210 protein-coding genes, 2 tRNA genes, 1 other RNA gene, 4 pseudogenes and 1 other annotated feature (1 of these 218 running past the window's edge) are annotated in these 228,322 nt (G+C 56.3%); of the genes and pseudogenes, 101 read left to right on the forward strand and 116 right to left on the reverse strand.

Annotated elements, in window-relative coordinates; all coding sequences use genetic code 11:
- From bcsA to dppA, 8 genes are all read right to left on the reverse strand, one after another.
- A protein-coding gene (gene bcsA, locus NR795_RS16345) for a UDP-forming cellulose synthase catalytic subunit (RefSeq protein ID WP_257758762.1) crosses the window boundary here: on the reverse strand, window positions 1–2,034 show its 5' portion. 75 nt of this gene lie to the left of the window's left edge; the window shows 2,034 of its 2,109 coding nt (coding positions 1–2,034); its start codon is at window positions 2,032–2,034; its stop codon lies beyond the left edge, outside the window.
- Window positions 2,035–2,052: 18 nt separating this feature from the next.
- Window positions 2,053–2,856 carry a cellulose biosynthesis protein BcsQ gene (bcsQ, locus tag NR795_RS16350; protein WP_144817934.1) on the reverse strand — a complete coding sequence of 268 codons (804 nt, stop codon included), beginning with the start codon at window positions 2,854–2,856 and terminating at the stop codon, window positions 2,053–2,055.
- Complete coding sequence (locus NR795_RS16355; protein WP_257758763.1) at window positions 2,847–3,383, reverse strand: cellulose biosynthesis protein BcsO; 537 nt, start codon at window positions 3,381–3,383, stop codon at window positions 2,847–2,849. The genes bcsQ and NR795_RS16355 overlap by 10 nt, the downstream gene beginning before the upstream one ends.
- Before the next feature lie 506 nt (window positions 3,384–3,889).
- Window positions 3,890–4,906 (reverse strand): dipeptide ABC transporter ATP-binding subunit DppF, encoded by a 1,017-nt coding sequence (dppF, locus tag NR795_RS16360; RefSeq protein WP_144817932.1) that lies wholly within the window; start codon window positions 4,904–4,906, stop codon window positions 3,890–3,892.
- On the reverse strand, window positions 4,893–5,885 hold the full coding sequence (gene dppD / locus NR795_RS16365) for a dipeptide ABC transporter ATP-binding protein (RefSeq protein ID WP_257758764.1): 993 nt from the start codon (window positions 5,883–5,885) through the stop codon (window positions 4,893–4,895). The genes dppF and dppD overlap by 14 nt, the downstream gene beginning before the upstream one ends.
- Before the next feature lie 11 nt (window positions 5,886–5,896).
- A complete protein-coding gene (gene dppC / locus NR795_RS16370) occupies window positions 5,897–6,799 on the reverse strand; it encodes a dipeptide ABC transporter permease DppC (protein WP_257758765.1) in 903 nt (300 codons plus the stop codon).
- A gap of 9 nt (window positions 6,800–6,808) precedes the next feature.
- Complete coding sequence (gene dppB / locus NR795_RS16375; protein WP_103820436.1) at window positions 6,809–7,828, reverse strand: dipeptide ABC transporter permease DppB; 1,020 nt, start codon at window positions 7,826–7,828, stop codon at window positions 6,809–6,811.
- Between the two features lie 162 nt (window positions 7,829–7,990).
- Complete coding sequence (dppA, locus tag NR795_RS16380; protein WP_238082475.1) at window positions 7,991–9,598, reverse strand: dipeptide ABC transporter periplasmic-binding protein DppA; 1,608 nt, start codon at window positions 9,596–9,598, stop codon at window positions 7,991–7,993.
- A 710-nt stretch (window positions 9,599–10,308) separates the two neighbouring features.
- Here dppA and NR795_RS16385 point away from each other — a divergent pair.
- Complete coding sequence (locus NR795_RS16385) at window positions 10,309–11,475, forward strand: anaerobic sulfatase maturase (protein ID WP_238082473.1); 1,167 nt, start codon at window positions 10,309–10,311, stop codon at window positions 11,473–11,475.
- Window positions 11,472–13,340 carry a sulfatase-like hydrolase/transferase gene (locus NR795_RS16390; RefSeq protein WP_257758766.1) on the forward strand — a complete coding sequence of 623 codons (1,869 nt, stop codon included), beginning with the start codon at window positions 11,472–11,474 and terminating at the stop codon, window positions 13,338–13,340. Before NR795_RS16385 ends, NR795_RS16390 begins: the two co-directional genes overlap by 4 nt.
- Window positions 13,341–13,515: 175 nt before the next feature.
- Here the strand turns inward: NR795_RS16390 and NR795_RS16395 are convergent.
- The 5 genes from NR795_RS16395 to NR795_RS16415 form a co-directional block, all read right to left on the reverse strand.
- A non-coding RNA gene (locus NR795_RS16395) (RtT sRNA) lies at window positions 13,516–13,650 on the reverse strand.
- 32 nt (window positions 13,651–13,682) lie between these two features.
- Window positions 13,683–13,759, reverse strand: a tRNA-Pro gene (locus NR795_RS16400).
- Window positions 13,760–13,850: 91 nt separating this feature from the next.
- Window positions 13,851–15,539 (reverse strand): kdo(2)-lipid A phosphoethanolamine 7''-transferase, encoded by a 1,689-nt coding sequence (eptB, locus tag NR795_RS16405; RefSeq protein WP_257758767.1) that lies wholly within the window; start codon window positions 15,537–15,539, stop codon window positions 13,851–13,853.
- 214 nt (window positions 15,540–15,753) lie between these two features.
- Window positions 15,754–16,185, reverse strand: coding sequence for an organic hydroperoxide resistance protein (locus tag NR795_RS16410; RefSeq protein WP_042394035.1), 432 nt, complete (start codon window positions 16,183–16,185; stop codon window positions 15,754–15,756).
- An 85-nt stretch (window positions 16,186–16,270) separates the two neighbouring features.
- Window positions 16,271–17,473 carry an MFS transporter gene (locus NR795_RS16415; protein WP_257758768.1) on the reverse strand — a complete coding sequence of 401 codons (1,203 nt, stop codon included), beginning with the start codon at window positions 17,471–17,473 and terminating at the stop codon, window positions 16,271–16,273.
- Between NR795_RS16415 and NR795_RS16420 the strand changes: the two genes are divergently transcribed.
- Entirely contained in the window at window positions 17,472–17,690 is a 219-nt protein-coding gene (locus tag NR795_RS16420) for a hypothetical protein (RefSeq protein ID WP_144817925.1), read from the forward strand. The two genes, NR795_RS16415 and NR795_RS16420, sit on opposite strands and share 2 nt — an antisense overlap.
- A gap of 27 nt (window positions 17,691–17,717) precedes the next feature.
- Here the strand turns inward: NR795_RS16420 and NR795_RS16425 are convergent, their stop codons facing one another.
- Entirely contained in the window at window positions 17,718–18,410 is a 693-nt protein-coding gene (locus NR795_RS16425) for an autotransporter domain-containing protein (protein WP_144817924.1), read from the reverse strand.
- Between the two features lie 152 nt (window positions 18,411–18,562).
- Here NR795_RS16425 and tag point away from each other — a divergent pair, with 152 nt between their 5' ends.
- Together tag and NR795_RS16435 are read left to right on the forward strand one after the other, a co-directional pair.
- Window positions 18,563–19,144, forward strand: coding sequence for a DNA-3-methyladenine glycosylase I (tag, locus tag NR795_RS16430; protein WP_257758770.1), 582 nt, complete (start codon window positions 18,563–18,565; stop codon window positions 19,142–19,144).
- Window positions 19,122–19,562 (forward strand): N-acetyltransferase, encoded by a 441-nt coding sequence (locus NR795_RS16435; protein ID WP_257758771.1) that lies wholly within the window; start codon window positions 19,122–19,124, stop codon window positions 19,560–19,562. Before tag ends, NR795_RS16435 begins: the two co-directional genes overlap by 23 nt.
- Here the strand turns inward: NR795_RS16435 and NR795_RS16440 are convergent.
- Complete coding sequence (locus tag NR795_RS16440; protein ID WP_257758772.1) at window positions 19,531–21,915, reverse strand: molybdopterin guanine dinucleotide-containing S/N-oxide reductase; 2,385 nt, start codon at window positions 21,913–21,915, stop codon at window positions 19,531–19,533. The genes NR795_RS16435 and NR795_RS16440 overlap by 32 nt on opposite strands.
- A 114-nt stretch (window positions 21,916–22,029) precedes the next feature.
- Here NR795_RS16440 and NR795_RS16445 point away from each other — a divergent pair, with 114 nt between their 5' ends.
- The 14 genes and pseudogenes from NR795_RS16445 (at window position 22,030) to NR795_RS16505 (ending at window position 36,047) form a co-directional block, all read left to right on the forward strand.
- Window positions 22,030–22,692 carry an OmpA family lipoprotein gene (locus NR795_RS16445; RefSeq protein ID WP_144817920.1) on the forward strand — a complete coding sequence of 221 codons (663 nt, stop codon included), beginning with the start codon at window positions 22,030–22,032 and terminating at the stop codon, window positions 22,690–22,692.
- A 112-nt stretch (window positions 22,693–22,804) separates the two neighbouring features.
- Window positions 22,805–23,821 carry a LacI family DNA-binding transcriptional regulator gene (locus NR795_RS16450; protein ID WP_144817919.1) on the forward strand — a complete coding sequence of 339 codons (1,017 nt, stop codon included), beginning with the start codon at window positions 22,805–22,807 and terminating at the stop codon, window positions 23,819–23,821.
- Between the two features lie 99 nt (window positions 23,822–23,920).
- Window positions 23,921–24,682 carry a sugar phosphate isomerase/epimerase gene (locus NR795_RS16455; protein WP_144817918.1) on the forward strand — a complete coding sequence of 254 codons (762 nt, stop codon included), beginning with the start codon at window positions 23,921–23,923 and terminating at the stop codon, window positions 24,680–24,682.
- The gene (locus NR795_RS16460; protein ID WP_257758773.1) at window positions 24,675–25,619 is read left to right on the forward strand and encodes a sugar kinase; all 945 of its coding nucleotides are present in this window, start codon (window positions 24,675–24,677) and stop codon (window positions 25,617–25,619) included. The genes NR795_RS16455 and NR795_RS16460 overlap by 8 nt, the downstream gene beginning before the upstream one ends.
- Window positions 25,620–25,682: 63 nt before the next feature.
- On the forward strand, window positions 25,683–26,981 hold the full coding sequence (locus NR795_RS16465) for an MFS transporter (protein WP_257758774.1): 1,299 nt from the start codon (window positions 25,683–25,685) through the stop codon (window positions 26,979–26,981).
- 14 nt (window positions 26,982–26,995) lie between these two features.
- On the forward strand, window positions 26,996–27,970 hold the full coding sequence (gene ghrB / locus NR795_RS16470; protein WP_144817916.1) for a glyoxylate/hydroxypyruvate reductase GhrB: 975 nt from the start codon (window positions 26,996–26,998) through the stop codon (window positions 27,968–27,970).
- Window positions 27,971–28,324: 354 nt separating this feature from the next.
- Window positions 28,325–32,148: pseudogene (locus NR795_RS16475) on the forward strand (RHS repeat-associated core domain-containing protein); the annotation flags it as partial.
- 24 nt (window positions 32,149–32,172) lie between these two features.
- A pseudogene (locus NR795_RS20740) lies at window positions 32,173–32,454 on the forward strand (HYD1 signature containing ADP-ribosyltransferase family protein); the annotation flags it as partial.
- Window positions 32,455–32,458: 4 nt separating this feature from the next.
- A complete protein-coding gene (locus NR795_RS16480; RefSeq protein WP_144818516.1) occupies window positions 32,459–32,782 on the forward strand; it encodes a hypothetical protein in 324 nt (107 codons plus the stop codon).
- A gap of 9 nt (window positions 32,783–32,791) precedes the next feature.
- Window positions 32,792–33,622 (forward strand): annotated as a pseudogene (locus tag NR795_RS16485) (RHS repeat-associated core domain-containing protein); the annotation flags it as partial.
- Window positions 33,623–33,626: 4 nt separating this feature from the next.
- A complete protein-coding gene (locus NR795_RS16490; protein ID WP_257758775.1) occupies window positions 33,627–34,064 on the forward strand; it encodes a hypothetical protein in 438 nt (145 codons plus the stop codon).
- A gap of 49 nt (window positions 34,065–34,113) precedes the next feature.
- Window positions 34,114–35,298, forward strand: a complete 1,185-nt coding sequence (locus tag NR795_RS16495) for an RHS repeat-associated core domain-containing protein (RefSeq protein WP_308219187.1) — start codon at window positions 34,114–34,116, stop codon at window positions 35,296–35,298.
- Window positions 35,299–35,323: 25 nt separating this feature from the next.
- Entirely contained in the window at window positions 35,324–35,662 is a 339-nt protein-coding gene (locus NR795_RS16500; protein WP_144818514.1) for a hypothetical protein, read from the forward strand.
- A gap of 52 nt (window positions 35,663–35,714) precedes the next feature.
- Window positions 35,715–36,047 carry a hypothetical protein gene (locus tag NR795_RS16505; RefSeq protein ID WP_222889269.1) on the forward strand — a complete coding sequence of 111 codons (333 nt, stop codon included), beginning with the start codon at window positions 35,715–35,717 and terminating at the stop codon, window positions 36,045–36,047.
- A gap of 73 nt (window positions 36,048–36,120) precedes the next feature.
- Here NR795_RS16505 and cspA read toward each other — a convergent pair whose 3' ends face one another.
- On the reverse strand, window positions 36,121–36,333 hold the full coding sequence (gene cspA, locus NR795_RS16510) for an RNA chaperone/antiterminator CspA (RefSeq protein ID WP_042393997.1): 213 nt from the start codon (window positions 36,331–36,333) through the stop codon (window positions 36,121–36,123).
- Between the two features lie 265 nt (window positions 36,334–36,598).
- Window positions 36,599–37,309: a DUF3053 domain-containing protein gene (locus NR795_RS16515; protein ID WP_103820452.1), complete on the reverse strand. Its 711-nt coding sequence runs from the start codon at window positions 37,307–37,309 to the stop codon at window positions 36,599–36,601.
- Between the two features lie 381 nt (window positions 37,310–37,690).
- On the opposite strand from NR795_RS16515, the gene NR795_RS16520 reads away from it, so the two are divergent.
- Entirely contained in the window at window positions 37,691–37,981 is a 291-nt protein-coding gene (locus tag NR795_RS16520; RefSeq protein WP_042393993.1) for an HTH-type transcriptional regulator, read from the forward strand.
- Window positions 37,982–38,060: 79 nt separating this feature from the next.
- Here the strand turns inward: NR795_RS16520 and glyS are convergent, their stop codons facing one another.
- The 3 genes from glyS to NR795_RS16535 all read right to left on the reverse strand — a co-directional run bounded on the left by glyS (window position 38,061) and on the right by NR795_RS16535 (window position 41,458).
- The gene (glyS, locus tag NR795_RS16525; RefSeq protein ID WP_257758776.1) at window positions 38,061–40,130 is read right to left on the reverse strand and encodes a glycine--tRNA ligase subunit beta; all 2,070 of its coding nucleotides are present in this window, start codon (window positions 40,128–40,130) and stop codon (window positions 38,061–38,063) included.
- Between the two features lie 9 nt (window positions 40,131–40,139).
- A complete protein-coding gene (gene glyQ, locus NR795_RS16530; RefSeq protein ID WP_042393986.1) occupies window positions 40,140–41,051 on the reverse strand; it encodes a glycine--tRNA ligase subunit alpha in 912 nt (303 codons plus the stop codon).
- 104 nt (window positions 41,052–41,155) lie between these two features.
- Complete coding sequence (locus NR795_RS16535; RefSeq protein WP_144818507.1) at window positions 41,156–41,458, reverse strand: YsaB family lipoprotein; 303 nt, start codon at window positions 41,456–41,458, stop codon at window positions 41,156–41,158.
- A gap of 93 nt (window positions 41,459–41,551) precedes the next feature.
- Between NR795_RS16535 and NR795_RS16540 the strand changes: the two genes are divergently transcribed.
- On the forward strand, window positions 41,552–42,544 hold the full coding sequence (locus NR795_RS16540; protein ID WP_257758777.1) for an acyltransferase: 993 nt from the start codon (window positions 41,552–41,554) through the stop codon (window positions 42,542–42,544).
- Window positions 42,545–42,582: 38 nt separating this feature from the next.
- Here the strand turns inward: NR795_RS16540 and xylB are convergent, their stop codons facing one another.
- Both xylB and xylA read right to left on the reverse strand, forming a co-directional pair.
- Window positions 42,583–44,037 carry a xylulokinase gene (xylB, locus tag NR795_RS16545; protein WP_257758778.1) on the reverse strand — a complete coding sequence of 485 codons (1,455 nt, stop codon included), beginning with the start codon at window positions 44,035–44,037 and terminating at the stop codon, window positions 42,583–42,585.
- 96 nt (window positions 44,038–44,133) lie between these two features.
- The gene (xylA, locus tag NR795_RS16550; RefSeq protein WP_222889265.1) at window positions 44,134–45,456 is read right to left on the reverse strand and encodes a xylose isomerase; all 1,323 of its coding nucleotides are present in this window, start codon (window positions 45,454–45,456) and stop codon (window positions 44,134–44,136) included.
- Between the two features lie 317 nt (window positions 45,457–45,773).
- On the opposite strand from xylA, the gene xylF reads away from it, so the two are divergent.
- The 4 genes from xylF (at window position 45,774) to xylR (ending at window position 50,821) form a co-directional block, all read left to right on the forward strand.
- Window positions 45,774–46,766 (forward strand): D-xylose ABC transporter substrate-binding protein, encoded by a 993-nt coding sequence (gene xylF, locus NR795_RS16555; RefSeq protein ID WP_144818499.1) that lies wholly within the window; start codon window positions 45,774–45,776, stop codon window positions 46,764–46,766.
- 75 nt (window positions 46,767–46,841) lie between these two features.
- Entirely contained in the window at window positions 46,842–48,383 is a 1,542-nt protein-coding gene (locus NR795_RS16560) for a xylose ABC transporter ATP-binding protein (RefSeq protein WP_144818497.1), read from the forward strand.
- Window positions 48,361–49,542 (forward strand): xylose ABC transporter permease XylH, encoded by a 1,182-nt coding sequence (xylH, locus tag NR795_RS16565; RefSeq protein ID WP_144818496.1) that lies wholly within the window; start codon window positions 48,361–48,363, stop codon window positions 49,540–49,542. Before NR795_RS16560 ends, xylH begins: the two co-directional genes overlap by 23 nt.
- Window positions 49,543–49,642: 100 nt before the next feature.
- Window positions 49,643–50,821 (forward strand): D-xylose utilization transcriptional activator XylR, encoded by a 1,179-nt coding sequence (gene xylR, locus NR795_RS16570; RefSeq protein WP_257758779.1) that lies wholly within the window; start codon window positions 49,643–49,645, stop codon window positions 50,819–50,821.
- Between the two features lie 40 nt (window positions 50,822–50,861).
- Here the strand turns inward: xylR and NR795_RS16575 are convergent, their stop codons facing one another.
- Window positions 50,862–51,767 carry a protein bax gene (locus NR795_RS16575; RefSeq protein WP_144818492.1) on the reverse strand — a complete coding sequence of 302 codons (906 nt, stop codon included), beginning with the start codon at window positions 51,765–51,767 and terminating at the stop codon, window positions 50,862–50,864.
- A gap of 314 nt (window positions 51,768–52,081) precedes the next feature.
- On the opposite strand from NR795_RS16575, the gene NR795_RS16580 reads away from it, so the two are divergent.
- Both NR795_RS16580 and avtA read left to right on the forward strand, forming a co-directional pair.
- Window positions 52,082–54,118 carry an alpha-amylase gene (locus tag NR795_RS16580; protein WP_257758780.1) on the forward strand — a complete coding sequence of 679 codons (2,037 nt, stop codon included), beginning with the start codon at window positions 52,082–52,084 and terminating at the stop codon, window positions 54,116–54,118.
- A 124-nt stretch (window positions 54,119–54,242) separates the two neighbouring features.
- Complete coding sequence (gene avtA, locus NR795_RS16585) at window positions 54,243–55,499, forward strand: valine--pyruvate transaminase (protein ID WP_144818488.1); 1,257 nt, start codon at window positions 54,243–54,245, stop codon at window positions 55,497–55,499.
- Window positions 55,500–55,538: 39 nt separating this feature from the next.
- On the opposite strand, the gene NR795_RS16590 is transcribed toward avtA, so the two are convergent.
- From NR795_RS16590 to NR795_RS16600, 3 genes are all read right to left on the reverse strand, one after another.
- Entirely contained in the window at window positions 55,539–55,949 is a 411-nt protein-coding gene (locus tag NR795_RS16590) for a type II toxin-antitoxin system HicB family antitoxin (protein WP_257758781.1), read from the reverse strand.
- Between the two features lie 15 nt (window positions 55,950–55,964).
- Window positions 55,965–56,150, reverse strand: a complete 186-nt coding sequence (locus tag NR795_RS16595; protein WP_257758782.1) for a type II toxin-antitoxin system HicA family toxin — start codon at window positions 56,148–56,150, stop codon at window positions 55,965–55,967.
- 225 nt (window positions 56,151–56,375) lie between these two features.
- A complete protein-coding gene (locus NR795_RS16600; RefSeq protein WP_257758783.1) occupies window positions 56,376–57,191 on the reverse strand; it encodes an AraC family transcriptional regulator in 816 nt (271 codons plus the stop codon).
- 252 nt (window positions 57,192–57,443) lie between these two features.
- Here NR795_RS16600 and NR795_RS16605 point away from each other — a divergent pair, with 252 nt between their 5' ends.
- Both NR795_RS16605 and NR795_RS16610 read left to right on the forward strand, forming a co-directional pair.
- Complete coding sequence (locus NR795_RS16605; RefSeq protein ID WP_257758784.1) at window positions 57,444–58,844, forward strand: MFS transporter; 1,401 nt, start codon at window positions 57,444–57,446, stop codon at window positions 58,842–58,844.
- A 10-nt stretch (window positions 58,845–58,854) separates the two neighbouring features.
- Window positions 58,855–60,810 carry a glycoside hydrolase family 127 protein gene (locus NR795_RS16610; RefSeq protein ID WP_257758785.1) on the forward strand — a complete coding sequence of 652 codons (1,956 nt, stop codon included), beginning with the start codon at window positions 58,855–58,857 and terminating at the stop codon, window positions 60,808–60,810.
- A 59-nt stretch (window positions 60,811–60,869) separates the two neighbouring features.
- Here the strand turns inward: NR795_RS16610 and aldB are convergent, their stop codons facing one another.
- Window positions 60,870–62,408, reverse strand: coding sequence for an aldehyde dehydrogenase AldB (gene aldB / locus NR795_RS16615; RefSeq protein ID WP_222889260.1), 1,539 nt, complete (start codon window positions 62,406–62,408; stop codon window positions 60,870–60,872).
- Window positions 62,409–62,572: 164 nt separating this feature from the next.
- Here aldB and NR795_RS16620 point away from each other — a divergent pair, with 164 nt between their 5' ends.
- Complete coding sequence (locus NR795_RS16620; RefSeq protein ID WP_144818482.1) at window positions 62,573–63,460, forward strand: ROK family protein; 888 nt, start codon at window positions 62,573–62,575, stop codon at window positions 63,458–63,460.
- A gap of 12 nt (window positions 63,461–63,472) precedes the next feature.
- On the opposite strand, the gene selB is transcribed toward NR795_RS16620, so the two are convergent.
- The 5 genes from selB to NR795_RS16645 form a co-directional block, all read right to left on the reverse strand.
- The gene (gene selB, locus NR795_RS16625; RefSeq protein ID WP_257758786.1) at window positions 63,473–65,326 is read right to left on the reverse strand and encodes a selenocysteine-specific translation elongation factor; all 1,854 of its coding nucleotides are present in this window, start codon (window positions 65,324–65,326) and stop codon (window positions 63,473–63,475) included.
- On the reverse strand, window positions 65,323–66,711 hold the full coding sequence (gene selA / locus NR795_RS16630; RefSeq protein WP_257758787.1) for an L-seryl-tRNA(Sec) selenium transferase: 1,389 nt from the start codon (window positions 66,709–66,711) through the stop codon (window positions 65,323–65,325). The genes selB and selA overlap by 4 nt, the downstream gene beginning before the upstream one ends.
- Before the next feature lie 95 nt (window positions 66,712–66,806).
- A complete protein-coding gene (locus NR795_RS16635; protein WP_144818476.1) occupies window positions 66,807–67,415 on the reverse strand; it encodes a glutathione S-transferase in 609 nt (202 codons plus the stop codon).
- A 90-nt stretch (window positions 67,416–67,505) separates the two neighbouring features.
- Window positions 67,506–68,642, reverse strand: coding sequence for an HlyD family secretion protein (locus tag NR795_RS16640; RefSeq protein WP_257758788.1), 1,137 nt, complete (start codon window positions 68,640–68,642; stop codon window positions 67,506–67,508).
- A gap of 3 nt (window positions 68,643–68,645) precedes the next feature.
- Entirely contained in the window at window positions 68,646–68,975 is a 330-nt protein-coding gene (locus NR795_RS16645; RefSeq protein WP_144818465.1) for a DUF3302 domain-containing protein, read from the reverse strand.
- Between the two features lie 433 nt (window positions 68,976–69,408).
- Here NR795_RS16645 and NR795_RS16650 point away from each other — a divergent pair, with 433 nt between their 5' ends.
- The 8 genes from NR795_RS16650 to trmL all read left to right on the forward strand — a co-directional run bounded on the left by NR795_RS16650 (window position 69,409) and on the right by trmL (window position 77,984).
- Window positions 69,409–71,334, forward strand: coding sequence for a PTS mannitol transporter subunit IICBA (locus NR795_RS16650; protein ID WP_257758789.1), 1,926 nt, complete (start codon window positions 69,409–69,411; stop codon window positions 71,332–71,334).
- Window positions 71,335–71,429: 95 nt separating this feature from the next.
- Complete coding sequence (gene mtlD / locus NR795_RS16655) at window positions 71,430–72,578, forward strand: mannitol-1-phosphate 5-dehydrogenase (protein WP_257758790.1); 1,149 nt, start codon at window positions 71,430–71,432, stop codon at window positions 72,576–72,578.
- Window positions 72,578–73,168 carry a mannitol operon repressor MtlR gene (gene mtlR / locus NR795_RS16660; RefSeq protein WP_144818533.1) on the forward strand — a complete coding sequence of 197 codons (591 nt, stop codon included), beginning with the start codon at window positions 72,578–72,580 and terminating at the stop codon, window positions 73,166–73,168. Before mtlD ends, mtlR begins: the two co-directional genes overlap by 1 nt.
- A gap of 58 nt (window positions 73,169–73,226) precedes the next feature.
- Window positions 73,227–73,589, forward strand: a complete 363-nt coding sequence (locus NR795_RS16665) for a YibL family ribosome-associated protein (RefSeq protein WP_144818459.1) — start codon at window positions 73,227–73,229, stop codon at window positions 73,587–73,589.
- Window positions 73,590–73,856: 267 nt separating this feature from the next.
- The gene (gene lldP / locus NR795_RS16670) at window positions 73,857–75,512 is read left to right on the forward strand and encodes an L-lactate permease (RefSeq protein WP_144818457.1); all 1,656 of its coding nucleotides are present in this window, start codon (window positions 73,857–73,859) and stop codon (window positions 75,510–75,512) included.
- Entirely contained in the window at window positions 75,509–76,282 is a 774-nt protein-coding gene (lldR, locus tag NR795_RS16675) for a transcriptional regulator LldR (protein WP_257758792.1), read from the forward strand. Before lldP ends, lldR begins: the two co-directional genes overlap by 4 nt.
- Window positions 76,279–77,463 (forward strand): FMN-dependent L-lactate dehydrogenase LldD, encoded by a 1,185-nt coding sequence (gene lldD / locus NR795_RS16680; protein ID WP_257758793.1) that lies wholly within the window; start codon window positions 76,279–76,281, stop codon window positions 77,461–77,463. Before lldR ends, lldD begins: the two co-directional genes overlap by 4 nt.
- A 47-nt stretch (window positions 77,464–77,510) precedes the next feature.
- Window positions 77,511–77,984, forward strand: a complete 474-nt coding sequence (gene trmL / locus NR795_RS16685; RefSeq protein WP_103820485.1) for a tRNA (uridine(34)/cytosine(34)/5-carboxymethylaminomethyluridine(34)-2'-O)-methyltransferase TrmL — start codon at window positions 77,511–77,513, stop codon at window positions 77,982–77,984.
- Window positions 77,985–78,034: 50 nt separating this feature from the next.
- Here trmL and cysE read toward each other — a convergent pair whose 3' ends face one another.
- The 5 genes from cysE to NR795_RS16710 all read right to left on the reverse strand — a co-directional run bounded on the left by cysE (window position 78,035) and on the right by NR795_RS16710 (window position 81,140).
- Complete coding sequence (cysE, locus tag NR795_RS16690) at window positions 78,035–78,853, reverse strand: serine O-acetyltransferase (RefSeq protein WP_042393296.1); 819 nt, start codon at window positions 78,851–78,853, stop codon at window positions 78,035–78,037.
- Window positions 78,854–78,923: 70 nt separating this feature from the next.
- Window positions 78,924–79,943, reverse strand: coding sequence for an NAD(P)H-dependent glycerol-3-phosphate dehydrogenase (gene gpsA / locus NR795_RS16695; protein ID WP_144818453.1), 1,020 nt, complete (start codon window positions 79,941–79,943; stop codon window positions 78,924–78,926).
- A complete protein-coding gene (gene secB / locus NR795_RS16700; RefSeq protein ID WP_042393300.1) occupies window positions 79,943–80,410 on the reverse strand; it encodes a protein-export chaperone SecB in 468 nt (155 codons plus the stop codon). The genes gpsA and secB overlap by 1 nt, the downstream gene beginning before the upstream one ends.
- 32 nt (window positions 80,411–80,442) lie before the next feature.
- Window positions 80,443–80,694 (reverse strand): glutaredoxin 3, encoded by a 252-nt coding sequence (gene grxC / locus NR795_RS16705; protein ID WP_144818451.1) that lies wholly within the window; start codon window positions 80,692–80,694, stop codon window positions 80,443–80,445.
- A 14-nt stretch (window positions 80,695–80,708) separates the two neighbouring features.
- Complete coding sequence (locus NR795_RS16710) at window positions 80,709–81,140, reverse strand: rhodanese-like domain-containing protein (protein WP_042393305.1); 432 nt, start codon at window positions 81,138–81,140, stop codon at window positions 80,709–80,711.
- 249 nt (window positions 81,141–81,389) lie between these two features.
- On the opposite strand from NR795_RS16710, the gene gpmM reads away from it, so the two are divergent.
- The 3 genes from gpmM to NR795_RS16725 are packed head-to-tail and all read left to right on the forward strand — an operon-like array spanning window position 81,390 to window position 85,160.
- Window positions 81,390–82,937, forward strand: coding sequence for a 2,3-bisphosphoglycerate-independent phosphoglycerate mutase (gpmM, locus tag NR795_RS16715; protein WP_257758794.1), 1,548 nt, complete (start codon window positions 81,390–81,392; stop codon window positions 82,935–82,937).
- A gap of 9 nt (window positions 82,938–82,946) precedes the next feature.
- On the forward strand, window positions 82,947–84,215 hold the full coding sequence (gene envC / locus NR795_RS16720; protein WP_222889250.1) for a murein hydrolase activator EnvC: 1,269 nt from the start codon (window positions 82,947–82,949) through the stop codon (window positions 84,213–84,215).
- 36 nt (window positions 84,216–84,251) lie between these two features.
- Window positions 84,252–85,160 (forward strand): divergent polysaccharide deacetylase family protein, encoded by a 909-nt coding sequence (locus tag NR795_RS16725; RefSeq protein ID WP_144818531.1) that lies wholly within the window; start codon window positions 84,252–84,254, stop codon window positions 85,158–85,160.
- Here the strand turns inward: NR795_RS16725 and NR795_RS16730 are convergent.
- From NR795_RS16730 to kbl, 3 genes are all read right to left on the reverse strand, one after another.
- Window positions 85,157–86,191, reverse strand: coding sequence for a glycosyltransferase (locus NR795_RS16730; RefSeq protein ID WP_144818445.1), 1,035 nt, complete (start codon window positions 86,189–86,191; stop codon window positions 85,157–85,159). The two genes, NR795_RS16725 and NR795_RS16730, sit on opposite strands and share 4 nt — an antisense overlap.
- A gap of 127 nt (window positions 86,192–86,318) precedes the next feature.
- Complete coding sequence (tdh, locus tag NR795_RS16735) at window positions 86,319–87,344, reverse strand: L-threonine 3-dehydrogenase (RefSeq protein WP_257758795.1); 1,026 nt, start codon at window positions 87,342–87,344, stop codon at window positions 86,319–86,321.
- Window positions 87,345–87,353: 9 nt separating this feature from the next.
- A complete protein-coding gene (gene kbl / locus NR795_RS16740; RefSeq protein ID WP_144818441.1) occupies window positions 87,354–88,550 on the reverse strand; it encodes a glycine C-acetyltransferase in 1,197 nt (398 codons plus the stop codon).
- Between the two features lie 215 nt (window positions 88,551–88,765).
- On the opposite strand from kbl, the gene rfaD reads away from it, so the two are divergent.
- The 3 genes from rfaD to rfaC are packed head-to-tail and all read left to right on the forward strand — an operon-like array spanning window position 88,766 to window position 91,704.
- Complete coding sequence (gene rfaD / locus NR795_RS16745; RefSeq protein ID WP_042393318.1) at window positions 88,766–89,698, forward strand: ADP-glyceromanno-heptose 6-epimerase; 933 nt, start codon at window positions 88,766–88,768, stop codon at window positions 89,696–89,698.
- A gap of 2 nt (window positions 89,699–89,700) precedes the next feature.
- A complete protein-coding gene (gene rfaF, locus NR795_RS16750; protein ID WP_257758796.1) occupies window positions 89,701–90,747 on the forward strand; it encodes an ADP-heptose--LPS heptosyltransferase RfaF in 1,047 nt (348 codons plus the stop codon).
- Window positions 90,748–90,750: 3 nt separating this feature from the next.
- On the forward strand, window positions 90,751–91,704 hold the full coding sequence (rfaC, locus tag NR795_RS16755) for a lipopolysaccharide heptosyltransferase RfaC (RefSeq protein WP_257758797.1): 954 nt from the start codon (window positions 90,751–90,753) through the stop codon (window positions 91,702–91,704).
- 7 nt (window positions 91,705–91,711) lie between these two features.
- Here the strand turns inward: rfaC and NR795_RS16760 are convergent, their stop codons facing one another.
- From NR795_RS16760 to rfaQ, 7 genes are read right to left on the reverse strand one after another with little or no spacing between them, the layout of a single operon-like run.
- Window positions 91,712–92,407 (reverse strand): lipopolysaccharide core heptose(II) kinase RfaY, encoded by a 696-nt coding sequence (locus tag NR795_RS16760; RefSeq protein WP_257758798.1) that lies wholly within the window; start codon window positions 92,405–92,407, stop codon window positions 91,712–91,714.
- A gap of 30 nt (window positions 92,408–92,437) precedes the next feature.
- Window positions 92,438–93,544, reverse strand: coding sequence for a glycosyltransferase family 9 protein (locus NR795_RS16765; protein WP_144818430.1), 1,107 nt, complete (start codon window positions 93,542–93,544; stop codon window positions 92,438–92,440).
- 18 nt (window positions 93,545–93,562) lie between these two features.
- Window positions 93,563–94,573 carry a glycosyltransferase family 9 protein gene (locus NR795_RS16770; RefSeq protein ID WP_144818428.1) on the reverse strand — a complete coding sequence of 337 codons (1,011 nt, stop codon included), beginning with the start codon at window positions 94,571–94,573 and terminating at the stop codon, window positions 93,563–93,565.
- Complete coding sequence (locus NR795_RS16775; protein WP_257758800.1) at window positions 94,570–95,964, reverse strand: O-antigen ligase family protein; 1,395 nt, start codon at window positions 95,962–95,964, stop codon at window positions 94,570–94,572. Before NR795_RS16775 ends, NR795_RS16770 begins: the two co-directional genes overlap by 4 nt.
- 41 nt (window positions 95,965–96,005) lie before the next feature.
- Window positions 96,006–96,803, reverse strand: coding sequence for a lipopolysaccharide core heptose(I) kinase RfaP (gene rfaP / locus NR795_RS16780; RefSeq protein WP_222889241.1), 798 nt, complete (start codon window positions 96,801–96,803; stop codon window positions 96,006–96,008).
- Window positions 96,796–97,920 (reverse strand): glycosyltransferase family 4 protein, encoded by a 1,125-nt coding sequence (locus NR795_RS16785; RefSeq protein ID WP_257758801.1) that lies wholly within the window; start codon window positions 97,918–97,920, stop codon window positions 96,796–96,798. The genes rfaP and NR795_RS16785 overlap by 8 nt, the downstream gene beginning before the upstream one ends.
- Entirely contained in the window at window positions 97,917–98,987 is a 1,071-nt protein-coding gene (gene rfaQ, locus NR795_RS16790) for a lipopolysaccharide core heptosyltransferase RfaQ (RefSeq protein WP_257758802.1), read from the reverse strand. Before rfaQ ends, NR795_RS16785 begins: the two co-directional genes overlap by 4 nt.
- A gap of 319 nt (window positions 98,988–99,306) precedes the next feature.
- Here rfaQ and waaA point away from each other — a divergent pair, with 319 nt between their 5' ends.
- Both waaA and coaD read left to right on the forward strand, forming a co-directional pair.
- On the forward strand, window positions 99,307–100,584 hold the full coding sequence (gene waaA / locus NR795_RS16795; protein ID WP_144818418.1) for a lipid IV(A) 3-deoxy-D-manno-octulosonic acid transferase: 1,278 nt from the start codon (window positions 99,307–99,309) through the stop codon (window positions 100,582–100,584).
- Between the two features lie 9 nt (window positions 100,585–100,593).
- The gene (coaD, locus tag NR795_RS16800) at window positions 100,594–101,073 is read left to right on the forward strand and encodes a pantetheine-phosphate adenylyltransferase (RefSeq protein WP_144818416.1); all 480 of its coding nucleotides are present in this window, start codon (window positions 100,594–100,596) and stop codon (window positions 101,071–101,073) included.
- A gap of 42 nt (window positions 101,074–101,115) precedes the next feature.
- Here the strand turns inward: coaD and mutM are convergent, their stop codons facing one another.
- The 4 genes from mutM to radC form a co-directional block, all read right to left on the reverse strand.
- Window positions 101,116–101,925, reverse strand: a complete 810-nt coding sequence (gene mutM, locus NR795_RS16805; RefSeq protein ID WP_042393337.1) for a bifunctional DNA-formamidopyrimidine glycosylase/DNA-(apurinic or apyrimidinic site) lyase — start codon at window positions 101,923–101,925, stop codon at window positions 101,116–101,118.
- 71 nt (window positions 101,926–101,996) lie between these two features.
- Window positions 101,997–102,164, reverse strand: a complete 168-nt coding sequence (gene rpmG / locus NR795_RS16810) for a 50S ribosomal protein L33 (protein WP_003024094.1) — start codon at window positions 102,162–102,164, stop codon at window positions 101,997–101,999.
- Window positions 102,165–102,186: 22 nt separating this feature from the next.
- Window positions 102,187–102,423, reverse strand: a complete 237-nt coding sequence (gene rpmB / locus NR795_RS16815; protein ID WP_002436699.1) for a 50S ribosomal protein L28 — start codon at window positions 102,421–102,423, stop codon at window positions 102,187–102,189.
- 216 nt (window positions 102,424–102,639) lie between these two features.
- Window positions 102,640–103,299, reverse strand: a complete 660-nt coding sequence (gene radC / locus NR795_RS16820; protein WP_222890542.1) for a DNA repair protein RadC — start codon at window positions 103,297–103,299, stop codon at window positions 102,640–102,642.
- A gap of 209 nt (window positions 103,300–103,508) precedes the next feature.
- Between radC and coaBC the strand changes: the two genes are divergently transcribed.
- Genes coaBC through slmA form a run of 3 tightly spaced genes read left to right on the forward strand, consistent with a single transcriptional unit; the run spans window position 103,509 to window position 105,792 of the window.
- Window positions 103,509–104,720, forward strand: a complete 1,212-nt coding sequence (coaBC, locus tag NR795_RS16825; protein WP_257758870.1) for a bifunctional phosphopantothenoylcysteine decarboxylase/phosphopantothenate--cysteine ligase CoaBC — start codon at window positions 103,509–103,511, stop codon at window positions 104,718–104,720.
- A complete protein-coding gene (gene dut, locus NR795_RS16830; protein ID WP_042393343.1) occupies window positions 104,698–105,156 on the forward strand; it encodes a dUTP diphosphatase in 459 nt (152 codons plus the stop codon). The genes coaBC and dut overlap by 23 nt, the downstream gene beginning before the upstream one ends.
- A gap of 39 nt (window positions 105,157–105,195) precedes the next feature.
- On the forward strand, window positions 105,196–105,792 hold the full coding sequence (gene slmA, locus NR795_RS16835) for a nucleoid occlusion factor SlmA (protein ID WP_144818414.1): 597 nt from the start codon (window positions 105,196–105,198) through the stop codon (window positions 105,790–105,792).
- 60 nt (window positions 105,793–105,852) lie between these two features.
- On the opposite strand, the gene pyrE is transcribed toward slmA, so the two are convergent.
- Window positions 105,853–106,494 (reverse strand): orotate phosphoribosyltransferase, encoded by a 642-nt coding sequence (pyrE, locus tag NR795_RS16840; RefSeq protein WP_222889236.1) that lies wholly within the window; start codon window positions 106,492–106,494, stop codon window positions 105,853–105,855.
- A gap of 68 nt (window positions 106,495–106,562) precedes the next feature.
- Window positions 106,563–107,279, reverse strand: coding sequence for a ribonuclease PH (gene rph, locus NR795_RS16845; RefSeq protein WP_144818410.1), 717 nt, complete (start codon window positions 107,277–107,279; stop codon window positions 106,563–106,565).
- A 124-nt stretch (window positions 107,280–107,403) separates the two neighbouring features.
- On the opposite strand from rph, the gene NR795_RS16850 reads away from it, so the two are divergent.
- The 8 genes from NR795_RS16850 (at window position 107,404) to NR795_RS16885 (ending at window position 113,677) form a co-directional block, all read left to right on the forward strand.
- Window positions 107,404–108,267: a YicC/YloC family endoribonuclease gene (locus NR795_RS16850; RefSeq protein WP_144818408.1), complete on the forward strand. Its 864-nt coding sequence runs from the start codon at window positions 107,404–107,406 to the stop codon at window positions 108,265–108,267.
- 166 nt (window positions 108,268–108,433) lie between these two features.
- Window positions 108,434–108,913, forward strand: coding sequence for a DUF943 family protein (locus NR795_RS16855; RefSeq protein ID WP_257758803.1), 480 nt, complete (start codon window positions 108,434–108,436; stop codon window positions 108,911–108,913).
- A 334-nt stretch (window positions 108,914–109,247) separates the two neighbouring features.
- The gene (locus NR795_RS16860; RefSeq protein ID WP_257758804.1) at window positions 109,248–110,093 is read left to right on the forward strand and encodes a DUF3289 family protein; all 846 of its coding nucleotides are present in this window, start codon (window positions 109,248–109,250) and stop codon (window positions 110,091–110,093) included.
- Window positions 110,083–110,556 carry a DUF943 family protein gene (locus NR795_RS16865; protein WP_257758805.1) on the forward strand — a complete coding sequence of 158 codons (474 nt, stop codon included), beginning with the start codon at window positions 110,083–110,085 and terminating at the stop codon, window positions 110,554–110,556. The genes NR795_RS16860 and NR795_RS16865 overlap by 11 nt, the downstream gene beginning before the upstream one ends.
- 44 nt (window positions 110,557–110,600) lie before the next feature.
- A complete protein-coding gene (locus NR795_RS16870; protein ID WP_257758806.1) occupies window positions 110,601–111,062 on the forward strand; it encodes a DUF943 family protein in 462 nt (153 codons plus the stop codon).
- A 126-nt stretch (window positions 111,063–111,188) separates the two neighbouring features.
- Window positions 111,189–111,677, forward strand: a complete 489-nt coding sequence (locus tag NR795_RS16875; RefSeq protein WP_257758807.1) for a DUF943 family protein — start codon at window positions 111,189–111,191, stop codon at window positions 111,675–111,677.
- Window positions 111,678–111,852: 175 nt separating this feature from the next.
- Window positions 111,853–112,617, forward strand: a complete 765-nt coding sequence (locus NR795_RS16880) for an isocitrate lyase/phosphoenolpyruvate mutase family protein (protein ID WP_257758808.1) — start codon at window positions 111,853–111,855, stop codon at window positions 112,615–112,617.
- The gene (locus tag NR795_RS16885) at window positions 112,601–113,677 is read left to right on the forward strand and encodes a bifunctional transcriptional activator/DNA repair enzyme AdaA (protein WP_257758809.1); all 1,077 of its coding nucleotides are present in this window, start codon (window positions 112,601–112,603) and stop codon (window positions 113,675–113,677) included. The genes NR795_RS16880 and NR795_RS16885 overlap by 17 nt, the downstream gene beginning before the upstream one ends.
- Before the next feature lie 284 nt (window positions 113,678–113,961).
- On the opposite strand, the gene NR795_RS16890 is transcribed toward NR795_RS16885, so the two are convergent.
- Window positions 113,962–114,876, reverse strand: coding sequence for a WYL domain-containing protein (locus NR795_RS16890; protein ID WP_257758810.1), 915 nt, complete (start codon window positions 114,874–114,876; stop codon window positions 113,962–113,964).
- A 175-nt stretch (window positions 114,877–115,051) separates the two neighbouring features.
- Between NR795_RS16890 and NR795_RS16895 the strand changes: the two genes are divergently transcribed.
- From NR795_RS16895 to NR795_RS16915, 5 genes are read left to right on the forward strand one after another with little or no spacing between them, the layout of a single operon-like run.
- Window positions 115,052–116,623, forward strand: a complete 1,572-nt coding sequence (locus tag NR795_RS16895; RefSeq protein WP_257758812.1) for a hypothetical protein — start codon at window positions 115,052–115,054, stop codon at window positions 116,621–116,623.
- Between the two features lie 16 nt (window positions 116,624–116,639).
- On the forward strand, window positions 116,640–117,218 hold the full coding sequence (locus tag NR795_RS16900) for a hypothetical protein (protein ID WP_257758813.1): 579 nt from the start codon (window positions 116,640–116,642) through the stop codon (window positions 117,216–117,218).
- 12 nt (window positions 117,219–117,230) lie between these two features.
- Window positions 117,231–118,259 carry a hypothetical protein gene (locus NR795_RS16905; protein WP_257758814.1) on the forward strand — a complete coding sequence of 343 codons (1,029 nt, stop codon included), beginning with the start codon at window positions 117,231–117,233 and terminating at the stop codon, window positions 118,257–118,259.
- Window positions 118,260–118,310: 51 nt separating this feature from the next.
- Window positions 118,311–118,595 (forward strand): YkgJ family cysteine cluster protein, encoded by a 285-nt coding sequence (locus tag NR795_RS16910; protein ID WP_257758815.1) that lies wholly within the window; start codon window positions 118,311–118,313, stop codon window positions 118,593–118,595.
- A gap of 13 nt (window positions 118,596–118,608) precedes the next feature.
- Window positions 118,609–119,334 (forward strand): 4'-phosphopantetheinyl transferase, encoded by a 726-nt coding sequence (locus NR795_RS16915; protein WP_257758816.1) that lies wholly within the window; start codon window positions 118,609–118,611, stop codon window positions 119,332–119,334.
- Between the two features lie 7 nt (window positions 119,335–119,341).
- On the opposite strand, the gene ligB is transcribed toward NR795_RS16915, so the two are convergent.
- Complete coding sequence (ligB, locus tag NR795_RS16920) at window positions 119,342–121,021, reverse strand: NAD-dependent DNA ligase LigB (RefSeq protein WP_257758817.1); 1,680 nt, start codon at window positions 121,019–121,021, stop codon at window positions 119,342–119,344.
- 256 nt (window positions 121,022–121,277) lie between these two features.
- Here ligB and gmk point away from each other — a divergent pair, with 256 nt between their 5' ends.
- From gmk to NR795_RS16955, 7 genes are all read left to right on the forward strand, one after another.
- The gene (gmk, locus tag NR795_RS16925) at window positions 121,278–121,901 is read left to right on the forward strand and encodes a guanylate kinase (protein WP_257758819.1); all 624 of its coding nucleotides are present in this window, start codon (window positions 121,278–121,280) and stop codon (window positions 121,899–121,901) included.
- Between the two features lie 54 nt (window positions 121,902–121,955).
- Window positions 121,956–122,231 carry a DNA-directed RNA polymerase subunit omega gene (gene rpoZ, locus NR795_RS16930; protein WP_144818380.1) on the forward strand — a complete coding sequence of 92 codons (276 nt, stop codon included), beginning with the start codon at window positions 121,956–121,958 and terminating at the stop codon, window positions 122,229–122,231.
- Window positions 122,232–122,249: 18 nt separating this feature from the next.
- A complete protein-coding gene (spoT, locus tag NR795_RS16935; protein ID WP_042393373.1) occupies window positions 122,250–124,358 on the forward strand; it encodes a bifunctional GTP diphosphokinase/guanosine-3',5'-bis pyrophosphate 3'-pyrophosphohydrolase in 2,109 nt (702 codons plus the stop codon).
- A gap of 4 nt (window positions 124,359–124,362) precedes the next feature.
- The gene (gene trmH, locus NR795_RS16940) at window positions 124,363–125,052 is read left to right on the forward strand and encodes a tRNA (guanosine(18)-2'-O)-methyltransferase TrmH (protein WP_144818379.1); all 690 of its coding nucleotides are present in this window, start codon (window positions 124,363–124,365) and stop codon (window positions 125,050–125,052) included.
- Between the two features lie 4 nt (window positions 125,053–125,056).
- The gene (gene recG, locus NR795_RS16945) at window positions 125,057–127,138 is read left to right on the forward strand and encodes an ATP-dependent DNA helicase RecG (protein WP_144818377.1); all 2,082 of its coding nucleotides are present in this window, start codon (window positions 125,057–125,059) and stop codon (window positions 127,136–127,138) included.
- A 103-nt stretch (window positions 127,139–127,241) separates the two neighbouring features.
- Entirely contained in the window at window positions 127,242–128,633 is a 1,392-nt protein-coding gene (gene xanP, locus NR795_RS16950; protein ID WP_144818374.1) for a xanthine/proton symporter XanP, read from the forward strand.
- A gap of 120 nt (window positions 128,634–128,753) precedes the next feature.
- Window positions 128,754–130,433 (forward strand): AsmA family protein, encoded by a 1,680-nt coding sequence (locus NR795_RS16955; RefSeq protein ID WP_257758820.1) that lies wholly within the window; start codon window positions 128,754–128,756, stop codon window positions 130,431–130,433.
- 11 nt (window positions 130,434–130,444) lie between these two features.
- On the opposite strand, the gene yicI is transcribed toward NR795_RS16955, so the two are convergent.
- Together yicI and NR795_RS16965 are read right to left on the reverse strand one after the other, a co-directional pair.
- Window positions 130,445–132,763: an alpha-xylosidase gene (gene yicI / locus NR795_RS16960; RefSeq protein WP_257758821.1), complete on the reverse strand. Its 2,319-nt coding sequence runs from the start codon at window positions 132,761–132,763 to the stop codon at window positions 130,445–130,447.
- A gap of 12 nt (window positions 132,764–132,775) precedes the next feature.
- The gene (locus NR795_RS16965) at window positions 132,776–134,170 is read right to left on the reverse strand and encodes a glycoside-pentoside-hexuronide family transporter (RefSeq protein WP_257758822.1); all 1,395 of its coding nucleotides are present in this window, start codon (window positions 134,168–134,170) and stop codon (window positions 132,776–132,778) included.
- A gap of 287 nt (window positions 134,171–134,457) precedes the next feature.
- Here NR795_RS16965 and NR795_RS16970 point away from each other — a divergent pair.
- A tRNA-Sec gene (locus tag NR795_RS16970) sits at window positions 134,458–134,552 on the forward strand.
- A gap of 147 nt (window positions 134,553–134,699) precedes the next feature.
- Window positions 134,700–135,905: a tyrosine-type recombinase/integrase gene (locus NR795_RS16975; RefSeq protein WP_257758823.1), complete on the forward strand. Its 1,206-nt coding sequence runs from the start codon at window positions 134,700–134,702 to the stop codon at window positions 135,903–135,905.
- Window positions 135,906–135,942: 37 nt separating this feature from the next.
- Here NR795_RS16975 and NR795_RS16980 read toward each other — a convergent pair whose 3' ends face one another.
- Entirely contained in the window at window positions 135,943–137,031 is a 1,089-nt protein-coding gene (locus NR795_RS16980; protein WP_023181609.1) for an ImmA/IrrE family metallo-endopeptidase, read from the reverse strand.
- A complete protein-coding gene (locus NR795_RS16985; protein ID WP_257758824.1) occupies window positions 137,015–137,644 on the reverse strand; it encodes a hypothetical protein in 630 nt (209 codons plus the stop codon). Before NR795_RS16985 ends, NR795_RS16980 begins: the two co-directional genes overlap by 17 nt.
- A gap of 139 nt (window positions 137,645–137,783) precedes the next feature.
- Here NR795_RS16985 and NR795_RS16990 point away from each other — a divergent pair.
- Window positions 137,784–137,879, forward strand: a pseudogene (locus NR795_RS16990) (transcriptional regulator); the annotation flags it as partial.
- A 390-nt stretch (window positions 137,880–138,269) separates the two neighbouring features.
- Here NR795_RS16990 and NR795_RS16995 read toward each other — a convergent pair.
- Window positions 138,270–139,679 (reverse strand): FRG domain-containing protein, encoded by a 1,410-nt coding sequence (locus NR795_RS16995; RefSeq protein ID WP_257758825.1) that lies wholly within the window; start codon window positions 139,677–139,679, stop codon window positions 138,270–138,272.
- A 215-nt stretch (window positions 139,680–139,894) separates the two neighbouring features.
- On the reverse strand, window positions 139,895–140,749 hold the full coding sequence (gene bla / locus NR795_RS17000; RefSeq protein ID WP_374544364.1) for a class A beta-lactamase: 855 nt from the start codon (window positions 140,747–140,749) through the stop codon (window positions 139,895–139,897).
- Window positions 140,750–140,924: 175 nt separating this feature from the next.
- Between bla and NR795_RS17005 the strand changes: the two genes are divergently transcribed.
- From NR795_RS17005 to NR795_RS17035, 7 genes are all read left to right on the forward strand, one after another.
- A complete protein-coding gene (locus NR795_RS17005; RefSeq protein WP_144818352.1) occupies window positions 140,925–141,278 on the forward strand; it encodes a hypothetical protein in 354 nt (117 codons plus the stop codon).
- An 11-nt stretch (window positions 141,279–141,289) separates the two neighbouring features.
- On the forward strand, window positions 141,290–141,691 hold the full coding sequence (locus tag NR795_RS17010; protein ID WP_144818350.1) for a hypothetical protein: 402 nt from the start codon (window positions 141,290–141,292) through the stop codon (window positions 141,689–141,691).
- Window positions 141,692–142,054: 363 nt separating this feature from the next.
- Window positions 142,055–143,323, forward strand: a complete 1,269-nt coding sequence (locus NR795_RS17015) for an MFS transporter (protein WP_144818348.1) — start codon at window positions 142,055–142,057, stop codon at window positions 143,321–143,323.
- A 183-nt stretch (window positions 143,324–143,506) separates the two neighbouring features.
- Window positions 143,507–146,479: a formate dehydrogenase subunit alpha gene (gene fdhF, locus NR795_RS17020; RefSeq protein ID WP_257758826.1), complete on the forward strand. Its 2,973-nt coding sequence runs from the start codon at window positions 143,507–143,509 to the stop codon at window positions 146,477–146,479.
- Entirely contained in the window at window positions 146,479–146,976 is a 498-nt protein-coding gene (locus NR795_RS17025) for a DUF1641 domain-containing protein (protein ID WP_257758827.1), read from the forward strand. Before fdhF ends, NR795_RS17025 begins: the two co-directional genes overlap by 1 nt.
- Window positions 146,977–146,993: 17 nt before the next feature.
- Complete coding sequence (locus tag NR795_RS17030; protein WP_257758828.1) at window positions 146,994–148,406, forward strand: cytochrome ubiquinol oxidase subunit I; 1,413 nt, start codon at window positions 146,994–146,996, stop codon at window positions 148,404–148,406.
- Window positions 148,399–149,406, forward strand: coding sequence for a cytochrome d ubiquinol oxidase subunit II (locus NR795_RS17035; protein ID WP_257758829.1), 1,008 nt, complete (start codon window positions 148,399–148,401; stop codon window positions 149,404–149,406). Before NR795_RS17030 ends, NR795_RS17035 begins: the two co-directional genes overlap by 8 nt.
- Here NR795_RS17035 and NR795_RS17040 read toward each other — a convergent pair.
- From NR795_RS17040 to NR795_RS17060, 5 genes are all read right to left on the reverse strand, one after another.
- Complete coding sequence (locus NR795_RS17040) at window positions 149,376–150,329, reverse strand: GlxA family transcriptional regulator (RefSeq protein WP_144818338.1); 954 nt, start codon at window positions 150,327–150,329, stop codon at window positions 149,376–149,378. The two genes, NR795_RS17035 and NR795_RS17040, sit on opposite strands and share 31 nt — an antisense overlap.
- Window positions 150,330–150,355: 26 nt before the next feature.
- Window positions 150,356–151,546: an MFS transporter gene (locus NR795_RS17045; RefSeq protein WP_257758830.1), complete on the reverse strand. Its 1,191-nt coding sequence runs from the start codon at window positions 151,544–151,546 to the stop codon at window positions 150,356–150,358.
- Between the two features lie 35 nt (window positions 151,547–151,581).
- The gene (locus tag NR795_RS17050; RefSeq protein WP_144818334.1) at window positions 151,582–152,343 is read right to left on the reverse strand and encodes an SDR family oxidoreductase; all 762 of its coding nucleotides are present in this window, start codon (window positions 152,341–152,343) and stop codon (window positions 151,582–151,584) included.
- A gap of 102 nt (window positions 152,344–152,445) precedes the next feature.
- The gene (locus tag NR795_RS17055; RefSeq protein ID WP_144818333.1) at window positions 152,446–153,354 is read right to left on the reverse strand and encodes a LysR family transcriptional regulator; all 909 of its coding nucleotides are present in this window, start codon (window positions 153,352–153,354) and stop codon (window positions 152,446–152,448) included.
- Window positions 153,351–154,265, reverse strand: coding sequence for an AraC family transcriptional regulator (locus NR795_RS17060; RefSeq protein WP_257758831.1), 915 nt, complete (start codon window positions 154,263–154,265; stop codon window positions 153,351–153,353). The genes NR795_RS17055 and NR795_RS17060 overlap by 4 nt, the downstream gene beginning before the upstream one ends.
- Before the next feature lie 122 nt (window positions 154,266–154,387).
- Between NR795_RS17060 and NR795_RS17065 the strand changes: the two genes are divergently transcribed.
- Complete coding sequence (locus tag NR795_RS17065; protein ID WP_144818329.1) at window positions 154,388–154,921, forward strand: carboxymuconolactone decarboxylase family protein; 534 nt, start codon at window positions 154,388–154,390, stop codon at window positions 154,919–154,921.
- 53 nt (window positions 154,922–154,974) lie between these two features.
- On the opposite strand, the gene NR795_RS17070 is transcribed toward NR795_RS17065, so the two are convergent.
- Window positions 154,975–155,931 (reverse strand): LacI family DNA-binding transcriptional regulator, encoded by a 957-nt coding sequence (locus NR795_RS17070; protein WP_257758832.1) that lies wholly within the window; start codon window positions 155,929–155,931, stop codon window positions 154,975–154,977.
- 291 nt (window positions 155,932–156,222) lie between these two features.
- Here NR795_RS17070 and NR795_RS17075 point away from each other — a divergent pair, with 291 nt between their 5' ends.
- From NR795_RS17075 to NR795_RS17095, 5 genes are all read left to right on the forward strand, one after another.
- Window positions 156,223–156,537: a PTS sugar transporter subunit IIB gene (locus NR795_RS17075; RefSeq protein WP_144818524.1), complete on the forward strand. Its 315-nt coding sequence runs from the start codon at window positions 156,223–156,225 to the stop codon at window positions 156,535–156,537.
- Between the two features lie 12 nt (window positions 156,538–156,549).
- Entirely contained in the window at window positions 156,550–157,875 is a 1,326-nt protein-coding gene (locus tag NR795_RS17080) for a PTS sugar transporter subunit IIC (protein WP_257758834.1), read from the forward strand.
- A 19-nt stretch (window positions 157,876–157,894) separates the two neighbouring features.
- Window positions 157,895–159,286: a glycoside hydrolase family 1 protein gene (locus NR795_RS17085; RefSeq protein WP_144818325.1), complete on the forward strand. Its 1,392-nt coding sequence runs from the start codon at window positions 157,895–157,897 to the stop codon at window positions 159,284–159,286.
- A 1-nt stretch (window position 159,287) separates the two neighbouring features.
- Window positions 159,288–159,590, forward strand: coding sequence for a PTS lactose/cellobiose transporter subunit IIA (locus tag NR795_RS17090; RefSeq protein ID WP_042393431.1), 303 nt, complete (start codon window positions 159,288–159,290; stop codon window positions 159,588–159,590).
- A gap of 144 nt (window positions 159,591–159,734) precedes the next feature.
- The gene (locus NR795_RS17095) at window positions 159,735–161,114 is read left to right on the forward strand and encodes a carbohydrate porin (protein WP_144818323.1); all 1,380 of its coding nucleotides are present in this window, start codon (window positions 159,735–159,737) and stop codon (window positions 161,112–161,114) included.
- A gap of 52 nt (window positions 161,115–161,166) precedes the next feature.
- Here NR795_RS17095 and nepI read toward each other — a convergent pair whose 3' ends face one another.
- The 5 genes from nepI to rbsK all read right to left on the reverse strand — a co-directional run bounded on the left by nepI (window position 161,167) and on the right by rbsK (window position 166,315).
- Window positions 161,167–162,351: a purine ribonucleoside efflux pump NepI gene (gene nepI, locus NR795_RS17100; protein ID WP_144818321.1), complete on the reverse strand. Its 1,185-nt coding sequence runs from the start codon at window positions 162,349–162,351 to the stop codon at window positions 161,167–161,169.
- Between the two features lie 149 nt (window positions 162,352–162,500).
- Complete coding sequence (locus NR795_RS17105) at window positions 162,501–162,953, reverse strand: DUF1198 domain-containing protein (RefSeq protein ID WP_257758836.1); 453 nt, start codon at window positions 162,951–162,953, stop codon at window positions 162,501–162,503.
- Between the two features lie 65 nt (window positions 162,954–163,018).
- Window positions 163,019–164,035, reverse strand: a complete 1,017-nt coding sequence (locus NR795_RS17110) for an aldose 1-epimerase family protein (protein ID WP_257758837.1) — start codon at window positions 164,033–164,035, stop codon at window positions 163,019–163,021.
- An 11-nt stretch (window positions 164,036–164,046) separates the two neighbouring features.
- Window positions 164,047–165,363, reverse strand: coding sequence for an L-fucose:H+ symporter permease (gene fucP, locus NR795_RS17115; RefSeq protein ID WP_144818315.1), 1,317 nt, complete (start codon window positions 165,361–165,363; stop codon window positions 164,047–164,049).
- A 31-nt stretch (window positions 165,364–165,394) separates the two neighbouring features.
- Window positions 165,395–166,315, reverse strand: coding sequence for a ribokinase (rbsK, locus tag NR795_RS17120; RefSeq protein WP_144818313.1), 921 nt, complete (start codon window positions 166,313–166,315; stop codon window positions 165,395–165,397).
- Window positions 166,316–166,503: 188 nt separating this feature from the next.
- Between rbsK and NR795_RS17125 the strand changes: the two genes are divergently transcribed.
- The gene (locus NR795_RS17125; protein WP_144818311.1) at window positions 166,504–167,292 is read left to right on the forward strand and encodes a DeoR family transcriptional regulator; all 789 of its coding nucleotides are present in this window, start codon (window positions 166,504–166,506) and stop codon (window positions 167,290–167,292) included.
- 1 nt (window position 167,293) lies between these two features.
- Here NR795_RS17125 and ilvN read toward each other — a convergent pair whose 3' ends face one another.
- From ilvN to ivbL, 3 genes are all read right to left on the reverse strand, one after another.
- Window positions 167,294–167,584 carry an acetolactate synthase small subunit gene (ilvN, locus tag NR795_RS17130; protein WP_144818309.1) on the reverse strand — a complete coding sequence of 97 codons (291 nt, stop codon included), beginning with the start codon at window positions 167,582–167,584 and terminating at the stop codon, window positions 167,294–167,296.
- A gap of 3 nt (window positions 167,585–167,587) precedes the next feature.
- Window positions 167,588–169,267, reverse strand: coding sequence for an acetolactate synthase large subunit (gene ilvB, locus NR795_RS17135; protein ID WP_144818307.1), 1,680 nt, complete (start codon window positions 169,265–169,267; stop codon window positions 167,588–167,590).
- Between the two features lie 100 nt (window positions 169,268–169,367).
- Window positions 169,368–169,466, reverse strand: coding sequence for an ilvB operon leader peptide IvbL (gene ivbL / locus NR795_RS17140; protein WP_144818304.1), 99 nt, complete (start codon window positions 169,464–169,466; stop codon window positions 169,368–169,370).
- 194 nt (window positions 169,467–169,660) lie between these two features.
- Between ivbL and NR795_RS17145 the strand changes: the two genes are divergently transcribed.
- Window positions 169,661–170,494: a DMT family transporter gene (locus NR795_RS17145; protein ID WP_257758838.1), complete on the forward strand. Its 834-nt coding sequence runs from the start codon at window positions 169,661–169,663 to the stop codon at window positions 170,492–170,494.
- A gap of 174 nt (window positions 170,495–170,668) precedes the next feature.
- On the forward strand, window positions 170,669–171,853 hold the full coding sequence (emrD, locus tag NR795_RS17150; RefSeq protein WP_144818300.1) for a multidrug efflux MFS transporter EmrD: 1,185 nt from the start codon (window positions 170,669–170,671) through the stop codon (window positions 171,851–171,853).
- On the opposite strand, the gene NR795_RS17155 is transcribed toward emrD, so the two are convergent.
- The 5 genes from NR795_RS17155 to ibpA form a co-directional block, all read right to left on the reverse strand.
- Window positions 171,756–172,841, reverse strand: a complete 1,086-nt coding sequence (locus NR795_RS17155) for a glycoside hydrolase family 5 protein (RefSeq protein WP_257758839.1) — start codon at window positions 172,839–172,841, stop codon at window positions 171,756–171,758. The genes emrD and NR795_RS17155 overlap by 98 nt on opposite strands.
- A 51-nt stretch (window positions 172,842–172,892) precedes the next feature.
- Window positions 172,893–173,264, reverse strand: a complete 372-nt coding sequence (locus NR795_RS17160) for a DUF202 domain-containing protein (RefSeq protein WP_257758840.1) — start codon at window positions 173,262–173,264, stop codon at window positions 172,893–172,895.
- Window positions 173,254–173,601 carry a YidH family protein gene (locus NR795_RS17165; protein WP_144818294.1) on the reverse strand — a complete coding sequence of 116 codons (348 nt, stop codon included), beginning with the start codon at window positions 173,599–173,601 and terminating at the stop codon, window positions 173,254–173,256. The genes NR795_RS17160 and NR795_RS17165 overlap by 11 nt, the downstream gene beginning before the upstream one ends.
- A 170-nt stretch (window positions 173,602–173,771) precedes the next feature.
- Window positions 173,772–174,200, reverse strand: coding sequence for a small heat shock chaperone IbpB (gene ibpB, locus NR795_RS17170; RefSeq protein ID WP_042393451.1), 429 nt, complete (start codon window positions 174,198–174,200; stop codon window positions 173,772–173,774).
- 110 nt (window positions 174,201–174,310) lie between these two features.
- Entirely contained in the window at window positions 174,311–174,724 is a 414-nt protein-coding gene (gene ibpA, locus NR795_RS17175) for a small heat shock chaperone IbpA (protein WP_042393452.1), read from the reverse strand.
- Window positions 174,718–174,792, reverse strand: a sequence feature (ROSE (Repression Of Heat Shock gene Expression) occurs in the 5'-region of heat shock genes and acts as an RNA thermometer to modulate expression.). It overlaps the preceding gene by 7 nt.
- 228 nt (window positions 174,793–175,020) lie before the next feature.
- On the opposite strand from ibpA, the gene NR795_RS17180 reads away from it, so the two are divergent.
- A complete protein-coding gene (locus NR795_RS17180; RefSeq protein WP_144818522.1) occupies window positions 175,021–175,353 on the forward strand; it encodes a YceK/YidQ family lipoprotein in 333 nt (110 codons plus the stop codon).
- 15 nt (window positions 175,354–175,368) lie between these two features.
- Here NR795_RS17180 and NR795_RS17185 read toward each other — a convergent pair whose 3' ends face one another.
- From NR795_RS17185 to dnaA, 12 genes are all read right to left on the reverse strand, one after another.
- The gene (locus NR795_RS17185) at window positions 175,369–176,598 is read right to left on the reverse strand and encodes a DUF3748 domain-containing protein (RefSeq protein ID WP_257758842.1); all 1,230 of its coding nucleotides are present in this window, start codon (window positions 176,596–176,598) and stop codon (window positions 175,369–175,371) included.
- A gap of 59 nt (window positions 176,599–176,657) precedes the next feature.
- Window positions 176,658–177,590 (reverse strand): 2-hydroxyacid dehydrogenase, encoded by a 933-nt coding sequence (locus tag NR795_RS17190; RefSeq protein WP_144818287.1) that lies wholly within the window; start codon window positions 177,588–177,590, stop codon window positions 176,658–176,660.
- A 12-nt stretch (window positions 177,591–177,602) separates the two neighbouring features.
- Window positions 177,603–178,913 (reverse strand): MFS transporter, encoded by a 1,311-nt coding sequence (locus NR795_RS17195; RefSeq protein WP_257758843.1) that lies wholly within the window; start codon window positions 178,911–178,913, stop codon window positions 177,603–177,605.
- A 91-nt stretch (window positions 178,914–179,004) separates the two neighbouring features.
- Window positions 179,005–180,153, reverse strand: coding sequence for a galactonate dehydratase (gene dgoD, locus NR795_RS17200; protein WP_257758844.1), 1,149 nt, complete (start codon window positions 180,151–180,153; stop codon window positions 179,005–179,007).
- Window positions 180,150–180,767: a 2-dehydro-3-deoxy-6-phosphogalactonate aldolase gene (locus tag NR795_RS17205; RefSeq protein WP_257758845.1), complete on the reverse strand. Its 618-nt coding sequence runs from the start codon at window positions 180,765–180,767 to the stop codon at window positions 180,150–180,152. The genes dgoD and NR795_RS17205 overlap by 4 nt, the downstream gene beginning before the upstream one ends.
- On the reverse strand, window positions 180,751–181,629 hold the full coding sequence (locus tag NR795_RS17210) for a 2-dehydro-3-deoxygalactonokinase (protein ID WP_257758846.1): 879 nt from the start codon (window positions 181,627–181,629) through the stop codon (window positions 180,751–180,753). The genes NR795_RS17205 and NR795_RS17210 overlap by 17 nt, the downstream gene beginning before the upstream one ends.
- The gene (gene dgoR / locus NR795_RS17215) at window positions 181,626–182,315 is read right to left on the reverse strand and encodes a D-galactonate utilization transcriptional regulator DgoR (RefSeq protein ID WP_103820568.1); all 690 of its coding nucleotides are present in this window, start codon (window positions 182,313–182,315) and stop codon (window positions 181,626–181,628) included. The genes NR795_RS17210 and dgoR overlap by 4 nt, the downstream gene beginning before the upstream one ends.
- A 1,038-nt stretch (window positions 182,316–183,353) precedes the next feature.
- The gene (gene yidA / locus NR795_RS17220) at window positions 183,354–184,166 is read right to left on the reverse strand and encodes a sugar-phosphatase (protein WP_257758847.1); all 813 of its coding nucleotides are present in this window, start codon (window positions 184,164–184,166) and stop codon (window positions 183,354–183,356) included.
- A 161-nt stretch (window positions 184,167–184,327) separates the two neighbouring features.
- Window positions 184,328–186,742 (reverse strand): DNA topoisomerase (ATP-hydrolyzing) subunit B, encoded by a 2,415-nt coding sequence (gyrB, locus tag NR795_RS17225; RefSeq protein WP_144818275.1) that lies wholly within the window; start codon window positions 186,740–186,742, stop codon window positions 184,328–184,330.
- Between the two features lie 28 nt (window positions 186,743–186,770).
- Window positions 186,771–187,844, reverse strand: a complete 1,074-nt coding sequence (gene recF, locus NR795_RS17230; protein WP_257758848.1) for a DNA replication/repair protein RecF — start codon at window positions 187,842–187,844, stop codon at window positions 186,771–186,773.
- Entirely contained in the window at window positions 187,844–188,944 is a 1,101-nt protein-coding gene (gene dnaN, locus NR795_RS17235) for a DNA polymerase III subunit beta (RefSeq protein WP_042393465.1), read from the reverse strand. Before dnaN ends, recF begins: the two co-directional genes overlap by 1 nt.
- A gap of 4 nt (window positions 188,945–188,948) precedes the next feature.
- Window positions 188,949–190,346, reverse strand: a complete 1,398-nt coding sequence (gene dnaA / locus NR795_RS17240; RefSeq protein ID WP_042393469.1) for a chromosomal replication initiator protein DnaA — start codon at window positions 190,344–190,346, stop codon at window positions 188,949–188,951.
- Window positions 190,347–190,954: 608 nt separating this feature from the next.
- Here dnaA and rpmH point away from each other — a divergent pair.
- The 5 genes from rpmH to mnmE all read left to right on the forward strand — a co-directional run bounded on the left by rpmH (window position 190,955) and on the right by mnmE (window position 194,809).
- The gene (rpmH, locus tag NR795_RS17245; RefSeq protein WP_003849659.1) at window positions 190,955–191,095 is read left to right on the forward strand and encodes a 50S ribosomal protein L34; all 141 of its coding nucleotides are present in this window, start codon (window positions 190,955–190,957) and stop codon (window positions 191,093–191,095) included.
- A gap of 15 nt (window positions 191,096–191,110) precedes the next feature.
- On the forward strand, window positions 191,111–191,470 hold the full coding sequence (gene rnpA / locus NR795_RS17250) for a ribonuclease P protein component (protein WP_042393473.1): 360 nt from the start codon (window positions 191,111–191,113) through the stop codon (window positions 191,468–191,470).
- Entirely contained in the window at window positions 191,434–191,691 is a 258-nt protein-coding gene (gene yidD / locus NR795_RS17255) for a membrane protein insertion efficiency factor YidD (RefSeq protein WP_144818273.1), read from the forward strand. The genes rnpA and yidD overlap by 37 nt, the downstream gene beginning before the upstream one ends.
- A gap of 2 nt (window positions 191,692–191,693) precedes the next feature.
- Window positions 191,694–193,340, forward strand: coding sequence for a membrane protein insertase YidC (yidC, locus tag NR795_RS17260; protein WP_144818272.1), 1,647 nt, complete (start codon window positions 191,694–191,696; stop codon window positions 193,338–193,340).
- A 104-nt stretch (window positions 193,341–193,444) separates the two neighbouring features.
- Entirely contained in the window at window positions 193,445–194,809 is a 1,365-nt protein-coding gene (mnmE, locus tag NR795_RS17265; RefSeq protein ID WP_257758850.1) for a tRNA uridine-5-carboxymethylaminomethyl(34) synthesis GTPase MnmE, read from the forward strand.
- Between the two features lie 420 nt (window positions 194,810–195,229).
- On the opposite strand, the gene NR795_RS17270 is transcribed toward mnmE, so the two are convergent.
- Window positions 195,230–195,640 (reverse strand): hypothetical protein, encoded by a 411-nt coding sequence (locus NR795_RS17270; protein WP_257758851.1) that lies wholly within the window; start codon window positions 195,638–195,640, stop codon window positions 195,230–195,232.
- 548 nt (window positions 195,641–196,188) lie between these two features.
- Here NR795_RS17270 and NR795_RS17275 point away from each other — a divergent pair.
- Complete coding sequence (locus tag NR795_RS17275) at window positions 196,189–196,914, forward strand: 4'-phosphopantetheinyl transferase superfamily protein (protein ID WP_257758852.1); 726 nt, start codon at window positions 196,189–196,191, stop codon at window positions 196,912–196,914.
- Window positions 196,915–196,948: 34 nt separating this feature from the next.
- Entirely contained in the window at window positions 196,949–197,515 is a 567-nt protein-coding gene (locus tag NR795_RS17280; RefSeq protein ID WP_042393482.1) for an NADPH-dependent FMN reductase, read from the forward strand.
- Between the two features lie 44 nt (window positions 197,516–197,559).
- Here the strand turns inward: NR795_RS17280 and NR795_RS17285 are convergent, their stop codons facing one another.
- On the reverse strand, window positions 197,560–198,897 hold the full coding sequence (locus NR795_RS17285; protein WP_257758853.1) for an NCS2 family permease: 1,338 nt from the start codon (window positions 198,895–198,897) through the stop codon (window positions 197,560–197,562).
- Window positions 198,898–199,066: 169 nt separating this feature from the next.
- Here NR795_RS17285 and yieH point away from each other — a divergent pair, with 169 nt between their 5' ends.
- On the forward strand, window positions 199,067–199,732 hold the full coding sequence (gene yieH, locus NR795_RS17290; protein WP_144818267.1) for a 6-phosphogluconate phosphatase: 666 nt from the start codon (window positions 199,067–199,069) through the stop codon (window positions 199,730–199,732).
- A gap of 47 nt (window positions 199,733–199,779) precedes the next feature.
- On the opposite strand, the gene phoU is transcribed toward yieH, so the two are convergent.
- The 22 genes from phoU to ravA form a co-directional block, all read right to left on the reverse strand.
- Window positions 199,780–200,505 carry a phosphate signaling complex protein PhoU gene (gene phoU / locus NR795_RS17295; protein WP_042393573.1) on the reverse strand — a complete coding sequence of 242 codons (726 nt, stop codon included), beginning with the start codon at window positions 200,503–200,505 and terminating at the stop codon, window positions 199,780–199,782.
- A 13-nt stretch (window positions 200,506–200,518) separates the two neighbouring features.
- Window positions 200,519–201,292 carry a phosphate ABC transporter ATP-binding protein PstB gene (gene pstB, locus NR795_RS17300; protein ID WP_144818266.1) on the reverse strand — a complete coding sequence of 258 codons (774 nt, stop codon included), beginning with the start codon at window positions 201,290–201,292 and terminating at the stop codon, window positions 200,519–200,521.
- A 46-nt stretch (window positions 201,293–201,338) separates the two neighbouring features.
- The gene (gene pstA, locus NR795_RS17305; protein WP_144818265.1) at window positions 201,339–202,226 is read right to left on the reverse strand and encodes a phosphate ABC transporter permease PstA; all 888 of its coding nucleotides are present in this window, start codon (window positions 202,224–202,226) and stop codon (window positions 201,339–201,341) included.
- Entirely contained in the window at window positions 202,226–203,185 is a 960-nt protein-coding gene (gene pstC, locus NR795_RS17310) for a phosphate ABC transporter permease PstC (RefSeq protein ID WP_144818264.1), read from the reverse strand. The genes pstA and pstC overlap by 1 nt, the downstream gene beginning before the upstream one ends.
- A gap of 126 nt (window positions 203,186–203,311) precedes the next feature.
- On the reverse strand, window positions 203,312–204,352 hold the full coding sequence (pstS, locus tag NR795_RS17315) for a phosphate ABC transporter substrate-binding protein PstS (protein WP_257758854.1): 1,041 nt from the start codon (window positions 204,350–204,352) through the stop codon (window positions 203,312–203,314).
- Window positions 204,353–204,550: 198 nt separating this feature from the next.
- A complete protein-coding gene (glmS, locus tag NR795_RS17320) occupies window positions 204,551–206,380 on the reverse strand; it encodes a glutamine--fructose-6-phosphate transaminase (isomerizing) (protein ID WP_144818262.1) in 1,830 nt (609 codons plus the stop codon).
- Between the two features lie 191 nt (window positions 206,381–206,571).
- A complete protein-coding gene (glmU, locus tag NR795_RS17325; protein WP_144818261.1) occupies window positions 206,572–207,942 on the reverse strand; it encodes a bifunctional UDP-N-acetylglucosamine diphosphorylase/glucosamine-1-phosphate N-acetyltransferase GlmU in 1,371 nt (456 codons plus the stop codon).
- Between the two features lie 717 nt (window positions 207,943–208,659).
- Window positions 208,660–209,079, reverse strand: coding sequence for a F0F1 ATP synthase subunit epsilon (locus NR795_RS17330; protein ID WP_042393503.1), 420 nt, complete (start codon window positions 209,077–209,079; stop codon window positions 208,660–208,662).
- A 20-nt stretch (window positions 209,080–209,099) separates the two neighbouring features.
- A complete protein-coding gene (gene atpD, locus NR795_RS17335) occupies window positions 209,100–210,482 on the reverse strand; it encodes a F0F1 ATP synthase subunit beta (RefSeq protein WP_042393505.1) in 1,383 nt (460 codons plus the stop codon).
- 31 nt (window positions 210,483–210,513) lie between these two features.
- Window positions 210,514–211,377: a F0F1 ATP synthase subunit gamma gene (atpG, locus tag NR795_RS17340; RefSeq protein WP_042393507.1), complete on the reverse strand. Its 864-nt coding sequence runs from the start codon at window positions 211,375–211,377 to the stop codon at window positions 210,514–210,516.
- 50 nt (window positions 211,378–211,427) lie between these two features.
- Window positions 211,428–212,969, reverse strand: a complete 1,542-nt coding sequence (gene atpA / locus NR795_RS17345; RefSeq protein ID WP_042393509.1) for a F0F1 ATP synthase subunit alpha — start codon at window positions 212,967–212,969, stop codon at window positions 211,428–211,430.
- A gap of 12 nt (window positions 212,970–212,981) precedes the next feature.
- Window positions 212,982–213,515 (reverse strand): F0F1 ATP synthase subunit delta, encoded by a 534-nt coding sequence (gene atpH / locus NR795_RS17350; protein WP_257758855.1) that lies wholly within the window; start codon window positions 213,513–213,515, stop codon window positions 212,982–212,984.
- A 14-nt stretch (window positions 213,516–213,529) separates the two neighbouring features.
- Complete coding sequence (gene atpF / locus NR795_RS17355; protein WP_042393514.1) at window positions 213,530–214,000, reverse strand: F0F1 ATP synthase subunit B; 471 nt, start codon at window positions 213,998–214,000, stop codon at window positions 213,530–213,532.
- 62 nt (window positions 214,001–214,062) lie between these two features.
- On the reverse strand, window positions 214,063–214,302 hold the full coding sequence (gene atpE, locus NR795_RS17360; protein WP_000429386.1) for a F0F1 ATP synthase subunit C: 240 nt from the start codon (window positions 214,300–214,302) through the stop codon (window positions 214,063–214,065).
- A gap of 50 nt (window positions 214,303–214,352) precedes the next feature.
- On the reverse strand, window positions 214,353–215,171 hold the full coding sequence (gene atpB / locus NR795_RS17365) for a F0F1 ATP synthase subunit A (RefSeq protein WP_257758858.1): 819 nt from the start codon (window positions 215,169–215,171) through the stop codon (window positions 214,353–214,355).
- A gap of 8 nt (window positions 215,172–215,179) precedes the next feature.
- Window positions 215,180–215,560: a F0F1 ATP synthase subunit I gene (gene atpI, locus NR795_RS17370; RefSeq protein ID WP_042393520.1), complete on the reverse strand. Its 381-nt coding sequence runs from the start codon at window positions 215,558–215,560 to the stop codon at window positions 215,180–215,182.
- Between the two features lie 614 nt (window positions 215,561–216,174).
- The gene (gene rsmG, locus NR795_RS17375; protein WP_257758859.1) at window positions 216,175–216,798 is read right to left on the reverse strand and encodes a 16S rRNA (guanine(527)-N(7))-methyltransferase RsmG; all 624 of its coding nucleotides are present in this window, start codon (window positions 216,796–216,798) and stop codon (window positions 216,175–216,177) included.
- Between the two features lie 105 nt (window positions 216,799–216,903).
- On the reverse strand, window positions 216,904–218,793 hold the full coding sequence (gene mnmG / locus NR795_RS17380) for a tRNA uridine-5-carboxymethylaminomethyl(34) synthesis enzyme MnmG (protein WP_144818257.1): 1,890 nt from the start codon (window positions 218,791–218,793) through the stop codon (window positions 216,904–216,906).
- A gap of 373 nt (window positions 218,794–219,166) precedes the next feature.
- Window positions 219,167–219,616, reverse strand: a complete 450-nt coding sequence (gene mioC, locus NR795_RS17385; RefSeq protein ID WP_144818256.1) for an FMN-binding protein MioC — start codon at window positions 219,614–219,616, stop codon at window positions 219,167–219,169.
- Between the two features lie 90 nt (window positions 219,617–219,706).
- Window positions 219,707–220,165 carry a transcriptional regulator AsnC gene (gene asnC, locus NR795_RS17390; RefSeq protein WP_257758860.1) on the reverse strand — a complete coding sequence of 153 codons (459 nt, stop codon included), beginning with the start codon at window positions 220,163–220,165 and terminating at the stop codon, window positions 219,707–219,709.
- Between the two features lie 36 nt (window positions 220,166–220,201).
- Window positions 220,202–221,653, reverse strand: a complete 1,452-nt coding sequence (gene viaA / locus NR795_RS17395) for an ATPase RavA stimulator ViaA (protein ID WP_257758861.1) — start codon at window positions 221,651–221,653, stop codon at window positions 220,202–220,204.
- Complete coding sequence (gene ravA / locus NR795_RS17400) at window positions 221,650–223,143, reverse strand: ATPase RavA (RefSeq protein WP_144818254.1); 1,494 nt, start codon at window positions 223,141–223,143, stop codon at window positions 221,650–221,652. Before ravA ends, viaA begins: the two co-directional genes overlap by 4 nt.
- A gap of 216 nt (window positions 223,144–223,359) precedes the next feature.
- On the opposite strand from ravA, the gene kup reads away from it, so the two are divergent.
- The 4 genes from kup (at window position 223,360) to rbsC (ending at window position 228,307) form a co-directional block, all read left to right on the forward strand.
- Window positions 223,360–225,228 carry a low affinity potassium transporter Kup gene (gene kup / locus NR795_RS17405; protein WP_257758862.1) on the forward strand — a complete coding sequence of 623 codons (1,869 nt, stop codon included), beginning with the start codon at window positions 223,360–223,362 and terminating at the stop codon, window positions 225,226–225,228.
- A 175-nt stretch (window positions 225,229–225,403) separates the two neighbouring features.
- The gene (gene rbsD, locus NR795_RS17410) at window positions 225,404–225,823 is read left to right on the forward strand and encodes a D-ribose pyranase (RefSeq protein WP_144819420.1); all 420 of its coding nucleotides are present in this window, start codon (window positions 225,404–225,406) and stop codon (window positions 225,821–225,823) included.
- 7 nt (window positions 225,824–225,830) lie between these two features.
- A complete protein-coding gene (gene rbsA, locus NR795_RS17415) occupies window positions 225,831–227,345 on the forward strand; it encodes a ribose ABC transporter ATP-binding protein RbsA (protein WP_257758863.1) in 1,515 nt (504 codons plus the stop codon).
- The gene (gene rbsC, locus NR795_RS17420) at window positions 227,342–228,307 is read left to right on the forward strand and encodes a ribose ABC transporter permease (RefSeq protein ID WP_144819422.1); all 966 of its coding nucleotides are present in this window, start codon (window positions 227,342–227,344) and stop codon (window positions 228,305–228,307) included. Before rbsA ends, rbsC begins: the two co-directional genes overlap by 4 nt.
- Window positions 228,308–228,322: the final 15 nt, after the last annotated feature.

A 228,322-nucleotide genomic window follows, 5' to 3' on the forward strand; every position in this document is an offset into this window, starting at 1 on the left:
CAGCCAGAAGAGGTCAAACACGCAGCGCATAATGGTCAGCATTGAGCGGAACGGATTGTCCTGCGGACGCGGCGGCTGGATCCACGCATCGGCGCGGGAGAGCACCACCCGCACCAGCTCGCGGCGGCGGGAGAGCGGAATATCTTCAAACATCAGGCGCACGTAGGCATCGTCGGCGGCGATGGTTTTCACCGGAATGCTGATCGCCCCCGACTGCAGCAGCAGCTCAATCTCCTCGATCTCATCGGTCAGATGACGGTCATCCGGCACCGCGACGCGGCAGCCGCCCATAGAGAGGTCAGCGGTCTCGCTGCGGGAAGAGATACCGCTGGCGTAGTGGATCAGCGCCGGGATTTTGACGTCGATACGGATTGTTTTCCGCGTCTGGCGCGTTTCCCTGGCAACGGCGATCGCCGCCAGCAGGAAGATCAGGCTATAGAGACCCCAGCCAACGTTAAGGGCGATAACCTTCGGATCGACGGCAAAGTGGTCCCAGGCGAAGGCGCGCACGATGCCCCAGACCACGGCGATCAGCAGCAGGAAGGCGATCACCAGGTGCGGGCGCACGACGCTGAAGTCAAAGTAGCCGACGTTGAGCAAGCCGCCCTTATCGGTCACGTTAAACTTGCCGCGCTTCGGGAAGAGCATAGTGACCACGGTGGGCAGCACGATATGGAACGCCAGCACCAGGTCATAGATCTCGCCCCAGAAGCTGTAGCGGTAGCGTCCGTTCAGCCGCGAGTTAAGGTAGATCGACAGGAACAGGTGCGGCAGCGCGTAGGCAAAGACCAGGCTCGCCGAGGAGTAGATGATGTTGAGGTTAAACAGCAGGTAGGCCAGCGGCGCAGTCAAAAAAATGATACGCGGGATGGCAAACTGATAGTAGAGCATTGCGCTGAGGTAGCACAGGCGCTGCTGGAACGTCAGGCCGCGACCAAACAGCGGGTTGTCGAGGCGGAAGATCTGCGTCATGCCACGCGCCCAGCGGGTACGCTGGATGATGTGCAGCACCAGACGCTCGGTAGCAAGCCCGGCGGCCAGCGGAATATCAATAAACGCCGAGCCCCAGCCCAGGCGCTGCATTTTCAGCGCGGTATGGGCATCTTCGGTCACCGTCTCTACTGCAAAGCCGCCAATCGCCTCCAGCGCGCTGCGGCGGATCACCGCACAGGAGCCGCAGAAGAAGGTGGCGTTCCAGTTATCGTTACCCCGCTGGATCGGGCCGTAGAACAGCATCCCTTCGTTAGGGATATTGCGGCCCACGGAGAGGTTACGCTCAAAGGGATCCGGCGAGTAGAAGAAGTGCGGCGTTTGCACCAGAGCCAGCCTGGGATCCTTCAGGAAGCCGCCGACGGTGGCCTGCAGGAAGATACGGGTTGCGACGTGGTCGCAGTCGAAGACGCAGATCAGCTCGCCGTTGGTAAGCTTCATGGCGTGGTTAAGGTTGCCCGCTTTGGCGTGTGAGTTGTCGTTACGGGTGATGTACCCCACCCCAACGTCGGCGGCAAACATGGCAAACTCGCTGCGCTTGCCGTCGTCGAGGATATAAATTTTCATTTTATCCTTGGGGTAATCGATGCACTGCGCCGCCAACACGGTGTCGCGCACCACGTCCAGCGATTCGTTATAGGTGGGCACGTAGACGTCAACGGTCGGCCAGAGGTTCATATCCTCCGGCAGCGGCACGATCTCGCGCTTTAGCGGCCAGATGGTTTGCAGGTAGTTCAGCAGCAGCATGACCCAGACGTAGAGATCGGCGAGGAACAGGCCGATGCCTAAAATGGTCTCTATCTCGGAGTTAAAATGCAGGGTCTGGGTCGCGCGAAAGTAGATATAACGCGTCGACATCAGGAACGACATCACCACCATGATCACGGAGATGCTGCGCTTTTTGCTGTAGCCCATTAAAAACAGAATGCCGATGCTGATCAGGCCAAAGAGATACTGCTTCTGGCTATCCATTGGCGTGATGACCACCAGCACGGCGGCAGGCGCCAGCGCCAGGATCAAGAGATAAAACAGGAACTTTTTCATTGTTCGCCCTGGCGAAAATTAGAATCCAGACATCTTTGGCTGGCTGTGAACAGTGCCGTCGCCGACCCTCACGCCCAGAATATTGGTCACCTTTCTGGCAATCAGCTCGATATCAAATGCCGCCGCCGAGGCCGGGCTAAAATCGAAAATTGACTGCTGAGAGGCGTTGGCTTCGATCACGCTCTCATCACGATGAACCACGCCAATCAAACGCTCGCCCAGCCGCTGCTCCATAAAGGCGGTCACGTCGCGGCTGATCTGGCGACGGTTATCGCTCTGGTTCAGCACCACGTAGTACCCCGCCTTGCGGTTAAGCACGTCGCCGGTCAAACGGTTGTTTTCCACCTGCGGCAGCAGGGAGAGGGAGGCGGTATCGGCCAACAGCGAGACCAGGTGCAGATCGGCCAGCCGTGACAGCGCTTTTAGCGCAGGCGAGGGGCCGGGCGGGAAATCGGCAATGATAATCAGCCCAGGGTAGTTAAGCAGGGTGCTCAGACCGCGCAGCAGGAAGTGCTCATCCTGTACCAGACGCGCTTCAAAGGCCTCGCGCTGTGGCTCGGTCGCATCGCCGTAGGGCAGAACAAAGATGTTGCCGCCCGCCGAGAGCACAAACTGGCTCCAGTCGGGGGATTCAGCCGCTTTCGCGACGAAGCCGCGGCCGTCAGAGAGCGGGACACCGAAGTGCAGGCGCAGCGCATTCTGCACGTCAAAATCAATCGCCAGCACTTTATTGCCCGCGCGCGACAGCGCATAGGCCAGATTCGCCGTCATGGTTGTTTTTCCCACCCCACCCTTCGGGGAACAGACACAGATCAACGGCATGAAGCGATCCTTTCTAACAGCGATTTCAACGGCTGGTTTTTTTCAACGGCGGGCTTTGTCTCTGCGGCTTTGGGCGCAAAAAGCTGCGAGAAATTTACGGGCGCGGCGACGGCGGGCGCAGCGGGTGCGGGAGCCGGCGTCGACGCTGGCATCGGCACAGGTTCGGCTGCCGGGATCGGTGCCGCAGGGGCAAATGCCGGGGCAGCGGGCGGCGTAGCCAGCTGGGCCGCAACGCTCTGAAAAATCGCTGGCGCAGCGTCAGGTAGCTGAGCCGGGGCGAGCGCCGCTGGCGCAGCAAACGGCTGCTCTTTCAGGGCAAAGGTATCCGCATCAACGGACTGCGGAACGGGCAGCGAGACATGGCCGCCCATCGCCAGCGCGGATGCTTCGGTCGCGGGAGAGAGCTGGTTGATAATGGCCCAGTTGCCGTAGTCATGCGCGAGGTTTTGCGACGAGAAATCTTTAAAATCGTGTTGCTGTGTGTGAGTCTTGTCTTTAAACCTCTGCAAATCATCATAATTATTCATATCTATACTCATGATTTACAAACAAAAAAGCCCCACCACCATATTGACCAACGTGGCTATTCATCTGTAAGGGTCTCGAATTTTATTATGTGTTGATACAGGAGCCGCTAGCCGTCTTCCGTATGTTTAATTATTACGTCTTTATATGACTGCTCTACGACTTTCGGCCTATTTACAGCAGTAATATAAAGATTTGCGGGACACATGCTATCTGTTTTTGCCGCAAAAAACAGCAAAGCTTTAAATAGCGAATAAACAGCAATCAGTTGGAATATAATGCTAATTAAAAACAAATTAGACTTTTAACAGGGGTTATTTAGCGCTTAATTTCAGCGTAACAGGTTGAATAAGATAGTTCTTAATTTAATAAAAAGTTACCGTATGAAATATTTAGAAATACTTTAACGCAGGGCGCTACGCTTATCAGGGCTACGTCGCTTCGGTTTTTAAGGAATAAAAAACCGGAGGCCAGGCTCCGGTTTTTAGGATGGGTAAAGCAGAGGGTCTCAGAGAGGATTAACCGGCTTCTCGCCGTTCTCATCCTGATCCACCGCGAAGCAGGCCACCAGCTGGCCGCCGTACGATTTCAACTGCGGCTGAAGCTGGGTGCAGGGACCAAAGCGACGGCGGCAGCGGGCGCTGAAGGCACAGCCCGGCGGCGGATTCAGCGGGCTAGGCAGCTCACCGGTCAGCTTGATACGCTCCCGACGATCGTCCGGGTTCAGACGCGGCGTCGCAGAGAGCAGCGCCTGGGTATAGGGATGACGCGGATTGCTGAAAATCTGCTCCTTGGTGCCCTTCTCTACGCAGCGGCCGAGGTACATCACCATCACTTCATCGGCAATGTGCTCTACCACTGACAGATCGTGGGAGATAAAGACGTAGGAGAGCCCCAGGTCCTGCTGCAGATCCATCATCAGGTTCAGCACCTGCGCACGCACGGAGACGTCGAGCGCCGATACCGGCTCATCGGCAATTACTACGTCCGGATCGAGCATCAGGCCGCGGGCAATCGCAATACGCTGACGCTGGCCGCCGGAGAACATGTGCGGGTAGCGATCGTAATGCTCGGTCTTCAGCCCCACCTTCGCCATCATCGACAGCGCTTTTTCACGCAGCTCTGCTTTGCTGAGGTTGCTGTTAATCTGCAGCGGCTCTTCCAGGATCTGGCCCACTTTTTTACGCGGGTTCAGCGAACCGTAGGGGTTCTGGAAGACAATCTGAATCTTCTGCCGGCGCAGCTTCTGCGCCTGCGGATCGTGCTTAAGCAGATCCTGCCCCTGATAGTAGAGCTCACCGCCGGTGGGCGTCTCAATCATGGTCAGCAGACGGCCGAGCGTGGATTTACCACAGCCGGATTCGCCCACCACCGCGAGGGTTTTCCCGCGTTCGAGAGAGAACGATACGCCGTCCAGGGCTTTTACCAGGCGCTCGGGGGCAAACAGCCCTTTCTTTACCGGGTAGTGTTTTTTCAGGTCAATAGCCTGTAACAGCACAGGGGTTGTGGCCTCATGCGTACTCATAGTTAGGCCTCCCGGCATCATCGAGTGGATAGTGACATTTTGAGCGACGTCCGTTGTCCACCGGGTTCAAGCCTGGCTCTTCGACGCGGCATTTATCCGTAGCATACGGGCAGCGCGGATTGAGCAGGCAGCCGGTCGGGCGATCGTATTTACCCGGCACCACGCCCGGCAGCGAGGCCAGACGGGCTTTGTCCTGAGCAAACTCAGGCAGCGCACGCAGCAGCGCCTGAGTGTAGGGGTGACGCGGCGCACGGAAGATCTCGTGCGAACTGCCAGACTCGACGACCTGCCCCGCATACATCACGATGATTTTGTGTGCGGCTTCGGCCACCAGCGCCAGATCGTGAGTGATCAGGATCAGCGCCATGTTCTCTTTCTGCTGCAGCTCCAGCAGCAGCTCGATGATCTGCGCCTGGATAGTCACGTCCAGCGCGGTGGTCGGTTCATCGGCAATCAGCAGCTTCGGCTGGCAAGCGATAGCCATCGCAATCATCACGCGCTGGCTCATCCCGCCGGAGAGCTGGTGCGGATAGACGTCAAGACGCGACGCCGGGTCCGGGATGCCCACCTGGTTCAGCAGGTCGATTGCCCGCTGGCGACGGGTGCGCTTGCTGCCGCCCTGATGCACCTTAATGGCTTCCATAATCTGAAAGCCAACCGTGTAGCACGGGTTAAGGCTGGTCATCGGGTCCTGGAAGATCATTGCGACGTCGGCACCCACCAGGTTACGACGCTCTTTTTCCGAGATGCGCTTCAGGTCCTGACCGTTAAACTCCAGCTTCTCTGCCATCACCCGGCCTGGGTAGTCAATCAGGCCCATAATCGCCAGCGAGCTGACGGATTTACCAGAGCCAGACTCCCCGACAATGCCCACCACTTCGCCCTGCTCAACGCTGTAGCTTATGCGGTCTACGGCACGGAACGGTGTCCCTTCGTCGCCGAAGTGCACCGACAGTTGATCAATATTCAATAACGCCATTCTCGTGCCTCTTACTGCTTCAGTTTGGGATCGAGCGCATCACGCAGACCGTCACCCATCAGGTTAAATGCCAGCACCGTCAGCAGGATCGCCAGACCTGGGAAGGTCACGACCCACCAGGCACTCTGTGCGAACTGCAATACGTCGGAGAGCATGGTGCCCCACTCCGGCGTTGGCGGCTGCGCGCCCATGCCAAGGAAGCCAAGGGCGGCCATATCGAGAATGGCGTTAGAGAAGCCGAGCGACGCCTGAACGATCAGCGGTGCAAGGCAGTTGGGTAAAATATTGATGAACATCTGACGCATCGCCCCCGCCCCCGCCACGCGCGAGGCGGTAACGTAGTCGCGGTTGACCTCGACCAGCACGGCGGCACGCGTTAAGCGCACGTAGTGCGGTAGCGCCACGAAGGTCAGCGCCAGCGAGGCGTTGACTATCGACGGGCCAAAGATAGCCACCAGCACCAGCGCCAGCAGCAGGCTCGGCAGCGCCAGCATGATATCGACGATGCGCATGATGATGTTATCAACGAGGCCGCCAAAGTAGCCTGCCACCAGCCCGAGCACGACGCCCATGATCAGCGACAGGACCACCACCAGACAGCCCACCAGCAGCGACAGGCGGGCGCCATACATCAGGCGCGACATCACATCGCGGCCAACGTCGTCGGTGCCGAGAATATGCGTCAGACTGCCCCCGTCCTGCCATGCAGGCGGTGCCAGCAGCGCATCACGGAACTGATCCGCCGGGTTGTAAGGCGCAATCCAGTTGGCAAAAACGGCAATAATCAGCACCACCACCACGTACACCAGGCCCACGACCGCGCCTTTGTTGCGTTTGAAGTAGTGCCAGAACTCCTGCAGCGGCGTCATTGGCACCGGTGCGGAGACAACTTTATCTTGAGTAACTTGTGACATGATGGCCCCTTACTTCTTATGCCGAATACGCGGGTTCACCACGCCATAGAGCAGATCGACCAGCAGGTTGACGAGGATGATCATCGTCGCTACCAGCAGTACCCCACCCTGCACCACCGGATAGTCGCGGCGTTGCAGCGCGTCAATTAGCCAGCGGCCCAGCCCCGGCCAGGAGAAGATGGTTTCGGTCAGGATCGCCCCGGCCAGCATCGTTCCCACCTGCAGGCCGATAACGGTCACCACCGGCAGCATAGCGTTACGCAGGGCGTGAACAATAATCACGCGCATGCGGGTCAGGCCCTTGGCGCGGGCGGTACGGATATAATCTTCACCCAGCACCTCCAGCATCGCTGAACGGGTCATACGGACAATCACCGCCAGCGGGATAGTGCCGAGCACCACCGCAGGCAGGATCATATGCGCCAGCGCATCGATAAAGTTGCCCTCTTCACCCCAGATGGCGGTGTCGATCAGCATAAAGCCGGTGAGCGGATTGCTGTCGTCGAGGAACACCATATCGCTGACGCGCCCCGAGACGGGGGTCAGGTTGAGCTGCACCGAGACCAGCATGATCAGCATCATGCCCCACCAGAAGATCGGCATGGAGTAGCCGGTCAGGGCCAGACCCACTGCGGTGTGGTCAAAAATGGAACCGCGCTTCACGGCGGCGAGAACGCCCACCGGGATACCGACGGCCACGGCAAAAATCATGGCGCAGACACCGAGCTCCAGCGTCGCTTGAAAACGCGGCACGAACTCTTCCCACACCGGAAGACGGCTTTTCAATGAAATCCCTAAGTCGCCGTGCAGAACGCCCCAAACGTAGTTGACGTACTGCTGCCACAGCGGCTTGTTGAGGCCCAGCTCAGCCAACAGCTGCGCATGGCGCTCGGGGGAGATACCACGCTCACCCGCCATGATCATCACCGGGTCACCGGGGATCATATGGACAAAGGCAAAGGTGAGAAGGGTGATACCGATAAACGTCGGAATAACTAATCCCAGACGTCGGAGGATGAACTGCAACATAACCCGGATTCTCTCTGATGACGCACGCCCAGTGACGTGACGTCTGTATTGCTCACAAATCTAACGCCGGGTGGCGCTACGCTTACCCGGCCTACACTCGTAGGCCCGCGCAAGCGTAGCGCCGCCGGGCATGGGGTGCAGTCGCACCCCTTACGCTTTTTATTATTCGACAGACACGTTTTCGAAGTGGTGTTTGCCTAATGGATCAACAACATAGCCTTTCACCTCTTTACGCACTGGCTCGTACACGGTGGAGTGAGCAATGATCAGCGCCGGAGCCTGATCGTGCATCACCACCTGAGCCTGTTTGTAGAGCTCGATACGCTTGTTGTGATCGTCCGCAGCGCGTGCCGGCTGGATCAGATCTTCAAACGGCTTGTAGCACCAGCGAGAGTAGTTAGAACCCTGTTTTGCTGCATCGCAGCTGAACAGGGTGGCGAAGAAGTTGTCCGGATCCCCATTGTCCCCGGTCCATCCCATCATCACGGCCTGGTGCTCACCTGCTTTAGCACGCTTCAGGTACTCGCCCCACTCGTAGGTAACAATTTTGGCCTGCACGCCGATCTTCGCCCAGTCAGCCTGAATCATCTCAGCCATACGGCGAGCGTTCGGGTTGTACGGACGCTGTACCGGCATCGCCCACAGCTCAACGGTGAAGCCTTTATCCTGACCGGCTTCTTTCAGCAGCTGCTTCGCCTTCTCAACGTCGTAAGTATAATCCTTAACGTCGTCGTTATAGCCCCACATGGTCGGCGGGATCAGGTTTTTCGCTGCGGTGCCCGCGCCCTGGTAAACGGCCTTGATGATCGCCTCTTTGTTGACCGCATAGGTCAGCGCCTGGCGTACTTTCACGTCATCAAACGGTTTTTTCTCGGTGTTGAAAGAGAGGTAGCCCACGTTCAGGCCCGCCTGCTCCATCAGGTTCAGGTTTTTATCCTGCTTCATACGCGCGATGTCAGCCGGGTTCGGATACGGCATGACCTGGCACTCGTTTTTCTGCAGTTTTGCATAGCGTACAGAGGCGTCAGGCGTGATGGAGAAGACCAGACGGTCGATCTGCGGCTTGGTGCCCCAGAAGCCTTCAAACGCTTTGTACAGGATGCGGGAGTCTTTCTGGTATTGCAGCAGCTGGAACGGACCGGTACCGATTGGGTTGAGGTCCACTTTCTCCGGCGTGCCGGCTTTCAGCATGTTATCTGCATACTCTTTGGACATGATAGAGGCGAAGTCCATCGCCAGGTCAGCCAGGAACGGCGCTTCCGGACGCGAGAGAATAAACTGAACGGTATGATCGTCCACTTTTTTCACTTCGCTAATCAGGTCCGGCAGGCCCATGCCTTCGAAGTATTCGTAGCTGCCGCCAGAGACTTTATGGTACGGGTTGTTCGCGTTTTTCTGACGGTCGAAGGAGAACACGACGTCGTCGGCGTTAAGCTCACGCGTCGGTTTAAACTCTTTGTTGTCCTGCCATTTTACGCCCTGACGCAGATGGAAGGTGTAGGTCTTCCCGTCTTCGCTGACGTCCCACTTCTCAGCGAGGCCCGGGATAACTTCGGTGGTACCGATTTTGAACTCAACCAGACGGTTATAGATAGGTACTGAGCTGGCATCGTAGGTTGTACCAGACGTAAAGAGCTGCGGGTTAAACCCCTCCGGCGAGCCTTCAGAACAGTAAACCAGGGTTTTTGCCTGCACACTTGCTGCGACAGTCAGAGCCACCAGGCTGAGACCAAGCTTCAGCATCCCTGACTTCTTCAAGGAAATACTCATTATTCTGCTCCAATGTGATATGTGTTGTTTACCCGTTGCAGCGGGTATAACCGACAAACCTTTATTTATTTTTTACCGGTCTGGTCGGCGGTGCCCAAAGGCAGCTTAAGGGGAGGTGATTCCTTTCAAAAGGTTGACTGAGTTGCAGTGCAGATTCTCCGTGAAATGCCCCTCATGCCCTACAATCTGTCAACAGAATGTCAAAACGTCAATACAGGTAACCGGGTTTTACATCGAAGGTGAGAATTAACAAACAAAGCGTAAAAAAAGCGCAATCCGCTATTTCCAGCAGAGAAATTTGTGCTATGGCCTGGATGGCAGGACGATCAACTCCTCAGACCATTTGAACCAGCGTTTTACATTAGTGAATATTGTGAAAAAATTCTGACAGGATGATGAATATGTGAGCGATTAATACCGCGAACGTTAAAACGCACAGCGGAAAATGCTGAGTTAGCCATAAGCAACGCGAAAAAAGATTCATCTATGTATAAATAAATACAATGGAATATGTCACAAAACGGTGACGTCTCGGTACAAAAAATGGCAGCCTGGCCCCGCCTGGTACGCTCTCTTTTTCCCCGCCCTGCCCCAAAAGCAGACTGAACAGCGCCCATTTGATTAGCGTGCTATTAGTTACATTTTAAATTACTTTGTCAGAAGAGATGAATTTATCATCCGCACATCTGTTTCTGGGAGAGCAAATGGCGATGATAAATAACTTTAATACGGTAGCAAAACCGGGCGGTAACCTCTGCAATCTGGCGTGTGACTACTGCTTCTATCTTGAAAACAGCGTGCCGCGTAGCGCCTGCGCCATAATGGATGATGCTACGCTGGAAGCCTATATCCATAACACTATTGCCTCGACGCCGTCGCAGGAGGTGGCGTTTTGCTGGCAGGGCGGTGAGCCAACGTTATGCGGGATCGGCTTCTTTGAAAAGGTCATTGCATTTCAACAACGCCACGCTAGTAACAAAACTATTCATAATAGTCTGCAAACCAATGGCGTATTGCTTAATGACGCGTGGGCGCTATTTCTCAAAGAGCATAGGTTTCTGGTGGGTCTCTCTGTCGATGGTCCCCCTTCTATCCACAATACCTGGCGTAAAACAGGCTCAGGAAAACCCACCTACTCAAAGGTCGTTCGCGCCATTCGCTGCCTGCAAAAACATGACGTGCCAATCAATGCCATGGTGGTGGTCAGCCAACGCGCTGAAGCGCAGGGTAAATCGGTCTACCGCTGGCTAACCCAGGAGCTTAACCTCCGTCATATTCAATTTATTCCGCTCGTTGAACCTCATACCGCCTGGGCAGTAAGTCCTGCAGGCTGGGGGCTGTTTCTGCGCGACGCCTTTGATGAGTGGCTAAAAAAAGACGTTGGCGAGGTGTTTGTCCAGTTTTTCGATAACCTTCTTGGCGTCTGGATCGGAGAGCCTGCCACGCTCTGCACTATGCAACCTACCTGCGGACAAAGTTTATTAGTCGAGAAAAATGGCGATGTGTATAGCTGCGATCACTATGTCTCCCCGAAATATAAGCTCGGCAATTTAACCCAGGACTCCATGTTGGCATTAGCCAACTCGCCTTTTCAGCAGCGTTTCGGACAGGAAAAAGCCCGCCTCTCTGCACGCTGTATAGCCTGCCAGTGGCGTTTTGCCTGCTATGGCGGCTGCCCTAAGCATCGGGTTATTTCGCACGATAACGAAGCGCAAAACTACCTGTGCGCCGGCTATTTAGCCTTTTTTCGCCATATTACCCCCTATATGAACGTAATGAGAAAGCTTCTGCTTAATCATCAACCTCCTGCGTGGGTGATGGATAACGTCCCGGAGATCCGGGAACAGGTCAAAAAATTAATGGAGCTTGAGAAGTGAAACCTAAAAATGAAATTAATGAGAATCGTCGCGATCTATTAAAAGGGCTAGGCATTGCCGCTGTTGCCAGCCTGCTACCGGAAACAGGGCGTGCTGCCCAGACCTGTACCGCCCCAAAGGCCGCCTGGGATGTGCCTTTTACAGGAAAAATTCCCGACGCCGTTCCGCAGGGCTATAACATATTATTGATCACCTGCGATCAGGAGCGTTTTTTTGATCGCTACCCTTTCCCGGTACCCGGACGCGAAAGGCTGATGAAAACCGGGGTGGTTTTCACCAATCATCAGAATAGCGCTAACGTCTGCACCCCATCACGCTCCGTAATGTACACGGGCCTGCATATGCCGCAGACCCGCATGTTTGATAATCTTGGCTTCCCGTGGATGAATTACGATCTTGACCCTAAACTGCGCACGGTAGGGCATATGATGCGGGAGCTGGGTTATTACTCGGCTTATAAAGGCAAGTGGCACCTCACCCAGGAAATTGACCACCCTGTGGCAGGCAAACCGGAAGAGGAGGTGAATATAGGTGATATCCCGACGCCTCGCTTGCACCAAATTATGGATGGGTACGGATTTTCTGACTATCACGGGATAGGCGATCTTATTGGTAAAAGTAAAGGCGGGTATTTCTTTGATTCGGTGACAACCGGGCAGTCTATAAGCTGGTTACGCAATACCGGCAGGCCGCTTAACGACCAGCAAAAACCCTGGTTTGCGGCCATAAACCTGGTTAACCCGCACGACGTTATGTTTATTGATACCGACGAACCCGGAGATAACGTGCAGTGGAAAGGCCCCCTGGATAACGAAGACCATAGCCTGCATCCAACCCAGCCGCCGCATAACCAAATCTATCAGCAGAGCTGGGGAAACTATCCGCTGCCTGCAAACCGCCATCAGGCGCTGGATGAGCCAGGAAGACCCTCGGCGCATAAAGAGTACCAGCAGGCGAGAGCGGCAATGGAAGGGCAATTTCCTGACGAAGATCGCCGCTGGCGTAAATTGCTGGATTACTATTTCAACTGTATTCGTGACAATGACCAACATCTTGAGGCCATTCTCAACGAGCTGGATAATCTCGCCTTAACGAATAAAACCATTATTGTGTTTACCGCCGATCATGGGGAGCTGGGCGGTGCACACCAGATGCACGGTAAAGGCTCTTCGGTCTATAAAGAGCAGGTGCATGTGCCCATGATAATCCGCCATCCTGCTTATCCTGGAAATGTGCGTTGCAACAGCTTAACAAGTCATCTGGATCTAGTGCCGACGCTGGTGGGTCTGACCGGGTGTGATATATCACTGCGCGATAAAGTGCTGGCTGGCAGAAAGGGGCACGACATGAGCGCGCTTTTGTCACAACCAACACAAGCGAGCCTGCATGCGCTTCGCTCTGGCGCGCTCTATTGCTATGGAATGATCCTGTATATGGATGCCAAATATACCGCGACGTTCCGGGCGCTAAAAGCTAAGAACCTCCCCCATGACCAATTTAAAAAAGAGATGGCTAACGTTCATCCCGACTTTGAACATCGCTCCGGTATAAGAATGATTAACGACGGGCACTATAAATTTGCCCGCTATTTTTCGCTCAAGCAGCATAACTCACCGAAAACAGTGCATGAGCTACTGGCCAATAATGACGTTGAGTTATTCGATACGGTTAACGATCCTGATGAAAATAATAATCTGGCAAAAGACCCAGAAAAATATCAGGCGCTGATCATGGCAATGAATGAGAAGCTGAACCGGTTAATTGCCGATGAGATAGGCAATGATAATGGAAGCTATATACCGCCCTTTGACGGTAATCGCTGGGATCTGACGGCCTCCGAGATGCACCAGTATATGCGCGATTAACGCTACGCCTGCCGGGCCAACAAAACGTGCATAATGCAGACCAGAGCTATGGGATACACAAAATCATTCGCGCTGTATCGCGGCGGCAAGGGAACGAATCCCGATGAGCTTACTGTAGTAAGTGATTCGGGTGAGTGAGCGCAGCCAACAAAGAGACAGCGTGAAGGATGAAGTGTATCCGGTGATAGAGGATGACTCGTCACTGTGTGACTCGCCCTGCGGGTCGTTGCTAAAGCAACGCTCTCTCGCTGCGCTCGAGTCGAACCTCCTTGCCCCCGGAGGTTCTCATCCTCTCAGGCACAGATGCAAAAAAGCCTGCTTTAAAAGCAGGCTTTTCAAATTTGGTCGGTGATAGAGGATTCGAACCTCCGACCCCTTCGTCCCGAACGAAGTGCGCTACCAGGCTGCGCCAATCACCGAATGCGGGGCGCATCTTACTGCTGGCAACCCCAAGCGTCAATCCCTTATTGTAAAAAAGCCATTCGATCGGTGAGAAACTCACCATGCGGCTTAATTCGCTTTCGCAGCCTTGTCCGGCACACGACACCAGTTGTTGTTCTGGTTGATCCCGCCGTCCGGCGAGGTGTAACCCAGACAGCCCATAATAGTGTCATACAGCTCAACGTGGCGGCGCGGCACCTTCATCGCCGCCTGCTGCTTGAGCTGGGCAAACATCTTCGCTTTCTCCGGGTTCTCCAGATACTTGTCAGACATCCACACCATCATCGGCACGCGGAACTGCTCCGGCGGCGCCATGTTACGCGGCGTACCGTGCAGGTGCTCATGCTCGTTAATCGACTCACCGTGGTCGGCAGCGTAGAAGACGATCGCCTTCTTATCCCGCACCTGATCGATCACCTTGCTAATAAAGCTGTCGACGTAGGTGACCGAGTTGTCATAGGCGTTGATCAGCTCCTGCTTGCTGCACTCCTTATCAATGCCTACGCACTCTGGGGTCCACTGCGCATAGCTGCGCGGATAGCGCTGCACGTAGTTGTAGTGTGACCCTTTGGTATGCAGCACAATCAGGTGCTTACCGGTTGGGTTGTTCTGCAACGCAATGCTAGTCTCATCCAGCAGCAGCATGTCGTCCACGTGCTTGCCCCGGTTGCGCGGCTCAGCGCCAATCTGCTCGCGGTAGCTGATGTTGTCCGCCATGGTGTTGCTGTAGAACCACATCTCGCTCTGCATCGCATAGAGATCCGAGGCAAAACCGAGCTGCTTAAGTACCGCAAAGATATTCTGCTCCTTCAGGGTACGCTGCGGATTTTCATCTGCCCCGCCCTGCCGGACAAACATACAGCGCAGCGAGAGCTTGGTGGCCGTATCGCAGGAGTAGCCGCGGAACGCCGCCAGGTTCTTCTCCTGAGCAAGCTTAGGCGTGGTATTACGCGCGTAGCCAAAGATGCCCATATGATCCCAGCGGGTCGTCTCACCGATGATAAAGATCACGGTGGTATCCTCCAGGTCTTTAGGCGGTACGTAGGTGAACTTTGTTGCCGGGTTCATTAGCGATTTGTTGTCCGAAGACTCATCCACCTGCGCCCAGGCGTACAGCCCCAGCGCCGACAGCCAGTTGGACGGCAGATAGGAGTTCGCCACCACGCCGCCGTAGCTCGGCATATCCACGCCGGTGCTGCGCTCGACCTTCTTCTGCTGCATGTCCATCAGGCGGATCGGCCCCCAGACCATCAGCCCGGCCAGCACCACCAGCGTCACGCTGCGCAAGCGCTGTCCCGGCGTGCGCAACTGGCGCAGCAGGGTGTAGCGGCAGCGGTTGCTCCAGATAAACAGCAGCGGCAGCGCGCTGACCGCCACTAGCCAAATCACAAAGTGCAGGCCCACCACCTCTTTCGAGAGGTCGATATCCGTGGTCATTACCGAGGCAATAATGCCGTAGCCAATCACCACGTTCAGGAAGGTCATATAGTAGCTGGCCCCGGCGGAGAACATCACCAGCAGGGTGGCCAGCACGCGCCAGGCGCGGCGGCCCAGCAGCGAAAGCACACGCAGTAAAAAGAAGGTGATCAGTACCGTGCCGAAGAGCTCAATCGCCACGGCACAGGCTTTGGAAAAGGTAAAATCTTGCGCATAACTGTCAAAACGGCGGAAGAAGACGGCGCAGTTCATAAACAGGCCGATGTATAACGCCAGCAAGAAGCTAAGCCTCTGCTGCGTCATGATTTTGATATATCTCATGCAAGCTGCCCTGTAAAAAGGGAATCAATAAAAGCACCTACATACTGTGTCTTTCACCAGCAGGCAGGTTAATAGAGTGCGATGGAAGTCAAACCAGGTAACTTCTTAAAGCGCGGCATAGTAGACCACAAGGCTTCAAAAAAGTGTCATGAGGAATGTGATCCGGTCAGATATTTACAAAAATATGACCGGATCGAGAGAGGCAGAAAAAAGATTAAGAGGTGATGACGTTCAAGGTAACGTCGATGTTATCGCGGGTGGCATTAGAGTACGGGCAAACCACATGCGCCTTCTGTACCAGCTCTTCCGCTTCCTGACGATCCATGCCCGGCAGGTGAATATCCAGTTGGGCCTCAATGCCAAAACCGGTCGGGATCGGCCCGATACCTACCTGCCCTTCTATATAGGCATCCTGCGGAATTTTCTTCTGCTCTTGCGAGGCGACGTGCTTCAGTGCGCCAAGGAAGCAGGCCGAGTAGCCTGCGGCAAACAGCTGCTCCGGGTTGGTCGCTTCGCCACCTGCCCCGCCCATCTCTTTGGGTACGCCGAGTTTAATATCCAGCACGCCATCAGACGAGACAGCGCGGCCATCACGGCCGCCGGTTGCTTTTGCTTTCGCGCGGTAAACCACTTTTTCTAAAGACATCGGGTGACTCCTTTTTGTTGGAAGCGCTAATCACTAAAGATAGTCGCTGTCACCCGTCCCGGGAGGATTACCGCACGAAAAGCCGTCAGGCATGCACCTGTTTATACACTTTGCTCTGCGGCTGGCGAATGGTGGTGGAGAGTGCCAGAGAGAGGATCAGCAGGGCAAAAATGACGCAGAAGGTAATGAAGAAGCCGCCGAACAGCGAGGCGATAATCGAACCGCAGATGCTGCCGATACCGAAGCCTAAGTAGATCACGCCGTAGTTTTTCGCCAGGTTGTTCAGCCCGAAGAATTCGCTCACCAGCGACGGGAATACGGTAATGGTGCCGCCGAAGTTAAAGGCGACGCAGGCAATGGCGGCGAAGAAGGTCATCGCATTGAGCGGAGCAAACAGCAGCGCGGCCATGCCCACCAGCGAAACCACCTGACCGAGGGTAATCACCCGGATACGGGCAATCTTGTCAGAGAGGATACCCAGCACCAGGCGGCCTGTCAGGTTAGCAATAGCAATCACCGTTACCGCGTTGGCTGCGGTAGCCATATCCAGATGCACCATGCCCTGAGCGATATCTTTCGCTACGCCAATTACGTACAGGCCGCTCATGCAGGCGGTCAGGAACATCACCGCCAGCATCCAGTACTGCGGTTTACGCATGGACTGCGCCAGGGTGAAGTCGTTTTCGACCACGCCGTTAGTCATGGTGACTTTCTGCTGCGGGGCGTCTTTCATCAACATCGCGCCAAACAGGATCATACCCATCACAATCGCACCCCAAATCATAAAGGTGCTCTCCAGGCCCACGGTCGCCAGCAGCTGGCTGTCGATGAACTTGAAGCCGAGGCTGCCAAGACCGTAGGAGCCAATGGCGAACGCCGAGATCAGCCCTTTACGCTCCGGGAAGTATTTAACGCAGTTGGAGAGGGTCAGCAGGTAGCCTGCGCCATCGGCCAGGCCCACCAGCACGCCAGCGCTCAGCCAGAGCATCATCAGGTTGTTGGCATGCGCGGTGAGCATCAAGCCAATGCCAAGCAGGATGCCGGAGGCCATTGTGACGCGCTTAACGCCAAAACGCTCCTGCAGCTTCCCGGCCACCGACGAGGAGATCGCCAGGCCCAGGCTGAGCAGGCCAAAGGAGAAGGCGACCTGGCTTACCGGCTCATCGAGCTTTTCTGCCAGCGCGCTGTTGAACAGGCTCCATGTGTAGACCGATCCTAAGGCAAACTGAGTGATGATGGTGCCGACAAGGGTTAGCCAGCGAGTGCGATTTGCGGTTGATGTGTTCATGGCAGTCTTCCTGCATAAGGAAATTAAGAAATTCTCTGCCGTCAACGATAGCGAAGCGCATTTCATGCCGGGTGAAAAAAGGCATGAAATGCAGCGAGGAGGGAATGAAATGCCCTGGAGAGGGAATGAATGGCAGCGCCCATGTCGGCCGCTGCGTTTTTTAGCGTATAAGTTAGTGGGTACTATCAACGCCAGGCGCGCCAGCCGTGTAGTTTAAATGTTAATCACTTGTTTAAAACAGGTACTAAAACCGCGCGCTCACGCCCATGCTGTAGAGATAGTTCTGCCCGGTGACGTCGTTCTCTGACTGCGACATAGCGGCGTAGGCTGCAAGATGCGGATTGAGCAGCATATCCGCGCCAAAGGTGACGTCCATCCAGTTGCCATACTGGCTGGACGCAGAGAGGCGATTGAGGCCCGACTGGCTCTTCCACTGATTTTCGCCAAACTGCTGGTTGTAGCTAACCTGCGCCCACGAGCGAAGATCGCCAAAGTGGCTGTCTACCCGCCAGCCTACGGAGCTGACGCTGGCATGCCATAGCGGATCGCTAAATTGCAGGTTGGCTGGACTGTCGCCAAACTCATTAAACATCGTTGAGGTTGAGCTGTCGTAATGCCAGACGGCCACCGGCCCGGTGGTGACGCTGTAAGCCAGTGGAAAATTCCACCCCATGCTCATCGTACTGGTGGCGTCGAGTGGGTTATCATCGGGCAGGTTAAAGGTGGCACCAGGCAGGTTCTGTCCTGACCGGATACGCTCCTCCAGAATATCGTCATAGCGTGGTTGGTGATCGCTATCCCATGTATAGCGATCTGTCATATTACTTTGCGGGTCTATCACGATATATTCCTGCTGCCAGGCATTCGCCGTGTGGCAGAAAAACACGCAAACAGACGCTATCGCCAGGCGGCGGCCACTGAATTTTTTAGTGTTCATCAATGCGACTCCAGAAGAGAGCCGAATTCGGCATTATTGTTATCGTTCTTGGTGGGCTTAAAACCCTGTATTAAATATTGTCTCTTTACCAGGGACGTCAAGCCAGCGGCAGTGATTTCTTTTGTGATTCACAGCAACAAAGGGAGCGGAATATGCAACGTTGTGGCTGGGTCAGTCAGGACCCGTTGTACATCGACTATCACGACAGGGAGTGGGGCGTTGCGCAAACCGACGGCCAAAAGCTGTTTGAGATGATCTGCCTCGAAGGCCAGCAGGCCGGACTGTCATGGATCACGGTGCTGAAGAAGCGGGAAAACTACCGCCGCTGTTTCCATCAGTTCGATCCGCAGCGCGTGGCGGCGATGCAGGAGGAGGAGGTCGAGCGCCTGATGCAGGACGCGGGCATTATTCGCCATCGGGGGAAAATTCAGGCCATTATCGGCAACGCCCGCGCTTATCTGGCGATGGCGGAGAGCGGCGAGTCCTTCAGCGAGTTTGTCTGGTCATTTGCCGGGCATCCACCCCGCGTGACCCAGGCGGCCACCCTGAGCGAAATCCCCACCTCTACCCCGGAGTCAGATGCTCTGTCAAAGGCGCTGAAAAAACGTGGCTTTAAGTTTGTCGGCACCACCATCTGCTATTCGTTTATGCAGGCCTGCGGCCTGGTCAACGATCATATTACCGGCTGTTTCTGCCATCCAGGAGGCGACGATGATCCACGAATGGCATCGTAAAGATAGCGCTCCGCTGCTGCAGCTGTGGCTGGAGAGCACCGCCTTTGCCCACCCCTTTATCCGGGAGAGTTACTGGCAAGAGAGCATCCCCATGGTGCGGGATATCTATCTTGCCAACGCTACCACCTGGGTGTGGGAGGACAACGCAGGGCTACAGGGGTTTGTCAGCGTGATGGATGCGCGCTTTGTCGGCGCGCTCTTTGTACGCCCTGCCGCCATCGGCAGGGGCATTGGTCGGGGGCTGCTGGAACATGTCATGCAGCGCCACCCCCAGCTCAGTCTGGAGGTGTACCAGAAGAACACCCGGGCGGTGCACTTCTACCATGCCTGCGGGTTCCGAATTGAGGATTGCGCATGGCAGGATGAAACGCAGCACCCGACGTGGATCATGAGCTGGCAGGCGGATCAAACGCCGTAAGCGTCAGTGCCGGACCGGTATACTTCTCTACCCATGCCAGGGCGGTATTGCCCGCGCAGCCGTTGCCCAGCCGCGAGGTGGGAAGATCCCGCGTCAGCACGTTGACCGCGCCATTTTTACAGATGCCGCCCGCCGCCGGGTCGAGATCCGGCCAGCCGCCCTCATGAATGCAGATCACCCCGGGGCGGATGCCCTCGGTCACGACCGCACCCGCCAGCACCTGCCCGCGTCCGTTCCATACGCGCACCACGTCGCCGGCAACAATCCCGCGCGCCTGCGCATCCTGCGGGTGCAGGGTAATGGGTTCACGCCCGGCCACCGCGTACCGCTCGCGCAGTTCGCTGTAGCTCAGCTGACTATGCAAACGGTGCGCCGGATGCGCCGACAGCACCTGCAACTGTCCGGACTCGGCGTTGCCGTGCCACTCCACTGGTGCAAGCCACATCGGGTGCGGCGGACAATCCGCGTAGCCGTAGCCGGCAATGCGTTTTGAGTAGATCTCGATCTTACCACTGTCGGTTTTCAGCGGATTCGCCTGCGGATCGCGGCGGAAGTCGGCAAAACGGATGAAACGCGCACTCTGCTCGCTCTCCGGCATCTCAATCAGCTGATTGGCTTCCCAGAACTCTGCAAACGGCGGCAGGGACACGCCCTGGCTCGCGCCGCGTTGACCAGCGATCTCATAGAAGGTTTCCAGCCACTGCAGATCGGTTTTGCCCTCGGTAAAGCGCTCCCGGCCCCCCTCTTCCCAGCGCTCGCTCAGATCAGCGAAGATCGCCAGATCGTCCCGGGCTTCGTCCTGCGGGGCCACGACCTGCTTCATCGGCACCAGATGCTGGTTGCTGTAGTCGCCAGTCATGGTGAGATCGTTGCGCTCAAAGGAGGTGGTAGCCGGCAGAACGATATCCGCGTGTTTCGCGGCGGCGGTCCAGTAGCACTCGGAGATCACCACCAGCTCCGGCTTCTGCCAGGCGCGGATCAGCCGGTTAGTATCCTGATGATGGGTAAAGTTCGCGCCACCGGCCCACCAGATGAAGCGAATATCCGGGAAGTGCCTGTCCATGCCGTTGTGCTGGTACGCGCCGCCAGGGTTTTCCAGCGCCTCAACGATGCGCGCCACCGGGATCTTATCGACCGCATCCACGCCGCCCTGCACGCTGCCCTGCATCGAGGCCAGCACCGCCGCCCGCCGCGTCGGGTTGCCGCCGTTAGCAAAGTGGTAAGAGAGACCAAAGCCGCCGCCCGGCGTACCGATCTGCCCCAGCATCGCTGCCAGAGTCACCAGCATCCAGTGCTTCTGCTCGCCATACTGCTGACGCTGCATCCCCCAGCCCGACATCAGCATGGTGGTATTTTCATGGAACAGCCTGGCCAGCTCGCGAATTTTCTCCGCCTCAATGCCGCAAATCGCTGCTGCCCACTCGGCGCTTTTCGCTACGCCGTCGCTCTCGCCGCTCAGGTAGGCAGCAAAGAGTTCATAGCCCTCGGTGCAGCGCGCCAGGAAGTCGCTGTCCTGCCAGCCGTTCTCCAGCAGGGTATGAGCGATGCCGAGCATCAGCGCCACGTCAGTCCCCATATGCGGGGCGATCCACTCCATGCTGTCACCGAAGAAGTCGACCGTTTCCGATCGCATAGGATCGATGCAGATCAGCCGCTTGCCGCTGCGTCGCAGCCGATCAAAAAAGGCGATGCCCTGCTCATCCGAGGCGTTCCAGGCAATTTTCAGGGTGTTAAGCGGGTTAGCGCTCCAGAGCACCACCACTTCGCTGTGCTCCAGCACCAGCGGCCAGCTGGTCTGCTGCTGATAGACCTCGTTGCCCCCGACGACATAGGGCATGATCGCCTGCGCCGCGCCGGTGGAGTAATCCCCCAGGTGACCGGTATAGCCGCCGGCAAGGCTCATATAACGCTGTAACAGCGTCGCCGCCTTATGCAGCACGCCGTTGGAGCGCCAGCCGTAGGAGCCAGCAAAGATTGATGACGGACCGTAGCTATCGCGAATGCGCTTATGCTGGGCGTGGATCAGATCCAGCGCCTCGTCCCAGCTGACACGCACAAACTCATCCTGGCCACGAACGCCCTGCGGGCTCTCCGGCGAGGCGAGAAAGCCTTTGCGCACCATAGGAAAACGCACTCGGGTCTTGCTGTGAACCTGGTCGCGCACCGCCGTCTGGAGCGAGTTCGGATGGGCGGTCGGCAGCGCGCCGCGTGAGTTCAGAACCTGTACGCCATCGGTTTCAACCAGCATAGGCCCCCAGTGGGCCGCGGTCAGAACCGTTTTAATTGTTGTGTTTGCCAAAGCGCGTGCTCTCCGGTCGTAGATGCAGGTGTGATGACCCTTTATACAGGCCATTCAATGTTATTTACAAAATTCAGATTCTTTCCGGAAATTTTCACCCTATTCAGGCGTCATAATCAACCACCACCTTGCAGTGGCTTAGAACGAAAACGTATTTAAGGATAAACAATGAAAAAACGCGTCATTATGATTGCCGCCGCAGTATGCGGTGCCATGGCAATTTCTGGCTGTACGACTAACCCCTACACCGGCGAACGTGAAGCAGGTAAATCTGGCATCGGCGCGGGCATTGGCTCGCTGGTCGGCGCAGGCGTAGGCGTCCTCTCCTCCTCGAAGAAAGATCGCGGTAAAGGTGCGCTGATTGGCGCAGCGGCAGGCGCGGCGCTTGGCGGCGGTGCGGGCTACTATATGGACGTGCAGGAAGCTAAACTGCGCGAGAAAATGCAGGGAACCGGCGTGAGCGTGACGCGAAACGGCGACAACATCGTGCTTAACATGCCGAACAACGTCACCTTCGACAGCAGCAGCGCGACCCTGAAACCGGCGGGTGCTAACACCCTGACCGGCGTGGCGATGGTGCTGAAAGAGTATCCGAAAACGGCGGTGAACGTGGTGGGCTACACCGACAGCACCGGCGGCAAGGATCTCAATATGCGTCTGTCACAGCAGCGCGCCGACTCGGTTGCCAGCTCGCTGATTACCCAGGGCGTAGACGCTACTCGCCTGCGCACCAGCGGCATGGGCCCGGCGAACCCGATCGCCAGCAACAGCACCGAAGAGGGCAAGGCGCAGAACCGCCGCGTCGAGATCACGCTTAGCCCAACGCAGTAAACAGGGACGCTCGCTCCTGTAAGCCCGGTAAGCGCTAGCGCCACCGGGCAAATAACTTGCTTAGGCCGATTTTCTCGCTAAGGTATTCTCACTAAAGCCAGGGAAATCAGCGATGAGCAAATCACCACGCCCCACCATCAGCGATGTCGCAAAAGCGGCGAAAACCGGTAAAACCAGCGTGTCGCGCTACCTCAACGGTGAGCAGAATCTGCTCTCTGAGGATCTGCGCCTGCGCATAGAGCACGCCATTGCCACCCTCGACTACCGTCCCAGCCTGATGGCGCAGGGTCTCAAGCGCGGCCGCACTCGTCTGATTGGCCTGATCATCGCTGATATCACTAACCCCTACTCCGTCAACGTGCTCAGCGGCATCGAGGCCGCCTGCCGGGAGAAGGGTTTTACGCCGTTGGTCTGTAATACCAATAACGAGCTGGACCGGGAGCAGCACTACCTGGATCTGCTCCGCAGCTATCAGGTAGAAGGGATCGTGGTCAACGCCGTGGGGATGCGAGAGGAAGCGCTGAACCGCCTGCAGCAGTCGGCGCTGCCGATGGTGCTTATCGATCGCAAGATCCCTGATTTCGCCTGCGACGTGGTGGGGCTGGATAATACCCAGGCCGCTACGACCGCCACCGAGCACCTGATCCAGCAGGGCTTTGAGGCGCTGCTGTTTCTCAGCGAGCCGCTCGGCACGGTCAATACCCGCCGCGAGCGCCTGAGCGCCTTTCGCGCTACGCTGGCCCGCTACCCCGGCGTGGTGGCGGAAAACGCCGAGGCGGTGCTGCACGAGGCCGCGCAGATCGATAACACCCTGCGGCAGTTCCACGCCCGCCATCGCGGGATGCGTAAAGCGGTGATCTCTGCCAACGGCGCGTTAACCCTTCAGGTGGCCCGCTCGCTCAAACGCATCGGCCTGCACTGGGGCAGCGACATTGGCCTGCTCGGCTTTGACGAACTGGAGTGGGCCGAGCTGGCAGGCGTCGGCATTACCACCCTCAAGCAGCCCACCTGGCAGATTGGCTACGCCGCCGTTGAGCAGGTGGTACGCCGCATCGACGGGAGTGACAATACTGTTCGCGAGCAGCTCTTCTCCGGCGAACTGATTGTGCGTGGCTCAACGTCTCTCTGATAACCTTCGTGACGACGATCATGCTTTAGAGATAGCGAACTTTTCTTTGGAACCGGTTCCATCTAGCGTTAAGGCAAGAGTTAACGCTGGAGTGACCAGATGGAAAGAAAAATTATTGTTGTCACCGCCGCCTACGGCCATGACCGCCTGACCCAGTTGGGCGGGCAGGCGGCGGTGCTCCCCTTTATCGCTAACGGCGGTGCGGATGGCGTCGAAATCCGCCGGGAGCTGTTTAGCCCGCAGGAGCTGAAGAGCCTGCCCGCGCTGGCCGCCGCCATTGCGAAACACGGTCTGCTGGCCTGCTACTCCGCGCCAGAGCCGCTCTGCCTGCCCGACGGCACGCTGAACCCGCTGCTGCCGGCGCTGTTGCAGGAGGCCCATGCCCTTAACGCCCTGTGGCTGAAAGTCTCCCTCGGCCATTTCCAGCACAAATCGACCCTTGAACCGCTGCGCGCCCTGCTGGCCGAAAGCGGCATGGCGCTGGTGGTCGAAAACGATCAGACCGAGTGCGGCAAAATTGCGCCAATGCAGCGCTTCAGCGCCGCCTGCAAGGTACTGGATCTTCCCGTGACGCTGACCTTTGATATGGGCAACTGGCTGTGGGTGGACGAGTCCCCAGAAGAGGCCGCGCGCCTGCTGGCCCCTGCCGTGAGCTATGTCCACGTGAAGGCTGCCCAGGCTCATCATTTCCATTGGCGTGCCGTGCCGCCAGACCATGACGATCCGCGCTGGCAGGCGCTGCTTGACGCCCTGCCCGCTGACGCACCGCGCGGTATCGAATTCCCTCTTGAAGGGCGCGATCTGACCGCCGTCACGCGCCGCTACGTCACCTGGTTACGCGAGGAGTTTCATCATGCATAACGCCCTGGATGTCATCACCATTGGCGAAGCGATGGCGATGTTTGTCGCCACCGAGCCGGGCGAACTGGCCGAGGCCGAGGCCTTTATCAAGCGCGTCGCAGGCGCGGAGCTTAACGTGGCCACCGGCCTCGCCCGCCTTGGGCTTAACGTCAGCTGGGTCAGCCGCGTCGGGTCCGACAGCTTTGGCCGCTTCGTGCTCAGCTCGCTGAAAAAAGAGAGTATCAACAGCGAGAGCGTCACCATTGATGAACGCTATCCCACTGGTTTTCAGCTGAAATCGCGGGCGGAAAATGGAACCGATCCCATTGTGGAGTACTTCCGCAAAGGCTCTGCCGCCAGTCACCTCTCTTGCGATGACTTTGATACAGCAACGTTTAGCCGAGCACGGCACCTGCACCTAAGCGGCGTAGCGGCGGCGCTGTCAGCCAGCGCTTACGATCTCCTGGATCATGCAGCAAGCACCATGAAGGCGCAGGGAAAAACGATCTCTTTCGATCCTAATCTGCGTCCGGTGCTGTGGAAAAGCGAAGCGGAGATGGTTGAGAAGCTGAACCGTCTCGCCTTCCAGGCCGACTGGGTGCTGCCAGGCTTGAAAGAGGCCGCCATCCTGACGGGCAAAAGCACGCCGGAGGCCATGGCGGACTTTTATCTGGATCGGGGCGTTAAAGCGGTGGTGATTAAAACCGGTGCCGACGGAGCATGGTTCAAAACCGCCGCTGGTGAGCAGGGCGCGGTTGCCGCCGTCAGGGTAGATAACGTCGTCGATACCGTTGGCGCAGGAGATGGCTTCGCCGTTGGGGTGATCAGCGCCCTGCTGGAGGGAAAAACCTTCCCGCAGGCGGTGGCACGCGGGAATAAGATTGGCTCGCTGGCGATCCAGGCTCCTGGCGACAGCGAAGGCTTACCGACGCGGGCGCAGCTCGCAGAAACGTTCTAATTACAGATCCTCTGTACCCTACACAACAGAGGCAGCATAAACCTCAACATTCGAGGCAAGCCTATGAAAAGTTCGACCAATGCAGCTAAACGCTGGCTGTACATTATGCCGATTATATTTATCACCTACAGCCTGGCCTACCTTGACCGGGCCAACTTCAGCTTCGCGTCCGCTGCCGGTATTAACGAGGATCTGGGCATTACCAAAGGCATCTCATCGCTGCTGGGCGCGCTCTTCTTCCTCGGTTACTTCTTCTTCCAGATCCCCGGCGCACTCTATGCCGAGCGTCGCAGCGTTCGCAAGCTGATCTTTATCTGCCTGATCCTGTGGGGAGCGTGCGCCTCGCTGACCGGCGTGGTCAATAATATCCCGATGCTGGCTGCCATTCGCTTTATTCTGGGCGTAGTGGAGGCGGCGGTCATGCCGGCCATGCTGATCTACATCAGCAACTGGTTTACCAAATCCGAACGTTCCCGGGCCAATACTTTCCTGATCCTCGGTAACCCGGTCACGGTGCTGTGGATGTCGGTGGTTTCCGGCTATCTGATCCAGTCCTTCGGCTGGCGTGAAATGTTCATTATTGAAGGCGTTCCGGCCATCATCTGGGCATTCTGCTGGTGGGTACTGGTAAAAGATAAGCCCGAGCAGGTGAAGTGGCTGGCAGACGATGAAAAGGCCGCGCTGCAGGCTCAGCTGGAGAAAGAGCAGGAGGGTATCAAAGCGGTACGTAATTACGGTGAAGCTTTCCGCTCGCGCAACGTTATCTTGCTCTGCATGCAGTACTTCGCCTGGAGCATCGGCGTGTACGGCTTCGTGCTGTGGCTGCCGTCGATTATCCGCAGCGGCGGCGCAAACTTAGGCATGGTAGAAGTGGGCTGGCTCTCCTCTGTCCCCTACCTGGCCGCGACCATTGCGATGATCCTCGCCTCCTGGGCCTCTGATAAGCTGCAAAACCGCAAGCTGTTCGTCTGGCCGCTGCTGCTGATCGCTGCCTTCGCCTTTATTGGCTCCTGGGCGGTGGGTGCAAACCACTTCTGGATCTCCTATACCCTGCTGGTGATCGCCGGTGCGGCGATGTACGCCCCTTACGGCCCCTTCTTTGCCATCATCCCAGAGATGCTGCCGCGTAACGTGGCGGGCGGCGCTATGGCATTAATCAACAGCATGGGCGCACTCGGCTCCTTCTTTGGCTCGTGGTTTGTGGGCTATCTCAACGGTTCCACCGGCAGCCCGTCCGCATCGTACATTTTTATGGGGGTGGCACTTTTTGTTTCGGTATGGCTTACTTTGATTGTTAAGCCTGCCAATAATCAACAGGCTCCAGCCCGCATGATGCGCGCCGGACGCCCCTCAACCCATTGATTACGGAGATACGCATGAAGCCGTCCATCATCCTGTACAAAGCACTGCCTGACGATCTGCATCAGCGTCTGGAAGACCACTTTACCGTCACCCAGGTCGACAATCTCGACCCGGAGACGGTACAAAAAAACGCGGAGGCGTTTGCAGATGCAGAGGGCTTGCTGGGTTCGAGTGAGAAAGTGGACGCGGCGCTGCTGGAAAAGATGCCGAAGCTGCGTGCCGCCTCCACCGTGTCGGTTGGCTACGATCAGTTCGACGTTGATGCCCTGAACGCGCGGGGCATTTTCCTGATGCACACCCCTACCGTGCTGACGGAGACGGTTGCCGATACCATGATGGCGCTGGTTCTCAGCACCGCCCGCCGCGTGGTGGAGGTGGCGGAGCGAGTGAAAGCAGGCGAATGGAAACAGGGTATTGGCCCGGACTGGTTCGGTATCGACGTGCATCACAAAACGCTGGGCATCATCGGCATGGGCCGCATCGGGCTGGCGCTGGCGCAGCGGGCACACTTTGGTTTCGGCATGCCGATCCTCTATAACGCCCGCCGTCATCACAGCGAGGCGGAAGAGCGTTTCCAGGCCCGCTACTGCGATATCGACACGTTGCTGCAGGAGTCAGACTACGTTTGCGTGGTGCTGCCGCTGACCGACGAGACGCACCATATGATTGGCGCAGAGCAGTTCAAGAAGATGAAGTCGTCCGCCATCTTTATTAACGCGGGCCGTGGTCCGGTGGTAGATGAGCAGGCGCTGATTGCGGCGCTGAAAAGCGGTGAGATCCACGCCGCCGGGCTGGACGTCTTTGAGCAGGAGCCGCTGCCGGTGGATTCGCCGCTGCTGAGCCTGCCGAACGTCGTTGCCCTGCCCCATATCGGCTCGGCAACGCACGAGACGCGCTACAACATGGCCGCCTGCGCCGTCGACAACCTGATCGACGCCCTCAACGGCAAGGTAGAGAAAAACTGCGTGAATCCACAGATAGCGAAGTAAATCGCAGACAACAAAAATCCATGCTTCGGCGTGGATTTTTTTCGCCTTTATTAACGATTCCTCTAAAAATCAGTCATATACCTTCACCCTGTTTTTAAATGACCCATAGCTGTCTGAATTTTTAAATTTCAACAGCAACCCTGCCCTAAATCAAATTAATAGCGCGTTATCCCGCCTCGTCAATTGACATGTTCTGCCTGAAGTATTTAATGCCTGAGCATTAGAGAACCCTATTTATCTGGAACATACGTTAGGACGCGCGACAGATAGCCTTGATGCAAACGAAGCCCTGGCTGCTTACATCCACCTGCTCAAAAGCTTTCGTCTTCACGCCTGACAACAGGGAGAGTTGTTATGTTTGCAGCCGCACGCGTTGGGGATGACATCGGTCACTCCGCCGCCCTGGCCGGATGATGGCCGGTACCGTTGTGAGTGGATTTATTGCCGCAGCGGGAGGCCTTGCCGCAGGGGCGCTGTTTATTGCCGGAATGGGCGCGTCCTGCCTGGGCGTGGGCGTGCTGCTTGTCGGGGTCAGCGTTGCTGTGGGCTGGCTTACCGGTGAGCTGGCAACGGCGGCAAGGGACTCGCTGGCAGAGGGCGGAGCCGGGAGCATGACGCAGCAGGGCGTCATCACTACCGGCTCACCCAATGTCTTCATCAACGGCAGGCCTGCCGCAGTGGCCACCGCCAGTCTGGTCTCCTGTCAGGAGGATGGCGCTCAGCACCTGGCCGAAGGATCGTCACGGGTCTACATCAACGGCCTGCCTGCTGCACGCCTGGGGGACCGGACTACCTGCGGGGCGACCATCATCTCCGGCTCGCCCAGTGTGCTGATTGGCGGTGCCTCAGAGCAGACCCTGCCCGTGCAGGCTGAGGTCCCGGACGGATTATACAAAGCCTCGGATCTGACGCTGCTGTTCGCCGGACTGCTCGGGGGAGCCGGTGGCGCTGGCGGGGAAGCCGGTGCGCTGGGCAGCCTGCTGAGTAAACTGCCGGGTATTAACAAACTGGCGCGCATCGCCTGTCGTGCCGGACAGCTGATGGCCGGTGTCGCCGCGGTGGGCATTATCGCCCGCCCGGTGGATATCGTCAGCGGACAAAAATTTCTCTGTGGTGATGACGAGCTGGATTTTACCCTCCCTTCCCGCCTGCCGGTACGCTGGCAGCGCTGCTGGCGCAGCGGTAACCCTGGCGACAGCGTGCTGGGTCGTGGCTGGAGCCTGTTCTGGGAAACCTCCCTTGAACGCTACGGTGACGGGCTGGTGTGGCGCGCGCCGTCGGGGGACTGTATCTCCTTCCCGGGGGTGCCGGAGGGCCAGCGCGTCTACTGTCAAGCCGAAAAGCGCTGGCTGGAACATCATCAGGACGATACCTGGTCGGTGTATGATACCAGCGGCGAGCGCTGGCACTATGCCCCCTTCAAACCGGATGAACGTGCTCTGCTCCGGCGCATTTCAGCGCCCTGCGGCAACGATATTCTGTTCGGGTGGAACGCCGATCGGACGTTATATGCCCTGACCGACAGCGCCGGTCAGCGCGTGGTGTGCCGTTATCAGGGCGGGCGTCTTGACAGCGCCTGGCTGGATGATGAGATCTGCCTGGTCAGTTATGCTTATGACGCTGAGGGCCAGCTCGTCACCGTGACGGGCCGGGGCGGTAGCGTGCGCAGACGGTTTTGCTGGCAGGATGGCCTGATGACTGCCCATGAGGATGCAAACGGCCTGCTGAGCGAGTACCGCTGGCAGACTCTTGCAGGCCTGCCCCGCGTGGTGACCTTCCGGCACAGCGGCGGCGAACAGCTGACGCTGGATTATGACGTTGAGAGCGGCAGACGCCGGGTCATCCGGGACGATGGTGCACAGGCGCACTGGCTGGTTGATGACGATGACAACGTCGCCAGCTATACGGATTTTGAAGGACGCCGGACCGCCTTTGTCTACCGCGACGGGGAGCTCACAGACGTCATTCTTCCCGGCGGAGCCATTCGCCGCAGCGTATGGGACAGGTACGGACGCCTGACGCAGGAGACCGACCCGGAAGGACGGACCACAGCGTACCACTGGTACCGCCAGACCGGCTGCCTGACCCGCATCGTTTATCCTGACCAGACCGCCTCGCAGGCGGCATATGATCTGCGGGGGCGGCTGGAGTGCGAAACCGATCCCGGTGGACACCGCACCACATACCACTACCCGGACGATAACGATCCTCTGGCGGACAGCATCACCGATGCCTCCGGCGGCGTGGTTCAGCTGCAGTGGAACCATCAGGGGCTGCTGACAGGCCGCACCGACTGCGCCGGCAGCGTCACGCAATTTGAGTACGATCGTTTCGGGCAGCTTGTCCGCAGCGAGGATGCCGAAGGTCACATCACCCGCCGGGAATGGAACGCGGCCGGGCAGCTCAGCGGCGTTATTCACCCCGACGGCAGCCGCGAATCGCTGATATGGAACAGACGCGGACAGCTCACGGGCTGGCGCGATCCGCTGGAGAGCGAGGTGCGCCAGGCGTATAACGTCCTGGGCCTGCCCGTCAGCTTCACCGACCGTACCGGGCATACCCGCCGCTGGCACTACGATCCGCGTGGCAATCTGTTACGGCTGGAGAACGGCAACGGCGCTGAATACCGCTTTACTTATGACGCCACGGGCCACCCGCTGAGCGAGATCCGGCCGGATGAGACATCACGGCTGATGCAGTGGGACGAGCGGGGTTTTCTCACTGCGCTTGAAGAGCGCGGCAGCCCTGCCGCCGACGGCGGGGCTGGTCGTCGGTGGCAGCAGTTCGGCTATGACAGCAGCGGCCTGCTTACTGCACGGACCACCCGTGATGCCGGATACCGCTACCGGCGTAACCAGAACGGGCAGCTTACCGGCCTGCTGCGCACGCCAACAGCCGACGGCATGGCACGGGGTGTCAGTGAGGATGAGATTCAGTTTACCTATGACGCTGCGGGAAACCTGCTCGGTGAACACGGCGTGAACGGTGAGCTGCACTATGTCTGTGACGCGCTGGGTAACCTGACCGCCCTTACCCTTCCCGGCGGGCAGCGGCTGTCATGGCTGCATTACGGCTCCGGCCACGTCAGCGCCGTCCGCTTTAACCAGCAGACCATCAGCGACTTCACCCGTGACCGCCTGCACCGGGAAACCGAACGCAGCCAGGGTGTACGCACCCAGCAGCGGGAGTATGACAGACTCGGCAGACGCAGCCTGCAACGCAGCGCACGGCTTCCCGACGTCACGCTGCCGGAACAGGCGATGCTGGAGCGTCTTTATCGCTATACCGGACGCGGCGAGCTGGCAGGCGTCAGCGACACCCTGCGGGGTGAAATACAGTACGGTTACGACGCCGAAGGCCGCCTGCTGAAACACTATGAAGCCCGTCAGGGGCACAGCACCTTACATTTTCGCTATGACGCCGCCGGTAACCTGCTGCCGGATGATGACCTGCCTGCACTGCCGGTCACCGGTAACCGCCTGCTGCACTGGCAGCACCGGGTAATGAAATATGATACCTGGGGTAATCTTGTCAGCCGCCGCAGCGCCACGGGCGATCAGCATTATGTCTATGATGCGGAAAACCGGCTGATAAAGGCAGAAGGCACCGGCCCGGAAGGCAGGTTTACGGCACAGTATCACTATGATGCGCTGGGCCGTCGGACCCGAAAAACCGTCACCACGCAGCGCGGTACGTCAGAAACCCGCTTCCTGTGGCAGGGCTACCGCCTGCTGCAGGAGCAGCAGAAAGATCGCTGCCGGACCTATGTTTATGATCCGAACGAAGCCTACAGCCCGCTGGCGCGTATCGACCATCTCAGGAATGACAGCCAGGGCGACATCTGCTGGTTCAGCACCGACCTGAACGGTGCCCCGCTGGACGTCACGGATGAACAGGGCAGCATCTGCTGGAGCGGCCAGTACGGCAGCTTCGGCGAGGTGCGGTATCAGAGCGACGGCTTCTCACGGCTGTTGCAGAACGGAATCCTGTATCATCAGCCGCTGCGCTACGCCGGACAGTACGCCGACAGCGAGACGGGGCTGCACTATAATCTGTTCAGGTATTACGACCCGCAGGTGGGACGCTTCACGGTGCAGGACCCGATTGGGTTAAAAGGCGGATTAAACTTCTATACGTATGCGCCGAATCCACTATCCTGGATCGACCCTTGTGGCCTTGATATTATTCGTTTGAGACATTATACAAGTAACCTAGGATTTTCTGGTATAAAACAAACGATGATTATTAAGGCAGGAGATCAAAATGCTGTATTTGCAACTAAAGCCAAAGGCAAACCATTGAGTATGGCTGATGCCGCGGATAAGTTTAAAATTAAGCAAAGCCATGCCAGAAATTACATTGAATTTAATATTGATGATAACCTTGTCGAATTCAGGAAGAATAACTTAGGCGTAGAGGAATACAAGATAAAAGGCAGCGTCAAGCTAGACAAAAAAACAACCACATTCAAAAAGAGATGCTAAGAATATGAAAAAAGAATTACAACATACAGAGGAACTAAAAGAAATAGTGAGATTCATGGAGGAGATTGTTGTAGTAATAGACAAAATTGGCTCCAGCTTTGATATGAATAAAAAAGAAGAAGCCTCAGCGCTATTGCTTTTTTTTAATGAAAGAAATGTTTTAGATAAACTATCTAAAGTAAGAAAGTATCTTTATCAAGATTTAGAAAATAAATTACCTCCTGATGAGTACGATACTTTTATAGAAAACGACATTACTTTATGGCTTCCCCCATATGGGAAAACACAAGATGAGATACTTGAAAGAGTGAATTCTTCAGATGAATAATTAAAGCCCTTCCTGTGGCAGGGCTGTCGCCTGTTGCAGGAGCAGGAAAAAGATCGCTGCCGGACCTATGTTTATGATCCGAACGAAGCCTACAGCTCGCTGGCGCGTATCGACCATCTCAGGAATGACAGCCAGGGCGACATCTGCTGGTTCAGCACCGACCTGAACGGTGCCCCGCTGGACGTCACGGATGAACAGGGCAGCATCTGCTGGAGCGGCCAGTACGGCAGCTTCGGCGAGGTGCGGTATCAGAGCGACGGCTTCTCACGGCTGTTGCAGGCTACCACCCCGGACCATCAGCCGCTGCGCTACGCCGGACAGTACGCCGACAGCGAGACGGGACTGCACTATAATCTGTTCAGGTATTACGACCCGCAGGTGGGACGTTTCACGGTGCAGGACCCGATTGGGCTTGCGGGTGGGCTGAATCTTTATCAGTATGCGCCGAATCCGCTGGGGTGGATTGATCCGTGGGGATTGACAGGTGAGTGGGTCAACCCAAATTATATCAATTTTTCACAGAGGACCATTTCAGCTAACGATTATGCTGAAATGATGAGAAATGGTCAGTGGGACTGGAATAGATCGCCGTTAAATGTTGTTGATGTTAACGGTCAACTAGTTACTTACGACAACAGGCGATTAGATGCAGCCTTAGAAGCAGATTTAGATAAGGTCAAAGTTACTATAGTTGATCCCTACTCACCTCATCCAAATTCTTCTACAGGAAAAACATGGTGGGAAAAATTCCAGCAAAGATTTAGCGATCGCCGAAACATCAAAGCTGGTGGAGTTGTCCCAGATGAAGGTTTAAGTACGCGCCCAACAACATGTGGATAAATAAATGAAAAATATTATATCGGAATTATGGGGTCGGGAGATCCTTCCAATAAAGGATGCCATTTATTTTTGTGATGGAAGTGCTATCTCTTATAAGATTACATCTTACCCCGCTCCAAATGTAGAAAAAGGAAATGTCTTTGATTTTACTGATTATTATAAAAATAATAAAGAGGAAGTTACATCCATTGATATAATAATGAGCATCAAATTATCCAATGGCTGTTATTGTTGTGTTGGCGAGGGTAGTTATGGTTCAGAAGGATTTATCGCATATCTTGATGAGAGCAAAGAGTTAATTTGGGTCATTTACTCAGAAACATCAAATCCATTTTTTAATATTATCGAGTGTGACCGGAATACTGTTCTTGTAGAGTCAACTACTAACATAAAAATAAAATTTAATACTTGTGACCCGGCAAGTTTAGAACTGATACCATAAGTTATATGGTCAATAGAGATGGTCGACTCTGCACCTTGAGTGGGATGAGTTGGGCGAGCTGGCAGGCGTCAGCGACACCCTGCGGGGTGAAATACAGTACGGCTACGACGCCGAAGGCCGCCTGCTGAAACATTATGAAGCCCGTCGGGGGCACAGCACCTTACATTTTCGCTATGACGCCGCCGGTAACCTGCTGCCGGATGATAACCTGCCTGCCCTGCCGATCACCGATAACCGCCTGCTGCACTGGCAGCACCGGGTAATGAAATATGATACCTGGGGTAATCTTGTCAGCCGCCGCAGCGCCACGGGCGATCAGCATTATGTCTATGATGCGGAAAACCGGCTGATAAAGGCAGAAGGCACAGGACCGGAAGGCAGGTTTACAGCGCAGTATCACTATGACGCCCTGGGCCGTCGGACCCGAAAAACCGTCACCACGCAGCGCGGTACGTCAGAGACCCGCTTCCTGTGGCAGGGCTACCGCCTGTTGCAGGAGCAGCAGAAAGATCGCTGCCGGACCTATGTTTATGACCCGAATGAAGCCTACAGCCCGCTGGCGCGTATCGACCATCTCAGGAATGACAGCCAGGGCGACATCTGCTGGTTCAGCACCGACCTGAACGGTGCCCCGCTGGACGTCACGGATGAACAGGGCAACCTCTGCTGGAGCGGCCAGTACGCCGACAGCGAAACGGGACTGCACTGTAATCTGTTCAGGTATTACGACCCGCAGGTGGGACGGTTCACCGTGCAGGACCCGACTGGGCTGGCGGGTGGGCTGAATCTTTATCAGTATGCGCCGAACCCACTATCCTGGATCTATCCGCTGGGGTTAGCAAATAGACCCAACAATGGTAAATATAATATATTTTTTGATCATAATATTAATCCGTCAAATACATACTCAAGTGATTCGGTTGAATTTAAAAGAGCCAATGATGCCTTAATTGAAAGTATGAATAATGATCCAGCATTTAGACGTAATATATCAGGTCGGCATCCTGAATTAGGCGATTGGCAGAAAAATGTCAGTAGAAGCGGCAGTCCATCAGGGTTTACATGTCACCATCATGAGGATGCAAATAGGCTTGTTTTGGTTGATAGATTAGATCATAAATCTAATCATGCATTGTACCATCCCACAGGAAAAGGCGGTCGAGACATGTGGGGAGGCGGTGAACCGGGACGTCAAGGGAAGCTTGACGGATCTACAGGAAAAGCTTGTAAATAATGAAAATACTTTGAGGTAATAAAATATGTTAAATAAAGATAATCAATATAGCTTGTCAGATATTGTATCCTACATGAAAGTAATTGATTTACGTAATGATAATTTTTGCTTGTATGGTGAAGCGGATGAAGGTTTAAAAGCTAATGGATATTACTACATTGCTGATTACCCTGATGTCGATGATAATGACAAGGAAGTATATCCTCAAATAGTGAAAAACAAAAAATTACATTATTTATATTCAGGTGAGCAGTTTGCAGACGTTATTGATTCAGTTGTCGAGCAAAAACCTTCAGCTTCACTTGATGAATTTGTCAAAGCATTAAATTTTTACTCTAAAAACGATAACTTCCTTGATTTTTAGTTTTAAATAAAAGCCGGTAAAGAAATTAACCCTGGCTTTAGGGGTGCGCTAAATGCGCTACATACAACTCTTATCACTTATCTCCCTTTTAGCCACAAGCAGTACCTACGCCGCCATGGAAAGCTCATCGCTGACCTGTAAAACCGAGGCTGTAGAGGAGGCTCACAAACTTCTCGCTTTCTATCGCGACAATGACGATCGTATCGTCATTGATGACAAGGTTACGCCGCTAGCGAAGATAAAAAATCCTGCTAACGAAAAGCAGCTTCTTAATGTGCTGGAAACGTGGGGATACATCTATAAGGGGCGATACAGAATGCGGCTGATCTTCTCTTCCGACTGCATCCTGATGGGAGAGGAAATTTTAGAGTACGCCAACCTGTGAAAACCAGAACAGAGCAGACAACAAAAAACCCGCCGAGGCGGGTTTTTTTAACATCGTGCTTTAAACGTTAAGCTTACAGGCTTACAACGTTACCAGCAGACGGGCCTTTAGCGCCGCTTTCGATGGTGAAGGATACTTTCTGGCCTTCATCAAGAGATTTGTAGCCATCGTTCTGGATAGCAGAGAAGTGTACGAACACGTCTTTAGAGCCATCGTCAGGAGTGATGAAGCCGAAACCTTTGTCAGCGTTAAACCATTTTACTAAACCAGTCATTTTGTTAGACATAGATATTACCTTTTTAATTAAGTGTGCCTTCCGGCGCTATGGCGTGCTTTACAGATTTTTTAAGCGATAAAGGAGAGCTCACTACGAGGAGTATCTATGATAACTCTTGAAGGGGACTGCTTTACTAAACTGCTTTAAGGTCTGTATATCAAACCGATGACGCATTAACTCATTTTACAGACGTCATGGCAAGCACTAATTGTTTTACTTACGATTCATTACAATGCCCCCGCCCGCAGACGGGGGCATCAAAAACGTACGCGTGTTACTGCGTCGCGTTCACTGCCGCGCTCCAGGCCTGCGTAAACGCCTGATGCTGGGAAGCCAGCGGCCCAATCAGCGAATTATACTGGCTGGCCTGCTGAGAGGTCGGGAACTGAATACCGTTGGCAACAAAGCTCACCTGCGCCTCCTGCTGGGCGATGAAATCACCCACCTGTACCAGCTGCTGGGTAAAGACCTGCGCCGCCGGGATCAGCGGCTGTAACGCGTTAGCCGGCTGGGTCACGACTTTCTCATACACCTGATCATAGACCGGTTTCAGGTCATCGTTCAGTTTTAATGCAGAGCGAGAGGCATCGGCCTGCACTTTGGCATTCTGTAGCTGCTGGCTCAACACGCCCAGGGAGCCGTTAGCCTGACGCAGCGGCTCGCGCTGGGTCATATAATCCTGTGGGACGCGGATGGCGTTCACGCTATCTACTACGGGACGCAGACCGGCATCCATCGCCTGGTTCACCTGCTGGGAGTAGCCATACAGAATGGCATAGTCCGACACGAAGGGGCCGAACTGCTTTTTCTGATCGGCAGTCAGCGTCGGGAGTCGCTCACCGCTACGCATCGCTGTATTTTGCAGAAAATCGATAAACGCCTTGCGCTGATCGCCCTCTTTATCAAAACACCCACTCAGGCTAACTACCATTAATAACGCCGCAAGAGGCGCGAACCAGCGAGAGCAGGACTTTCCTGTCGCCATTTTATTACTCCTTTCACCCAAAAAAAGCGCACACCGGCACACGTGTGCCTGACGCTGACAAGGATAGTCCAGGTGGGCCGCGCAAGATACCCCTTTCGTTGCAATCTTGTGGGGAAAATCAGCGTCGGGAGAAAAGACGCGGCGGGGGTAGTTAGCGATTTTTTTGCAAAGCATTGACAAAAATTTTCGTCTGCAGAGGCAGGCAGAGAAATCAATCTGTTAGGTCGTAAAAAGTCACATAACTATGCAGGCAAGGTGCGTAAAATTGATTTGTATGGCAAATAATTCTCTCATCCAACCACCGGGTTATTTTTTAGCGGCTATTCTTAAATCTCTCTGTGCTGTTCACGGCCTCGATGTGTGTTTTATGAGGAGTATTCGATGGAATACAAAGATCCAATGATTGAGCTGCTTAGCAGCCTGGAACAAATTGTTTTTAAAGATGAATCTCGAAAAGTAAGTCAGATCCAAAAACCGAATCCGTTTAGCGAATTTGAGAAATTGCGTAAGGGCACCGGCCTGAAGATTGATGATTTTGCCCGAGTGATGGGCGTTAGCGTAGCGATGGTGCATGAGTGGGAATCTAAACGAGTAAAACCTTCCTCCACCGAATTAAAACTGATGCGATTGATTCAGGCAAACCCACGTCTCAGCCGTCAGCTGATGGAGTGATTTTTGCCCGCTGTACCCGTTTGATAAAAAAAATAAACCCGCCAGAGGCGGGTTTTTGGTTTCTGCGAACCGGGAACGATTACTGCAGCAGCGAGATATCCGCCACGCGCAGGAACAGCTCGCGCAGTTTCTCCAGCATCGTCAGGCGATTGACACGCAGCTCTTTATCCTCAACGTTCACCATCACCTTCTCAAAGAAGGCGTCGACCGGCTCGCGCAGCGCTGCCAGCTCAACCAGCGCTTCCTGATAGCGGCCTTCTGCAAAGTATGGCTCCAGCTTGTCACGCAGTACCACGACCTGCATCGCCAGGGCGATCTCTTCCGCCTCTTTCAGCGTGGCCGCATTGACGCGCTCGTTCAGGGTTTCATCTGACTTCGCCAGGATATTGGAGACACGCTTGTTCGCCGCTGCCAGCGCCGAAGCAGCGTCCAGCGTACGGAAGTGCGAGACCGCCTTCATACGGGCGTCAAAGTCTGCCGGACGGGTCGGACGGCGCGCCAGCACCGCCTGGATGGTATCCACGGTGTAGCCTTCGTCCTGATACCAGGCGCGGAAGCGGCCCAGCATAAAGTCGATGACGTCATCCACGACCTTCGCGTTGGTCAGCTTGTCGCCATACAGGCGCACCGCTTCCTCGGTGAGGGTTTGCAGATCGAGGTTGAGGTTCTTCTCAACGATGATTCGCAGCACGCCCAGCGCGGCACGACGCAGCGCAAACGGATCTTTGTCGCCTTTCGGATGCTGGCCGATGCCAAAGATGCCCGCCAGGGTATCCATCTTATCGGCAATGGCGACCGCACAGGCCACCAGGTTAGACGGCAGGTCGTCGCCAGCAAAGCGCGGCTGGTACTGCTCGTTCAGGGCAACGGCCACCTCTTCGGCTTCGCCGTCGTGACGCGCGTAGTGCATCCCCATTACGCCCTGGGTGTCGGTAAACTCAAACACCATGTTGGTCATCAGGTCGCACTTAGAGAGCAGGCCCGCACGCTCGGCGTTAGCCACATCAGCACCAATCTGGGCGGCAATCCAGCCGGAGAGCGCCATGATGCGATCGGTCTTGTCGCGCAGGGTACCCAGCTGCTGCTGGAACAGCACGGTTTGCAGGCGCGGCAGATGGTCTTCAAGACGTTTCTTGCGGTCGGTATTGAAGAAGAACTCGGCGTCGGCCAGACGCGGGCGCACCACCTTCTCGTTACCGGAGATGATCTGCTGCGGATCTTTCGACTCAATGTTGGAGACGAAGATAAAGTTCGGCAGCAGCTTGCCGTCGTTGGCGTAGACCGGGAAGTACTTCTGGTCGCCCTTCATGGTGTAGACCAGCGCCTCAGCCGGCACGGCGAGGAACTTCTCTTCGAAGGTCGCGGTCAGCACCACCGGCCACTCTACCAGCGAGGCAACCTCTTCCAGCAGGCTTTCGCTCAGGTCAGCGTTGCCGCCAATCTGGCGCGCCGCCGCTTCGGCGTCCGCTTTGATTTTGGCTTTGCGCTGTTCGTAGTCGGCCATCACCTTGCCGCGCTCCAGCAGGATCTGCGGATACTGGTCGGCATTGTCGATGGTGAACTCTGGCTCGCCCATAAAGCGATGGCCGCGGATCACGCGATCGGAGTCGATGCCCAGGATGGTTGCCGGAATGACGTCGCTGCCCAGCAGCAGGGTCACGGTGTGCACCGGACGGACAAACTGCACGTCGCTTGCACCCCAGCGCATCAGTTTTGGGATCGGCAGCTTGGTCAGCGCGGTGGCGATCATGTTGGGCAGCAGCGCCTGCGCGCTCTCGCCTTTCACATGGGCGCGATAGAGCAGCCACTCGCCTTTATCCGTGGTCAGACGCTCGGCCTGATCTACGGTGATACCGCAGCCACGCGCCCAGCCCTCTGCCGCTTTGCTCGGTTTACCCTCGGCGTCAAACGCCTGGGAGATCGCCGGGCCGCGTTTTTCAACTTCGCGATCCGGCTGAGCCGCAGCAAGGTTAGCCACTTTCAGCGCCAGACGACGCGGAGCGGCAAACCACTCTACGCTGCCGTGGGTGAGGCCGGCTGCATCCAGCTCGGCAGTAACGTTTGCAGCAAAAGACTCTGCCAGGCTGCGCAGGGCTTTTGGTGGCAGCTCTTCAGTGCCAATCTCCACCAGAAAAGTTTTCTCAGACATGGCCGCCTCTTATTTGTTTCGGTTGCACATCGGGAAGCCAAGGGCTTCACGGGACGCATAGTAAGCCTCGGCAACGGCCTTGGTCAGCGTGCGAATGCGCAGAATGTAGCGCTGACGCTCCGTCACGGAGATGGCCTTACGCGCGTCCAGCAGGTTGAAGCTGTGGGCGGCCTTCAGAATACGTTCGTAAGCAGGCAGCGGGAGCGGGTTTTCCAGCGCCAGCAGCTGCTGAGCCTCTTTCTCATACTGCTCGAAGCAGGTGAAGAGGAAGTCGACGTCGGCGTGTTCGAAGTTATAGGTGGACTGCTCCACTTCGTTCTGGTGGAACACGTCGCCGTAGGTGGTTTTCCCCAGCGGGCCGTCGCTCCACACCAGGTCGTAAACGCTGTCCACGCCCTGAATGTACATTGCCAGGCGCTCAAGGCCGTAGGTGATCTCACCGGTTACCGGCTTACACTCCAGGCCGCCAACCTGCTGGAAGTAGGTGAACTGCGTCACTTCCATGCCGTTCAGCCACACTTCCCAGCCGAGACCCCAGGCACCCAGCGTCGGGTTTTCCCAGTTATCTTCGACGAAGCGAATGTCATGAATGGTCGGATCCATACCCAGCTCTTTCAGCGATCCGAGGTACAGCTCCTGAATGTTGTCCGGCGACGGCTTGATAACCACCTGGAACTGATAGTAGTGCTGTAAGCGGTTCGGGTTTTCACCATAGCGGCCATCGGTCGGACGGCGTGACGGCTGCACGTAGGCAGCGGCCATCGGCTCCGGGCCGAGCGCACGCAGGCAGGTCATAGGATGGGAGGTGCCTGCGCCAACTTCCATGTCCAACGGTTGAACAATGGTGCAGCCCTGGCGAGCCCAGTAATCCTGTAAGGTCAGGATCAGGCCCTGGAAGGTCCGGGTATCAAACTTTTGCATAGTATTTCGTGCTGGATACGTGTGGATTTAAAGGAAGCAGCCAGTATACCCATTGACCGCAAGATATACAGTACGAAACGGGGTTGTTTGGGAAAATTGGCCTGCTAACGCATGGAAAGGTGTAAAAATTGTCCATCAGGATCGAATGCGCAGACGAAACGCTCTTCTCGCGGCGTCAGGCCGCGCATTTCGTAGCTGGCCTGAAACTGCACCATTCCGGTGACCGCAATGCTCTGCTCGCGGGTATTGTAACGCTGCGCCGCGGTCTCCCGGCAAAGCTGCTCCATGCTCAGGGTGGTGGCCGGGCTCACCTTCGGCTGAGGAACGGGTTGCACGGCGGCCTGCTGCGTTGAACCGCAGCCAACAAGCAGAAAAATCAGCGCCGTTATGCAACACTTTGTCATCATTTTAATCCCCGCAGGATGAGCTGGCTGTTATGTTATCTATTAGATAACACATGGTTATCGCTCTGTCATTGTCAGCAGGAGAAAGAGAGTCGGATGGCGTCAAAAATCAGCTGGATTGATAACCTACGCGGGATCGCCTGCTTAATGGTGGTGATGATCCACACCACCAGCGGATACATTACCGATGCGCAGAGCATCAGCCTGCTCAACTGGGATATCGCCAACGTGCTCAACTCGGCCTCGCGGGTCAGCGTCCCGCTCTTCTTTATGATCTCCGGCTACCTCTTCTTTGGCGAACGCAGCGCCCAGCCGCGCCACTTTTTGCGTATCGCGCTCTGCCTGCTCTTCTACAGCGCCGTCGCCCTGCTCTACATCACGCTGTTTACCTCAATAAACAGCGAACTGAGTCTGCGCAACCTGCTGCAAAAGCCGGTGTTCTACCACCTGTGGTTTTTCTTCGCCATCGTGGTGATCTACCTGGTTTCGCCGCTGATTCAGGTGAAAAGCGTCAGCGGCAAGATGCTGCTGGCGCTGATGGTGGTGCTGGGGATTGTGGCGAACCCCAATACCGTGCCGCTGAAAGCGGGCGGCGTGGAGTGGCTGCCGGTTAATCTCTATATCGCCGGGGATACTTTTTACTACGTGCTCTACGGCCTGCTCGGCCGCGCTATCGGCATGATGGACACCGATAAAAAGTACCTCAGCTGGATCTGTGCGGCGCTGTTTGTCGTGGCGGTGGCGATCATCGCGCGCGGCACCCTCTATGAGCTACAGTGGCGCGGCGACTTCGCCGATACCTGGTATGTCTACTGCGGCCCGATGGTGTTTATCTGCGCGGTCTCGCTGCTGACGCTGGTGAAAAACAGGCTTAACACGCGCCCGCTGCCGGGGCTGGGGCTGATTTCCCGGCATTCGCTGGGGATCTACGGCTTTCACGCACTGGTGATCCACGCCCTGCGCACCCGCGGCGTCGAGCTGCCCTGGCCAGTAGCGGATATCGTGTGGATTTTCAGCGTGACGGTGGTCATTAGCCTGCTGCTGTCGATGCTGTTACAGCGAATAGATACGCGCAGGTTTGTGAGTTGATAACGCCCGGCGGCGCTAACGCTTGCCGGGCCTGGGGATCAGGACATTAACGGTAGTAACTGCTGATAAATTTTGCGGAAGGTCTCGCGCCGGGGGGCATAGGCCCGATGGCGGTCTGCATCCGGGCGGTGGGCCTGCTCCAGCGGTAGCTGCGGGAGGAGATCCGCCAGCGGCGTTTCGGGGTTAACGGCAATCTGCGCCAGCCGCGCCGCGCCTAGCGCCGGGCCGACGTCGCCGCCGGTGCGGTAGTCAAGCTGCTGACCGCTGATATCCGCCAGCATCTGCCGCCAGTAAGCGCTGCGCGCCCCGCCGCCGATCAGGGTGATGCTCTTCGGCGTTACGCCGCAGGCATGTACCGCATCCATCCCGTCAGCCAGCGCATAGCCAACCCCCTCCAGCACCGCCCGGGCCAGCTCGCGCTGTCCGTGCTGATGCGTCAGGCCAAAGAACACGCCCTTCGCCTGCGGGTTGTTGTGCGGAGTTCGCTCCCCGGAAAGATAGGGTAAAAACCAGAGATCGCCCGCCTGCTCGTCCGCCTGCTCCGCCGCCGCAATCAGCGCAGAGACCGAACCCAGCCCGGTGAGCGCCGCCGCCCAGTCGAGACAGGACGCTGCGCTGAGCATTACCGACATCAGATGCCAGCGATTGGGCAGCGCATGGCAGAAGCTATGTACGGCGCTTTCGGGCCGGCTAAGAAAGCCGTTGCTGACCGCGAAGTAGACGCCAGAGGTGCCCAGAGAGAGCATCGCCTGCCCCGCGTCCGCCATACCGACGCCTACCGCGCCCGCAGCGTTATCTCCACCCCCGGCCACAACCGGCACGGCAGGCATTCCCCATCCGGCAGCAACTTCCGGCAGCAGGGCGCCGGCGATCTCACTACCCTCAAACAGGGCGGGCATGTTATCCCGAGAGAGACCGCAGGCGGCCAGCATCTCATCGCTCCAGTCGCGTTGGGCAACGTCCAGCCACATCGTTCCCGCCGCGTCGGACATATCGCTGGCGTACTCCCTGGTCATGCGCAGACGTAAATAATCTTTCGGCAGCAGCACCTTCGCCACCTGGGCAAACACCTCTGGCTCGTGGCGTTTAACCCACAGCAGCTTGGGTGCGGTAAAGCCGGGCATCATCAGGTTGCCGGTGAGCTGCCGCGAGTCAGGTACCGCCGCTTCCAGCAGAGCGCACTCCTCTGCACAGCGACCGTCGTTCCATAGAATGGCCGGACGCAAAATACGGTCGTCGCGGTCCAGCAGCGTTGCGCCGTGCATCTGCCCGGCAATGCCGATGGCCTTAACGCCAGAAAGCGACTGCTGCTGTCCCAGCGCTTTCAATGCACTATTTGTTGCCAGCCACCACTGCTCGGGATCCTGTTCTGACCAGAGCGGATGCGGGCGTGAGACGGAAAGCTTCTCGGTGTGCGAAGCCAGCATCTCGCCCTGCTCGTTCAGCAGAATGGCTTTTACACCCGACGTGCCCAGATCGATGCCGATATACATAGCGGGATTCCTTAATGAACACGCCCGGTGGCGCTATGCTTACCGGGCCTACGGATCTGTAGGCCGGGCCAGCGCAGCGCCGCCCGGCGATACTGACTACTTATCAAAAATATAGTGGTTGACCAGGTTCTCCAGCAGCTCCTGATGACCGCTCTGGTGCTGCGGGGCCAGGTTCTGCTGCTCAGCGTACTTCGCCAGCTCGGTCAGCGTAAGCTGCCCTTTCAGGATCTGCTGGCCCAGCTCACCATTCCAGCCCGCGTAGCGCTTCGCCACGCGCTTATCCAGCTCGCCGTCTTCGATCATGCGCGCCGCCACCTTCAGCGCCAGCGCCATGGTGTCCATCGCGCCAATATGACCATAGAACAGATCGTATTTGTCGGTGCTCTGGCGGCGCACTTTGGCATCAAAGTTGAGGCCACCGGTGGTAAAGCCCCCTGCCTTCACAATCTCATACATCACCAGGGCGTTCTCTTCGACGCTGTTCGGGAACTGGTCCGTATCCCAGCCCAGCTGCATGTCGCCGCGGTTAGCATCCACGGAGCCGAAAATGCCCAGCGCAATGGCGGAGGCGATTTCGTGGTGGAAGGAGTGCCCGGCCAGCGTGGCGTGGTTGGCCTCGATATTGACCTTAATCTCTTTCTCAAGACCGAACTGCTTGAGGAAGCCGTAGACCGTGGCCACGTCATAGTCGTACTGATGCTTGGTGGGCTCCTGCGGCTTCGGCTCGATCAGCAGCGTGCCCTGGAAACCGATTTTGTGTTTGTGTTCTACCACCATCTGCATAAAGCGGCCGATCTGTTCCCGCTCCTGGCGCAGGTCGGTATTGAGCAGCGTTTCGTACCCTTCCCGGCCGCCCCACAGCACGTAGTTTTCGCCACCCAGCTTATGGGTCGCGTTCATGGCGGTAACCACCTGGGTTGCCGCCCAGCTAAAGACCTCTGGGTCCGGGTTGGTCGCCGCGCCCGCGCCGTAGCGTGGGTGGGTGAAGCAGTTCGCCGTGCCCCACAGCAGCTTAACGCCGCTCTGCTGCTGCTTCTCGGCCAGAATGTCGGTCATGGTGGCAAAGTTATTGAGATACTCCTTCAGCGATGCGCCTTCCGGGGAGACATCCACATCATGGAAGCAGTAGTAGGGAACGTTGAGCTTGTGGAAAAATTCAAAGGCCACGTCGGCTTTGCGTTTTGCCAACGCCAGCGCATCGCCAGCCTGCTGCCACGGGCGCTCGAACGCGCCGACGCCAAACATATCCGCCCCGGTCCAGCAGAAGGTGTGCCAGTAGCAGGCGGCAAAACGCAGATGGTCTTCCATGCGCTTGCCCAGCACGAGTTCGTCCGGATTGTAGTGGCGAAAGGCCAACGGGTTGGCAGTTTTCGGGCCTTCATAGCGAACGCGGTCAAGTTGGTCGAAATAGGCTTGCATATTCAGCTCCATAATCAATGTCTGCGGCAGAGGGTATCAGTGGCATTAATAGTGGATATTCAACGGGCGTTGCTCAATTACGTTATTTCACACTGCCATTGAGAGAATGCACAAACGTGCGCTAGCTCTCAAATATTCATTTAGCGGCTTAAAATAAGATCGCGGTCATAAATTAGAAAATAAACCAAAAAACGTAATCAGAAGATAAAAATCAGTAATTGCCAGCCCGCAATAAGATGTTAAAAACTTGCTACGTCTGTCGCTGTGCATGTTTCTTTTATCTCAAGCCCGATAACCCTACAAAAGGTATTAATATTATGAAGATAAAGAACCTTTGCCTTACGCTTTGCGCCTCGCTGCTGCTCGCTAGCGCCGCGAGCCATGCTAAAGAGGTCAAGATTGGGATGGCCATTGACGATCTGCGCCTCGAACGCTGGCAAAAAGATCGCGATATCTTTGTTAAAAAAGCCGAATCGCTGGGGGCAGAAGTGTTTGTCCAGTCGGCCAACGGTAACGAAGAGACACAGATGTCGCAAATTGAAAATATGATCAACCGTGGCGTTGACGTACTGGTGATTATTCCCTACAACGGCCAGGTTTTAAGTAATGTGGTAAAAGAGGCTAAGCAGGAGGGTATTAAAGTATTAGCCTACGACCGCATGATTAATAATGCTGATATCGATTTTTATATCTCCTTTGATAATGAAAAAGTAGGAGAGATGCAGGCGCAGAGCCTGGTCAAAAAGGTGCCTGAAGGCAACTACTTCCTGATGGGCGGCTCGCCGGTAGATAATAACGCCAAGCTGTTCCGGGCGGGCCAAATGAAAGTATTAAAACCCTATATCGATAGCGGCAAAATTAAAGTCGTAGGCGATCAGTGGGCCGACGGCTGGCTGCCGGAAAACGCGTTGAAAATTATGGAAAACGCCCTGACCGCCAACAATAACAAAATTGATGCGGTAGTCGCCTCGAACGACGCCACCGCAGGCGGTGCAATCCAGGCCCTTAGCGCCCAGGGGCTGGCGGGCAAAGTCGCTATCTCCGGTCAGGATGCCGACCTTGCCGGGATTAAACGTATTATGAACGGCAGCCAGACCATGACCGTCTATAAGCCCATCACCGAGCTGGCGAATACCGCCGCTGAAATCGCCGTCGAGCTGGGAAATGGCCAGCAGCCGAAAGCGGATACCTCGTTAAATAACGGCCTGAAAGATGTTCCTGCCCGCCTGTTAACGCCTATCGAAGTGAATAAAGACAATATCGACGCCACCGTGGTGAAAGACGGATTCCACAAGAAAAGCGAGCTGTAAGCATCACATCCTCCCCCGGCACAACGGGGGAGCGCCCTCAGGCACTGTTATTCCAACGATTCACGCGGAGCAGGTATGCCTTATTTACTGGAAATGAAAAACATCACCAAAGCGTTCGGCGCGGTAAAAGCCGTCGATAACGTAAGCCTGGCGCTCAACGCCGGCGAGGTGCTGGCCCTGTGCGGTGAAAACGGCTCGGGCAAATCTACCTTAATGAAGGTGCTGTGCGGCATCTACCCACACGGCAGCTACGATGGCGAGATCCTCTTTGCCGGTGAGCCGCTCATCGCCAGCCATATCCGCGATACCGAACGCCGGGGTATTGCCATCATTCACCAGGAGCTGGCGCTGGTTAAACACCTGACGGTGCTGGAGAACATCTTTCTTGGCGCGGAGCTGACCCACCACGGGGTGATGGACTATGACGCCATGACGCTACGCTGCGACAAGCTGCTCAAGCAGGTCAGCCTCGCCATCTCGCCGGATACCCGGGTAGGCGATCTGGGCTTAGGCCAGCAGCAGCTGGTTGAGATTGCTAAGGCGCTCAACAAGCAGGTGCGGCTGCTGATCCTCGACGAGCCTACCGCCTCCCTGACCGAGCAGGAGACGGCGGTGCTGCTGGATATCATCCGCGACCTGCAAAATCACGATATCGCCTGCATCTACATTTCACACAAGCTGAACGAGGTAAAGGAGATTGCCGACGTTATCTGCGTGATCCGCGACGGCAAGCCGGTGGGAATGCGCGACGCGGCGGGCATGAGCGAAGACGCTATTATCACCATGATGGTGGGCCGCGAACTGACCGCGCTCTACCCGAGCGAGCCGCATACGGCGGGGGATGAGATCCTGCGCGTGGAGCACCTCACCGCCTGGCATCCGGTTAACCGGCACATCAAGCGGGTCAACGACGTCTCCTTCTCCCTGCGACGCGGGGAGATCTTAGGCATTGCCGGGTTGGTGGGGGCCGGGCGCACCGAGGCCGTACAGTGTCTGTTTGGCGTCTGGCCAGGCCGCTACGAAGGCAGCGTGTTTATCGACGGGCAGCCGGTGAAGATAAGCAACTGCCAGCAGGCCATTGCCCACGGGATCGCCATGGTGCCAGAGGATCGGAAAAGAGATGGCATTGTGCCGGTGATGGCCGTTGGCAAGAATATTACCCTGGCGGCGCTGGATCAGTTTTCCGGCACGCTCAGCACCCTTGACGATGCGGCAGAGCAGCAATGTATTTTGCAGTCACTTCAACGGTTGAAAGTTAAAACCTCTTCGCCGGAGCTGGCGATTGGCCGCCTCAGCGGCGGCAACCAGCAGAAGGCGATTCTGGCCCGCTGCCTGCTGCTCAATCCGCGCATTCTGATCCTTGACGAACCCACACGCGGGATCGATATCGGCGCAAAGTATGAAATCTATAAGCTGATTAACCAGCTGGTACAGCAGGGCATTGCCGTCATCGTGATCTCATCCGAGCTACCGGAGGTGCTGGGGCTGAGCGATCGGGTGCTGGTGATGCATGAAGGCCAGCTCAAGGCCAATCTCATAAATCACCATCTGACCCAGGAACAGGTTATGGAAGCGGCGCTGAGGAGCGAACATCATGTCGAAAAGCAATCCGTCTGAACTTAAGCTCGCCTCCCCGGCTCCCGGGGCCTTTAGCGGGCTAAAATCTCTCAATCTCCAGGTCTTTGTCATGATTGCCGCCATCGTAGCAATCATGCTCTTCTTTACCTGGATGACCGACGGCTCGTATCTGAGCGCGCGCAACATCTCTAACCTGCTGCGCCAGACCGCCATCACCGGCATCCTCGCCGTGGGGATGGTGTTTGTGATTATCTCTGCCGAGATCGACCTCTCCGTGGGTTCAATGATGGGCCTGCTGGGCGGCGCGGCGGCGATTTTTGACGTCTGGCTGGGCTGGCCGCTGCCGCTTACCGTCGCGGTGACGCTGGTCCTGGGGCTGCTGCTGGGCACCTGGAACGGCTGGTGGGTGGCGTACCGCAAGGTGCCGTCGTTTATTGTCACTCTGGCGGGGATGCTGGCGTTTCGCGGCGTGCTGATTGGCATCACCAACGGCACCACCGTCTCGCCCACCAGCGCGGCGATGTCGCAGATTGGCCAGAGCTACCTGCCGGACGGGTTTGGCTTTGGCGTCGGTGCCCTGGGACTAGTACTGTTTGTGCTCTGGCAGTGGCGCGGGCGGTTACGCCGTCAGTCGCTGGGACTGGCAACGTCGGCCTCCACGATGGTGGTCGGCAGGCAGGCGCTGATAGCGGTGGTGGTGCTGGGGGCAATCTGGCTGCTCAACGACTACCGTGGCGTGCCAACGCCGGTGCTGCTGCTGGTGTTCCTGCTGCTGGCGGGGATGTTTATGGCCACCCGCACCGCCTTCGGGCGGCGGATCTACGCCATCGGCGGTAACATTGAGGCGGCGCGCCTGTCGGGGATCAACGTCGAGCGCACCAAGCTGGCGGTGTTTGCTATCAACGGGCTGATGGTGGCCATCGCCGGGCTGATCCTCAGTTCGCGCCTCGGCGCAGGCTCCCCGTCGGCGGGGAATATTGCCGAGCTGGACGCTATCGCCGCCTGTGTTATCGGCGGTACCAGCCTCGCGGGCGGGGTCGGTAGCGTGGCGGGCGCGGTGATGGGGGCCTTTATTATGGCCTCGCTGGATAACGGCATGAGCATGATGGACGTCCCGACCTTCTGGCAGTACATCGTCAAGGGCGCTATTTTGCTGCTGGCGGTGTGGATGGACTCTGCCACAAAACGCCGCACATAGCGGAGAAATTACAGGGATGATCACACTGCCGGGGAAAATCTCTCCGGCTTTGTGCTGAATGTGATAATCAAAAACGCTGATTTATCAGGAAGAGATCAACATGTTTGCCAAGCGCCATCGCATCACGCTGCTGTTTAACGCCAATAAAGCCTACGATCGCCAGGTTGTTGAAGGCGTAGGAGAATATCTCCAGGCTTCCCAATCAGAGTGGGATATCTTCATTGAGGAGGATTTCCGCATCCGCCTCGACAATATCAAAGAGTGGCTAGGGGATGGGGTCATCGCCGACTTCGACGACGGCGAGATCGAACGCGTGCTGGCCGACGTGGATGTTCCCATCGTCGGCATAGGCGGCTCCTACCATCGCCCAGAGGACTATCCGGCGGTGCACTATATCGCCACGGATAACTACGCCCTGGTCGAGAGCGCCTTTCTGCATCTGAAAGAGAAAGGGGTGCACCGCTTCGCCTTCTATGGCCTGCCCACCTCCAGCGGCAAAGGCTGGGCGGCGGAGCGGGAGTACGCCTTTTGCCAGCTGGTCGCGCAGGAGAAGTATCGCGGCGTGGTCTACCAGGGGCTGGAGACGGCCCCGGAGAACTGGCAGCACGCCCAGAACCGTCTCGCCGACTGGCTGCAAACCCTGCCGCCGCAGACCGGTATTATCGCCGTGACCGACGCCCGTGCCCGCCACGTGCTGCAGGTGTGCGAGCATCTGCATATCCCGGTCCCGGAGAAGCTGTGCGTCATTGGCATCGATAACGAGGAGCTGACCCGCTATCTGTCGCGGGTAGCGCTCTCGTCGGTGGCGCAGGGCACGCGGCAGATGGGCTACCAGGCGGCAAAGCTGCTGCATCGCCTGCTGGATAACGAAGCGATGCCCCTCCAGCGGCTGCTGGTGCCGCCGGTGCGGGTGGTGGCCCGGCGTTCAACGGACTATCGGTCGCTCAACGACCCGGCGGTGATCCAGGCCATGCACTACATTCGTAATCACGCCTGCAAAGGCATTAAGGTCGATCAGGTGCTGGATGCGGTAGGGATCTCGCGCTCGAACCTGGAGAAGCGTTTTAAGGAGGAGGTAGGTGAGACCATTCACGCGATGATCCACGCAGAGAAGCTGGAGAAGGCGCGCAGCCTGCTGATCTCAACCTCGCTGTCGATTAACGAGATTTCGCAGATGTGCGGCTACCCGTCGCTGCAATACTTCTATTCGGTGTTTAAGAAGGAGTACGGCAGCACGCCGAAGGATTACCGGGATCGCTATAGCGAGATCGTGATATAGAAATGTAGGCCGGGTAAGCGACGCGCCACCCGGCATTAAGTTACATATGCGCTGCGATCAACCGCTGATTGTCCTGATACATGGCAAACAGGTAGTTGTTATAGCGCTGGCCCTGCGTCGAATAGCCGCTGAGCTTGTGGATCATGGTGCTGGCCGTCACTTCCTGATCCGCTTTGCGCAGCTGCGCACGGGATTTACGGAACGATGCGTACGCCGGGTGGGTGTTGAGGTTTGCCGCGTAGGCGCTCACTGACTCTTTCACAGAGTCAAACTGAGAGTACCCTTTCACCGTGCCGGGGCCATTGTTACAGCGGCCTTTCGCACACTTCATGCCGAACAGGTTGTTGTTGCTGCGCGCGAGCTTCGACGTTCCCCAGCCGCTTTCGGCCGCCGCCATAGTGGCAACCATGCTGTCAGGGATAATGTCGACGCGATCCAGCAGCGTATTCCACGGGATGCGGCGGGTGTTACCCGACCAGCTCACCTTGTAACGCTTAGCAATGTCTTTCAGACGCGCACGCTCGGTCGGCGACCAGCGATTGTCGTACTGTTTAGAGACCAGCCAGTTGCGCTCAGCGGTAATGGCAGCATTTTGGCTAGTGATGTAGGGCATAACCGTCCGGAGAAACGCCTTTTTCCTTGGTGTTCCGGAAGGGTATTTTCGCAAATCAGGAAGTGAACTGCTCTTTGCACTATTGCGAGAATACTCTTGTTTACTGCTTGCCAGCGTACTACTAACTTTTTTACTGCTAACTTTTTTACTGCTAATCGTTTTACTGCTAACCTTTTTACTACTGCTTAACGTTTTACTGTGCTTATGGCTGCTTGTGTGGGCTTTGTAACTCGTTGTCTGTGCGTGCGTTTTCGCAATCACCTCACCTGAAAATGCCGCGGTGAGTAACATGAGTATCGCAGCCCCATATCGTCGAATGGGAGTCGATATCATTAGGTCTCCTGGTCGGATTGATGCATTCCAACACCTTATTTTTACAAGATTTTGAGAGCGGAATCTCAAATTGTATCAAAAATACCCCTTGCGAGCACTCTAAGAAATAGTCCATTTCCTAATTGGTGTCATCAGTCGAATGGATCTACAGCATACAAAATAGTCAAAAATTGTGTGGCTTATCACAAACTTCCCCCTAAATGTGGCGCAGATCGCTCAGCCTTTGACCTCCACCCTCGCAAACGCCCGTCAGGGATGAGTTTGCCCGGCACAACGGGTGGCACACTGAGGGAAACCCTGAAGAGGATGCCACTATGCAACGCTGTGCCCTTGCGCTTTTACTGCTGCCCATCACCGCCTGGTCCGAATGGACCGCGCCCGGCTTTCCCGCGTTCAGCGCTACCGGCAGTGGGGTTTATCACAGTGAGGCCACGTTCAAAAAGGGTACCACTCCGCTCACCTTAAAAAGTGACAATGCGTGCTGGCAGCCTGCCACTGCCCCTAAGCTCAACCAGATGCTATCGCTTCAGCCCTGCACCGGTGATGCGCCGCAGTGGCGCATCTTTCGCGACGGCGACTACGCGCTACAGATAGATACCCGCTCGGGTACGCCAACGCTGATGCTGACGGTAGCCGCCCCGCCCGAGGCGGAGGCCAGCGCCGCTACCGTGCGCCAGTGCCCGGTGTGGAACGGCACGCCGTTGACGGTGGACGTCAGCAAAACCTTTGCCGAAGGCAGCCAGGTGCGTGACTTCTATAGCCAGCAGGTGGCCACGGTGAGCGAAGGGAAAATCACGCTCCAACCCGATGCTAACAGCGGTGGTCTGCTGCTGCTTGAGCAGGCCGATGCGCCTGCGGATGCGCCGTTTAACTGGCACAACGCCACCGTCTACTTCGTTCTTACCGACCGTTTCGTCAACGGCGATCCGGCCAACGACAACAGCTATGGCCGCCATAAGGACGGTATGCAGGAGATCGCTACTTTTCACGGCGGCGATCTGAAGGGGCTAGCCAGCAAGCTGGACTACCTCGCCGGGCTGGGGGTTAACGCGCTGTGGGTCAGCGCACCCTTTGAGCAGATCCACGGCTGGGTAGGCGGCGGAACCAAAGGCGACTTCCCGCACTATGCCTACCATGGCTACTACACCCTGGACTGGACGACGTTGGATGCCAACATGGGCAGTGAGGCAGATCTGCGCGCGCTGGTCGACGGCGCGCACCAGCGCGGCATTCGTGTGCTGCTGGACGTGGTAATGAACCATACCGGCTATGCCACGCTGGCGGATATGCAGACCTACCAGTTCGGCGCGCTCTATTTGCAGGGCGAGGAGCGACAGAAGCTCCTTGGTGAAAGGTGGACGGACTGGAAACCCGCCGCCGGACAAAACTGGCACAGCTTTAATGACTACATTAACTTTAGCGATAAAGCGGCGTGGGAGAGGTGGTGGGGCAAGAACTGGATCCGTACCGACATCGGCGACTACGACAGCCCTGGCTTTGACGATCTCACCATGTCTCTCGCATTCTTACCGGATATCAAAACTGAATCTACTACCCCGTCTGGCCTGCCGATTTTCTATCAACATAAGCCCGACACGCGGGCCAAAGAGATCCCCGGCTTTACGCCGCGCGACTACCTGACCCACTGGCTAAGCCAGTGGGTAGGCGAGTATGGCATCGACGGTTTCCGGGTAGATACCGCTAAGCATGTTGAGATGGCCGCGTGGCAGCAGCTTAAGTCCGAGGCAACGGCGGCCCTGGCAGAGTGGAAGCAGGCGAACCCGGATAAAAAACGCGACGACGCGCCGTTCTGGATGACCGGCGAGGCCTGGGGCCACGGCGTGATGCAGAGCGAATACTATCGCCATGGCTTCGATGCGATGATCAACTTTGATTATCAGGAGCAGGCGGCCAAAGCCAGCGACTGCCTGGCGAATATAGTGCCGATTTGGCAGCAGATGGCCGACAAACTGCAGGATTTTAACGTGCTGAGCTACCTCTCCTCTCACGATACCCGCCTGTTCCGCGAAGGTGGGCAGCGGGCCGCCGAGCTGCTGCTGCTGGCCCCTGGTGCGGTACAGATCTTCTATGGCGATGAGTCGGCAAGACCTTTCGGCCCCACCGGCTCCGATCCGCTGCAGGGCACCCGCTCGGATATGAACTGGCAGGATGTAAGCGGTCAGTCAGCGGCAACCGTTGCGCACTGGCAGAAGCTCGGGCAGTTCCGCGCGCGTCACCCTGCCGTGGGGGCAGGTAAACAGTTGTCGCTGGAGCTGGCCCAGGGCAGCGGATTTATGCGTGAAAACGGCACAGATAAAATTATGGTGGTGTGGGCAGGGAAACAGAATTAACGTCTGGCGGTGAGACTGTCTTTAGCATAAAAACACAAAGCGCGGCCAGGCCAGCGATTTGCACCGCGCCTGCGCTAGCGTTAAGGTGTGCCAATTTTAAAATCAGACCGACAGAACACCTGCTATGACATTTTCACTTTTCGGCGACAAATTTACCCGCCACTCAGGCATTACGCGCCTGATGGAGGATCTCAACGACGGCCTACGCACGCCTGGCGCGATTATGTTAGGCGGCGGTAACCCGGCGCAGATCCCGGCGATGACCGACTACTTCCAGAAGCTGCTGGCGGAGATGCTTGCCTCGGGCAAAGCCACTGATGCGCTGTGCAATTATGACGGTCCGCAGGGGAAGTCCGAGCTGCTGGTCGCGCTGGCGGACATGCTGCGCACTACGCTAGGTTGGGATATTGCACCACAGAATATTGCACTGACTAACGGCAGCCAGAGCGCGTTTTTCTACTTGTTCAATCTGTTTGCTGGCCGTCGCGCCGATGGAACCACCAGGAAGGTGCTGTTCCCGCTGGCCCCGGAGTATATCGGCTATGCGGATTCCGGGCTGGAGGAGGATCTTTTTGTCTCTGCTCGCCCAAATATTGAGCTGCTACCGGGCGGTCAGTTTAAGTATCACGTCGACTTTGAGCATCTGCACATTGGCGAAGAGACCGGCATGATCTGCGTCTCCCGGCCGACCAACCCAACCGGCAACGTTATTACTGACGAGGAGCTGATCAAGCTGGATGCCCTCGCCAACCAGCACGGCATCCCGCTGGTGATCGATAATGCCTACGGCGTGCCCTTCCCGGGGATTATCTTCAGCGAGGCGCGCCCGCTGTGGAACCCGAACACCATTCTCTGCATGAGCCTCTCCAAGCTGGGCCTGCCCGGCAGCCGCTGCGGCATTATTATTGCCAATGAGCAGACCATCTCGGCGATCCGCAACATGAACGGCATCATCAGCCTGGCCCCCGGCGGGATTGGCCCGGCAATGATGTGCGAGATGATCAAACGCAACGACCTGCTGCGCCTGTCGGAGACGGTAATCAAGCCGTTCTACTACCAGCGGGTGCAGGAGACGATGGCCACGCTGCGTCGCTATCTGCCGGAAGAGCGCTGTCTTATTCACAAGCCCGAGGGGGCTATCTTCCTCTGGCTGTGGTTTAAAGACCTGCCGATCACTACCGAACTGCTCTATCAGCGTCTGAAGAAACGCGGCGTGCTGATGGTGCCCGGCGACTACTTCTTCCCAGGTCTCGACAAGCCCTGGCCGCACACCCACCAGTGCATGCGCATGAACTACGTGCCGGACCCGGAAAAAATCGAAGCCGGGGTGAAAATTCTCGCCGAAGAAGTAGAGATTGCCTGGCAGGAGCGAGCTAATTAACACCGTTGTAAGCCGGGCAAGCGTGCGCTGCCCGGCGATTCAGCGGCCTGGCAGCACGCGTCTGGCAGCCTCAGCCAGAAAGGCGCTTCGGTTGCTGTAGTCGGGATGCTCACGAACAAAATGGTCAATTTTCGTTAGCAATCGCTTTGGCAACGTAATATTGATTCGTTCTGCACGGCCATCAAACTGGTTGATATTAATATCAACCAGTAACCATTGCCCGTCTGTAAAATCAGCAGGATTATTTTTCAGATGTGCTTCTATCGATCCGGGCCCTGGGATCGTCTTCCCGATTTCATAAATTAACTCAAAATGTGCCGTTAAGGCCGCTTTCGCATCCTGAAAGGCATCATCTAACGTATCGCCAGCAAAGAAACAGCCCGGCACATCCGGAAAGAAACCACTGGCGCTGCCGTCAGCATCGGCATGAATATAAGCCGGATAAAACATAGAGACTCCTGCATATTAAAGTTTTAAACCAGCCTGACGCCAAATCTGTGCCAGCGTACCCGGCTTAATGTCTTTTCGCGGATGCGGAACCGTCACAAGTCCGGTACGCATTGGATGACAAAACTGATGATGGCTCCCTCTGACTCTAACCAGCATCCAGCCATGTCTTTTCAAAATTGTAATGACATCCTGGCTCTTCACATCCCTATCCTTCACCGGATTATACACATCATACACACAGTTACTGGCTACAGGATCACAATAGCGCATGACAAAAATGGAAGCTGCCAGAGGATTTCCAGATTGGAATGCGGTACGAAAAGAGATTTATTTAGTGGGCAAAACGTTGCATTTTATTGCGAGCTTCCAGGCAAAGGCCATGAGCCGTAGGCCGGGTAAGCGCAGCGCCACCCGGCATCTTAGCGTTCAGGAATTAATATGCTCCTTACAGTATCGCCGCTTCCAAACGGCGGGTGTCAGGCCAGTATGCTTGCGAAAGATCTGCCGGAAATACCCTACATCGCTGAAGCCACACAGATCCGCTACCTCTTTAAGCGAGCGGGCATCGCTGATTAAGAGCTTTTCCGCTGCCCGCACGCGCTGGCGGTGAATAGCTTCAGTGAGCGTTAGGCGAAAAACGCGACGATAGACGCGGCCTAAATAGTCTGCGTTGCAGTGTAGTTCCCTGGCGAGGGCGCTAGTGGAGAGGGGGAGATGAAAACGGGTGCGGATAAGCTGCTGTGCTCGCCAGGCGAGGGCAACGCCGCTGTCGTTACTCTCCTCCTTAAGCTGTTCCCCAGGGGTCATCTGCTGCAGAATCATCAGCAGGATAAATTCAAGCGCTGCCGTTCGCGCCATTTTCTCCTGCTCGCTTAAAAATTGTCGGAAGAGGGAGATCATATACTGCGGCTCGCGGATCTTCGTATGCTGAGGAATGGATAGCGTTGTTATCCACGATGAGTTGCCCGCCTCAGCTTTTACTTCAAAATGGAGCCAGTAGAATTTCAGATCCGGCGGAAAATCCTCAACGCCAACGTGCCTGCGCTGCGGCCAAAGCAGCAGGCTCTCTCCGGCGTTAATCTGAAACAGCCTCCCCTCTTCCCGGATCGTCAGCGTCCCCTTTTCGACAAAAATGATCTCCCAGGAGTCGAGCCTGCGGGAAGGGTGTCGGCCAACGCCGCGGGAGATAAACAGCCCCCCATTTTGCACTTTAACCGGAAGCATTATGGATAATTCAAGCATAGATATGGTAATTCCCGCTTTTTAGGTCGCCGTAAAACTCTTTTCTTGTTGATTATTAATAGATTACTGTCGTTTTTCCCGATCGGCTTCACACTTTCTACACCAGGTCGGAATCGTTATCTTTTTATACTTCTTCGTTGCCTTGTTGCCCGCTGTTTAACAGGCAGAATTAATCAGGTCATTTCCAATAACAGGCCTGCCCTGCGGGGCGGATAGCTAAGAAAGAGATCTCCACCCTACGAGGAGTTATCTATGACCTCTACACCGATTACCCATACAGACATAGCTCAGGGTGCGGTTGACGATAAACTGTCGATTCGCGAAAAAGTGGGCTACGGCCTGGGCGACGCAGGCGGCACGGTGCTCACCTGCCTGATCATGAATTTTCTCACCTTTTTCTATACCGACGTTTTTGGTCTAACCCCGGCGCTGGTCGGCACGCTGTTTATCGCCCTGCGCGTTTTTGACGCCATTTCCGATCCGATCATGGGCGTAATCGCTGACCGCACGCAAAGTCGCTGGGGACGCTTTCGCCCCTGGCAGCTATGGGTAGCGCTCCCCATTGGCATCATTGGCATACTGACCTTTACCGTGCCGGATGCCAGCATGGGAGTAAAAATCGCCTGGGCATTTGGCACCTATCTGCTGCTCTCCGTCGGCTACACCGCAATTAACGTCCCCTACTGCGCACTGATTAATACCATGACCACGCGTCATAGCGAGGTCATCTCCTGCCAGTCATGGCGCTTCGTGCTGTGTGGCGTCGCGGGTTTTCTGGTCTCGGTAGGCCTGCCGTGGATGGTCGATCTCTTCGGCCAGGGCAGCGCCGCCAGAGGTTACCAGATGGGCGTTGGCGTGCTGTGCGCTGTTGCTGTTGTGATGTTCCTGTGCTGTTTCTTCTGGGTACGCGAGCGTGTACCGCTGGCGCTGATGGGCAAATTTACGCTGCGTGAGCATCTGGCTGGGCTGCGTAAAAACGACCAGCTGTTATTGATGCTGGTGATGTCCTTCCTGCTGATCAATGTCTTCAATCTGCGGGGCGGAGGCTACATGTACTTCATCACCTATGTGCTGGAGGGGAGTACGGCCTATACCTCGCTGTTCTTTACGATGGTGACCTTTGCCTCGATCCTCGGCTCGGTTATCGTCAACCCGCTTACCCGTCGTATTGATGCCGTTAAGCTCTACTACTACACCAATCTGGTGCTGGCCGTGCTGGCCGTCGGCATGTGGTTTTTGCCGGGCGGACCGCAGCATCAGACGCTGTGGCTGACGGTTATTCTTGGTAACGGCATTATCCTTGGTTTTACGCTACCGCTGCACTTCTCCCTGATGGCGTTCTCCGATGACTACGGCGAATGGAAAACCGGCGTGCGTTCGTCGGGCATGAACTTCGCGTTCAACCTGTTCTTTATCAAGCTCGCCTGGGCCTCGAGCGCAGGAATTATCAGCCTGGTATTTATTGTTGTGGCCTACCAGCCCGGCACCGGCAATCAGACCCCCGCCTCGTTACAGGGGATCACCGCGATGGAAACCTTGCTGCCTGCCCTGTTCCACCTGCTGCTGGCGCTGGCGGTTCGCGTCTGCAAGCTGAGTAACCCAATGATGGCGCGTATTTCAACTGACCTGCGCCAGCGTCATGTCCAGTCCTGAGGAGAATATGATGACTATTATGGAAACCGACCTGCATAAGCTTAACGTTACCGATCCGTTTTTAGGCCAGTACCAGCGACTGGTGCGCGACGTGGTGATCCCCTACCAGTGGGAGGCACTGAACGACCGTATTTCCGAAGCCGATCCTAGCCATGCGATTGAAAATTTTCGCATTGCCGCTGGCCTCGCCGAGGGTGAGTTCTATGGCATGGTTTTTCAGGACAGCGACGTGGCGAAGTGGCTGGAAGCCGTGGCCTGGTCGCTGTGCCAGAAACCCGATGCCGAGCTTGAGAAAACGGCTGACGAGGTGATTGCCCTGGTTGCGGCAGCGCAGTGTGATGACGGCTACCTGAACACCTATTTTACGGTAAAAGCGCCTGCCGAGCGCTGGACCAACCTTGCCGAATGTCATGAGCTATACAGCGCTGGACATATGATCGAAGCAGCGGTGGCCTATTTTCAGGCTACCGGCAAGCGCAGCCTGCTGGAGGTCGCCTGCCGCCTGGCGGATCATATTGACAGCGTATTTGGTCCCGGCGTTAACCAGCTGCAGGGCTACGATGGCCATCCCGAAATTGAGCTGGCCCTGATGCGCCTGTTTGAGGTGACCCAGGAGACACGCTATCGCGATCTGGTAAATTTCTTCGTTGAGCAGCGCGGCACGCAGCCGCACTTTTACGATAAGGAGTTTGCTCAACGCGGCGGCACCTGGTTCTGGCCTAACCACGGCACGGCGTGGATGGTGAACGATAAAGCTTACAGCCAGGCGCACCTGCCGCTGTCAGAGCAGCAGAGTGCTATCGGTCATGCGGTGCGTTTTGTCTATCTGATGACCGGCGTGGCACACCTGGCGCGGCTCTCGGGCAATGAGCGTCTTCGCCAGGACTGTCTGCGGCTGTGGCAAAATATGGCCCAGCGCCAGCTCTATATTACCGGTGGTATAGGCTCACAGAGCCGGGGAGAGGCCTTCAGCAGCGATTACGATCTGCCAAACGATACCGTCTACGCCGAGAGCTGTGCCTCCATCGGGCTGATGATGTTTGCCCGTCGAATGCTGGAGATGGAGGGCGACGGCCAGTATGCCGACGTGATGGAGCGTGCGCTTTACAATACCGTGCTGGGTGGAATGGCGCTCGACGGTAAACACTTCTTCTACGTTAACCCGCTGGAGGTGCAGCCCAAGTCGCTGAAGTTCAACCATATCTATGATCATATCCAGCCGGTTCGCCAGCGCTGGTTTGGCTGTGCCTGCTGCCCGCCAAACATTGCCCGCGTGCTCGCCTCTATCGGTCACTATATCTATACCCCCCGCTCTGATGCGCTATTTATCAATCTCTATATCGGCAATAGCGCAGAGATCCCCGTGGGTGATGAGACGCTTCGGGTGCGGATCAGCGGCAACTATCCGTGGCAGGAGAACGTTGAGATTCGCATTGATTCACCTCTGCCAGTGCAGCATACGCTGGCCCTGCGCCTGCCGGCGTGGTGCAGCGATCCGCAAATTTTGCTCAACGGCGAAGCGGTACAGGGCGAGTTGCATAAAGGCTACCTGCATCTTAATCGACTCTGGCGTGAAGGTGACACCTTGTCGCTTACGCTGCCGATGCCGGTTCGTCGCGTATACGGCAATCCGCTGGTGCGCAGCGTTGCGGGTAAGGTGGCGATTCAGCGCGGTCCGCTGGTCTACTGTCTTGAAGAAGCCGATAACGGCGAGGGGCTGCATAACGTCTGGCTACCTAAGGAGAGCGAATTCAAACTTGTTGAGGGTAAAGGGGTATTTGCCCATAAGGTGCTTATCCAGGTAGAAGGCGCGAAGCAGATAGCCGCCCAGGCGGAGCAGCAACCGCTGTGGTATTTCGACACGCCACCTGCTAAGCGCGAGCCACAGACCCTGACGTTTATTCCATGGTTTAGCTGGGCCAATCGCGGCGAAGGTGAAATGCGTATTTGGGTGAATGAAGGTTAATAGAAGGTTAATATAAGCCACCGTAGGCCGGGCAAGCGTGCGCTGCCCGGCGACAGGACTCAGAACAGCCCGAGCGGTTTATCGGAGTAGCTCACCAGCAGGCACTTGGTCTGCTGGTAGTGATCCAGCATCATCTTGTGGGTTTCGCGCCCGATGCCGGACTGCTTGTAGCCGCCGAACGCCGCATGGGCGGGATAGGCGTGGTAGCAGTTGGTCCAGACGCGCCCGGCCTGGATACCGCGCCCCATCTTATAGGCCAGAGTGCCGTTGCGGCTCCAGACGCCCGCCCCTAGCCCGTACTGGGTATCGTTGGCCAGCTCCAGCGCCTCTTCCACGGTTTTAAAGGTGGTCACGGCGAGCACCGGGCCAAAGATCTCCTCCTGAAAGACGCGCATGTTGTTCTGCCCGAAGAGAATGGTCGGCTCAAGGTAGTAGCCCTCTTTCAGCTCGCCCTCCAGCAGCTTGCGTCGCCCGCCGGTGAGCACGTCCGCTCCCTCGTTTTTACCAATGTCGATATAGTTCAGGATGGTCTCCATCTGCCCCTGGGAGACCTGCGCGCCCATCTGGGTGACGGTATCCAGTGGGTTACCGCTGCGAATGCTCTCTACCCGGCGGATGGCGCGCTCCATAAAGCGCTCGTAGATCGACTCCTGCACCAGCGCCCGGCTCGGACAGGTACAGACTTCGCCCTGGTTAAAGGCAAACAGGGCAAAGCCCTCCAGCGCCTTGTCAAAGAAGGCATCCTCTTCATCCATCACGTCGGCAAAGAAGATGTTCGGTGACTTGCCGCCCAGCTCAAGGGTGACCGGAATAATGTTCTGGGTCGCGTACTGCATGATCTGCTGGCCCACTTCGGTAGAGCCGGTAAAGGCCACCTTGGCGATGCGCTTCGAGGTGGCAAGGTACTCACCAATCTCACCCCCCGCGCCGTTGACCACGTTTATCACCCCCGGCGGCAGCAGATCGCCGATAATCTCCATCAGCAGCAGCACAGAGAGCGGCGTCAGGCGCGCGGGTTTTAAAACGATGCAGTTCCCGGCGGCGAGCGCAGGTGCCATCTTCCAGCTCGCCATTAGCAGCGGGAAGTTCCATGGGATAATCTGCCCGACCACGCCCAGCGGCTCGCGGAAGTGGTAGGCCACCGTCTCGCTGTCTACCTCGCTGATGCCACCCTCCTGAGCACGAATACAGGAGGCGAAATAGCGGAAATGGTCAATCGCCAGCGGCACATCGGCCCCGCTGGTTTCACGGATCGGCTTGCCGTTATCCCAGGTTTCGGCGGTCGCCAGCAGCTCCAGGTTCTGCTCCATGCGATCGGCTATCTTCAGTAAAATGGCTGCCCGATCCTGCACGGAGGTATGCGCCCACTTATCTTTTGCCTTGTGGGCCGCGTCCAGCGCCAGATCGATATCACGCTTGCTTGAGCTGGCGATTTCACACAGCGGCTGCCCGGTGACCGGGGTCAGGTTCTGGTAATACTCGCCCTCAGCGGGTGGAACCCAGTCGCCGCCGATAAAGTTTTCATAACGCGCTTTTAAGGTAAGAGGATAACCGTATTCGCCAGGCTGGATGCGGTTGCCGGGGGGATTGTTTGTCATGGCCGTCTCCTTGCAGGGGTGTCCTTCAAGGGTAGACGCGGCGGTTAAAAAAGCAGCGGAAAGATCGCCGCTTTTCGACGCCGTTCACGTATTACCTTACTTTACATTTTCCCGTCTGGCCTGAGCCATAATTAAACCTAAGGAACCGGAAAAGGGAAATACCTATGCACTACTTTATTGGTTTTGATGTTGGGGGAACTCACATCAAGCATGGCCTGATCGACGAGCATGGCGAAGAGCTCTCTTCGGATGAGTTTGATACACCCGAAGATGAAGCGTCGTTTAAAAAAGCGTGGAAAGAAGTCGTTGAAACATACCAAAAAGATCGTGAGATCGCTGGCATCGGCGTCAGCTTCCCTGGCCATATCAACGTGCATACCGGCAAAGCGGCAAAAGCAGGCGCGCTGGACTTTATGGATGGCGCAAACCTGCACGATCTCTTCTCGACCCTTACCGATCTGCCCGTAGTGGTGGAAAACGATGCCAACTGTGCGGCGCTCGGCGAGCGCTGGCGCGGGGCCGGACAGGCATTCGAAAACTTCGTCTGCATCACCGTCGGCACCGGCATTGGCGGTGGGATCATCGTCAACGGTGAACTGTTCCGGGGGGTGCACTTCCACGCCGGCGAGTTTGGCGTGATCCCGGTCGGCAACAACGGCGAGTGCATGCACGAGGTCGCCTCCGGCAGCGGCCTGATGAAAGCCTGTCGCCAGGCGCTGGCGGTCTCTGCCGACGAGCTGCCGCACGGTAAAGAGCTGTTCGAGCGTATGGACAGCGACGTCCACCTGCGCGAGGCCATTAACGAGTGGGCGCTGTTCCTGGCACGCGGAGTCTATAGCGTGATCTCCATGTTCGACCCCGAAGCGGTGCTGATTGGCGGCGGGATAAGCGAACAGGAGAAAGTTTACCAGCTGCTCGATCGTCACCTGGAGACCTTTGAGATGTGGGAGGCGCTGCGCGTGCCGATCCACCCCTGCAAGCTGGGTAACCAGGCGGGCAGACTGGGGGCGGTGTGGCTGGCGATGCAGAAATTCGCGCCCGGTGGTGAATAGGGCGCGACAGGGTTACGCCTGCGGTTCCGCCGGGAACAGCAGCGCGTCGCGCAGCAGGTGATCGTTGCCGCGTCGGCGGGTAAAGCCGATGCGGTCGAAATATTCGAGGATCTGAATCGCCAGCTTGCGTCCGACGTTGAGCCGATCGCGGAAATCGGCGGCACAGGTTGATCCACGTTCGCCGTCCAGGGTACGGATCAGGTTCGCAAAGGCCACAATGCGATCGTTGCGGTAGTAGCGATCCTTTACGATCGCCGTGATCAGCCCCTGCTGCGCCGCCTGGTGCAGGACGCTGCGCATGATCTGCTCATCTGCGCCTACTTCTCGCGCAAGGTCGCGCACCCACCAGGGCTCATCCGCAAACAGCGTGGCGACTTTCTGCCAGATCGCCTCCTGCTCGGCGGTGAAGCCCGCTTTATGATCCGGCAGGTGCAGCCAGCCGTGGTGGCTGTGGATCTCTCCGCTCTCCCGCATCCGCTCGATCAGCGTCAGCACCAGCGCCTCGTTCTCCATCGGCAAGGCCATGCGGCGCAGACGCTCGCGCCCTGGCCCCGGCTCGTCCCGATGCTGGGCATGGTAGGTGGCCAGAGTATCAAGGATCTTGCGCTGCCAGCGGGCGGCTACCGCGGCGCTAATCAGGTTGTCTCCCGCCTGAATCATGTGTGGAGTCTCGGTCAACGCCGCCAGCCCCTGAACGTTAAGCTGTCTCTCCCACGCGAATGACGGCAGATCTACCGCGCCGCGTGTCAGGTGCACCGCCAGCGCACCGGCATCGTCACCCGCTTCCGCCAGCGCAGCGATCCACGCCAGGTACTCCGCCTTGCGTTTGCCCCGGCGCGGCGGATTGAGCGTGACCACCCTCGCCCCGGCCAGCGTAGCGCGAGCAGCGATATCGCGCAGCACCAGCCGATCGTTATCCGCCAGCCACAGCGGCGTATCCAACACCAGCTCGGCAAGATTATCGTCGAGCAGCGAGACGCGGCCTGTGACGTGGCTGGCGGCATGGTGAATGTGCAGCGGCTGCCATTGGCCCAGCGGCGCGTGGGTGTGCAGCGCCACGATCAGTCGTGTCGCAGGCTCAGGCGGAGCCTCGGTCAGCAGCCAATCGCCGCGGCTGATAGCCTCTTTCTCCGCATCGCCCGCGATGTTCAGGGCGATGCGCTGCCCGGCGTGGGCCTGCTCAACCGGCTGGTTTTGCGCATGGAGACCGCGCACGCGCATTGGCTTGTTCACCCCGGTGAGCCACAGGGTATCGCCCACTTTTACGCTACCGGAGAGTGCTGTGCCGGTCACTACCAGCCCCGCGCCCTTGACGCTAAAGGCGCGATCGATGGCAAGGCGGAAGCGGCGCTCGTCGGTCTGCTCGCGCTCGGGCAGCGCCAGCAAGTGCGCGCGCAGGGCCTCAATGCCCACTCCCTGCGTCGCGGCGGTAGTAAACAGCGTTGCCTGCGGATAGCCGTACTCTGCCAGCACGCTATGCACCTCGGCCTCAACCTCGGCTATCCGCGCCTCGTCCACGCGATCGGCCTTGGTCAGCGCCACGGTCAGCGCCGGGTTGCCGGTGAGCTGTAAAATCGCCAGGTGCTCCCGGGTTTGAGCCATCACACCGTCGTCGCAGGCAACCACCAGCAGCGCGCCGTCGATACCGCCGACGCCCGCCAGCATATTGGCGAGAAACTTCTCGTGGCCCGGCACATCGATAAAGCCCGGCACGCGCCCGTCCGGCTGGGGCCAGTAGGCGTAGCCGAGATCGATAGTCATGCCACGCTTCTTCTCTTCCGGCAGCCGGTCGGCGTTGATACCGGTGAGCGCCTCCAGCAGCGTGGTTTTGCCGTGGTCGACGTGCCCGGCGGTTGCAATAATCATTTCAGTAACCTGTTCAAAAAGCGGGATTCATCGTTAAGGCAGCGTAGATCGAGCCACAGACGACCGTCGGAGATGCGGCCAATCACCGGCTGCGACAGGGCACGCCACTGTGCCGCCAGTGCTTCAAGGCGGCTGCCGCGTCCGTCGCGGGGAGTAAAGGTCAGCGCTGCGCTGGGCAACCTATCTACCGGCAGCGATCCGCTACCGATTTGCGACTGGCAGGCTTCAACCTGAACTAAAAACTCAGCGTAGTGGTTCTCCAGGGCGGGCTGCAGCCGCTCGGCCTGCTGGCGGATCTCGTCCGCGCTGCGGGTCAGCAGGCGCAGCGTTGGCAGCCGTTCGGCCAGCTTCTCCGGATGCAGATAGAGCCTGAGCGTTGCCTCCAGCGCGGCGAGGGTCATCTTATCCACTCGCAGAGCGCGCTTCAGCGGGTGCTGCTGGAGCTTCGCAATCAGCTCACGCTTGCCGATGATGATCCCCGCCTGCGGGCCGCCGGGTAGCTTATCGCCGGAGAAGCTCACCAGACTGACGCCTGCGGCAATCATCTCCTGCGGCATCGGCTCTTTCGGCAGGCCGTACTGGCTGAGATCGATCAGCGAGCCGCTGCCTAAGTCGGCCACCACCGGCACGTTCAGCGGCAGGCCGATCTGCACCAGCTCCGCCTCCTCCACCGCTTTAGTGAAGCCAGTGACGGCATAGTTGCTAGTATGCACCTTCATCAGCAGCGCCGTATTCTCGTTCACCGCCTCACGGTAGTCTTTGGCATGGGTGCGGTTGGTCGTCCCTACCTCGTGCAGCACGCAGCCCGCCTGGCGCATCACGTCCGGAATGCGGAACGCGCCGCCAATCTCTACCAGCTCGCCGCGCGACACCACCACCTCTTTGCCGTTCGCCAGCGCGGCCAGCATCAGCAGCACCGCCGCCGCGTTGTTATTCACAATGCAGGCATCCTCTGCGCCGGTGAGGCGGCAGAGCAGATCCGCGACGCCGCGATCGCGATGACCGCGCCCGGCTTCATCAAGAGCATACTCCAGCGTCACCGGAGTGCGCATCGCTTCGGCAACCGCGTCGATGGCGGTTTCCGCCTGTAGCGCGCGTCCGAGATTGGTATGCAGCACCGTGCCGGTGAGGTTAAATACCGGCCGCAGGGCGCGGGTTTCATGCTGCGTCAAACGGCTCTCCGTTGCCGCAGCCCAGTCCGCGCACCAGGCAGGCAGGGCCTGGGTTTCGCGCACCGCAAGGCGGGCCTCGTCCTGAAGCTGGCGCAGGGTATCCACGACGCGGCGATGACCGAAGGTGTCGACTAAGAGAGCAAACGCGTCGGCGTGCAGCAGACGATCGGTTGCCGGGATCTGGCTGAAAAGTGAGCGTTGTTCAAGGGTCATGACAGAGCCTGCGGTAGATTACCCCTCCCGCCGGAGAGGATTCGACGTGAAGGGGGATTGTACAGCGTACCGGCGCAGGCTGTCAGTATGATGGGCTAAGACTTTGGCGGTTCGGTGCGGGCAAAGCTTTCCCGCTGGAACAGATTCTCTACCAGCTTCACCAGCTGCGGCCTGTCCACGCACCAGCCGGGCGAGATGCGGCGGAAGTTGATATAGCCGATGGCGCAGGCCACGGCGATGGTAGCAACGTTAAGATCGTCCGGCTGAATATCGCCCTCGCTGACGTGCTTTTCCAGCATGTCCAGCGCCCGGCTAATTTTCTCCCGCTGGCGCAGCAGCTCGGTTTCTGACTGCTGGGCTGCCGGTCGGGCCTGCTCGCGCACCGAGACCAGCCCGGCGTCCATCACCCCATCGGCCAGGGCTTCTATCTGGCGCAGCTTCAACGCCGCCTTTGGATCCGGCGGCAGCATCGCGGGCGCGACGTCCAGCAGCTCCAGCCAGGCAGCTATGATAGGCGAGTCGTACCAGATATCGCCCTCGTCGGTGACCAGCGCCGGGACTTTACCCAGCGGATTGTAGTGCGCAACGCCGTTTTCGCCGTTGTAGGGGAACTCATTCACAAATTCAAATGTGATCCCCTTCTCCAGCAGGATAACGGAGATTTTACGTACAAACGGACTGGTATAGCTGCCGATAAGTTTCATTGACTGATCCTGTCTACCCAGAAAAAAGTAATTATGGATCAGCGCTGAAAAAAAGGCAGGTGATGCCTGGCACATTCCTGCCTTTTGAGATTAATGGTCAAGGTAGAGATAGTGCATCCAGCTGGTCATCCGCAGCAGCACCTTGCGCATCACCGAGACGTGGTGGAAATGATCGGAGTAGACCGCGACCTGGGCATAGATGCCGTCCGGCAGGGCATCTACTTCGGCATTCGGCTCCAGCTCAATAGTGCCCAGCACGCCGTCGGTGCCGGGTACTACCGTCAGCGATTGCAGCACGCCCTGCGCCTGGTAGGAGCCGCCCGGCACTACCGGCAGAATAGAGGTCAGCTTGCCCTTAAACACCTGTCCCGGCAAGGCATTGAACACCACCTCTGCTTCGTCGCCAGGCTCAAGGCGCAGCAGAGAGTTCTGGCGGAACTGGGCCACAATCTGCCGCTTCTGCTGGGGGATAAAGACCATTACCGGACGCAGAGGCAGCGCGGCGGCGTAGGTTCCCGGCCGGATCAGCACCTGAGTCACGTAGCCGTCGCTGGGGGCGCGGATCACCGTCTGTTCAAGGTTATATTTCGCTTCCGTCAGCTGCGCCCGCAGGCTAACGATCTGTGACTGCTCGCCGTTGACCATGCTGTCCAGCTGACTCTGGATCTGCACCTGATCGGCCACGGAGGTTTTTACCATCGCATCCTGAGCGAGATAGTTCTGTCGGGCGTTGTCGATATCGCTTTCAGAAAACGGATTCACCCTTGCCCGGCTGCCGCGCATGTAGCGCTGATAATCTTTGTAGAGGCGGTCACGTTCGGCCGAGACGCGCAGGGTATTGGCCTGGGCACCCACCAGCTGCGCTTTGAGCACGTGGATATTGTGGGTGGCCGTCACCAGGTCGGCATTAAGCCTGTCGACCCGGGCCTGATAGCGCACTGGATCGAGCTTAAAAAGCACTTCGCCCTTTTTAATCAGCTGGTTTGATTTATCGGTTACCTCACTGACGAGGCCGGTGACCTGCGGCGTAATCGGAATTGAGATCACCGCTTTCTGCGCCGTGAAGGTATAGGGGTGGTTGTAGTTCATGAGCAGGATCAGGGCGCTGACAAGGAATATGCCTCCCAGCGCCGCTGTGGAGAGCGTCCACTGGTTAACCGGAATGCGGAATATTTTAAAGATGGCCCAGGCCAGGGCGACGTAGGTTAGGACGATCAGCAGATCCATACGCTACTCTCCCGCTCGGGTTTGCATTCGCTTCAGCTCTCTTTCAAGGGCCTCCACGCGCTGCTGCAGCGGTAGCTCGCTGCCGCCGTTAAGGTGAGACTGCATCCCCCACCCGCGTTCCGGGCGGTAGAGCGTGGCCCAGATCCAAAGAAACGGCCACAGCACGTGCAGGGTAAAAAGGCTCACCCAGCCTGCAATATGAATCGCATCGGCGTGGGGATGATTACGGGCTTTGGCAATTCGATAAGGAATGTCATGAATAATAATGATGCCGTAAAAGAGCACCAGGAAGACAAAGATGAGGATGCCGAGCGCAAAGTAATTCAGGAACATAATGTTGACCTCGAATCTACGCTGAGAAGATGTTGCTGACTTACAGTATTGCCGAGTCTGGCAATAAGAAGTTGCTGCCGCTCACGTTAAGAAAAGTCCAGGTGAAAATTTCTTGTGATCTAAATCACAAACAACAAACAAAGTAACGACATACAAATGTGATTAACATCACATTAACAGCCCTGTACCGTCTTTTTTTTACCCACCGTTCTTTTTTTACACCTACGATTTGTGATCGAAGTCACACATAAACAGGGCGTTATCCCTGTATTAGTGTGATCTGAATCACACTAAATCGCGCTATCTGGACAGTTTCTCGATTCGGTGCCAGATTCGCCACACAGAACATGGGTTCGGCTACCTCTGCCGCCTCGTTAACAAAAAAAGTTGGGCCTCCGCCCTGCGCGACAGCAAACATTAGAAGGGGTGTTTTATGTCATCCGATATCAAGATCAAGGTGCAAAGCTTTGGTCGTTTTCTCAGCAACATGGTAATGCCCAACATTGGCGCATTTATCGCCTGGGGTATTATCACCGCGTTGTTTATTCCAACAGGGTGGTTGCCTAACGAAACGCTGGCAAAACTTGTCGGCCCAATGATTACCTATTTGCTGCCGCTGCTGATCGGTTATACCGGTGGTCGCCTGGTAGGCGGCGATCGCGGCGGCGTGGTCGGTGCTATCACCACCATGGGCGTGATCGTCGGTGCCGATATGCCGATGTTCCTTGGCGCAATGATTGCCGGTCCGCTGGGTGGCTGGGCGATCAAACGCTTTGACGTCTGGGTTGATGGCAAGATCAAATCCGGCTTTGAAATGCTGGTGAACAACTTCTCTGCGGGCATCATCGGTATGATCCTCGCGATTCTGGCGTTCCTCGGCATTGGCCCGGCGGTAGAGGTGCTCTCTAAAGCCCTGGCCGCTGGCGTTAACTTCATGGTTGTCCATGACATGCTGCCGCTGGCCTCTGTGTTTGTTGAACCGGCGAAAATCTTGTTCCTCAATAACGCCATCAACCACGGTATCTTCTCACCGCTGGGTATTCAGCAGTCTCATGATATCGGCAAGTCCATCTTCTTCCTGATTGAAGCAAACCCGGGTCCGGGCATGGGCGTCCTGCTGGCATACATGTTCTTCGGTCGCGGCAGCGCGAAACAGTCTGCAGGCGGTGCGGCTATCATCCACTTCCTGGGCGGTATCCACGAAATTTACTTCCCGTATGTGCTGATGAACCCGCGCCTGCTGATCGCCGTTATCCTCGGCGGTATGACCGGCGTGTTTACCCTGAGCGTGCTGAACGGCGGCCTGGTCTCTCCGGCTTCTCCTGGCTCTATCCTGGCTGTACTGGCGATGACGCCGAAAGGTGCTTATTTCGCTAACATCGCCGCTATCGTCGCTGCGATGGCTGTTTCTTTCGTTATCTCCGCCATCCTGCTGAAAACCAGCAAGGTGAAAGAAGAGGACGATATCGAAGCGGCAACCCGCCGTATGCACGACATGAAAGCAGAATCCAAAGGCGCAACCGCTGCCGCTGCTGGAACGCCGCTGGCGGCGGGCGCGGTCTCTAACGACCTCAGCCACGTACGTAAAATCATCGTAGCCTGCGACGCCGGGATGGGTTCAAGCGCCATGGGTGCAGGCGTACTGCGTAAGAAAGTGCAGGATGCTGGCCTGACCAACATCTCCGTGACCAACAGCGCGATCAACAGCCTGCCGGCAGACGTGGACGTGGTTATTACCCACCGCGACCTGACCGAGCGTGCGATGCGCCAGGTTCCGCAGGCGCAGCACATTTCGCTGACTAACTTCCTCGACAGCGGCCTCTATAGCAACCTGACCGAGCGTCTGGTGGCGGCCCAGCGTCATACGGACAACGAGACGAAAGTGCGCACCAGCCTGCAGGACAGCATTGACGAGAGCAACAGCCACCTGTTCAAGCTGGGCGCGGAGAACATCTTCCTTGGCCGCACCGCGAGCCATAAAGAAGAGGCGATTCGCTTTGCCGGTGAGCAGCTGGTGAAAGGCGGCTATGTGCAGCCGGAGTATGTCGACGCCATGCTGGAGCGCGAAAAGCTGACCCCGACCTACCTGGGTGAGTCCATCGCGGTTCCGCACGGTACGGTTGAAGCGAAAGATCGCGTGCTGAAAACCGGCGTCGTGTTCTGCCAGTATCCGCAGGGCGTGCGCTTCGGCGAAGAAGAAGAGGACATTGCCCGTCTGGTCATCGGCATCGCCGCACGTAATAATGAGCACATTCAGGTGATTACCAGCCTGACCAACGCCCTGGACGATGAGTCTATTATCGAGCGCCTGGCGCATACCGATAGCGTTGAAGAAGTGCTGGCGCTGCTGAACAAGTAAGCCCTCCTCCCCTCTCCCTTTGCGGAGAGGGTTTGGGTGAGGTCAGAGCCTCACCCCAGCCCTCTCGGGTAAAAACATTAATGAAGGTTAATACTATGAAAGCATTACATTTTGGCGCAGGTAATATCGGACGTGGCTTCATCGGCAAACTGCTGGCGGACGCTGGAATTACGCTGACGTTCGCCGATGTGAATCAGACGGTGCTCGACGCCCTGAATGCCCGTCATAGCTATCAGGTTCATGTGGTGGGTGAAAACGAGCAGGTTGATACCGTCTCCGGCGTCAACGCGGTGAGCAGCATTGGCGATGAGGTGATCGATCTGATTGCCGAAGTGGACCTGGTGACCACGGCGGTTGGCCCGGTTGTGCTGGAGCGCATTGCACCCGCGATTGCCAAAGGGCTGACGAAGCGTAAAGCACAGGGCGTAGAGACCCCGCTGAACATTATCGCCTGTGAGAACATGGTGCGCGGTACGACCCAGTTGAAAGGTCACGTTCTCAATGCGCTGGCAGATGAGGACAAAGCCTGGGCTGAAGCGCACGTTGGCTTCGTCGACTCGGCCGTAGACCGCATTGTTCCGCCGTCGGCCTCTGCTACCCACGATCCGCTGGAGGTGACCGTGGAGACCTTTAGCGAGTGGATCGTTGACAAGACCCAGTTCAAAGGCGCGCTGCCGAACATTCCGGGCATGGAACCGACAGATAATTTAATGGCGTTTGTCGAGCGTAAGCTCTTCACCCTGAACACCGGCCATGCTATAACCGCGTACCTTGGCCGCCAGGCGGGCCATCAGACCATTCGCGACGCCATTCTTGATGAGACGATCCGCGCGGTGGTGAAAGGGGCGATGGAGGAGAGCGGTGCAGTGCTGATCAAGCGTTACGGCTTTGATGAAGCGAAGCACGCTGCCTATATCGAGAAGATCCTCGGCCGCTTTGAGAACCCGTACCTGAAGGATGACGTTGAGCGCGTAGGCCGTCAGCCGCTGCGTAAGCTGAGCATTGGCGACCGTCTGATTAAGCCGCTGCTCGGCACCCTTGAGTATCGTCTGCCGCACGAGAACCTGGTCAAAGGGATCGCCGCTGCCATGCACTACCGCAGCGAGCAGGATCCGCAGGCCCTTGAGCTGGCGGCGCTGATTGACGAGAAAGGCCCGCAGGCTGCGCTGGCGCAGATCTCCGGTCTGGAGAGCGCAAGCGACGTTGTCGCCGAAGCGGTTAACGTTTATAACGCTCAGGCATGATGCCCTACCCGGCGCGGAGTGAGACTCCGCGCCCGAATATAAGATTGTCGGATATGCAGGCAATAATGGAAGAAACCCAGGCCTTTGAAAACCGTGTGCTTGAGCGTCTGAATGCTGGCAAAACCGTCCGAAGTTTCCTCATCGCCGCCGTTGAGCTACTCACGGAAGCGGTGAATATTCTGGTACTTCAGGTGTTCCGCAAAGACGACTATGCGGTGAAATACGCCGTGGAGCCGCTGCTGGAGGGCGATGGCCCGCTGGGCGATCTCTCCGTGCGCTTAAAGCTGATCTACGGCCTCGGCGTGATTAGTCGTCACGAATATGAGGACGCAGAGCTGCTGATGGCCCTGCGTGAAGAGCTGAACCACGACGGCAACGAGTACGGGTTTACCGATGACGAGATCCTCGGCCCCTTTGGCGAGCTGCACTGCGTCTCTGCCCTGCCCCCCGTGCCCCAGTTTGATACCAGCGATGCCGATCTCTACGCGATGCAGAGACAGCGTTACCAGCAGGTGGTGCGCTCAACCATGGTGCTCTCTCTGACCGGGCTGATCTCACGCATCAGCCTGAAAAAAGCCTTTCAGAAGTAACGTTGCGCACATTAGTGTATCCTTTGCAGTAATTCCCCTGTTTTTAGAGTCATCCGTTATGAAAGAAATCGAAAAGAACGAAATTAAACGCCTGAGCGATCGCCTTGATGCTATCCGCCACCAGCAGGCTGCCCTGTCGCTGGTTGAATCTGCCGAGAAGTACGCCGAGCTGGAAAAAGAGAAAGAGACGCTGGAAGCGGAGATTACTCGCCTGCGCGAAGTACACGGCCAGAAGCTGAGTAAAGAGGCGCAGAAGCTAATGGATCTGCCTTTCCGCCGGGCGATTACCAAAAAAGAGCAGGCCGATATGGGCAAGCTGAAGAAAAGCACGCGCGGGCTGGTAGTCGTGCACCCGATGACCGCCCTGGGCCGCGAGATGGGTCTGAAAGAGATGACCGGCTTCGCGAAGACCGCATTCTGATTTTTTGCCGGGCGGCGCTATGCTTGCTCGGCTTCATTCCCTCCTCCCTAAATTGGCCCTACCAATCCTTTGACCAACCGCCCTGCGCTTCACACTTCCACGATTTGCACTTACAAACTCATTGCCGAAACATAACATCTGGTTAACCATTTGTTGTCATAAACCCTACACAACCCAATTGGCTGGACCACTTTTACACTGACTGTGACGCAGAGATGAGCGCAGACTCACCGCCGATCGGCCAGCAAGGTCCCCAGGAGACCTGCAATGAGCCTGTGGCAACAAAACTACGATCCGGCTGGCAATATCTGGCTGTCGAGCCTAATCGCCTCCCTGCCGATCCTGTTCTTCTTCTTCGCGCTGATTAAGCTCAAGCTGAAGGGCTACCTTGCCGCGACATACACCGTCGCCATCGCCCTGCTGGTAGCGCTCTTTTTCTACAAGATGCCGGTGGATCGCGCCATGGCGTCGGTGGTGTACGGCTTCTTCTACGGCCTGTGGCCAATTGCGTGGATCATTATTGCCGCGGTGTTTGTCTACAAAATCTCGGTCAAGACCGGGCAGTTCGATATTATTCGCTCATCCATTCTCTCTATTACCCCAGACCAGCGCCTGCAGATGCTGATCGTTGGCTTCTCCTTCGGCGCGTTTCTTGAAGGGGCGGCAGGGTTTGGCGCGCCGGTGGCAATCACCGCCGCGCTGCTGGTGGGGCTGGGTTTTAATCCGCTGTATGCCGCCGGGCTGTGCCTGATCGTCAATACCGCGCCGGTAGCCTTCGGCGCGATGGGCATTCCCATTCTGGTGGCCGGGCAGGTAACCGGCCTGGATAGCTTCGAGATCGGCCAGATGGTGGGGCGTCAGCTGCCGTTTTTAACCATTATCGTGCTGTTCTGGATCATGGCGATTATGGACGGCTGGCGCGGCATTAAAGAGACCTGGCCGGCAGTAATGGTGGCGGGCGGCTCATTCGCCATCGCCCAATATCTGAGCTCTAACTTTATTGGTCCCGAGCTGCCGGACATCATCTCCTCGCTGGTGTCGCTGGTCTGTCTGACGCTGTTCCTGAAACGCTGGCAGCCCGTGCGCATCTTCCGCTTCGGCGATATGGGTGCCTCTCAGGTTGATGAGACCCTGGCCCGCACCCGCTACAGCGCAGGCCAGATTATCAAGGCGTGGTCGCCGTTCCTGTTCCTTACCGCCACGGTAACGCTGTGGAGCGTGCCGCCGTTCAAAGCACTGTTTGCACCGGGCGGGGCGCTGTACGACATGGTGATCAACATTTCGGTCCCGTACCTGGATAAGCTGGTCGCCCGCATGCCGCCGGTGGTTAACGCGGCAACGCCCTATGCGGCGGTCTATAAGTTTGACTGGTTCTCGGCCACCGGTACGGCGATCCTGTTTGCCGCCCTGCTCTCGATTGTCTGGCTGCGGATGAAGCCAGCAGCGGCGGTGCAGACCTTCGCCCTCACGCTGAAGGAGCTGGCCCTGCCTATCTACTCTATCGGCATGGTGCTGGCATTCGCCTTTATCTCTAACTACTCCGGTCTCTCCTCGACGCTGGCGCTGGCGCTGGCCCATACCGGACACGCCTTTACCTTCTTCTCGCCGTTCCTTGGCTGGCTGGGGGTATTTCTTACCGGCTCCGATACCTCGTCAAACGCCCTGTTCGCCGCCCTGCAGGCAACGGCCGCGCAGCAGATTGGCGTCTCGGACGTGCTGCTGGTTGCGGCCAACACCACCGGCGGCGTGACCGGGAAAATGATCTCCCCGCAGTCCATTGCCATTGCCTGTGCGGCGGTGGGGCTGGTGGGTAAAGAGTCGGATCTGTTCCGCTTTACCGTGAAACACAGCCTGATTTTCACCTGCATGGTGGGGATTATTACCACCCTTCAGGCCTACGTCTTAACCTGGATGATCCCGTGATCGTAATGCCTAAACGCCTCTCCGCTGAGATCGCCTCTCGCGTGCGGGCGCTGATAAAAGACCAGCAGCTGGAGGCGGGCATGAAGCTGCCCGCCGAGCGTCAGCTAGCTGCGCAGCTCGGCGTGTCACGCAACTCGCTGCGCGAAGCGCTGGCTACGCTGGTCAACGAAGGGGTGCTGCTCAGCCGTCGCGGTGGCGGCACCTTTGTTCGCTGGCAGCATGACGACTGGTCTGAGCAAAATATTGTCCAGCCGCTGAAAACCCTGCTGGAGCACGACCCCGACTACAGCTTCGATATCCTTGAGGCCCGCCACGCCATTGAGGCCAGCACTGCCTGGCACGCGGCGATGCGCGCCACCGATACCGATAAAGAGAAACTCCGTGTTTGCTACGAAGCGACCCAGAGCAAAGATCCGGACATCGCCTCGCAGGCCGACGTGCGTTTTCATCTGGCCATCGCCGAAGCCTCACATAACGTGGTGCTGCTACAGACTATGCGCGGCTTCTTCGATCTGCTGCAGTCGTCGGTTAAGCAGAGCCGCCAGCGCATGTATCAGGTTCCGCCGGTGTTCGCCCGGCTTACTGAACAGCACCAGGCGGTGCTCGACGCTATCCTGGCCGGCGACGCCGAAGCCGCACGCAAAGCGATGATGGCGCATCTGGGCTTTGTCCACACCACCATTAAACAATTCGATGAAGATCAGGCTCGTCAGGCACGCATCACCCGCCTGCCGGGCGATCCCGACCCTACCAGGGAGAACACCGCATGATTATTTCTGCAGCCAGTGATTACCGCGCAGCGGCTCAGCGCATCCTGCCCCCTTTCCTGTTCCACTACATCGACGGCGGCGCGTACGCAGAATATACCCTGCGCCGCAACGTTGAGGATCTTGCCCAGGTTGCCCTGCGCCAGCGCGTATTGAAGAACATGGCCGATCTGAGCCTGGAGACCACGCTGTTTAATGAAAAGCTCTCTATGCCGGTGGCGCTCGCGCCGGTAGGACTGTGCGGCATGTATGCCCGCCGGGGTGAGGTGCAGGCCGCCGCCGCTGCCGATGCGAAGGGTATTCCATTTACCCTCTCCACCGTCTCGGTCTGCCCGATCGAAGAGGTAGCCCCTACCCTGAAGCGCCCGATGTGGTTCCAGCTTTACGTTCTGCGCGATCGCGGCTTTATGCGCAATGCACTGGAGCGTGCAAAAGCGGCGGGCTGCTCGACGCTGGTGTTTACCGTAGATATGCCGACGCCAGGCGCACGCTACCGGGATGCGCACTCCGGCATGAGCGGGGCTAACGCCGCCATGCGCCGCTACTGGCAGTCGGTGACCCATCCCCGCTGGGCCTGGGATGTGGGCCTGCAAGGTCGTCCGCACGATCTCGGCAACATCTCTACCTATCTTGGCAAGCCGACCGGGCTTGAAGATTACATTGGCTGGCTGGCAAACAACTTCGATCCCTCTATCTCGTGGAAGGACCTGGAGTGGATCCGCGAATTCTGGGACGGCCCGATGGTGATCAAGGGGATCCTTGATGCCGAAGATGCCCGCGACGCGGTGCGCTTTGGTGCGGACGGCATTGTGGTGTCGAACCACGGCGGCCGCCAGCTGGATGGGGTGCTCTCCTCCGCCCGGGCGCTGCCGGCGATTGCCGATGCGGTGAAGGGCGACATCACGATTCTGGCCGACAGCGGGATCCGTAACGGCCTCGACGTGGTGCGGATGATTGCCCTCGGGGCAGACAGCGTGCTGCTGGGCCGGGCCTACCTCTATGCGCTGGCAACCCACGGCCAGGCGGGCGTCGCCAACCTGCTGAACCTGATCGAGAAAGAGATGCGCGTGGCGATGACCCTAACCGGGGCGAAATCCATTAAGGAGATCACCCGCGACCTGCTGGTGCAGAACGTTGAGCACGAGTCGGTATTTGAACCGGTGAAGACCGGCGACGCGGCGTAATTTGCGCGTAAGTCTGCTATGCTGCCCCGCGTTATTGAGGGGGCACCATGCTGAACATCGTCTTATTTGAACCGGAAATCCCGCCGAATACCGGGAATATCATTCGTCTTTGCGCCAATACCGGCTTCCGCCTGCATATTATCGAGCCGATGGGCTTTACCTGGGACGATAAGCGCCTGCGCCGGGCGGGGCTGGATTACCATGAGTTCACCGCCGTGCAGCGTCACGCTGACTACGCGGCGTTTATGGCAGCGGAAAATCCGCAGCGTCTGTTTGCGCTCACCACCAAGGGCACGCCTGCGCACAGCGCGGTGAGCTATCAGGAGGGCGACTATCTGATGTTTGGTCCCGAGACGCGCGGCCTGCCCGCGACGATCCTCGATGCGCTGCCGCCAGAGCAGAAGATCCGCATCCCGATGATGCCGGACAGCCGCAGCATGAACCTGTCTAACGCAGTGTCGGTGGTGGTGTATGAGGCGTGGCGTCAGCTGGGATACGCAGGAGCGGTGCTACGGAGTTGAGGTTTCGCCGGGTGGCGCTACGCTTACCCGGCCTACATCATGCGTGCGGATTATATTCCGTCGCCGTACTCGAACCCATGATGGGCAGCGAAGTGCTGGTCCATATCCATTGCGGGCTTGTCCGACTCAGGCTTACCGACAATGCGTGCCGGAACCCCTGCGGCAGTGGTATGAGGCGGTACAGGCTGCAACACCACTGAACCTGCGCCAATCTTCGCGCCGCGTCCGACTTCGATATTGCCGAGGATTTTTGCCCCTGCGCCAATCATCACCCCTTCACGGATTTTCGGATGGCGATCGCCGCTGGTTTTGCCAGTCCCGCCGAGGGTGACGGATTGCAGAATCGAGACGTCGTTTTCAATCACCGCCGTTTCACCCACCACAATGCCGGTGGCATGGTCGAGCATGATGCCGCGGCCAATCCGCGCCGCCGGGTGAATATCGACCTGGAACGACACTGAGACCTGGTTTTGCAGGAAGATAGCCAGCGCGCGGCGGCCCTCTGCCCATAGCCAGTGCCCGATGCGGTAGGCCTGCAACGCATGGAAACCTTTCAGGTAGAGCAGCGGCGTAGAATATTTATCTACCGCCGGGTCACGGGTGCGCACCGCCTGAATATCGCAGGCGGCAGAGGCGATCATTTCGGGATCGGCGGCATAGGCCTCTTCGACCACTTCGCGGATAGCGATGGCGGGCATGATGGGCGATGCCAGCTTGTTGGCCAGCATATAGCTCAGCGCGCTGCCGAGATTTTCATGCTTGAGTAACGTCGCGTGATAGAAACTGGCCAGCATGGGCTCACAGTCCGCCAGCGCCCGGGCTTCGGCTTTAATATTATTCCAGACCAGATCCAGCTCTTCACACGGCATTGCATACTCCAGACGTAATAAAAGAGACCGGCCAATCTACGTTGGCCGTGTCCATTTAGATGATTTGACTTTACTGACTGCTACGCTCGTCCTTGCGCGTGCGCCCTAACAGGGTCAATGCTGCCTCGCGCGCATTTTTACCGCAATACAATACTTGAAATATCTCCTCGGTAATCGGCATTTCGACACCAAAGCGGTGTGCCAACTCGCGGACCTCTTTCGTATTGCGGTAGCCTTCTACCACCTGACCGATCTGCGTCTGGGCCTGCTGCACGTCCATACCCTGGCCGAGCATCATGCCGAAACGACGGTTGCGGGATTGGTTATCGGTACAGGTCAGCACCAGATCGCCTAACCCTGCCATCCCCATAAAGGTTTCGGGAGAAGCACCCAGCGCAGCGCCGAGGCGTGACATCTCTGCCAGCCCACGGGTAATGAGCGCGGTACGGGCGTTGGCCCCAAAGCCGATGCCGTCCGACATCCCTGCCCCAATGGCGATGACGTTTTTCACCGCCCCGCCCAGCTGGACGCCGATAAAGTCCGGGTTGCTGTAGACGCGGAAGCTTTTGCCGCAGTGCAGCAACTGCTGGAGATCTTCAGCAAAGGCGCTATCCGTCGAGGCCAGCGCAATGGCCGTCGGCAGACCCGCTGCCAGCTCTTTGGCGAAGGTTGGCCCGGAGATCACCGCCAGCGGAATGGTGTCGCCCAGCGCCTCACGCGCCACGTCCTGTAGCAGGCGACCCGTCTCGGCTTCCAGACCTTTGGTCGCCCAGACGATACGCGCATCGTCACGCATCAGCGGCTTGATCTGCCGCAGCACGTCGCCAAACACGTGGCTTGGTACTACCACCAGAATATTGCGGCTGGCCTGTACTGCGGTCGCTAGATCGCTCTCAAGGTGCAGCGTGTCGGGAAAAGGCACATCGGGAAGGAATGCGGCATTGCAGCGATCGTGCTGCAGGGTCGCGATATGTTTTGGATCGTGCCCCCAGAGAATAACCTGGTGGCCATTTCTTGCCAGCGTAATGGCAAGAGCGGTGCCGTAAGAGCCGGCACCGATCACAGTCATATGAGCATTAGGTGTACTCATCAGGCATCCTGATGTTCTTCAGTACCTTCACCAGCCTGCTGCTGCAAATAGTTCATGAACAGCGCATCAAAGTTGACCGGCGCAAGGTTCAGCTGCGGGAAGGTACCGCGAGAAACCAGGCTAGTGATGCATTCGCGGGCGTACGGGAACAGAATGTTCGGGCAGTACGCGCCCAGGCAGTGCGCCATCTGGTTGCCTTCGATACCACCAACGGAGAAGATACCGGCCTGCTGCACTTCGCACAGGAACGCGGTCTCTTCGCCCAGGCTTGCGGTAACGGTCACACGCAAGACCACTTCGTATACGTCATCAGCCAGCTGGCTGGATGCGGTATCCAGATCCAGTTTAACTTCTGGCTGCCAGTCTTTCTGGAATACATGAGGCGCATTCGGCGCTTCAAAAGAGACATCCTTGGTGTAGATACGCTGGATCTGGAAAGACATTTCGGTGTTATTTTGTTCTGACATGAGAAAAACCCTTAGTAATATACTCAAACGCCTTAGCGCAACAGGGGATCGAGTCCACCACGCGCATCCAGCGCATACAAGTCGTCACAGCCGCCAATGTGCTGTGCATCAATAAAAATCTGCGGCACGGTCGTACGGCCACTACGTTGAATCATCTCTTCGCGCTTCACGGCATTGCCGTCAATCGGCAGCTCCGCGTAGGTCACGCCTTTGCTGTCCAGCAACGCCTTTGCACGGTGGCAGAACGGGCAGGTTGCTTTGGTATAGATTTCAATGTTGGCCATAACGCTTCTCCAGATTATTTACCGCGAACCAGCGGTAGGTTTTCGCCGCTCCAGCCTGCCACGCCATCCTTCAGCACATAGACCTGTGTGAAGCCCGCGTTGACCAGCGCGCTGGCAGGCTCCTGCGCCTGCATGCCAGAACCATCTACAACAATAATGGGTTTGCTTTTGTGTTTATCAAGCTCACCTACATTATTGGCTTTAATTTCGGCTGGCAGCAAATTCACCGCGCCGGCGATATGCCCTTTGCGGAAATCATCACGCTGACGCAGATCGACAACCACGGCCTCTTCTTTGTTAATCAGACGCGTCGCTTCACCACGGGTGATCACTTTTACTTTGGAGGTAAGGCCCTTGAAGGTGGTGAACAGCACCGCCCCCAGTAATACAACCCACGCGATACAGAGGATGGGGTGACGGCTAACAAATTGCATAATTTCTTGCATGGGGGGTAACAGCTCCCGACTCAGTGAATAAAAAAACCAGGAAAGGAGTATACCTGTGCAGTGTGGCAAATACAGCCAGCGAGCAATAAGGAATGCATTTTCTGCGTACCGTCACGGAAAAAAGCGCGAAAAGCGGCCCAAACCACGCCTTTCACCACCCTTTTCTTTGATCTTCTGCGGCTATTTAATCGATTCAGTCGTAGTAAAATCAGGCAAATTTTTTGTCTTATGAGCTTGAGGGTTGTCGCAATGTCGGTTACTAAAAAACCTATGGTACTGGTGATTCTGGATGGCTACGGCTACCGCGAAGATCAGCAGGATAACGCTATTTTTAATGCCAAAACGCCGGTCATGGATGCACTGTGGGCGAAACGTCCGCACACGCTGGTTGACGCTTCCGGCCTCGAAGTGGGCCTGCCGGACCGCCAGATGGGTAACTCCGAAGTGGGTCACGTCAACCTGGGCGCGGGCCGCATTGTTTATCAGGATCTCACCCGTCTGGACGTAGAGATCAAAGAGCGTACCTTCTTCAGCAACCCGGTGCTGGCGGGCGCGGTAGATAACGCCGTCGCACAAGGTAAAGCCGTGCACATTATGGGCCTGCTCTCGGCAGGTGGCGTGCACAGTCATGAAGATCACATTCTGGCGATGGTAGAGCTGGCTGCGGCACGCGGTGCGGAGAAGATCTACCTGCATGCGTTTCTCGACGGACGCGATACCCCGCCGCGTAGCGCAGAATCCTCGCTGAAACGTTTTGAAGAGAAGTTTGCCGAGCTGGGCAAAGGCCGCGTCGCGACGATTATTGGCCGCTACTATGCCATGGACCGCGACAACCGCTGGGATCGCGTTGAGCAGGCCTATGACCTGATGACCCAGGCGAAGGGTGAATACCAGGCCGACACCGCCGTGGCGGGTCTTCAGGCCGCCTACGCGCGCGACGAGAACGACGAATTCGTAAAGGCGACGGTGATCCGTGCAGCAGGCCAGGCCGACTCGGCCATGCAGGATGGCGACGCGCTGATTTTCATGAACTTCCGTGCCGACCGCGCCCGTGAGATCACCCGTGCCTTCGTCAGCGCCGATTTTGACGGCTTCGCGCGGAAAAAAACCATCAAGCTGGGCGAGTTCGTGATGCTGACGCAATACGCTGCTGACATCACCGCATCCTGTGCCTACCCGCCCGCCTCGCTGGCCAATACCTTTGGCGAATGGATGGCGAAGAACGACAAAACTCAGCTGCGCATTTCCGAAACGGAAAAGTACGCGCACGTTACCTTCTTCTTCAACGGCGGCGTGGAAGAGCCGTTCAGCGGTGAAGATCGCATCCTGATCAACTCTCCGAAAGTGGCGACCTACGATCTGCAGCCAGAGATGAGCTCTGCAGAATTAACTGAAAAATTGGTCGCTGCTATCAAGAGCGGCAAGTACGACACCATCATCTGCAACTATCCGAACGGCGATATGGTCGGCCATACCGGCGTGTTTGAGGCTGCCGTTGCCGCCGTCGAAACGCTGGATAAATGCATCGCCGAGGTCGCCGACGCGGTAGAGTCCGCCGGCGGCCAGCTGTTGATTACCGCGGATCACGGCAATGCCGAGCAGATGCGCGACCCGGCCACCGGTCAGGCCCATACCGCCCACACTAACCTGCCGGTTCCGCTGATCTACGTCGGGGGTAAATCGGTTAAAGCAGTCAGCGGCGGTAAACTTTCCGACATCGCGCCGACCATGCTGAGCCTGATGGGCATGGAAATCCCGCAAGAGATGACTGGCAGGCCGCTGTTTATCGTGGAATAATCGCTCCCCATGAGGGGAAAGGCGATTTTTTCAATTACATGGGCCGGCACTGTCCGGCCATTGTTCTGTGCCAGCGCGCTCAGCGCTGGCGTTTTGCTGTGCGTTTTTCCTGCCCACGCGGACGATCGCGACCAGCTAAAATCGATTCAGGCCGATATCGCCAGCAAAGAGCGAGCGGTACGGCAGCAGCAGCAGCAGCGCGCTACGCTTCTGGCGCAGCTTAAAGTCCAGGAAGAGGCGATCTCCGCCGCCGCCCGCAAGCTGCGTGAAACCCAAAGCACCCTCAACGAACTCAACAAGCAGATCGACGCCATGAATGCGTCAATTGCAAAGCTTGAGCAGCAGAAAGCCAGCCAGGAGCGTAACCTGGCGGCCCAGCTCGACGCCGCCTTTCGCCAGGGCGAGCACTCCGGCGTGCAGTATATCTTTAACAGCGAAGAGACCGCCCGCGGCGAGCGCATGCAGGCCTACTATGGCTACCTGAACCAGGCTCGCCAGGAGACTATCGCCCAGCTCAAGCAGACCCGCGAAGAGGTGGCTGCCCAGCGTGCCGAGCTGGAAGAGAAGCAGAGCCAGCAGCAGACGCTGCTCTATGAACAGCAGGCCCAGCAGGCGAAGCTGGAGCAGGCGCGCAACGAGCGTAAAAAGACCCTTACCAGTCTGGAAAGCTCCATTCAGGCGGGCCAGCAGCAGCTGAGCGAGCTGCGAGCTAACGAATCCCGTCTGCGTAACAGCCTTGCCCGGGCCGAAGCCGCAGCAAAAGCGCGGGCAGAGCGCGAGGCGCGCGAGGCCGACGCAGTACGCGATCGCCAGCAGGAAGCGTCACGCAAAGGCACCACCTATAAACCCACCGAGAGCGAACGCTCACTAATGTCGCGTACCGGCGGCTTAGGCTCGCCGCGCGGTCAGGCCTACTGGCCGGTTCGCGGCTCGCTGCTCCATCGCTATGGCGAACAGCTGCAGGGTGAGCTACGGTGGAAAGGGATTGTGATCGGTGCGTCCGAAGGGAGCGAAGTGAAAGCTATCGCCGACGGACGGGTGATCCTCGCCGACTGGCTACAGGGCTACGGCCTGGTGGTGGTGGTTGAGCACGGGAAAGGCGATATGAGCCTTTACGGCTATAATCAGAGCGCGCTGGTCAGCGTTGGAACCCAGGTTCGCGCCGGCCAACCCATTGCCCTCGTGGGCAGCAGTGGCGGTCAGGGCCGTCCGTCACTCTATTTTGAAATTCGTCGTCAGGGTCAGGCGGTTAATCCACAACCGTGGTTGGGAAGATAAGTTTTGCTTCAGCTTCGTCGTCTGTTTTTCTCGATTATGACGCTTCTGCCGTTCATTGTTCCGGCGCACGCCGGCAAGCTCTCCATTGTTATTGATGATTTCGGCTATCGCCCGCATACGGAAAACCAGGTGCTGGCGATGCCCGCTGAAGTTTCCGTGGCCGTGCTGCCCAACGCGCCTCATGCCCATGAGATGGCCACTAAAGCGCACAATAGCGGCCATGAGGTGCTGATCCACCTGCCGATGGCCCCGCTGAGCAAGCAGCCGCTGGAAAAAGATACCCTGCGCCCGGAGATGAGCAGCGACGAGATCGAGCGCATCATTCGCGACGCCTATGGCAAAGTGCCCTACGCCGTCGGCCTGAATAACCATATGGGCAGCGCCATGACCTCAAGCCTGTTTGGCATGCAGAAGGTGATGCAGGCCCTGGAGCGCTATAACCTCTACTTCCTCGACAGCATGACCATCGGCAACAGCCAGGCGATGCGCGCCGCCGCCGGGACGGGCGTAAAGGTAATCAAGCGTCGGGTATTTCTTGATGATACGCAGAATGAAGGCGATATCCGCCGCCAGTTTAACCGGGCGGTAGACCTGGCCCGCCGCAACGGCTCGGCGATCGCCATTGGCCACCCTCACCCTTCGACCGTGCGTGTGTTGCAGCAGATGATCTACAGCCTGCCGGGGGATATCACCCTGGTGCGTCCGAGCAGCCTGCTTAACGAACCGCAGACGGATACCTCAAGACCGAACCTGACGCCGCCTGCTGGCAGCACTCAACCCAATGCGCCGCGCAATCCGTTCCACGGCGTGAAGCTGTGTAAACCGAAGCAGCCTCTGCAGCCGGTTCACGCCAGCCGCTTCTTTACCGTGCTGGGCGAAAGCATTAGCCAGAGTTCGGTCACGGCATGGTTCCAGCAGCAGTGGCAGGGCTGGGGAAAAAGCTAACCCAGGTTCAGCACCCTGCGGGCAATACGGTGGTGCGACAGCGATTTATCGCGCCACCTGTAGAGCCGCAGCGACCAGAGCAGCGCCTGGTAGGCCATCTTGACGCTGCGCACGTTGGTCAGCATTCGGCGGTACATCCCTGACGTGAATACCTCGGCAATCATGCGTTGCTGGGTCAGGGTATCTGGCTCTTTACGCAGGGCGTGAAACACGCGCAGCGCCTCATAGGTAATCTGCTGGCGGAACTCCGGATAGATAGGAATACGTCCCGCATAGTCGCTGTTGAGTTTCTCCAGCAGGCGCGTGATCTTGATGTAGTGCCGCTGATAGGCGAGGTTTTTATCCCCCTGCCGCTTCATATGGCTAACGGAGTTATCGTGCTGATAATACCTGTACAGCGACTCTTCGGTGTACCTGACGCGCCGGGTATTAAACATAAACTCGGTGCTCCAGATAATATCCTGATGATGCAGGCCCGGTACAAAGCGGATCCGGTGCTGTTTGATCAGGTCATGGCGATAGACCCCCATCCACAGCACGTGCGTCCAGCGGCGTGACCTCAGCCCCATCCGCAGCCAGTCCGGCCCGGTGAGTACGCCCGTGGAACGCAGGCGGCTGGTGGGAATGGATTGCCATACCTTGCCGGTAGCCCGCGAGCTCCAGTCGGCGTTGCACTGGGCGACATCCAGGTCGTCCGCCATCGCCATTGCCATCAGCTTTTCATACATGGTGGGATAGACTTCGTCATCGGCGTCGACAAAGGCAATATAATCCCCGGTTGCCACGTCCAGCGCGCGGTTGCGGGCGACGGAGACGCCGGAATTTGCCTGATGCAGCAGGCGAATGTGAGGGTACGCTTCGGCGTAAAACTTAGCGATCTCCACGGAGTTATCCGTCGAGCCATCGTTAACAATGATGATCTCCAGATCGGTCCATGTCTGGGCGATCAGCGACTCCATGCAGGCTTTAAAATCGTTCCCGGCATTGTACAGCGGGATAATGACGCTCAGCTTTTTTGTAGGGGTTGTCATGGGATAATCATTCCATCTTTAGAATATCCCTCCCTTTTACCAGCCGAATATTAAGATAAGGTTAAAAGCTGTACAAATAAAAAGACCAGGCTTTTGGGGCCTGGTCTGAGTTAACGCTGGCGGAAGATTAATTCCAGCTCAGGATCACCTTTCCGGACTGGCCGGAGCGCATGGCGTCAAAGCCCTGCTGGAACTCATTGATGCCGAAACGGTGGGTAATGATCGGCGTGAGGTCCAGGCCAGACTGGATCAGCGCTGCCATCTTGTACCAGGTTTCAAACATCTCGCGGCCATAGATACCCTTGATAAACAGGCCCTTGAAGATAACCTTGTTCCAGTCGATAGACATCTCTGACGGCGGAATGCCCAGCAGCGCAATGCGGCCGCCGTGGTTCATGGTATCGAGCATGGTGCGGAATGCCGGGGGTGCGCCGGACATCTCAAGCCCTACGTCAAACCCTTCGGTCATGCCCAGCTCGGCCATGACATCATCCAGGCTCTCGGTTGCCACGTTAACCGCTCGGGTAACGCCCATTTTGCGCGCCAGATCCAAACGGTACTCGTTGACATCGGTGATCACCACGTGGCGTGCACCAACGTGCTTCGCCACCGCTGCCGCCATGATACCGATAGGACCCGCACCGGAGACCAGCACGTCTTCACCCACCAGATCGAAGGAGAGTGCGGTATGCACGGCGTTGCCGAACGGGTCGAAAATCGCTGCCAGCTCATCAGAGATGTTGTCTGGAATTTTAAAGGCGTTGAAGGCCGGAATAACCAGATACTCGGCAAAAGAGCCGGGGCGGTTCACGCCGACGCCAACGGTGTTACGGCAGAGATGGGTCCGGCCGCCGCGGCAGTTACGGCAGTGCCCGCAGGTAATGTGGCCTTCGCCGGAAACGCGGTCGCCGATCTTAAAGCCTTTGACCTCCTGGCCAATCCCGACCACTTCCCCAACGTACTCATGGCCGACGACCATCGGTACCGGAATGGTTTTTTGTGACCACTCGTCCCAGTTATAGATGTGCACGTCCGTGCCGCAGATCGCGCTTTTGCGGATCTTGATCAGCAGATCGTTATGGCCCACCTCTGGCTCTGGCACGTCGGTCATCCAGATCCCTTCCTGCGGTTTCAGCTTGGATAACGCTTTCATCTTTCGTCCTCAGGCAATCACGCCAAGTTGTTTACCAATGCGGGTGAAGGCCTCCACCGCACGTTCAATCTGTTCAGGGGAGTGGGCCGCCGACATCTGGGTGCGAATGCGCGCCTGGCCTTTCGGCACCACCGGGAAGAAGAAGCCGGTCACGTAGATCCCCTCTTTCTGCAGCTCGCGGGCAAAGTTCTGCGCCACGACCGCATCGCCCAGCATCACTGGAATAATGGCGTGATCAGCCCCGGCCAGGGTAAAGCCCGCCGCGGTCATCTTCTCGCGGAACAGGCTGGCATTTGACCACAGGCGGTCACGCAGCGCCGCGCCGGACTCCACCATCTCCAGGACTTTGATGGAGGCGGCAACAATCGCCGGTGCCAGCGAGTTAGAGAACAGGTACGGACGCGAGCGCTGACGCAGCCACTCCACCACCTCTTTACGGGCTGCGGTATAGCCGCCGGATGCACCGCCAAGCGCCTTGCCCAGCGTGCCGGTGATAATGTCCACCCGGCCCATTACGTCACAATACTCGTGTGAACCCCGGCCGTTTTCGCCAACAAACCCCACCGCGTGAGAGTCGTCGACCATCACCAGCGCCTCATATTTGTCTGCCAGGTCGCAGACGCCCTTCAGGTTGGCAATCACGCCGTCCATAGAGAAGACGCCGTCGGTGGCAATCAGTACCTGACGCGCGCCCGCGTCACGCGCCTCCTGCAGACGCGCCTCCAGCTCCTGCATATCGTTATTGGCGTAGCGATAGCGTTTGGCTTTGCAGAGGCGTACCCCGTCGATGATAGACGCGTGGTTCAGGGCATCAGAGATAATCGCGTCTTCCGCCCCCAGCAGCGTTTCAAACAGGCCACCGTTGGCGTCGAAGCAGGAGGAGTAAAGAATGGCGTCTTCCATGCCGAGGAAGCCGGCCAGCTTCTGCTCAAGGACTTTATGGCTGTCCTGGGTACCGCAGATGAAACGCACGGAGGCCATGCCGAAGCCGTGGCTGTCCATTCCGGCCTTCGCCGCGCTGATGAGATCCGGATGGTTCGCCAGACCGAGGTAGTTGTTGGCGCAGAAGTTGATCACCTGGCTGCCGTCGGCAACGGTGATATCGGCCTGCTGGGCCGAGGTGATAATGCGTTCTTCTTTAAACAACCCTTCCGCTCGGGCGGTTTCAAGGTCGCTGTTCAACCGTTGGTAAAAATCCCCACGCATTGCAATTCTCCAGACTGGGCAAATTTCAGCACATCTTACCGAAAGCATTACGCTGATACGAGATGATGCCGCACCGGTTATCGTTTTTGCAGCACAAATCACGTACGGCCCGCTGGGATCGCGGCGAAGGGCTGAAGGGTCGGCAATGTGATGGTATGATAAAGGTATTCATGCCTGAGATTGTCTCAGTGCATCCACATTTAAAGGTTACAGTTATGATTATCGTTACCGGCGGCGCAGGCTTTATCGGCAGCAACATTGTCAAAGCGCTCAATGACAAAGGCATCACTGACATTCTGGTGGTCGATAACCTGAAAGACGGCACCAAGTTCGTTAACCTGGCCGATCTGAACATCGCTGACTATATGGATAAAGAGGATTTCCTCATCCAGATTATGGCGGGCGAAGAGTTCGGCGATATCGAAGCCATCTTCCACGAAGGCGCATGCTCCTCCACCACCGAGTGGGACGGCAAGTACATGATGGATAACAACTATCAGTACTCCAAAGAGCTGCTGCACTACTGCCTGGAGCGCGATATTCCGTTCCTGTACGCCTCCTCTGCAGCCACCTACGGCGGACGCACCAGCGACTTTATTGAATCCCGCGAGTATGAGCAGCCGCTGAACGTCTATGGCTACTCCAAGTTCCTGTTTGATGAGTACGTGCGCCAGATCCTGCCAGAAGCAAACTCGCCGATCGTCGGCTTCCGCTACTTCAACGTTTACGGTCCGCGTGAAGGCCATAAAGGCAGCATGGCCAGCGTCGCTTTCCACCTCAACACCCAGTTGAACAACGGCGAAACGCCGAAGCTGTTTGAAGGCAGCGACGGCTTCAAGCGCGACTTCGTCTACGTGGGCGACGTGGCGGCGGTAAACCTCTGGTTCTGGGAAAACCGCGTCTCTGGTATCTATAACCTCGGCACCGGCCGCGCAGAGTCCTTCCAGGCCGTGGCCGACGCCGCGCTGGCATTCCATAAGAAGGGCGAGATCGAATACATCCCGTTCCCGGAGAAGCTGAAAGGCCGCTACCAGGCGTTTACCCAGGCGGACCTGACCAATCTGCGTGCAGCAGGTTACGACAAGCCATTTAAAACCGTTGCCGAAGGCGTAGCGGAGTATATGGCCTGGCTGAACCGCGACGCGTAATCATGAAGATACTTGTAGTGGGTCCATCCTGGGTGGGCGACATGATGATGTCGCAAAGTCTCTATCGCACGCTCAAGGCGCGTTATCCCCAGGCGACAATCGACGTGATGGCCCCTGCATGGTGTCGTCCGCTGCTGTCGCGGATGCCGGAAGTGAATGAAGCGATCCCTATGCCACTTGGGCATGGGGCGCTGGAGCTTGGCGCACGTCGCCGTCTTGGCGTGAGCCTGCGCGAGCGCCGCTACGATCGCGCTTACGTGCTGCCTAACTCTTATAAATCTGCCTTAGTGCCTTTCTTTGCCAACATCCCCGTGCGCACCGGCTGGCGCGGCGAGATGCGCTACGGCGTGCTTAACGATGCCCGCGTACTGGATAAGCAGGACTGGCCGCTGATGGTCGAGCGCTACGTGGCGCTGGCCTACGATAAAGGCGTGATGGAGTCAGCAAAAGATCTGCCTCAGCCGCTGCTCTGGCCGCAGCTGCAGGTGGACGAGAGTGAGCAGCGCCGCACCTGTAACACCTTCGGCATCTTGAGCGATCGCCCCCTCATAGGCTTCTGCCCCGGCGCGGAGTTTGGCCCGGCGAAGCGCTGGCCGCACTACCACTACGCCGAGCTGGCGAAGCAGCTGATCGACGAAGGCTACCAGGTGGTGCTGTTTGGCTCCGCGAAAGATCACGAAGCCGGGAACGAGATCCTGACCATGCTGAGCCTTGAGCAGCAGGCGTGGTGCCGTAACCTGGCCGGTGAGACCCAGCTTGAGCAGGCGGTGATTTTACTGGCGGCCTGCCGGGCCGTAGTCACCAACGACTCCGGCCTGATGCACGTTGCCGCCGCGCTTAACCGCCCGCTGGTGGCGCTGTACGGTCCCAGCAGCCCGGACTTTACCCCGCCGCTGTCGCATAAGGCGCGGGTGATCCGTCTTATCACCGGCTACCACAAGGTACGTAAAGGCGATGCCGCAGAGGGCTACCATCAGAGCCTGATCGATATTCAGCCTGAGCAGGTGCTGGAGACGCTCAACGGCCTCCTGCTGGATGAAGAAGGCTAACGGATGCGGGTACTGATCGTTAAAACCTCGTCGATGGGTGACGTCTTGCATACCCTGCCCGCCCTGACGGACGCCATGCAGGCGATTGCCGGGATCCGCTTTGACTGGGTCGTGGAGGAGGGGTTTGCTCAGATCCCCTCCTGGCATGAGGCGGTGGATCGCGTCATCCCGGTGGCCCTGCGCCGCTGGCGTAAAGCCTGGTTCTCCGATCCGGTGAAAGCAGAGCGCCAGGCGTTTCGTGAAACCCTGCGGGCAGTGCGCTATGACGCAGTGATCGATGCCCAGGGGCTGGTGAAAAGTGCGGCTTTGGTCACCCGGCTGGCGCATGGCCTGAAGCACGGCATGGACTGGCAAAGCGCTCGCGAGCCGCTGGCCAGTCTGTTCTACAGTCGTCGCCACCATATTGCCCGGCAGCAGCACGCCGTGGAGCGCACCCGGGAGCTGTTTGCGAAAAGCCTGGGCTACAGCAAGCCGCAGACCCAGGGCGACTACGCCATCGCCCGGCATTTTGTCGAAGATAGCGCTGCGGGTGAGCCTTACGCCGTGTTTCTGCACGCTACCACGCGGGATGATAAGCACTGGCCGGAAGCCCGCTGGCGGGATCTGCTGGCGCTGATGGCGGCGTCGGGGTTAAAGATTAAGCTTCCGTGGGGGGCACCGCATGAAGAGGCGCGTGCCAGACGGCTGGCGGAGGGGTTTGATTACGTAGAAGTCCTGCCGCGCCTGAGCCTGGAGAAGGTGGCTCGCGAACTGGCGGGTGCCCGGATGGTGGTGTCGGTGGATACCGGACTGAGCCATATGGCCGCCGCTCTCGACCGACCCAACTTTACGCTCTACGGCCCGACCGATCCGGGGCTGATTGGCGGCTACGGCAAAAATCAGCTGGCGGTGCGATCGCCCCATGGCGATCTGCAGCAGCTGACGGCGGAAACGGTGTTTAAAACTATAACGCCCTGACAGGGCGTTATTTTTTATGCTTGAGCGTGCGGATTTTCCGCCGCAGGGCCTCTTTAGCACGGATGATTTTATACACCCCGCTGCTGCTTTCAATCTCCACGCCGAATTTCCTGCGCAGCGTCAGCAGATCGTTTGCCTGGCACACCTTCACGCTTGCCTTACAGGAGATATCGATAATACGCAGAGTGCCGTCAGGCGTCAGGATAAAATTGCCGAAGTGGATATCGTTTGAGGCCAGCCCGTGACGGTGCAGCTCGAGAATGCACTCAATGATTTGCGGAATGAACTGCTCGGGGTTATCTACCTCGGTGAGGGGTGTGCCTTCAATATACTCATAGAAGGCGTACACATCCTGCGTGGTACGAAAACGGTTCTTTTCGGCAACGAAGTAAAGCTCCTGGAAAACGTGGCAGCCTTCGTTAACGGCGCGATCCATCAGTTTAATAAGGCGTGACTGGAACGGGCCAAATATAAAGTTGGCGATCTTCTTCTCAAGCCGCTTATCCCGCTCGCGATCCTCTTTCAGAATGTATTTACGCTTCTCAGAGGCGATAATCGCCACTGACCTGGCGGCACTGCCGCTGGCCAGTTTGTGTACCGGAATTTGGTTATTTTTATACTGCGTAAGCAGGGCGGTGAAATCATCATCGTTGATACGCTGATAGATCTCAAAACCCTGTTTACGGCTAAACGCCACGCTCATTATTGTTTTCCTTATACCGGCGGGCAGAAGCTAGAGAAACGTTTTCACCCGCGCATACACTTCGTTAAGGCTGATTTTATCCAATGCGGAGGCGTAATGTTGTTCATCAAATGTGGTAAAGGCTTTATAGATAACCGAATGTAGCTCTGGATCCTGGTAGGGGCCATAGAGCATAGGCGAGGTCACCACGAACATGCTGACGGTCGGGACCTGCATCGCTACGGCCAAGTGCAGAGGACCGGTATCGGACGTCACCAGCAGGCTCATCTTCTTGATCTCCTGCAGCAGGCCGGGAATAGTGGTTTTGCCAATCAGCGGCAGAACGCGATCGTGATAGCGGGCATCGAGCTGCTGCAGGAACTTATCCTGCAGCGCGACTTCGTTTGGTGCGCCAATCAGCACGATCTTTACCGCGTCGTTGTCGTTAATCATCTGGGTCGCGAGGCGGGCAAAATTCTCTGTCGACCAGCATTTACGCAGGCTCGACGCCCCCATCTGGAAGCCAACGTACTTCACCGCCGGATCGCGGGTCGCTTCATCTACCACCACCTCTGCGGGCAGGCGCATGGCCCGGGAAGGCTCATGGCTAAGGAAGGGAGCAATCAGCTCCAGCTTGCGCTGAATAGTATGACCGACAAAATTCTTCAGGCGGCTGGTGGCCCATTTGCTGACCAGGGGAATAGCCTGCTTATCGTTATCGATAAAGACATATTTTGCCCCGGCGCGGAGGGCGCTGAGAAAATCATACGGCGTATGGGAGTGCAGAATAATTGCCGCATCCGGGCGGCCCTGCTGTTTGATGTTGTCTACCAGCGCGGAGACCGTGGTCAGCTTGTTATCCCAGGCAATGAGGCTATCCCAATCTTTACCCGCCGAAAGAAACTGCACCATTTTTTTATGGCAGATAAGGGTAATATGCGCGTCAGGGTACTCCCGGCGAATGGCGTGGATCGCCGGGGAGTTCATCATGAAATCACCCAGCGCCGTCGAGGAGTAGATAACAATATTTTTGATATTGCGCTTATCTTCCTGGGCGAATTCCGCCTGGGTAGAGGCCAGGCCGTTCTTACCCGTATACAGCCGCAAAAACAGGTTAACCAGAATTAGCTGTATCTTCTTTCTCAGTGCTCGAATCATTCAGTGAAACCTGTCTTATTAACGCTGTTCCTGCAGACGAATGAAGGCATTATACACCTCATCAACCGGGATGTTGCGGACATCATAGCCCTCACCCTGTAGCAGTTCATGCGGTACAGCCCACGGCGTCCAGAGCCAGGCCGCTTTATTACCAAACAGGGCAACAATCGGTTTATGTACCCCTGCGGCAATATGCAGCGCGCCGCCGTCGCTGGTAACAATCTGATTGCACAGCGACATACCCGCCATTAGCTCACGGATGTTTTCCGTAACCACGGGAATTAACGAGACGTTCTGGCAGTTATCGATGATATAGCGTGCCTTCTCATCATCGCCCGGATGCAGTTTGTTATCTGCGCTGCCCGGCGACCAGAAAAGCAGGATATGACACGGCCGTTGCGCGGCAAGCCGCTGCGCCAGGGCGACAAAGTGCTCTACCGGCCAGCGCTGCTCGGGCCGACGGGAGCTGATCTGTAATCCGTAGATCGGCAGGCCGTCATCGGGAAGCCGAATTTTCTGCTTGATGGCCGCCGTCTCTTCAGGCCGCACGTACAGCTCCAGCGGGCCCGGCTCGGCGGTGATGCCCAGCGGCTCGGCCAGCCGCGCCAGCAGCTTCACCAGGTGCTCGTTCTGGGTTGATTCCGGCAGCGCATCGGTCACTTCAGGCGGGCAGTCATTACCGATAGCGATGATTTTTTTCGCTCCCGCCAGCTTTGCCCACTGCAGCGGACGCTTGTCCCAGCGCTCTTTGGCAACAATCGCCACGTCATAGCGCGCGCGGCGCAGATCGATAATGGTTTTTAACCGCTGCCACAGAACACTTAACGCCGACGTCCCTTTGCTACGATGGTGCAGCTTGCTGTAGAGAAACACCTTGCCGACGTGCGGGTTATTATCCAGCACCGGCTTATTGTAGGTGTTGACCAGCAGATCGACCTGGGTTCCCGTTTCGCGGGCAATGGTTGCAATCAGCGGCGTAGTCAGAATCAGGTCGCCAATATTATCGCGACGAATAATCAAAACCTTCATGACGCACTCCCCGGCACGCTATTTTTATCTTTGGTCACAATCAGCCCAATCATCAGGCCGGTAAAGGCCATAAACTGCTCTAAGAAGTGATCGCGTAGCATGTTATCTACGCTGGAGCGGAAGAGGAAGCTCACCGCCATTAATGATAAGAAGAGACCCGGCATAACGAGCTTTTTAGAAAACGCGTCCCAGCCAGCCACAATTAACGAGATCACAAAGCATAACCAGCCGGCCAGACCCAGAAAGCCGTTTTGTAGCGCAAAATCGATCACGCCGTAGTGGCTATTAGACTGCTTAATAGAAGGGTCATGATAGGCCTTCTGTAACAGGACTAAAAAGGCGTCTTTACGCGGCCCGGTACCAAAGGGATTTTCAAACACCAGCTTCCAGCCCTGATGGAAGAAGGTTGAGCGGCAGGCATTAGACTCATCCAAAACCCTACCGGTGCTGTCCTGCAGGGTCGGTCCTGTAAACCCATCGTAGCAGCGATTATCCACCGACAGATTCCACCCGGATACGGCGTCCTGGCTCAGGCTCTGCCAGCGCGGATCCTGGGTCCAGGAGGCATAGCCTACGGCGACGACCATTAGCACGACTGCCGCACCGGTCAGCAGCATCTTACTGCGATTGCTGCGGTTGAGCATTTTGGCGGCGATAAAGACGCAAATAGAGATAGTACTGCCGATTAAACCAATCGTGCCCCAGCGGGTATTCACTAACGCGGTGGCGACAAAGCAGACGGCAATGAAAAAGAGCAGCAGGCTGGTTTTAAAGATTAAAAACTTGCGGTGCAGGAACAGACGAGAAAGCAGCTCGGCAAAGAGAATCCCGCAGATAAAGTTAATCTGGAAGCTCATCTCGGTGCGGGTGCGCACAATCCAGGTGATGCCCCAGTCAATATAGCCGTTACGCAGGTACATAAAGGCAGTCTGGATAACATGAATAAATATCACGCCCAGCGAGCAAAGCACCACGAGAGAGAGAAAGCGGGGTTTACTTAAGCCTCGGAAACAGCTGGCGGTAAAAGAGTAGATGAGCAAGCCAATGAAAAACATCAGCGCGGCGCGCAGGTACTGGCCCTGCCAGCTGCGAAACATCTGCTTAAGGTCCGGCGCCACCAGCAACCCGTTCAATAAGGTAAAGATCAGCAGGCCAGCAAGCAGGTAAATCGGCATACGTGTTTTAACGTTATGCGCCAGCGGCATGCCCTGCTTTTTAAAATAGAGGAACAGGGTCATCGCCAGGCCGACGTAGATAAACAGGTTGCGGTTGGCAGGCAGATTTGAGTTCTCAATCGGCCAGACAAAACACAGAACGCAGAAACAGAAAAGCAGAAGCGAGGTGGTGACTTTTTTAGCGGAAAGGTTCGCTAAAGACTGAACGGCTATCATATTAAAACCTATCATAAAACTGGCTATCAACAGTAAAAGCGCTACAGATTATTGCGCTGCGAATGCGTTACGATCTTATGAGTCTTACGCTCATATGACGATAGTAACTGCCCTTCACTCTTAAATATCGCCTTCAGATCCGTGGCGAAATAGATCTTCATAAAACGTAGAATATCCCGCTGCGTCAGACCGATATTGACCGAAGAGAAGTAGAGGCCAATAAGGTCTTTGTCACGCCAGCGCTGTGGAACCTGGCGGCGGATTTGCGCCCGATGCAGGTCGATTATCGACAGTTTTAAATCCTGCTCTTCTCCGGAAAAAGGCAGATGCAGCAGAAAGTGGCACAGGTAGCAGTCGCGGTGGTTGACGCCAGCCTGATGCATCTTGCGCACCATAGTGGCGACGCGGCGGATCAGCATCCGCTTCACGTGCAGATCGGGCGGATTCTCGCGCCAGTCAGCACAGTAGTCCTCAAGGCTGATCGTTGGGGTCAGATCTTCAGTAATAATGAACGAAGTTCTGGTGAGCGGATTGGCCCCTTTCTCACCAAAGCCAACCCCGTGCATGGTGTCGACGCCGCACTCGTGCAGGCGATGGATCGCGTTCCACTCCCGGTCAGCACCCAGCACCGGCAGGCGCAGAGAGAACAGGTTTTTCACCACCTCTTTGACCGAGGTGCCCTGGTGCCACTTCAGGAAGTAGCTCTTGCCAGCCAGCTCAAAGCGGATCGTTCTGCGCGTTTCCAGCTCGCGAAACACATCGCCCTGCAGCTTCTTCACTTCGGCAAAGGCATCTTTACCGCGCCATAAGGTCGCCAGCGGCTCTTTCAGTTCAACCATTAACTTTACCCGTTATCATATCAGCTACCTTTTCCGGCAGGCTGTAGAGATCCTGCGTATCCGCATAGTGACGGGCGTTGGCCGCCCATTCGCGCAAGCGCGACGGCGTGCCCAGCGCATCGGCCAGCGTCTTATTCAGCGCTGCCTGCGAAAACGGCTCGTTAATCACCACGCCGCAGCGGGCATCCGTTATATAAGGCGCGTAGCCACAGACCTCGGTGACAATCACCGGTAGCCCTGCCGCCACCGCCTCCAGCAGTACAATGCCCGCCGCCTCCTGTTTCGCAGGATGCACAAGCAGGTCCGCTGCGGCCATCAGCTCCGCCACGTCGCTGCGTCCGGCAAAGAAGTGCACATTCTCTTTGATGCCCAGCTTTGCGGCAAGGGCAGCGAAGTGTCCAGGTTTATCCTGGCCGACAATAAACAGCAGCGTATTTTGCCGCAGCGCGTCAGGCAGCGCGGCGATAGCCTCGATAGTGCGCGCCACGCCCTTGCGGTTAAAATCTGACCCCACCTGCAGAACAAAGTTCTGATCCTCACCGATACGGTTTTTTTCGCGGTAGACGCGACGGCTGTCGGGGATCTGCTGGCTGTATTTGCGATCGGGATAGATCCCCGGCGGCAGAATGTGAAAACGCTCAGGCTCGGTATGATAGTGGCGCTGGAAATCGGCGATCTGCTTATCCGTCAGCATCAGTAGCTGCGTCTTCTTGCCCTGTTCAAAGGTGGCACGCTCAAAGGCCGCATAGTGGCGGTAGCGTGACGTCAGGCGGTAGAAAAAGCCCTTCTCCTGCGCCACCTTCTCGGCGTAGCAGACGTCTGCCGCGTAGTAGATATCGAGATCCGGCATCTTGTTAAAGCCTACCACCCGCGCCGCAGGATGCTGCGCAAGATGCGCTTTTACCCACTGATAGTATTCGGCGTTGCGCCCGTGATTAGTGCGTTTCCTGACCGGAACGACAATCAGCTCAAACTCTGCGGGACATTCGCCCTGCCAGGACTGGGTGTAGACCCGCACCTGGTGGCCGCGCCCTGCTACCGTCTGGGCAATGCGCATAAAATCGCGCTGAAGTCCGCCAAACGGGAAGTATTTGTAGAGACAAAAGGCCACGATCATAGGGAGCCCCCTGCCTGCACGGCAGCGTTGAGCGGTGGAAGCAGCGTCCGGGCGGCAGCGATAACCTCCTCGGCCGGTATCACTGAGAGGTAGCGCCGATTGCGATCGAGCTGGTCACGCGTCGGCATTGGCTGGTAGTTGCCGGCCCAGAGCACGACGGCGTCCTCTGACCACGGACGCCAGGCAATATGATCGGTCGCGCCAAATAGGGCAATGATTTTGGTTTTTACCGCTGCGGCGATATGCATGGGTGCGGAGTCGACGCCAATAAACAGCGCGGCGTGATCGATAAGCGCGGCCAGCTCAGGAAAACGCGTTTTTCCCGCCAGCGCGGTGACCGGACGCGTTTCGCAGGCGCTGGCAATCTCCTCCACGCACTCCAGATCGTCCGCGCCGGGCCCGGAGGTGAGCACCACCTCATAGCCCTGATGATGCAGGGCGTCGATGACCTGAGAGAATTTGCTGTTATCCCAGCACTTAAAGGCCTGGCGCGCCGTAGGCTGGATCACGACATAGTGCTCCCCTACTCCGGCGGCCGTTAGCTGCTCGCTCATCGCCTGCCAGTTTTGCCCGGCATAGCTCATGGTGAGCTGGCGATAATCTTCCGCAATCCCCAGCGGACGCAGCGCCGAGAGGTTGCGCTCAACAATATGATCGCCAACGACAGGAGCGTGATGGGTAAAGCTTTTACGCCAGAAAGCCGCCTGACGATGGGGGAAATCCTGTGAAATCTTGACGCGGGCAGGCAGGCAGCGCACCAGCGCGGCGACCATCCACTGGTCAGTGAGATTGACGATAAGATCGTAACGGTTAGCGCGCAGCTGTTTGAGCACATCCACGAAGTTGGTGATTTTCTCCCCGGCTTTGGCTTTTTTATTTTTGAGGCCGTAGAGCGCGTTGATCTCTGCGTTTTCTGACAGGATAGGGATCGTATCCTGGTAGAGCAGCACGTCGATTTTCGCGTCAGGGTAGCGGCGTTTCAGGGTGCTTACGACAGGCGTCGTGAGCAGCATATCCCCATGAAAGCGCATTTTTATCAGCAGAATTCTTTGAAATGGCTTTTCCACAGGCGGCTCTTATCCGTTGATGATGACCAATATAGACGACAATAAGCACGCTGCTGCCCAGGCTAACCCGCTACCCGTGCACCGTAACGCGCTTATTTTTGCGCGCTAGTGTAGCATTTTTTGCTATCTAAACCGACACGAATGTTTTTTCAGCAACGTGCTGATTTCAACTAACTTTATAAAAATACAACAAAAAAGCACAGGTTTTAGGATTCATCGCCCTCTGAAGGGGGGATTTGCAGCGAATTCGGCAAAAGTAATAGCATTGATGCAGCTAAATACATAGAATTCCCAGCACATCCATCAGCCAGTGCGTACTATGCTTCAATTGCTTTACACCACTCTTTTCTACCTGATTCAGCCGCTTATTTGGCTGCGTCTTTGGGTGCGTGGTCGCAAAGCACCGGCATACCGCAAACGCTGGGGCGAGCGTTACGGCTTCTATAAGCAACCGCTGAAGCCCGGCGGCATTCTGATGCACTCCGTTTCCGTAGGCGAAACCCTGGCGGCCATCCCGCTGGTTCGCGCCCTGCGCCATCGCTACCCGGATCTCCCCATTACCGTCACCACCATGACGCCGACCGGCTCCGAACGCGTGCTCTCCGCTTTTGGTAATGACGTTCAACACGTCTACCTGCCCTACGATCTGCCGGACGCGCTCAATCGTTTTCTCAACGCTGTGGATCCGAAGCTGGTACTGGTGATGGAGACCGAGCTGTGGCCAAACCTGATTGCCGCCCTGCACACGCGCAAAATTCCGCTGGTGATCGCCAACGCCCGTCTCTCTGCGCGCTCCGCTAAAGGCTATGCAAAGCTGGGCGATTTTATTCGCACCCTGCTGCGCCGTATCACGCTGATCGCTGCTCAGAACGAAGAGGATGGCGAGCGCTTTATTGCCCTTGGGGCGAAGCGTAACCAGCTCACCGTCACCGGTAGCCTGAAGTTCGATATCTCGGTTACGCCCCAGCTTGCCTCCCGGGCAGTGACGCTGCGCCGCCAGTGGGCTCCGCATCGCCCGGTGTGGATCGCCACCAGCACCCACGAGGGTGAAGAGAGCGCGGTCATTGAAGCACACCAGACGCTGTTAAGAGAGTTTCCTAACCTGCTGCTGATTCTGGTTCCGCGCCATCCGGAACGTTTCCCGGACGCCATCAACCTGGTGCGCCAGGCGGGCCTGAGCTACATCACCCGCTCGTCCGGGGAAGTCCCCTCCGGCAGCACTCAGGTCGTGGTGGGCGATACCATGGGCGAGCTGATGCTGCTCTACGGTATTGCCGATCTCGCCTTTGTTGGTGGTTCGCTGGTAGAGCGCGGCGGGCATAACCCGCTGGAAGCCGCCGCGCACGCTATTCCGGTGCTGATGGGGCCGCACACCTTCAACTTTAAAGACATCTGTGCCCGTCTGACCCAGGCCGATGGTTTGATCACCGTGACGGACGTCGCCTCGCTGAGCAAAGAGGTCGCCTCCCTGCTGACCGATGAGGACTACCGTAACTTTTACGGTCGCCATGCGGTAGAGGTGCTCTATCAAAACCAGGGCGCGCTACAGCGTCTGTTACAATTGCTGGAACCCTATCTGCCACCAAAAGCCCATTAAGGTTTTTATATGCAAAAGCGCGCAATTTACCCTGGCACCTTCGATCCGGTTACTAACGGCCATATCAACATCATTACCCGGGCCGCGGGCATGTTTGACCGGGTTATCATGGCGATTGCCGCCAGTCCAGGCAAAAAGCCACTCTTCTCGCTGGAGGAGCGCGTTGCCCTCGCGCAGGAGGCGACTGCTCATCTGGAAAACGTTGAGGTCATTGGCTTTAGCGATCTGATGGCAAATTTCGCCCGTAACCAGCAGGCGACCATTTTGATCCGTGGTCTGCGGGCGGTGGCGGATTTTGAGTATGAGACCCAGCTGGCGCATATGAATCGCCACCTGATGCCGGAGCTGGAGAGCGTCTTTCTGATGCCTGCCAAGGAGTGGTCGTTTATCTCGTCGTCGCTGGTCAAAGAGGTTGCGCGTCATCAGGGTGACGTGACTGACTTCCTGCCGCCAAACGTGCACCAGGCACTGTTGCAGAAGCTTAAATAACGCGTTGCCCGGCGGCACTGCGCTTGCCGGGCCTACGGTCGGTTACTTCTGGCAGTTGCGGCAGTAGAAGGTTGCGCGCTGGGCGTGCTTGGTCGCTATGATTGGCGTCGCGCAGACGCGGCAGGGTTCGCCTTTGCGCCCGTAAACCTGTAGCTGCTGGGCGAAGTAGCCCGGCTTGCCATCGCTTTGCAAAAAGTCTTTTAACGTTGTCCCACCCTGCTCTATCGAGCGCAGCAGCACCGCCTTAATGACCTGCACCAGCAGGGCATACTCTTCCTGTGAGAGCGACGAGGCGAGCCGGTCAGGATGGATCCCGGCAGCAAACAGCGATTCGCTGGCGTAGATATTGCCCACCCCCACCACCAGCTTGTTATCCATCAGCCAGGGTTTAATGGCGGTTTTCTTTTTGGCGCACTTCTGCTGTAGATACTCGGCATTGAACGCATCGCTGAGCGGCTCCGGCCCCAGGTGCGCCAGCACGTTGTGTCCCTCCAGCTCTTTGGTCCACAGCCAGGCACCAAAGCGGCGGGGATCGGTGTAGCGCAGCACTTTGCCGTTGCTCATCACCAAATCGACATGATCGTGCTTCTCAGCAGGCAGATCGTGGGGAAGGATGCGCAGGCTGCCGGACATGCCGAGATGGACGATGATCCAGCCGTCGGGCAGCTCCAGCAGCAGATATTTTGCCCGCCGCTGCACGCTCAGCACCGGTTTATCGCTCAGGCGGTGGATCTCGTCGGAAACAGGCCAGCGCAGGCGGCCATTACGCACCACCGCGTGCAGGATAGTTTGCCCTACCAGATGCGGCTCTATACCGCGGCGGCTGGTTTCTACCTCAGGTAATTCAGGCATGTTTCCTCCTTAGAGACGCAGAATGCAAAAAACCCGGCCGAAGCCGGGTTTCTGTACAAGAAAACTAAAATTTATTTAATTTTAGCTTCTTTGTAAAGAACGTGCTGACGGACAACTGGATCGAATTTTTTCAGTTCCAGTTTTTCCGGCTTAGTACGTTTGTTCTTCGTAGTGGTATAGAAGTGACCAGTACCAGCAGAAGAAACCAGCTTGATTTTCTCACGAATACCTTTAGCCATGATTTATTTCCTCTTTAAGTACTTAGTACTTTTCGCCACGGGCACGCAGTTCAGACAGAACTGTATCGATGCCTTTCTTATCGATTACACGCATACCTTTAGCAGATACGCGCAGGGTGACAAAACGCTTCTCGCTCTCAACCCAGAAACGGTGAGAGTGCAGGTTCGGCAGGAAACGGCGTTTAGTCGCGTTCAGTGCGTGGGAACGGTTGTTACCGGTCACCGGACGCTTGCCAGTAACTTGGCAGACTCGGGACATGTCTATTCTCCAAAAATCAAATTAGCTCGAGCTTCGTATAGGGTTTTGACGCCTCGTCAGGCTGTAAGGCCCGGTCACGGCGGTTCAGTGTGAACTCGCGATTGCCAGGCCCAAATGCCAAACCCGAGATTCTCAAAGGTGGCGTAGTATACGCTGTGTCGGCTGTGTGCTCAAGTCCCGAACAGACAAAGATCCCGCTGGATCGCGCGGGGTGGTTTAAATCCAACCACGTTCGGCAAATGAAACCCACTCTCCCCGGCCTACCACGAGGTGATCTAATACACGGATATCCATGAATTCACAACATTTTACCACACGTTCGGTGATTTGTTTATCGGCAAAACTGGGTTCCGCATAACCCGAAGGATGATTATGAGCAAGGATCACGGCAGCGGCGCCGATCGCGATAGCTTCCCGGACAATTTCACGCGGATGCACCTCAACGTGGCTCAGCGTGCCGGAAAAGAGGCGGCTGTGCCTGAGCACCCGGTTCTGATTGTTGAGATAGATGACCAGAAAGATTTCGCGCGGCTCGTCGGCAAGCTGGCTTTGCAGAAACGCTCTGGTGGCCTGCGGGCTGTCCAGGGTCAGCGCCTCCTGAATGCTGGAGGCGTGGTAGCGGCGCGCCAGCTCGGCGATGCCTTTGAGCTGGGCAAACTTCGCCACGCCGATACCCGACACCTCGGCAAACTGCTCTGCGTCCGCAGAGAGCAGATCGTAAAGCGAACCAAAATGCGCGACCAGATATTCGGCGAAGGCCATCACGCTGCGCTCCGGCGTGCCGGTACGCAGAAACAGCGCCAGCAGTTCGATATCGGTGAGGGACGCGATCCCTAGCCGCAGCATCTTCTCGCGGGGCATCTTTTCACGCGGCATGTTCTCATATGACGTCAGCACTCTCGTCATCTCCATAGCGCTCCTCCCTGTGAAAACCCGATTTTGCCACGGCACGCGCAGCGGCTCGACCTGCGGTCTTTGCTTTTGCGTAGCAGCTCGTAAAGTGAGTTATGCGCAAAAGCACGTCACTTTGCAGAGTGTGATAAAATGCCCACCTTCTGGTGAAACCCCAACAGGAATGAATCATGATGAGCCTGGCCGGTAAAAAAATCGTTCTTGGCGTGAGCGGCGGCATTGCTGCCTACAAAACGCCGGAGCTGGTGCGTCGTCTGCGCGATCGCGGCGCAGAGGTGCGTGTGGCAATGACAGAGGGTGCCAAAGCCTTTATTACCCCCCTAAGCCTGCAGGCGGTGTCGGGCTATCCGGTTTCCGATAGCCTGCTGGATCCGGCTGCCGAAGCGGCAATGGGACATATTGAGCTGGGCAAGTGGGCTGACCTGGTGATCCTCGCCCCGGCAACCGCCGATCTGATCGCCCGCGTGGCCGCCGGCATGGCTAACGATCTGGTCACAACCATCTGCCTTGCCACCCCATCGCCCGTCGCGGTAGTACCGGCGATGAACCAGCAGATGTACCGCAACGCCGCCACACAGCATAACCTCAGCGTACTGGCCGCACGTGGCCTGCTGCTGTGGGGGCCGGACAGCGGCAGCCAGGCCTGTGGTGACGTGGGCCCAGGCCGAATGCTCGATCCGCTGGCTATCGTCGATTTGGCCGCAGCGCACTTTTCGCCTGTCAAAACACTGCAACATCTGAATATCATGATTACCGCAGGTCCAACGCAGGAGCTGCTGGATCCGGTGCGCTACATCACCAATAAAAGCTCCGGCAAGATGGGCTTCGCCATTGCCGCTGCCGCTGCCCGCCTCGGCGCGAACGTGACGCTGGTGAGCGGCCCGGTGGCGCTGCCGACGCCGGCAGGGGTGAAGCGTGTCGATGTGGTGACCGCGCTGGAGATGGAAGCCGCCGTACAGGATCAGGTTCAGTCGCAGCAGATTTTTATCGGCTGTGCTGCCGTTGCTGACTACCGTGCCGCCGCCGTTGCCGATGAGAAGATCAAAAAGCAAGGCGATGAAATTACAATAAAAATGGTTAAAAACCCGGATATCGTTGCCGGCGTTGCGGCGCTGAGTACGAACCGCCCCTACGTGGTAGGGTTTGCCGCCGAAACAAATAATGTGGAAGAATACGCCCGGCAAAAACGTATCCGCAAAAACCTTGATCTGATCTGCGCCAATGACGTATCTGATGAAAATCAAGGGTTTAATAGCGACAGCAACGCATTACACCTTTTCTGGCAGGATGGCGATAAAGTCCTGCCGCTTGAGCGCAAAGCACTTCTGGGACAACTACTACTGGACGAGATCGTTACCCGTTATGATGAAAAAAATCGACGTTAAAATTATGGACCCGCGCGTTGGCAAAGCGTTTCCGCTGCCAACCTACGCCACCTCCGGCTCTGCCGGTCTTGACCTGCGAGCCTGTCTTGATGACGCCGTAGAGCTGGCTCCGGGCGCAACCACGCTGCTGCCGACGGGCCTGGCTATTCACATCGCCGATCCGTCGCTGGCCGCCGTGATTTTACCGCGCTCGGGCCTCGGCCATAAGCATGGCGTGGTGCTGGGCAATCTGGTTGGTCTGATTGATTCAGATTACCAGGGGCAGCTGATGGTGTCGGTCTGGAACCGCGGCAAGGAGAGCTTCACGATTGAGCCGGGCGAACGTATTGCACAGATGGTATTTGTGCCGGTGGTGCAGGCAGAGTTCAACCTGGTAGAAGAGTTTGACAGCTCTGAACGTGGTGAAGGCGGCTTCGGCCATTCCGGGCGTCAGTAGGTCGCCTCGTCCTTATATCATCCAGGATGCGTCTAAAAGATGGCAGAAAAACAAACCGCGAAAAGGAATCGTCGCGAAGAAATACTTCAGTCTCTGGCACTTATGCTTGAATCCAGCGATGGCAGTCAACGCATTACCACGGCCAAGCTGGCGGCGTCGGTTGGCGTCTCCGAAGCAGCTCTTTATCGTCATTTTCCAAGCAAAACGCGCATGTTTGACAGCTTGATCGAGTTTATCGAAGATAGCTTGACGACGCGTATCAACTTAATCCTAAAAGATGAGAAAGATACGCTGGCACGCCTGCGGCTTATCATTCAGCTGATTTTAGGCTTTGGTGAACGCAATCCTGGACTAACGCGGATCCTCACCGGTCACGCGCTGATGTTTGAACAGGATCGCTTACAGAGCCGTATTAACCAGCTATTTGAGCGGATTGAATCGCAGCTGCGGCAGGTTCTGCGCGAGCGGAAGATGCGCGAGGGTGAGGGCTTTACCGTGGATGAAACGCTGCTGGCGAGCCAGCTGCTGGCCCAGTGTGAAGGTATGCTGTCGCGCTTTGTACGCAGCGAGTTCAAATATCGGCCCACGGACGACTTTGACATCCGCTGGCCGCTGATGGTGGCCCAGCTACATTAATCCCGTAGCCTGGCGATCCGTAAGCCCGGTCCGCATTCGCGCGACCGGGCTATTTAACGCTTATACCCCAAACTCTTCCCGATACGCCTGCACCGACGCCAGATGGTTCGCCATCTCCGGGCGCTCTTCCAGATAGGCAATCAGATCCTTCAGGGTGATGATCGAAATCACCTTGCAGCCGTAGTCACGCTCGACCTCCTGAATCGCCGAGATATCGCCGCGTCCGCGCTCCTGCCGGTCAAGGGAGATCAACACGCCAGCCAGCGTTGCGCTATTAGCCTGGATAATCTCCATCGACTCACGGATCGCCGTTCCGGCAGTGATCACGTCATCTACCAGCATCACGCGGCCCTGCAGCGCGCTACCAACCAGATTGCCGCCCTCGCCGTGGTCTTTGGCCTCTTTACGGTTAAAGCAGTAAGGCACGTCGCGCTCGTGGTGCTCCGCCAGCGCGACCGCCGTGGTGGTCGCAATCGGAATACCTTTATAGGCAGGGCCAAACAGCAGATCGAAATCGATACCGGAATCCACCAACGCTTCGGCATAGAAACGGCCTAACAATGCCAGATCGCGCCCGGTATTAAACAGCCCGGCATTGAAGAAATAGGGGCTTTTACGCCCGGATTTCAGCGTAAACTCGCCGAACTTAAGTACCTGCTTGTTAAGCGCAAACTCAATAAACTGGCGCTGATAGGGTTTCATGGATTCGCTCCTTTTCTCACTTTATGACAGACAAAAAGAAGGGCGACTACGTCGCCCTTAAAATCAAATCAATTTTCTAACGCCGCTTTTTGCGCCGCTACGATGGATTCAATCCCCCCTCTGGCCAGCGCCAGTAGCGAGAGCAGCTCCTCATGGGTGAACGGCTCGCCCTCGGCGGTGCCCTGCACCTCGATCATGCGGCCATCTTCGGTCATCACCACGTTCATATCGGTTTCGGCGGCGGAGTCTTCAACATACTCCAGATCGCACAGCGCTTCGCCGTTGACGATGCCTACGGAGACCGCCGCCACCATGCCTTTCATTGGGTTGGTCTTCAGCTTACCCGCGGCGACCAGCTTGTTCAGCGCATCTGCCAGCGCCACGCATGCGCCGGTAATGGAGGCGGTACGGGTACCGCCGTCGGCCTGGATGACGTCGCAGTCGAGGGTAATGGTGAACTCACCCAGCGCTTTTAAGTCTACGGCAGCGCGCAGAGAGCGGGCGATCAGACGCTGGATCTCCAGCGTACGGCCACCCTGCTTGCCCTTGGCGGCTTCACGCGCGTTACGGGTATGGGTAGCGCGCGGCAGCATGCCATACTCAGCGGTGATCCACCCCTGACCCTGGCCTTTCAGAAAACGCGGCACGCCTTCATCAATAGAGGCGGTACACAGAACTTTAGTGTCACCGAATTCAACCAGCACGGCACCTTCAGCGTGTTTTGTATAGTTTCGGGTCAGGGTGACGGGACGCACCTGATTAGCGCTACGGCCTGCTGGACGCATGATGATTTCTCCGGCTTTTACGAATGTGGCTGCGCATTATACGGACTAAATACGCTTATTCCTATCTTGAGAAGGCCCCGAAAGCTATAATCCCCCCATCTCCTCTTTAAAAACAGGAACGTCTATGATCCGCAGTATGACAGCCTACGCCCGGCGTGAAATCAAGGGTGAATGGGGCAGCGCAGTCTGGGAACTGCGCTCGGTTAACCAGCGTTATCTTGAAACCTGGTTTCGCCTGCCGGAGCAGTTCCGCAGCCTTGAGCCTGTAGTACGCGAGCGTATCCGCACCCGTCTGACCCGCGGTAAAATCGAATGTAACCTGCGCTTTGAGCCAGACGTTAGCGCGCAAAGCGAGCTGATTCTCAATGAAAAATTGGCCAAGCAGCTGGTCACAGCCGCGAACTGGGTCAAAATGCAGAGCGACGAGGGTGAAATTAACCCGGTTGATATTCTGCGCTGGCCGGGCGTGATGGCCGCACAGGAGCAGGATCTGGACGCGATTGCCGCTGAGATCCTCTCTGCGCTGGACGGCGCGCTGGATGACTTTATTGTTGCCCGCGAGACCGAAGGCCAGGCGCTGAAGGGCCTGATCGAGCAGCGTCTGGAAGGCGTTAGCGCGGAAGTCACCAAAGTACGCGCCCAGATGCCGGAAGTGCTGAAGTGGCAGCGCGAGCGTCTGGTTGCCAAGCTGGAAGATGCTCAGGTGCAGCTGGAGAACAACCGTCTTGAGCAGGAGCTGGTACTGATGGCTCAGCGCATCGACGTCGCTGAAGAGCTGGATCGCCTCGACGCGCACGTTAAAGAGACCTACAACATTCTGAAGAAGAAAGAGGCAGTAGGCCGCCGCCTGGACTTTATGATGCAGGAGTTCAACCGCGAGTCGAACACCCTGGCATCAAAGTCTATCAATGCTGATATCACCACCTCTGCTATTGAGCTGAAGGTGCTGATCGAGCAGATGCGCGAGCAGATTCAGAATATTGAGTGATGTTCACTCCAAACCTATAGCTTCTACAAGCCCATGTTAAATGGGCTTTTTTGCATTTTGATTTCTACTAATGAATCTAATCATTGATTGGATCAACTGATTTAGTTTTTTTAATATTTTTTATCAATATGCAATCACAGTTCGGAATAATTAGCGGGAGAAATGGATGAAAGTCAGAATATTTATAGTTTTTATTGTTACATTGGTGATAATACAATTATTTTATATGCTGTCTTTTAAGACTCCAAAGGTCCTTGCCATTCATGGCCTTGGTTCTAATAAAGACTTACTAATTAAAAACATGCCTTTTACTGACAGTAATAAAATTAAGTGGTGGGATAATAATGGTGTTAAATTAATCTCATCCTCTCAGACATACTATGTTTCGGTCTGGAATTTCGACGGTAAATATCAAAAACTTACTCCGAAGAATTCAGGGTGGTTTCCAGACCATGATATTGATTATTTACTATGTTTCAATGACATAAAAGCAGAAGAAAATTGTATAGACAAGGAAAACTGGATAATAGACATCATCAAAGCAAAAGATGGCTACATTTATTATAGACTTGATGGTAATGAATACTATCGAAAACCTTCCGGTGAACTTATTGACGGTGAAAGATTTAAGACAACAATTAAATAACAGAGATTGTCATACCTTGTTATTCGAGTGTTTAAAGTATAGTTGTTAGATTTACTATGTAAAGCTATAACTAGAATACGTAATGGATTTAGCACATCGAGAGATGGCTTCCACATCATAAGCAATGAGTCTTGTTACGCCATCTATTACTAATACAGATGGCGACATGCTATTTCAGCGCCACAATTAACAAAAAAAACCGCACTAATAATTCATATTAAAAATAACGCTTAGGGTAAGCTGCCGGGAATGCATTGCTCATCCAACACCACGTTCTATTTGTTAAACGTGTGTTATTTACATACAGAGATACCAGTACAAGGAAGTTAACATTATGACTGCCCTTCAATTCCCGTGTACCATCTTCAAAACTCAGAAATGGATGGATGACTACGGGGCCAGAGACATGCGCTATGGGGACTTAACCGAAGCACAACTCAGAAAACACTACCATTTGGAAAATGTGTCTACCCGCGTCAATCCTTATACATTGACCAAGGTTATACCTTTCAGCCAGTCACAGCTGATGCCGTATGGTTATCGAGGCGATATGGCTAAAATGACTCCGCAGCAGTGCGCCAGAATTCTTTTTGATGAATTCCGCCACCTTTCCCGCATGTTTGCTCTGTTTAGCCCCTATCGGCACCTGATCGATAAAATGATTACGCACATGCAGTATGGCAACGGCGCACCTTTCCGTGATATGTTGCTGGACAGGGCGTTGAAGGAGATTATTGTTAATGATAGTTCACAATACAATAGTACTCGATTGTCACTAAAAAAAACTATTTTTGATAAAATAGATTGGAGTAGAAGGATCTTTCCAGAAAGTCAGAAAGTGCAACTATATAATGCTATTAGCTCCGGCATACTCCCTAAATTTGACAGATTCCAGGATAACTTTAATGGCATGGGTATTACTGTTCATGACACGTGGGCAACGCAGATCACAATTAAATCACTTCATATTGATAATAATTCTTATCAAGCGGTGGTACATTACAAAGTGCAGGATCACTTTGGATTAGATGACGATGACATTATGAAAAATAAATTCAGCCAATTTCGATTTTTCCGTATTTGGTTTATACTTCAACGATACAATTTATTCGGATTCAAGCCTTTTATAACCAATATAGAAACTGATATAGAAATTGTTGGAAGCGCGAATGAACTTTAAGAATAAAAAAAATACTTACATTTTATCATCTCTAACCTGCATAACGCTGGGCTATCTTTTCTGGTTATTATTACGGCCAGTAAAAATCGTTGATGTTCATAAAGATGGTGATATTAGCCATATTCTAGTGAAAAGCTTCCCTCTTACAGATAAAGGAAAGATAAATTGGTGGCTAGAAAATGAAAAAACAATAAAAATTCATTATAACGTTCCCCAATCTGAATCACAGAAGAGTTTCACAGTAATTTTCTGGGATTTTGGAAATGGTTACAAAGAAAAAGGTGATGAAAGCAAAGATGATAGATTTTGTTTTTCTGATCTTTTGCCTCCCAAAAACTGTATTGACAAAAGAAAATTATTTTATATAAGCTCTGGTAAGGACACAGGCATATCGTTTGTTACTGACCACGCAATATATCGAATAAAAAAAGATGGTGCATTAGTAAAAATGAAATCTAATTAAAAATTTAAAACAAAGGCGGGTGTTGACAACCTCTATAATTTATTATGGGAAAAAATTTAAAAGTTAGTTTAATTGTGCTTTCACTATCTCTTCTCACTTTGGCAAGCTATGTTTCATGGTCAGACTCAACTTCAGTAAAAATTATAGCCGTTCACCAGGAAGAAAATTTTAGTGAGGTTCTAGTAAAAAATTTCCCAATAACGGATGCGGGGAAAATCAAATGGTGGCTTAAGAATAAAGAACTATTAAAAAATAAATATAACATCCCAAGGCCGGGAGAGAATGGCAATTTCTACATAAATTTTTGGGATTTTGGCGAAGGTTATAAAAAGCTAGGTAAATATGACCGCCGGTGCTTTGCTGACATGAAGCCACCTAAAAATTGCATAGATAAAACTGCGGTTTTCTCTGTCGAAAATGATAGAGATGGCTCGATATTATTTACGGTTTATGATGGGGTATATCGCATGGAAAGAGAGGGTGAACTAAAAAAAATTAAAGACTAATCAAATTAATTTTTTGATATTACAAGCTCACCACTCATTATATTTACTTATACACCAAGAGACTTCCTCTGAGAAATTATTTATTTTAGCAAAACTTGCTCTTTTTGAAAATAGGATTAAATAACAATGGTGGAAATTATCAATAAAAAGAAAAATAATAAAACGCTCCTCACAATATCTTTAGTCATTTCCGTAGTGATAGCTTATCTTCTCTGGCGATCGCTACGTCCGGTGGATATTGTCGATGTTCATAAAGACGGCAGCTATAGTTATCTTTTAGTAAAAGATTTCCCAATCACTGCTAAAGGACAAATAAACTGGTGGTTAAAAAACTCAAAGATGCTTAAAAACCATTATGACATCCCTAAACCAGATTCAGATGGAGATTTTGGCATCGTTGTTTGGGATTTCGGAGAAGGTTATAAAGAACAAGGTGATGAAAGTAAGGATGACAGATTTTGTTTTGCTGATCTTAAATCCCCCAAAAACTGTATAGATAAAAATATGATTCTTTATATCACTTATACTAAGAGCTCAGGAATTTCTTTTATCACTCCCAATGACGAATACCGAATAAACAAAAAAGGAGAATTAGTGAAAGACGAATCTGATTAAACATTTTTTAATTAGAACAAAGCCAATCCAAAATTATTAGAGCTAATTGTAGAATTTATTTCCCTTTAATAGCCTTGCTTACCGCAATACTTAAAAAATAGTCGTCCACTTTTCGGTTGTGAGAGAGGTGGGTAAAACCACACACTCTCCTGCACTACCACACCCGGAGAGCATCATGGATTTCAACGCGCTTCATCATCAAAACCACCCCCTGCTTATCGCCAACGTCTGGGATGCCAGCAGCGCTCTGGCTGCACAGCAGGCTGGGTATCACGCGCTGGGTACGTCCAGCGCCGCTATTGCCAGCCTGCTTGGATATGAAGACGGCGAAGGTATGCATTTCGACGAACTGCTTTTTATCGTTACTCGCATTAAAGCAGTTACAGCTCTCCCGTTAAGCGTTGACCTGGAAGCAGGTTATGGCAATACGACGAGCCGCATTATTGAAAATATCCGCTGTCTGGCTCAGGCAGGCGTTATCGGCATAAATCTTGAAGATAGTCATGTGGTGAACGGTGTACGAAGCCTCGATGACGCACACGCCTTTGCGGACAGACTTCAGGAAATCACCGAAGCCTGCCCGGGCATGTTTATTAATGTGCGAACCGATACGTTTTTACTCAACGTAGAAGATACGCTTGAGCAGACAATTTATCGTGGCCAGCTATATGCGGCGCGTGGTGCAAATGGTTTTTTTGTCCCCGGTGTCACACAACCTGATAGCATTGCTGCACTGGCTCAGCATGTTACTCTGCCTTTAAACGTTATGTGTATGCCGATGATACCAGATTTCGCCACTCTGGCTTCACTCGGGGTAAGGCGTATCTCTATGGGCAATTTTATCCATGCGGCAACGCAGTCCAGGTTAAAAGAGCTGCTCAGTAAGGTTCAGCAAAATCAAAACTTTGTGGACATTTTTAGCCATGAAAATAACCGATAGCGCTCAGTGTGACATGTGGTATCAGGCGTTACTTGCCCGTTCGGTCGAGTATACCGGCGTCTTTTTTGTCGGGGTTAAAACGACCGGCGTATTCTGTATCTCAGTTTGCCGGGCACGCAAACCCAAGCGGGAAAACGTCGAATTTTATCAGGATTTCAAGTCGGCACTCAGCGCCGGATTCCGCCCGTGCAAAATTTGTCGTCCAACGCAGAATGCTTTTGCTGCGCCCGACTTTATTGAGCAAGCGTTACAGCTGGTTCGGGAAACGCCAAAAGAGCGCATCAGCGATGCCGAACTGCGCCAGCATAATATTAGCCCAGAGCGAGTACGACGCTGGTTTCTGCAAAACCATGGAATGACCTTTCAGGCATTTCAGCGTATGCAGCGTGTTAATGTGGCGCTGCAAGAGCTAAAAGCGGGCCGCTCAACGACGGATGTCGCGTTCGACAGTGGTTATGATTCCCTTAGCGGCTTTGGCTATACGTGCAAGAAGTTGACCGGATCGGCGCCCAGCAAGCACCGTCAGGTTATTTTGATCCATCGATTTACGACTCCCCTGGGACCCATGTTTGTATGCGCCACCGATCGCGGTATTTGTCTGCTGGAGTTTGTTGACAGGCGAGCATTAGAGACGGAGTTCAGCGATCTACAACGTCTGTTTAATGCAAATATCATTGCGGGGGAAAACAGCCATACTCGCCAGGCAGAGAAAGAAATTGGCGAGTATTTCGCGGGTCAACGGCAACATTTCAGCGTAGCGTTAGATACGCCAGGCAGCGAATTTCAGCGTAGCGTCTGGCAAGGTTTGCAGAGGGTTTCTTATGGCGAGACAACCCATTACCAAGCGGTTGCGGTAGATATTGGTAACCCTATGGCTACGCGTGCAGTAGCATCGGCTTGTGGCGCGAATAGGGTGGCTATTATCATCCCCTGTCATCGGGTTATTGGCAAAGATGCTTCCATGACGGGCTACGGTGGCGGTGTTGCACGTAAGATATGGTTGATTAATCACGAAAAATCCTCAAGCAAGATAACGCCTGACAAGCACTGTATCTTATAGCTGGCTGCGTAAAGACCCTGACCTTTTCCACTTATTACTTGCAACGCGCACGTTAAAAAGGCCGGGGCCACCACCTGAAATTTATCATATAGGTCTTTCACCGCGAGTCGACATTGCCAAATCGAATTCTATCAATGCGATATCACGGCTTTCGCCATCGAACTCAGAGTGCTGAGCAAGCAGGCTCATAATATTGGGTAGGTGTTTAGACCTCCTGAAATATCTTAACCCGATAAAATCATTATTAATAGGGGCTGTATTAATGCTATCTATAACAGTTCAGCTTATAAGCCGTGTAAATCGGCGTTTTTAAGCTTAAAGCTACAGCCATGGGCAATCAGCTCATCACGATTGGCTAATACCAAGGGGTGAAGCTGCGGGTTTTCTTCATATCCTCCATCATAGTTTACCTGTAATCGTTGTAGGGCATAGTGCATTAACGGGATACGTTGAGAAATTATTAGCTCTTCTTGTGCCATCGCATAGTCGCTAGCAATAATGCCCTGTTGCGTTACGCTAAGGAAGGGGTTGGGTACCACAACTGCACTTAACCACGTATTCCATTCAACATCGCCGTTGAGGCCGTGTTCAGATTTACCAAGAAGATCGGGTACGCCGCGAAAGCGACTCATAACAAAGTCGAGATAATCCTTTTTCTTCTCACAATATGCCCGTACGTGCCAGCGTATGCCATCATATACAAGTGTATGGGGGACAATATTGCGGCCAACTTGGTCGCCTGAATTTAACGAGATATAGTCTACATCGACCCTGAGCTGATGACGTGCCGCCTGAACAAGGCCGCGAATAATAGAGGGGGCGATATGCCGCGGTGGGACATCAAGTATAGTTATATGGCCGTCACGCAGGTCAATCAGCGGCAAGTTCTTTGCCTCGTCCTGACGTTCATACTGCGGTTTTTTACCCTGAAGTAAATGCAAATATTCATCAGCAGTACCCTTAATGAAGCGTGGCGTAAAACAAGCGGTTGGCTTATAGGTTTTCGCGTGTCGATCGTAAAACAGCCCATCAGGTGATACTTCACTGATGTAACGATTAATATCTCTGGATGCTTGCTGACGCCCAATATTAAAAGCGTTACACAGATAGTGAGTGTTAAGACACCCCTCCCAAAACAGCACGATCTCCAGAAAACGAAAGCGTTGATTCTGTTCCCATGAGAGTGAACTCAGTGTCATATCTGCTCCAAAATGCGACATGTTTATCTATACAGTATGGTAAAGAGTATACAGGCTTCATATTCTAGATACACATTACTGATATGTGTCTATCAATTAATCGCCTTAAATAGTAATGGCACGATATCTCGTCCTTAACAAAATAATAAGCGAATACAGCTGATCAGGATGTTATATGAACAAAAAAGATGATTGCTCCTCGCCCTTTTCTGAAACGGCTAAAAGCCAATACAATCGGCATGAAATTGGACGTGATCAATTTCGTACTGCCACTGCTCTGGCAGAAGGTGAAGTGATAGAACGCTTCGGCAGCGCAGGCGCTGAATATTTGAAAGGCTATCGCGGCGTCAATAACGAAACCGGCCAGAAAATGGCTAAAGGTCTGGCTGACGTTGCAAAACATAAGGTTAACCCCGATTACGCAGCGCAGAATATTAAGCAGCAGGCGGGCTTTTCTGCTGAAATCGCCACTACCAGCCGGGACAATGCAGAAGCTATTATCAATCGCACCCCAGCGCGCACCGTGCGTAGCGACGATTTGCCAGAGTATGGTAGAAACCACAACGTCGTCGACCGCGTGCAGATCCTGGATGGTACTATTATCGAAGGCTCTCAGAGCCAAATGAAATTTGTGACCGACAGGGATGGGCTTTTCAGCGATATCGCTAAGGACGACGGTAAGTTTGCTCGCTATCGCGGCGTTAAACTGGAATTGCCCTCTGAGCAATATGAGGGTGCTGCAACATTTTGTCGTAATAAAGCCACTATGCTGCGTGAGCAGGCAAACAAAGTTGAAGCACAGGGCAAAACTGAGGTTGCCGCCAAGCTTCGTCATGAAGCGGGAAATTATGACCAGCTCGCTGATAACGTCTGTGATAGTGGCCTGACCACCGAACAGGCTATTTACTATCGTGAGCACCCTAAGCTCGCAACAGCCATGGACATCGCACGTACCAGCCATCGTGCAGGGTTAGAAGGCGCGAAATCAGGTGCGGCTGTCGGCGGAACAATCTCGCTGGTCGTAAACCTCTTTAACGTGGCACAGCAAAAAAAAGAACTTGGCGAAGCAATTCAGGATGTTGCCATCGATACGGCAAAAGCAGCGGCTTTAGGCTATGGAACCGCGTTTGCTGGCTCTGCTATAAAAGCGGGCCTGCAGCAGTCTGAAAGCCAGCTGCTGCGAGCCGTTTCTAGTACGACCGCACCGGCGTTAGCAGTGAATATCTGTCTGTCGTTGGGCATATCTATTAAACGCTATGTTAACAATGAAATCGATGAGGCCGAACTGCTGGCGGAAGTCGGTGAGAAGGGAGCCGGAATGCTCTCTAGCGGTATGATGGCTGCGCTAGGTCAGATTGTTATTCCTGTTCCGGTCGTGGGCGCGGCCATTGGGGGTATGATTGGGTACACACTTTCCTCCATGTTTTATCAAAGCGCGCTTGAGGCTGCACGCGGCGCGGCTTTATCTCGTGAAAGGCTGGCCCGTATCAGCGCTATTGAGATAGAAGCTCGAGCCCAAATAGCGAAAGAGAAAGCTCTGCTTGACGATTTTACCCGTCGGGAAATGCCGCAGTTACGTCAAGATACAGAATGTTTTTTTAAAGCCATGTCTCACGGCTCCGATAACATTGATGACCTTGTATTTGCGATAAATGATTTTGCCACTCTGTTAGGTAAAAAACTGCAATTCCAGACGATGTCTGAGTTCGAGGACTTTATGGACTCTGATAAGCCATTAATACTGTAAGGAAAGCGGCACCACTATGTTTATTAACATGCTATCTGAAGAGAAAAAGGTCCTTCTAATTGAGCTTGCAAGGCTCCTGTCGCTGTCCAATAGCCCTTTTTTATGGGACGGTAAGACCAAGGAAGAACTGACCTCCGATTCCGATCTCAGTAAGTTATCTATTCAAAGGACCGAGCTGGAGACCAAACTGCTGGAGGAACTGGGACACTATACTTCACCGCGCTCCTATCCGCTGATTGGCATATACGAGCACGACTGGCATACGGCAACTGAAAAGAGGCTGATTGAAAAGCTTAAAGCGTTTCCGTTGGCCAAAATAGATGCACCTGAAAGTCGTGTTCAGGCCGCCACTGCGGTATTGAGATCCTTACTTGAGGCTAAAAAAACGGACGCGCTTGCAGAGCCAAAGATCGTTATCTTCCAGCTTTTCCTGTTTTCACTGCGGGCTGGTCAAATTTCCAGCATTGAATGGATGCTGCTAAAGGAGATTCAGCTCCACTACCATCTGCCAGATTTCATTTTTAAAGACCTGCTCAATAGCGCCGAAGCGCTGAATAGTGAAATGAATAAAACGCTTGCCCTTATTCTTGAATAGAGGATTTATAACATGCCAATTCCAATTATTATCGGTGCAGTAGCCGCAGCGGCGGGCCTTTACGGCATCGCAAAAGGCGTGGGCGGTGCAAAAGATCATAGCAATGCCAAAGATATTAACCAAAGCGCGAAAAATAGTGTAGATGAGACCTGCGCCCTTATTAACCAAAGTCGTGAAGCGACTAATAGCGTTATTGAAGATTATGGTCAACGCAAGCTGCGTGCTTTTAACGGCGTAATCAGCGAATTTATCGATACTTTTGGCCGTATCAAAAACGTCGAGCTGTCTGCCAGTCCCGAATTGGAAAAGCTTCAAGCAGGAGATTTCACTAAGACGACGTTGGCAGATCTACAACAGGACTACCAGATGCTGAAAGATGCAGGCCTGGGTCTGGGGACAGGAATGGGGAGCGGTGCCGCATTAGCATTTGGTGCTTATAACGGCACCATGCTGCTGGCTACGGCAAGTACCGGTACGGCAATCTCTTCTCTCTCTGGTGCTGCTGCCACTAACGCAACTCTGGCATGGCTTGGCGGTGGCTCCCTAGCAACCGGTGGTTTCGGTATGGCTGGCGGTATGATGGTACTGGGCGGCATTGTTGCGGGTCCAGCGTTGGCTATTTTTGGTCATATTCTGGGTAACAAAGGTGAAGAGGCGCTGAATAATGCCCGGAGCAATATGGAGCAGGCAAAAACCTTCTGCGATGATGGTGCATTGATGGTAGCTAAACTTCAGGCCATTGAAAAAGTGACCTCTCTTGCAAATAATGTATTCTCCTTGACCAGCGGCCGCCTGCGCGGCGCGGTTCACGAGATGAAAGACGCGCTGGAAAACTACGGTGAAAACTTCCGTGATTTTCCACAGGAAAGCAAAGAAGCCGTATTTATGTCCGTCAAGTATGCGCAACTGCTAAAAGCAATGATTGATACCCCCATCCTCGATCAGGATGGTAATCTGGTGCTCTCAACTGAAAAACGCATCATCGATATTGCTGCCGTATCAGCAGGTGAGAAAGCTGAGCTGGATGATTTAGAAGTGTAATGGTGACATCAGGCTCGCTGCTATAGGCGAGCCTGATTGCTGGTGACGATAATGCATTGCGAAAAAAAGCTTTCACCTTTTCCCTGCCTCCAGTGCGGGCTGTGCTGCCAGCATGTAGATGTGGCAGAGGAGACCCGCTTTCTCGATAGGGGAGACGGTACCTGCCGACACTATGATGCTGTTAATAAAGGCTGCCACATTTACGATCGGCGTCCAGATATCTGTCGGGTCGATCTGCAGTTTCAGTTAAACTATGTCCACCTTTACAATTGGGAGGAATTCGTGGCCTTAAATCTGTCAGTGTGCCACCGCTTAATTGAGGAAGAGCAAAAATAGGTTTAACCAACCCATGACAACTACCCTACTCTGCCCCACCCGCACCTTCGACGCCCCGCCCTTTATCTTACGTGCGGAGTCCGGCTCTATCCGCCATCTCCCTGCCCTCACCTACTGCCTCGTTGAGTATGATCGTGCGCACTACAGCGACGCGCTGTTTCAGCGTTTCTCGCAGCCGTTCCCAGATGCGCTAAATAATGCGGTGGCGAAGCGCAGAGCTGAATATCTGGCGAGCCGCTACTGCGGGCAGGTGCTGCTCGCGCAGGCGCAGGCCAACTCAACGATTATTGGCACCCATGAGCGCGTTCCCCAGTGGCCAGCTGGCTGGCGGGGCAGTATCTCCCACAGCGATAAGTATGCCCTGGTTGTTATCGCCCCTGAATCAGCGGGACTTATGCCGGGTATCGACATTGAGCAGTGGCAGCCCGAGGTGATGCTGGAGACGGCAGACATGTTCGCCTCGTCAGACGAACAGCAGCTATTGTCCTCGTTATCCCTGCCCTATCCGCAGGCGCTGCTAACGCTCTTTTCAGCTAAGGAGAGCCTGTATAAATCCCAGTGGCCTGAAGTGAGGCGCTACTTTGATTTCCAGGCGGCAAAGGTCACCCACGTCGATGAAGCAGAGCAGCGCTTTACTCTGACCCTCACCGAGACCTTAACGCCAAAGCTAAAATGTGGAACCGCCTTTAGCGGCAGCTATATGTTTCTCAACGACGCGGTCATCACCTGCATCGGCTAGTTTTGTTTTAAAACCCCCTTATCCCCTGCTTCGCCAGCCATGCGCTGAGGCTCTGCACTAGCGGATGATGCATGAAGGTAACCAGCTGCCGCGCCTTCTCCACACCAACGCCCGGCAACTGCTGCCAGCTAAGCTCATTGCGCCCGGTAAACTGCGACCAGCTACTATCACCTGAGAGCCGCAGCGCGGCCTGAGTGAGCGGCAGACCCAACGCCATCACCCAGCGGATAAATGGTCGCTCACGGGCCAGGTTGAACTGATGCCAGATCTGCCGCCCTCTGGCTGCACTCAATCCCGGCGTGTTCTCTAGCTGCTGTCGGGTCAGAGCCAGCCAGGAGAAGATATGCTCAAAGCGATGCGCCTGATGCAGGAGCCGCCAGCCCGCGTTGCCCATGCCTGTAATATCCAGCACCGGCTTTGAGCTAAGCCATACCAGCCTGGCGAAAAATTGCGCCTGACAATCGGGTGCAGCATAAAAGCAGGTAAGCGAATTGAAATACGCGGGCGGCGGCTCGGGTTTGTCACGCGCCAGGCTACGCCATATCACTCGATCGATGCGCGGAATACCCTGACCCGCCAGGCTGACCTGGACCTGATCGCCCGGCGCGATGTCCAGCTCTTGCCAGCGGCGAACAGAGCCAAGGCTTACCCGACGCACCGTTTTGTCATCCAGCTGTATCGGCTCAAGCTCCGCCACCACGGCGATCTTGCCGCTGCGTCCGGTAGCAAAGCGGATATTGGTTACCTCGGCAACCTCCTCTACGGGCGGGTATTTCCAGGCCATAACCCACTCACCTTCGCCGGGTCGCCAGCGCCTGCCCTCCGGCTCTTTCGCCGCGCGGATCACAACCCCGTCGGTGGCAAAGGGTAGCGGCGAGGTGAACCAGCGGGCGCGGATCGTCTCGACCTCATCTGCGTTTTTCACCGGCAGGCTGAAACGCGCGCTGGTGTTAAACCCGGCTTCGCTCAGCAGCTTCAGGCGCTGCTCCATCGCAGCAGGGCCGTCCGGCCAGGCCCAGATAAAGAGCGCCAGTTCATTCAAAAGAGGCGAGTTCTCTCGCTGCATCAGGGCACCCGCTACCTTCGCGCGGGCGTTGATTCCCCCCATCCGCTGCTGGATATGTCCATCACGCGCCAGGTAAATCTCCCCTTGCAGAACGCTGTTTGCCAGCGGCCCGGCAATCCGTTGAGGCAGGGAAGGAATAAGGCGCACTTTCTCGGTCCACGACTCCCCCTTACGGCCATCGCCACGGCTGATGGCTTCTGCTAGCCGCCCATTGCGGTAGACCAGCGTCACCGCCACGCCATCAACCTTAGGCTGTACCCAAAGATCACGGCGGTCGCCCATCCAGCGCTTGAGGGCATATTTGTCCGCCAGCTTGCGCACCCCGGTATGCATCACCGGATGCGGCACCGTACCGCCCACGGGCGGCGCTGAGACGTCGGGCAGCGGCTGGGATATAAAGCAGCGCTGCCACTGTGCCAGCCGATCGCTGAGACGATCGTACACCGCATCGCTCACGCCGCTGCTCCCCTCCTGCCAGTACGCCAGGTTCCACTGGGTAACCTGTCGCTGGAGCCGGGCGATCTCCAGCTGCGCCCGAAAGGGCGACCAGGACGGACAGGCCGCCGTGCTATAGCAGCTCCAGAGCGTTAAGCCGAGCGCCAATCCTCTACGTTTCCACATACTCTTTCTCCCTTGCCTCGACCAGCACGGTATACCGCGTAGCGAACCGGCTGGCGAAGAGCAAAACAGCAGGCTGCGAGGCGGCTTCAGCGCTTTTTAAAACGTTGCTGCAAACGAGAGATGAATCAGGAAGAGAGTGCGCAAAATGCAATAATCTCGTGGGAAAATGTGACAAAAACTACGTTAAAGGGTACCGACGTGTATAATAGGCACGTATGTAGACATTTCCGTTCGTTCATTACATATAAAGATACTCATGGCTCAAGGCACGCTCTATATCGTTTCCGCCCCTAGCGGCGCGGGCAAATCAAGCCTCATTCAGGCTTTGTTAAAGACCCAACCGTTGTACGACACCCAGGTTTCTGTTTCACATACCACGCGCGCGCCGCGTCCCGGTGAAGTGCACGGTGAACACTACTTCTTTGTAGATCATGACGAGTTCAAAACCATGATTGGCAACGATGCGTTCCTTGAGCATGCGGAAGTATTTGGCAATTACTACGGTACGTCCCGGGTCGCCATTGAGCAGGTGCTCTCTACAGGCGTAGACGTCTTCCTCGATATCGACTGGCAGGGCGCGCAGCAGATCCGCGCAAAAATGCCTCAGGCGCGCAGCATCTTTGTATTGCCGCCGTCGAAGCTGGAGCTGGATCGCCGCCTGCGTGGCCGCGGCCAGGATAGCGAAGAGGTGATTGCCAAGCGTATGGCCCAGGCAGTTGCAGAAATGAGCCATTACGCCGAATATGATTATCTGGTTGTGAACGATGATTTTGATACCGCTATCAGCGATATGAAGACTATCATCCGTGCTGAACGTCTGCGCATGGGCCGCCAAATGCAGCGACATGACGCTTTAATCAGCAAACTATTGGCAGATTGAACCGGGTTTAAGTATTATGCCCAGTCATTTCTTCATCTGTGGAGCACTTTAAGTATGGCACGCGTAACTGTTCAGGACGCTGTAGAGAAAATTGGTAACCGTTTTGACCTGGTACTGGTGGCCGCGCGTCGCGCTCGTCAGATGCAGGTTGGCGGTAAAGATCCGCTGGTAGCGGAAGAGAACGATAAAACTACCGTTATCGCGCTGCGCGAAATCGAAGAAGGTCTGATCACCAACCAGATCCTCGACGTACGTGAGCGCCAGGAGCAGCAAGAGCAGGAAGCCGCTGAGTTACAGGCCGTCACCGCTATTGCTGAAGGTCGTCGTTAATAACGCTGCAGGTCACCCTTGTATCTGTTTGAAAGCCTGAATCAACTGATTCGCACCTACCTGCCGGAAGACCAGATCAAACGTCTCCAGCAGGCGTATCTCGTTGCACGTGACGCTCACGAGGGCCAAACACGTTCAAGCGGTGAACCCTACATTACGCACCCGGTAGCGGTGGCCTGTATTCTGGCCGAGATGAAACTCGACCACGAAACGCTGATGGCCGCGCTGCTGCATGACGTAATTGAAGATACCCCCGCCACCTATCAGGACATGGAGCAGCTGTTTGGCAAAACCGTGGCCGAGCTGGTGGAAGGGGTCTCAAAGCTTGATAAGCTGAATTTCCGCGATAAGAAAGAGGCGCAGGCCGAAAACTTTCGTAAGATGATCATGGCGATGGTGCAGGATATCCGCGTCATTCTCATCAAGCTTGCTGACCGCACCCATAACATGCGCACCCTGGGCTCACTACGCCCGGACAAGCGTCGCCGCATCGCCCGTGAAACCCTCGAAATCTACAGCCCGCTGGCGCACCGCTTAGGTATCCACCATATCAAAACCGAGCTGGAAGAGCTGGGCTTTGAAGCGCTGCACCCGAACCGCTACCGCGTGATTAAAGAGGTGGTGAAGGCCGCGCGCGGCAACCGTAAAGAGATGATTCAAAAAATCCTCTCGGAGATCGAAGGGCGTTTGCAGGAGGCGGGTATCCCCTGCCGCGTGAGCGGTCGCGAGAAGCATCTCTACTCCATCTACTGCAAGATGGTGCTGAAAGAGCAGCGTTTTCACTCGATCATGGACATCTATGCGTTCCGGGTGATTGTTGAGGATCTCGACACCTGCTATCGCGTGCTGGGTCAGATGCACAGCCTCTACAAGCCGCGTCCAGGACGCATGAAGGACTATATCGCCATTCCGAAAGCGAACGGCTATCAGTCTCTGCACACCTCTATGATTGGCCCGCACGGCGTGCCGGTTGAGGTGCAGATCCGTACTGAAGATATGGACCAGATGGCGGAGATGGGGGTTGCGGCACACTGGGCTTATAAAGAGCACGGCGAGAGCAGCACCACCGCACAGATCCGCGCCCAGCGCTGGATGCAGAGCCTGCTTGAGCTCCAGCAGAGCGCAGGTAGCTCCTTTGAATTTATCGAAAGCGTTAAATCCGATCTTTTCCCGGATGAGATTTACGTTTTCACACCGGAAGGGCGCATCGTTGAGCTGCCTGCCGGTGCGACGCCGGTCGACTTCGCCTATGCGGTACATACCGATATCGGCCACGCCTGCGTAGGCGCACGTGTCGATCGGCAGCCCTACCCGCTGTCGCAGCCGCTGGCGAGTGGCCAGACGGTAGAGATTATTACCGCACCGGGTGCACGCCCGAACGCCGCCTGGCTTAACTTTGTCGTGAGCTCGAAAGCGCGCGCCAAAATCCGCCAGATGCTGAAAAACCTCAAGCGCGATGACTCGGTTAGCCTGGGCCGTCGTCTGCTGAATCACGCCCTCGGCGGTAGCCGCAAGCTGGCGGAGATCCCGTCTGAGAATATCCAGCGCGAGCTGGTACGCATGAAGCTTGTCTCCCTTGACGATCTGCTGGCGGAGATTGGCCTCGGCAATGCCATGAGCGTGGTGGTGGCGAAAAATCTACAGCAGGGCGAAGCCTCCGCTGTGTCTACCACGCCGAGCCATGGTCATCTGCCGATTAAGGGCGCGGACGGGGTGCTGATCACCTTTGCGAAATGCTGCCGTCCGATCCCCGGCGACCCGATTATTGCGCACGTCAGCCCGGGTAAAGGGCTGGTGATCCACCATGAGTCCTGCCGTAACATCCGTGGCTATCAGAAAGAGCCTGAGAAGTTTATGGCGGTTGAGTGGGATAAAGAGACGGCGCAGGAGTTTATCACCGAGATCAAGGTGGATATGTTCAACCATCAGGGCGCGCTGGCAAACCTGACGGCGGCAATCAACACGGCCTCTTCCAATATTCAAAGCCTGAATACGGAAGAGAAAGATGGTCGCGTCTATAGCGCCTTTATCCGCCTGACCTGCCGCGACCGCGTGCACCTGGCGAATATCATGCGCAAAATCCGCGTGCTGCCGGACGTGATCAAGGTCACCCGTAACCGAAACTAGCCCTATGACTCTGAAACGTTATGCGCGTATACGTGAGATGCTCGCCAGGCGCCAGCCTGATCTGACCGTCTGCATGGAACAGGTCCATAAGCCGCATAACGTTTCGGCAATCATTCGCACCGCCGATGCCGTCGGCGTGCATGAAGTCCACGCCGTCTGGCCTGAAAACCGGATGCGCATCATGGCCTCCTCCGCTGCGGGAAGTAACAGCTGGGTACAGGTTAAAACGCACCGCACCATTGCCGATGCCGTCGGGCATCTGAAAGGCCAGGGGATGCAGGTGCTGGCTACCCATCTCTCTGAAAAATCCGTAGATTTCCGTGATATCGACTATACCCGCCCTACCTGTATTCTGATGGGGCAGGAGAAGACCGGTATCACCCAGGAGGCGCTGGACCTGGCGGACCAGGACATTATCATTCCGATGATCGGTATGGTGCAGTCACTTAACGTCTCGGTCGCCTCCGCGCTGATCCTCTATGAGGCGCAGCGCCAGCGGCAGAACGCCGGGATGTACGCTCGCGATACCAGCACCATAGATTATGACGACCAGCATCGACTGCTGTTTGAAGGCAGTTACCCCGTGCTTGCCCGCGTAGCGAAGCAGAAAGGGCTGCCCTATCCCGACCTCAACGCGGATGGCGAAATCGAAGCCGACGACGCGTGGTGGTCCACCATGCAGGCAGCAAGGTAAGATTATGCAAGGCAAACTGCTCGATGCTGTCCCGCTCAGCTCTCTCACCGGCGTTGGCGCGGCACAAAGCAGCAAGCTGGCCAAAATCGGTTTAGTGAACGTCCAGGATCTGCTCCTGCATCTGCCGCTGCGCTACGAAGATCGTACCCATCTCTATCCCATCGCTGACCTGCTGCCGGGCGTGTATGCCACGGTCGAAGGTGAAGTGCTTAATAGCAACGTGACCTTCGGCGGCCGTCGGATGATGACCTGCCAGATCAGCGACGGCAGCGGCATCCTGACGATGCGCTTTTTCAACTTCAACGCGGCGATGAAAAATAGCCTCTCTCCAGGCCGCCGCGTGCTGGCCTATGGTGAGGCGAAGCGCGGCAAATACGGCGCGGAGATGATCCACCCCGAGTACCGCATTCAGGGCGATCTCAGCACTCCGGAGATGCAGGAGACCCTCACCCCGGTCTATCCGACTACCGAAGGTATCAAGCAAGGAACGCTGCGTAAGCTGACCGACCAGGCGTTGGATCTGCTCGACACCTGCGCCATTGCAGAGCTGCTGCCGCCTGAGCTGGCGCAGGGGATGATGAGCCTGCCGGAGGCGCTGCGCACGCTGCATCGTCCGCCGCCGACCTTACAGCTGGCCGATTTAGAGCTTGGCCAGCATCCTGCCCAGCGCCGCCTGATCCTTGAAGAGCTGCTGGCGCATAATCTCAGCATGCTGGCATTACGCGCCGGGGCGCAGCGGTTCCACGCCCAGTCCCTGAAGGCCAACGACACGTTAAAAAACCAGCTGCTGGCGGCGCTGCCGTTTAAGCCCACTGCCGCCCAGGCGCGGGTTACAGCAGAGATCGAGCACGATATGGCGCTGGATATTCCGATGATGCGCCTGGTGCAGGGCGACGTGGGTTCGGGCAAAACGCTGGTGGCCGCTCTGGCCGCGCTGCGCGCCATTGCCAACGGCAAGCAGGTAGGGCTGATGGCACCCACCGAGCTGCTGGCTGAGCAGCACGCCAACAACTTCCGCAGCTGGTTTGAGCCACTGGGCATTCAGGTAGGCTGGCTGGCGGGCAAGCAGAAGGGTAAGGCTCGTCTTGCACAGCAGGAGGCGATTGCCAGCGGCCAGGTGCAGATGGTGGTCGGCACGCATGCCATTTTCCAGGAGCAGGTACAGTTTAACGGCCTGGCGCTGGTGATCATCGATGAGCAGCACCGCTTTGGCGTCCACCAGCGGCTGGCGCTGCGGGAGAAGGGTCAGCAGCAGGGCTTTCATCCTCACCAGCTGATCATGACTGCCACCCCTATTCCCCGAACCCTGGCGATGACCGCCTATGCCGATCTCGATACCTCTACCATCGACGAGCTGCCGCCGGGGCGTACCCCGGTCACTACCGTGGCGATTGCCGATACGCGGCGCAGCGAGATTATCGAGCGCGTGCGCCATGCCTGCACCAATGAAGGCCGCCAGGCCTATTGGGTCTGCACGCTGATTGAAGAGTCCGATCTGCTGGAGGCCCAGGCCGCCGAAGCAACGTGGGAGGAGCTGAAGCTGGCTCTGCCAGAGCTGAACGTTGGCCTGGTCCATGGTCGCATGAAGCCCGCCGAGAAGCAGGCGGTGATGCAGGCGTTCAAGCAGGGCGAGCTGCATCTGCTGGTGGCGACCACAGTGATTGAAGTGGGCGTGGACGTACCCAACGCCAGCCTGATGATCATCGAGAACCCGGAGCGTCTGGGCCTTGCGCAACTCCACCAGCTGCGGGGCCGCGTGGGCCGTGGTGCGGTTGCCTCCCACTGCGTGCTGCTCTACAAATCCCCGCTCTCCAAAACGGCGCAAATGCGTTTGCAGGTGCTGCGCGACAGCAACGACGGCTTTGTAATTGCGCAAAAAGATCTGGAGATCCGCGGCCCAGGCGAGCTGCTGGGAACCCGTCAGACCGGTAACGCCGAGTTTAAGGTCGCCGATCTGCTGCGTGACCGGGCGATGATCCCCGAAGTACAGCGCCTTGCCCGGCATATTCACGAACGCTACCCGGAGCAGGCCGCAGCGCTGATTGAGCGCTGGATGCCGGAAACCGAGCGTTATTCCAACGCCTGATAACGCCTATCAGATACACCTTGTAAAATTTATAAATGCAATCGTTTGCTTTTATGGGTTGCTCAGCTAAAATGCCCGCTTTTCCACCGTGGAATTGCCTGAGATGTCCGTTAACACCGTCGAGTCTGAAAATGCGCAACCGGTTGCGCAGCCACACAATAGCGAACTGATCTACCGTCTGGAAGATCGTCCGCCGCTGGCGCAAACCCTTTTTGCCGCCTGCCAGCACCTGCTGGCGATGTTTGTTGCGGTCATTACTCCGGCACTGCTGATCTGCCAGGCCCTCGGCCTGCCCGCGCAGGATACGCAGCACATCATCAGCATGTCGCTGTTCGCCTCCGGCGTCGCCTCGATTATCCAGATTAAAGCCTGGGGTCCGGTGGGCTCAGGTCTGCTCTCCATTCAGGGCACCAGCTTTAACTTTGTTGCCCCGCTGATCATGGGCGGCACAGCGTTGAAAACCGGCGGCGCGGACGTCCCGACGATGATGGCGGCGCTGTTTGGCACCCTGATGCTGGCGAGCTGCACCGAGATGGTCATCTCCCGCGTGCTGCACCTGGCCCGCCGGGTGATCACCCCGCTGGTCTCCGGCGTGGTGGTCATGATTATCGGCCTGTCGCTGATTCAGGTTGGCCTGACCTCTATCGGTGGCGGCTACGGCGCGATGGCGGATCACACCTTCGGCGCACCGAAAAATCTGCTGCTGGCAGGCGTGGTGCTGGCAGTGATTATCCTGCTGAACCGCCAGCGTAATCCTTACCTGCGCGTGGCCTCGCTGGTGATCGCCATGGCAGTAGGCTATCTGCTGGCCTGGTGGATGGGCATGCTGCCGCAGAACAGCGCCCCGACCAGCAGCGACCTGATCATGGTCCCGACCCCGCTCTACTACGGTCTGGGCATTGACTGGAGTCTGCTCCTGCCGCTGATGCTGGTATTTATGATCACCTCCCTCGAGACCATTGGCGATATCACCGCCACCTCCGACGTCTCTGAGCAGCCGGTCTCCGGTCCGCTCTATATGAAGCGCCTGAAGGGCGGCGTGCTGGCTAACGGCCTGAACTCCTTTGTTTCGGCGGTGTTCAATACCTTCCCGAACTCCTGCTTCGGCCAGAACAACGGCGTGATCCAACTGACCGGCGTCGCCAGCCGCTACGTCGGGTTTATCGTGGCGCTGATGCTGATCGTGCTCGGCCTGTTCCCGGCAGTGAGTGGCTTCGTCCAGCACATTCCTGAGCCGGTGCTCGGCGGCGCTACCCTGGTGATGTTCGGCACTATCGCCGCCTCCGGGGTGCGTATCGTCTCCCGCGAGCCGCTGAACCGCCGTGCGATTATGATTATCGCCCTCTCGCTGGCCGTGGGCCTTGGTGTTTCCCAGCAGCCGCTGATCCTGCAGTTTGCGCCTGACTGGCTGAAAAACCTGCTCTCCTCCGGCATCGCCGCGGGCGGTATCACCGCTATCGTGCTGAACCTCGTCTTCCCGCCAGAGAAGAACTGACCCCCCTCGCGGCAGCGGTATTCACCCGCTGCCGCCGTAACACTGTCTCACCATTCCTTCCTTGAGCATTGCGCACAAATCGTGCATAAACTCCTTGTATGCTCATCGGGAAGGAAGACCATGAAACTGATTGGAAAAATGCTGCTCTACATCGCGATCGCCCTGCTGCTGGCGATTGTGGCCTGCTATTTTCTGGTTCAGACGCGCTGGGGTGCAACGCAGGTTGGTAAATGGGTTAGCAGTAACACCGACTATCACCTCGCCTTTGACGCCGCCGATCACCGCTTCTCCTCGCCTTCCCATCTGCTGCTCAAGAACGTCAACTTTGGTCGTAAAGGTCAGCCCGCGACGCTGGAAGCGAAGAGCGTGGACATCGGCTTTAGCAGCCGCCAGTTCACCGATCCGCTGCACGCGGACACTATTTTGCTCCAGGAGGGAACGCTCAACCTCTCGCCCGCCACCGCGCCGCTGCCGCTCAAGGCCGACCGCCTGCAGCTGAGCGATATGGCCTTTAACAGTCCGGCCACCGGCTGGGATCTTAGCGCCCAGCGGGTAACCGGTGGTATTACCCCCTGGGAGCCGATAGCGGGCAACGTGATGGGCAGCAAAGCACAGATCCAGTTCAGCGCTGGCTCGATGACGCTGAACGGCGTCCCCGTCAGCAACGTGCTGATTCAGGGCAGTATTGATAATAGCGACGTGACCCTAAGCACTATTGGCGCAGATATGGCGCGTGGATCGCTCACCGGTACGGCCCGCCGCACCGCCGACGGGGGCTGGATTGTCGATAGCCTGCGCCTGAACGACATTCGTCTACAGAGCGATAAATCCCTGACCGATTTCTTCGCCCCGCTGACTACCCTGCCCTCGCTGCAGATTGGCCGCCTTGAAGTCACCGATGCCCGCCTGCAGGGACCGGACTGGGCAGTGACCGATCTCGACCTCAGCGCTCGCGGCCTGACCCTGACGCGGGGCGACTGGCAGAGCGAGGATGGCCGACTCTCGATGAACGCCAGCGAGTTTATCTTTGGTTCGCTGCACCTCTTCGATCCGATTTTTAACGCCGAATTCTCTCCGCAAGGCATGGCGCTGCGCCAGTTCACCTCCCGCTGGGAGGGTGGCATGGTGCGTACCTCGGGCAACTGGCTGCGGGACGGCAAAGCGCTGGTGCTGGACGACACGGCGCTGGCAGGTCTGGAATATACCCTGCCCGCTAACTGGAAACGGCTGTGGATGGATCAACTCCCGAGCTGGCTGAACAGCGTAACGCTGAAAAGGTTTAGCGCCAGCCGTAACCTGGTGATCGACATCGATCCTGCGTTCCCGTGGCAGATCACCGCTCTGGATGGCTACGGTGCGAACCTACAGCTGGCGCGGGATCGCCAGTGGGGCGTGTGGGGTGGCAGCGCCAAGCTCAACGCCGCCGCCGCGACCTTTAACCGCGTCGACGTTCGTCGTCCCTCGCTGGCGCTGGCCGCCGACCGTAGTACGGTCAACATCAGCGAGCTGAGCGCCTTCACAGGCGAGGGTCTGCTGGAAGGCACCGCCACCGTCTCACAGGGGCCAGAGCGGCAGGTGAACGTTAACCTCAACGGGCGCGGCATTCCGCTCAGCATATTGCAGCAGTGGGGCTGGCCTGCTCTGCCCCTCTCCGGCGGCGGTAATATCCAGCTCACCGCCACCGGCAGGGTCAACGCTGAGGCACCGCTGAAGCCAACCGTGAACGGCGAGCTGAAAGCGATCAACGTGATGAAGCAGCAGCTTACTCAGACGATGCGCAACGGCGAAATCGTGCAGTAAGCTTGCCGGGCCTACAGCTCGATGGTGAGCGTGCTCCCCTCGGCGCTCACTACCACGCCCCACTCGCTGCCAGCAGATGTGCCGCCTTGCACGCCGCCAATCTGCTGCACGTTGCGCAGGCAAAGCGTCCAGCGCTGTGCCTCGCCAGATCCCACTACGCGCAGCGTATTGCCCTCGCGCGTCGCCTTCAGGGTAAACACCACCGCGCCGTCGTTACCCGGCACCTCGCAGATGGCCTCATGCCCCTCCTCCAGGGCAAAGAGCTGGAAGGTGGTGCCCTCATGCCACGCATAGTCCGGCCGCTGGTCATTGCTTCCCAGCGCCAGCAGCGTGTTGTTTCGCACATAGACCGGCAGGCTCATAAAGTCGTGCTGCTGTCTGTGCCAGCGGCTGCCCTGTAGCTCATCGTTGCGCCACAGGTGCGTCCAGCGCCCCTCCGGCAGGTAGAACTGCACGTCACCCGCCTCGGAGAAGACCGGTGCGACCAGCACGGCGTCGCCGAGCATATACTGGCGGTCAAGGTAGTCGCAGGCGAGATCGTCCGGGAACTCCAGCATCATCGCCCGCAGCATCGGGGTACCCTGCTCACGGGCCAGCGCCGCCTGGCGATAGAGATAGGGCATCATGCGGCACTTCAGCTGGGTAAAGTGGCGTACCACGTCGCAGGACTCTTCGTCATAGGCCCAGGGCACGCGATAGGATTTGCTGCCGTGCAGGCGGCTATGGCTGGAGAGCAGCCCGAACGCGCACCAGCGTTTATAGACATGCGCCGGGGCAGTATTCTCAAAACCGCCGATGTCGTGGCTCCAGAAACCAAACCCGGAGAGGCCAATCGATAGCCCGCCGCGCAGGCTTTCCGCCATCGACTCGTAGTTGGCATAGCAGTCGCCGCCCCAGTGCACCGGGAACTGTTGCGCCCCGACTGAAGCAGAGCGAGCAAACAGCACCGCCTCGCGCTCGCCCACCGTCTCTTTCAGCACGTTCCACACCAGTTCGTTGTAGATATAGGCATAGTGGTTGTGCATTTTCTGCGGATCGGATCCGTCGAACCACTGTACGTCGGTAGGGATCCGTTCACCAAAGTCGGTCTTGAAGCAGTCGACGCCGATCGCCACCAGCTTCTTCAGCTCGTCGGCGTACCAACGGCAGGCTTCGGGATTGGTAAAGTCATAGATAGCCAGCCCCGGCTGCCACTTGTCCCACTGCCAGAGCGAGCCATCAGGGCGTTTGAGCAGGTAGCCTTTTTCCTTCAGCTCCTTAAAGCGCGGGGACTTCTGACCGATGTAAGGATTGATCCAGACGCAGATTTTCAACCCTTTCGCCTTCAGGCGGCGGATCATCCCCTCTGGATCCGGGAAGGTCACCGGGTCCCACTCAAAATCGCACCACTGGAAGGCTTTCATCCAGAAGCAGTCGAAATGGAAGACGTGCAGAGGCAGATTGCGCTCGGCCATGCCGTCGATAAAGCTGTTTACCGTGGCCTCATCGTAGTTAGTGGTAAACGAGGTGGTGAGCCAGAGACCAAACGACCATGCAGGCGGCAGCGCCGGGCGGCCGGAGAGCTGCGTGTAGCGGTTAAGCACCTCTTTCGGCGTTGGGCCGTCGATCACGAAGTACTCAAGGTCCTCACCCTCAACGCTGAACTGCACCTTCGACACCTTCTCCGATCCCACCTCAAAGGAGACGCATTCGGGATGGTTCACCAGCACGCCGTAGCCGCGATTGGTGAGGTAGAAGGGGATATTCTTGTACGACTGCTCGGTACTGGTGCCGCCGTCTCGGTTCCAGGTCTCCACCGTTTGGCCGTTGCGCACCAGGGCGGTAAAGCGCTCGCCCAGGCCATAGACAGCCTCTCCCACGCCCAGATCCAGTCGCTCGAAAAGGTAGTTTTTACCGTGATGCGCATCCTGCACGTAACCGCTGTTCTTCAGCTGGCTGCCGGTGATCCGCACCCCGTTATGGAGAAAATCCAGCGACCAGGTTTCGCCTTTAGTGACCCGCGCGGTGAGACTGCCGGAGGTCAGGGATGCGAACGCCTCGCTGTTTTGCAGCTCGATCTCTACGTCTGACTGAAGGTTCAGCGGGTAGTGCGGGCCGTTATCCAACGCGCCCTGGAAGTGCTCCATCCGCACGCCGATCACGCCCTCCTGCGGCGAGAAGAGGCGCAGGGTAAAGAGTGGCGTATCCAGCTGCCACGTCCGCTCACGGACGTCACGCGGGGCGGCGTGGATCAACAGTTCGTTGCCCTGCTGCTCCACGTCAAAGACCTGCACGGGAGAGATCACGTTAAGGCCGGGTTGAATAAGCCAGTTTCCATCACTGATTTTCATGGTCTGTTCCTTTTAATGCGTTAATTCTTTGCCGATCGATTCCTGGTCAAACTCCTGCTGGTTGCGGCGTGCGCCGACGGCGAGCTGCTGCATCATGGCGGTCAGGAAAGGGGTCTTCAGGGTATAGAAGCGTTTGGCAATAATGGCGCTCAGCAGATAGCAGACCGCCGGGACAAGGGTAAAGAGGGCAATAATGATGGTGATGGTGGTGCCGTTCTGCGCTTTTGCCGCCGCATCGTAGCCGCCGCCCGCCAGCGCCCAGCCGATCATCGCTCCGCCGAGGGCCAGGCCCAGCTTCAGCACGAACAGCGTGCCGGCGAAGCTGATCCCGGTCAGACGTTTACCGTTGCACCACTCGCCGTAGTCGACGGTGTCGGACATCATGACCCACTGAATCGGCGTTACCAGCTGATGCAGAACGCCAATCACAAAGATAAAACCAAACATAGTGAGGCTGGCGCTCATCGGCACAAAGAACATCGCCACGCTCAGTACCGCCAGCGCCGCGTTGGTCCACCAGAAGACGCTGACCTTGCACTTCCAGTCGGTAAGCGGCTTCGCCAGCGCGCTGCCGATCAGGTTGCCGACGCAGTAGGTGGTAAGGAAGGCAACGAACGTCTCCGGCTGGCCGAGGATCCAGGTGACGTAGTACATCATCGCCCCGCCGCGCACGCAGACCGCGAGGATGTTTAGCAGCGTCAGGAAACCGACGATGCGCCACTGGTCGTTGTTCCAGATATCGCGCAGGTCTTCCCGCATCGGGGTGGTGCTCGGCGGCACCTGGATACGTTCGCGGGTGGTAAAGAAGCAGAAGGCGAGCATCAGGAACGCCACCACCGACAGCACCGCGATGCCCCCCTGGAAGCCCAGCGCTTTATCATCCCCGCCGATGAGATGCACCAGCGGCATCATCAGCACCGTGGAGAGCATGCCGCCCGCCGTTGCCAGCACGAAGCGCCAGGACTGGAGCGAGATACGTTGAGTGGGGTCATTGGTGATCACCCCGCCGAGGGCGCAGTAGGGGATATTAATCACGGTGTAGAGCAGCGTTAGCAGCGTGTAGGTCACGGCGGCGTAGACCAGTTTGCCGTTATGGCTGAGGTCCGGCGTGGTGTAGGCGAGCACGCAGACGACACCGAAGGGGATAGCGCCGAACAAAATCCACGGGCGGAACTTGCCCCAGCGGCTGCGGGTACGGTCGGCAATCAGGCCCATGCAGGGGTCGGAGATAGCGTCCAGCGCGCGGGCCAGCAGGAACATGGTGCCAACAAAGCCAGCGGGAATACCAAAGATGTCGGTGTAGAAAAACATCATGTACAGCATGACGTTATCGAAGATGATATGGCTGGCGGCGTCGCCCATGCCGTAGCCTATCTTCTCCTTCACAGAGATAATCTGACTGTTCATTCCTCTTATCCTTCAGTAACAAAGCGTTCTGAGACCGGTTAAAGTCGTTGTAAACCATCCCTCCTGGCGCGGGTATTCCGTTTTCTGGTTATCAAATTACGATTCTTGTTTTCTGTGATCCCGGTAGGCTAAACCGGCGGGCTTGATTGTAACTTACGGAAAATATGGGGTTTTAACCAAAATGGAGGGTGGCAACGAAACGGGACAGTGAAAAAAGCGCTAATAGATGTGTGTAAAGGCGGGAAAGTAGCTATAATGCGCCCGCCTCCATGTAGCAATGCAGGCGCGGAAGATCGTCGTCTCCGGTGAGGCGGCTGGACTTCAAATCCAGTTGGGACCGCCAGCGGCCCCGGGCAGGTTCGACTCCTGTGATCTTCCGCCAGTTTGCCTCTCCTGAACTCCACTGTCTCAAGTAAATCCGCTTTAATACCCGCAGTTCTCCCAAGGTCTACTGTCTTTACCAGAATCAAGTGAATTCTGGGAGCATAATGGTGAGCATGATTTACAGCCTCATTTTGAGATGCCCCCAATGAAGCTAACAGTCAGACTAATTGATACAGCCAAGCCCAAAGAGAAGCCGTATAAGCTATCTGATGGTGGAGGCCTCTACCTTGAAGTAACTACTAACGGCTCACGTTACTGGCGTTTAAAGTATCGCTACGCAGGTAAAGAAAAGCGCCTTGCTTTTGGCGTTTATCCCGAGGTTTCTTTCGCCCAAGCTCGCGAAAAACGTGATGCTGCGAAAAAGCTACTGTCTGCAGGAAATGATCCCGGCGAACTAAAGAAAGCAGAGAAAATTGCCCAAAAGCTTAACTATGAAAATACATTCGAAGCTATTGCCCGTGAATGGCATCAGTTGAGAGCCGATCGTTGGTCATTGCGCTATCGGGATGAAATTATTGATACTTTTGAAAAGGATATTTTTCCTTACATAGGTAAACGCCCCATAGCTGAAATTAAACCTATGGAATTGCTGGAAACCCTTCGCCGAATGGAAAAACGAGGCGCGTTAGAGAAGATGCGCAAAGTCAGACAGCGCTGCGGTGAAGTATTCCGTCATGCAATCGTGACCGGGCGCGCTGAATACAATCCTGCCCCCGATCTCGCTACAGCCCTCGCAACACCAAAGAAAACGCATTTTCCTTTCCTGACTGCCGAAGAGCTTCCTCACTTTCTTAGAGATCTTGCAGGCTATTCCGGGAGTGTTATTACCAAGACTGCAACTCAAATCATCATGCTTACAGGGGTACGAACTCAAGAACTACGTTTTGCCCGTTGGGAGGATATTAATTTTGAAAAACGGCTCTGGGAGATCCCTGCTGAAGTCATGAAGATGAAACGACCACATATCGTTCCTATGTCGGATCAAGTTGTCGCGCTCTTTGAATCACTGATGCCTATTACGGGGCTATATCCGCTGGTATTTATCGGACGTAATGATCGTACAAAACCGATCTCAAAGGAGAGCGTTAATCAGGTGATTGAGTTATTGGGATATAAAGGAAGGCTTACAGGGCACGGTTTCCGCCACACGATGAGTACCATCCTGCATGAAGAAGGCTTTAACTCAGCGTGGATTGAAACGCAGCTTGCGCATGTGGATAAGAACGCGATACGTGGGACTTATAACCATGCGCAGTATTTGGAGGGGCGTAGGGAGATGATGCAGTGGTATGCCGACAACATTAGCTCTCTGGCAGAAGTTTCATTTTTACTCATTAAAACAGCGGGTTAGACCATAAGGCTGAGCAATAACTCTCAGCCATAAATGATTAATTTACCAGCCGTAAATGTTGGTTTTGAACTCCCAAAGCATACAGCCGCATAACCTCGGGAAGGAATAAATTGAAAATGGATGCAAGTTCGCTTTGGTCATACCCTAGCTCGTCTTTCGTATGATCAATTATTGCGTTCAGTAATGTTGGTGTTTCCCCGTTTACATCGAGTTTTACAGGCTCATCTATTTTGTAACGTTTAATGGACATTTGCCGCCAAATCCAATCGCTTTGGCCTGCCGTAATCGCTTTTAGCGTTTTTGCTCTATAGAACAACGCAGCCATTGAAGTCCGCCAAAATGGTTTAAGGGCAGCGGCTTTTTCGATACTGATATTTCGTAAATCGTTATAAATATCAGAGGCGGGCATAAGCAATTCTGCAGCAAAAGCGTTGGCTTCATCCTCCATCGTTGGAGTGGGGGCCCGGTGCATCACTAAATGACCCAGCTCATGGGCTAGAGTAAATCTGTACCTATCAACTGGCTGATTTTTATTTATAAAGATTAATGGTGGTAATCCCGCCACTTTGTAACTTAGCCCTGAAAGTCCAGTATCTTCCATATCGCAATCAATGATAATGATGCCTGCTCTTTCCAGTACCTCAACAAGGTTTTTTATCGGCCCACGTGGGATATGCCACGCAGTACGGACATTACGAGCAATTTGTTCGATATTTTCTTCGTAGTCTTCAGGATCGTAGTAAGGGAGCTCATATTCGGGCTCGAACTCAACGAACTGCAACAGCTTCCTGAGATGAGCAATACGTACATTCACTTCAGCAACAAGTTTGTCCAGCACTTTCATGCTGACAGATGCTTTTTTACGGTACATCGGGTTTGCACTGATTGGTCCACCATAAAGCCTTTCTGACATCATGAAAAACTCGACGGGACAGTTAAGCGCTTCCGCAATACTGCGGACTTGGTCTTCAGTTGCAGATTTAAGCCCTTGTTCAATTTTGGACAACGTACCTTGAGACAGGGCTACACGATGAGCCAAATCCTTTTGGCTCATACCCAACATTTTCCGACGCAACTCAATCATCTCTGGGCGTACGGTGGCTGCTGACTTAATCTCCACGACCATTTTCTACCTTCGGTTCTGTCTTTCTAACCCGTTTCGGTTTCACAACACTTTTCGCAGGTGAAACATTTTTTGTAACAGGCTGAGGTTGGGGTATGTTCACTTCAAGCTCGTGTACAGGCAAGTCGTACAGATTTTCATCTGTTATATCAATTGCCCATGCAACAAATTTCCCGTTGCGCTGAGTAAGGACGATTTTATCAATTCCTACACAGTCGTCACTAAGTATGTAAAGCAGCTCTAATCGAATTAGACCACCAAACATGTCAATATCAGGGTTGTGGAAATCCAATGCTCTTTGCGTCGGATAGTTAGAAGAACGAAGGCTCTTGTCCCCTTTTTTGATCCTCACAAAATAGCGATCTTGAATCAAAAATCCCACTTGATGAGGCATCTTTACGTACTTAATACCTTCAATTTCTGCAGTTTCAATCTGGTCCTTCAAAAAAAATAAGGCATCGTTTCGGAGCACTGCTGAGCGCACTCGTTTGTCGACCAGGCGACGGGCAATATCGTTTTGAATCCAGTTTTTCCAAGCATTATCGAAAACAGAAGTTAAGGTGTTGTAGTAAGGACAGCATATTAAATGGGCTTCTTCTTTATTGATTAAAGACATAGAGGATCTCTAAAAATTTATTGTGAAATGTCACTATGAAGGATAGAGCCCAACAACATTTTTTACAACAAAATATTCCAATTTTCATTCCAGCCAAAATTAACTGATTGTTTTTATTATTTATTTTTTTGTTTAAACCTCCCACCATCTGGAAAAACTCCGGGAAAGTGGACTATTGCTGGATAGCAAACAGGGCAAGTGGGTTCACTACCGCTTATCCCCGCATATTCCTTCCTAGGCCGCTCAGATGATTGAGCAAGCTTGGTTATATGGAACGACTATGTGTCTCCATCTAGAAAGTAACTTGCTGCCAAGGTTTAACGTCCGAATCCCGGAAAACATCGCCCTGAAACGCTCGCGCAACGTAGGCGCGCTGGTGCTTAGTACTTTAAAGTCTGACTACGTAGCGGCAGACCTGTTTGCTGGAGAATTTTTCTCTCCGCAGCCGACTTATGCTCAGCATCGCATGCTCCGTGCCGTTGTAATGTCTATACGGGTTAACATCAACCACGCACTTGGCATTGGCACTTCATAGGCCTGGGCAATGGCGGTACTGCATCGCCTGGCGACAAACCGCAATCACCGCGTCTTGGTTATATCACCTGATCCGCACAAGCGGCTTTTTTCATTTTAGCCGGTTAAGGATCTCTTCACCCTTCGTTCTGCGGGCAATTTCTCTCGCCGTCTCTTCAATACCGGGGTAGATGGTACTGGGTTTGATATTAAGCCTGCTAAGTTCCTGCAGGATCGCTTTCTTGTTGCTGATATAGATTCGGTCTACCTTAAGACCGCTGTGGCCGGTATCCGGCAGGACAGCCTCATGCCCGAAAAGCAGAAATGCACCGGACTGGGATGAAATCCTCTGGTTGGCAATTCTCCCGCGCACAAAAAGGATACGGCTCAAGTCGCCTGGACGTATTGCGTCTTCGAAGTATGGTTTTTCGGAGCGGATGAAATGAATTAGCCTCTTCATTTCCGTAGATTTTTTGTTTCGAAGATGAATCGGAATGTCAGTTTCCGGAATGATTTTATTTTTATCTTCCATACTAAGCAGGGACAAGTTAGTGATGCAACTTACGGTGTCAGAGTTATAAAACTTGATGTCGTCCGCCTGGACGGTAAAAATTTTCACATCCCCTGTTTTCTCTTCCTCCGCGTTTTTATCGAGCATGTCCGCGCAGCAGAAATAGAGGGCGACCAGCGGATTGGCTGTGACGTCCAGCAGGCGGGTTGGCAGACCGTAGTGCTGCATGCGAACCAGCTTATCTATCATGAAATGGTCCTGATAAAATTCAGCCGGATGGGCCGTCAGGATCTCATTAATCATGTTCTTTTCTTTATGCCTATAGAGAGGCACGGCCTCCTCTTCACGAAAGAGGGAAGGCTCCAGCTTGTACTTATAGTCGCTGTGTCCGCGGTAAAAGACTTCCTGCCCTTCCTGAGCCTTAAATTCATTTATTTTCTGCAGGAACGCCTCTACCGACGTCACACTCTGCTCGCGTTCATACAATCCTGGCGGCGGCGGCGGAGGAACGTTGGCAAGCGGGGGTGTCGGAAGTCTTAACCCAAAAGCATTCATGACTTCAGGAAGGCTGACTTCCTTGATGGCCCAGTGGGTCCTCGACGTTTCAAATAGATGAAAGAAGAACCGATCACCCAGCAATTTGAAGTTATCGACTGTCACTTTCTCGTAGTCATAATCGATGCGGACTGCATACTCTAAATTTTTCCCTTTGACTGCTACACTCTCAAGCATACCCACCCGGATATTGGATACCAGGCGCGACCGTCCATCCAGGTTCTGTTCATTCACAAACTCAGTCATCAGCAGGCAGGGTATGAGCTTAAGTTTATCGAGGACCGTTTTATTCACTTCTCTGTAGATGATCGAGAGTCTGTCATTCGTGTATTCCAGATAACGACTCAGGGGCATCGAGCTGTGGGCAAGCTGGCCCACGGGAACGTTCCAGTCTTCATCACTCACTTTCATTATCAGATTTATCACGGGCTTCCCTTCATGTTCATCATTGAGCATATGGTGAGATAACTTTATTCCTGTAAGAGCTTTGAATAAACAGGAAATCCCTGCTGGTAATGGACCGTAAGCCTAATGCCAGGACATCTTCGTATAGTTACGGTGCCCTGTAACCTCATTATTCAACTGAGCTTCACTGATAAGGGATGCATAAGGTTCCCAGTGTATACATGCGGCAGCGTACCTCCTTTCGCGTTATCTCTCTTATTTCCCGATCACCGAAATACCCGCTCCCCAATCTTTTTAATCACTCCGTCGCTCACCTTCATCTCGGCATCAGTCTGAGTGATGTAGATCGCCATATAGACAGGTTGTGCCCCCTTGGGATAGACCGCAGCAATAATCGCCCTTGAGCCGTAGCCGCCTGCACCCGTTTTATCCGCGATGGCCCAGCCCTCGGGCAGAGCGGCGCGCAGCAGGTTGTCGGCCACCTTGTCATCCCGCATCCACTGCTCCAGCATCTCCCGGTGCGGCGCAGTTAAACGCGGCGTCGCCAGCAGCGTATGCAGCCCGGATGCCATACGTTCCGGCGTGGAGGTATCGCGCTCGTCCCCTGGCGTGGCCTCATTGAGGGTCGGCTCGGTGCGATCCAATCGGGTGACGTCGTCGCCACTCTCACGCATAAAACGCGTTATTGCATCAGGACCGCCAAGGTAAGTCAGAATGCTGTTGCCCGCCGTATTATCGCTATAGCTCACCGCCGCCGAACACAGGGTTTGCAGCGTAATGGTCGCCGGAGCAACGTAGTTTTTGGTGATCGGAGAGTAGCTCAGCAGCTCGTCAGGTTTAATGGTGACCGTCTCATCCAGCAAGCCAGCGGTCTTGTGCAGACGATCAAGTAGCGCGGCGCAGGCGAGAACTTTAAAAGTGCTGGTTAAGGGGAAGCGTTCGCTCTGGCGATAGCCAAAGATCGGCTGGCCGTCGGCGTTGACGATGGACATGCCAATCTTACCCGGCAGCCGTATCTCCTCCTGCTTCAGGAAGGCCTGTAGCCCTTCAGTGTTGATTGCATGAGCCGACTGGCACAGCGCGAAAAGAAGAAACAGTACCCCGCCGATAGTGCGCTTCACATCAGAATTCCTTACCGTCACTCGCTATGCCATGACATTACCATACTTCGCCTCACGCTACGGTGGAGTGTGAGAGATGAAACTACGAGGATCATTTTGGCCATATACAATCTATATAGAAAATATCACACTTCTGTTATATACTTTCTATATAGTCACAAGAGAGAGGTAAATCATGGCTCCTGGTTCTGCAACTAACGCGATTGCGACCGCTAAACGCCGTCCACGCAACGTTAAAAGCAAGGCGGAAACCCCTGCACCGGCTGCGCCGAAAAAGTTCCTTTTCCAGCTGCGCGCACGTGACAACGAGTACGGCGTAAGCGAAGAAACCTTCACTCGCCTTATGGAGGCGCTGGAGCTTAACCAGACTGAACTCGTTCATAAAGCGTTGCGCTACCTGGCACACGACGTATTACCGGCTTACGAACTGGATAACGGCCCGCTGACCGACAAACAGCACGCCACCATTACCCGACTGTCTGGCATGGAAATCACAGACGAAGACCTGGATTCGCCATTATTTAAATAAGCAGGAAGCATATGGCTCATAACTTTAATCCTTTACCGGCAGCTGGAGATATTCTCTGGTGCAAATTTCCTCATGATGAGGACTTAGGCAACCCGGGGCCGTATCCGCGTCCTGGGCTTGTCCTGAACGTGTTTACCGACCTTCACGCGGTGCTTATTACCTATGGAACGTCTCAGATCGGTAAAGTTTACGACGGTGAGTTTGTCATTGATGACCAACTGGATACGGCCGGACTAGAAGTTCCGACTAAGTTCGATCTGAACAGGCTTCAAAAACTGCCTTTTAACGACGTGTGGTTTCATTCATCACCTGGCGTCACGGTCACAATCCCACTACCGAAAATGGGTATCATCCCGCCGACGTTTATGCCCATCATGCGCGCCGCATGGATAAAACGCTCTGCTAAAAAGTAGCCCTGCCAGATGATTTTATATCCGCCTTTGGCGATAGAGTCTTAACTCTCTCTTACGCCGGGTGGCGGCTTCGCATTACCCGACCTACCGCTTGCCTACCTCTAAAGTGTGATGCCGATCACACACCAAAACGCCTCTGGCACGACTTGCCACCTAAATTGAGTTAGATCACAAAAAATAGTGAAACAACGGTTCATCATGCCTGCGAAGTGTGAGCAAGATAACAAATACAAGTCCAGGACCGGGCGCTGATAACTCACCGACGCTCTATGTAGCGCCGCGTTTCCTCTCTATCTCTATTCGATTCTTTGCCTGCTGCCCTGCAGCGGTCAGCCAGTCTATTGCATTAAAAAAGAGGTATGTATGCGCAAAACAGGTCATATGCGCTGGTTTATGGTTTCGCTGGTAACGCTCGGTACCGTTCTTTGCTATTTAACCAGAAACACCATTTCGGCGGCGGCCCCCACGCTACAAAACGATCTGCACATCACTACGCAGCAATACTCCTGGATTATTGCTACCTTCTCCGCCTGCTATACCATCGCTCAGCCAATCGCGGGGTATATCCTGGATTCACTCGGCACCAAAATGGGCTACACCATCTTTGGCGTGTTGTGGGGCGTGTTCTGCATCGGCGCATCGTTCTCTACCAGCTGGACGGGGCTGGCGTTCTTCCGCGGTCTCGGCGGCTTTGCCGAAAGCGCGATGATCCCCGCCGGACTGAAAGCGGTGACCGAGTGGTTCCCGGATCGCGAGCGCTCGGTGGCGGTGGGCTACTTTAACGTTGGCTCCTCTATTGGCGCGGTGATTGCGCCTCCGCTGGTGGCCTGGGCGATCTTTATGCGCGACTGGCGGCTGGCCTTTATCATTGTCGGCGTCTCCAGCGTGCTGTGGGCGGTGGGCTGGTACTTCACCTATAACCGTCCGGCAAAGGCTAAATCCCTCTCCAAAGAAGAGTACCTCTACATCACCGGTGGACAGCCGGAGAAAGAGCATGTGGAGAAGGTGCGCATTGGCCATCTGCTGAAACAGCGTAAGTTCTGGGGCATCGCGCTGCCGCGCTTTTTAGCCGAACCAGCATGGGGAACCTTTAACGCCTGGATCCCGCTGTTTATGGTGCACACCTACGGTTTTAGCCTGAAGGATATCGCCATGTTTGCCTGGATCCCAATGCTGTTTGCCGACGTAGGCTGCATCGTGGGCGGCTATCTGCCGGGAATGTTCCAGAAACTGTTCGGCGTTAACATTATCGTCTCCCGTAAACTGGTGGTGACCATGGGCGCAGCGCTGATGATCCTGCCCGGCCTGGTAGGGCTGTTCGGCAGCCCGATGGTGGCGATTGGTCTGCTGTGCGTCGGTGGGTTTGCCCATCAGTCGCTCTCCGGAGCGCTGATTACCCTCTCTTCAGATATGTTTGACTCCAACGAAGTAGCGACCGCTAACGGCTTTACCGGCATGGCGGCCTGGACGGCGAGCACCCTGTTTGCCCTGGTGGTGGGCGCGCTTGCCGATACCGTCGGCTTTAGCCCCCTGTTTGCCGTGCTCTCCGGCTTCGACGTGGTCGGCGCTATCCTGCTGTGGGTGCTGCTCAAAACGCCTGCTCAAACGCTGATCCCACAAGAAACGTTCTGACTAAAAATGCGCCACCTGTAGCGGCAGGTGGCGCCGTCAGGAAAACCTTCCTCGCCTGGCGATCCCTCTTAACCATAGCTACCTTTAAACGACAATAACGAAGGCGCGTCCTGCGGGAAAAGACGCCTTCACTCTGCTGCGGTGCGGTTTGCCGATAGCGATTGGCAAGGTTGAGGAAGTAAAATGAGCGAACCCCTGTGTACCCTGTTTTACGACGGGAGGCCGGTTACTGGCCCGTCGAACGTCCCGCTAATCGATTTTCTGACCGCGGGCGGCCTGAAACTGCCCCATGTTTGCTATCACCCCTCTCTAGAACCCATGCAAACCTGCGACGTCTGCTGGGTGGAATACAATGGCGAACTGGTGCGCGGCTGCACGCTTAAAAGCGCCGAAGGCATGGAGATAGCCAGCCGGACGCCGCTTGCCGAGGCGGCACAGCACGAAGGAATGGACCGCCTGCTGGCGAAGCATGAGCTCTACTGCACCGTCTGCGAACACAATACTGGCGACTGCACGCTGCACAACACCATGGCGGATATGCATATCCCCATTCAGCGCTATGAATATCAGCGCAAGCCCTACGTGAAAGATCACTCCAACCCGTTCTACACCTACGATCCCGACCAGTGCATTCTCTGCGGCCGCTGCGTAGAGGCGTGCCAGAACGTGGAAGTGAACGAAACGCTAAGCATCGACTACACCATGGAACACCCGCGCGTACTGTGGGATGGCGGCGAAACCATCGCCGGATCGAGCTGCGTCAGCTGCGGCCACTGCGTCACCGTCTGCCCCTGCAATGCGCTGCTTGAGAAAACCATGCAGCCGGACGCCGGGCCGTTTACCAGCATGAAACAGTCGCTTAAGCGGCCCATGATCGATCTGGTGAAGGCGGTAGAAAACAGCACCGGCGCGGAAATCGTCACCGGTATTTCGGTGATGGACATGCACTGGCGTCAGCCGGAGATCAAGCGCACCAAAACCGTCTGCACCTATTGCGGCGTAGGCTGTAGCTTTGAGATCTGGACCCGCGACCGTCACGTGCTAAAAGTGCAGCCGATGGCCGAGGCCCCCGCCAACGGCATCTCTACCTGCGTGAAGGGCAAATTTGCCTGGGATTTTATTAACGATAAAGAGCGTCTCACCACGCCGCTGATTCGTGAAAACGACCGCTTTCGCGAAGCGAGCTGGGACGAAGCGCTGGAGCTGGTGGCGCGCCGCCTGCTGCATATTCGCGACCAGCACGGCCCGCAGAGCATCGGCTTTATCGGCTCCAGCAAAGGCAGCAACGAAGAGGCCTACCTGACGCAGAAGATCGCTCGCCTAATTATCGGCACCAACAGCGTGGATAACTCCTCCCGCTACTGTCAGAACCCTGCTACCCAAGGGTTATTCCGCACCGTAGGCTACGGCGGCGACGCGGGCACGATAGAGGATCTGCAGAAGGCGGACCTGGTTATCATCGTCGGCAGCAATACAGCTGAAAACCACCCGGTAATCGCCGCAAAGCTAAAAGCAGCGAAAAAGCATCACGGTCAGAAACTGCTGGTCGTCGACCCGCGCCGTCATGAGATGGCCGAGCGCGCCGACCTGCACCTGCGCGCCCGTTCCGGCACTGACATGGTATGGGCCTCGGCGATGGCCCGCTATATGTTTGATAACGGCTATGCCGACGAGGCGTTTCTGGCTGAGCGGGTCAACCAGGTGGAGGAGTATCGCCAGTCGCTGGCGCCCTTCACGCTGGAATTCGCCGCGGAGATCACGGGGCTTGCCATTGAAGAACTCACTGCCGCCGCAGAGCTGATCGGTAAGGCAAGCGCCGTCTGCATCGTCTGGGCGATGGGTATTACCCAGCACAGCCACGGTGCCGATGCCAGCACCGCGCTCTCTAACCTGCTGCTGGTGACCGGCAACTATGGCCGGCCCGGCACCGGCGGCTACCCGATGCGCGGCCACAACAACGTGCAGGGGGCGAGCGACTTCGGCTGCCTGAAAGATTACTACCCCGGCTACGAGTCGGTAACCGATGAGAGCGTGCGCGAGAAGTGGGCGCGCGCCTGGGGCGTCGAGCCGGAGCGGCTGTCGCTGGAGGCGGGCTCGGATAACTTCGAGATGGTTCAACACGCGCGCACGAAACAAATTCGCGCCATGTATGTGATTGGCGAAGAGACCTCCTTTGCCGACGCCGACACTACCAGCGTTCACGAGGGTTTTACCAACCTCGATTTTCTGGTGGTGCAGGATCTCTTCTTCAGCCGCACGGCGCAGTTCGCCGACGTGGTGCTGCCAGCCTGCCCCAGCGTGGAAAAAGAGGGCACCTACGTCAACACCGAGCGGCGCATTCAGCGCTTTTACGAGGCGCTGAAGCCGCTTGGTGATAGCCGACCGGACTGGCGTATTCTCACCGAGCTTGCCGCCCGCATGGGACACGACTGGGGCTATACGCATCCGTCGCAGATCATGGCCGAAGCGGCGCGCATCGCCACTATTTTTGCAGGGGTTAGCTACGAGCGGCTCGAAGGGTGGAATTCGCAGCTCTGGCCGGTGAAGCCCGATGGCGAGAGCACGCCACTGCTGTATACCGACGGTTTTAAATTCCCCGACAAGCGCGCTGTGCTTTACCCGCTTGCGTGGCAGCCGCCGCAGGAAGTCCCCGATCAGCAGTACGACCTGACGCTCAACAACGGCCGCATGCTGGAGCATTTCCAGGCAACCAACCAGAGCGGGCGCGGTGGGCGCACGACCTCGCTGTCACCGGACTGGTTTGTGGAAATTAGCCCTGAGCTTGCCGCCGAGCGTGGCCTTGCAGAGGGCGACTGGGTGCAACTCACCTCGCGGCGCGGCTCGCTCGAAGTGCCCGTGGTCGTCACCGATCGCGTGGCGGGCGGCACGCTGTTTATCTCTATTCACCAGGGCAAGCCGGGCATTAACCTGCTGACGGGCGAACATCACGACCCGGACGTCAACACCCCGGCCTATAAAGAGATCGCTATCCGGCTGGAGAAGCTTTCACGCGAGCCGCACCCTTCCCCGCTGCCGCGGCACAACTTCCGCTACGGCAATCGCACGCCGATACCGCACGTGCAGGTTGAGGAGAAGTGGCAGCGCGACGACTATCGCCTACCGCCTGAACAGGCCCCGCATCCGGAGAAATTTTAATGGCTAAAGCGATTGATTATCAGGTGGAGCCGCCAGTCATCGGCCCCACCGCCGAGGAAGAACTACAGCGTCTGCTGCAGACGCTGCATGAGCATGGCGTGCTGCGCCTGGCCAATGACATGGTGGCCAGCAACAACGACTGGCTCAAGGTGATTGTCGACGGCCTGAGCCGCAAAGGCTCGCTGAACGTTATTCAGAATATCTCCGTGCTGCTGATGGCGCTCTCTACCATCCCGCCGGAGCGCATGTACAAGCTCGCCTTCGGCCTGCGGGATTTTATGGCCGAACTGAGCCGCGAAGGCCATGAGGAAGAGCAGTCGCAAAGCGCGAACGGCAGTGCACCGGGGGCGCGCGGTGCCTGGAAGATGCTGCATGACGACGAGCTCTGGCACTCTCTCATGCCGCTGCTTAACGGCATGAAGGCCTTTTCGCGCCGGATGGAGGAGGAGGTGGACAAGCCCATCTCCTCGTTTAGCGGCAAACCCAGCGACGCTTAAGCTTCCGTGGAGGATGCATGTTAAGCCAGGAGACGGCTTTGTGGCTGGCACGCAGTCAGTTCGCCTTTACCATCGGCTTTCACATTGTGCTGGCGGCCTTCACCATCGGCCTCGCCCAGTGGCTGATGCTGCTGGAGGGGATGTGGCTGTGGCGTAAACAGCGCGTTTATCGCGATCTCTACGAATACTGGAGCAAGGTATTCGCGCTGAACGTCGCGGTGGGCGTGGTAACCGGCGTGCTGATGGAGTTTCAGTTCGGCACCAACTGGGGCGCGCTGGCAAACCGTGCCGGTGCAGTTATGGGGCCGATGATGTACATGGAGGTGCTGGTCGCCTTTTTCCTTGAAGCTGGCTTTATGGGGGTGGTGCTCTTCGGTATGGGCAAGGTGCGCCCTTGGGTGCACTTTTTCGCCACCTGCATGGTGGCCGTCGGGTCGATCTTCAGCGCCTTCTGGATCCTCTCTGCTAACTCCTGGATGCAGACGCCCGCGGGTTTTATCACCGGGGCGGATGGCCGTTTTCAGCCCATCGACTGGTGGGCGGTGATCTTTAATCCCTCTTTCCCCTGGCGTTTTGTCCACATGACGCTGGCGGCGATGCTTGCCACCGCCTGCCTTGTCGCCGCCGCAGGAGCCTGGCACCTGCTAAGACGTCCGGATAACCGTGGCGCGCGGCTTATGTTCTCCTGGGGCCTGTGGCTGCTGCTGGTCATCACCCCGATTCAGGTGGTGGTAGGCGATCTGCATGGTGAAAACACGCGCGACCATCAGCCGGTGAAGCTGGCGGCAATGGAAGGTAGCTGGAACCCACCGCCGCCCGGCGAAGGCGAGCCGCTGCGGCTTTTCGCCATTCCGGATATGCAGGCGCAGCGCAACCACTTTGAACTGGCTATTCCAAATATCGGCTCGCTCTACCTGCGCCACAACCTCACCGGCACCATTCACAGCCTGAACCAGTATCCGCGCGATGAACGTCCCTGGGTGCCCGGCGTGTTCTTTGCGTTTCGCGCGATGGTAGGGCTTGGGCTGCTGATGCTCTTTTTCGGCGCGGCCGGGCTGATCGCGCGCCTGCGCGGCAGGCTATGGACTTCTCAAAAACTACAACGCGGCATGGTATGGATGGCGCCAGCGGGCTTTTTCGCCATGCTCGCCGGGTGGTTTGTGACCGAGACCGGACGCCAACCCTGGACGGTTTACGGCGTGCTGCGCACCGCACACAGCGTTTCCCCTGTTGCTCCCTCGCTGGTGCTGACCTCGTTTTTTGCCATTCTGATCGTGTATCTGCTTATCTTTGCCATCGGGCTGTGGTTTTTGCTGCGTCTGCTTGGCAGGCCGCCGTCGCACGATGAAAGAGAGCCGAATGCGGAAGTGGCGGAGCAGACCGGACGCGGTATCACGCCGCAGAGTATAAGGGGACGCTACGATGCTTGAGGCCATCCTTTCTATGCCACCGTTAACGCTGCTTAGTGCCATCGCTCTGGCCTTCGGTGTGCTGGTTTACGTGGTGCTGGACGGCACCGATCTCGGCGTCGGCCTCCTCGCGCCGTTTCAGCCGCCGCAGGCGCGCCAGCAGATGAACATCTCTCTTCTGCCGGTATGGGACGGGAACGAAACCTGGCTGGTGCTGACCGCAGGCGCGATGCTGGCGCTTTTCCCGGTCGCCTTCAGCATCCTTTACAGCGCCCTCTATCTACCGGTCTATATCATGCTGCTGGCGCTGATCGTGCGCGGCATGGCGATAGAGTTCCGTCATCAGCACCCGGCGCTGTTCGACGCGCTGTTTATCGGCGGCTCCTGGATGGTATCGCTGAGCCAGGGTGCGACAATGGGGGCATGGATTGAGGGAGTAGCGCATAACGGCGAACAGTTCACCGGTGGCCCTCTGGCGTGGCTTTCACCGTTTTCGCTCTACTGCGCGGTTTCACTCACCGTGGGGTATGCGCTGCTCGGTGCCTGCTGGCTGGTGTGGCGCTGCGAAGGCGAGCTGGCCGCATGGAGCCGACGCCAGGCGATACGGCTGGCGCTGTTTACCACCGCGCTGCTGGCCGGGCTGGTTATCTGGACAACGCAGCTTCATGAGAATTATCGGCTACATTTGCTGGCATGGCGCTACAGCGGGCCGCTGGCGCTTATCGCCCTGCTGGCGCTGGCGGGATTTATCCTCGCGCTACGCCACAAACGTGAATTCTTGCCGCTGGCTATGGCGCTCACGCTCTTTTGCGCCGCGTTTGGGGCCATGCTGCTGGCGGTGTTTCCGTTCATTCTGCCGCCCGGCCTGCTGCTGACCCAGGCCGCCGCCCCGCCCGCCACGCAAAAGCTGATGCTTATCGCCTTCGGCACATTTGTACCGATTACGCTTCTCTACAATAGCTGGGGCTTCTGGATCTTCCGCGGAAAAATTCACGCCGCCCGCGATGCGGATCGCCCCTGACGCAGCGCCTGCGGCGGCACGCCGTAGCCGCGAACGAAAACTTCACGCATATGGCGACGGTCGCGAAAGCCAGACTCCCGGGCGATAGCATCGAGGGTTAAACGACCCTGCTCGATCATCAGTCGGGCCGCCTCAAGGCGCAGCCCCTCAATCGCCTTGGCGGGAGATTTACCTGTCTCGGCGCGAAACAGACGCGTCAGCTGACGGGCGCTGAGATGCACGGCATCCGCTAAATCATCCACCGTCAGCGGCTTGCGCAGGTTGTTACGGGCATACTCCAGCGCACTTTGCAGCCGGTCGGAGCGGGGAGCCAGGGCCAGCATCTCCGAGTGCTGGGTTTGACCGCCGGAGCGGCGCTGGTTCATCACCAGCCGGTGCGCCACGCCACGGGCCACGTCTGCCCCTAAATCTTTCTCTACCATTCCCAGCGCCATATCCAGTCCGGCGGTGAGACCCGCCGAGGTCCAGAACGCCTCATCGATAATAAAGATGCGGTCATCATCAAGCTGCACGGCCGGATGCAGCCGCTTCATGCTGGGAGCATGCGCCCAGTGGGTGGTGGCGCGGCGTCTCTCCAGCAGGCCCGCCTGGGCCAGCACGAACGCACCGGTACATATGCCTGCAACTCGCCGCGCCTGATGGGCGGAGGTCTGGAGAAAAGCGATAAGACCCGGCGTGGCAGGCTGCTCGGTAGGCATCAGTACGCCCGCCAGCAGCCAGGTGTCCATCTGCACCTCAGCGGATAACGGCGCACTATCGACGCCAATTCCCGACGATGAGCGCACCGTTCCTCCATGTTCGGAATAGACCGCCGTCTGGTAGAAACTCTCCCCCGCCACAATATTGGCAAACTCAAAAACGGTGAGCGTTGAGAGGGCCAGCATCTGAAAATTATCGGAAATAATTAAACCAATCCTGTGCATCGTGTCACCTTACCGAGAATGAAAATTCAGACGTTTACCGCCTGGCGGGGCTGCGCGCGAAAATGCTCTGAGAGCCAAAGACTTACCAGTGCCAGCAGCAGAAAGAGTATTGCGCTGACCATTACGCCATAAAAGCCATAGAGCGGATAGATCCACGCGGCGACGGCGGAGCCAAAACCTATCCCACAGAACATAAATGCGCTGGTCAGGGCCAGAGAGATGCCCCGTGTCTGCGGATCGGCTATCTCCACAATCCTGCGCTGCTGCGTGGGCCACAGCAGGTCGGTGGCAAAGGCCCAGAACACCAGCGCAATATAGAGCAGCGCGAGCTTGCCCGTCAGTAGAGTTATGACCACCATATCCGCTATCAGTAGCACGATGCCAGCGCTCAACAGGCGCTCAGCGCTATAGATCCTGGCAGCCCGCGAGACATACAGGTTTCCAAGGATCCCTGCCACGCCAATTACCGCCAGCGCAACCGACACGCTGCTGCTGCTCCCATGCCAGGTATCACGCACAATCGGCGAGATAAAAGCGTACATGTCGTAGACGCCGGCGGTAATAAAAAACACAACCAGAAACGCCATCAGAGCTTTCGGCTGCACCAGTACCTGCCCGACCTGGCGCAGACGTACATTCACCCCGGCAACGCTGTTCGGCACGCTCAGCATAATATTGATGACCGACAATGCGCTCATTATGCCAACAAGGGTAAACAGCATTCGCGCTCCCAGCAGGTTTGCAGCCCAGGCCGCCAGCGGAATGCCGACCATACTGGCCATCGACACGCCCAGCAGGATCGTGGCGATGGCGCTACCCCGCTCCTTCTCTTTAACCAACTCCGAGCCGAGCGCCACCAGCACCGGTCCGATCAGCGATGCGCCGAGGCCCATCACTACCCGCGAGAGTAGCAGCTCGCGGTAGCTCGGGGCGAGGGCAAACAGAAATGCCCCCAAACCAAAGACAATCATCCCGACAACCACCTGCTGGCGACGCCTGACGTGGCCGAAAAAGACCTGTGCCAGCGGGGCACCTACGGCAAAGGTAAGACCGAAAATGGCCAGCAGGCGAGCGCTCTGGGCATCGGTCAGTCCCCAGGCGTGGGAAATCGGTCCAAGGCTCCCCGCCACGGAGAGCGCTCCGGTCGCCTGCACAAAATAGGCCAGGCTTAGCGCCCAAAGCGCCCGGCGCTGGGGTAGGGTAATGTCAGTTTTCATCGCCTTGATCTCTTCAGGCCGGAGCCAGCCAGCGGTTACGCAACGGGGATTGGATTCTCAACCATCGCCTGGTTGAACTGGTTCACTACCGTGTGCTCATTCGCCCCTGGATTGGCGCGGGCAGGCAGCACGCGGTCAACGATAGCCTCGATATTATCCGTACCCAGTTTCTCGAACGTCTCACTGATGAAAGCATCCAGCGGCATGGCCCGGTCGTCACCGCTGCGGTAGATCAGATCGGTATCGACCCACGGCGGGGAGATCTCAATTACCTTCACGCCGGTATCACGCAGCAGGAAGCGCTGGGAGAGCGTGTAGGAGTGGATCGCCGCCTTGGTGGCAGAGTAGAGCGCGTTACTCGCCAACGGGATAAAGGCGAGGATGGAGCTGTTATTGATCAGCACCGCATCCGGCTGCTTTTTCAGATGCTCGATAAATGCTGAGGTAACGCGTACCGGCCCCAGCAGGTTGGTATTGAGCAGCGAGACGGCCATCGCGTCATCCTGCACGCCAGCGGCGTTATCAAAAGGCATGATACCCGCGTTGTTGATGACGACGTTCAACGCCGGGTAGCGAGACAGTACGCTCTTGGCCGCCGCCTGAACGCTTGCTGCATCGGTAACGTCCAGCACTACCGAATCCATCCCCGGGTTGGCAGCGGTGACGCTATCGAGCAGCGCTTTGCGGCGACCGGAGATGATCACCTGGTTGCCCAGCCTGTGGAACTGCTCAGCCATCGCCCGGCCAATGCCAGAGGTGCCGCCAGTGATAAAAACAGTGTTATGGGTCAGCTTCATGATGTTCACCTTGTGTTGTGTTATTGGGTTGGTGAAATCATTTTATGCCCTTTCGTGATGTCTTAAATGACGTAGAAGGTAGTGATTCAGGACATCTTCGTGTCAGGGTAGCAGTTGGGTAATCGCGGTCAGATGTGTTCGCAGCGTGCTGTGTAGCTGGCGAATAGCCGGAGAGAATTGTTTGCGGTGCGGGCAGATGAGATTCAACGGCGCGGCCTCCCCTGGGTGCGTGGGCAGCAGTATCTCCAGCCGTCCGGCCTGCACGTCGGCGCTGATGTCTATCCACGATTTATAGACAATGCCCATGCCCTCTACGGCCCAGCGTCGTGCTACGTCGGCGTCGTCACAGAGCAGGCGGCTTTTGACCGTTAGCTGGCGGCGGGCGCCGTTCTCAGGGAAGCTCCACTTGTCGTAGACGTGGCTGTTCATGGTAAACAGCAGGCAGTGGTGCTGCGTCACCTCGTCAAGGCTGGCGGGCCGACCGTACTTTTCAAGGTAGGCCGGGGAAGCGGCCAGCACGCGACGGTTGTTCTCTGCTAGCGGCAGCGCCACGTAGCTGCTGTTATCCAGCACGCCGTAGCGAATGGCAACGTCTATCGGATCGCGAAAGACATCGCTGACCTGATCGGAGAGAGAGAGCCGCAGCGTGATTTTCGGGTGCTGGTCGCAGAAGCGGGTAATCAGCGGCAGCAGGACGTTGCGCCCGATATCCGACGGCATCGCTACCTTCAGCTCGCCCTGTAGCTCGTCATTACCGCTGTGCAGACTCTCCTCACCGGCCTGCATCACGGCCAGCAGCTCCTGGGCGAACGGCAGATACGTCTCCCCCTCTGCCGTTAGCCGCAGGCTGCGGGTAGAGCGGGCGAAGAGGCGCTTATCGAGATCGCGCTCCAGCCGGTGAACGGCAGCGCTTACCTGACCCGGGAGCAGATCGGCCTCCCGTGCGGCGTTGGAGAAACTTCCCAGCGCCGCCGCGCGCACAAACAGCGTCACATCTTCAAGGCGAATCATGCTTTTGTTCTCTTTCGATACTGGCCTGGAGTCATACCATACAGGCGCTTAAAGGCCTGTGTAAACGAGGCCAGTGACAGAAACCCGCAGCGTCCGGCGACCGCATCCACGGTTGACTGCTTCTCCTCCAGCAGCAGGCGCGAGGCGAGGGCCAGGCGCAGCTGGGAGAGCCAGGCCTGGGGCGTCTGGTGATAGCTGCGGGCAAAGTGGCGGGCAAAGGTGGCGCGGGATAAGAAGCAGCGCTCGGCCATGATCTCCATCGTCCATGGGTGGGCCGGATCGGCCAATACCGCCAGCAGCGCCGGGGCCAGCCGTTTATCACTCATCAGGCGCAGCAGCCCGGCAGGAGGTTCATGCAGGGAGAGTAAAATCCGCATCAGCAACGCCAGCAGCGTCGCGGCCAGGCTTTTGACAATCGTGGCCGCGCCCGGCTGCGGGGTCAGGCTCTCCCGTACCAGCATCGTCAGCAGGAGCTCCAGCTCCGGACAATCTTCGCGATCGTGGGTTTGCAGATGGATCAGCGCCGCGTTTTCGGCAAAGAGCCAGCTATACCCCGGCCCAAAATGGAACTCGCCGCACAGCACCTCTACCGCAGGACCCGGCCCGCGGGTCTCTACTTCGGTTAGCGTGCCGTTATGGCGCTTCGCCACGGGTGCGACCTGCCCCCACTCCACCAGCCCCTGCAGCAGATGCGGCGATCCGTGGGGCAGCAGAAGAATATCTCCGGCGCGCACGTCAAGGGTCCTGCCCGCTATCACCAGCCGGGCTTCACCGCGCAGAATGACGTGCCAGGGCACGGTGCCAGCGGCAAGCTGCGGATGGTCGGCCTCCCAGCGCCCGGCAAAGCGGCAGTGCAGGTTAACGGCACACGCCGGGGCCAGCATAGCAAGCAGTTGGCTAAGGCTATCCATAACTTCTCCTGAGACGACAGGACAAAAAATCGAGACGATAAGCGGCAATGGCCCTGCCGCGGACGCCCTATTATGAGTCCATCGCCAATACGGCGGAACCCATAAACTGACAGGAGAAGATCATGAGCCGTTTAACCACCATCCAGCCCGATAGCGCCACTGGCCAGACTGCTGAACTCTTTAGCGCCATTAAACGTGCGATGGGCAAAGTGCCCAACGCCTACCAGACCATCGGCAACGCGCCGGATATGCTCGCCCAGGCGTTGCAACACAATGCCACACTGGCGAAAAGCAGTCTGAACAAACGCGAGCTGGAGGCAATTAACCTTGCCGTCAGCGAAGCCTCTGGCTGTGACTACTGCCTGGCAGCCCATACCCTGACCGGCAAGATGGCGGGTTACAGCGTTGAGCAGACCGAGCAGCTGCGCCGGGCCGACTATCCGGAAGATGCGCACATTGATGCCCTGGTGAAATTTGTGAAAGTGCTGGTGACGACGCGCGGCACGCTGTCGGAGGAGACCGTTACTCGCTTCCGCGACGCGGGCTTTAGCGATCGTCAGGTCGTGGAGACCATCAGCGCGGTCAGCGCCATTCTGTTCACCAATATGATTAACCGGGTGAACGACACCGTCGTGGATTTCCCGAAGGTGAACTAAGCAAAATGCCGGGCGGCACTGCGTTTGCCCGGCTTCTCCGACCGTAGGGTAGGTTAGCGCTGGCGCATATCCGGAATAATGAGATCCCCGCGCAGTACGCATGCGCCCAGCACGTCCTGGGTTTTTTCACTCAGCCAGCTGACGATGCGGGCCGCCATCGCGTCCATTGAGTATTCGATAGCCGGGATGGTTGGGATACCCGGCAGGTGCACGGAGCCAGCGAGGCTAAAGACCATGATGTCACCCGGTACCGATTTATTAAACGCCTGCAGCTGGGTAATCACCCGCTGCGCCTCCTGCTCATCGGCGACCAGTAGGGCATTAAAGTTCAGCGTGGTGGCGTTGTTAAGCAGCACCTGGAGCGCAACCGAGGCCGAGGTAGAATCCATAAACACCAGATTACGGTTAAAGGGCAGGAAGTTGTTTTCCAGGGCGTGCTTGTAGCCCAGCAGCACCCGCTCAGCGGAGCCGCTCACGTCCGGGTGGATAAGCGCTATCTGGCGTCGACCCTGACTAATCAAATAGTTGCAGGCCGTTTCCGCCGCGAAAGCGTGATCGAACTGAATACTGTTCGGCATATCGGCTTCCGCGCAGTCCACCAGAATCACATCATCATAGCCAAGGTTATTCAGCGGAAAACGCGCGCCGATAATCAGGACATCATCGCAGAGACCGCAGGTCAACTCGTCGAGAGCGCTAATCACCTGTGACCGGCTGTTGGCAAAGCGCAAAAGCAGGTGCTTCTGATGCTGGCTGAGGTGCTTCTCCAGCGCGTAGAGGTAGCCAGTGGTCTGGTTGATATTATCCTGGGCGCAGATGACGCCAATGCAGCCGGTGGTCTGACTGAGCAGAGACTGAGCAATGACGTTGGGCCGGTAGTTTAGCTCTTCGACGGCTTTTAATACCGCCTGCCGGCTGGCCTCTTTGACGCCGCGTGACCCACTCAACACCCGTGAGACGGTTGCTTTAGATACTCCCGCCAGACGTGATACATCGTTGATTGTAGACATCTTTTTCCCCTGTCAGGCCGAATATACAGCCCGAAAAACAAGCAAAACATGGAGCATAATATCGCCAGCAGCAGTATAGCTGCATTCTATTTCCCATGGAAACCGATTTTCCGTTTATCCCTTATTGCGGGTAGTGAGCCATAAAACCTGTGATGTAAATCCAGGAAAATTACCCTATATCCTGCGGACTTTGATGGGTATCACACTTCGATGCCTGAGTGATGGAAACCGGTTTCCATATGATATCCAATCATCATTGTAATAACTTTTAACATTTAGAGGATGGGGATGATGAACAAAATCATGCTGTGCTGCTCTGCAGGAATGTCTACGAGTCTGCTGGTCAGGAAAATGGTCGAAGCGGCAGATGAGAGAGGTTTACCGGTTGAGATCGATGCGTACGGCGTAGCGGAGTTTGATACGCAGTTTCCACGCTACCAGGTGGTGCTGCTGGGACCGCAGGTAAAATACATGCTTAACTCGCTGTCAGAAAAGGCTGCCGCCCACGGCATTCCCGTTCAGCCCATTAATCCAATGGACTACGGTATGCAGCGCGGCGATAAGGTGCTGGACTTTGCTCTGTCGCTCATTGAAGCGGCACACTAAAAGGGTGTTCCTATGAGTTCGTTATATCAATCCATGGTTGCCGTTATCGAGCAGTCCATCACGCCGCTGGCGGGACGTCTGGGGCAACAGAAGTATGTCATCGCCATCCGCGATGGCTTTACCGCCGCGCTGCCGTTTATGATCATCGGCTCCTTCATGCTGGTGTTTATCTTCCCGCCCTTCTCCGCCGACACCACCAACAGCTTCGCGCGCGGCTGGCTCGACTTCTCCCAGACCTATCGCGAACAGCTGATGTTGCCCTTTAACCTGAGCATGGGCGTCATGACCTTTTTTATCTCGGTCGGGATCGGTGCCAGCCTTGGTCGGCAGTTTAATCTCGATCCGGTGATGTCCGGGCTGCTGGCGTTTATGGCCTTCCTGCTGGTGGCTGCACCCTATGCCGACGGCAAAATCTCCACCCAGTACCTCTCTGGCCAGGGGATCTTTACCGCGCTGATCACCGCGATCTACTCCACCCGCGTCTATGTGTGGCTGAAGCAGAACAACATCACTATCCGCCTGCCGAAAGAGGTCCCCACCGGTGTGGCGCGCTCGTTTGAGATCCTGATCCCAGTGGTGGTGATTATCGGCACGCTGCACCCGCTGAACCTGTTTATCGAGGCGCAAACCGGCATGATCCTGCCCCAGGCGATCATGCACCTGCTGGAGCCGCTGGTTTCGGCGTCGGATTCGCTGCCTGCCATCCTGCTCTCTGTGCTGCTGTGCCAGATCTTCTGGTTTGCCGGCATTCACGGGTCACTGATCGTTACCGGCATTATGAACCCGTTCTGGATGGCGAACCTTTCCGCTAACCAGGCCGCGCTGGCAGCGGGCACGGTGCTGCCCCACATCTATCTGCAAGGCTTCTGGGATCACTACCTGCTGATTGGCGGCGTTGGCTCTACCCTGCCGCTGGCCTTCCTGCTGCTGCGTAGCCGTGCTACCCATCTGCGCACCATCGGCAAAATGGGCATCGTCCCGAGCTTCTTTAATATCAACGAGCCGATTCTGTTTGGCGCGCCGATCATCATGAACCCGATGCTGTTTATCCCCTTCGTCTTCGTGCCGATGATTAACGCCTGCCTCGCCTATGCCGCAACGAAACTGGGCTGGCTGGCACAGGTGGTCTCGCTAACGCCGTGGACAACGCCAGCCCCTATCGGCGCATCCTGGGCCGCTAACTGGGCGCTGAGCCCGGTCATCATGTGCGGGATCTGCATGGTGCTGTCCGCCCTGATGTACCTGCCTTTCCTCCGGGCCTATGAGCGTTCGCTGATGAAAACCGAAGAGCAGAAAGCGCAGGACGTGACGCCGCTGGCTGGCACCGTGCGTCAGTAATTAACGGGAGAGAAAAGAGATGAAATACGCATTTCCAGAGCATTTCTGGTGGGGCAGCGCCAGCTCCGCGCTGCAAACCGAAGGGCAGAGTCAGCAGGGCGGCAAAAGTGCCACAACGTGGGACCACTGGTATGCGAGCCAGCCGTACCGTTTTCACCAGCAGGTCGGCCCGCAGGACACCTCCACCTTTTACCAGAACTGGCGGCAGGATATCGCCCTGCTTAAGCAGCTCAACCACAACAGCTTCCGTACATCGCTGAGCTGGTCGCGGCTGATCCCGGACGGCGTGGGCGAGGTCAATCCTGAGGCGGTGGCGTTCTATAACAACGTTATTGATGAGCTGCTGGCCCAGGGGATCGTCCCCTTTATTACTCTGTTCCACTTTGATATGCCGATGGTGATGCAGGAGAAAGGCGGCTGGGAGAACCGTGAGGTGGTAGAGGCGTTTAGCCGCTACGCGCAGATCTGTTTCGACCTGTTTGGCGACCGGGTGCTGCACTGGTTTACCTTCAATGAGCCAATTGTGCCGGTGGAAGGCGGCTACCTGTATGACTTCCACTACCCCAACGTGGTGGATTTTAAACGCGCGGCGACGGTGGCCTACCATACCGTGCTGGCGCACGCCTCGGCGGTTCGCGCCTACCGCGCCGGGCATTACCCAGGGGAGATCGGCATTGTTCTCAACCTGACGCCGTCCTATCCGCGCTCAAACAATCCGGCGGATCTCACTGCCGCGCACCATGCCGATCTGCTGTTTAACCGCAGCTTCCTCGACCCGGTGCTGGTTGGCGAGTATCCGGCAGACTTAGTGGCGCTGCTGAAGCAGTACGATCAGCTGCCGGCCTGCCTCCCGGAGGACAGCGCCCTGATTGCCGACGGTAAAATCGACCTGCTGGGGATCAACTACTACCAGCCGCGACGCGTGAAGTGCCGCGACAGCGCGGTCAACCCGGCCTCGCCGTTTATGCCGGAGTGGCTGTTTGATTATTACGAGATGCCGGGCCGGAAAATGAACCCCTATCGCGGATGGGAAATATACGAGCCGGGTATTTACGACATTCTCACTAATTTACGCGTTAATTACGGTAACCCGCGCTGCTTTATTTCAGAGAACGGCATGGGGGTCGAAAACGAGCAGCGTTTTATTGAGCATGGACAAATAAACGATCAATACCGGATTGAGTTTGTTTCCGGCCACTTGAAGTGGTTGCATAAGGGTATTCAGGAGGGCTGTCACTGCCTCGGTTACCATATGTGGACGTTTATTGATAACTGGTCATGGTGTAACGGCTATAAAAACCGCTACGGTTTTGTACAGCTCGATTTAGCCACCCAGACGCGAACAATAAAACGCAGCGGAGAGTGGTTTGCCGCTACCGCCGCCAATAACGGATTTAACGAGGAGCAATAAGATGATTGAACTGGAAGAGGCCGTCATGGAGATTATCGTCAACGCTGGCCAGTCGCGCAGCCTCTGCTTCGAGGCGCTGCACGCCGCGCGCGAGGGCAACTTTGACGAGGCAAACAGCCTGCTGCGCGAGGCGGACGGCTACGCTCGCCAGGCGCACCATATGCAGACCAAACTGATCGAGCAGGACGCCGGGGAAGCCCGCCAGCCAATGACCTTAATTATGGTTCACGCCCAGGATCACTTAATGACGTCGCTGCTGGCCCGTGAACTGTCCGAAGAGATTATTCGTCTCTATCAACGTTAATTTATTATAGAGAAATCGATAGCCCATTTTTAAATAGTCTGTACCTACGTCAGTACCTCACTACTAATGGTGATAGCGCAACTGTTCCGCACTCGGCGGCGGGATAGTTATTGTCTAAAAATAATTTATTAGATTGAGACAACAATGAACATAAATAAAAAACTTCCAGTCGCGCTGGCGGTTATGGCTGCCCTTTGCTCTGGTTCAGTCAGCGCCCAGGAGTTTACTCAGGAACAGATCGACGCGATTGTGGCAAAAGCGGTCGATAAAGCCCTTGCGGAGCGGCAGAAAAAAATGGATGTGGCGATCGATAAGAAAGCCGATGTAATTACCGAGCCACAAACCGCGGCCCAGTCGCCGGATATGGCGATCCCCTTCGGCGTGAAATTTACCGGCTATGCCCGCTACGGGGCGCAGTTCCAGGGCGGCGATCAGAAGTTCGTTGGCGTTGACGGCTCCTATAACGGTTCCTCCGCCATCGGTCGTCTGGGCAACGAGGGCAACGGCGGTGAATTCCAGCTCTCGAAAGCCTTTAAAGGCAATAACGGCGCTATCTGGGACATCAACGTGATGTTCGATCACTGGGGCGACGAGGTGAACCTGAAAAAAGCCTACGCCGGGGTGACCAATATTCTGGAATCTAATCCTAACGCCTATCTGTGGGCAGGTCGTGACTTCCACCAGCGTCCGCAACAGGGTATCAACGACTACTTCTGGATGAACCACGACGGCCAGGGCGCAGGGGTGAAAAACTTCGACATCGGCGGCGTTCAGTTTGACGTCGCAGCGGTGGCAGCGGTGGAGTCCTGTAGTCCGGAAGTGATGAACGATGAGGGCAACCCGTCGCGTATCACCTGTACCGGCGGCTCCGGCACCGGCGATAAAGGCAACTACGCCATTACCTCTAAAGTGCACGGCATGAAGGTCGGCCCGCTGGATCTGGAGCTGTATGCTAACTACGGCTTCGACTCGAAGGCGGTGGATACCGACGAGCGTAAGAATGCCTGGCAGGGCGGCGTAGTGCTGAGCCACACCGGTGAGAAAGGGGTGAACAAAGTGATTGCCCGCTACTCTGACAACTCAGACAACAGCGTCTACAACAAAACCGACGATCTGACGGCGATCTACGCCAGCTTTGAGGGGAACTACAAGTTTACCCAGCAGGCACAGATCGAGTACCTGCTCGCCTTCCACGACTACGATAACGATGCCAATAGCGTGGATAACCGACGCAACTACGGCGCGATTGTTCGTCCGATGTACTGGTGGAACGACGTGCACTCTACCTGGCTGGAAGCAGGCTATCAGCGGGTTGATTTCGATCAGGGCGGGGATAACCACGGCTGGAAGCTGACCCTGTCGCAGAACATTTCGATTGCGATGGGACCGGAGTTCCGTCCGATGCTGCGCTTCTACGTCACTGGCGGTCAGGTAGATAACGATCGCACCGCGCGGGTAAACGGTACGGAAGAGAGCAATCTGGACTCGTTCAACGTCGGCGCGATGTGGGAAGCGTGGTTCTGATGTAGTTAAAGCGTCATGCCCGGCGGCGCAGAGCCAGCCGGGCAGAGAGCAATTACCCTTTTACGCGTACTTTCGCAGCCACCAATAGCGCCGTCAGCAGCATCAGGCTGCCGGAGAGCACCAGCGGCGAGAGCAGGCCGAGGTTATCGAGTGCGTAGCCGCCGACCGCCGCGCCGCAGGTATTGGCAAGCTGGATCACCGCCACCTGGATCGATCCAGCCTTTTCCGCCTGATCCGCCAGCGAGCGGGTGATCCACGTCGACCAGCCCACCGGCACCAGCGCAAAGGCTAATCCCCACACTACCGCTACCACAGAGGCGACGATTTTATCGCTGCCCCAGAGGATCAGCGTCAGAGCGCTCAGGGCCAGCACCAGGGGGGCAACGGCCAGCGCCGTTTTCAGCGATTTTTTCAGGAATGCGGACGACATTGAGGTGCCAATAAAGCTGGCAATACCAAAGCTGAGCAGCACCAGGGTCAGGCCATCGACGTCAAAGCCCGCCATGCTGGTATAAACCGGGCGGATATAGGTAAAGAAGGCAAACTGACCGGCAAAAGCCATAAAGATGGCGATCATTCCCGCCAGCACGCCCGGACGCTTCAGGATGCCAAACATATTCTGCTTGTGCTGCATCGGCTCGCCCGGCAAGGACGGCAGCGCTTTCCAGACCCACAGCGTACAGACGATCCCCATCACCGCCGCCGCGTTAAAAACGTTACGCCAGCCAATGATACCGCCGAGGAAGCTGCCCAGCGGCGCAGCGATTACCAGCGCAATCGACACCGCGCCGAAAATTACCGACAGCGCCTTGGGCACTACGCGCGTTGGCACCAGGCGCATGGTCAGCGAGGCGGACATCGCCCAGAAACCGCCGAGGGCGAGACCTAGGCAGGCGCGCCCTACCAGCAGCAGGGCAAAGCTGTTGGCAAACGACACCAGCAGGCAAGAGAGGGTTAGCAGCACCGAGAAGATCAGCACCACATAGCGGCGGTCGGTGGTGCGAATGGTTTGGGTGATAAACAGGCTGGCGAACATGGCCACAAAGGCGGTCATGGTGACCGACTGCCCGGCGGTGCCTTCAGAAATACCTAAATCCTGCGCCATCGGCGTCAGCAGGCTGACCGGCAGAAACTCCACGGTGATAAGGCAGGCCACGCAAAAGGCGACGGCGAAGACGGCTGACCAGTTTGGCCGAGCCAGTTCCGGGTGGGGTTTTCCCTGTAAATGCTCACTCATTTTGCCTCCAGGCAACGTCACATTGCGGTAAAGTCGCGCAGTGTAACATTCTCAGTGTGACGCATTTAACGTTTTAGCAACTATTCAACAATTGAGCGTGGGATATATCGTAGGCCGGATAAGCGCAGCGCCATCCGGCGCTACGGTACTCAATGTAGCCAGTGCACGCCCTCGTCGGGCATAAAGAAGGCGTTGTAGCGCATCTGAAAATTGTTGATCTCCGCTACATCCGGCTCCAGCTCGCGCAGGAAGCCCAGCGCCAGACGCACCTGGGCGTCGGTCAGCGGCGCGGCAAGGCGCGCTTTTTGCAGCGTCCGGTGCCAGTAGTGGAGGTTTTGCTCGCTGCTGTCGACAATGCACACCTGCCAGATCAGCAGCGTCTGGGCCGCGTTTTGCAGATGCGCCTCGTCCGGACGGGAGAGGTACTGAATGTACTCCGCACCCGCCGCTTTGCCCAGCTGATCGATCATCGATTCAACCGGCATCGGCGTGGTGCCCAGCCGCTCGCTCAGACGGCGTACCGCCCGCCGGGAGTCGGAGGTCAAAACCCGAAAACCCACTACAAAAACAACAACCAGCGTCGCCAGCGTTAACCAAATCATGAAAGCTCCTGCCCAATCTCAGAATGCTTATCATACGGGTAAACGCGGCGACGCATACAGTCTCTTTAGTGCGCTATCCCGGTCGTTACCGTGAAGCTGCGGCTCTCCTGCGGGGCCAGCGTCAGCAGGCTGCCGTTAGCCTGCGCGGCCAGGAACCCTTCCGGACGGCAGGTAGCCGGCAGCGCGAACGCTGCGACCTGCTGATCGCCGTTGTATAAAATCCAGCGCGTCGCATAGTTGAACTCTGCGCTGGAGAACCGGGTCACAAAGGTGGTCCCGTCCGGGGCGGTCATCTGAAACTCCGGCGTCGCAGTGTAGCGATCCAGCCTGTCAGCAAAGAAGACAATCTCAGGATCGTAATATTCCGGCTCGCTCAGCGTCTTCAGCGTGGTCTGACCCTGCTGGATACGCTGGTTGAACGCCAGCCACTGCTCGGTAGGTTTCACATGTGCCGGAATGGACTCCCGCAGCGCCAGCGCTTCGTCCGGCAGGTTCTGGCTGAAGGTCGCCTCGGGTACATAGGCGTAGTTCATATGGCACATGTACTGGAGCGGCATTGCCACCGAGGCCAGGTTGGTTACCGTCATATCAATGTCGAACAGCGCGCTGGCCTTACGCAGCGTGACCGCAGGCTGCGCCAGATAGTGGTGGCCGAAGCCCATCACATACTCGTAGCGACCCCCGACGCGCAGCGTGTCGCCGTCGATCTCCAGCCAGGCCTCGTCCATCTCTGCGCAAGCCATCTCTCCGTGTAGCGCATGGGTGTCCTCCGGCGAGGGGCAGCCGTTTGCCAGCAGGCCCGAGTGAAAGGCGAAGCAGCCATAGGTTGCGACAATCTCTCTCGCCGGCTTCGGCTGGCTGAACATGTTACGCATGGTCAGCTCGTGGCCGTCAAACTCCGCGTCCCAGATCATCTGCCCCAGCCAGGGTAAGATCACCAGATGACCGCGGGCGTTTGCCACCCTCAGGCCCTCAACGCCGCTCGGATAGCGGAAGGCGCTGACCGTAAATTCTGCGTTCTCCAGCAGCGTTCGCGGCTGCGTGGTAAAAAGCTCACGCCACAGTGGCAAACAGGTTTTCATAGCCATTCTCCTCAGGAAGCGGTTGCTGGGGTAAGTTCGCGACGCACTTTGCTTTCACGCCAGAAGTAGATGCCGACGTAAATGAAGCAGAGCATGGAAACGAGGAACGACAGCTGTAACGAGTGGAACATATCCGCCACGTAGCCCTGCACCGCTGGCACCACCGCCGCGCCGACAATTGCCATCACGATCACCGCTCCCGCCATCTCGGTATGCTCGTTGTCCACCGTATCCAGCGTGCCAGCGTAGATGGTGGCCCAGCATGGCCCAAACAGAACGCTCACCAGCACCGCCACGTAGACCGCGCTAAAGCTTGGCGCCAGCGCCACGTAGGCCAGGAACAGCGCGCCGATGACAGCGTAGAGGATCAGCACCTTCTCCGGGTTGAAGCGCGTCATTAAAATGTTGGCTATGAACTTGCCGATAAAGAAGCAGGCAAAGCTGTAAACCATAAAGTTGGAGGCATCCCGCTCGTTAATATCACCCAGCTCCAGCGCCAGACGGATGGTGAACGACCAGACGGCGACCTGCATGCCGACATAAAGGAACTGGGCCAGAATGCCGCGGCGGAAGCGGGCGTTGCTCGCCAGATAGCGCAGGGTGTCCATCGCCGACGGGCGTTTACGGTTGGCCGTCTGCTCAACTTTGCAGGTCGGGAAGCGGGTCAACATAAACAGCACCATCACCACGACCAGCACCATGATCATGTACTTATACGGCTCTAAGGTGTTCTCCAGCATCAGCACCTTGAAGTCGTGGATCTGCTCCGGCGTCATGCCCGCCATCTGCTTCTCCAGGCTATCGCCTTCAGAGAAGACCAGGTACTTGCCGAGCAGAATGCCCGCCGCCGCCCCGATCGGGTAGAAGGTCTGGCTAACGTTGAGGCGCAGCGTAGCGTGGGATTTTGGCCCCAGCATTGAGCTGTAGGTGTTGGCAGCGGTCTCAAGGAAACTTAAACCAATGGCAATCGCAAAAATGGCGGCAAGGAACATGGTGTAGGTAGCCATGTGCGACGCCGGGAAAAAGAGCGTACAGCCGACAATATAGAGCGTCAGGCCAATTAAAATCGCAATCTTATAGCTGCTCTTTTTAATCACCAACGATGCCGGAATAGCAATCAGGAAATAGCCGCCGTAAAACGCACTCTGCACTAAGGCAGAGGCGAAGTTGCTGAGCGAAAATACGCTCTTAAACTGCGTAATTAAAATATCATTTAACGCTGCGGCGCAGCCCCATAATGGGAACAGGCACGATAACAAAATAAACTGGAACAGAGGGGTCTTATTCAGATACCCATCGGGCATCTGAACGATGTTTTTATCGTTCATAGTGCTACCTTTTACAGTGCAGGGGTTTTTATTATTCGTTTATCGCCAGAAACTCATTGAACTGCTCAATACTGGGATAGGACGATTGAGTGCCTTTGCCCGTTACGCTGAAGGCCGCGAAACGCGAGGCTTTTTTCATGGCGGTTTCTACATCACCGCTCTGGACGTAGTAGTGCGCAAAGCAGCCAATAAAGGCATCGCCCGCGCCGCTGGTGTCGACGGCATTCACTTTGATCGCTGGAACATGCACTTCCGTATCACGGGTCATCCACAGCGCGCCCTTCTCGCCCATGGTGACGATAATATTGTTCAGCCCTTTATCAGTTAGGCTGCGGGCGGCGCGACGAATATTGTCGTAGCTGTCGACCGGCATGCCGGTGAGAATTTCCAGTTCGGTTTCATTCGGCACGAAGAAATCACATTTGCAGGCGTAGGCCATATCCAGCTCGCGCAGCGCCGGAGCCGGATTTAACAGCACCTCGATACCGTGCTTTCTCCCAAACTCAATGGCGTGATAGACCGTCTCCAGCTGCACTTCGAGCTGCAAAACGATGAGCTTACATTTCTTCAGATCTTCAGCGGCGCGATCGATATCCTCTGGCGAAAGGAATTTGTTCGCCCCTTTAATAATCAGGATGCTGTTGCTGGAGTTAGGGTTAACGAAAATAGGTGCGACGCCGCTGCTGGTGCACGGCACTTTCTCAACGTAGGTGGTATTGATACCCCAGGATTCGAGATTGCGGATGGTGTTGTCGGCAAAGATGTCATCGCCCACTTTGGTCAGCATCAATACTTTGGAGTTGAGCTTCGCTGCGGCAACGGCCTGGTTGGCACCTTTACCGCCGCAGCCAATCTTGAACGCCGGGGCTTCAAGGGTTTCACCCTCCTTCGGCATCTGGTGGGTGTAGGTGATTAAATCCACCATGTTGGAGCCGATGACTGCGATATCCATTTTCCTACCTCTCAGAAACAAACGCTTAACAATGATATTAAAGTAACATTATCATGTTATTTTAGTATCATTTGTGACTCCGCTCGCGATTACAGCAACATTTGATACCGCAGCGTTCCCGCTCTGGGTGGAAAATGTTACTTTAGGAACATAAGAAGATGATTAGGCTGGTAAAGCGGAGAGAGAAAATGGAAACCAAGCAGAAAGAGCGTATTCGTCGCCTGACGGAGCTGCTCAAAAAGACCGACCGCATCCATCTTAAAGATGCGGCGCGGATGCTGGAGGTTTCTGTGATGACCATTCGCCGCGACTTTAGCCAGGAGGATGAGCCGCTGCCGCTGGCGCTGCTCGGGGGCTATATCGTAATGGTTAACAAGCCCGCCAGCCCGGCCACCAGCCAGCCTGCCGCAGCCACGCGCCGCCATCATCGGGATGATACGCCGATTGCGATCCTCGCCGCAGGGCTGGTGAGCGAGAACGATCTGGTGTTTTTCGACAACGGCCCGGAGATGCCGCTGGTGATCGACATGATCCCTGACGAGATTACCTTCACCGGAATTTGTTACTCGCATCAGGTCTTTATGGCGCTGAACGCCAAGCCTAACGCCACGGCCATGCTTTGCGGCGGCACCTACCGCGCCAAGAGCGACGCCTTTTACGATCCCAATAACCCGTCGATTCTGGATTCGCTCAATCCGCGCAAGGTGTTTATCTCGGCCAGCGGCGTACACGAGCACTACGGTGTGACCTGGTTCAACCTCGACGATCTGCCGGTGAAGCGCAAAGCGATGGAGCACGGCATCCGCAAGATTTTGCTGGCGCGCTACGCCCTCTTCGATGAGGTCGCCCCCGCCAGTATCGCCCCGCTGGCACAGTTTGATGTGCTAATCAGTGACCGCCCGCTACCGGCAGAGTACGCTCTCCACTGCCGGAACGGCTCGGTCAAGGCGATCACCCCTGACGCTGAAAGCGAATAACCTACTCGAAAAACACGGCAATTTTGTTGAACATGGTGGGATCGGATTGGTTACGTACCACTTTTACCACATCTTCTAGCTTGTCGATCTGGCTCATCATCTGCTCCAGTCGCTGATCGTCCGCCACCAGCAGCCAGATGCGGCTCTGCTCGCCGCCCGGTAGCGGCAGGCAGAGAATACCCTCCACGTTAAAGGCGCGTCGGGCAAAAAGGCCGCAGACATGGGTCATGACCCCAGGGTGGTTGCGCACGGTGAGTTCCAGAATAACGTTGTCATGTGTTGAGTGTGGCATGGCTTATTCCCCCACCATTTCAGTATTGGCCGCGCCCGGCGGAACCATTGGATAGACTTTTTGCTCGGCGTCGGTACGGACGTGGATCAGCGCCGGACCCGGCCGGGAGATGATCTCCTGCAGAGCCGCGTGCGGATCGGTCGCCGCGTTTAAATCACAGGTGTGCAGGCCAAACCCGGCGGCGATCTGCATAAAGTTGATCATGCCCGGATAGGTCGCGGCAAACACGCCCTGCTTGTAGAACAGACTCTGCTGCTGATGCACCAGCCCCAGCGCCTCGTTGTTCATCAAAATGATTTTGATATCGAGCTGGTTTTCAGCGGCGGTTGCCATCTCCTGAATGTTCATCATCAGGCTGCCGTCGCCGGAGAAGCACAGCACCTTGCGATCGGGATTGGCCAACGCTGCGCCAATCGCCGCCGGCAGGCCAAAGCCCATAGTGCCTAACCCACCGGAGGTGAGCCACTGGCGCGGACGGTTGAGCGGATAGGCTTGAGCGGTCCACATCTGGTGCTGCCCGACGTCGGTGGTGATAATCGCGCTGTCATCAACGCAGGCCGCAACGGCGTTAATTAACCCGTAGTGGCTCAGCGGATCGTCCGCGCCCGGCATGTTAGCCGGAAACTCCTGCTGCAGCTGTGCCACGGTATCGCGCCAGGCGTCACGTGTCTCCTCCGCAATCAGCGGGATCAGCTGAGCCAGCACCTCGCCGACGTCGCCCTGAATAGCACAGTGCGGCTGCTTGATCTTACCCAGTTCTGCGCGGTCGATATCCACATGGATAATTTTGGCGTTCGGGCAGAAGGTTTCAGTCTTGCCAATCGCCCGGTCATCAAAACGTGCCCCCAGCACCACCAGCAGATCGGCTTCGTGCAGAATAAAGTTGGTGCTGCGCGCACCGTGCATCCCCAGCATGCCCAGCGACAGCGGATGCTGTTTCGGCAGCATGCCAAGGGCCATCAGCGTCATGGTGGTGGGCAGGCTGGCCTTCTCCGCCAGGGTCCGCACCTGCTCAGGGGCGTTAATCACCCCACCGCCCAGGTAGAGTACCGGGCGCTGGGCCTGGTTAATCATCGCCGCCGCCTCATGCACGCTCTCAATGCTGAATGCCGGGGCTGGCGCAGCGCCACCCGGCTCCGGCAGGGTGTCTAACTCGATCTCTGCGGTCTGAATATCCTTAGGAATATCTATCCACACCGGGCCGGGACGGCCTGACTGGGCAATGCGGAACGCGTCAGCGATCACCTGCGGCAGCTCGCGGATGTCGCGCACCAGATAGTTATGCTTGGTGATGGGGATAGAGATGCCGTAGGTGTCCACTTCCTGGAAGGCGTCGGTACCAATCATCGACGAGGGTACCTGGCCCGTAATGCAGACCAGCGGAATAGAGTCGAGGCGCGCGTCGGCGATGGCGGTCACCAGGTTGGTGGCCCCCGGCCCGCTACAGGCCATACAGACGGCGGGTTTCCCCTGGGTACGCGCCATGCCCTGGGCAATAAAGCCTGCGCCCTGCTCGTGGCGAGCCAGTACGTGACGGATCTGCGTGCTTTGACTCAGGGCGTCATACAGGGGCAGCACCGTGCCACCCGGGATGCCGGTGACGATGGTGATGCCCTGGCGCTCCAGTAAATGAACGATCAGCTGCGCGCCCGTAAAGCGCCTTGCCTGCGAAGTTGTGCCCATGCTCCAGTCCTTTTCTTCTGGGCCGGCTTGCCGGGCGGTCTAAACGAAAAACCCCGCCCGGTTTGCGCCGGCGGGGTTTTGGAATCGTGTGTTCCGGACCCTACGGCGCTATGCCGACGACCACCACCACACGCACGACGACGACCGCGGCAGATGGCGCGGTGCGTAGTAGAGTCGATGTCAGCATGGCTGGGTTCATTAGGGACCTTTATGTATGTTGTGTTGTTTATTTATTAGCTGAATTTATACAAACACAGCCGGTGCAGCATGACAATCGTTTTATCGCAGCGGCGATAAAAATGTGTGACCGATCACGTTTCAACGCCAAACAAAAACGCGGCTAAAACAGGGTTAAGTGTTACAGTTGTATGACAATTCATCACCCGATTCGCTATGACGCTCTCTGTTTTCTGCATTCTATTATTCGCCGCCCTGCTGCATGCCAGCTGGAACGCCATCGTAAAAGCCGGAACGGATAAACTCTACGCCGCGATCGGCGTTAGCGGCTCCGCGGCGCTTATCGCCCTGATCCTGCTACCCTTCTCGCCGCAGCCCTCCGCCGCCAGCTGGCCTTTTTTAGCGGTATCCTGCGCGTTACAGGTGGTGTACACGGTGCTGGTGGCAAAAACCTATCAGGTTTCTGATATGAGCCAAACCTATCCCCTGATGCGCGGCACGGCCCCGCTGCTGGTCGCGCTGATTAGCGTCCTGGCATTAGAGGATACGCTTTCGTGGCTCGCCTGGGGTGGGATCGGCGTCATCTGTCTGTCGATACTGGCTATGGCGCTGAATGGCCGCATCCAGTCACGCAAGGGCATCTGGCTGGCGCTGTTGAACGCCTGCTTTATCGCCGGGTATACGCTGGTGGACGGCACCGGCGTGCGTCTGTCTGACACCGCGCTGGGCTATACGCTGTGGACCTTCTTTATGAACGGCTTCTGTCTGCTCTGCTGGGCGATGGTGGCGCGCCGCCGCGAAGCGTCCAACTATCTGCGCCTGCACTGGAAAAAAGGATTGTTTGGCGGGGCGGGAACCATGGGATCGTACGGCCTGGCCCTGTGGGCCATGACCCAGGCTCCGCTGGCCGTGGTCGCGGCTCTGCGCGAAACGTCGATACTTTTCGGCGCGCTTATCGCTTTTCTACTCTTAAAAGAGCGGGTTGCTGGCGTACGCATCGCTGCTGCGCTGGGCATTGCCTGCGGAGCTATTCTGTTACGCCTGGCGTAACACCCAGGCAATATTAGTTGCCAACATTGTTCATAAATCCTGCCTTTTTACTCTTGCTCATTCATCAGCCTGATACTTAACTTATCGCCGTACTGTGGTAGATTTCTCGCGCATTTATGGAATGCGCAGTGACTTATTCTTTATTTCTCTTATTTGGCAAACATATTCGGCGACATGAAAAGACAAAGGAACGTTAACTTATTGTTGATGCTGGTGTTACTGGTGGCGGTCGGTCAGATGGCGCAAACCATCTACATTCCAGCCATTGCCGACATGGCAAAGGACTTTCACGTCCGTGACGGCGCAGTGCAGAGCGTGATGGCGGCCTATCTGCTGACCTATGGCCTCTCGCAGCTCGTCTATGGCCCCTTGTCCGATCGCGTAGGGCGTCGCCCGGTTATTTTAGTGGGCATGAGCATCTTCATGGTGGCGACGCTGATTGCCCTGACCACCCATAGCCTGACCGTATTAATTGCAGCCAGCGCGTTGCAGGGTGTCGGGACCGGCGTCGGCGGCGTGATGGCGCGAACCTTACCGCGTGATATGTATCAGGGTACCCAGCTTCGTCATGCCAACAGCCTGTTAAACATGGGAATTCTGGTGAGTCCGCTGCTGGCTCCGCTGATTGGCGGCCTGCTGAATACCCTCTGGTCATGGCGCGCCTGCTTCGCCTTCCTTCTGGTGCTGTGCGTGTTAGTCACCTTCAGCATGGCGCGCTGGATGCCCGAAACCCGGCCCGCAGACGCTCCGCGCACGAAACTGCTCACCAGCTACAAAGTGCTTTTTGGTAGCGGGTCATTCAACTGCTATCTGCTGATGCTGATTGGTGGCCTGGCGGGTATTGCCGTATTTGAAGCCTGCTCCGGCGTACTGTTAGGCGCAGGACTCGGTCTGAGCAGTATGGTGGTAAGCATTCTGTTTATTCTGCCGATCCCGGCGGCCTTCTTTGGCGCATGGTTCGCCGGACGCCAGAATAAACGCTTCTCCACCCTGATGTGGCAGTCGGTGATGAGCTGCCTGCTGGCAGGGGTGATGATGTGGATCCCGGGCCTGTTTGGCGTAATGAGCGTCTGGACCCTGCTGATCCCGGCGGCGCTGTTCTTCTTTGGCGCGGGGATGCTCTTCCCACTCGCCACCAGTGGCGCAATGGAGCCGTTCCCGTTCCTCGCCGGGACGGCGGGCGCGCTGGTCGGTGGTCTACAGAATATCGGTTCCGGCGCGCTGGCATGGCTCTCTGCCCTGATGCCGCAAACCGGCCAGGCTAGTCTCGGTTTATTGATGACCCTGATGGGACTGCTAATTTTACTGTGCTGGCTGCCGCTGGCGTCGCGTGTCCCGCATCACGAACAGCCTGTTTAACATTATGATGGCCCGGCTTCTCGCCGGGCTTTTCACATGTCGGGGCCACCATTGTCTTCAGCAGTGGTTCGGCGATGGGACGCCACGCCCCCTCTTCGCCATCGTAAAACTGCGAATCGGCATTGATGGCGTAAGGAATTTTTGCCTGCTGCAGCTCACAGGCCATAAAGGTGGCAAAGGCCATTTGCGACGCGGTGGGGGTAAAATGGCTCGATTCACCGACGCCCCAGCCGCCTACCCAGCTAACGTGGCCGGTTTTTTGCTGCCAGCGCAGCGCGACGTTGATGCGATTTCGAATCGCTGACTTCTCCGCCGCCGTGCCCGATGTCCACGGATACTTGCCGTTACTCTTGAGCGGTCCCCACGGGAAGATATGCCACTCCGCCAGCAGGTAATTTTGGCTGTGTGCGGGTAGCTTCAGGTTAGCGAGATCCTCCGGGGCCGCACGCAGGCGCGGCGCGATAAAGATCATGCGCTGTGGGTCAATATCATGAATGGCTTTGATGGTTTTTTCGTAGACGCGGTTGAGCGAGGCGAGATTATGGTTCAGCTTGTCTGCGGGTTCATAAATAAGATCGAAGCCTAACTGCGGCGAGCTGTTACCAAAGTAGTGCGCAACGGCGATCCACCAATTCACCACCTCTTTTTCATTCTCGGGTTTCGGATCGTTTTTATACTCATCAGCCTGCCAGGCGATAATCGGGATCACGCCGTACTGCTCGCAGGCTTGAACCAGCTTACGCAGATGAATCAGCCGCGCCTCCGTCGGCTCGCCTGCTACCCGGATGCGGACATGGCGGATCCCCTGCGCGGCAAAATCCCGCACGACTAACGGATCGAACTCGCGGATGCCGCGCTCGGTGCGCGCCCAGTCAACGTCCATCCCGACGCCGAGCTGCACCGCATAGCGTGCGGCCGTCAGCGGCGGCTCAGCATAAACGGCAGGGGTGGCAAGCAGTAACGCAGCAGCAATGGAAAGCTTATACACGGGTAGCCTGAAAAGGTGAGTTAACGCACCGCTATTTTTTAGCATGCTTTTTTAACTGGCGTGTAGCGCAGCGAGAAGAAAAAGTGCGATCTGCTGGAAATGGGTAGCGGCAAACAGCAGCGCCAGCGAGAGCACCCCTAGCGCGACCAGCAGCTTGTCCCGCACCGCTGACGGGCGCAGAAAGTCGCTGCGTCCGACGTCCATCAGGTTACGTTTCAGGGTGTAGCGCCAGAGGATCAGCGCCACCGCCGCCAGCAGGGCAATCGCCACCCAGAAAGCCGATCCAGCCTGCTGCCCGTTGTGCTTTACCGCCAGCATCAGCAACGCGCCGTAGCCCAGCAGGGTGCGCAGCCAGGCAAGCGACGTGCGCTCGGGCTGCAGGCCGGGGTCCTGCTCACGGCGGGCTTTGCGGCTATCCGGCATAGAAGACCAGCGCCATCACCACCGCGGCAACGACGAGCAGCATGATGCTAATTACCAGCAGGCTATAGGTATAGGGCAGATCCTGCTTCAGGCGCATCGCCTTCTCATTGCGCAGCCAGCGCAGGTAGCCAAAAACGGCCAGCCCGCCGGAGGTAAGACAGAGCAGCAGCGCCAGCAGCTCGCGAATAAGCGGGGTGGCAAAATCCGGGGCGAGCTGATCGAGGCCTACCCCCGCCGCCAGAAAACCCAGCGCGGTGCGGATCCAGGCGAGAAAAGTGCGCTCGTTTGCCAGCGAGAAGCGGTAGTCCGGCGCTTCACCGAGGCGAGAAATTTTCATGCGGTATCCTTGTGGTTGTCCTGACCGTAAAGCGATAGGGCCAGCATGCCACACTGCGGGAGAGAGTTCATCCTTATGAAACTGTACGCCGCCGGGTGGCGCTCCGCTTACCCGGCCTACAGAGTAGATACAAAAAAGGCCCCATGCGGGGCCTTTTTACATCGTGCAGATTAGCTGTTCAGCGCCGGGCGCTCGCTAATGGCGATGCGCTGGGGAGCAATGGCTTCCGGCACGTTGCGGCTGATGTCGATATGCAGCAGCCCGTTATTGAAGGTGGCACCGGTGACCTCCATATGGTCGGCCAGGGTAAAGCTCAGGCTGAACGGCTGGATCACCAGCCCCTGATGCAGCCACTTCGGCTCGTTGGCCGGTTTTTCCGGGGTGCCTTTAACGCTGAGGCGCGTGCCCTCCAGCTGGATCTCCAGATCGTCCTGACGGAAACCGGCTAGCGCAAGGGTAATGCGGTAGTGGTTATCGTCGCTCTTCTCGATGTTATAGGGCGGGAAGGTCTGGCCTTCGCTGGCGTTTTGCAGGGCGTTGGCCAGTTTGTCAAAACCGATCCATTGACGCAGCAGCGGGGATAAATCGTAGTTACGCATGGTGTTTCTCCTTCTTTGAAGCAAGAAATGTTCTACGCATCGTGTGACGCGCATCTGCTCCCTGACGGCGAGCAAGGGTACGATCTGGGCCGCCACGGCGACCCGGGAAATTAGTTAATTTCGATACGGCGCGGTTTTTTCTCTTCTGGGATCACGCGTTCCAGTTCGATAAACAGCAGGCCGTTGACCAGATTCGCGCCGCGAACGTGAATGTTCTCAGCGATCTGGAATTTACGTTCGAAGTTACGTTCGGCGATGCCCTGATAGAGATAGCTACGCTCTTTTTGCTCGGTTGCACGAGCGCCTTTCACCACCAGCAGGTTGTCCTGAGCGGTGATCTCCAGTTCGCTTTCGGCAAAGCCGGCCACGGCAATCGCAATGCGATAGTGGTTTTCGTCAACAAGTTCAACGTTATACGGAGGATAGCCGCCGTTACTCTGGCTCTGGTTGTTTTCTAACAGGTTAAACAGGCGGTCAAAACCAATGGCAGAACGGTAAAGCGGAGAGAGATCGAAGTTACGCATACAATAAGCTCCTGAAATCAGCGAGAAATTTTTGAACCTTCCACTATGGACAGGCTCTTAAAGCCAGAACACCCCGTAGGCATGTTCTTCCGACTACGTTGTAAAAATGGGTGCAGCGAGAGAATTTTCAAGGGCAGAAGTCTGACTTTTTTTTGCACTTTCTCACTCAGGACATAGACTGAGTTACGACACTTAACGCTAAATTGCGATTGCCGCCACAGAGCGGCACACGAAAGCTATTCATTTCCCTTAAGGGTCGTTATAAGCAAGGAGTGCACGATGATAAGAAAAAAACCATCATGAAAAATGTTCTGTTAAAAGTGGCGATTGTCAGCGGAATGGTGACGCTGGGCGGCTGCTCCAGCGTGATGTCGCACACCGGCGGCAAAGAGGGGCTCTACCCCGGCACGCGCGCCAGTTCAAAAATGCTAATGGATGATGACGCGAACCTGGCGGTGAAATCATTTGTGGTGCTCGATATGCCGTTTACCGCCGTAGCCGATACGCTGCTGCTGCCCTGGGATATGTTCCGCAAAGACAACTCGGTAAAATCTCGCGTCGAGAAAGCGGAGGAGGCCAACCTGGCCACCAACTCCGTTATTCCCCCTGCGGCCATGCCCGCACCGTAAATTCGCTCTGGCCGATTACAGGCCGGTATCGGCCATCCACAGCTGGCGGAAGCCTGCGACGGTTGCCATCCACGCGATCTTCTTACCATCCGGAGAGAAGACCACCGCATCGGCCGAGGGCGGATGCTCAGGGTGAGTGTCGGTTAAAAATACGACCGTTCCCATCGCGCTATCGCACAGGGCGATGCGGTTCTCCAGCACAAAACCGAGCGCCGCGCCGGAGGGGTGCCAGTTAAACGCCGACTGGATGTCCGTGGCGTTATGCGTCAGCTGGCGCGGCTCGCCGCCCTCTGCGGCAATCAGCCAGAGCTGCACCACGCCTGCCTCATCACGCATCAAAAAAGCAATGTTACTGCCCCGCGGGTTGCTGCGCACCCAGTGGCGTGGCACGTTGACCAGCCCCGGATAACGACGCTGGTGGGTAAAGGTAAGCCGCCGCTGCTGCACCCCCGCCGGCGGCGACGGCATCGTGGTTGATGTGCCAGCCAGCGGGACGTCTCCCGCCCGCTTCCAGCCCTGCTCATCAGCGGGCAGATCGACGATAAACAGTTCAGGCACTTTTTCACCGTTTAACGCCAGCGTATCGCCAATAAACGCCAGCCTGCCGTTGCCTACCCAGCCCTCTTCATAGGCGCGGTTGATCTCATCGCTGCCGGGCGCAGGGGTTGGCGTCGTGCGGCTGACCAGCACGCACCAGTGGCTGCCAGCATACTCTCGCGGATGATTGCCCCCAGGCAGAACCGGCCCAAAGGGAACGGCGACGCCGACGTTGCGCAGATCCAGCTCTGGATCGCGCTCGTGCAGCACGTGGTCGTTATAGGTAAAGCTCACCTTGCTACCGTCCGGGCTGAACACATGCACGTGGCTGCCGCCGCGCAGCGCGCCGGGGGTATAGGGTTCGGTGATATCCAGCGCATCGAGATTGCTCGCCCTGCCGTCTTGCACAATTACCCCCTGGCGATGGTGGAAATCGTACTGCCAGCTCTCGTCCGGATCCTGCGGCCCGTGAATAAACACATACTTCTCTTCGCTGGGATGAACGGTCACCACGCCAACGTGCGCGCCCTGGGTCGCGGTATAGATTATCTCAACCTCACCGGTCTCCACGTTGACGCGTTCAATGGTTTTACCGGTAAAGGAGGCGCCGGAAGGACGCACGTCAAACACCAGCCACTGGCTGTCGGGCGTCCAGGTATTGATATTGGTCAGCTGATGATGGCGGGGAGCGAAGGTGATTTGTTTCATGAAGAGACCCTGATGCGCAGATGTCGCATCAGGGTAAGAGATCTACAGCAAAAAAACTATCAGGGAACCGGTGTTACCAGCGGTTCACCCTCAAACCAGGCCTGAACGTTCTCTAACACCAGGCGTGACATCTCCCGACGCGTTTCCCAGGTTGCGCTGGCCATATGGGGAGTGATGACCACGTTATCGCGCTGTTGCAGCGCGGCAGGCACGTTGGGCTCATCGGCAAAAACGTCCAGTCCGGCACCGGCAATCGTGCCACTCTCCAGGGCAGCGATCAGCGCGGCTTCGTCCACCACGCTGCCGCGTGAGATGTTGATCAGCACGCCCTGCTGGCCAAGCGCCTCGAGTACCGACGGGTTTATCAGCGCTTTTGTCTCTGCGCCACCCGGCGCACAGACCATCAGAAAATCGCTCTGCTCTGCCAGCTCGCGCAGATCGGCGACGTAATCCCACGGCAGTGCGCTGTGTGCCTTGCGGTCAGTGTAGGCAATATGCATATCAAACCCGCTGGCACGACGCGCGATGGCCTGGCCAATTCGCCCCATGCCGAGAATACCCAGACGCGCGCCAGAAACCTTGCGCGTCCACTGAAAGCCACCCGCCGACCAGTCGCCCTGCTCAATAAACTTCTGCGCAGCCACGATGCGGCGCGAGGTTGCCAGCATCAGGCCAATAGCCAGATCGGCCACATCATCAGTCAGTACGCCCGGTGTATGGGTCACCGCCACGCCGTGATCCCGTGCCGCCGCCACGTCGACGCCATCGTAACCCACGCCAAAGACGGCGATCAGCTTCAGGGCAGGCAGCGAGGCGATAAAGTCACGCGTCACTACCGCTTCGCCGTTGGTTATCACCACCGTAACTTCATCAGCGATAGCGGCGAGCTTAGCGGTATCCATCTCAGCCAGATCGTATAGGTCGTAGCGCGTTTGCAGTTCAGCGGTGAGCGCATCCGGCAGACCCGCCTGTTTCAGTACTTTCTGTTTCATATCGTTTTCCTATCAGGAGAGGCGTGTAGCGGTTCGTTTTGCGGCTTTTGGCTGCGTCGGACGCGAGACCAGGATGCCAATAATGCCGCCGAGGATCAGCGCTACCGCCACAATCAGCAGTCCATAGTGGTAGCTGTTGGTGGCATCTTTGATTTTGCCCAGCAGCGGCGGGAGGCCGAGACCGACAAAGTTAGCCACCGTGTTAATGAAGGCGATAGAGGCCGCTGCGGCAACGCCAGCCAGCTTCTCGGTGGTCACGGCCCAAAAGATCGGCGTCAGCGCAAAGTTGAAGCCAACGGTTAGGATCAGCAGGAAGTAAGCCACCAGCAGATTGCTGGAGTAGATAGCGATAGCCAGCGACAGCCCGGAGATAATCAGCGGCAGCCCAAGGTGCAGCGAACGTTCCCTGGTGGTATCAGAGTGGCGGCCATTGAAATACATAAACAAGCAGGCAGCGATAAAGGGCACGGCAGAGAGCAGGCTGATAACGATGTTGCTCTGATCACTGGCCATACTTTTGATGATCAGCGGCAGGAACAGCGTAATACCGATAGAGCCAAAGGCTTGCAGGAACCACACCAGGCTCAGCAGCAGCACGGTCTTGTTTTTCAGCGCGCTCATCCAGCTGTGGTTTTTACCCACCTCAACCCCGGCGTTGTCGCGCTCTAGCTCCGCCTTCAGCCAGCCTTTCTGCTCCGGCGTCAGCCACGCGGCGTGATCCGGCGTCTGCGGCAAGCGCCACAGCACCATGATCCCCAGAGCGATGGCAGGAATGCCCTCCAGCGCAAACAGCCAGCGCCAGCCTGCAATATCAGCAATACCGTGCATGTTTAGAATCGAGCCAGAGATCGGCAGGCCGACAATCGACGCCATCACCGAGCCCATGTAGAAGAACGACATGGCCCGCGCACGGTTGCTTTTCGGGAACCAGCAGGAGATGTAGTAAATAATGCCCGGCGTAAAGCCCGCTTCCGCCATACCGAGTAAAAAGCGCATGACGTAGAGCTGCGTGGGCGTTTGCACCAGCGACATCCCGGCGCTGACGATACCCCAGGTAATCATAATCCTGGCGATCCATATCCGGGCACCTACTCGCGTCATAATAACGTTGCTGGGGATTTCAAAAATAATATACGAGATATAGAACATCCCGACGCCAAGGCCATACATACTGGCGCTCAGGCCGAGATCGGCATTCATTTGCAATGCCGCAATAGAGATATTGGTTTTATCAAGGTTAGCGACAAAATAACAGATAATGATGAAAGGAATTATTTTCGCATTAAGCTGTTTTAAGGTTGTAGAGTACAGATCGGTATTCATAGTAAAAACCTCACCCAGCCGTATATGCGCGAGGCGATCCCTCTGTTCATATACAGGCAGTTAGCTATCGTTATTTTTTTGAATCAGGAAATTACCACTCGGCTACGGAACCGTCTTCATGTCGCCATAATGGATTGCGCCAGTCGGTGACATCTTTACTGCGGGCAATAACCTGCTCCTCATCAATCTCTACGCCCAGGCCTGGCTTCATCAGCGGTTTGAAGAAGCCGCCTTCCATGTTGAAGTCCTCTTTGTTTTTCACAAAGTCGAGCAGCTCCGCGCCCTGATTGTAGTGAATGCCCATGCTCTGCTCCTGGAACACCGCATTGTGGGAGACAAAGTCCACGTGCAGACAGGCCGCCAGCGCAATAGGGCCAAGCGGACAGTGCGGCGCCAGCGCCACGTCGTACGCCTCTGCCATGCCAGCAATTTTGTAGCACTCGGTAATGCCCCCTGCGTGGGAGAGATCGGGCTGAAGAATGGCCAGACCGCCCGCTTCCAGCACGCGCTTAAATTCGAAGCGTGAGAACATCCGCTCCCCGGCGGCAATCGGAATATGGGTTTGCGCAGCCAGCTTCGGATAATATTCCGCCTGCTCGGCCAGCACTGGCTCTTCAATAAACAGCGGACGGTACGGCTCCAGCTCTTTAATTAATATTTTCGCCATCGGTGCGCTAACGCGGCCGTGGAAATCGAGGCCAAATTCAATTTCATTGCCAAAGGCTTCGCGGATCTGCGCGGCGGTATTTACCGCGGCTTCCACTTTACGGAAATCATCAATAATCGATAGCTCTTCGCAGCCGTTTAATTTAAACGTATCGAAGCCAATTTCGCGCAGTTTAGTAATGCCCGCGATGGCTTCCGACGGGCGATCGCCGCCCACCCAGCTGTAGGCCTTGATTTTATCGCGTACCAGACCGCCCATCAGCTGCCAGACCGGGGCATTCAATACTTTACCTTTAATGTCCCAGAGCGCCTGGTCTATACCGGCGATGGCGCTCATCAGGATCGGGCCGCCACGGTAGAAGCCCGCGCGATACATGACCTGCCACAGGTCGTTGATGCGAGCTGGATCCTGGCCAATCAGATATTCGCCCAGCTCGTGAACGGCCGCCTCAACGGTACGCGCCCGGCCTTCGATCACCGGTTCACCCCAGCCTACCACGCCTTCGTCGGTCTCGATTTTCAAAAACATCCAGCGCGGGGGTAAACGGTAGGTGGTTAGTTTAGTAATTTTCATAGCACTGCCTCTCGATACGCTTTTACAAATGCAACTGCCTGCTGCGCGGTGCGCTCAACGGATTGCCCGGCACGGTAGAGATCGCTGCCCAGTCCGGCACCGGCACAGCCTGCCTTGAGCCACTGGGTCAGGTTTTCCGGCGTGACACCCCCCACGGCGAACACAGGGATTTCCGGCGGAAGCACGGCCTTCAGCGCTTTGATGTAGTCCGGGCCAAACGCCGAAGAGGGGAATATTTTCAGCGACTGGGCACCGGCCTCAATCGCCGTAAAGGCTTCGGTTGCCGTCGCACAGCCGGGGCAGACCGTCATGCCGTACGCTACCGCCCGGCGGATAATCTCCGGGTTAATATTTGGCGTGACCAGCAGGGTGCAGCCCATTTCGGCAAGCGTATCGACCTGCTCAGGCTTTAATACCGTGCCCGCGCCAATTAAGGCTTTATCACCAAAGGCTTTTACCATTGCGGGAATGCTCTCTTCCCAGCGGGGCGAGTTGAGCGGAATTTCGACCGCTTCAAACCCGGCCTCGATCACCGCCGCCACGTGGGCGTGCGCCTCTTCGGGCGTGATGCCGCGCAGAATTGCGATTAGCGGGAGTTTATTTTGCCACTGCATGAGCGATGCTCCTTATACCTGCCTGAAATGCGTCGTCGCCGCGTAGCGCCTGCGTCTTATAGCCCAGCAGGTCAAAAGCCTGCTGATAGCGTGCGGTCAGCGAGGGGTTGGCGACGAGCGTGATGGTCTGCTGCGGCGCGATCCAGGCTTTCATGCTCGCCAATTCGCTGCCAATGAGCAGACCGGAAAGAAATTCACTCACCTGTTCACGCGCCAGCGCGCCGAGCACGTGGGAAGCCCGCACTTCAAACAGGCGAGGCAGCAGATCGGGCGAGTCGAGGCCGCGAGTTAAGCCAGCGGTAAAGGCATCCGGGGAGGTTTCCTGCTCAGGGAGGCCTGCACCCACCAGCGTATGGTTAAGCAGCACATGGTGCAGTTCGCCGGTCATCACGGTGTGAAAGTCGCTTACCTGCTCGCTATCGGCCAGCACCCATTTGCAGTGAGTGCCGGGCATGACATACACCTGGGCGGGCTGCAGTTCGCGCGCGCCGAGCAGCTGGGTCTCTTCGCCGCGCATCACGTTATGATTATCTTCCCGGTTGACGCACAGGCCGGGAACGATCCAGATATTGTCGGCAACGGCGGTAATCTGCTGGCCAATGTCGTCAAAGCGGGCCGGGCAAGGTAGATACGGGACGTTGACCCAGCCGGCATTGCTGCCGACCATGCCCGCCATCACCACGGGGGTGTTTTCCCGCGCCCAGCCCTCGGTGATCTGCGCTAATACCGCCTCGAAGGTGCGTCCGTTCAGGCGGGTTACGCCCGCTTCAGACTGCCTGCTTTCAAGGCATTCATCGCCCTGATAGTGCCAGGCGCGAAGATTGGTGGAACCCCAGTCAATGGCGATATAGCGTGATGTCATGTTATTTCCTTCAGCCTTTGAGTTGAGCTGGCGATCATGGTCAGCGCCGCCTGCTCTGCTGCATCGCCGTCCTGATGCCGGATCGCATCAAACAGCGCCTTATGTTCCTGAAGCGTCTTCGGCATGTTGGCCTCGTCCCCGCGCCAGGTCTGTTCAAATACTGCCCGCTGCAGGGAGCCAATCGCCACCGTCAGCTGCTGGAGAACGGGGTTGTGCACCGACTGCAGCACGGCGTCGTGATAGCGGATATCCGCTTCGTTGAACGCTTCCCGATTCTGGTTATTGGCGATCATGTCGTTGAGCGCCGCCTCAATCTGCGCCAGATCGCTGGAGGTAGCTCGCTCAGCCGCCCAGCGGGCAATGGCTGGCTCTACCAGGTTGCGCACCTCGCTCATCGCGCTGATAAGTCGGGGGTCGTAGTCGTTCTCCAGCACCCACTGCAGCACCTCGGTATCAAGGTAGTTCCACTGGTTGCGTGCCGCGACAAACGCCCCGCGATAGCGCTTCATCTCAATGAGCCGCTTCGCCATCAGGGAGCGAAAGACTTCCCGGATGATGTTGCGCGAGGTTTCAAACTCTTCACACAGGTCGGTCTCGGAAGGTAGCCCTGCGCCAGGGACGTATTTGCCGCTGACAATCTGCCGCCCGAGGGTGGCGATGATGCGGTCCGTTTTTGTAATGGTCATGTCAGATCCTTTAAGAAGAGGCTTTACCATTACTTTATCCTTACCGGCGTAAAAGTCCGCACTATTGAAGTACAAATATGCGAGTCGTTCGCCATACCGTGAACAGATAGTAGTACAATCACTTTGGGTTGTACTACAATCCAGATCACAAAAACGACACGTGGTAAATAAACTGTGAAAAAACGGGGGGCAATAAAAAACCCGCAGCGGTGGGCTAATGCCAGTCAGTTAAGCTGCTGGAGAAGGGAAATATGTGACTCTGGTATATGTGTTCCGTTCACCTCATGTAGGGCAGAACATATAACGAGTGTCACACGTGAACGTGATAAGGGGGCCACCGCGGCCCCCTTATCGATCCCCGCGGCCCCGCAGGGAAACCGGTGCTGCGCACTGCGCTCACCTCCCGTCCGGCTGACCGACGGTCGGCTCGACTCGAGATTACTCGTCCCATCCCCAGGACTCGCCCCTTCGGGGCCAACGCAAAGCGTTGTTCAAAATCGCTCCGGGCGATTTTGTCCTGTCTCGTTTCGCCTCTGGCCGCCCTCCCTGGCGTCCAGTCCTTGTCATCCGGTCTCCGGTTCGCCGGTTTCAGCGGGGACTCAACACCCGCGCTGTGAGACTGGAATCTATAGCGACAAAGACATCGCTGTAGGCTCGGAATTAAAGCGAGGTGTTGGGTCCGGCTGAAAATCGCCGGGGCGTTCACTTCTGGCCGGGGCAGCCCGCATGGATGCGGGCTGAGGGCGTGCCTTACAGGGAAGTTACCTCACGCCCGACCCGAAAGCCGGAAGGGATAAGCCGAGGCACCCGCGCAGCGGCGATTTTCCCTGCCGGGAGCCCGGGTCGCCAGGGTGGTGGCGGCGAGCCACCCTGGCACGTTCACGTGTGTAGGTTTCCCAAAGGAGCACCGTCCATGAGGTGAACGGAAACCTTAGCGACCCTTCATATTCTTCCCGCCCTTGCCAAAAAATGCCAGTCGGCTTAACTGACTGGCATTACAGCGGTGGGCGGGTTTTTAGCGAACGGGAGGAGCGAAATTTAGTTCAGGACAAACTTCTCGATAGCGTAAGCCACGCCATCTTCAAGGTTGGTTTTAGTCACAAAGTTAGCGACCTCTTTCACCGACGAAATAGCATTGTCCATGGCAACACCCATACCGGCATACTCCAGCATCGCGATGTCATTTTCCTGATCGCCAATCGCCATCACCTCTTCCGGCTTGATGTTCAGCGCATCGGCCAGCGATTTCACACCGGTGCCCTTGGTGACGCTTTTATCGAGGATTTCAAGGAAGTAAGGCGCACTTTTCAGCACGGTGTACTTCTCTTTTACCTCTGCCGGAATGCGCGCTATCGCCTGATCGAGGATCGCCGGCTCGTCAATCATCATGACTTTCAGCAGCTGGATGGCCGGATCCATCTTCTCGGCTTCGCAGAACACCAGCGGAATGGTCGCGACGTAGGATTCATGCACCGTGTAGTAACTGATGTCGCGGTTAGCGGTATAGAGCGTGTTGCGGTCGAGCGCGTGGAAATGGGAGCCTACCTCGCGGGAGAGCTGTTCGAGGTAGCGGTAGTCGTCATAGCTGAGCGGGGTCTGCGCCACGGTGCTGCCGTCGCTGGCTTTCTGCACCAGCGCGCCGTTATAGGTGATGCAGTAATCGCCTGGCCTGTCCATATGCAGCTCTTTCAAATAGTTGTGCACGCCGGCGTAGGGACGCCCGGTGGTGAGCACAACGTTGACCCCACGCTCACGCGCGGCGGCAATCGCATTTTTAACAGCAGGTGAAATGGTATGGTCCGGCAGCAGCAAGGTGCCGTCCATGTCGATTGCAATGAGTTTAATAGCCATGGTTTCCCCAGCGTAAAAGAGTTAACTCTTATGCTAGCGTGATTCTGCGCAAAAGACAGTAAGTGCAAGGAGGGAAAAGGGGGACAGGAGCGGAGCGGTATATTCCCCATTTACAGGAGTGGTAGCCCCGGCAGCGTCACTGCCGCCGGGGAACAGACCGATTAGATATCGATATTCGCCGCTTTCAGGGCGTTCTCTTCGATAAACGCACGACGCGGTTCAACGGCATCGCCCATCAGCGTAGTGAAGAGCTGGTCGGCAGCAATCGCATCCTTCACGGTCACGCGCAGCATGCGGCGGCTCTCCGGATCCATGGTGGTTTCCCACAGCTGCTCCGGGTTCATCTCGCCCAGCCCTTTATAGCGCTGAATCGCCAGGCCACGACGGGACTCCTTCACCAGCCACTCCAGCGCCTGCTCAAAGCTGGCAATCGGCTGACGACGCTCGCCACGTTCGATATAGGCATCCTCTTCGATCAGGCCGCGCAGCTTCTCACCCAGCGTGCACAGACGACGATACTCACCACCGATAATGAACTCATGATCCAGCGGATAGTCGGTATCCACACCGTGAGTACGCACGCGGATAATCGGCTCGAACTGTTTCAGCTCGGCGTCTTCACGCACGTCGTACTTCCAGGTGCTGCCGTGCACGTCGTTTTCGTTCAGCGTGGCGATCAGCGCAGAGACCCAGCGGGTCACTTTCGCTTCGTCTGTGAGATCGGCCTCTTGCAGCGTCGGCTGGTAGACAAGCTCTTTCAGCAGCGCACGCGGGAAACGACGCTCCATGCGGGTAATCATTTTCTGCGTGGCGTTATACTCGGAGACCATTTTCTCCAGCGCCTCACCGGCCAGCGCAGGTGCGCCTTCGGTAGTGTGCAGGGTGGCACCATCCAACGCGATAGAGATCTGATACTGATCCATCGCCTCGTCATCCTTGATGTACTGCTCCTGCTTGCCCTTTTTCACCTTGTAGAGCGGCGGCTGAGCGATGTACACGTGACCACGCTCAATGATCTCCGGCATCTGGCGATAGAAGAAGGTCAGCAGCAGCGTACGGATGTGCGAGCCATCAACGTCCGCATCGGTCATGATGATGATGCTGTGATAGCGCAGCTTGTCCGGGTTGTACTCGTCACGGCCAATGCCGCAGCCCAGGGCGGTGATCAGCGTCGCCACTTCCTGAGAGGCCAGCATCTTGTCGAAACGGGCCTTCTCAACGTTAAGGATCTTACCCTTCAGCGGCAGGATAGCCTGATTCTTACGGTTACGGCCCTGCTTCGCCGAGCCGCCCGCCGAGTCCCCTTCCACCAGGTAGAGTTCGGAGTGGGCCGGGTCGCGTTCCTGACAGTCCGCCAGCTTGCCCGGCAGGCCTGCGAGATCCAGCGCGCCTTTACGGCGGGTCATCTCACGGGCACGACGTGCGGCTTCACGGGCGCGGGCCGCGTCGATAATTTTACCGACGACGATTTTAGCGTCGGACGGGTTTTCCAGCAGGTATTCGCTCAGCAGCTCGTTCATCTGCTGTTCAACCGCCGATTTCACCTCAGAGGAGACCAGCTTGTCTTTGGTCTGAGAGGAGAATTTCGGATCCGGCACTTTTACCGAAACAACGGCGATCAGGCCTTCACGGGCGTCATCACCGGTAGCGCTGACCTTGGCTTTCTTGCTGTAGCCCTCTTTGTCCATGTAGGCATTCAGGGTACGGGTCATTGCCGCACGGAAGCCCGCAAGGTGGGTACCGCCGTCGCGCTGCGGAATGTTGTTGGTAAAGCAGTAGATGTTTTCCTGGAAGCCATCGTTCCACTGGAGCGCAACTTCTACGCCGATACCGTCTTTTTCTGTGGAGAAATAGAACACGTTCGGGTGAATAGGCGTTTTGTTCTTGTTGAGGTACTCAACAAAGGCCTTGATGCCGCCTTCGTAATGGAAGTGGTCCTCTTTACCGTCGCGCTTGTCCTGCAGGCGAATGGAAACGCCAGAGTTCAGGAATGACAGCTCGCGCAGGCGCTTGGCCAGGATATCGTACTCAAATTCGGTGACGTTGGTGAAGGTCTCCAGGCTAGGCCAGAAACGCACCACGGTACCGGTAACGTCGGTATCGCCGGTCACTGCCAGCGGTGCCTGCGGCACACCGTGCACGTAGGTCTGCTGGTGCACTTTGCCTTCACGGCGGATCAGCAGCTCAAGCTTTTGCGACAGGGCGTTAACCACGGAGACGCCCACGCCGTGCAGGCCGCCGGACACTTTATAGGAGTTATCATCGAATTTACCGCCTGCGTGCAGCACGGTCATGATAACTTCAGCGGCGGAGACGCCCTCTTCCGGGTGAATACCGGTCGGGATCCCACGGCCATCATCCGAGACCGACACGGAGTTATCGGCGTGGATCGTCACGACGATATCTTTACAGTGACCCGCGAGCGCCTCGTCGATAGCGTTATCTACCACCTCAAATACCATATGGTGCAGGCCGGTACCGTCATCCGTGTCGCCGATATACATACCCGGGCGCTTACGCACCGCATCCAGCCCTTTCAGGACTTTGATACTGGAGGAGTCATAAGAATTCGACATCAACGTTTCTCGCTCAATTTGTCTTGGATTAGTCTGCTATTTTACCCTTTTCCACGGTGAACATCTTCGAATTTTTGTCCGACATGTCCATTACGTGTTCAGCGCTAATCGCGCTAACAAAGACCTGTGACTGAGTGGCTTTTAAGCGGCTGGCCAGCAGCCCGCGCCGCGTGTCATCAAGCTCTGAGGCAAAATCATCTATGAGGTACAAACAGCGCCGCCCGCTCTCGCGGGTCAGGAACTCCCCCTGCGCCAGGCGCAGGGCGCACATCAGCAGCTTAAGCTGCCCGCGGGAGAGAGTATCCTCCACCGGCGCGCCGTCGGCACGAATGCGAAAATCCGCCTTGTGTGGGCCGTGGGCGGTATAGGTCAGCGCCCTGTCGCGCTCAAAGCTGCGCGCCAGCACCTCGCCGTAGTCAGCTTCTTTTTCCCAGCCGCGCTGGAAAGAGAAGCTCAGGGAGAACTCCGGCAGAAACTGCTTACAGGTGTCCGCCATGTCCTGGGCGATAGCGGTGCTGTACTCGGCTCGCCAGCGGCTGATCTGCTCCGCCAGCGGGATCAGCTCTTTGTCCCATGCACGAAGCTGGGCGTATTGCGTCACCTGGCGCAGGGCGGCGTTGCGCTGCTTCAGGAGCCGCTTCAGGTTGCTCCAGGCAGTAAAGAACCCGGCTTCGTTATGGAAGCATCCCCAGTCGAGGAAGGCTCTTCTGTATTTGGGGCCGCCGTTGAGTAAAGTAAACCCCTCGGGCGTAATCAGCTGCATTGGCATCAGCAGCGCCAGCTCGGCCACTTTGTGGCCGTCGGTGCCGTCGATGCGAACGGTGCTGTCCCCATGCTTATCTTTGGTCAGGCCGATGGAGGTTTCACGCTCTTCGCCCTGTAAACGACCATGCAGGATAAACGCCTCCTGCTCGTGGCGAATGACGCGACCAATCTGCAAACTGCGAAACGCCCGGCCGTGGCCGAGCGTATAGATCGCTTCCAGCACGCTGGTCTTGCCGCTGCCGTTAGCGCCAACTAAGAAGTTAAAGCCGGGGGAGAGAGCAAGATCCGCGCTTTCGATATTGCGAAAGTCGCGGATCAACAGGCGGGTGAGCGACATTACAGTCTCATTGGCATAACAACGTAAGCCGCACTTTGGCTGGCGGCATCTTCAATCTGTACGCTCGATACGGAATCGGTCAGCAGAATACGCACGTTTTCGCACTTCAGGGCGTTGAGTACGTCCAGCACGTAGCTAACGTTAAAGCCGATCTCCATTTCTGTCCCGGCGTAGGTGACGTCGAGGATCTCTTCGGCTTCTTCCTGCTCGGGGTTGTTAGCAGTGATCTTGAGCTGGTTTTCGCTGACGTAGAGACGCACGCCGCGGAACTTCTCGTTAGAGAGAATGGCCGCGCGGGCAAAGGCCTGCTTGAGAATATCGCACCCGGCGTCGAGGTGCTTATCCGGGTTCTTCGGCAGCACGCGGCGGTAGTCCGGGAAGCGACCATCCACCAGCTTGGAGGTGAAGATAAAGTCGCCCACGTGTGCGCGGATGTTATTGCTGCCAATCTGCACGCGCAGCGGTGTCTCTCCACCGTCGAGCATACGCATCAGCTCAATGACACCTTTACGCGGCACGATCACCGAATGGTTTGGCAGCGACTGCCCAACCGGCATGGAACAGACCGCCAGACGGTGGCCGTCGGTCGCCACGGTGCGCAGCTCTTCGCCTTCGGTTTCAAACAGCATGCCGTTCAGGTAGTAGCGCACGTCCTGATGGGCCATCGAGAACTGGGTCGCCTCGATCAGGCGCTTCATGGTCGCCTGCGGCAGGGTAAACTCTACTTCGCTCTGCCAGTCGTCGAGGTTCGGGAAATCCGCTGCCGGCAAGGTCGACAGTGAGAAACGGCTGCGCCCGGAGCGCACCAGCATCCGGTCGCCCTCCAGCTGCACGGCGATCTCTGCGCCTTCCGGCAGGCCGCGGCAAATATCGAAGAATTTGCGCGCCGGGACGGTGGTTGCGCCGGGTTCATGCGGCTGGGCCAGCACGACGCGGGCGACCATCTCCATCTCCAGATCGGTGCCGGTCAGGGACAGCGCGCCGTCGGCCACCTGCAGCAGCAGGTTGCCCAGGATCGGCAGCGTAGGACGGCCTCCCAGCGGGCCACTGACCTGCTGAAGCGGTTTTAATAGGTGTTCACGTTCAACGGTAAATTTCATAGCATCACGACGATAGAGTTCGGATTAAATTGGAGAAATCTTCTTTGATATCATGGCTCTCTTCACGCAGCTGCTCGATTTTACGGCAGGCGTGGAGCACGGTCGTATGGTCGCGGCCGCCAAACGCATCGCCGATCTCCGGCAGGCTGTGGTTGGTCAGCTCTTTGGCCAGCGCCATCGCCATCTGGCGCGGACGCGCTACCGAGCGGGATCGGCGCTTGGAGAGCAGATCCGCCACTTTAATTTTGTAGTACTCCGCCACCGTCTTTTGAATATTGTCGATGGTGACCAGCTTTTCCTGGAGCGCCAGCAGATCGCGCAGCGCTTCACGAACGAAATCGATGGTAATGGCGCGGCCGGTGAAGTTGGCGTTGGCGATCACACGGTTCAGCGCCCCCTCCAGCTCACGCACGTTAGAGCGCAGACGTTTGGCAATAAAGAACGCCACTTCGCCCGGCAGACGAATGTCGTTTTCGTCAGCCTTTTTCATCAGGATCGCCACGCGGGTTTCGAGTTCAGGCGGCTCGATCGCCACGGTCAATCCCCAGCCAAAGCGCGACTTCAGACGATCCTCGACGCCGTTGATCTCTTTTGGATAACGATCCGAGGTGAGGATGATCTGTTGGTTGCCTTCCAGCAGGGCGTTAAAGGTGTGGAAGAACTCCTCCTGGGAGCGCTCCTTATTGGCAAAGAACTGGATGTCATCGATCAGCAGGGCGTCTACGGAGCGGTAGTAACGTTTGAACTCCTCAATGGCGTTGTTCTGCAGGGCTTTTACCATGTCCTGAACAAAGCGCTCGGAGTGCATATAGACTACTTTGGCATTGGGCTTGCGCGCCACGATGCCGTTACCCACCGCGTGCAGCAGGTGCGTCTTACCGAGGCCCGTGCCACCGTAGAGAAACAGCGGGTTATATGCTCCGCCTGGGTTATCGGCCACCTGACGAGCCGCCGCGCGGGCCAGCTGGTTCGATTTACCTTCAACGAAGTTATCAAACGTATGTTTAACGTTGACGTTAGAGCGGTAGGTAGGCTCTGCCGGAGCGGGAACGTTGTCCCAGCTTGAGCGCGACGCAGGGGCGACGCGAGGCATCTGCACCGCTGCGACCTGGGCAGGCGCGGCGACGCTTGCCGGCTCCTTTAGCGTATGGGCAACCGGCCGGGTACCCACTTCAAAGCGCAGTTGCGGCGTATCCGAGCCGCAGAACTCGTTCAGCAGTCCGTTGATATTATTAAGGTACTTGTCCCTGACCCAATCGAGTACAAAACGGTTTGGCGCATACAAAGCCAGCGTGTTGTCACTCAGTTCCGCCTGCAATGGACGGATCCACATACTGAATTCTGTGGCTGGTAACTCATCCTGCAGTCGGGCAAGACACTGCTGCCAAAGCGAAAGTGACACGGCGGACTCCACTCGAACAAAAGTCGATAATAAAAGACGAAAGCTGAAATTAATGATTGTAGACACACGTCGAAAAGACCCCTGAAGGGTGACGTGCGAACCGCTATTTGCGGTTTTTTGCCCCGATCCGGATCCGGGATGCAGGATCGGGACCGCGGATCATAACGTAAACCGCCGAAGAGATCTTCTGTTTCTCACAGATTCTTCACGATTTATCCACAGGACGATCCGAATCGGCTAAGTGTAAACGATCCTGGTGCCGGTGCGGCACGATTTAGGCCGCATATTGGAAAAATTAATGAGGATCGATAAAAAATGGCCGAAACGATCTAATGAAGATCCTGAAGGATCCTTGCGCTTTGTCCCTCAGCCCGTATAATCCTCCACCCGGCGCGCGCTGCTTGATTTCTTGCGTCGACTACCGTCTACTTTTCAAGCAAAAACAGCAGAATTTAGGCGGTATATAAGGAAAGAGAATTGACTCTGGAGTGTACAATTATTACAATCCGGCCTCTTTAATCATCAACACTGAGGCGTAAGACGTTGGCACTGCCCAGCGGACCGACGCGAAATTCAGTGAATTCATTCAAGTTTAGGTAGAAATCGCCATGAAACGCACTTTTCAACCGTCTGTACTGAAGCGCAACCGTTCTCACGGCTTCCGTGCTCGTATGGCTACTAAAAATGGTCGTCAGGTTCTGGCACGTCGTCGTGCTAAAGGCCGCTCTCGTCTGACCGTTTCCAAGTAATAAAGCTAACCCTGAGTGGTTAAGCTCGCATTTCCCAGGGAGTTACGCTTGTTAACTCCCAATCATTTCACATTCGTCTTCCAGCAGCCACAACGGGCTGGCACGCCGCAAATCACCATCCTCGGCCGCCTGAATTCGCTGGGGCATCCCCGCATCGGTCTTACCGTCGCCAAGAAAAATGTTAAGCGTGCGCATGAACGCAACCGGATCAAACGTCTGACGCGTGAAAGCTTCCGCTTACGCCAGCATGAACTGCCAGCAATGGATTTCGTGGTGGTGGCGAAGAAGGGGGTTGCTGACCTCGATAACCGTGCTCTCACGGAAGCGTTGGAAAAACTATGGCGCCGCCACTGTCGCCTGGCTCACGGCTCCTGATAACCCTCATTCGGGGTTATCAGCGCCTGATCAGTCCGCTGCTTGGGCCGCACTGTCGTTTCACACCGACCTGTTCGCAATATGGAATTGAGGCATTGCGCAGGTTCGGAGTGATAAAAGGCAGTTGGTTGACGGTGAAACGCGTATTAAAATGCCACCCTTTACACCCGGGTGGCGACGACCCCGTCCCGCCAGGACCTTTTAATACCAGAGAACACTAACGATGGATTCGCAACGCAATCTTTTTGTCATCGCTTTGTTGTTCGTGTCTTTCATGATCTGGCAAGCCTGGGAGCAGGATAAAAATCCTCAGCCTCAGACGCAGCAGACCACGCAGACTACGACCACCGCAGCGGGTAGTGCCGCAGACCAGGGCGTACCAGCCAGTGGCCAGGGGAAACTCATTACCGTTAAGACCGACGTGCTGGAGCTTGTCATCAACACCCGTGGTGGTGATGTTGAGCAGGCGCTGCTGTTGGGCTACCCGAAAGAGCTGAAGTCTACCGAGCCGTTCCAGCTGCTGGAAACCACGCCTGAGTTCATCTATCAGGCACAGAGCGGCCTGACCGGTCGCGACGGCCCGGATAACCCGGCAAACGGCGCGCGTCCGCTGTATAACGTTAACAGCGATACCTTTGTGATGGCCGAAGGCCAGAACGAACTGGCGATCCCGCTGACCTACACCGACGCCGCAGGCAACACCTTCACCAAAACCTTTACTCTGAAACGCGGTGAGTATGCGGTGAACGTGGGCTACAACGTGGCGAACAGCAGCGCGAAGCCGCTGGAGATCGCAACCTTCGGCCAGCTGAAGCAATCCATCAACCTGCCAGCCCATCGCGACACCGGCAGCAGCAACTTTGCGCTGCATACCTTCCGCGGTGCGGCCTACTCTACGCCGGACGAGAAGTACGAAAAATATAAATTCGATACTATCGCCGACAACGAGAACCTGAACGTGACCTCTAACGGCGGCTGGGTCGCCATGCTGCAGCAGTACTTTGCCACCGCATGGATCCCGCGCAGCGACGTCGCGAACAACTTCTACACCAGCAACCTGGGCAACGGCGTGGCCGCTATTGGCTACAAATCTGCACCGGTACTGGTTCAGCCTGGCCAGACCACCGCGCTGACCAGCACCCTGTGGGTCGGCCCGGAAATTCAGGACAAGATGGCTGCCGTTGCGCCGCATCTGGACCTGACCGTAGACTACGGCTGGCTGTGGTTTATCTCTCAGCCGCTGTTCAAGCTGCTGAAGTGGATCCACAGCTTCCTGGGTAACTGGGGCTTCTCAATCATCATCATCACCTTTATCGTTCGTGGCATCATGTACCCGCTGACCAAAGCGCAGTACACCTCCATGGCGAAGATGCGTATGCTGCAGCCGAAGATTCAGGCCATGCGTGAGCGTCTGGGCGATGATAAACAGCGTCAGAGCCAGGAGATGATGGCCCTGTATAAAGCTGAGAAGGTTAACCCGCTGGGCGGCTGCTTACCGCTGGTTATCCAGATGCCTATCTTCCTTGCGCTGTACTACATGCTGATGGGCTCCATTGAGCTGCGCCATGCGCCGTTCGCCCTGTGGATCCATGACCTGTCTGCACAGGACCCGTACTACATCCTGCCGATCCTGATGGGCGTGACGATGTTCTTCATCCAGAAGATGTCGCCGACCACCGTGACCGACCCGATGCAGCAGAAGATCATGACCTTTATGCCGGTCATCTTTACGGTCTTCTTCCTGTGGTTCCCGTCTGGTCTGGTGCTGTACTATATCGTCAGCAACCTGGTGACCATTCTGCAGCAGCAGCTGATCTACCGCGGTCTGGAGAAGCGTGGCCTGCATAGCCGCGAGAAGAAAAGCTCCTAATCGTAAGCTGTAGGCCGGGTTAGCACAGCGCCACCCGGCAAAGGAAAGTACAGAGAGGGCGGTCAGATGACCGCCCTTTTTATTGGTAACAATAGAGACATATCATGAGCCATAACGACACTATCGTCGCCCAGGCAACCCCACCGGGACGCGGTGGTGTGGGCATTCTGCGTATCTCAGGTCACAAGGCCCGCGACGTCGCGCAGGCCGTGCTGGGCAAGCTGCCGAAACCGCGCTACGCCGACTACCTGCCGTTTAACGACGCGGACGGCACGGCGCTGGATCAGGGCATCGCCCTGTGGTTCCCCGGCCCGAACTCCTTTACCGGCGAAGACGTACTGGAGCTGCAGGGACACGGCGGGCCGGTGATCCTTGACCTGCTGTTAAAGCGTATCCTGACCCTGCCCGGCCTACGCATCGCCCGCCCTGGCGAGTTTTCCGAGCGCGCGTTTCTCAACGACAAGCTGGACCTGGCCCAGGCCGAAGCGATTGCGGACCTGATCGACGCCAGCTCGGAACAGGCCGCACGCTCGGCGCTGAACTCGCTTCAGGGCGCCTTCTCTGCCCGTGTTAATCATCTGGTGGAAGCACTCACTCACCTGCGGATCTACGTAGAGGCCGCGATTGATTTTCCCGACGAGGAGATCGACTTCCTCTCCGATGGCAAAATCGAAGCGCAGCTTAACGGTGTGATGGCCGATCTCGACGCCGTACGGGCGGAAGCGCGCCAGGGCAGCCTGCTGCGTGAAGGGATGAAGGTAGTCATCGCCGGTCGCCCCAACGCCGGGAAATCGAGCCTGCTGAACGCCCTGGCCGGGCGCGAGGCGGCTATCGTGACCGATATTGCCGGCACCACCCGTGACGTACTGCGCGAGCATATCCATATCGACGGCATGCCGCTGCATATTATCGATACTGCTGGGCTGCGCGATGCCAGCGACGAAGTCGAGCGCATCGGCATTGAGCGCGCCTGGCAGGAGATCGAGCAGGCCGACCGGGTACTGTTTATGGTCGATGGCACCACCACCGACGCCGTAGATCCGGCAGATATCTGGCCGGACTTTATCGCCCGCCTGCCCGCGAAGCTGCCGATCACCGTGGTACGTAATAAAGCCGATCTGACCGGCGAGACGCTGGGGCTCAGCGAGGTGAATGGTCACTCACTTGTCCGCCTCTCCGCCTACACCGGCGAAGGCATTGACGTGCTGCGTAACCATCTTAAGCAGAGCATGGGCTTTGATACGCAGATGGAAGGTGGCTTCCTGGCCCGTCGCCGCCATCTGCAGGCGCTGGAGCTGGCGGCAGAGCACCTGCAGCAGGGCAAAGCCCAGCTGCTCGGCGCGTGGGCAGGCGAGCTGCTGGCGGAAGAGCTGCGCCTCGCCCAGCAGAGCCTGAGCGAGATCACCGGCGAATTTACCTCCGATGACCTGTTAGGACGGATCTTCTCAAGCTTCTGTATCGGGAAGTAAGTGCTAAACGCCGGGCGGCGCTCCGCTTGCCCGGCCTACCAAACCTGCCAGACCCCAACCCCGTGTACGCGGAGCGCCGCCGAGTATAAAAAGACGGCATACATGGATTAGGAGTTATAGATAACCGAAACTAATAGCGCCTTAGGGCTGTCCATGATGCCGGACCGGTGATATTGGCAAAGTCGAAGTCATAACGGGGAGAAATCCGTGGTATTTCTTTTAGAAGATCGGGCGTTATAGTGTGCGCTCCCGGCGAACTCCATTACGATATAAGGCCAGACATAGGTCAGTGCTACGGCAGCAAAAATAGTGACACTACCAAGCACTTTAAATGATTTACGCATGATAAGAAAAGTTAAACCCATAAGCCCCATCATAACATTACGGTGAAGTTGCCCTCCACCTTGCTTCGTTATCGCGCTATTCATCACCGAGTTTGAAAATGATCCTCCCTGTCCCCATCTTAGTTTCTGAGTCCTGTGAGAATTGTTTTACAGATATATCACCATCGTCAGACAAACGAGGAAATCCTGGCCTGTACGTGATTCTGATTACACACGATGAATATTCACCTGATTTATTCTTCTGCCCTGCAACGCCAAAGCCCCCCTCCAGAACAGCCTTTATCATCCACACAGATGATTCATTATCGTAAAGGATATCAACACGATCGCCTATCTCGATTCCTGTGGTGTCCATTGCACCCCGACTAATTCTGAATCCTAATTCAACAGAGCCAGCAGTGCGTCTGCGCTGGGTAACAGTAACGTAGTTACTTTGTACCACCCGGCCGCTTTTTGCGGCCATTGTAGATAAAGACATGAAAGCCATAAAAACCTCTTAAGATATTTATTTAATCGCATTGTACGACCGATTAATTTTCAATGACAATTATTTTTATGCGTTTTTATCCTGAAAGATTATTTTTAATTTTACCTACACGAATAAATTTAAAATTGCGATCCCTCTAAACCTTGCGATAAAAAATATAAGTGAACACTTACCAATTTATATTTTGTATAATTGCTCTCTCCTCATTTTTTATTTTTTAAAAATGAAAAGCAGCATAAAGGAGTACCGGTAGAGGTAGCTTAAGCCGTAACAACGGTTCTGATGCGCGTTTACCCCGTATCTTCACTTCTTTCTCGCCAGGAACAGAAACACAGCTTCTTGCGGCTACATAGTGGAGCTCGACGCACGCCTCAATATTCAGATGCAATGGATGACGATCCTCTCCTCCTTCCTTCTATTTCTCACATGAATTGTAAAAGTCCCGCAGAGTGCTTTTTACCCCCTTTTATCCGTGTTAAAACCTGCACACAATACGACATACTGCTTCTACCGTTGCGAGCGGGCTAACCATTATCATGGAGTGAAAAATGGCGACACATTTTGCAAGAGGGATCCTTACCGATGGACAGCTGGTCTCTGTCCGCCTGCCCTCGTCCTGTTACGATCGGGCCCGGGCGCTGCCTGAACACCACCGTAACCGCTACTTAGCCTCCCGCGCCCTGCTCGCCGAGCTGGTATTTATGCTCTACGGGTTAAGCGAGCTGCCTGAAATCATCATCCAGTCCAATGGCCGCCCGGTCTTTGCCGATCGCAGCCTGCCCCATTTTTCATTGGCCTATGTCGGAAACATGGTCGGCGTCGCCATCGCCACCAGCGGCCTGTGCGGTCTGAATATGGCGTTACAGCGAGCGACGCGGGGTTTTCACAGCCCTCACGCTCAGGAACCACGGGTTTTTTCCAGCAACGAAAGGCTGTGGATCAACAACCAGAGCGATCCCAACGAGGCCCAGTCGCAGATCGTGACCCTGCGGCAGAGCGTGCTGAAAATGGCCGGGCAGACGCAGGACGCGCCAGGCTTTCTGCAGCTGCTGCCAGGCTCCGGCAAGCTGCGTGCAGCGCAGGTTGCACCGATTGAGGTGCTCTGCGACGCAGAGGACGTGCTAATCTGGTCCGTGGCGGTTTCGCCCGCCATTGAAAGCCTCAAGATTTGGGAGTTTGATACGAAGCGGGGGTGGCGCGGCCTGTCAGATATTCAAACCCGAGCGAACAATCCCGCTACCCGCCTGATGCGTTTTACCAGCCTGCCTGCGTAACTCGCTTCACTACATTTACCGGTAAGGAGTAAAGATGTCTGATTCACTGCACGTCGTTACGTTACTTGGCAGCCTGCGTAAAGGCTCATTCAATGCAATGGTGGCCCGTACGCTGCCGAAAATCGCGCCGGAAGGCATGACGGTTGCGCCGCTGCCGACCATCGCCGATATCCCGCTGTACGATGCCGATATCCAGCAGGAAGAGGGTTTCCCGCAGAGCGTTGAGGCCATTGCCGAACAGATCCGCAACGCTGACGGCGTGGTGATTGTGACGCCGGAATATAACTACTCCGTACCGGGCGGCCTGAAGAACGCCATTGACTGGCTGTCACGCCTGCCCGCGCAGCCGCTGGCCGGTAAGCCGGTGCTGATCCAGACCAGCTCAATGGGCGCTATCGGCGGCGCGCGCTGCCAGTATCATCTGCGACAGATTCTGGTGTTCCTCGACGCGATGGTGATGAACAAGCCGGAGTTTATGGGCGGGGTGATCCAGAACAAGGTGGATCCGCAGACGGGCGAGGTTATCGATCAGAGCACTCTGGACCATCTGACCGGCCAGCTGACGGCGTTTGGTGATTACATCAAGAAAGTCAGGGCATAAAAAAAGCCCGGCAGCCAAGAGCCTGCCGGGCCTGTTTTTCGCTGTTAATGCGCGTCGATAAACACAATCTTCAACACAAACAGCAGCGCAACAATGATCACGCAAGGGCTAAGGTCGCGGAAGCGTCCGGTCCCAATCTTCATGATGCAGTAGGAGATGAAGCCCAGCGCAATGCCTTCGGTAATCGAGAAGCTGAACGGCATCATCACGGCGGTGATAAACGCCGGCACGGCTTCGGTCAGATCGTCCCACTTCACGCGGGAGAGGCTGGAGGTCATCAGCACGCCAACGTAGATCAGCGCACCCGCAGCGGCATACGGCGGTACCATCCCGGCCAGCGGCGACAGGAAAATCACCAGCAGGAACAGCACGCCTACCACGACGGCGGTGAGGCCGGTGCGCCCGCCGACGGAGACGCCGGAAGAGGATTCGATATAGGCAGTGACCGACGAGGTGCCGATAAAGGAGCCCGCGACAGAGGAGACGCTGTCGACAAACAGGGCCTGCTTCATACGTGGGAACTTACCCTTCTCATCTGCCAGACCGGCCTTATCGGTGACGCCAATCAGGGTTCCGGAGGAGTCGAACAGGTTGACCAGCATAAACGAGAAGATCACGCCTGCGAGGCCAAGGTTAAACGAGCCGGCGAGATCAACGTGGCCGACAACGCTGGTCACGCTCGGCGGCGCGGAGATAATCCCGCTGTAGTGCACATCGCCCAGCCACCAGCCCAGCAGGGTGGTCACCACGATGGAGACCAGCACCGCCGCGTGGACGTTACGCGAGGCCAGAATGGCGATGATAAAGAAGCCCAGCACGCCCAGCAGCACGCTGTGAGAGGTCAGGTTGCCGATGGTCACCAGCGTCTCCGGGTTCGCCACGATCACGCCAGCGTTTTTCAAACCCATCATGCCGATGAACAGACCGATACCGCTGGTGATGCCAACGCGCAGGCTCACCGGGATGTTAGCAATCATCCAGTAGCGGACGCGGAAGATGGTCAGCAGCAGCAGGCCAATAGCGCCCCAGAAGATGGCCCCCATTCCGACCTGCCACGGCAGGCCCATTGCGCCAACGACCACAAAGGCGAAGAAGGCGTTCAGACCCATCGCAGGCGCAAGCGCTACCGGCAGGTTAGCGAATAGCCCCATCAGAATGCTGCCAAAGGCGGCGATCAGACAGGTGGTAACGAATACCGCGCTGGTATCCATGCCAGCAACACCCAGAATCTGTGGGTTAACAAAGACGATATACACCATCGTCAGGAAGGTGGTAAAACCGGCGATCACCTCGGTGCGTGCCGTGGTGCCATGCTCGCGCAGTTTAAACACGCGGTCGAGCAACCCCTGGCCCGCGGCCTGGGTAGTGTGTTGTTGGCTCATTATCTATTTCCGAACAGGGAAGGAAAATTCGTCGCTATCCTATACCAAAATGCGACAATATTGACGGTTATCACACACTTTTTTTCATTGCGTTTGCTTATACGGCATCGATTGCGCGGAGGAATCTGCCGCAAGTAAACGTTAAACTTGTAATAAAACAGGAAACGGCATGTCCCAAATAGAAGCGATTTTTTTCGACTGTGATGGCACGCTGGTCGACAGCGAGGTGATCTGTTCCCGCGCGTACGTGCATATGTTCGCGCAGTTTGGTATTACGCTCGATCTGGCGGAGATTTTTAAACGCTTTAAGGGCGTTAAGCTCTACGAAATTATCGACATTATCAACGCCGAGCACGGGGTAACCCTGGAAAAAGCAGAGCTGGAGCCGATCTACCGCGCCGAGGTCGCACGCCTGTTCGATGCCGAGCTGGAGATGATTGCCGGGGCAGATGCGCTGCTGGCATCCGTCAGCGTACCAATGTGCGTGGTGTCAAACGGTCCGGTGAGCAAAATGCAGCACTCGCTTGGCAAGCTCGGGATGCTGCACTATTTCCCCGATCTGCTGTTCAGCGGCTACGATATTCAGCGCTGGAAGCCGGATCCGGCCCTAATGTTCCATGCCGCCAGCGCGCTGGACGTCGATCCGACAAAGTGCATTCTGGTGGATGACTCTGCAGCAGGGGCGCAGTCAGGGATTGATGCCGGGATGGAGGTGTTCTACTTCTGCGCCGATCCGCACAACAAGCCGATCGATCACCCGAAGGTGACCACCTTTACCGATCTGGCGCAGCTGCCGGCGTTGTGGAAAGCGCGTGGCTGGGACGTCACGCGGTAGTCATGTAGGCCCGGTAAGCGCAGCGCCACCGGGCATTTTACAGCGAATTACTCTTTCGGATCTTTCCCGGCAAGCAGCTTGTCCAGCTCGTCGCCGCCTACGTGGCGGAAATCCTGCCCCTTCACGAAGTAGAAGATGTATTCGCAGATGTTCTGGCAGCGGTCACCGATACGCTCGATAGAGCGGGCGCAGAACAGCGCGGTCAGCACGCTTGGGATGGTACGTGAGTCTTCCATCATGTAGGTCATCAGCTGGCGCACGATACCTTCGTACTCCTGATCCACCTTCTTGTCTTCACGGTAGATACGCACCGCTTCATCAAGATCCATACGGGCAAAGGCATCCAGCACGTCGTGCAGCATCTGCACCGTGTGGCGGCCCAGCGACTCCAGGCTCACCAGCAGCGGCTGGTGCTGCTGGGAGAACTTCTCCAGCGCGGTGCGGCAGATTTTATCCGCGACGTCACCGATGCGCTCCAGCTCGGCGATGGTTTTGATGATCGCCATCACCAGACGCAGGTCGCTCGCCGTCGGCTGACGCTTGGCGATAATCCGCACGCAGGCCTCGTCGATCGCCACTTCCATCATGTTGACCTGATGGTCACCGGCAACAACGCGCTTGGCCAGCTCGCTGTCCTGGTTGTGCATGGCGGTGATCGCGTCAGAGAGCTGCTGCTCTACCATCCCACCCATGGTCATCACCTGGGTGCGAATGCTCTCTAGCTCAGCGTTAAACTGGCCGGAGATATGTTTATTAAGATTTAAGTTATCCACGGTGCTCTCCCGATCAACCGTAACGGCCGGTGATATAGTCTTCTGTTTGTTTCTTCGCGGGCTTGGTGAACAGATCGTCCGTGTTGCTGAACTCAATCAACTCGCCCAGATACATAAAGGCCGTATGGTCGGAGCAACGTGCAGCCTGCTGCATGTTGTGGGTCACGATCACCACGGTGTAATCCTGCTTCAGCTCGGTGATCAGCTCTTCAATACGCCCGGTAGAGATAGGGTCGAGGGCTGAACACGGCTCATCCAACAGCAGCACTTCCGGGCGAATGGCAATACCGCGCGCAATGCACAGACGCTGCTGCTGACCACCGGAGAGAGAGTACCCGCTCTGGTGCAGTTTATCTTTGGTTTCGTTCCAGAGTGCGGCCTTGGTCAATGCCCACTGCACGCGCTCGTCCATATCGGTGCGAGAGAGCTTTTCAAACAGGCGCACGCCAAAGGCGATGTTGTCATAGATAGACATCGGGAACGGCGTCGGCTTCTGGAACACCATCCCCACCTTGGCACGCAGCAGAGCGATATCCTGGCTGTGGGTGAGAATGTTCTCGCCATCCAGCAAAATTTCACCCTCGGCGCGCTGCTCTGGATAGAGGGAGTACATTTTGTTAAAAGTACGCAGCAGGGTGGATTTACCGCAGCCTGACGGGCCGATAAACGCCGTTACCTGATTCTTGGCAATATCCAGGTTGATGTTTTTCAGGGCGTGGAACTTCCCGTAGTAGAAGTTCAAATCGCGAACCTGAATCTTGCCGGAGGTGGTGTCAACCATACTCATTTACTCTTTTCCTCAACTGGGCGCGGCCGGAGCCACGCCGCAAAATTTAACCGTTCTTCTTCGCGAAGATGACGCGAGCCAGGATGTTCAGCAGCAGCACGCACAGGGTGATAATCAATACGCCAGCCCAGGCCAGCTGTTGCCACTCGGCAAACGGGCTCATGGCAAACTTAAATATGGTGACCGGCAGGTTCGCGATAGGCTGCATCATATCCGTGCTCCAGAACTGGTTGGAGAGGGAGGTGAAGAGCAGCGGCGCGGTTTCGCCAGCGATACGTGCCACAGCCAGCAGCACGCCGGTCAGGATGCCGGAGATAGAGGCCTTCAGCGTAATCGCAGAGATCATCTTCCATTTCGGCGTGCCCAGCGCATAGGCGGCTTCACGCAGGCTGTCCGGAACCAGCTTCAGCATGTTCTCGGTGGTGCGGATAACAATCGGTACCTGCAGCAGCGCCAGTGCAATCACGCCTGCCCAGCCGGAGAAGTGCTCCATCTGCGCCACCACGATGGTGTAGACAAACAGGCCCACCACGATAGAGGGGGCAGAGAGCAGAATATCGTTGATGAAGCGGATCACCTCGGCCAGCCAGGATTTACGCCCGTACTCGGCAAGGTAGATGCCCGCCATAATACCGAGCGGCGTACCAAATACGGTCGCCCAGAGGATCAGCAGGCCGCTGCCCGCCAGGGCGTTTGCCAGCCCACCGCCTGCGGTGTTCGGCGGCGGCGTCATCTCGGTGAACAGCGCCAGCGACATGCCGTCGATACCGCGCGTCACGGTGGAGAAAAGGATCCAGACCAGCCAGAAGAGGCCAAACGCCATGGTTGCCATCGACAGCGTCAGCGCGAGACGGTTTTTCATGCGGCGACGCGCCTGCATTTTACGGCGCGACTCGGCCAGCGCCGTCGTGGTTTGCATTTCGAGCGTAGCCATCAGCGTGCCCCCTCGTTTTTCGCCAGACGCAGGATCATCACTTTCGAAATCGCCAGCACGATAAAGGTGATCACAAACAGGATCAGCCCCAGCTCCATCAGCGCGGCAACGTGCAGCCCGGACTCCGCTTCAGCGAATTCGTTAGCCAGTGCAGAGGTGATGCTGTTACCCGGCATATAGAGCGAGGCGCTGTCGAGCTGGTAGGTGTTACCGATGATAAAGGTCACCGCCATGGTTTCACCCAGCGCGCGGCCCAGGCCAAGCATGACCCCGCCGATAACGCCATTTTTGGTGAACGGCAGCACGATGCGCCAGATCACCTCCCAGGTGGTGCAGCCGATGCCGTAGGCTGACTCTTTCATCATCACCGGGGTTTGTTCAAACACGTCGCGCATCACCGAGGCGATGTACGGAATGATCATAATGGCGAGAATAATACCCGCAGCGAGGATACCGATACCAAACGCCGGGCCAGAGAAGAGCGCGCCCACAAACGGAATGGTAGAGAGCACGTTGCCCACCGGCTCCTGGAAATAGGTGGCGAACAGCGGAGCGAAGATAAACAGCCCCCACATGCCGTAAACGATACTGGGGATAGCAGCGAGCAGCTCAATCGCGATACCCAGCGGACGCTTCAGCCAGCCGGGAGCCAGCTCCGTCAGGAACAGCGCAATACCGAAACTCACCGGGACGGCGATCAGCAGCGCAATAAAGGAGGTCACCAGCGTACCGTAGATTGGCACCAGTGCACCGTAGATATCGTTCGGGGCGTCCCACTCTTTGGTCCACAGGAAAGAGAAACCAAATTTCTGGATGCTTGGCCAGGAGGAGACAATCAGGGAGACGATGATGCCGCCAAGCAGCAATAGCACAATCAGCGCAGCCAGTTTGACCAGCGCGCCGAAGATCATGTCACCTTGTTTACCCGGTGGGTTAAAAGCAGGCTTGGTTGCAGCCATAAATTACTCTTCTGTTATGTACGTCTTACGAATTTGCCCGGTGGCGCGAACGCTTACCGGGCCTACAGTTTTTATCCGTAGGGCGGGAAGCCTACGCCTCCCGCCATCTTCGTCAAAAAGATCCTGTTAGTACAGCGCTTTACCGCTGCTGTCTTTCACATTCGTTTTCCATGCGGCACGAACCTGCTCAACCACGCTGTCCGGCAGAGTTGCGTAATCCAGATCGTTAGCCTGTTTCGCACCGTCTTTATAGGCCCAGTCAAAGAACTTCAGCACTTCAGCGCCCTGCTCAGGTTTCTTCTGCTCTTTGTGGATCAGGATGAAGGTGGTAGAGGTGATCGGCCACGCGTTGTCACCCTTCTGGTTAGTCAGGTCCTGAGCGAAGGTTTTGCTCCAGTCCACGCCTTTCGCGGCGTTAGAGAAGCTCTCTTCAGTCGGAGAAACCGGTTTGCCATCGGCAGAGACCAGCCTGGTGTAGGCCAGGTTGTTCTGCTTAGCGTAGGCGTACTCTACGTAGCCGATAGAGCCAGGCAGGCGCTGTACGAACGCGGCGATACCGTCGTTACCTTTGCCGCCCAGGCCGGTCGGCCAGTTCACGGTAGAGCCAGAACCAATTTTTGATTTCCACTCTTCGTTTACTTTCGCCAGGTAGCTGGTGAAGACGAAGGAGGTACCGGAGCCATCAGCGCGACGCACTACGGCGATATTCTGTGAAGGCAGCTTCATGCCTGGGTTGAGCTTAGCGATCGCTTCGTCATCCCATTTTTTGATTTTGCCCAGGTAGATGTCACCCAGCGTTTTACCGTCCAGCACCAGCTCACCGGATTTCACGCCCGGCAGGTTAACCGCCAGCACCACGCCACCGATAACGGTCGGGAACTGGAACAGGCCTTCCTGATTCAGTTTCTCATCAGACAGCGGAGCGTCAGACGCGCCAAAATCCACGGTGTTAGCAGTGATCTGCTTCACGCCGCCGGAGGAGCCGATACCCTGGTAGTTAACTTTGCTACCGGTCGCTTTCTGATAGGTATCCGCCCATTTGGCATACACTGGCGCTGGGAAAGTTGCACCCGCGCCGGTCAGGCTTGCCGCTGCGCTAACAGCGAAAGCGCTCAGGGATAAGGTCGCGGCGACAACAGTAGCGACAGTGGTACGCATGACTTTCATAATGTCTCCTGAGGGATTGTAAATCGTTGTTTGGTTTCTACGATATGCAAAATAGGACAACCAGGTGACAGTTAAATGTACTTATTATGACATTTTTATGACAGGCGCTTATTTGACCGAAAATGGTCTATGGATTGTTTAAAAATAGCACAACGAGGAGAGACGTCCCGCCAGTAGCGACGGGACGTAAGAGGAACATTACTCTACGGTTACAGATTTCGCGAGGTTACGCGGCTGGTCAACGTCGGTGCCTTTGATCAGCGCGACGTGGTAGGCCAGCAGCTGCAGCGGCACGGTGTAGAAGATCGGCGCAATCACCTCTTCCACGTGCGGCAGCTCGATAATGTGCATGTTATCGCTGCTGGTGAAACCGGAATCCTGACCGGCGAAGACATAGAGCACGCCGCTACGGGCGCGAACTTCTTCGATGTTGGACTTCAGTTTTTCCAGCAGTTCGTTGTTAGGTGCCACAACGATAACCGGCATATCGGCATCAATCAGCGCCAGCGGGCCGTGTTTCAGCTCGCCTGCGGCGTAGGCTTCCGCGTGGATGTAGGAGATCTCTTTCAGCTTCAGCGCGCCTTCAAGAGCGATAGGGTACTGATCGCCACGGCCCAGGAACAGGGCGTGGTGCTTCTCAGAGAAGTCCTCTGCCAGCGCTTCAATACGTTTGTCCTGGGAGAGCATCTGCTCGATACGGTTCGGCAGCGCCTGCAGGCCATGCACGATATCCTGCTCGATAGAGGCATCCAGACCCTTCAGGCGGCTCAGCTTCGCCACCAGCATCAGCAGCACGGTGAGCTGGGTGGTGAAGGCTTTGGTCGACGCCACACCGATCTCTGTGCCAGCGTTGGTCATCAGCGCCAGATCGGATTCACGTACCAGCGAGGAGCCAGGCACGTTACAGATCGCCAGCGAACCGAGGTAGCCCAGCTCTTTGGAGAGGCGCAGCGCGGCCAGGGTGTCCGCCGTCTCACCAGACTGGGAGAGGGTGATCATCAGGCTGTTGCGGCGCACGGCGGATTTGCGATAGCGGAATTCAGAGGCGATTTCCACGTCGCACGGGATACCGGCCAGCGATTCAAACCAGTAGCGTGACACCATCCCGGAGTTGTAGGAGGTGCCGCAGGCGATGATCTGGATATGCTCAACCTGAGAGAGCATCTCGTTGGCTTTCTCGCCCAGCTCGCTGAGATCGATCTCACCGTGGCTGATACGCCCGGTCAGGGTGTTTTTAATGGCGTTCGGCTGCTCGTAGATCTCTTTCTGCATGTAGTGGCGGTAGATACCCTTATCGCCCGCGTCATATTGCAGATTAGATTCGATGTCCGGGCGCTTCACTTCCTGACCTTCACGGTCATACACCACGACGCTACGGCGGGTCACTTCCGCAATGTCACCCTCTTCGAGGAAGATAAAGCGGCGGGTCACCGGCAGCAGAGCCAGCTGGTCAGAGGCGATGAAGTTTTCGCCCATGCCAAGACCGATAACCAGCGGGCTACCGGAGCGGGCGGCCAGCAGGGTGCTCGGATCGCGGGTATCCATGATAACCGTACCGTACGCGCCGCGCAGCTGCGGGATAGTGCGCAGAACGGCATCGCGCAGCGAGCCGCCTTTTGCCAGCTCCCAGTGCACCAGGTGAGCGATCACTTCGGTATCGGTTTCGGAGACAAATTCATAGCCGCGCGATCTTAACTCTTCGCGCAGCGGCTCGTGGTTCTCAATAATGCCGTTATGCACCACCACGATATGTTCAGAGACATGCGGGTGAGCGTTGCCTTCAGACGGTTCACCGTGCGTCGCCCAACGGGTATGGGCAATACCGGTTCCGCCATGCAGCGGATGCTCTTCCGCTGCCTGAGAGAGCATCTGGACTTTACCGAGACGACGCAGGCGGGTCATATGCCCTTCACTGTCGACTACTGCCAGACCGGCAGAGTCATAGCCACGGTATTCGAGACGACGTAAGCCTTCGAGAAGGATTTCAGCAATATCACGCTGCGCAACTGCGCCAACAATTCCACACATAGTTAGATTTCCTGATTATGGCGTAAGCCATGCGTTGTCGGTCAACCTGCGTTACCCGTTTTCCGGGCGCCCCGAGCCTTGTAGAGAGTGGGGTTATTTTTATAGCTACTGCTGGTGGGCGGGCGATCTATATTGACCGCCTCATCCCTGTATGCCGGACGACGCGAACGCCAGGCCGGCTACAAAATGGTTTACTTCTTCTTGACCGGACGTTTCCAGCCCTTGATATGGGTCTGTTTCACTCGGCTGATTACCAGCTCGTCCTCGGCAACATCACGGGTTACCGTGGTACCCGCAGCAATAGTGACGCCGCTGGCTACGCTCACTGGAGCGATAAACTGTGAATCGGAGCCGACAAAAACGTCGTCGCCGATAATGGTTTTATGCTTGTTGGCACCGTCGTAGTTGCAGGTAATGGTACCGGCCCCGATGTTAACGTTGTCGCCAATCTCCGCGTCGCCCAGATAGGTGAGATGGCCTGCCTTCGAGCCTTTACCCAGCCGCGCCTTCTTCATTTCGACGAAGTTACCGACGTGCGCGCCGGCCAGCAGCTCTGCGCCAGGGCGCAGACGAGCAAACGGACCGATGGTGCAGGCGGCTTCCAGGGTCGCATCTTCAACCACGCTGTAAGGGCTGATTTCGCAGTCGTCGCCGATAACACTGTTTTTGATCACGCAGCCCGCGCCGATTTTGACCCGGTTGCCCAGCGTGACGTTGCCTTCCAGAATAACGTTGGTGTCGATCTCGATATCACGGCCGTGGCTCAGGGTACCGCGCAGGTCAAAACGTGCCGGATCGCGCAGCATCACACCAGCCAGCAGCAGCTTTTCTGCCTGCTCGGACTGATAGACACGCTCCAGACGAGAAAGCTGCAGACGGTTGTTTACGCCCTCAACTTCGCTCAGACGCTGCGGATGCACCGCGGCGATCTCACGCCCTTCGAGGTAGGCCAGTTCGATAATATCGGTGATGTAGTACTCACCCTGCGCATTATCATTGGTGAGCTTGCTCAGCCAGCGCTTCAGATCCGCACCGTTGGCAATCAGGATGCCCGTATTGATCTCCTGAATCTTATGCTGTTCAGGGGTCGCATCTTTATGCTCAACGATGCCGGTGACCTTCCCGTCCTGGCGGGTGATGCGGCCATAGCCGGTGGGATCGTCAAGATTGACCGTTAACAGCCCAATGCCGCCCTGCGGCTTGGCATCGCGCAGGCGCTGCAGTGTCTCAACGGAGATCAGTGGTACGTCACCGTAGAGCATGAGGATATCTTCGTCATCGGCAAAGCCCGGGGCAGCCTGCTGCATAGCATGGCCCGTACCCAGCTGTTCCGCTTGCAGCACCCAGTTCAGGTTGTCGTCACGCAGCGTCTGCTTAAGCAGATCCCCGCCGTGGCCGTAGACCAGGTGAACGTGACGTGCGCCGAGATTATTCGCGGCATCAATGACATGCTGTACCATCGCTTTCCCGGCGAGAGTATGAAGCACTTTAGGAAGATCCGAATACATGCGGGTTCCCTTGCCTGCGGCAAGGATCACCACGCTCATGCTATTGTTCAACATACGCGTCCTGACTCTGATTTGAAGAAGAATTTTTACCGTTTACTGTTGAAATTACTACATTTTTTTCAACGTGAAATGGGGTGCGTATAAAATGTGCTTTTTGCATCTTTTATTCGCGTTGCTCCCCTTATTTTGGCCCATCATAAAACGAATTGCTGCATAAAGCGTACATATTGCTGCCCATGTACTCGCTATGCCGATGTTTTTACGTTTCTTTCGTTGCCTGAATAAAGAGGGCGCAGTAAACCAGCTGCCGCTTCGGCGTAAATTGAGGGTGAGTATAAGGGGATCCCGAAGAGGAGAATCCAGGTCGATCGGGCGATATTGGTTGAACAACATTGATTAAGCCACATAAAACACAAAGGCCGCCCGTCAGGCAGCCCTTGTTATGTTCTGTTCACACCGCCAGCGGTGGTGGCTTTAATCGGCGATATCAGGCGTGATTACAGATTAAACGTACCAAAAGAAACGTTCATGTTATTGAAGAAAGCGATGATTTTGTTAATCAGTTTCATGATGTTTTCCCGGTCGATGGATTCATTAATGTGACTTACTTCACAAAAATAAGTCTACGCCGCGTTGATTAATCGATCAACATTTTTGTGATGAAAATCACAAAAAAGATAAAACACCTTTTCAATAACCTACGAAGCCAACGCACAGGCATAAAAAAAGCCAGCCTGGAGACCAGACTGGCTTCGTACGTTCAAGCCGGTGTTACATCGCTTTTTTGGTCAACTCGATAACGCGCAGTTTCGCAATAGCTTTGGCCAGCTCCGCAGACGCCTGAGCGTAATCCACGTCGCCATGCGAGCTCTTAATGTGCTCTTCTGCTTTACGCTTCGACTCCAGGGCTCGCGCTTCGTCGAGATCCTGGCCACGAATCGCAGTATCAGCCAGTACGGTCACGGTGCCCGGCTGTACTTCAAGTACGCCACCAGACAGGTAGATAAACTCTTCATGACCGTGCTGTTTCACGATGCGGATCATACCAGGCTTAATGGCGGTGAGCAGCGGGGCGTGACCCGGGAAAATCCCCAGTTCACCTTCGCTACCCGTTACCTGGATTTTCTCGACCAGACCAGAGAACATCTGTTGCTCTGCGCTGACCACGTCCAGGTGGTAAGTCATTGCCATATCACCCTCCGATTAAGGCGTTAAAGTTTTTTAGCTTTTTCCACGGCTTCGTCGATGGAACCCACCATGTAGAACGCCTGCTCCGGCAGGTGATCGTACTCGCCTTCCATAATGCCTTTAAAGCCACGGATAGTGTCTTTCAGGGAGACGTATTTGCCCGGAGAACCGGTAAACACTTCTGCCACGAAGAACGGCTGGGACAGGAAGCGCTGGATCTTACGTGCGCGTGCTACCACCAGTTTGTCTTCTTCAGACAGCTCATCCATACCCAGGATGGCGATGATGTCTTTCAGCTCCTGGTAACGCTGCAGGATAGACTGTACGCCACGCGCGGTGTCGTAGTGCTCCTGGCCAACTACCAGCGGATCCAGCTGACGGCTGGTAGAGTCCAGCGGGTCAACGGCCGGGTAGATACCCAGAGATGCGATCTGACGGCTCAGTACCACGGTTGCGTCAAGGTGCGCAAAGGTGGTGGCTGGAGATGGGTCAGTCAAGTCATCCGCAGGTACGTATACCGCCTGTACAGAGGTGATAGAACCGGTTTTGGTGGAGGTGATACGCTCCTGCAGAACGCCCATCTCTTCCGCCAGCGTCGGCTGGTAGCCTACCGCTGAAGGCATACGGCCCAGCAGTGCGGATACTTCCGTACCGGCCAGGGTGTAACGATAGATGTTGTCAACGAACAGCAGAACGTCACGACCTTCGTCACGGAACTTCTCAGCCATGGTCAGGCCGGTCAGTGCAACGCGCAGACGGTTTCCCGGCGGCTCGTTCATCTGGCCGTACACCAGGGATACTTTGTCCAGAACGTTGGAGTCGGTCATCTCGTGGTAGAAGTCGTTACCCTCACGAGTACGCTCACCCACGCCTGCAAACACGGAGTAACCGGAGTGTTCGATCGCGATGTTACGGATCAGCTCCATCATGTTTACGGTTTTACCTACGCCCGCGCCGCCGAACAGGCCGACTTTACCGCCTTTGGCGAACGGACACATCAGGTCGATAACCTTGATACCGGTTTCCAGCAGTTCCTGAGAGCTGGAGAGCTCTTCATAGGACGGTGCTGCACGGTGGATAGCCCAACGCTCTTCTTCACCGATGTCGCCTTTCATATCGATCGGCTGACCCAGTACGTTCATGATACGACCCAAGGTCGCTTTACCTACCGGCACTTCGATCGGGTGCTCGAGATCCTGAACTTCCAGACCACGACGCAGACCGTCAGAAGAACCCATAGCGATGGTACGTACGATACCGCCGCCGAGCTGCTGCTGAACTTCCAGCACCAGACGCTCATTACCATTTGTCACTTCGAGGGCGTCGTACACGTTCGGTACGGCGTCCTGCGGGAACTCGACGTCCACCACGGCGCCGATTACCTGGACAACTTTTCCAGTAGCCATCTTGAATCCTCTACGAATTTCCTAAACCTGGTTAAACCGCAGACGCGCCACCGACGATTTCGGTGAGTTCCTGAGTTATGCTGGCCTGACGAGCTTTGTTGTAAACCAACTGCAACTCTTTAATCAGGCTACCGCCGTTATCGGTTGCGGCTTTCATCGCCACCATACGCGCGGCCTGCTCGCTGGCCAGGTTTTCTACAACACCCTGATACACCTGCGACTCGACGTAACGACGCAGCAGGGTATCCAGCAGCGCTTTCGGATCGGGCTCGTACAGGTAATCCCATGCTTTATGTTTCAGATCGTCATCCTCTGATGCCGGCAGCGGCAGCAGCTGGGTGATGGTCGGAGACTGGGACATGGTGTTGATAAATTTGTTACTGACGATGTAAAGCTTGTCCAGACGACCTTCGTCGTAGGCCTGCAACATCACTTTTACCGGGCCGATCAGTTCGGACAGGGAAGGGTTATCCCCCATGCCGGTTACCTGAGCGACAACGTTGCCGCCTACGGAGTTGAAGAACGAGACGCCTTTCGAGCCGATCATCGCGAGTTCGCTCTGAACGCCCTTGTCGGACCACGCTTTCATATCCGCCAGCAGTTTTTTGAACAGGTTAATGTTCAAACCACCGCACAGACCACGGTCGGTAGACACCACCAGGTAGCCCACGCGCTTAACGTCGCGTTCTTCCAGGTAAGGGTGCTTATATTCCAGATTACCGTGTGCAAGGTGACCAATCACTTTGCGCATGGTGTCTGCATAAGGACGGCTGGCTGCCATTCTGTCCTGCGATTTACGCATTTTGGAAGCGGCGACCATCTCCATCGCTTTAGTGATCTTCTGCGTGTTCTGGACGCTTGCGATCTTACTACGTATCTCTTTTGCGCCGGCCATGAGCTTCTCCTCAATGCCTTGCGGTCTGCCCTAAGACAGACCGCCAGACGTTACCAGGACTGGGTTGCTTTGAAGGAATCGAGGATGCCTTTCAGCTTGCCTTCGATTTCGTCGTTATAGCCACCGGACTGGTTGATCTCTTGCATCAGCGGAGCGTGGTCACGGTCAACGTAAGCCAGCAGAGCGGCTTCGAAGCTACCGATTTTCGCCAGTTCCACATCTTCGAGGTAACCGCGTTCAGCCGCGAACAGCACCAGACCCTGCTGCGCAACAGACATTGGAGCGTACTGTTTCTGCTTCAGCAGCTCGGTCACTTTCTGACCGTGGCTCAGCTGTTTACGGGTTGCTTCATCCAGATCGGATGCGAACTGAGAGAACGCAGCCAGTTCACGATACTGTGCCAGCGCGGTACGGATACCACCGGACAGTTTCTTGATGATCTTGGTCTGAGCAGCACCACCCACACGGGATACAGAGATACCCGGGTTAACCGCCGGACGAATACCGGAGTTAAACAGGTTGGTTTCCAGGAAGATCTGACCGTCGGTAATCGAGATTACGTTGGTCGGAACGAATGCGGAAACGTCACCCGCCTGGGTTTCGATGATCGGCAGCGCGGTCAGGGAGCCAGTTTTACCTTTTACTTCACCTTTGGTGAAGTTCTCAACGTACTCAGCGTTTACGCGGGATGCGCGCTCCAGCAGACGGGAGTGGAGGTAGAACACGTCGCCCGGGAATGCTTCACGTCCTGGCGGACGACGGAGCAGCAGGGAGACCTGACGGTAAGCAACGGCCTGTTTGGACAGGTCATCGTACACGATTAGTGCATCTTCACCGCGGTCACGGAAGTATTCGCCCATCGCACAGCCAGCATACGGAGAGAGATACTGCAGCGCAGCGGATTCAGAGGCGGTAGCCACCACAACGATAGTGTTGGACAGCGCACCGTGCTCTTCCAGCTTACGCACTACGTTAGCAATGGTGGACGCTTTCTGGCCGATAGCCACGTACACGCACTTGATGCCGGAGTCACGCTGGTTGATGATCGCATCGATTGCCATCGCGGTTTTACCGGTCTGACGGTCACCGATGATCAGCTCACGCTGGCCACGGCCGATTGGGATCATGGCGTCAACAGACTTATAACCGGTCTGAACCGGCTGGTCGACGGACTGACGTTCGATTACGCCCGGTGCGATAACTTCGATTGGCGAGAAGCCATCGTGTTCTACCGGACCTTTACCGTCGATTGGCGCACCCAGGGTGTTTACCACGCGGCCCAGCAGGCCACGGCCGACCGGCACTTCCAGAATACGGCCGGTACACTTAACCTTGGTGCCTTCGGCGAGGTCAGCGTACGGACCCATCACGACTGCACCTACGGAGTCGCGCTCCAGGTTCAGTGCGATAGCGTAACGGTTACCCGGCAGGGAGATCATCTCACCCTGCATACAGTCAGCAAGACCGTGGATACGGATAACACCGTCACTTACAGAAACAATAGTACCTTCGTTGTGAGCTTCACTCACAACATTGAACTGAGCAATGCGCTGCTTGATCAGTTCGCTGATTTCGGTGGAATTCAGTTGCATGCTCCAGTCCCCTTAAGACTGCAAGACGTCTGCGAGGCGTTCAAGACGGCCGCGTACGCTGCCATCAATGACCATATCACCCGCACGGATGATAACGCCTGCCATCACAGACTTATCGATTTTGCAATTCAGCTTCACTTTGCGTGACAGACGTTTTTCCATCGCGACGCTGATTTTCGAAAGCTGTTCTTCACTCAGTGCGATTGCCGAGGTGACTTCAACCTCAGCGCTAGCCTCGCTGGCTGCACGCAATTGAATAAACTGCTCAAGAACATCAGGGAGCGCATTCAGACGACCGTTCTCTGCCATCACCTTAATCAGGTTCTGGCCGTTGGCGTCCAGCTGCTCTCCACATACTGCGATAAACGACTTAGCGAGCGCTTCCGGTGCTATCGCACCGGAGAGAAGCTCTGCCATTTGTTCGTTTTTTGTCACCTCGGCGGCAAACGCCAGCATATCCTGCCAGCGCTCTACACTCTGGTGTTCGACGGCAAAGTCAAAAGCTGCTTTGGCGTAGGGGCGAGCTACCGTAACAAATTCAGACATCAGCCCCTCCCTCCTTACAGTTCAGCGACAAGTTTGTCCACGATGTCGCTGTTAGCAGCTTCATCCACGGAACGTTCGATGATCTTCTCGGCGCCAGCAACAGCCAGGACCGCAACCTGCTTACGCAGCTCTTCGCGAGCGCGCTTACGTTCGGCATCAATTTCTGCCTGCGCCTGCGCCACGATTTTAGTACGTTCCTGCTCTGCTTCGGTTTTGGCTTCGTCCAGGATCTGGGCACGGCGTTTGTTCGCCTGCTCAATGATTACCTGGGCTTCCGCTTTCGCCTTTTTCAGCTGGTCGGTCGCGTTGGCCTGTGCAAGGTCCAGATCCTTTTTAGCTCGTTCAGCAGAAGCAAGACCGTCAGCAATCTCTTTTTGACGTTTTTCGATGGCAGCAATCAACGGCGGCCATACATACTTCATGCAGAACAGAACGAAAAGGACAAACGCGATGGCCTGGCCGAGGATTGTTGCGTTAAGATTCACAGCACAATGCCTCTTATCTAGTTAACGTTCTGATATTGCCCGTAAAAATCAAGCAACGCTTACTACGCGACAGCAAACATCACGTACAGACCCAGACCTACAGCGATCATTGGGATAGCATCCACCAGACCCATAACGATAAAGAACTGAGTACGCAGCAGAGGGATCAGATCCGGTTGACGCGCTGCGCCTTCCAGGAATTTACCTCCGAGGATGCCGATACCGATCGCAGCACCGATTGCCGCCAGACCCATCATCACAGCGGCAGCCATGTACAGCAGATCCATATTCAGGTTTTCCATGACAGTCTCCAGTTTGTTTCAGTTAAAACGTAGTAGTGTTGGTAAAAAAATCAGTGCTCTTCAGACGCCATCGACAGATAGACGATCGTCAGAACCATGAAGATGAAGGCTTGCAGCGTAATGATCAGGATGTGGAAAATGGCCCACGGCACATTCAGGATCCACTGTGACCACCACGGCAACAGACCAGCAATCAGAATGAAAATCAACTCACCGGCATACATGTTGCCGAACAGTCGCAGACCGAGCGAAACCGGTTTAGACAGCAGGCTTACCCCTTCAAGGATTAAGTTGACAGGAATAAATGCCCAGTGGTTGAACGGCTGCAGCGTCAGCTCTTTCGTGAAGCCGCCAATGCCTTTCATTTTGATGCTGTAGAACAGAATGAGGATGAATACGCCCAGCGCCATCGACAGGGTGATGTTCACGTCCGCAGACGGAACCACGCGCAGCGCCGGCAGGCCGAGCACGTGCTCGCCAATCCACGGCAGGAAGTCGATAGGCAGCAGATCCATCAGGTTCATCAGGAATACCCAGACGAAAATCGTCAGGGCCAGCGGCGCGATCACCTTGCTTTTGCCGTGGTACATGTCTTTCACGCTACCGTGGACAAAACCAATGACCAGCTCAATCGCCGTCTGGAATTTTCCTGGGACGCCGCTGGTTGCTTTTTTGGCAACGCCACGGAACACCATCAGGAACAACAGGCCCAGAACCACCGAGAAGAACATGGAGTCGATGTTCAGCGTCCAGAATGTGGCCGGGGGGTTATGCGGATCCACCAGCGAGAACGTACGCAGGTCAATCTGAAGGTTGTTCAGATGGTGACCGATGTAGTCCTGCGGTGTTGAGATTTCTCCTGCAGACATGATGCCTCTTACCCTTTGTTGTTAATTACAGCGGGTGCCAGTATCTGTACAACCAGCACCGAAACCCACGTCACGATCAGCGGCAAAAAAACCGCCTTCAAAACCGCCAGCGCCACCACCAGCAACACGAAGGTTGCCAACACCTTGAACGCTTCACCGAAGGCGAAGGACCAGGCCATGCGGCCTTTAGCAGGTGTATGCGCCTGATGACGCCAGGCAAAAATCATAAACAACATATTTGGCAGCACGACTGCCAGTCCACCGCATAATGCGGAGACGCCCCAGAAGGGGTCTTTGAGGCTAAACAGTAATCCACTTACTATCACAGCCAGAAACTGAATGAACAGAAGCTTACGAGCAACGTTTCTACTCAAGAGCGACAAAGACATCACGTTTTTACTCCTGCTCACTTCGAGGTATGTCGCGTGTCGTATAAAACGTTCTTTACGGCTCAGAGTCAAGCATCAAAAAGCGAGCAAATTATACGGTGCGGCCCCGTGATTTCAAACAATAAGTAGCAAAAAGGTGAATAAATGTTTAAATAAATTTCCCGAGGGCTATTTTTTCACTTTCTGACAAACTGTGAGCGCTAGTGCAAATTTGCGTATTGCGCGCCAACACTGATGTTAAAGCGTGCATCAGATCACAAATTGAACATTTGCGCTCAGAACATATTATTCGTGCTAAGAAATTAAGTTGACTCATCTTTTTGATATTTTTGCTGAATCTTATCCACTCTTTCTAAAAAAGCACGATATACAATAAAAACCTTTTATTGACATTCTTAATAAACATTTAACATCTTTGTAAAATTTATTTTGCTGATTTTTAGCAGGCTGATACTTTCCCTGTTGACTATTTTCACAGTTAAGCAAAATAGCAGGTTAACAACTGGAAAAGTCACAGTAAAATTAAGGTTAAATCCTGAAAAATCTTCCGCTGCTTTGTTTTGCTTTTTTTAACAGATTCTCTACAGCGGAAAATTGCTATTTTTTGATAAAAATTAAAGCGAGTTTGCCTTAACGATCACCAAATGACGTTCTCCTTCCAGCTGCGGAACGCGCAGTTTTACCACCGACTCCACGCTGAACCCAGACGGCAGCTGAGCAATCTCATCGTCAGGCAGCTGGCCTTTCAAGGCGTAAAAACGCCCCTCCCCTGCCGGCAGGTGATGACACCAGCTAACCATATCAGTGAGCGAGGCAAAGGCGCGGCTGATCACGCCATCGAACGGCGGCTCGGCCGGAAATTCCTCTACGCGGCTCTGCACCGGCGCAATGTTGTCAATCTTCAGCTCATGCTGCACCTGACGCAGGAAGCGAATACGCTTGCCAAGGCTGTCCAGCAGCGTGAAGTGCGCCTGGGGCAGAACGATGGCCAACGGCACGCCAGGCAGGCCAGGCCCTGTTCCTACGTCGATAAAGCGGGTTCCCGTCAGGTGAGGCGCAACCACCACGCTGTCCAGAATGTGGCGAATCAGCATCTCGTTCGGATCGCGTACCGAGGTGAGGTTGTACGCCTTGTTCCATTTGTGGAGCATATCGACATAGGCCACCAGCTGCTGTTTCTGGTGATCGGTGAGCGAAATGCCTGCATCGTTAAGCAGACGAGAGAGTTTGTTGAGCACGGTAGTTACCTGTCTAAAATTGAATTGCCCGGTGTGGCGCTGCGCTTACCGGGCCTACAAATTCGTAGGGCGGGTTAGCAAAGCGCCACCCGCCGAAAGTCGACATCAGGCGCTGCGGCGCAGCATACCCTGTTTTTTCAGCCAGACCAGCAGAATGGAGATGGCCGCAGGGGTAATGCCTGAGATGCGCGACGCCTGACCAATAGACGACGGTTTGTGATCGTTAAGCTTGGCGATTACCTCGTTGGAGAGGCCGCTCACCTGACGGTAGTCCAGGGTCGCTGGCAGGATAGCGCTTTCGTTACGCAGCTGCTTTTCAATCTCATCCTGCTGGCGGGCGATGTAGCCTTCGTATTTGACCTGGATCTCTACCTGTTCAGCGGCCTGCGGATCGTCAAGGCCTGGCGCAAACGGCGAGAGGTTCACCATGCCGCTGTAGGTCATCTCCGGACGGCGCAGCAGATCCTCACCGTTGGCTTCGCGTGACAGCGGCGCGCTGAGGATAGCGTTCACTTCGTCAACCTGCTCAGAGTGCGGGTGCACCCAAATATCCTTCAGGCGCTGACGCTCACGCTCAATACGCTCCAGCTTCTCGTTAAAGCGTGCCCAACGCTGGTCGTCTACCAGACCCAGTTCGCGGCCAGCGGCCGTCAGACGCAGGTCGGCGTTATCTTCACGCAGCATCAGACGGTATTCTGCGCGGGAAGTAAACATGCGGTACGGCTCTTTGGTGCCAAGAGTGCAGAGATCGTCTACCAGCACGCCAAGGTAGGCCTGGTCGCGGCGCGGTGCCCAGCCCTCTTTCTCGGCAGAGAAGCGGGCGGCGTTAAGACCCGCCAGCAGCCCCTGCGCAGCGGCCTCTTCGTAGCCGGTGGTGCCGTTGATCTGTCCGGCAAAGAACAGGCCCTGGATAAATTTGCTCTCCAGCGTCGGCTTCAGGTCACGCGGATCGAAGAAGTCATACTCGATGGCATAGCCCGGACGCACAATCTTCGCGTTCTCCATCCCCTGCATGGAACGGACGATCTGCATCTGTACGTCGAACGGCAGGCTGGTAGAGATGCCGTTCGGATAAATTTCGTTTGAGGTCAGCCCTTCCGGCTCCAGGAAGATCTGGTGCTGGTTACGATCGGCAAAGCGCATCACTTTGTCTTCGATCGACGGGCAGTAGCGTGGCCCGATCCCTTCGATCACGCCGGCGTACATTGGGCTGCGATCGAGGTTATTGCGGATCACGTCATGGGTTTTCTCGTTGGTGTAGGTGATATAGCACGGCACCTGACGCGGGTGCTGGTCAACGCTACCCATGAACGAGAAGACCGGCAACGGGTTATCGCCATGCTGCTGGGCGAGAACGCTGAAGTCGATGGTACGGGCGTCAATACGCGGCGGCGTACCGGTTTTCAGACGGTTTACCCGCAGCGGCAGTTCACGCAGGCGGCGCGAGAGTGAAATGGACGGCGGATCGCCCGCCCGGCCACCGCTGTAGTTATCCAGCCCGATATGGATTTTGCCGTCGAGGAAGGTCCCCACCGTCAGCACCACCGACTTCGCCCGGAATTTGAGACCCATCTGGGTCACTGCACCCACCACACGATCGTTTTCGACGATCAGATCCTCAACTGCCTGCTGGAAGATCATCAGGTTCGGCTGGTTCTCCAGTGCGGTGCGTACCGCCTGGCGATAGAGCACACGATCCGCCTGAGCACGGGTCGCCCGTACGGCGGGGCCTTTGCTCGCGTTTAGTATCCTAAACTGAATGCCTGCATGGTCGATTGCGGTGCCCATCAGCCCGCCCAGCGCGTCCACTTCTTTTACCAGGTGTCCTTTCCCAATACCGCCAATAGCCGGGTTGCAGGACATCTGTCCTAGCGTATCGATATTGTGTGTCAGAAGGAGGGTCTGCTGACCCATACGTGCAGCGGCCATTGCAGCCTCGGTACCTGCATGACCCCCGCCAATGATGATGACGTCAAAAGGATCCTGATAAAACATGGTGGTTTGCCTCGCACAGAGCGGTTAGAAAGTGGATTGGGGTCCGGGCCGTGGATTCTACTCAACTTTAGTCCATCGAGAAAGTGCCGGGATCCTGACTATTAAAAAGAAGATCTTTTTTATTTAAGATCTGTTTTATTATGATCTCTTATTAGGATCGCCCTCTCCTGTGGATAAGGCGGATCCTCTCATTAAGATCAACGCGTTATTGAGGATCGTTTGCTGTGAAAGATCGGTGATCCCACACCGTATAAGCTGGGATCAAAATGGCGGGTTATGCACAGGTGAAACTTTAAACAAACCTTATACAGTGGATAACTACCGGTTGATCAATGCTTTTAACCAGAGTTACCCACAGCTGATCGCACGATCTTTACACTTCTTTCAGTAAATTGATCCACGATCCCAGCCAAATTTCCGCCGGATCCTCCGGAATCTCATGTTCGAGGACGTTGATCCTTAGCGTTTCGCCGATCTGTTTTGCCTGGCAGCCTTTCAATACCTCTTCCAGCTTCTCAATGGCACCACAGAAAGTATCGTACTCACGGCTACCGAGACCCACCGCACCAAAGCGAACCTGGGAGAGATCCGGCTGCTGCTCCTGCAACTCTTCATATAAAGGCAGAATGTTGTCAGGCAGATCCCCTGCGCCATGGGTAGAGGAGATCAGCAGCCATACGCCATCGGTGGGAAGATCCTCAAGCAGAGGCCCATGCAGCGTGCTGGTAGAGAAACCGGCATCTTCCAGCTTCTCAGCCAGATGTTCTGCAACGTATTCCGCGCCGCCCAGCGTACTGCCGCTGATGAGAGTAATGTCTGCCATGATGATCCGCTCCGATGAATAAGAGCGGTATTGTACGCTGTGAATCAGCTGGGATCTACCTGTGGAAAATGTGGTGATTATTTTTCCCGGCTAGGGGCGGATGGTACGCATGATCGGGTTCTGCAGGGAGATCAGCGTCTCGGTGGACTGGATCTCATCAATTGTTTGGATCTTGTTGATAAGTACCTGCTGGAGGGCGTCGATCGAGCGGCACATGACCTTAATGAAGATGCTGTAGTGGCCGGTGGTGTAGTAGGCCTCGGTGACCTCCTCCAGACTCTCCAGCTTGGCCAGCGCCGACGGGTAGTCCTTGGCGCTCTTGAGAATGATGCCAATAAAGCAGCAGACGTCGTAGCCGAGCTGTTTCGGACTGACGTCAATGCGCGCGCCAGTGATGATGCCCGCCTGTTTCATCTTCTCTACGCGGACGTGGATGGTGCCAGGGCTGACGCCAAACTGCTTCGCCAGTTCAGCATAGGCCGTGCGGGCATTGGCCATCAGCGCCTTCAGAATGCCCCGGTCGAGGTTGTCAATCTGGTAACTTTCCATAATGTTCAGCCGTTATTGTTCACTATTGGGTTGAGATTAACGCTTCCAGCGACGCAGCAGACGGCTGCGCATACCGGTGTCAAAGCGCCAGATATGATCGAAAATACGCATGATCCCTGGCTTGCCGTGAGCGGACATCGCTACCGCGTGAAAGCGATGCTGATGCACCTGCTGTAGCATTTTGATCTGATTCACCACCTCGTCAGGCAGGCGTTGGGCGATAAAGTCTGAGATCACCACCGCGTCGGCATCCGCCCACTCACCGCCCTGCATCCGCTCAATCACGGCGCGAAAGCAGCTGGCGAGATCGGTTCCGCCGCGAAAGCGCTGGCTCAGGAAGCGGATCGCCTCCTCTAGCCCTTGCGATCCCGACAGCTCATAGCGTACCACCTCGCTGGAAAACAGCATGATATAGCAGCGCCGGTTATCCGCCAGCGCCACCCGCATTAGCGCCAGGCAGAACGCCTTCGCACACTGTTCGTTAAAACCGCCCATCGAGCCAGAGGTATCGACACAGATAATAAACGGCCCGCGCGGCTGTTCATCAACGCTTTGATGCACCACCGGGCGCTGGGTGATCTTCTCCCGCCAGGCTTCACCATGCAGGCGGTAGGTGAGAAGCTGCTTCTCCACCAGCCGACGGTAGAACTCATACTCCAGCTCGGTAATGCCGAGGGTCGCAAGCTCGGGCGGCAGCAGGCGCAGAATATCATCGCTCTGCTGGAGGCCGTCTACCTGCTCCGGCACCGACGCTGGCTCGCGTACCAGCGTGCGGAAGGTCTCCATCGGCGAATCTTTTTTCGGTACCGATTTTGCCTCCCGGGAGCGGCCAAGCTGTTCGGCCAGCTGTTTCAGCTCCGGCTGCTCGGCAAGGAAGTCGCCGTAGCGGACGATGAGCTGATAGTCACCGCGTTTTAGCTGCCCGGCGCTCATATCCCACAGCCGTCCGGCTGCGTTTTCATTTTCGATCAGCACCGACTCAAGCTGCCCGCTCAGCTTCATGCGCTCCTGAACCTCGCTTAAGAGCTGCTCGCGCTCCTCCTCCAGCAGTTGCTGGTTGAGCGTGGTCGCCTGCACCACCAGGCTTAATCGCCAGCGCTGTAAAAACAGCGTGTGCAGCGCGGGAGTAAGGGTAGGATTATCGGCGATCAGCTGGCTGGCCTGTTCGGCATAGGGCGAGTGCACCTTTGCGAGCAGGGTGAGGATCTGCGGAAGTTGGGCAATAAACTGCGGCGTCGCCAGCAGCTGGGTCTGCTGGTAGCAGAGAAACTCTTCGGTCAGCTCCGGCGGAACCGCTGTCTCCTTTAGGCGGCTTCTTAGCGCCTCTCGCCAGCGGGGGACATCCTCGGTAATGGCGCGCCTGAGCCGGGGAAACTTTTCAAAGAACACCGCCAGCTGCGGTGAGGCCAGCAGAGCGACAATCAGCTCTTCAATGAGCCCCTCTTCACCCACCGCCAGCATCACATTCAGCGTGTCGAGGGTGATCATTGCCGGGCCTGTTTGATCTGCGCGCCGACGTCCTGCAGGCTGGCTTCAATGCGCCCTAACCAGTCGCTGTGGATAAACAGGCACTTCTGCTGTTCGCTGAAGCGGGTGTGCTGCTGGTGCCACGTGTTATCGAGTGATTCAAGCTGCTGGCGGATCTCCTCTGGCACGCTCTCCTGAGAGGATCCGGGCAGCGCCAGCCGGGAGGCCTGTAGACTTACATCGCGCACGATCAGGTGCAGGGTGGCATCCACTTCCAGATTAAGCACCTGGGCAAACCCAATCCCGTTGAGCTTGCCGCGGATCTCGCCGCCTTTCATTAGCCATTGCTCCAGCGGGGCGCGTTCGAGAGTAATGTGCACGACCTGCATATCGTGCAGCTTAAGCGGCTGCTGAAGCAGCAGGGTCAGCGTATCGTCGCTGATGTCTGGGGGAAGCTCATAGTGCGGGCGGCGGCTAAACATACCGCTCTGGCGCTGCACTTTGAGGGCGGTCTTATCGCTCTGCTGCTGCTGGAGCTGGATACGCCGTTGGGCAATGGCTCCCAGCTGGACCAGCATGGCCTGCTGCTGCCAGGCGTGTCCGGTCATCAATATGTCGACCTGCTGGGCGAGCAGCTCCCGACTCTGGGCGTCATGCCACAGGCAATCTTTCAGCAGGATAAGATCGATGGGTGAGACCGCATCGCGCCCGCAGAAAAAGGCGCTGGCCTGCAGCAGGCGGATGGCCTTTTTCCAGCGTCGGTCAGAAACGTAGGGGGCGTTGGGAAGGTTATCCAGCTGCTGACGCAGCATAAAGATCAGCTCGAACACCGCGTCAGGCAGGGTGATGTGGCCTATCTCCTGCTGCCACTGCTGATACTCCTCGTCCGTTACCTGCAGCGAGGCCGGAACCGGGTTATCGTTCTCATCCTGCTGGCTGACCAGCATTGAACGGAAGTTTCCCTTATCCTGAACCTTATCCAGCCAGAGGCGGATCAGCATACGGTCGTAAAGCGCCTCGAGGCTGCTGTCGGCTTCCGGCAGCTCGTTAGAGGCTGCCACCAGCAGGCGCATCGGGATCTTCTCTTCGCTGGCCCCGTTGCGAAAACGCCGTTCGTTAATGGCAGTCAGCAGGGTGTTCAGGATAGCGGGGCCAGCTTTCCAGATTTCATCCAGAAAGACGATCTCCGCCTCCGGAAGATAACCTGCTGTCAGGCGCTCGTAGCGCCCTTCATCTTTCAATGCCTGAATAGAGAGCGGGCCAAAAACCTCTTCCGGTGTCGAAAAGCGGGTCATCAGGTATTCAAAGGCACGAGCGTGCTGAAAGGCGTATTTAAGCCGGCGAGCGATAAGGCTTTTAGCAATACCGGGCGGGCCAAGAAGAAATACGCTCTCCCCGCTTAATGCGGCCAGCAGGCACAGGCGGATAGCGTGGCTACGCTCATACAGGCCTTTTTCCAGCGCGCTGCTGAGACGGGAAATTCTTTCTGCTAATAAATGTGAGTGAGCCATAATTGTTCTGCATCCTTTCGCCGCTGTCGGTGGACAAAAGTGAGTATACGTTTCAACAAGGGCTTGTAATAGACGGAATAATGCCTTCACATTCTTTGCGTCAGGATAACCCTGGCGCATTTAAGGCTTCGATTTATTGAAGAATCATGCATACTGTGCGCTTTTGTGGGCCAAGGGACTAAGCGCACACTTGTCATCCATACAAAAGATTAGTCTATGAGCACTGATAATAAGCAATCATTGTCTGCGGTAACCCTCGCAGCAATTGGGGTTGTCTACGGTGATATCGGAACCAGCCCGCTTTATACTCTTCGTGAATGTTTGTCCGGTCAGTTTGGTTTTGGCGTCGAACGCGACGCGGTGTTTGGCTTTCTGTCACTCATCTTCTGGCTGCTGATTTTTGTTGTTTCTATTAAGTACCTGACCTTCGTGATGCGGGCCGATAACGCCGGAGAAGGGGGGATTTTGACCCTGATGTCGCTGGCGGGGCGCAATACCTCGGCGCGAATGACCTCGGTACTGGTGATCATGGGGTTGATTGGCGGCAGCTTCTTCTATGGCGAAGTGGTGATCACGCCTGCGATCTCGGTGATGTCGGCTATCGAGGGGCTGGAGATTATTGCGCCCTCGCTAGATAGTTGGGTGGTACCGTTGTCCATCGTGGTACTGACGCTGCTGTTTATGATCCAGAAACACGGCACCGGGCTGGTGGGTAAGCTGTTTGCGCCGATTATGCTGGCCTGGTTTATCATCCTGGCCGTGCTGGGCCTGCGCGGGATTATCGCTAATCCTGAGGTGTTGCAGGCGCTGAATCCGATGTGGGCGGTGCACTTCTTCCTCGAATATAAAGCCGTGTCGTTTGTGGCGCTGGGTGCGGTGGTGCTGTCGATCACCGGCGTAGAGGCGCTGTATGCCGACATGGGGCACTTCGGCAAGCTGCCTATCCGCCTGGCGTGGTTTAGCCTGGTGCTGCCGTCGCTGGCGCTGAACTACTTCGGCCAGGGCGCGCTGCTGCTGAAAAACCCGGAGGCAATCAAGAACCCGTTCTTCCTGCTGGCCCCTGAGTGGGCGCTGATCCCAATGCTGCTTATCGCCACCCTGGCAACGGTTATTGCCTCCCAAGCGGTGATCTCCGGTGTGTTCTCGCTTACGCGTCAGGCGGTGCGTCTGGGCTACCTGTCGCCGATGCGCATTATTCACACCTCGGAGATGGAGTCCGGTCAGATCTACATTCCCTTTGTTAACTGGCTGCTCTACTTTGCCGTAGTGATTGTGATCGTCAGCTTTGAGCGTTCAAGCAACCTGGCGGCGGCGTACGGTATCGCGGTGACCGGCACCATGGTGCTGACCTCTATCCTCTCCACCACCGTGGCACGTAAAAACTGGCACTGGAACAAGTTCCTTGTGGCGCTGATTCTGGTGGCGTTCCTCTGCATCGACATTCCGCTCTTCTCGGCGAACCTCGACAAGCTGCTCTCTGGCGGCTGGCTGCCGCTGAGTCTCGGCCTCGTGATGTTCCTGATTATGACGACGTGGAAAAGCGAGCGCTTCCGCCTGCTGCGGCGTATGCACGAGCACGGTAACTCTCTGGAGGCGATGATCGCCTCGCTGGAGAAATCCCCGCCGGTGCGGGTACCGGGCACGGCGGTCTATATGTCGCGGGCGCTGAACGTTATTCCTTTCGCGATGCTGCATAACCTCAAGCACAATAAGGTCCTGCACGAGCGGGTGATCCTGCTGACCCTGCGCACGGAGGACGCACCCTATGTGCATAACGTCCGCCGGGTACAGATCGAGCAGCTTTCGCCGACCTTCTGGCGCGTGGTAGCCAGCTACGGCTGGCGCGAGACGCCGAACGTGGAGGAGGTCTTCCACCGCTGCGGACTGGAGGGGCTGAGCTGTCGTATGATGGAGACCTCGTTCTTTATGTCTCACGAGTCGCTGATCGTGGGCAAACGTCCCTGGTATCTGCGCCTGCGCGGTAAGCTCTACCTGGTGCTGCAGCGTAACGCCCTGCGCGCCCCGGACCAGTTCGAGATCCCGCCTAACCGGGTTATTGAGCTGGGTACGCAAGTAGAAATCTAAACCTGCCATATGCCGGGTGGCGCTTCGCTTACCCGGCCTGCTTCTCTTCCTCTCAATTTCCGTTAGCGAAACGTTTCGATGCCGATCACAGATCTTTAACGTGGTGATGGTTAAATGAACGCTATCCGGCATACACTGGCCTCAGCGAAACGTTTCGCTAGTGGAGCCAGAAAAAATGAAGAAAGGATCTGTACTGAACTCTGAAATCTCATCGGTTATCTCCCGTCTGGGGCATACCGATACGCTCGTGGTGTGCGACGCCGGGTTGCCGGTTCCCCACAGTACGCAACGCATCGATATGGCATTAACCCAGGGCGTACCTTCGTTTATGCAGGTACTTGAGGTGGTCACCACCGAGATGCAGGTTGAGGCAGCCATTCTCGCTACGGAAATCAAACAGCATAATCCGCAGCTCCACGAAGCGTTGCTCAACCATATTGAGCAGCTGCAACAACACCAGGGAAATACCATCGAAGTGCGCTACACCACGCACGAAGCATTTAAACAACATACCGCAGCAAGCCAGGCGGTTATTCGCAGCGGGGAGTGCTCCCCGTATGCGAATATCATTCTCTGTGCTGGCGTCACCTTCTGAGGCCATCATGGACGCACTACTTCAGCTTAAGGGGATCGACAAAGCGTTCCCCGGCGTAAAAGCCCTCTCCGGCGCAGCGCTCAACGTCTACCCTGGCCGCGTGATGGCGCTGGTGGGCGAGAACGGCGCTGGCAAATCCACCATGATGAAAGTGTTAACCGGTATCTACACTCGCGATGCCGGTTCGCTACTGTGGCTGGGCCAGGAGACGACCTTTAATGGACCAAAATCGTCGCAGGAGGCGGGGATCGGGATTATCCATCAGGAGCTGAACCTGATCCCGCAGCTGACCATCGCCGAAAACATCTTTTTAGGCCGTGAGTTTGTTAACCGCTTTGGCAAAATCGACTGGAAAAAAATGTATGCCGAAGCGGACATTCTGCTGGCGAAACTCAACCTGCGCTTTAAGAGCGACAGGCTGGTAGGGGATCTCTCCATTGGCGATCAGCAGATGGTCGAGATCGCCAAGGTGCTGAGCTTTGAGTCGAAGGTCATCGTAATGGATGAGCCGACCGATGCCCTCACCGATACCGAAACCGACTCCCTGTTTCGCGTGATCCGCGAGCTGAAATCTCAGGAACGCGGCATTGTCTACATCTCTCACCGCATGAAAGAGATCTTCGAGATCTGCGATGACGTGACCGTCTTCCGTGACGGGCAGTTTATCGCCGAGCGTGAGGTTAGCTCGCTCACTGAAGATACGCTGATTGAGATGATGGTGGGACGCAAGCTGGAAGATCAGTATCCACATATTGATAAAGCACCGGGTGAGATGCGTCTGAAGGTCGACAACTTGTGCGGACCGGGGGTGAACAATGTCTCCTTTACTCTGCGCCAGGGTGAAATCCTCGGCGTAGCCGGGCTGATGGGCGCAGGACGTACCGAGCTGATGAAGGTGCTGTACGGCGCGCTGTCGCGTACCGGCGGCACCGTTACCCTTGATGGTCGCGAGGTCGTGACCCGTTCGCCGCAGGATGGCCTGGCTAACGGTATCGTCTACATCTCCGAGGATCGTAAGCGCGATGGTTTAGTGTTGGGCATGTCGGTGAAAGAGAACATGTCCCTGACCGCGCTGCGCTACTTCAGCCGCAGCGGCGGTAGCCTGAAGCATAGCGATGAGCAGCAGGCGGTGAGCGACTTTATCCGCCTGTTTAACGTCAAAACCCCCTCGATGGAGCAGCCTATCGGCCTGCTCTCCGGCGGTAACCAGCAAAAAATCGCTATCGCCCGCGGGCTGATGACGCGCCCGAAGGTGCTCATCCTCGACGAACCCACGCGCGGCGTGGACGTCGGTGCCAAAAAAGAGATCTATCAGCTCATCAACCAGTTTAAAGCGGATGGGCTGAGCATCATTCTGGTGTCGTCAGAAATGCCAGAGGTGCTTGGCATGAGCGATCGCATCATGGTGATGCATGAAGGAGAGTTGGGTGGTGAGTTCACCCGTGAGCAGGCAACCCAGGAAGTGCTGATGGCTGCCGCCGTCGGCAAGCTAAATCGCGAGACCCAGGAGTCAACGATATGAGTACCCAGACCGTTACCCCCCGCCGCTACTTTAATAAGGCGTGGCTGATGGAACAAAAATCGCTGATTGCCCTGCTGGTGCTGATTGCGATTGTCTCCACGATGAGCCCTAACTTTTTCACCATCAATAACCTGTTTAACATTCTGCAGCAGACCTCGGTAAACGCCATTATGGCGGTGGGGATGACGCTGGTGATCCTGACCTCGGGGATCGATCTCTCCGTGGGCTCGCTGCTGGCGCTCACCGGCGCGGTGGCAGCCTCGATTGTCGGTATGGAAGTTAATGCTCTGGTGGCGATTGCCGCCGCGCTGGCGCTGGGCGCTGCGGTAGGGGCAATGACCGGGGTCATTGTCGCGAAAGGGCGGGTGCAGGCGTTTATCGCCACCCTGGTCATGATGCTGCTGCTGCGCGGTGTGACCATGGTCTATACCAACGGTAGCCCGGTGAATACCGGCTTTACCGATAACGCCGATCTCTTTGGCTGGTTTGGTATTGGCCGACCGCTGGGTATCCCGACGCCGGTCTGGATCATGGGTATCGTCTTCCTGGCCGCGTGGTATATGCTGCACCATACCCGCCTGGGCCGCTATATCTATGCCCTGGGCGGTAACGAAGCGGCCACGCGCCTCTCCGGGATCAGCGTTAACAAAGTCAAAATCATCGTCTACTCCTTAAGTGGCCTGCTGGCATCGCTGGCGGGCATCATTGAAGTGGCGCGCCTCTCCTCTGCACAACCCACAGCCGGTACCGGCTACGAGTTGGATGCCATCGCTGCGGTTGTATTGGGCGGTACCAGCCTCGCGGGCGGTAAAGGGCGCATTGTAGGCACGCTAATCGGTGCACTGATCCTTGGTTTCCTTAACAACGGACTGAACTTGCTGGGTGTTTCCTCCTATTACCAGATGATCGTTAAGGCAGTGGTAATTTTGCTGGCGGTGCTGGTAGACAACAAAAAGCAGTAATAAATGACATTACAG

It is taken from the genome of Pseudescherichia sp. L3 (assembly GCF_024656065.1).
Lineage (GTDB): Bacteria > Pseudomonadota > Gammaproteobacteria > Enterobacterales > Enterobacteriaceae > Pseudescherichia.

What these genes read in the sequence shown, in the direction of transcription:
- bcsQ (WP_144817934.1), bottom strand. Translation starts at nt 2,856, where the DNA reads ATGCCGTTGATCTGTGTCTGTTCCCCGAAGGGTGGGGTGGGAAAAACA.
- NR795_RS16355 (WP_257758763.1), bottom strand. Translation starts at nt 3,383, where the DNA reads ATGAATAATTATGATGATTTGCAGAGGTTTAAAGACAAGACTCACACA.
- dppF (WP_144817932.1), bottom strand. Translation starts at nt 4,906, where the DNA reads ATGAGTACGCATGAGGCCACAACCCCTGTGCTGTTACAGGCTATTGAC.
- dppD (WP_257758764.1), bottom strand. Translation starts at nt 5,885, where the DNA reads ATGGCGTTATTGAATATTGATCAACTGTCGGTGCACTTCGGCGACGAA.
- dppC (WP_257758765.1), bottom strand. Translation starts at nt 6,799, where the DNA reads ATGTCACAAGTTACTCAAGATAAAGTTGTCTCCGCACCGGTGCCAATG.
- dppB (WP_103820436.1), bottom strand. Translation starts at nt 7,828, where the DNA reads ATGTTGCAGTTCATCCTCCGACGTCTGGGATTAGTTATTCCGACGTTT.
- dppA (WP_238082475.1), bottom strand. Translation starts at nt 9,598, where the DNA reads ATGAGTATTTCCTTGAAGAAGTCAGGGATGCTGAAGCTTGGTCTCAGC.
- NR795_RS16385 (WP_238082473.1), top strand. Translation starts at nt 10,309, where the DNA reads ATGATAAATAACTTTAATACGGTAGCAAAACCGGGCGGTAACCTCTGC.
- eptB (WP_257758767.1), bottom strand. Translation starts at nt 15,539, where the DNA reads ATGAGATATATCAAAATCATGACGCAGCAGAGGCTTAGCTTCTTGCTG.
- NR795_RS16410 (WP_042394035.1), bottom strand. Translation starts at nt 16,185, where the DNA reads ATGTCTTTAGAAAAAGTGGTTTACCGCGCGAAAGCAAAAGCAACCGGC.
- NR795_RS16420 (WP_144817925.1), top strand. Translation starts at nt 17,472, where the DNA reads ATGGCAGTCTTCCTGCATAAGGAAATTAAGAAATTCTCTGCCGTCAAC.
- NR795_RS16415 (WP_257758768.1), bottom strand. Translation starts at nt 17,473, where the DNA reads ATGAACACATCAACCGCAAATCGCACTCGCTGGCTAACCCTTGTCGGC.
- NR795_RS16425 (WP_144817924.1), bottom strand. Translation starts at nt 18,410, where the DNA reads ATGAACACTAAAAAATTCAGTGGCCGCCGCCTGGCGATAGCGTCTGTT.
- tag (WP_257758770.1), top strand. Translation starts at nt 18,563, where the DNA reads ATGCAACGTTGTGGCTGGGTCAGTCAGGACCCGTTGTACATCGACTAT.
- NR795_RS16435 (WP_257758771.1), top strand. Translation starts at nt 19,122, where the DNA reads ATGATCCACGAATGGCATCGTAAAGATAGCGCTCCGCTGCTGCAGCTG.
- NR795_RS16440 (WP_257758772.1), bottom strand. Translation starts at nt 21,915, where the DNA reads ATGGCCTGTATAAAGGGTCATCACACCTGCATCTACGACCGGAGAGCA.
- NR795_RS16445 (WP_144817920.1), top strand. Translation starts at nt 22,030, where the DNA reads ATGAAAAAACGCGTCATTATGATTGCCGCCGCAGTATGCGGTGCCATG.
- NR795_RS16450 (WP_144817919.1), top strand. Translation starts at nt 22,805, where the DNA reads ATGAGCAAATCACCACGCCCCACCATCAGCGATGTCGCAAAAGCGGCG.
- NR795_RS16455 (WP_144817918.1), top strand. Translation starts at nt 23,921, where the DNA reads ATGGAAAGAAAAATTATTGTTGTCACCGCCGCCTACGGCCATGACCGC.
- NR795_RS16460 (WP_257758773.1), top strand. Translation starts at nt 24,675, where the DNA reads ATGCATAACGCCCTGGATGTCATCACCATTGGCGAAGCGATGGCGATG.
- NR795_RS16465 (WP_257758774.1), top strand. Translation starts at nt 25,683, where the DNA reads ATGAAAAGTTCGACCAATGCAGCTAAACGCTGGCTGTACATTATGCCG.
- ghrB (WP_144817916.1), top strand. Translation starts at nt 26,996, where the DNA reads ATGAAGCCGTCCATCATCCTGTACAAAGCACTGCCTGACGATCTGCAT.
- NR795_RS16480 (WP_144818516.1), top strand. Translation starts at nt 32,459, where the DNA reads ATGAAAAAAGAATTACAACATACAGAGGAACTAAAAGAAATAGTGAGA.
- NR795_RS16490 (WP_257758775.1), top strand. Translation starts at nt 33,627, where the DNA reads ATGAAAAATATTATATCGGAATTATGGGGTCGGGAGATCCTTCCAATA.
- NR795_RS16500 (WP_144818514.1), top strand. Translation starts at nt 35,324, where the DNA reads ATGTTAAATAAAGATAATCAATATAGCTTGTCAGATATTGTATCCTAC.
- NR795_RS16505 (WP_222889269.1), top strand. Translation starts at nt 35,715, where the DNA reads ATGCGCTACATACAACTCTTATCACTTATCTCCCTTTTAGCCACAAGC.
- cspA (WP_042393997.1), bottom strand. Translation starts at nt 36,333, where the DNA reads ATGTCTAACAAAATGACTGGTTTAGTAAAATGGTTTAACGCTGACAAA.
- NR795_RS16515 (WP_103820452.1), bottom strand. Translation starts at nt 37,309, where the DNA reads ATGGCGACAGGAAAGTCCTGCTCTCGCTGGTTCGCGCCTCTTGCGGCG.
- NR795_RS16520 (WP_042393993.1), top strand. Translation starts at nt 37,691, where the DNA reads ATGGAATACAAAGATCCAATGATTGAGCTGCTTAGCAGCCTGGAACAA.
- glyS (WP_257758776.1), bottom strand. Translation starts at nt 40,130, where the DNA reads ATGTCTGAGAAAACTTTTCTGGTGGAGATTGGCACTGAAGAGCTGCCA.
- glyQ (WP_042393986.1), bottom strand. Translation starts at nt 41,051, where the DNA reads ATGCAAAAGTTTGATACCCGGACCTTCCAGGGCCTGATCCTGACCTTA.
- NR795_RS16535 (WP_144818507.1), bottom strand. Translation starts at nt 41,458, where the DNA reads ATGATGACAAAGTGTTGCATAACGGCGCTGATTTTTCTGCTTGTTGGC.
- NR795_RS16540 (WP_257758777.1), top strand. Translation starts at nt 41,552, where the DNA reads ATGGCGTCAAAAATCAGCTGGATTGATAACCTACGCGGGATCGCCTGC.
- xylB (WP_257758778.1), bottom strand. Translation starts at nt 44,037, where the DNA reads ATGTATATCGGCATCGATCTGGGCACGTCGGGTGTAAAAGCCATTCTG.
- xylA (WP_222889265.1), bottom strand. Translation starts at nt 45,456, where the DNA reads ATGCAAGCCTATTTCGACCAACTTGACCGCGTTCGCTATGAAGGCCCG.
- xylF (WP_144818499.1), top strand. Translation starts at nt 45,774, where the DNA reads ATGAAGATAAAGAACCTTTGCCTTACGCTTTGCGCCTCGCTGCTGCTC.
- NR795_RS16560 (WP_144818497.1), top strand. Translation starts at nt 46,842, where the DNA reads ATGCCTTATTTACTGGAAATGAAAAACATCACCAAAGCGTTCGGCGCG.
- xylH (WP_144818496.1), top strand. Translation starts at nt 48,361, where the DNA reads ATGTCGAAAAGCAATCCGTCTGAACTTAAGCTCGCCTCCCCGGCTCCC.
- xylR (WP_257758779.1), top strand. Translation starts at nt 49,643, where the DNA reads ATGTTTGCCAAGCGCCATCGCATCACGCTGCTGTTTAACGCCAATAAA.
- NR795_RS16575 (WP_144818492.1), bottom strand. Translation starts at nt 51,767, where the DNA reads ATGATATCGACTCCCATTCGACGATATGGGGCTGCGATACTCATGTTA.
- NR795_RS16580 (WP_257758780.1), top strand. Translation starts at nt 52,082, where the DNA reads ATGCAACGCTGTGCCCTTGCGCTTTTACTGCTGCCCATCACCGCCTGG.
- avtA (WP_144818488.1), top strand. Translation starts at nt 54,243, where the DNA reads ATGACATTTTCACTTTTCGGCGACAAATTTACCCGCCACTCAGGCATT.
- NR795_RS16590 (WP_257758781.1), bottom strand. Translation starts at nt 55,949, where the DNA reads ATGTTTTATCCGGCTTATATTCATGCCGATGCTGACGGCAGCGCCAGT.
- NR795_RS16600 (WP_257758783.1), bottom strand. Translation starts at nt 57,191, where the DNA reads ATGCTTGAATTATCCATAATGCTTCCGGTTAAAGTGCAAAATGGGGGG.
- NR795_RS16605 (WP_257758784.1), top strand. Translation starts at nt 57,444, where the DNA reads ATGACCTCTACACCGATTACCCATACAGACATAGCTCAGGGTGCGGTT.
- NR795_RS16610 (WP_257758785.1), top strand. Translation starts at nt 58,855, where the DNA reads ATGACTATTATGGAAACCGACCTGCATAAGCTTAACGTTACCGATCCG.
- aldB (WP_222889260.1), bottom strand. Translation starts at nt 62,408, where the DNA reads ATGACAAACAATCCCCCCGGCAACCGCATCCAGCCTGGCGAATACGGT.
- NR795_RS16620 (WP_144818482.1), top strand. Translation starts at nt 62,573, where the DNA reads ATGCACTACTTTATTGGTTTTGATGTTGGGGGAACTCACATCAAGCAT.
- selB (WP_257758786.1), bottom strand. Translation starts at nt 65,326, where the DNA reads ATGATTATTGCAACCGCCGGGCACGTCGACCACGGCAAAACCACGCTG.
- selA (WP_257758787.1), bottom strand. Translation starts at nt 66,711, where the DNA reads ATGACCCTTGAACAACGCTCACTTTTCAGCCAGATCCCGGCAACCGAT.
- NR795_RS16635 (WP_144818476.1), bottom strand. Translation starts at nt 67,415, where the DNA reads ATGAAACTTATCGGCAGCTATACCAGTCCGTTTGTACGTAAAATCTCC.
- NR795_RS16640 (WP_257758788.1), bottom strand. Translation starts at nt 68,642, where the DNA reads ATGGATCTGCTGATCGTCCTAACCTACGTCGCCCTGGCCTGGGCCATC.
- NR795_RS16645 (WP_144818465.1), bottom strand. Translation starts at nt 68,975, where the DNA reads ATGTTCCTGAATTACTTTGCGCTCGGCATCCTCATCTTTGTCTTCCTG.
- NR795_RS16650 (WP_257758789.1), top strand. Translation starts at nt 69,409, where the DNA reads ATGTCATCCGATATCAAGATCAAGGTGCAAAGCTTTGGTCGTTTTCTC.
- mtlD (WP_257758790.1), top strand. Translation starts at nt 71,430, where the DNA reads ATGAAAGCATTACATTTTGGCGCAGGTAATATCGGACGTGGCTTCATC.
- mtlR (WP_144818533.1), top strand. Translation starts at nt 72,578, where the DNA reads ATGCCCTACCCGGCGCGGAGTGAGACTCCGCGCCCGAATATAAGATTG.
- NR795_RS16665 (WP_144818459.1), top strand. Translation starts at nt 73,227, where the DNA reads ATGAAAGAAATCGAAAAGAACGAAATTAAACGCCTGAGCGATCGCCTT.
- lldP (WP_144818457.1), top strand. Translation starts at nt 73,857, where the DNA reads ATGAGCCTGTGGCAACAAAACTACGATCCGGCTGGCAATATCTGGCTG.
- lldD (WP_257758793.1), top strand. Translation starts at nt 76,279, where the DNA reads ATGATTATTTCTGCAGCCAGTGATTACCGCGCAGCGGCTCAGCGCATC.
- trmL (WP_103820485.1), top strand. Translation starts at nt 77,511, where the DNA reads ATGCTGAACATCGTCTTATTTGAACCGGAAATCCCGCCGAATACCGGG.
- cysE (WP_042393296.1), bottom strand. Translation starts at nt 78,853, where the DNA reads ATGCCGTGTGAAGAGCTGGATCTGGTCTGGAATAATATTAAAGCCGAA.
- gpsA (WP_144818453.1), bottom strand. Translation starts at nt 79,943, where the DNA reads ATGAGTACACCTAATGCTCATATGACTGTGATCGGTGCCGGCTCTTAC.
- secB (WP_042393300.1), bottom strand. Translation starts at nt 80,410, where the DNA reads ATGTCAGAACAAAATAACACCGAAATGTCTTTCCAGATCCAGCGTATC.
- grxC (WP_144818451.1), bottom strand. Translation starts at nt 80,694, where the DNA reads ATGGCCAACATTGAAATCTATACCAAAGCAACCTGCCCGTTCTGCCAC.
- NR795_RS16710 (WP_042393305.1), bottom strand. Translation starts at nt 81,140, where the DNA reads ATGCAAGAAATTATGCAATTTGTTAGCCGTCACCCCATCCTCTGTATC.
- gpmM (WP_257758794.1), top strand. Translation starts at nt 81,390, where the DNA reads ATGTCGGTTACTAAAAAACCTATGGTACTGGTGATTCTGGATGGCTAC.
- envC (WP_222889250.1), top strand. Translation starts at nt 82,947, where the DNA reads ATGAGGGGAAAGGCGATTTTTTCAATTACATGGGCCGGCACTGTCCGG.
- NR795_RS16725 (WP_144818531.1), top strand. Translation starts at nt 84,252, where the DNA reads ATGACGCTTCTGCCGTTCATTGTTCCGGCGCACGCCGGCAAGCTCTCC.
- NR795_RS16730 (WP_144818445.1), bottom strand. Translation starts at nt 86,191, where the DNA reads ATGACAACCCCTACAAAAAAGCTGAGCGTCATTATCCCGCTGTACAAT.
- tdh (WP_257758795.1), bottom strand. Translation starts at nt 87,344, where the DNA reads ATGAAAGCGTTATCCAAGCTGAAACCGCAGGAAGGGATCTGGATGACC.
- kbl (WP_144818441.1), bottom strand. Translation starts at nt 88,550, where the DNA reads ATGCGTGGGGATTTTTACCAACGGTTGAACAGCGACCTTGAAACCGCC.
- rfaD (WP_042393318.1), top strand. Translation starts at nt 88,766, where the DNA reads ATGATTATCGTTACCGGCGGCGCAGGCTTTATCGGCAGCAACATTGTC.
- rfaF (WP_257758796.1), top strand. Translation starts at nt 89,701, where the DNA reads ATGAAGATACTTGTAGTGGGTCCATCCTGGGTGGGCGACATGATGATG.
- rfaC (WP_257758797.1), top strand. Translation starts at nt 90,751, where the DNA reads ATGCGGGTACTGATCGTTAAAACCTCGTCGATGGGTGACGTCTTGCAT.
- NR795_RS16760 (WP_257758798.1), bottom strand. Translation starts at nt 92,407, where the DNA reads ATGAGCGTGGCGTTTAGCCGTAAACAGGGTTTTGAGATCTATCAGCGT.
- NR795_RS16765 (WP_144818430.1), bottom strand. Translation starts at nt 93,544, where the DNA reads ATGATTCGAGCACTGAGAAAGAAGATACAGCTAATTCTGGTTAACCTG.
- NR795_RS16770 (WP_144818428.1), bottom strand. Translation starts at nt 94,573, where the DNA reads ATGAAGGTTTTGATTATTCGTCGCGATAATATTGGCGACCTGATTCTG.
- NR795_RS16775 (WP_257758800.1), bottom strand. Translation starts at nt 95,964, where the DNA reads ATGATAGCCGTTCAGTCTTTAGCGAACCTTTCCGCTAAAAAAGTCACC.
- rfaP (WP_222889241.1), bottom strand. Translation starts at nt 96,803, where the DNA reads ATGGTTGAACTGAAAGAGCCGCTGGCGACCTTATGGCGCGGTAAAGAT.
- NR795_RS16785 (WP_257758801.1), bottom strand. Translation starts at nt 97,920, where the DNA reads ATGATCGTGGCCTTTTGTCTCTACAAATACTTCCCGTTTGGCGGACTT.
- waaA (WP_144818418.1), top strand. Translation starts at nt 99,307, where the DNA reads ATGCTTCAATTGCTTTACACCACTCTTTTCTACCTGATTCAGCCGCTT.
- coaD (WP_144818416.1), top strand. Translation starts at nt 100,594, where the DNA reads ATGCAAAAGCGCGCAATTTACCCTGGCACCTTCGATCCGGTTACTAAC.
- mutM (WP_042393337.1), bottom strand. Translation starts at nt 101,925, where the DNA reads ATGCCTGAATTACCTGAGGTAGAAACCAGCCGCCGCGGTATAGAGCCG.
- rpmG (WP_003024094.1), bottom strand. Translation starts at nt 102,164, where the DNA reads ATGGCTAAAGGTATTCGTGAGAAAATCAAGCTGGTTTCTTCTGCTGGT.
- rpmB (WP_002436699.1), bottom strand. Translation starts at nt 102,423, where the DNA reads ATGTCCCGAGTCTGCCAAGTTACTGGCAAGCGTCCGGTGACCGGTAAC.
- radC (WP_222890542.1), bottom strand. Translation starts at nt 103,299, where the DNA reads ATGCCGCGTGAAAAGATGCCCCGCGAGAAGATGCTGCGGCTAGGGATC.
- coaBC (WP_257758870.1), top strand. Translation starts at nt 103,509, where the DNA reads ATGAGCCTGGCCGGTAAAAAAATCGTTCTTGGCGTGAGCGGCGGCATT.
- dut (WP_042393343.1), top strand. Translation starts at nt 104,698, where the DNA reads ATGATGAAAAAAATCGACGTTAAAATTATGGACCCGCGCGTTGGCAAA.
- slmA (WP_144818414.1), top strand. Translation starts at nt 105,196, where the DNA reads ATGGCAGAAAAACAAACCGCGAAAAGGAATCGTCGCGAAGAAATACTT.
- pyrE (WP_222889236.1), bottom strand. Translation starts at nt 106,494, where the DNA reads ATGAAACCCTATCAGCGCCAGTTTATTGAGTTTGCGCTTAACAAGCAG.
- rph (WP_144818410.1), bottom strand. Translation starts at nt 107,279, where the DNA reads ATGCGTCCAGCAGGCCGTAGCGCTAATCAGGTGCGTCCCGTCACCCTG.
- NR795_RS16850 (WP_144818408.1), top strand. Translation starts at nt 107,404, where the DNA reads ATGATCCGCAGTATGACAGCCTACGCCCGGCGTGAAATCAAGGGTGAA.
- NR795_RS16855 (WP_257758803.1), top strand. Translation starts at nt 108,434, where the DNA reads ATGAAAGTCAGAATATTTATAGTTTTTATTGTTACATTGGTGATAATA.
- NR795_RS16860 (WP_257758804.1), top strand. Translation starts at nt 109,248, where the DNA reads ATGACTGCCCTTCAATTCCCGTGTACCATCTTCAAAACTCAGAAATGG.
- NR795_RS16865 (WP_257758805.1), top strand. Translation starts at nt 110,083, where the DNA reads ATGAACTTTAAGAATAAAAAAAATACTTACATTTTATCATCTCTAACC.
- NR795_RS16870 (WP_257758806.1), top strand. Translation starts at nt 110,601, where the DNA reads ATGGGAAAAAATTTAAAAGTTAGTTTAATTGTGCTTTCACTATCTCTT.
- NR795_RS16875 (WP_257758807.1), top strand. Translation starts at nt 111,189, where the DNA reads ATGGTGGAAATTATCAATAAAAAGAAAAATAATAAAACGCTCCTCACA.
- NR795_RS16880 (WP_257758808.1), top strand. Translation starts at nt 111,853, where the DNA reads ATGGATTTCAACGCGCTTCATCATCAAAACCACCCCCTGCTTATCGCC.
- NR795_RS16885 (WP_257758809.1), top strand. Translation starts at nt 112,601, where the DNA reads ATGAAAATAACCGATAGCGCTCAGTGTGACATGTGGTATCAGGCGTTA.
- NR795_RS16890 (WP_257758810.1), bottom strand. Translation starts at nt 114,876, where the DNA reads ATGACACTGAGTTCACTCTCATGGGAACAGAATCAACGCTTTCGTTTT.
- NR795_RS16895 (WP_257758812.1), top strand. Translation starts at nt 115,052, where the DNA reads ATGAACAAAAAAGATGATTGCTCCTCGCCCTTTTCTGAAACGGCTAAA.
- NR795_RS16900 (WP_257758813.1), top strand. Translation starts at nt 116,640, where the DNA reads ATGTTTATTAACATGCTATCTGAAGAGAAAAAGGTCCTTCTAATTGAG.
- NR795_RS16905 (WP_257758814.1), top strand. Translation starts at nt 117,231, where the DNA reads ATGCCAATTCCAATTATTATCGGTGCAGTAGCCGCAGCGGCGGGCCTT.
- NR795_RS16910 (WP_257758815.1), top strand. Translation starts at nt 118,311, where the DNA reads ATGCATTGCGAAAAAAAGCTTTCACCTTTTCCCTGCCTCCAGTGCGGG.
- NR795_RS16915 (WP_257758816.1), top strand. Translation starts at nt 118,609, where the DNA reads ATGACAACTACCCTACTCTGCCCCACCCGCACCTTCGACGCCCCGCCC.
- ligB (WP_257758817.1), bottom strand. Translation starts at nt 121,021, where the DNA reads ATGTGGAAACGTAGAGGATTGGCGCTCGGCTTAACGCTCTGGAGCTGC.
- gmk (WP_257758819.1), top strand. Translation starts at nt 121,278, where the DNA reads ATGGCTCAAGGCACGCTCTATATCGTTTCCGCCCCTAGCGGCGCGGGC.
- rpoZ (WP_144818380.1), top strand. Translation starts at nt 121,956, where the DNA reads ATGGCACGCGTAACTGTTCAGGACGCTGTAGAGAAAATTGGTAACCGT.
- trmH (WP_144818379.1), top strand. Translation starts at nt 124,363, where the DNA reads ATGACTCTGAAACGTTATGCGCGTATACGTGAGATGCTCGCCAGGCGC.
- recG (WP_144818377.1), top strand. Translation starts at nt 125,057, where the DNA reads ATGCAAGGCAAACTGCTCGATGCTGTCCCGCTCAGCTCTCTCACCGGC.
- xanP (WP_144818374.1), top strand. Translation starts at nt 127,242, where the DNA reads ATGTCCGTTAACACCGTCGAGTCTGAAAATGCGCAACCGGTTGCGCAG.
- NR795_RS16955 (WP_257758820.1), top strand. Translation starts at nt 128,754, where the DNA reads ATGAAACTGATTGGAAAAATGCTGCTCTACATCGCGATCGCCCTGCTG.
- yicI (WP_257758821.1), bottom strand. Translation starts at nt 132,763, where the DNA reads ATGAAAATCAGTGATGGAAACTGGCTTATTCAACCCGGCCTTAACGTG.
- NR795_RS16965 (WP_257758822.1), bottom strand. Translation starts at nt 134,170, where the DNA reads ATGAACAGTCAGATTATCTCTGTGAAGGAGAAGATAGGCTACGGCATG.
- NR795_RS16975 (WP_257758823.1), top strand. Translation starts at nt 134,700, where the DNA reads ATGAAGCTAACAGTCAGACTAATTGATACAGCCAAGCCCAAAGAGAAG.
- NR795_RS16980 (WP_023181609.1), bottom strand. Translation starts at nt 137,031, where the DNA reads ATGGTCGTGGAGATTAAGTCAGCAGCCACCGTACGCCCAGAGATGATT.
- NR795_RS16985 (WP_257758824.1), bottom strand. Translation starts at nt 137,644, where the DNA reads ATGTCTTTAATCAATAAAGAAGAAGCCCATTTAATATGCTGTCCTTAC.
- NR795_RS16995 (WP_257758825.1), bottom strand. Translation starts at nt 139,679, where the DNA reads ATGCTCAATGATGAACATGAAGGGAAGCCCGTGATAAATCTGATAATG.
- NR795_RS17005 (WP_144818352.1), top strand. Translation starts at nt 140,925, where the DNA reads ATGGCTCCTGGTTCTGCAACTAACGCGATTGCGACCGCTAAACGCCGT.
- NR795_RS17010 (WP_144818350.1), top strand. Translation starts at nt 141,290, where the DNA reads ATGGCTCATAACTTTAATCCTTTACCGGCAGCTGGAGATATTCTCTGG.
- NR795_RS17015 (WP_144818348.1), top strand. Translation starts at nt 142,055, where the DNA reads ATGCGCAAAACAGGTCATATGCGCTGGTTTATGGTTTCGCTGGTAACG.
- fdhF (WP_257758826.1), top strand. Translation starts at nt 143,507, where the DNA reads ATGAGCGAACCCCTGTGTACCCTGTTTTACGACGGGAGGCCGGTTACT.
- NR795_RS17025 (WP_257758827.1), top strand. Translation starts at nt 146,479, where the DNA reads ATGGCTAAAGCGATTGATTATCAGGTGGAGCCGCCAGTCATCGGCCCC.
- NR795_RS17030 (WP_257758828.1), top strand. Translation starts at nt 146,994, where the DNA reads ATGTTAAGCCAGGAGACGGCTTTGTGGCTGGCACGCAGTCAGTTCGCC.
- NR795_RS17035 (WP_257758829.1), top strand. Translation starts at nt 148,399, where the DNA reads ATGCTTGAGGCCATCCTTTCTATGCCACCGTTAACGCTGCTTAGTGCC.
- NR795_RS17040 (WP_144818338.1), bottom strand. Translation starts at nt 150,329, where the DNA reads ATGCACAGGATTGGTTTAATTATTTCCGATAATTTTCAGATGCTGGCC.
- NR795_RS17045 (WP_257758830.1), bottom strand. Translation starts at nt 151,546, where the DNA reads ATGAAAACTGACATTACCCTACCCCAGCGCCGGGCGCTTTGGGCGCTA.
- NR795_RS17050 (WP_144818334.1), bottom strand. Translation starts at nt 152,343, where the DNA reads ATGAAGCTGACCCATAACACTGTTTTTATCACTGGCGGCACCTCTGGC.
- NR795_RS17055 (WP_144818333.1), bottom strand. Translation starts at nt 153,354, where the DNA reads ATGATTCGCCTTGAAGATGTGACGCTGTTTGTGCGCGCGGCGGCGCTG.
- NR795_RS17060 (WP_257758831.1), bottom strand. Translation starts at nt 154,265, where the DNA reads ATGGATAGCCTTAGCCAACTGCTTGCTATGCTGGCCCCGGCGTGTGCC.
- NR795_RS17065 (WP_144818329.1), top strand. Translation starts at nt 154,388, where the DNA reads ATGAGCCGTTTAACCACCATCCAGCCCGATAGCGCCACTGGCCAGACT.
- NR795_RS17070 (WP_257758832.1), bottom strand. Translation starts at nt 155,931, where the DNA reads ATGTCTACAATCAACGATGTATCACGTCTGGCGGGAGTATCTAAAGCA.
- NR795_RS17075 (WP_144818524.1), top strand. Translation starts at nt 156,223, where the DNA reads ATGAACAAAATCATGCTGTGCTGCTCTGCAGGAATGTCTACGAGTCTG.
- NR795_RS17080 (WP_257758834.1), top strand. Translation starts at nt 156,550, where the DNA reads ATGAGTTCGTTATATCAATCCATGGTTGCCGTTATCGAGCAGTCCATC.
- NR795_RS17085 (WP_144818325.1), top strand. Translation starts at nt 157,895, where the DNA reads ATGAAATACGCATTTCCAGAGCATTTCTGGTGGGGCAGCGCCAGCTCC.
- NR795_RS17090 (WP_042393431.1), top strand. Translation starts at nt 159,288, where the DNA reads ATGATTGAACTGGAAGAGGCCGTCATGGAGATTATCGTCAACGCTGGC.
- NR795_RS17095 (WP_144818323.1), top strand. Translation starts at nt 159,735, where the DNA reads ATGAACATAAATAAAAAACTTCCAGTCGCGCTGGCGGTTATGGCTGCC.
- nepI (WP_144818321.1), bottom strand. Translation starts at nt 162,351, where the DNA reads ATGAGTGAGCATTTACAGGGAAAACCCCACCCGGAACTGGCTCGGCCA.
- NR795_RS17105 (WP_257758836.1), bottom strand. Translation starts at nt 162,953, where the DNA reads ATGATTTGGTTAACGCTGGCGACGCTGGTTGTTGTTTTTGTAGTGGGT.
- NR795_RS17110 (WP_257758837.1), bottom strand. Translation starts at nt 164,035, where the DNA reads ATGAAAACCTGTTTGCCACTGTGGCGTGAGCTTTTTACCACGCAGCCG.
- fucP (WP_144818315.1), bottom strand. Translation starts at nt 165,363, where the DNA reads ATGAACGATAAAAACATCGTTCAGATGCCCGATGGGTATCTGAATAAG.
- rbsK (WP_144818313.1), bottom strand. Translation starts at nt 166,315, where the DNA reads ATGGATATCGCAGTCATCGGCTCCAACATGGTGGATTTAATCACCTAC.
- NR795_RS17125 (WP_144818311.1), top strand. Translation starts at nt 166,504, where the DNA reads ATGGAAACCAAGCAGAAAGAGCGTATTCGTCGCCTGACGGAGCTGCTC.
- ilvN (WP_144818309.1), bottom strand. Translation starts at nt 167,584, where the DNA reads ATGCCACACTCAACACATGACAACGTTATTCTGGAACTCACCGTGCGC.
- ilvB (WP_144818307.1), bottom strand. Translation starts at nt 169,267, where the DNA reads ATGGGCACAACTTCGCAGGCAAGGCGCTTTACGGGCGCGCAGCTGATC.
- ivbL (WP_144818304.1), bottom strand. Translation starts at nt 169,466, where the DNA reads ATGAACCCAGCCATGCTGACATCGACTCTACTACGCACCGCGCCATCT.
- NR795_RS17145 (WP_257758838.1), top strand. Translation starts at nt 169,661, where the DNA reads ATGACGCTCTCTGTTTTCTGCATTCTATTATTCGCCGCCCTGCTGCAT.
- emrD (WP_144818300.1), top strand. Translation starts at nt 170,669, where the DNA reads ATGAAAAGACAAAGGAACGTTAACTTATTGTTGATGCTGGTGTTACTG.
- NR795_RS17160 (WP_257758840.1), bottom strand. Translation starts at nt 173,264, where the DNA reads ATGCCGGATAGCCGCAAAGCCCGCCGTGAGCAGGACCCCGGCCTGCAG.
- NR795_RS17165 (WP_144818294.1), bottom strand. Translation starts at nt 173,601, where the DNA reads ATGAAAATTTCTCGCCTCGGTGAAGCGCCGGACTACCGCTTCTCGCTG.
- ibpB (WP_042393451.1), bottom strand. Translation starts at nt 174,200, where the DNA reads ATGCGTAACTACGATTTATCCCCGCTGCTGCGTCAATGGATCGGTTTT.
- ibpA (WP_042393452.1), bottom strand. Translation starts at nt 174,724, where the DNA reads ATGCGTAACTTCGATCTCTCTCCGCTTTACCGTTCTGCCATTGGTTTT.
- NR795_RS17185 (WP_257758842.1), bottom strand. Translation starts at nt 176,598, where the DNA reads ATGAAACAAATCACCTTCGCTCCCCGCCATCATCAGCTGACCAATATC.
- NR795_RS17190 (WP_144818287.1), bottom strand. Translation starts at nt 177,590, where the DNA reads ATGAAACAGAAAGTACTGAAACAGGCGGGTCTGCCGGATGCGCTCACC.
- NR795_RS17195 (WP_257758843.1), bottom strand. Translation starts at nt 178,913, where the DNA reads ATGAATACCGATCTGTACTCTACAACCTTAAAACAGCTTAATGCGAAA.
- dgoD (WP_257758844.1), bottom strand. Translation starts at nt 180,153, where the DNA reads ATGAAAATTACTAAACTAACCACCTACCGTTTACCCCCGCGCTGGATG.
- NR795_RS17205 (WP_257758845.1), bottom strand. Translation starts at nt 180,767, where the DNA reads ATGCAGTGGCAAAATAAACTCCCGCTAATCGCAATTCTGCGCGGCATC.
- NR795_RS17210 (WP_257758846.1), bottom strand. Translation starts at nt 181,629, where the DNA reads ATGACATCACGCTATATCGCCATTGACTGGGGTTCCACCAATCTTCGC.
- dgoR (WP_103820568.1), bottom strand. Translation starts at nt 182,315, where the DNA reads ATGACCATTACAAAAACGGACCGCATCATCGCCACCCTCGGGCGGCAG.
- yidA (WP_257758847.1), bottom strand. Translation starts at nt 184,166, where the DNA reads ATGGCTATTAAACTCATTGCAATCGACATGGACGGCACCTTGCTGCTG.
- gyrB (WP_144818275.1), bottom strand. Translation starts at nt 186,742, where the DNA reads ATGTCGAATTCTTATGACTCCTCCAGTATCAAAGTCCTGAAAGGGCTG.
- recF (WP_257758848.1), bottom strand. Translation starts at nt 187,844, where the DNA reads ATGTCGCTCACCCGCCTGTTGATCCGCGACTTTCGCAATATCGAAAGC.
- dnaN (WP_042393465.1), bottom strand. Translation starts at nt 188,944, where the DNA reads ATGAAATTTACCGTTGAACGTGAACACCTATTAAAACCGCTTCAGCAG.
- rpmH (WP_003849659.1), top strand. Translation starts at nt 190,955, where the DNA reads ATGAAACGCACTTTTCAACCGTCTGTACTGAAGCGCAACCGTTCTCAC.
- yidD (WP_144818273.1), top strand. Translation starts at nt 191,434, where the DNA reads ATGGCGCCGCCACTGTCGCCTGGCTCACGGCTCCTGATAACCCTCATT.
- yidC (WP_144818272.1), top strand. Translation starts at nt 191,694, where the DNA reads ATGGATTCGCAACGCAATCTTTTTGTCATCGCTTTGTTGTTCGTGTCT.
- mnmE (WP_257758850.1), top strand. Translation starts at nt 193,445, where the DNA reads ATGAGCCATAACGACACTATCGTCGCCCAGGCAACCCCACCGGGACGC.
- NR795_RS17270 (WP_257758851.1), bottom strand. Translation starts at nt 195,640, where the DNA reads ATGGCTTTCATGTCTTTATCTACAATGGCCGCAAAAAGCGGCCGGGTG.
- NR795_RS17275 (WP_257758852.1), top strand. Translation starts at nt 196,189, where the DNA reads ATGGCGACACATTTTGCAAGAGGGATCCTTACCGATGGACAGCTGGTC.
- NR795_RS17280 (WP_042393482.1), top strand. Translation starts at nt 196,949, where the DNA reads ATGTCTGATTCACTGCACGTCGTTACGTTACTTGGCAGCCTGCGTAAA.
- NR795_RS17285 (WP_257758853.1), bottom strand. Translation starts at nt 198,897, where the DNA reads ATGAGCCAACAACACACTACCCAGGCCGCGGGCCAGGGGTTGCTCGAC.
- yieH (WP_144818267.1), top strand. Translation starts at nt 199,067, where the DNA reads ATGTCCCAAATAGAAGCGATTTTTTTCGACTGTGATGGCACGCTGGTC.
- pstB (WP_144818266.1), bottom strand. Translation starts at nt 201,292, where the DNA reads ATGAGTATGGTTGACACCACCTCCGGCAAGATTCAGGTTCGCGATTTG.
- pstA (WP_144818265.1), bottom strand. Translation starts at nt 202,226, where the DNA reads ATGGCTACGCTCGAAATGCAAACCACGACGGCGCTGGCCGAGTCGCGC.
- pstC (WP_144818264.1), bottom strand. Translation starts at nt 203,185, where the DNA reads ATGGCTGCAACCAAGCCTGCTTTTAACCCACCGGGTAAACAAGGTGAC.
- pstS (WP_257758854.1), bottom strand. Translation starts at nt 204,352, where the DNA reads ATGAAAGTCATGCGTACCACTGTCGCTACTGTTGTCGCCGCGACCTTA.
- glmS (WP_144818262.1), bottom strand. Translation starts at nt 206,380, where the DNA reads ATGTGTGGAATTGTTGGCGCAGTTGCGCAGCGTGATATTGCTGAAATC.
- glmU (WP_144818261.1), bottom strand. Translation starts at nt 207,942, where the DNA reads ATGTTGAACAATAGCATGAGCGTGGTGATCCTTGCCGCAGGCAAGGGA.
- NR795_RS17330 (WP_042393503.1), bottom strand. Translation starts at nt 209,079, where the DNA reads ATGGCAATGACTTACCACCTGGACGTGGTCAGCGCAGAGCAACAGATG.
- atpD (WP_042393505.1), bottom strand. Translation starts at nt 210,482, where the DNA reads ATGGCTACTGGAAAAGTTGTCCAGGTAATCGGCGCCGTGGTGGACGTC.
- atpG (WP_042393507.1), bottom strand. Translation starts at nt 211,377, where the DNA reads ATGGCCGGCGCAAAAGAGATACGTAGTAAGATCGCAAGCGTCCAGAAC.
- atpA (WP_042393509.1), bottom strand. Translation starts at nt 212,969, where the DNA reads ATGCAACTGAATTCCACCGAAATCAGCGAACTGATCAAGCAGCGCATT.
- atpH (WP_257758855.1), bottom strand. Translation starts at nt 213,515, where the DNA reads ATGTCTGAATTTGTTACGGTAGCTCGCCCCTACGCCAAAGCAGCTTTT.
- atpE (WP_000429386.1), bottom strand. Translation starts at nt 214,302, where the DNA reads ATGGAAAACCTGAATATGGATCTGCTGTACATGGCTGCCGCTGTGATG.
- atpB (WP_257758858.1), bottom strand. Translation starts at nt 215,171, where the DNA reads ATGTCTGCAGGAGAAATCTCAACACCGCAGGACTACATCGGTCACCAT.
- atpI (WP_042393520.1), bottom strand. Translation starts at nt 215,560, where the DNA reads ATGTCTTTGTCGCTCTTGAGTAGAAACGTTGCTCGTAAGCTTCTGTTC.
- mnmG (WP_144818257.1), bottom strand. Translation starts at nt 218,793, where the DNA reads ATGTTTTATCAGGATCCTTTTGACGTCATCATCATTGGCGGGGGTCAT.
- mioC (WP_144818256.1), bottom strand. Translation starts at nt 219,616, where the DNA reads ATGGCAGACATTACTCTCATCAGCGGCAGTACGCTGGGCGGCGCGGAA.
- asnC (WP_257758860.1), bottom strand. Translation starts at nt 220,165, where the DNA reads ATGGAAAGTTACCAGATTGACAACCTCGACCGGGGCATTCTGAAGGCG.
- viaA (WP_257758861.1), bottom strand. Translation starts at nt 221,653, where the DNA reads ATGATCACCCTCGACACGCTGAATGTGATGCTGGCGGTGGGTGAAGAG.
- ravA (WP_144818254.1), bottom strand. Translation starts at nt 223,143, where the DNA reads ATGGCTCACTCACATTTATTAGCAGAAAGAATTTCCCGTCTCAGCAGC.
- kup (WP_257758862.1), top strand. Translation starts at nt 223,360, where the DNA reads ATGAGCACTGATAATAAGCAATCATTGTCTGCGGTAACCCTCGCAGCA.
- rbsD (WP_144819420.1), top strand. Translation starts at nt 225,404, where the DNA reads ATGAAGAAAGGATCTGTACTGAACTCTGAAATCTCATCGGTTATCTCC.
- rbsA (WP_257758863.1), top strand. Translation starts at nt 225,831, where the DNA reads ATGGACGCACTACTTCAGCTTAAGGGGATCGACAAAGCGTTCCCCGGC.
- rbsC (WP_144819422.1), top strand. Translation starts at nt 227,342, where the DNA reads ATGAGTACCCAGACCGTTACCCCCCGCCGCTACTTTAATAAGGCGTGG.